A 178,043-nucleotide genomic window follows, 5' to 3' on the forward strand; every position below is an offset into this window, starting at 1 on the left:
TGCTGCTGCTGCGCTGATGTTCTCGCTGGACCGCGATTCCTCCACCCCGCTGGCCGACCAGATCGAGCAGCGCCTGCACGCGCTCATCCAGAGCGCGCAGCTGCCGCCCGGCGCGCGGCTGAACTCCATCCGCCAGCTCGCCGCGCAGCTGGGCGTCAGCCCCAACACGGTCGTCAGCGCGTACGACCGCCTCGTCGCCGCCGGCCTCATCGACTCGCGCGGCACCGCCGGCTTCTTCGTCGCCGACAGCCCCGCCAACGCGATGCCCGATGCCACGCGCGTGGAGGCCGGCGAGGAGCAGGAGGCCGTGTGGCTGGCCCAGCAGGCCAACGACCAGAAGGCCGGCGTGCTGCTGGCCAGCAGCGGCGCGCTGCCCGCCACGTGGCTGGAAGACGCCGTGCCCGCCGCCGCCGTGCAGCGCGGCCTGGCGCGGGCCACGGCCGGCATGGCCTCGCGCTGCCCGCCGCAGGGCCTGCCGGAGCTGCGCGAGCGCATCGCAATGCTGCTGCGCGGCCAGGGCGTGGCGGTGGACGCCGGCCGCGTACTGACGACCTACGGCGGCACCCACGCCATCGACCTGATCTGCCGCGCCTTCCTGCGCCCGGGCGACACGGTGGCAGTGGAGACGCCCGGCTACTTCCTGCTGTTCGACCGGCTGCGCCAGGCCGGCGTAACCATCGTGCCGGTGCCGCGCCGCCACGACGGCATAGCCCTCGACGCGCTGGACGCTGCCTGCACGCAGCACCGCCCGCGGCTGCTGTTCATCCAGAGCGTGCTGCACAACCCCACCGGCTGGGGCAGCAGCGCCGCCAACCTGCACCGCGTGCTGATGCTGGCGCAGCGCCACCACGTGCTGATCGCCGAGGACGATGTGCAGGGCCACTTTCACCCGGGCACGCCGACGCGGCTGGCGCAGCTGTCGGGGTTGGAAGGCGTCATCTACTACTCCAGCTTCGCCAAGGCCATGAGCCCGGCGCTGCGCCTGGGCTACATGGCCGCCGAACCCGCGCTGCTGAAGCCGCTGATGCGCGAGAAGATCCTGTCGGTGCTGACGACGGCGGCGCTCAACGAGTTCGTCATGCTGGAAGTCCTGGCCGCGGGCCGCTGGCGCAAGCACCTGGACCGGCTGCAACAGCGGCTGGGTGCCGCCCGCGTCAGCGCCGCGCGCCAGCTGCGCGAGGCCGGCATGCCGCTGGAGCATGCGGGCGAGGGCGGCCTGTTCCTGTGGGGCGCGCTGCCGGCGGCCGTGGACGTGGACGGGCTCGTCAAGGAGGCGTTCCGGCGCGGCATCCTGCTGGTGCGCGGCGCCACCTTCGCGGCCGATGGCGCGGCCGACCCGCACCTGCGCTTCAACGTCGCCTTCAGCCAGCAGCCGCGGCTGGCGGAGTTCCTGCGCGAGCAGCTGGGCGCCGCAGCGGGGGCTCGGCTGGCACTGGCAAAGGCGCGCGGCCCGCTGGCAGAAGCTGTCGGCGCGGCCCTGTCCCCCAGGCGCTGAAGGCCTCGCGCCAGACGGATCAGGCTTGCAGCGGTGTCGCGGCCAACTGGGCCACGCTGGCCTGGCGGTAGGGCGCGCAGAGCTGCTCCACGTAGGCCTGGTGCTGAGGCAGGGCGCCCACGATGCGCGCGACCTTGAGGTGGATGTCGCCAAGGAAGCGGGCCAGCTCCTCGCGGTTCATCTGGTCGGCCACCGGGTGGTAGCGCTGCGGCAGGATGCCCTGGCCCATCATGACCTGCACCCAGGAGATCTCGGCGAACAGTTCGTCGCTGGGGCGGAACACGCGCGCCGTCTCGCGGAACAGGTCGATGCGGTGGCGCAGCGTGGGCAGGATGTCCATCTCGCGCACGTGCTGCCACAGCGCGGAGTCGGTGCGCTCGTTGACGTGGTAATGCAGCACGATGAAGTCGCGGATGTGCTCTAGCTCGCGTTTGGACTGGCGGTTGAACTCGTCCATGTCCGACTGCTGGATGCCGCCGGCCGGGAACAGCTGCATGAGGCGGATGGCCGAGCGCTGGATCAGGTGGATGCTGGTGGACTCCAGCGGCTCGACGAAGCCGCTGGCCAGTCCCACGGCCACGCAGTTGCGTTCCCAGACCTTGTCGCGCTGGCCGGGTGTGAAGCGGATGACGCGCGGCGTGGTCAGCAGCTCGCCCTCGACGTTGCGCTTGAGCACCTCGGGCGCATCGGCGTCGCTGAGCTCCTTGCTGCTGTAGACCAAGCCATTGCCCACGCGGTGCTGCAGCGGGATGCGCCATTGCCAGCCGAAGGGGTGGGCGATGGAGCGGGTGTAGGGCCACGCCTCGCGCACCGACGCGGTCTGCACGGCCACCGCGCGGTCGCAGGGCAGCCAGTAGGACCAGTCCTCGTAGCCCACGCCCAGCGCCTCGCCCAGCAGTAGCGAGCGGAAGCCCGTGCAGTCGATGAAGAAGTCGCCGTCGATGCGGTTGCCGTCTTCCATCTGCAGCGCCGCGATGTCGCCCGCGCGGGCGGCGCCGGCATCGGTCTCGTGCTTGAGCACGCGGGCGATCTTGCCCTCGATTCGCTGCACGCCGTAGCCCTCGCTCATCGCGCGCAGGAACTTGGCATAGCGGCTGGCGTCCAGGTGGTAGGCGTAGTTCAGGCCGTTGCGCGGCAGGTGGGCGAAGCGGTTGGCGAAGGCGGCCACCGTCTCGGGGTTGTAGTCGGTGTAGGTCTTGGACAGGCCCTCGGCCATCCCCTTGAGCCAGAAGTGCTGGAAGCCGGCACTCCAGTGGTCGTTGCCGGTGGCGCCGAAGGAGTGGAAGTAGTCCTGGCCGGGCGCCTTCCAGCCCTCGAAGTTGATGCCGAGCTTGAAGGTCGCGTTGGTCGCGGCCATGAACTCGGCCTCGTTGATGCCCAGCAGGTTGTGGAAGGTGTGCAGCGCGGGGATGGTGGCCTCGCCGACGCCGACGGTGCCGATCTCCTCGGACTCGACGAGCTTGATGTCCAGCTGCTTGCCCAGCAGCTTGCTCATCAGCGCGGCCATCATCCAGCCGGCGGTGCCGCCGCCGGCGATGACGACGCGGTTGAAGGGGGTGGAAGTGTTCATCGCTTGAGCAGGGTCAGGAGTTGCGCGCGGGCCTGGCGCGAGAGGGTGTCGTCGATGGGGCCGAGCAGGCCACGCGCGGCCTCGGGGATGTGGGCCCAGGTCGTGTCGTCGGCGCCGAAGACGAAATGCTGGAAGTGCTGCTGCCAGATGCGACGGTCCTTCTCGGGCAGGTCGCGCAGCGTCATCAGCGCCAGGTGCAGGGTGCTCAGCGGCGAGTCGACGTACTCGGGCGTCTGCCGCCACCAGGCGTTGATGAGCAGGTTGACGGGCGCCAGCCCTTCGATGTGGTGGAACCACATGCTGGGGATGAAGATGGCGTCGCCGGGTTCCAGTTCGGCCACCTCGCCGGCGTCCAGTGCTTGCCTGAAGCGTGGGAAGCGCTCGAAGTCGGGCTGCTGGAAGTCAACCAGGCTGATGGGCTGGCCGGCCGGCGTCGGGTCCAGCGGGCCCATGTAGAGGTTGTGGATCTGCTCGGGCGGGAAGACGGTGAAGCGGCGCCGCCCGGCGGCGACGACGGCGAGGTTGTCGGGCAGGTCGTAATGGGCGGCGATGCGGGTGCGGTTGCCCAGCCACAGGCTGACCAGCGCGTCGCGTGCGCCCAGGCCCATGACGTTGGCGTCCAGGAAGCCGGGCAGCACGGCGTCCACCGTGGTCGAGCCGACGTAGAGGGCCGGCGGCTCGGGGGTCTCGGCCAGTCCCAGCAGGCCGGTCAGCACCTGGTCCAGCGTGGCGGCGTAGCGGCTGAAGTTGAAGGCTTTCAGCGTCTCGTCGGCATAGAAGACCCGGCCCCGGGCTTCAGGCGCCAGCTGGAACAGGCCGATGCGCACGCCGTTGTACAGGCCCATCAGGTAGCGGCCCAGGGCTTCGTCGGACTGGCGCGCGGCCTGCACCACGGGCCAGTGCGTGAAGCCGCCGCGCACGATGTAGGGCCGGTCTGCCGTCAGCAGCTCGGCGGGCAGATTGTCCGGGTCGAACGGGCCGGTCCAGGCGGGGATGTCGCGCATGTCAATGGGGCGGCGAATGAGGAGGTGCAAGCCCGCAGGCGCCGAGGTTCACCGTAGGGCGGGTCGCGACCCGCCGTTTGGTGGACAGGCACCTCTCTACCAAGCGGCGGGTCATGACCCGCCCCACCGCAAGGGGGCTCATCGACTCGCCCGCTCCAGCAGCACGGGCAGCTGCGCGAGCGACGCGATCTGCATGTAGGCGGGCAGCAGGTGACCGTCGCGAGCCAGCGCTTCCAGCGCGGCACCGGGCAGCGCAGCCAGGCGCTCCTCGTGGATGGTGAACAGGCCCGAGAGCCGGCCCTGCTCGCCGTCGGCCGTCTCGATGTCCATGACGAAGGGTTCCAGCAGCTGGTGGCGCGTCAGCGCGTCGATGAAGGCGGGCAGCTGCTGCGCCTGGGCGTGCAGCGCCTCCATCAGCTGCACGGCGTTGTCCAGATAGTCGCTGAAGCCGCCGTGCGGCAGGAACAGCGCCATGCCGACCTCGCCCTCCTCGGGGCGCACGAGGCGCGGGCTGTCCAGGTCGATGTGCAGCTTCAGCGAGCCATCGCTGGCGCGGCCGATCATGAAGGGGTCGCGCTGCAGGGCCATGGGCAGGGCCGGCGCGTCCCAGCCGGCGTCGGTGAGGAACAGGTTCTGGCCCTCCTGCAGGCCGAACAGGGCCACCGGCTGGAAGCCGGCATCACCGTCGACGAGCTGGAACACGATGGGGAAGTGGGCCTGCAGCTGGCGGAACTCGGCCGGCAGGGCGAGGCAGTACTGGCGCGCGTCGCCGAGGGCGGCGGAGCGCTCGGTGTGGACGCGCAGGTGGCGGTGGGTGACGTTGTCGAGCAGGGCGGGGCGGGTCATCGGGCGGGGCTCTGGGCGTGGAGGTGGTCGATCAGGCTGCGGTGGCCGGGCAGGGCGGGGATGAAGCGGCGGGCCAGGCGGGCCGCTTCGTCAAAACAGGCCTGCGCCGCCTGCAGTTTGTCGGCGGACGGCGGGCGGGTGTCAGGGCGAAAACCCATGCCGTACAGCACGTACTGGTAGCTGGCTGACGGGAAGACCTCGTCGTTGCGGCCGAAGTCGTGCCGGGCCGGCGCGCGCAGCCGCCACTGCGGCAGCAGTTCGCGCAGGCGCTCGGGCCAGGAGGCGGTGTCGCGGTGGGCGCGCCAGTAGTCGCTGTCGTCGCGCTGCGTGAGCGCGTAGTGCAGCTTCAGGAAGTCGATGACGCGGGCCCAGCGGTAGCTGAAGTCGTCGTTGTAGCGCCGCGCGACGGCGGGCAGCGTGGCGTGCGTCATGGGCAGCTCCTCGCAAAGCCGCTGCACGGACAGCTCCACCAGCGCCAGCGCCGAGGCCTCCAGCGGCTCGATGAAGCCGCTGGACAGGCCGATGGCTACGCAGTTGCGCACCCAGAACTGCTGGCGGTAGCCGGGGTCGTAGCGGATGGGGCGCGGCACGGGGCGCTCGGCCGGGGCGCCGGTGGCGTCGAGGTAGGCCTGCAGCGCGGCCCGCGCTTCGTCCTCGCTGGCATGGGCGCGCGAGAACACGCAGCCCACGCCGCGGCGGTGCGGCAGGCCGATGTCCCAGAGCCAGCCCTTGGCCCAGGCGGTGGCGATGGTGACCGGTGCCAGCGGCACATCCGGCGAGGCATAGGGAACCTGCACGGCCAGTGCGGCGTCGTTGAACAGCACCTCGCGCTCGCTTTTCAGCGCTACGCCGAAGTGCTGGCCGATCAGGCGGGCCTGCAGGCCAGAGCAGTCGATGAAGAGATCGGCGCCGAGGTCGCCGTGGGCGCGCGTGCGCAGCGCCGCGATGTCGCCGGCGCGCGGCCCGCTGTCGTGCGAGAGCACGGCGTCCACATGGTCCACCACGTGGCGCACGCCCAGCTGCTGCACGGCGTGCTCGCGCAGCAGCTGGCCGAACAGGCCGGCGTCGAAGTGGTAGGCGTAGTTGGCGACGGCGCCGAAGGGTGGCGTCTGCACCTGCTTGGGCGCGCGGCCGGCCTCGCACACCTGCACGCTGGGGCTGACGATGTCGGCGAACGGGCGCTGCGGCTGCAGCGCAAGCCAGGCCTGCACCAGCTCGGCGTCCCCATGGCCCACGGGCAGCATGAAGGGGTGGTAATAGCGGTCACCGGCCTCGCCGGCGCCGCCGCGGGCCCAGCCGTCGAAGCGCGAGCCCTGCTTGAAGCTGACCTGGCAGCGGCGGATGAACTCGGTCTCGTCCAGGCCGATGCGGCGCAGGGTGTCGCGCATGGACGGCCAGGTGCCTTCACCCACGCCGATGGTGGGCACGTCGCTGGATTCCACCAGCGTGATGCGCAGTGTGTCGCCATGTTCGGCAGCCAGCAGCCCGGCCACCAGCCAGCCCGCCGAGCCGCCGCCCAGCACGACGATGTTGCGAAGGGGTTCGTTCATGGCGTGCATTGGACGCTTTCACTCCCGCAGGCCGGGCGCCGGGCCTCGTGGACACGAGGGACAAACAAAAAAAGCCGCTCGCGCGGCTTCGCCAGATGGCGAACAAGAGCGGCGCCTCAGGATGCAAGCGCCGCAGAACCAGACTGTGCCCCACAGGCGCGGGCCCGCATGTCCCGACTTGCCTGGGGGAAGGTCTGCCCGGAGCCGGCAGGGCCGGCCCCGGGAAGCACGCTCAGAACTTGTAGCGCGCGCCGATCATCACGCGGCGGCCCAGCTGGGTCACGGCGCCGATCTGGTTCTCGTTGCGCAGGTGGGTGCGTGTGTACTCGTCGGTCAGGTTGATGGCTTCGAGCTGCAGGCGCAGGTTCTTGTTGAAGTTGTAGCCCACGCTGAGGTCGAACTGGCCGAAGGGCTCCACGTACAGCGGCTGAGCGCCTTCCGAGCCGCCGTAGTTGGCGGCCAGGAACTTGCCGCGCCAGTTGTAGGCCAGACGCGTCGTGAAGGTCTCGTTCTCGAAGAAGCCGACCAGGTTGCCCGAATCCCCCAGGCCCACCAGCACGTCGGTCTGCGCCCCAGCCTTGGCGTTGTTGTAGCCGAGGTTGGACTTGACCTTGGTGAAGTTCGCCGACACGCCGAAGCCGCTGTTGCCGAACACATGCTGTGCGTTCAGCTCGATGCCGTTGAGCTTGCTGGTGCGCTTGTTGTTGACATAGGTGCCCAGGTCGAACATCAGCAAGGGGTCAGTGGGCTGGGCGGTGATGGTGCCGAGGCCGCTTCCGGCTGCGCCGGTGGGGTTGACACCTGGGGCGGTCGGGAAGTTCGCGAAGATGTACTTGCGAATGCACTCCGAATCGGCGCCGCAGCCTCCAGCAGTCTGGGCCTGCTTGTACATCGCGCTCCCGATCGGCGTGTGCAGGTTAAATAGGTTGGTTCGGGTGACGACGGCTTCGTTGTAGTCCTTGAGGGACTTGCGGAAGTAACTGGCCGCGACGTAGCTGCTCTTGGCGTAGTAGTGCTCGGCCGAGAAGTCGAGGTTGTTCGACTTCAGCGGCTTGAGCTCCGGGTTGCCCACGGAGCCCACGCCGCCGCCGACACGAGCCAGGGTATCCAGCCGCTGCCCACCCTGGATGGCGTTCCACCCCGGGCGACCGATGGTCGTGCCGTAGCTGACGCGGAGCTTGGTGTCGGTGGTCATGTCGGCGCTGAAGTCGATGGACGGCAGAAAGTAGCCGTACTTACCGTCGCGCGATGCGGAGCGCGTGCCGCTGAAGTCGATGGGCACTTCGTTGGGTGCAGTCCAGGCCACCGACACCGGGATCTTCTCTACCGACGGCGAGCTGACCTTGGTGCGCTCGTAGCGGGCGCCGATGGCAGCGTCCATGGGCACGCCCCAGTCCCAGCTCAGGTTGTACTGGCCGAACACGGCCTGCGACTTTTCCGTCGTGCGGAAGTCGTCCTGCCAGTCGAACGAGGCCTTCAGCAGCGTGTCAGAGCCCAGCGTCTTGATGGCGGCGGCGCGCAGATCCTCGAAGTTGAAATAGAAGAACTGGTTGAACAGTCGCGAGTCGTTGGCACCGGGGATGCGGCTGAAGTACTTGCTGATGGAGTCAGCCTTCCAGATGTTGTCTGGCAGGGCGGCCGGGCCGCCGGCGGCGTTCGCGCCCCAGGTGTCGCGCTGCACGTTGGCGAAGGCCGAGCGGTTCTGCACTTCGGTCAGCGTCAGGCCGAAGTCCAGGCTGCTGGCGTCGTCGATACGCCAGTTGCCGCGGGTCTGCAGTTGCGTGACCTCGTTCTTCTGGTAGCTGTTGCCGAACACCGAGCCCTGCAGCTCCTGCTTGGCGGGGTCCAGCGTCGTGCCCTTGATGCCCAGCACCGGGAACTTGTTGCTGAAGTCGACGAAGGTGTCGCCCCGGTTCATCGAAGCGGTGCCGAGCGTGACGGCCGTGCCCAGCGGGTCGTTGGCGCCCGAGGTGGCGGTGGCGTGGTGGGCGTCAATGTCGAAGTTCAGCGCATCGGTCGCCTTCCACTTCAGGTTCAGGCCGATCTGCTGGTTCTTGTTCTTGGTGCTGATGCGCGAGGCGCCCATGGCCAGGTCGGCGTTGGCGGCCGGGATGGTCTCACCGTAGATGACGGGCGAGGACGGCGAGCCGGTCTGGAACTCGCCGAATTGGCCGCCGTAGTTGAACCAGGCCGAGATGTCGTTGCGGCGCTGGCGGAACTTCTGCTCGGACATCACGAAGTCCAGCGTGCCCACCAGGTCTTTCATGGGCTTGAACTGCAGCACCAACTGGCCGTTCAGGCGCTCGCGGTGCACGCCGGTGAACGAGTAGTTCAGGTTCTGCGGCACGCTGTAGATGGAGCCGGCAGCCGGGCGGTTCTTGATGGTGCCCCCCGAGGCCGGCGGCAGGCCGCCCCAGACGGCATTGGGGCCGTTCCAGTCGTTGTCCTTGATGCCGTCGAAGGTCTTCCAGCCGCTGCTGACGTTGGCCTGCGAGTAGCCGGAGTCGCGCACCTGGTAGGTGCCCATCAGCGCGATGCCGAACATGCCGTCATTGCTCTGCGTGCTGTAGATGCCGCTGAGTTCGGGCGTCAGTTTCTTGCCCTGTTCCTCGCCGGGCAGGCGGCGGGCCGACTGGTCGCTGACCAGCTTGACGCCGAACTGGGCCACGGTTTCCTTGATGTCGAACGGGCGCTGCGTGCGCACGTTGACGGTGGCGCCCATGCCGCCCGTGGGGCTGCTGGCGCGGCTGGTCTTGTAGACCTCCAGCGCGGCGACACCGTCGGCCGCGAGGTTGGAGAAATCGAAGGAGCGCGAGCTGGGCGCGCCGCCGTCCACGCTGGAGCCGGGCATCTGGCGGCCGTTGAGCAGCACCAGGTTGAAGTCCGGGCCCATGCCGCGCACGGTGATGCGCGTGCCTTCGCCGTTGCTGCGGTCGATGGAGACGCCGGAGATGCGGCTCAGCGACTCGGCGAGGTTGGTGTCGGGGAATTTGCCGATGTCCTCGGCGACGATGCCATCAACCAGGCCGGACGCCTGGCGCTTGAGGTTGACCGAGGTCTCCAGCGAGCGGCGGATGCCGGTGACGACGACAGTCTCCAACTGCGTGGTGCTGGCCAGCGCCTGCGGCACCGACGTGCTGGGCGTGGGGCCGGCGTTTGGCACCTGGGCCTGGGCGGCCACGCCGACGAAAAGCAGGCCGCTGGCAGCGGCCAGGCGCGAGAGGCGAAGGGCGGGGCGGGGCTGTCTCATTCACTTGTCTCCAGAGTTGGTGATCTTCTCGTGATGTCCTGATGGACTGAAAGCGCTTTCAACATTACTTGATTGGCAGCGCTTTCAAACTAGGCAACACCCTTGGTCTGCGGCGTGGCCGCAACGGCTTGTCAGGCAGAGAAAGGGGTGTCGGTGCGGCCCCGCGCTGGCCGCATCGCCCTGTGGACAGGGGGTACGCACGGCAGGACGCGGACCGCTTCAAGTTGGAAGGCTGCTTGCAGAAAAATCTCTGAAAGCGCTTTCAGACAATGATGCGTCAGTCACCCTGGATCGGCCACATGGTTTTCCCGATCCGCGCAACAACCGGCGCGGCGGCGGGCTCAGGCGCTCAGCGCAGCAGGCGCCGCGTGCTCTCGCGCACGATGAGCTCGGGGCCCGGCGGGCGGGCGTCGGGCTTGTCGCCGCGCAGCATGGCCAGCATGGCCGTGGCGGCTTCGGTGCCGATCTCGTAGACCGACTGCCGCACGGTGGTCAGCGGCGGCATGGTGTAGCGGGCCATGATGACGTCGTCGAAGCCCACCATGGAGACGTCGTCCGGCACGCGCAGGTTGCGCCGGTGCAGCGCCAGGCAGGCGCCCATGGCCATTTCGTCGTTGGACAGGAACAGCGCCGTGAACGACACCTGGCGCTCCAGCAGCCGGCTGACCGCCAGCATGCCGCCTGCGGCTGTGAAGTCGCTCTGCACGATGAGCTCGGGGTCGACGCCCAGGCCGGCGGCGGCCATCGCATCGAGGTAGCCGGCCTGGCGCTCGACGGCGTCATCGTGCAGCAGGTCACCAGCCACGAAGGCGATGCGCCGGTGGCCCTGGTCGATCAGGTGCTGCGTGGCGAGGCGGGCGCCTAGGCGGTTGTCGAAGCCGAAGCTGTACAGCTTCGGCCCCTGCAGCTGGCGCCCCACCACCACGGTCGGCAGGCCGCCGGCCAGGTTGACGAGCTGCTCGTCGGGCAGGCGGCCGGCCAGCACGATGATGCCGTCCACGCGCCGCGACAGCAGGGCCTCGATGGCCTTGCGCTCGTCGTCTTCGTGCCAGTTGCCCGATACGAACAGCGGCACGTAGCCCGCCCGTTCCAGTTCGCGCTCGATGCCCAGCAGCGCCTCGCCGTAGAAGGGGCTGGAGATGATCTGCGTGACGACGCCGATGGACATCGTTTTGCCGCCGGCCAAGCCGCGCGCCACCGGGTTGGGCCGGAAGCCCAGCTCTCGGATGGCGGCCTGCACGGCCTCCTTCTTGGCCTCGCTGACCGAGGCCGTGCCATTGAGGATGCGCGACACCGTGCTGGGCGACACGCCGGCCAATTCGGCCACTTGTTCCAGCGTGACCACCCCGTCGGGGCGGCTTGAAGGCGCTTTCTTGGCGGGGGGCGTCTTGTTATTCATCGGCGGTCTGAGCGGGGTGGCCGAGTGTAGGCGTCGATCCGGGAGCGGCTCTTGCGGGTATTCCGGGCCGCCCCGGTCGGCCTGCCTTACAGCTTGGTGAACCGTATCCAGTTCAGGTTCCAGCCGCCCTGAGGCGCGAACAGGCCGACGTTGTAGGTGCCGGCATTGACGTTCACCGTGTGGGAGATGGTGGTCCAGTTCTGCCAGCCGCCGGTGTTGGGCACGGCCAGCTGGCCCAGCGCCACGCTGCCAGCGTTCAGGTCCAGCGACAGCTGGCCGTTGCCCGGGCTGGCCACGCGGTACTCCACCCGGTAGGCGCCGCTGCTGGGGAAGGTGATGCCGTTGTAGGCCATCCAGTCGTTGGCGTCGATCCAGCCTACGTTCTGCCCGCCTTCGCTGCAGGCCTCCAGCTGCACGCCGGTCTGCGCGTTGAAGGCCTCGGCCTCGATCTGGCGCGTCCAGGCCGAGCTGGCCTTGGCGACGATGACCGAGGTGGCGCGGTCGTTGAAGCCCTGGTCCACCAAGCAGCCACTGTCGGCACTTCGGGTGACGCTGGCGCCACTGAAGTTGTCGCCGTCGAACAGCTGCACCTGGTAGCCGGCATTCACGCGCAGCGAGGACAGGTCGTTGTCGCCGACGCCGCGGGCTTGCAACTGCGCGCGGGTGTAGCTGCCCTCGGGCAGCGCGGCCGCATAGCCGCCGTAGTTGCAGTGTTGGAAGACGGTGGCCACGCCGCCGGAGGCCGGTGCGTAGACGCGCACGTAGTCCACATGCATCTTGGCCGGCAGCGCAGCCGTGTTGACGTTGAAGCCCGGCCAGTTGCCGCCGATGGCGAAGTTCAGCAGCAGAAAGAAGTCGTTGTGGAACTCGCTGGTGCCGTTGACGCCATTGGCGATGCTGGCCTCGTGGTACTTCACGCCATCCACGTACCAGCGGATGGCGCTGGCGTCCCATTCGACAGCGTAGACATGCCAGTCGGTCACCGTGGTGGCGAGGTTGCCGCTGTACTGGGCGTATTGGTTGGTGTGGTCTTGCCAGTGGAGGGTGCCGTAGACCTTCTGCTCGTCGTTGATCTTCTCCATCACGTCGATCTCGCCCGACGCCGGCCAGCCCACCTGCGGCAGGTTGGCGCCCAGCATCCAGAACGCCGGCCACGCGCCGAGGAAGCTGGGCAGCTTCATGCGCGCCTCGATGCGGCCGTACTTGAAGGTCTTGAGCCCTTGTGTCTTCAAGCGGGCCGAGGTGTAGGCCATACCGCCGAAGTTCTCGCGCCGCGCGGTGATGACCAGCGCGTTGTTCTCGATCGTCGCGTTCTCACGCCGGTAGTACTGCAGCTCGTTGTTGCCCCAGCCGTTCGTGCCGGTGCCGGTCTCGAACACCCAGGCCGGGCCAATACTGCCGTTGAACTCGTCGCTCCACACCAACTGCCACTGCGCGTGGGCCAGGCCCGCCGCAGCGCTCAGCAGGCCCACCAGGGCGGGTCGGATCAGGGATCTCAGCCATCTCATGCGGTGTCTCCAACAAAGGGTTTGGGGTGCCCGTCGCCTGTGTCGGCGACTTGAAAGCGCTTTCAGTTTGCGCGTTCACCGGCCGGCTCGGCAATCCGGGGCGTGTGGCCGAACTCAGGGACGGGCAGACCCGCCCCGGGTTTGCGCGGCCGGCCAGCCATCGTCAACACGGGGCCTAGGGTTTGTGCTGCTGGGGCTCGCGACGGGGCCATGCACAATCTTGAAAGCGCTTTCAAAATCATGCCTGCATCCCACGCTCTCTCCCGTCGCCACCTGCTGGCTGCCTCGTTGGGCGGCGCGGCCGGGGTGGTAGCCGGCCCGGCGCCGGCGGCCAGCCAGCTGCCGCTGACGGTGGCCGCCTTTCCGCTGGTGGACGTCATCGCCAAGGACGTGCTCAAGGGCTGGGCGCAGTCGCGGCCGGAGGTGCGCGTCGAGGTCATCAGCCGCCAATACGACGACCACCACACCGCCATGACGACGGCGCTGTCCACGTCGGGCCACCTGCCGGACGTCATCGCGCTGGAGACCAGCTACCTGGGCCGCTTCTCGCTGGGCACGGGGCTGGAGGATCTGTCCGCGCCGGCCTTCGGGGCCGAGCGCTTCAAGGATCGTTTCGTCAGCTTCGCCATCGACACCGCGCGCAACCGCGATGGCCGCATCGTCGCGATGCCCACCGACATCGGCCCGGGTTCGCTGTTCTACCGCGTCGACCTGCTGGCCCGGGCCGGCCTGAAGGAGGCCGACCTGACGCGCTCGTGGGAGAGCTACGCGGAGGCCGGCGCGCAGCTCAAGGCGCGCACGGGCGCCTACCTGATCGGCGATGTGCGCCTGCTCAAGGACATGGTGGTGCGTGCCGGCACGCCGCCTGGTGAGGGGCAGTTCTTCGACGCCCAGGGCCGCGCGCAGATCACGTCGCCGCGCTTCGTGCGCGCGTTCGAGCTGGCCCGCAAGGTGCGTCAGCAGGGCCTGGATGCCCGCGTGGAGGTGTGGTTCAACGATTGGGCCGAGATGCTCAAGCGCGGCCGCCTGGCCACCGAGATATCGGGTTGCTGGATGGCTGGCCAGATGGCTAACTGGGTGGCGCCGGGCACGGCCGGCAAATGGCGCGTGGCGCAGCTGCCCGAGAACACCTTCTGTTCCTACGGTGGCACCTATTACGCCATCCCGCGCCGTTCGGCGCCCGAGAAGAAGGCGCTGGCCTGGCAGCTCATCCAGGAGCTGACGCTGGAGCGCCAGCGTCAGCTCGACGCCTTCCGTTCGCAGGACGCCTTCCCCGCGCTGCTGGCCGCGCAGGACGATCCGTTCTTCGATCAGCCCGTGCCCTTCCTCGGCGGCCAGCAGGCCCGCCTGCTGTGGCGCGACGCCGCACGGCGCATCCCCGTCGTCAAGATGCACAAGCAGCACAAGTTCGCCGATGAGGTCATCAATGCCGAGCTCGACAACGTGCTGGAGTACGGCAAGCCCATCGCCCAGGCGCTGGAAGACGCGCAGGCCCTGCTGGTGCACCGCGCCCGCCGCTGATGACGCCCGGCTTCCCGTCCCACCCTGGCGGCAAGGCGCACCCCTTGCCGCGGAAGGTCTGCTGACATGTCGTTCCGAATCCCCTCTCGCTGGGCGCCGTATGTGCTGGTCAGCCCCTTCCTGATCCTGTTCGCCGTGTTCGGGCTGTTCCCGCTGGCCTTCTCGGGCTGGCTGGCTTTCCAGTCCTGGGAGCCCACGAGCGGCATCGAGGCGATGCAGTTCGTCGGCTTCGACAACTTCGTCTTCGCGCTGACCGACGGCTGGTTCTGGAAGTCGCTATGGAACACGCTGTGGCTGGCGCTGGCCTCGGGCCTGCCGCAGCACCTGGTGGCGTTGCCGCTGGCGGTGTTCCTGCACCAGGCCTTCGGCCGCTGGCGCGGGCTGTTCTCGGGCGCCTACTTTCTGCCCTACATCACGTCCACCGTCGCCATCGCGATGCTGGCCGGTTCGCTGTTCTCCACCGACTACGGCCTCATCAACCAGGCGCTGCATGCGGCCTTCGGCATCGACAACATTCACTGGATGCGCTCGCCTGACGCGATCAAGCCGGCTGTGGCGATGGTGGTGTTCTGGCGCTACGTGGGCTTCAACCTCGTGCTGTACCTCGCCGCGCTGCAGACCATCCCGCACGACCTCTACCAGGCCGCGCGGCTGGACGGCGCCGGCCCCTGGCAGCAGTTCCTGCGCATCACGCTCCCGGGCCTCAAGCCCATGATTCTGTTCGGTGTGACGCTGTCCATCATCGGCGGGCTGCAGCTGTTCGAGGAGCCCTTCATCCTCACCAACGGCAAGGGCGGCGCCGACCAGTCCGCGATGACCGTGGCCATGTACCTCTACCGCCTGGCCTTCGACTTCAGCGACTTCGGCGGCGCCAGCGCGCTGGCCTGGCTCATGTTCGGCCTCATCGCGTTGCTGACCTGGCTGACGAACAAGGCGTTTGCAGATCGGCAGGTGCAGGCATGAAGACGACCCCGAAGCTGCTGGCCTACGCCATCGTGGGCATCGGCGCGCTGTTCATGTTGGCGCCGTTCTATTTCATGTTCGTGTTCGCCACGCAGTCGCGCACCGACATCTTCAACGTGCCGCCGCCGCTGTTCTTCAGCGACCAGTTGCTCAACAACCTGCAGGTTCTCACCACCCGGCTGCCGTTCTGGAAGAACGTCGGCTGGAGCCTGTACGTGGGCCTGATGTCCACGGCGCTGACGCTGCTGTTCTGCTCCATGGCCGGCTACGCGTTCGCGCTGCTGGAGTTCCGCTTCAAGAAGGCGCTGTTCGCTCTCGTCATGGCTACGCTGATGGTGCCATCGTTCATGAACATGATCCCCAGCTTCATGGTCATGGACGCGCTAGGCTGGATCGACACCCACCGCGCGCTCTACCTGCCCGGCGCGGCCAGCGCCTTTGGCATCTTCCTGATGCGCCAGTTCGCGGCCAGCACCGTGCCCAGGGAGCTGCTCAGCGCCGCCCGCATCGACGGCGCCAGCGAGCTGGGCATCTACTGGCGCATCGCGCTGCCGCTGATGAAGCCGGCGCTCGGCACGCTGGGCCTCATCACCTTCATCAGTTCATGGAACAACTTCATGAACCCGTTGATCGTCATGCGCTCGGCGGAGAACTACACGCTGCCGCTGGCGCTGCGCAGCCTGTTCAGCACCACCAGCACCGAATGGGGCGCGCTGATGGCCGGCTCCGCCATCGCCACCCTGCCGCTCATCGTCCTCTTCGTCGTCTCGTCGCGCCAGCTGATCGCGGGCCTCACCGCGGGCGCCGTCAAATAAGCCAGAACCGCCCATGAACTCTCTGCACCGCCAGTTCCCGCCCGACTTCGTCTGGGGCGTCGCCACCAGCAGCTTCCAGATCGAGGGCGCCGCCTCCGAAGGCGGCAAGGGCGAGTCCATCTGGGATCGCTTCTGCCGCCAGCCCGGCGCCATCGCCGATGCCAGCAACGGCGACGTGGCCTGCGACCACTTCCACCGCCTGGACGACGACCTCGACCTCATCGCGTCGCTGGGTGTCAATGCCTACCGCTTCTCCGTCGCCTGGCCGCGCGTGCAGGCCGACGGCCACGGCGCCTTCAACCCCCAGGGCCTGGACTTCTACGAGCGCCTCGTCGACGGGCTGAAGGCGCGCGGCATCCAGCCCTGGCTGACGCTCAACCACTGGGACCTGCCCCAGGGGCTGCAGGACCGTGGCGGCTGGTTCGACCGCGACACCGTGCACCGCTTCGTCGACTACGCCCGCCACGTGCAGGCGCGCCTGGGCGACCGCCTCGCCGGGCTCACCACGCACAACGAGCCCTGGGTCGTTGCCACGCTGGGCCATGACAAGGGCATCTTCGCGCCTGGCATCCAGAGCCGCCGCGTCGCCGCGCAGGTGTCGCACCACCTGCTGCTCAGCCACGGCCTGGCGCTGCAGGCGCTGCGCGCCGACGGTGCGCGCAGCGAGCTGGGCATCGTGCTCAACCTGTCGTCCACCGTGCCGGCCACCGCCATGCCGGCCGACATCGCCGCGGCCCGGCTGGCCGACGCCCATGGCCGCCGCTGGTACACCGACCCGCTGTTCAAGGGCAGCTATCCCGAGGGCGCGCTCGCCGACCTCGGCGCAGACGCGCCGGTGGTGCAGGCCGGCGACATGGGCGTCATCGCCCAGCCCATGGACTACCTGGGTGTCAACAACTACACCCGCTCCGTCATTGCCGCCAGCGGCGAGGACTGGAATGCCAAGGGCCGCGGTTTGCCGGTGTCCGACATGGACTGGGAGATCTACCCTCAGGGCCTGACCGACCTGCTGGTGCAGCTCAGGCACGACTACGCGCGCCTGCCCAAGGTCTACATCACCGAGAACGGCGGCGCTTTTCCCGACGCCCGCCTCGTGGACGGCCGCGTGCAGGATGACGACCGCATCGACTACCTGCGCACCCACATCGCCGCCGTGGCCAGCGCCCTGCAGCAGGGCGTGCCCATGGCCGGCTACATGGTCTGGAGCCTGCTCGACAACTTCGAATGGGCCAGCGGCTACCTCAAGCGCTTCGGCATCGTGCACGTGGACTACGACACCCAGGTGCGCACGCCCAAGGCCAGCGCCGAGTGGTACCGCGAGTTCCTGCGCCAGTGGCGCGGCTGAATCCCTACAACAACTCTGGAGACACGTACCCCATGCCCACGATCAACCGCCTGCCGCGCCGCTGGCGCAGCGTCCTGTCTGCCGCCGCCTTTGCCCTGACCGCCTGTGGCGGTGGCGGCGGCTCAGCCACTGCCGCCACACCGGCGGCCACGCCCGCGGCCCCAGCTCCGTCCAACAACTGGACGCTGGTGTGGAGTGACGAATTCGACGACGCCGCCGGCACCGTGCCCAAGGCCGCGCACTGGAACTACGACCTCGGCAACGCCGAGAACAACGGCTGGGGCAACCGCGAGTACCAGTACTACACCAAGGACGCCCGCAACGCCCAGACCGACGGCAACGGCATGCTGGTCATCACTGCCGAGCGCGCCACCAACCCCGGCCCCTGCTGGAACGGCAAGCCCTGCGAATTCACGTCGGCGCGCATCCACAGCAACAACAAGGTCAGCTTCACCTACGGCAAGGTCGAGGCCCGCATGAAGCTGCCCACCGGCAAGGGCGTGTGGCCGGCCTTCTGGACCCTGGGTGCCGACATCGCCACCAACCCGTGGCCCAAGTCGGGCGAGATCGACATCATGGAGTTCGTGCCGCAGACGCCCAACTCGACCTACGGCACGCTGCACGGCCCCGGCTACTCGGGCGCGCAAGGCATCGGCAAGCCGGTCGACCTCGGCGCCCCGGTCGTCAACGACTTCCACACCTACACCATCATCAAGCGTCCCAACGAGATCATCTGGTACGTCGATGGCAAGGAGTTCCACCGCCTCACGCCAAGCAGCCTGCCGGCCGGCGGTACTTGGGTGTTCGAGAAGCCCTTCTTCGTCATCCTGAACCTCGCCATCGGGGGCGACTGGCCCGGCGTACCCGACGCCACCACGCCGACCACGTCGCGCATGCTGGTCGACTGGGTGCGCATCTACAAGGAAAACTGAGCTCGCCACGGCCAGGGAGACCCGCCATGTCCCGACTGCTCCACTGCCTCGCGCTGGCCGCCGGCCTGCTGGCGGCGTCCGCCCAGGCCGCCGAGGTCAAGACCCCGTACGGCAGCTTCATCGCGCCCGACGGGCTGACCGAGGTCAACCGCGATGACAAGACCGACCCGCGCACCGGCAAGCCAGCCGGCATGGTCGTGCTCACCCGCGCGAGCGACCCCAAGGCTGTCTACATCGTCGTCTGGAGCTTTGCCGAGCCCGACTTGGCCAAGCCCTACGACGCGCTGGAAGGCGCGGTGCGCATCGGCAACCCGTTCGACAAGGCGTTGACGCGCGACGCCGCCAGCGCCACCTCGGTCGGCGGCGTGGCCGGTGGCCGCTACGAGGGCACGCTGCCCAACGGCCAGCGCGCCATCAGCTATGTCGCTACCAATGCCGGCCACCGGATCGTGGTGCTGCTCAAGGGGCCGGCGTCGGGCAGCCACAAGAACACGGCGGAAGCCATGGGTCGCGGCATCGAGCGCTTCAGCTGGGTCGTGCCGGCCAGCGCGGCGGCTTCGGCACCCTGAGGCGCGACAGGGCTTCAACCGGCAGTCAGGGCCGAAGGCGCGCCTCGCCGTTGGCGGCGCGCGACACTCACTCGCGCCGCAAGGCCAGCTCCACGTCCACCGTGCGCGGTTGGGGCAGGGGCTCGAACTGCCACTGCAGCACTGCCTCGGTGGCGGGCCGGGCCAGCCGTGGCGGCACATCGGCGGCGGCCTGGGCCTTGGTGACGGTGCCGTCGGTGGCCACTGTGAAGCGCACCGCGACGCGACGTGCACCCGCGCCGAGCATGGCCTGCACCGAGGGCGTCAGCACCGGCGCTACGAAATGGCGCAGTTGCAGCGCGACCTCTTCCGGCTCGTCTGGGGCGTCGTCGTCATCGACGGCTGGCGGAGCCGCCGTGGCGGCGGTGGCGACTGGCGCGGCGGCAGGCGCCTGCGGCTCCGGCAAGGTGGCTGCCACGATGCTGGCCGGAGGCGGCGGCTCGGCTGCCGGCGTGGGCTGCGGTGTGCTCGCGGCCGCCGCCACGGCGATCGCAGCGGTCGGGGCGACCACCTCGGCCGGGCGCGTGCTGGCGGTCGATGCCGGGCGGCGCGGCTTGTCGGCCGGGCGCGGGCGCACCGCATGGAACTTGATGATGTTGAGCACCCGTTCGGCATCGCGCAGCGCGCGCTCGGGCACCTGGGGTGGCGGGGCGGTCTGGGCCGCCGCGAGCAGCGGCAGGGCCAGGCTCAACGCGGCCAGCAGGCGTGGCCGTTGGGCGATGTCGGGCATGAACGGAGAAGGGCGGGAAGTGGGAGCTGCAGGCACGCAAGTCCCATTCCAGCAGAACTTCGTGACAGCGCATCAGGTCGGGATGCGCTCGCCCTCGGCGTTGAACCACAACGCCTTGGCTGCGTCGAAGCCGAAGCGCACGCTGGCGCCGTCCGCCACCTCTGGCTGGCCCTGCAGCACGGCCGAGACGCTGCAGCCGGCGCTGTTCATCCACACCACATGCTGATTGCCTAGCGGCTCGATGAGCTGGATTTGCGCGGCGAACGGCTGCTCGGCGCCCAGCTTCACGTGTTCGGGCCGCACGGCCAGCGTCAGCGCCTCGCCCTGCTGGCGCGAGGCCAGTGCCGCAGGCAGCGGCAGGGTCAGCGCGGGCGACACGAAGCGGCCGCCTTCGTCCACCTGGCCCTCGAGACGGTTGATGGCCGGCGAGCCGACGAAGCCGGCCACGCGCAGGTTGTTGGGCCGGTCGTAGACCTCGGCTGGCGTGCCAATCTGCTGGATCACGCCCTGGTGCATGACGACGATGCGCGTGGCCAGCGTCATGGCCTCCACCTGGTCGTGCGTCACGTAGATCATGGTGTTACCCAGGCGCTGGTGCAGTTGCTTGAGCTCGCGGCGCAGGTCGGTGCGCAGCTTGGCGTCGAGGTTGGACAGCGGTTCGTCCAGCAGCAGCACCTTGGCCTCGCGCACCACGGCCCGGCCGATGGCCACGCGCTGGCGCTGGCCGCCGGAGAGCTGGCCCGGTCGACGCTCCAGCAAGGGGCCCAGCTGCAGCATCTCGGCCGCCGCGGCCACGCGCTTGTCCAGCTCGGCCTTGGGCGTCTTGGCCATCTTCAGCGGGAAGGCGAGGTTCTCCTTCACCGTCATCGTCGGGTACAGCGCGTAGCTCTGGAACACCATTCCCACGCCGCGCTGGCTGGGCTCGGCATGCGTGGCGTCCTGCTCGCCGATGTGGATGCTGCCGCCGCTGACCGGGTTCAGCCCGGCGATGGTGTGCAGCAGCGTGCTCTTGCCGCAGCCCGAGGGGCCCAGCAGCACGAGGAACTCGCCGCTGTGCACGTCGAGGTCGAGGTGCTTGATGACGTCGTGGTTGCCAAAGCGGATGCTCAGGTCCTGGATGTGAACGCGGGTCAAGGAAGTCTCCTGTCGGTCAAGATCTTGGCCAGCGTCTGCTGCGCGGCCTGCGCGGGAATGTCCCGGTTCCAGTAGTCGCTGACGGCACGTTCGAGCGCCGTCAGCTGCTCGGGGGCCAGCAGCATCTCGGTGTTGCCGACCAGCCGGTGGGCGTCGCGCAGCGCGGCGGCGCCGGCCTGAGCGCAGACATCCAGCGAGCGGGTGTCCAGGTCGGTGCGCACGGGGATGGAGCCCTTGCGCGCGCTGAAGGCCAGCTGTGTGGCCGGCGCCGTGGCCACACGCGCCAGCAGCTCCTGGGCCGGCCGGGCGCTGCCGTCGCGGTCTTTGGGGAACACCAGCACGTCGCCGTCCACGATGTAGGGCGCGCGCGGGCTCAGGCCCGGCGCGCAGCCGAAGTCGCGGCCCGGCAGCTGGCCGGCCTGCGTGAACTCGCCCTTGGCCCAGTCGCCCATGAAGCTCAGGCCCGCACGGCCGCTGACGAGCAGCGCCGTCGTGTCGCTCCAGCTGCGGCCCGGCGAGGCGGCGTCGACATAGCGGCGCAGCCGCTTGTAGTTGACGAGCACCTGCCGCAGTGCGTCGCCCTGCAGCGCGGCGGGGTCACGGTCGCGGAACACGGCCTGGTAGAGCTCGCGCCCGCCCTGGTTGGCGAGGATGGCGTTGAAGAGGTTCAGGTCCTGCCACGGCTGGCCGCCATGGGCCAGTGGGATCAGGCCAGCCCCCTGCAGCTTGTCCAGTGCGGCGAACAGCTCGACCATGCTGCGCGGCTCGGCCTTGACGCCGGCCCGGGCCAGCGCCGCCTTGGAGCTCCACAGCCAGGCCGGCATGTGGATGGCCACCGGCGCGGCGTACAGGTGGCCGTCCACGCGCACGGCGTCCAGCAGCACGGCCGGTAGCAGCTCGGCCCAGCGGCCCCGGCGGGCCACCTCGTCCAGCGCATGCAGCCGGCCCTGGCGTGCCAACTGGCGAAAGGGCTGGGACGGGTTGAACTGCGCCGCCGTCGGCGGGTGGCCGGCGTCCATGCGCGCCAGCACCACGGCCCGCGCCTGGGCCGAGGCCACCACCGCCACATCGCGCCATTGCCCGCCGGCGGCGCGGTAGGCGTCAGCCAGCGCATGCATGGCGGCCGTCTCGCCGGGCGACGTCCACCAGTGCACCACGTCCACCTGCGGGCCAGCCTGGGCCGCAGCGGCGAACAGGGCAGGGAGCACGGCGCGAAGCATGTGCCGATCATTACCGATGATTAATAAACTTAATATCGTATTAACCAGTAGGGCCGGCGCCGCTACAGTGCGCGGCCATGAACCTGCTGCTTGCCGAAGACGACCCGGTGCTGGCCGATGCGCTGCAGCAGCAGCTGACGCGGGCCGGCTTCAAGCTGGACTGGGCCGAGAACGGCGCGGTGGCCGAGTACCTGCTGAAGAAGCAGGACTTCGACATCGCCATCCTCGACCTCGGTCTGCCCATGGTGGACGGCCTGACCGTGCTCAAGCGCGTGCGCGAGGCGGGCCGCACGTTGCCCATCCTGGTGCTGACAGCGCTGGACGCGCTGGAGCACCGCGTGGCCGGGCTGCAGGCCGGCGCGGACGACTACCTCACCAAGCCCTTCGATTTCCCCGAGCTGGAGGCGCGCCTGCACGCGCTGCTGCGCCGCGGCCGGCCGGCCGGCGCGGCCCAGCAGCTGCGCGGCCTGACGCTGGACCGCACGGCCCGGCGCGCCAGCATCGCCGGCGAGCTGGTGGAGCTGAGCCCGCGCGAATGGACGCTGCTGGACCTGCTGGTCACCGAGCGCGACCGCGTCGTCACCAAGGCCCAGATCGCCGAGGCCTGGGGCAGCGAGGACAGCGCCGCCGGCGGCTCGCTGGAGGTCTACATCCACCGCCTGCGCAAGAAGCTCGAAGGTTCGGGCCTGGCCGTGCGCACCGTGCGCGGCCTGGGCTATCTGCTGGAAGCCACGGCGGCTTGAGCATGCCGGCCGGCCGCTCGCTGCACCGGCAACTGCTGCTGTGGCTGCTGCTGCCGCAGATCGTGTTGTGGGGCGTGGCCGCCTTCGGCGCCTACCGGGCCGCCACCCGCCATGCCGACGAGCTGGTGGACGCCTCGCTCGTGCAGGCCGCGCGTGCGCTGTCGCGGCAGATCCGGCCCACCGCCAGCGGCCTGTTCGTGGACCTACCGCCCTCGGCGCAGGACATCCTCGCCGCCGACCCGACCAACCCCGACGACCGCGTCATCTACATGGTCAGCTCGCCGCCGGGGCAGCTGCTGCTGGGCGACGCCCGCATGCCGGCGCCGCCGCGCGCCGCCGCGCTCAACGAGCCAGTGTTCTTCGACACCCGGGTGCCCGAGCCCATGCGCGTGGTCTCGCTGGACCTGCGCCTGAGCGCTCCCGGCGCGGTGGACGCGCCGTTGCGCGTGCAGATTGCCCGCGCCAGCAAGCCGCGCGAGCTGCTGGCGCGGCGGATGTTGCTGGACACCGCGCTGCCGCTGTCGCTGTTGATCGCGCTGATGAGCATGGGCGTGTGGGCCGGCATCCAGCGCGGTCTGCGCCCGCTGGCCGAGCTGCAGCGTCAGATGGAAGGCCGCCGCGCCGATGCGCTGGATCCGGTGCAGCTGCGCGCCGCGCCGCCCGAGGTGGGCGCGCTGGCCGGCGCCGTCAACGAGCTGCTGGGCCAGGTGCAGCACAGCCTGGCCACTCAGCGCCGCTTCATCAGCGACGCCGCCCACCAGTTGCGCACGCCGCTGGCCGGCCTCAAGAGCCAGGCCGAGCTGGCGCTGGCCGAGGCCAGCGACCCCGCACTGCGCCAGCGTCTGCAGCGCCTGCACGAGAGCGCCGTGCGCGGCGCGCGGCTGGTGTCGCAGCTGCTGGTGCTGGCCCGCGCCGAGCCCGAGGCCGCGGCCGTGCAGGGCTGGGCTGCGGTGGACTGCGTGGCGCTGGCCCGCGAGGTGGCGGCCGAGCAGGTGCCGCGCGCATTGGCCGCTGGCTGCGACCTGGGTGTGGAGCTGCCCGAAGCGCCGCTGTGCGTGCACGCCGTGGCCCTGCTGCTGCGCGAGGCGCTGACCAACCTCATCGACAACGCGCTGCGCTACGCCGGCCCTGGCGCCACCATCACCGTGCGCGTGCGCCGCGCGGGTGACGATGTGTGGCTGGACGTGGAGGACAACGGCCCCGGCCTGCCGCTGGACCTGCGCGAACGTGCCTTCGAGCGCTTCGTGCGCGGCGCGGCGCACGGCGAGGGCTGCGGCCTGGGGCTGGCCATCGTGCGGGAGATTGCCGAGCGGCATGGGGGCAGTGCGGAGCTGCTGCCGGCAGCGCCGAAGGGGTGCATTGCGAGGTTGACGTTGCCGGTGGGGTGAGGGGGGGGCTGCAACATGGCGGTGTGGCGAGCGACTGCGGCAGACTGATTTCAGCCGCTTGGGTCATGCCCGGCGACCGGTCGGCTATCTATCCAATGTTGTCTCCTGCCAGTCGGAGTGAATCGCAGGAAAGCTGACATTTGCCGATCTGAGCTTGACGTTCGCTACTTTTTTGCGACTGGCACCGATAGCCTAACGGTCGGACCGCTAGGATCGCTAACCGAGTCGGATGTTCAAAGGAAGCTATGGCAGCGAAGCAAAGGGAGACCGTCAACCTCGACGCACTTATTCCAAGAGATGACGTGGAGGCGAAGAAGCCCAAGTCTGGGAAGGGCGTCATCCAGGTGACTGAACTGGAGTTGGGCCGCCACTTTTACGGGCTGCTCCGCAAGCCCTTGTTTCAGCGCGAGACGAACGATTGGGGGGTCGACAACGTGATCTCGTTGGTCCGCAGCTTCCGAAACGGGCATTTGATTCCTGCTGTCATTCTGTGGTCTGCCGATGGTTCTACGTTTGTCATTGATGGAGCGCATCGCTTGAGCGTCTTTGTCGCGTGGGTCAATGACGACTATGGCGATGGCGCCCTGTCTCAGGCTTTTTTCAAGCACCAAATTCCAAAGTCTCAGCGAGATGCCGCCTATAAGTGCCGGGCGCAGATAAAAGCTGAGGGCCTGGAATATGCTGAGCTTCAGAAACTGACCAAGTTGCCAACCCGAACCCCTGAGCAGCTCGCATGGAGTACAAACATCGCTCAGCCTGTTGAAACACAGTGGGTTGTCGGTGACGCGGATGTTGCGCTTCAGTCGTTTCTGGATATCAATCAGAGGTCGGTTGAAATTGATCCCACAGAGCGTTACATGATTGTTGAGCGCAAATCACCAAGCGTGGTTGCTGCGCGGGCTCTGGTAAGCGCTGGACGGGGTCATGCCTATTGGGGGGCTTTCGGGCTCCAATATGTTGAGGAGATTGAGCGGTATGCAAAGTACATCTGCGACGCAATCTTCGAGCCAGAAAGTGCACAGCCGCATACTCACGCCGAACTGCAGCCTGCAGGTATGGCGCAGACTGCAAATGGCCTACGTATGGCGCTCGAACTGGTCAACATCGTCACAGGGATGAAGGGAGGATCGAACAACATCCCCCCTGATCCCGATGGCAGTCAAACGTCACGTGTACTTGCGAGAGTGTGGGGTGTGGTCAAGTATGTCGCCGGTGATGAGCCGGCTTCACTCAGCTTGCATCCAGCCATCTACTTTTGGGGAACTACAGGGAACCATCGCCCCAGCATGTTTCTAGCGGTGGTGTCGTTCGTTCAGGATCTGATTGCTTCAAACGAATTGGTGCAATTTACTATGCACAGGGCAGCTTTGGAGGAAATGCTGATTGGCCGAGGCAATCTCGGTCAACAAATATTGTCCCGTTACGGCGGCTGGAAGCGCAGTCTCGAACCGATTAAGGCGCTCTTGCGACAAATTCTGGATGGTCTGAAGTCTGGCAAGTCGGAGGCTGAGATACTTGGCGGGCTTTCGTCGGCCACCGCCGAATCTTCTAAAGAAGCCTCAGAGCGGCCAGACGCTTGGAAGGAGACGCGCAGCGCTGCGCGAATTAAAGCCAGCTTGGCTTCGGCGCCGCGGTGCGCCATTTGCAAGGCGCGATTGGTTCTCGCTCATGCGAGTGATGACCACATTGAGCGCCGTGTCGACGGCGGGAATTCCGGGCCGGCCAATTCACAGCTTACCCATCATTACTGCAACCATGGGTTTAAGGAGCACTTTGCGCAACTCGGAAAGCCGCTGCCTACGATTGCTGGGCCTGCCTAGATGTTCTGACCATCATTTGCTTGGCAGGCCGCACGCCTCCCTGTCCCTTGCCGATCAGCCGGCCCACCCGCCCGCGCCCGCTGCCCCATCAACCGCTTCCGCACCGCAAAGATGTTGTTCCTCAGCGCATAAAGCTCCTCCGCATACGACAGCGGCACCGCAATCCGGTGCGTCACGCGGTCCAGCTCATCCAGCTCGTCGAGCAACGCCTCGCGCTCGTCGGTGCCGGCTTCCAGCCTGGACTCCACCTCGCGCAGCCGCGCATACCAGCGGAACACGCGCGAGCGCACACGGAAGGTGTAGAGCGGCGGCACCACGCGCGACAGCGGCAGCATCAGCACCAGCAGGCCGCCCACCACCAGCCACATGCGTTCCAGCAGGTTGCCGGCCCAGAAGGGCAGGTAGCGCGCCCAGGCCGGCGGCGTGCCGTTGATGGCGCGGTCGCCCTCGGCGCTGACCGGCAGCTCGCTGGTGCGGGTGTTGGGAAAGTCGCGCGCGCCGTTGAACCAGCCGGCCCCGCCGTGCAGCCCCAGCGCGGCCTGCGCGAACAGCTGGCGCAGCGCCGGGTGGGTCTGCTCGCGGGCCAGCAGGGCGGTGGTGGTGGCGAGCAGCGGCACATCCTGCGGCGGCAGGTCGGCGGCCAGGTCCACCACGCCGCGCGGCAGGCTCACGGTGGACAGGAAGGGCAGGTGCCGCGAGTAGGCCTCGTTCTGCTCGAAGGCCATCAGCGCCATGGCTGGGTCGCGCAGCAGCGTGCGGATGAGGCCGGCCTGCGGCGCCGAGATCAGCACCGCAGCGTCCAGCCGGCCCTGGCGCAGCGCCTCACCGGCGGCGTCGGGCGCGAGGTTGGACAGCTGCAGGTCGGTTGGCCTCAGCTGGTTCAGCGCCAGCAGCTTCTCGACGATCTGCGGCACGCCGCTGCCGTCCTGGTCCACATTGACGCGCAGCCCGCGCAGCTGGGTCAGGTGCTGCAGCGTGCCGCCGGGCTGGCGGCGCGCGATGGCGAGGTCGCGGCGGTAGAAGACCCAGACCGGCTCGTAGAACAGGCTGCCCAGCGAGACGATGCCGGCCTCGGTGTCGGCGACCGCATCGGCCATGCCGCCGCGCACAAAACCCACATCGGCGGTGCCCGTGCGCAGGTGGGCCAGGTCGTCCAAAGCGCCTTCGGTGGCGATCAACTGCACCTGGATGCGCTCGCGCGCCAGCGCTTTCGCATAACGCTCTCCGAAGCTGGCGTAGGCACTGCCGGCCGGGCCGGTGGCCAGCTTCACCTGGCGCGGCGGCTGTGGGTCCAGCCACCAGTAGGCGGCCACCAGCAGGCCGCCGCCGAGCAGCAGCAGCGGGCCCATCGAGACGACCAGGTCGCGCAGCGTCTGCAGCAGCGGGCGCAGGCTGCGCGTGGCCTCCCGTGGCTGAATCGGGGTCATGGCGTGCCGTCCTGAGTGGACATGGGCTGGGCCGGCGTGTTGCAGAGTCGCTCGCGTTCCCGAGCACCTGCATGCGTGGTGGCCGCAAAGCTGAGGAGGGTCGTGATGCCGGAACGTCGCACGGGCTGGGCCTTTGCCAATGGAGGAGCGGCGGATCGTAGGTGAGGCTTGCTGGGCACCGTGGCGCCGGTTCTCGCTGCAGCGTTGTCGTCTGCGAACGGGTGGCGTTTCGGGGCTGGCAGGGGCCGTTCGAGGCTGCAAGCAAAATCCTGATGATGGGGGCGAGCCTGGCGGCAGGTTTGCCCGTGAGCCCACCTTGAAACATGGAGCAGCATCGATGGCACTGACGAAGAAGGGCGAGTTCTGGTACGGGACGACGTCCGGCGACACGCAAGCCGAGTTGCGCAGCTACAGCGTTGCGAATCGCCATGAGGCCGTCAGGTTTGCCGCGTCCAAGTGCGATTGCGGGTGCCGCACGTTCGCACTGCAGACCGATGAAGAAGCCGGTGTGGCGATCCGCTCCTGCACCGACTGCGGGCAGGAGCACCTGATGGGCGACAGCGCGGACCACGTTGAAGAAGCCGCGCCCGAGGTGCACGAATGCGTGTGCGAGAACGAGGTGTTCGAGCTGATGTCCGGCGTCTCTGTCTACGAGGGCACGCATCGCGTGCGCTGGTACTACATCGCTTGCCACTGCGTGGAATGCAATCTGGTCGGGGTTTTTGCCGACTGGAAGTGTGACGCGGGTGATGCGGCGGTCTTTCTCGCCAAGGTGTAGGCGGGCCCGGCAGCAAGCCGCACGCGACAATTGCGGCACCTCCCAGAGACCGCGACTGCCATGACCACCCGTACCGTCCTCGGCGCCTGCCCCCACGACTGCCCCGACACCTGCGCGCTGCAGGTCACCGTCGAGAACGAGCGCGTCGTCAAGGTGCAGGGGCGCGCCGAACATGCCAACACGCATGGGGCGCTGTGCACCAAGGTGTCGCGCTACGCCGAGCGCACTTATCACGCCGAGCGCGTGCTGCACCCGCTCAAGCGCGTCAGCAGGAAGACCGAGGCGCCGGCCTTCGTGCAGGTCACGTGGGCCGAGGCGCTGGCCGACATCGCTGCGCGGCTGAACGCCATCGCCGCGCGCGACGCGCAGCGCATCCAGCCCTACAGCTATGCCGGCACCATGGGCTTGCTGCAGGGCGAGGCCATGGCCGGGCGGCTGTGGAACGCGCTGGGCGCCGCACGGCTGGACCGCACCATCTGCGCCAGCGCCGGCGGCGCGGGCCTGGCCGCGACCTACGGGCACAAGCTGGGCATGCACACGCGGCACTTCGCGGGTGCCAAGCTCATCGTCATCTGGGGCAGCAACTCCATCGCGTCCAACCTGCATTTCTGGACCTACGCCAACCAGGCCAAGCGCGACGGTGCCAAGCTCATCTGCATCGACCCCCGCAAGACCGAGACGGCTGACAAGTGCCACCAGCACATCGCCGTGCTGCCCGGCACCGACGGCGCGCTGGCGCTGGGCGTCATGCACGAACTGATCGCCCACGGCTGGCTGGACCAGGCCTACATCGACGCCCATGTCGACGGCTGGGACGAGCTGCGTGAGAAGGCGCTGGCCTGGCCGCCGGAGCGCACCGCCGCCGTCTGCGGCATCACTGCCGACGAGGTGTGCGGCCTGGTGCGCGACTACGGCACCACCAGCCCCGCGGCCATCCGCCTGAACTACGGCATGCAGCGCGTGCGCGGCGGCGGCAATGCGGTGCGGCTCGTCGCCCTGCTGCCCTGCCTGACCGGCGCTTGGCGGCATGAAAGCGGCGGCCTGCTGCTGTCGGCCTCCGGCTGGTTTGCGCCGTACAAGAACGCAGGCCTGGAGCGGCCCGACCTGCTCGCGGGCCGCACGCCGCGCATGGTCAACATGAGCACCATCGGCGACGCGCTGCTGCAGGCCGCCCCGCCCATCGAGGCCCTCGTCGTCTACAACAGCAACCCGGTGGCCGTGGCGCCGGAGTCGCCCAAGGTGGTGAAGGGCTTCCAGCGCGAGGACCTGTTCACGGTTGTGCTGGAGCACTTCATGACCGACACGGCCGACCTGGCCGACTACGTGCTGCCCGCCACCACGCAGCTGGAGCACCTGGACGTGCACACCAGCTACGGCCATACCGACGTGCTGATGAACCAGCCGGCTATTGCACCGCTGGGCGAGGCCAAGCCCAACACGCAGATCTTCCGCGAGCTGGCCGCCGCGATGGGCCTGACCGACCCGTGCTTCGCCGACACCGACGAGCAGCTCGCTGCCCAGGCCTTCACGGCCGACATCGACCTGGGCCTGTTGCGCACGCAGGGCTGGCAGCCGCTGCCCATCGCCGACGCGCCGTTCGCGAACGGGGGCTTTCGCACGCCCAACGGCCGCGCCCAGGCGGCCGGCGCCGACTTCGTGCCCAACTACGAGAGTGCACTGACCGAGCCCGCGCTGGCCGCGCGCTACCCGCTGGCCATGATCTCGCCGCCAGCGCGCAACGTCCTGAACAGCAGCTTCGTCAATGTGAAGAGCCTGCGTGACATCGAGCGCGAGCCGCTGATCGAGATGCACGCCGACGACGCTGCCGCGCGCGGCCTCGCCGATGGCGCTCGTGTGGCCGCCTTCAACGACCGCGGCCGCTACGTCGCGACGCTCAAGGTCAGCCCGCGCGCTCGGCCCGGCGTCGTCAACGGCCTGGGCATCTGGTGGCGCAAGCTGGGCCTGGACGGCACCAACGTCAACGAGGTCACGCACCAGCGCCTGACCGACCTGGGCGAGGCGCCGGCCTTCTACGATTGCCTCGTCGAGGTCGAGGCCGCTTGACATGAAGCCCCTCGCCCAAGGGGGACCTTGGTCGGTCCCCCGAGGGGACGGCGATGCTTGCGGCGTCGAGCCGCAAGCACATCGCCATGGCGGGCCGGCTTGGGGGCGGCCCGGCGCTCGGCCCGCAGGGCTCATGCGTCGCCTGCTGCTGTCCGCCGCACTGCTCGGCCTCGCAGGCTGCAGCACGCTGGGCCATTGGGGTCAGGCGGCTGGCGGCCACCTGGCCATCACCCGCGCCGCGCGGCCGGTGGACGATTGGCTGGCCGATGCCCGCACGCCGGCCGACCTCGCCGAGCGCCTGCGTCTCGCGCAGCAGCTGCGCGACTTTGCCAGCCGGCAGCTCGCGCTGCCCGACAACAACAGCTATCGCCGCTACGCCGACCTGGGCCGCGCGGCCGTGGTGTGGAACGTCGTGGCCGCGCCGCCGTTCGGCCTCACGCTCAAGACCTGGTGCTACCCGCTGATGGGCTGCGCCGGCTACCAGGGCTGGTTCGACCTCGACGCCGCCCGCGCCAGCGCCCAGGCCCTGCAGGCTCAGGGCTGGGAGGCGCAGGTGCAGGCCATTCCCGCTTACTCCACGCTGGGCTGGAGCCGGCTGCTGGGCGGCGACCCGCTGCTGAACACCTTTATCCGCTACCCCGACGGCGAGCTGGCGGCCATGGTCTTCCACGAGCTGGCGCACCAGCGCGTCTACGTGGCCGACGACACCGGCTTCAATGAGGCCTACGCCAGTGCCGTGGAGCTGATCGGCGCGCGCCAGTGGCTGGCGGACAAGCCCGAAGCGCGGGCCGCCTTCGAGGCCGGCCGGGCGCGCCGCGCGGCCTTCCTGGCGCTGGCCCGCGAGGGGCGAGCGCGGCTGCTGCAGGTCTACGCCGGCCCGGCCGAGGCCCGCCCCACGGCCAAGGCCGCCGTCATGGCCGAGCTGCGCGAGCGTGCACCGCGCGAGGCCCCGGGCTATGAGGCCTGGTTCCAGCGCGCCAACAACGCGAGCTTCGCCATCCTGTCGGCCTACGACGAGCTGGTGCCGGCCTTCCTGCGGCTGTTCGATCAGCAGGGCCAGGACTGGGCGAAGTTCCATGCCGCCGTGGAGCGGCTGGCGGCGCTGCCGCGCGAACAGCGCCGTGCTAACTTGCGGAGCCTAAAAGGAGGCTCTGATGACCTTGACCCTGCGACGCGTCAAACCCGCTGACGCTGCCGCCATCGCCGAACAGTTTGCCGACCCGGAGGTGTTCGGCAACACGCTGCAGCTGCCCTACGGCAGCGAGGAAATCTGGGCCCAGCGCCTGGCCGGCATGAACCCGCCCGCCGCGGGTTCCAACGAGATGGTCCTCGCCGCGCTGCTGGACGGTCGGCCCGTGGGCCTGGCGGGCCTGCACCCTGCCGGCCCGCAGGTTCGTCGCCGGCATGTGATGGGCCTGGGCATCACCGTCGCCAAGGCCGCGCAGGGCCAGGGCGTGGGCCACGCGCTGATGACGGCGCTGCTGGACTACGCCGACAACTGGGCGCAGATTCTGCGCATCGAGCTCACCGTGTTCCATGACAACGCCCGCGCCATTCGGCTCTACGAGCGCCACGGCTTCGAGCACGAAGGCCGGCTCAGGGCGGATGCGCTGCGCAACGGGGTCTATGAGGATGTGCTGATGATGGGGCGGCTGCATCCGAGGCAGCCGTTGGTGCGCACATCGGCCGGCTGACAAGCGAGCGCGGCTCGCCGCCGCGCGCCAAGGTGTCCCACAGGCGGCTTTGCTTGGACCACCTCGGTTTGGGCGCCACGGGTGTCGTTCACGGCAGCGCCTGCCCCCGCGCCGCCACATACAGCCGATACCAGGCCTCCCGGCTCAGCTGAATCTTCACCGCGTCGCCGCACGCCCGAATGCGCTCCGCATTGCCGCTGCCGATGACGGGCTGGATGCCAGCCGGATGGCGCAGCAGCCAGGCCAGCAGCACGGCGTTGGCCGTCGTGGCGTGCGTCTCGGCAATCTCGTGCACGACCTGGGCTGCGGCCGACGTCGCCGGGTCATTGAAGCGGCCTTGCGACAGCGAGCCCCAGGCCTGCAGCTGCACGCCGTGCTGCTGCGCGTACTCCAGTGTGCCGGCCCAGGCCATCGCGCCAGGGCGGGTGGCGGCCTGTGGGTCGTTGAAGGTGGTGCCGGCGTCGATGAAGTCCAGCTTGGCCAGGCTCATCTCCAGCTGGTTGGCCACCAGCGGCTCCGGCAGTGCCGACTGCAGCCAGCGCATCTGCCCGGCGTGCATGTTGGACACGCCCAGGTGGCCCACCTTGCCGGCGGCCTTCAGGCGGCCGAAGGCGCGGGCCACCTCGGCGGGCTGCATCAGCGGGTCGGGGCGGTGCAGCAGCAGGATCTCGATGTGCTCCACGCCCAGGCGCTGCAGGATGCCGTCCACGCTGCGCTCGATGTGGTCGGCGCTGAAGTCGAAGCGGCCCGGCGCGGTGTCGTCGCCGAAGCGGATGCCGCATTTGCTCTGCAGCCGCAGCCTGGCGCGCAGGCCGGCGTCGCGCTTGAGCAGTTCGCCGAACACGGCCTCGGCCTTGCCGCGGCGGTAGATGTCGGCGTGGTCGAACAGCGTCACGCCGATGCTCAGCGCGGCCTCGATGGCGGCGTGGGCCTGGGCGATGTCGGCCTCGGTGAGCGGGCCGCCACCCCAGTCGCCGCCCAGGGCCATGCAGCCGTAGACGAGGGGGCTGGCGTCGCGGAAGTGAGTGCGCAGGGGCAGGGGGAAGGACATGACTCAGGCGATGGACGTGGGGCCGGCATCATGCGGCACGTCGCCGCGGCCGCGCCACCCGATCAACCCGGCCAGCGCGCCAGCCACGCCACCGATGACGGCCGCCAGCCGCGTCAGCTGGGCCAGCCCAACGGCGCTGCCGGCGGCGGCGTGCCGCGCCGCGCGTGCCCGGCGACGCTTGCGGGCGCGGCGCTGCGGCAGCTGCACCAGCTCTTGCATCAAGGCCAGCTCGTGCTGGCGTTCCTCGATCGCACTGTCCAGCTCGCGATCGAGCTCGAAGCGCCGCGCCAGCTCGCGCACCGTCGGCAACTCGCGCTCGCGGATGCGCAGGCCCGGGGCCTTGAGACGGCAGCCCAGGCTGTGCGCGCGCAGGAACAGCGCCTTGGCGCCGACCCGGTCGGGCAGGCAGCCCCAGCCGGCCTCCAGGCAGGCGGCGAGGTGGAAGGTGGCGTCGGCATGGCCCTGGCTGGCGGCGGCGGTGTAGAGCGCGATGCCGCGCGTGGCGTCGGCCGGGCCGCCCCAGCCGCCCACCAGCATGCGGCCGAGGTGGAACTTGGCCGTCAGGCTGCCGGCGGCGGAGGCGCGATCCAGCCCGGCGCGCGCCTGCACCGGGTCGCGCGGCAGGCCCAGGCCTTCGAGCTGGCAGTAGGCCAGCATGGCCAGGCCCTCGGGGTTGCCCGCGTCGGCCGAGACGCGGAACCAGTAGACCGCCTGCTCGTGGTCGGGCTCCGCCGCACGGAAGTACAGCAGGCCCGCGTCGAGCGGGTCTGTACGGTGCGGGTCGGGGTCGACAAGGCGCATGAATCCTCCCTGGGGCAGCGGGCGGGCTCGGCTGGCCCGCGCTCGCGGCGCCGGAGTATGCGTGCAAACGCGAAGTCAGGGTGTGACGCTTGGCTTCTGCCGTAGAGTGCGGCGCTGCACCAACGAGGAGAGCCGCGTGGCCGAGATCCGCATTCACCGTGACCACGAGCTGGGCCTCAAGAAGGCCCGCGAGATTGCCTGGCAGTGGGCCGAGCAGGTCGAGCAGAAGTTCGACATGGACTGCACGGTGCACGAGGGCGAGGACGAGGACACCGTGAGCTTCACGCGCTCGGGCGTGAGCGGCGAGCTGACCGTCACGGCCAGCCGCTTCGAGCTGGTGGCGCAGCTGGGTTTCCTGCTGGGCGCGTTCAAGGCCACCATCGAGGGCGAGATCCAGAAGGAGCTGGACACGCTGCTGGCCAGCAGCAAGAAGAAGGCGCCGGCCAAGAAAAAACCGGCCTGAGCGGCCGGTTCTTTGGGGCGCGAGGGCCTTACTTCAGGCTCTCGATCAGATCGATGTACTGCTGCATCGCGTCATCGGCCGAGGTGCCCTGGAGCTCGTTCCAGGCATCCCACTTGGCGCGGCCCACCATGTCGGTGAAGCCGGGGCGCTTGTCCTGCACATCGCCGGCGCTGCCCTGCTTGTAGAGCGCGTAGAGCTTCAGCAGCGTCATGTTGTCGGGACGCTCGGGCAGGTTCTTCGATTCGGCGACGGCGGCTTCGAATTGGTCTTTCAGGCTCACGGGGGTTCTCCAGGCTGAATTCGGAATGCGATTCTCGTGACAATCGCTCAACAGGCTGCGCAGTTTAGGTCCGCATAACAAGGCATCGAGGAGACGCATTTGGCCGCACACAGCGAACGCATGTCCAAGGTGGATACCGCCTGGCTGCGCATGGACACCGAGGCCAACCTGATGATGATTGTCGGGGTGTGGTCCATCCGCCCCGGCATTGCGCTGACCGCGCTGCGCGAGCGCGTGGCTGAGCGGCTGCTGAAGTACCCGCGCTTTCGCCAGAAGGTGGTGGAGGACTCGCTGCTGGGCGCGCAATGGGTGGCCGACCGCGATTTCGACATCGCCCGCCACGTGGTCGCCGAGGTGCCGCTGCCGCTGCGCGGCCAGAGCCGCGACGAGGTGCTGCGCGAGCGCGTGGGCCAGCTCTGCGGCCAGCCGCTGGACCCGGCCCACCCGTTGTGGCAGATGCAGCTGATCGAGGACATGGGCGATGGGTCGAGCGCGCTGATCTGCCGTGTGCACCACTGCATTGCCGACGGCATCGCGCTGATCGCGGTGATGCTGTCCATCACCGACGGCGGCAAGGCGCCGCCGCAGCGCAAGGCCCGCGAGGCCGAGGCCCCGCACGAGGCGGACTGGCTGCTCGACGCCTTCCTGCGCCCCATGAGCAACATGACGGTCAAGGCCATCGGCCTGGCCGGCAAGGGCATGTCCAAGGGCGTGGACCTGGCGATGAGCGGCAGCACGCCGGTGGACTCGTCGCTGGAGATGGCGCGCATGGGCTACCAGGCGGTGTCGGACGTGGCGGCCTTCGCGCTGATGCCGGACGACTCGCCCACCCGCCTCAAGGGCAAGCCCGGCACGAAAAAGACGGTGGCCTGGGACGACCGCCTGGCGCTGGATGAGGTCAAGGCCGTCGGCCGTGCGTTGGGCGCGTCCATCAACGACGTGCTGCTGGCCTGCGCGGCCGGCGCCATCGGCAAGTACCTGGCCGACCGCGGCGAAGACCCGGCGGGCAAGGAGATCCGCGCGATGGTGCCCGTCAACCTGCGGCCACTGGAGCAGGCCTGGCAGCTGGGAAACCGCTTCGGGCTGGTGCCGCTGGTGCTGCCTATCGGCATTGCCAACCCGGTGGAGCGGCTGTTTGCGGTGCGGGCGCGCATGAACGAGCTCAAGGGCAGCTTCCAGCCGGTGATGGCCTTCGGGCTGCTATCGGTGGCGGGGCTGCTGATCAAACCGGTGCAGCATGCGATGCTGAACCTGTTCGCCAAGAAGGCCACGGCCGTGATGACCAACGTGCCGGGCCCGGCCGAGGCGCTGAAGTTCTGCGGCTCCACCGTGGAGAAGGTGATGTTCTGGGTGCCGCAGTCGGGCGACATCGGCCTGGGCCTGTCCATCCTGACCTACGCCGGCCGCGTGCAGTTCGGCCTGATCACCGACACCGGTCTGTGCCCCGACCCCGAGGCCGTGGTGGCCAACTTCGCGCCGGAGTTCGAGAAGTTGCTGATGCTGGCGATGATGATGCCCTGGCCCGGCGAGGTGGACGTGGCCTGACCGCGCCGCCGGTCACGGCCACGAAAAAGGCGCTCCGTGGAGCGCCTTTTTCGTGGCCAGGCCTGGGGGATTACAGGCGAGCGGGCTCAGCCTTGGGCTCGGCCTTCTTCTTCGTGGCAGGGCGGCCGGCGGCGGTTGGGTAGGCGGCCATCACCTTGGACGGGTCGGCCTTGTTGTCCAGGTAGGCGGCGTATTGCTGCGAGGTGCAGGGCAGCAGCTTGCCGGGGCGGGCTTCGCCCTTGTACTTGCCGTTGGCGTACACGAACTGGTACTCGTTGGACGCGACCGGCGTGCCGATGCTGCTGGTGTCGCTGTAGCTCTGGGCGCACTCGGCACGCAGTTCGGACTGCACGGCCTGTTCGGTCAACTGCTTGCCAGCCTGTGCGGAGAAGGCGGCGACGGCGGCGAGGGCGGGGATCAGAAACTTCATGGCGCTTGTCTCGTGAGAAGGGTGGGAGTGGCGTGAAGCTTACGTGTCCGGCTCTTGAAGCGCACCCCCGGAACTACGGGTAGGCCGGTTGTGAACTGCGTCACGGCTGCTTCGATGGGCCGTGAAAAAAGTCCGTTTCCGGCGTGGCCGCCCGTCGCTGGCCTCAGGGTTCGCCCGAGGGGCGCCGGGCAGTGGGGGCTCAGTCTTCCAGCTCTTCGCGGGCCACTTCGATGTCCAGCAGCTCCATCGCGTCCATGGCTTCGCAGGCGGCGGCGGCAGCGTAGAGCTGTTCGGCCTCCTTCAGGCGCTTGTCGCCCTCCAGCATGACCAGGCCGTTGGCGCGTTCGATCATCGCGATGGCGCTGGTCGGGTTGAGCTTGAGGGCCTGCTCGAACATCTTCAGCCCGGTGGCCGTGTCGGCACCCTGTGTCTTGCCCAGCAGCTTGCCGACCTTGTCGATGACCTCGGCATGGAAGGCGCCCAGCGCGATGTGCGCGTCGGCGTGCTTGGGGGCGAGGCTGAGGGTCGTCTCCAGCGCGCCTTTCACCTTGGTGCCCAGGCCCTGCGCCAGTGCCTTGGCCACGCTGATGCCCTGGCCGTAGCGGCCCAGCGCGTAGGCCTGCCAGTACCAGGCGTTGGCGTTCTTGGGATCTTCGGCCTGCTGGCCTTCCGCGCGCTCGGCGATCTCCAGGAACATCTCCAGCTTCACCGCCTCTTTCTTTTCCAGGTAGTTGGCGTAAATGCCCTGGGCCTTGTTGGCCACCGTGAGGCCGGCGCCGCCCGCAGCCAGGCCGGCGTCGTAGGCGGCCTTGAAGTCCCCGGCGTGGAAGTGGATCCAGGCCTGCACGACGTCGGCGTCCTTGGGGAAGGGCTCGGCGTCGCCCGCATGCAGCCGGGCCCAATGCTTCTTCAGCGTGGCGGGCGTGTAGACGAATGCGCTGTTGTCGTAGGGGAAGGCAGTCCACTTGGCCATGCAGGTCTCCGTCAGGGGTGTTGGTAGTGGCCCGCGAGCTTGAAGAGATGCTCGCGGGATGTCGGCTCTAGGTAAGGCAGCAGAAGGCTCAATGCGTGGAAGGCGCCGCGCAGCAGCGCCGCGCCGGCGCGCTCGGGCTCCAGCGCGTGGCGCGGATCGCGCACGTATTCGTAGCTCAGCCAGTAGCTGACGACGACAACCATCGCATTGGCCGTGGGTGCCGCGTCGCGCAGCTCCATCTTCAGCCCGCCGCCCAGGTGCAGGCCCGACAGCACATGGCGCATGGCCTGTTCCTTGGCGGCCAGCAGGCTCTGGAAGTGCGTCTCCAGCTTGCGGTTCTTGAACAGCAGGTCGTTCAGGTCGCGGTACAGGAAGCGGTGCTTCCAGATCAGCTCGAACAGCATGTGGAAGAACAGCCAGGCGTCCTCCACGTTGCGCACGTTGTCGGCCGCGGCCAGCAGTTCGCTCAACTCGGCCTCGTAGCGGCCGAACAGCGCGTTGACCAGCTCGTCCTTGGCCGGGTAGTGGTAGTACAGGTTGCCCGGGCTGATCTTGAGCTCGGCCGAGATCAGCGTGGTCGACACATTGGGTTCGCCGAAACGGTTGAAGAGGTCCAGCGTGACCTCCAGGATGCGTTCGGCAGTGCGGCGGGGTTTCTTGGGGGCGGGCATGAGCCCGTGGATTCTGGCAGCGAACCCGCCCGGCCGGCCGCCCGCACAGCACAAAGCGGGGCGTCCTGCCGGGCGAGGGGCGATGCCCGGCCTCCCTAGAATCCGCCGCCATGCCGAGCCCGACCTCATCGCCTCCCGCCATCGCATTCGAGAACGTCAAGAAAACCTACCGGGGAGGGCAGGTCAAGGCGCTGAACGGCGTGAGCTTCGACATTCCCTGCGGCGAGTTCTTCGGCCTGCTGGGCCCCAACGGCGCTGGCAAGACGACGCTGATCAGCGTGCTGGCCGGCCTGGCCCGCGCCACGGAGGGTCGCGTGCGCGTGATGGGCCACGACGTCGTGGACGACTACGCTGCCGCCCGCAAGGCGCTGGGCGTGGTGCCGCAGGAGCTGGTGTTCGACCCGTTCTTCAGCGTGCGCGAGTCGCTGCGCATTCAGAGTGGCTACTTCGGCGTCAAGAACAACGACGATTGGATCGACGAGCTGCTGGCCAACCTGGGGCTGGCGGACAAGGCCGACGCCAACATGCGCCAGCTGTCGGGCGGCATGAAGCGCCGCGTGCTCGTGGCGCAGGCGCTGGTGCACCGCCCGCCGGTCATCGTGCTGGACGAGCCGACTGCCGGCGTGGACGTGGAGCTGCGCCAGACGCTGTGGCAGTTCATCGCGCGCCTCAACAAGGAAGGCCACACGGTGCTGTTGACGACGCACTACCTCGAAGAAGCCGAAGCGCTGTGCCAGCGCATCGGCATGCTCAAGGGCGGGCGGCTGGTGGCGCTGGACCGCACCTCGCAGCTGCTGGCCGGTACGGCACACACGATGCTGCGCTTCAAGACCGACGCCGCGCTGCCGGCCGAGGTGGCGGCGCGGGCCCGCGTGACCGGTCGCATCGTGCAGGTCACGGCGCATGACGCCGCCGAAGTGGAGACGACGCTGGCCACGCTGCGCGCTGCGGGCGTGCCTGTCGAAGACCTGGAGATCGGCCGCGCTGACCTCGAAGACGTGTTCCTCAACATCATGCAAGGGGAGCACGCATGAACGGCGCGTCCACTCTGTTCAAGAAAGAAGTGCTGCGCTTCTGGAAGGTCAGCTTTCAGACTGTGGCCGCGCCCGTGCTCACCGCGTGCATGTATTTGCTCGTCTTTGGCCACACGCTGGAAGACCACGTGAAGGTCTACGAGACCGTCGGCTACACGCAGTTCCTGATCCCGGGCCTCGTGATGATGAGCGTGCTGCAGAACGCGTTCGCCAACAGCTCGTCCAGCCTCATCCAGAGCAAGATCACCGGCAACCTGGTGTTCCTGCTGCTCACGCCGCTGTCGCCGCTGGCCTGGTTCGTCGCCTACGTGGGCGCGGCCATCGTGCGCGGGCTGGCGGTGGGCACGGGCGTGCTGCTGGTCACGGCCTGGTTCGCGCCGCCGGGGCTGGACAACGTCCTCTGGGTGCTGACCTTCACCGTGCTGGGCGCCGGCCTGATGGGCACGCTGGGCCTGATCGCGGGCCTGTGGGCCGAGAAGTTCGACCAGCTCGCCGCCTTCCAGAACTTCATCATCATGCCCATGACCTTCCTGTCGGGCGTCTTCTACTCGGTGCATTCGCTGCCCGGCTTCTGGCAGGGCATCAGCCACTTCAACCCCTTCTTCTACATGATCGACGGCTTCCGCCGCGGCTTCTTCGGCGTCAGCGATGTGTCGCCGTGGATGAGTCTGGGCGTGGTGGGTATCAGCTTCGCGGTGACGGCCGGCCTGGCGCTGTCGCTGCTCAAGCGCGGCTACAAGATCCGTTCCTGACCGGGCTGGCACAGCGCCAGCGCCAGCCATTCGGCGGGCAGTGCCCAGTCGGCGTCGGCGGCGATGGCTTCGCGCAGAAACGTGGCCTGGGCCGGCGTCCACACGGGCGCGTCGGGCAGCGCGCGCCCGAGCGCCTCGGGCCGGTGCCGGTTGATGAAGTCGTCGATGGCCTGCGGCGCGGAGGGCAGGCCGAGCTGGTCGAACAGCTCCTGCAGGCGGTGGTGGCCGGCGTGCATGTCGGCCCCTCAGTGCCGGCCGGACTCGAACAGGAACCACACGCGCTGCTCAGCCTCCTCCAGCCAGGTCTCCACGAGGCTGGCCGTGGCGATGTCGCCGTGGGTGTCGCACAGCGCGTGCACGGCGCGCAGCCAGTCGGCCAGGCGGCGGTTGTCCTCGCACAGCTCGGCCAGCATGCCGCCGGGCTGCACCAGCTCGGCATCGTTGTCGGCCACGCGCTGCAGCCGGGCGATGTGGCCGATGGAGCGCAGCGTGCTGCAGCCGAGCTTGCGCACTCGCTCGGCCAGCGCATCAGTCATCGCGAAGAGCTGTCCGGCCTGATCGTCCAGCAGCGCGTGGTAGCTCGGGAAGGACGGGCCCCACATGTGCCAGTGGAAGTTCTTGGTCTTGAGGTAGAGCGCCCACACATCGGCCAGCAGCTGGTTCAGCGCGGCGCTCAGGTCGTGGCGCGCGTCGGCACCCAGCGTGCCGGGGGTGGCCAGCGGGGCCTGGCGGTGTTGGCGGGCGAGATCGAGGTCTTTCATGGCGAGGCGTCCTGCAGGTCGTGGGGGCGGAGGGTGATGAGGTGCCGCACGGTGGGCGGCTCGGCCGCCTGGTGCAGCGCACGCAGTTGGGCCTGCAAGGCGGCGGCAGCGTGGCTGGCGCGGTGGTGCTGGCGCAGATGCTCCTGCCAGGATGGCAGCGTGAACCACTCCACCAGGGCTGTGGGGTCGGCGCCGTCCTGGGTGATGTCCCAGGCCGAGGCACCGTCGCCGCGCCGGTGCCGGGCCAGCGTGTGCAGCAGCTGCAGGGCGGCGCGGTGGTCAGCGGGCGCGATGCGGTAGGTGACGAGTACCTGCACCGGGCCGCGGTCGGCGCTCACGGGCATGGCGAGGCTGGGTTCAGGCCAGCTCAAGGCGGGGTCGAGCACATCGTCTGCCGTGGGCAGCGGCCAGTGTCGGGCCAGCGCCGCGCCTAGCACGAGCAGTACGGCCGCCAGGCCGAGTGCGGGCACCAGGCCGAGGCCTTGCGCCACGGCACCCCAGGCGAGGCTGCCGGCGGCGAGCGCGCCGTTGAACACGGTGAGGTACACGGCCAGCCCGCGGCCGCGCACCCAGTTGGGCAGCACGGCCTGCGTGATGGCGCCGAGCGTCGTCAGCGCAATGATCCAGGCGCCGCCCAGGCCCAGCAGCGCCACGAGGGCGACGGCCGCCGGCGGTGCGCTGGCCAGCACGGCCAGCACGGCGGCGCACAGCAGCGCCGCCGCGGTCATCAGGCCCTCAAGCCCGAGGTGCGGCCGCAGGCGCGGCAGCAGCAGCGCGCCGGCCATGGCGCCCACGCCCACCGCGCCCAGCATCACGCCGTAGAACGCCGCCCCACTGGCGAGCAGTTGCCGGCCGACCAGCGGCAGCAGCGCCCAGGCCGCGCTGGACAGTGCGAAAAACAGCGCCGCCCGTGCCAGCACCCGTTGCAGGTCGGCATTGGCCAGCGCATGCCGCAGGCCGGTGCGCAAGGCGCCGCCGAACACTTCGGCCAGCGGGTCGGCTGCAGTGGGCGGCGGGCGCCACCACAGCAGCGCGCCGATGACGAGCACATAGGTGAGCAGGTCCACGCCATAGGTGAAGGCCGCGCCCCAGACTGCCAACAGCAGGCCGCCCGCTGCCGGGCCGATGGCGCGCGACAGGTTCACGCCCAGCGAGTTCAGCGCCACGGCCGAGCGCAGCTGCGCCTTGGGCACGAGCGCGGGCACGATGGACTGCCAGGTCGGCGCCATCAGCGCGGCGCCCGTGCCGCCGATGAAGGTCAGCACCAGCAGCGCAGTCATGTCCAGCCACTGGGTGTGGGCCAGCACCATCAGGGTGGCGCTGACGCCGGCCAGTAGCAATTGCACGGCGATCAGCAGGCGGCGGCGGTCGAGGATGTCGGCCAGCACGCCGGCCGGAATGGCGAACAGGAACACCGGCAGCGCCGCTGCGGCCTGCACGGCGGCGACTGCGGTGGGGCTGGTGCTCAGCTCGGTGGCGAGCCAGGCACTGGCCACGTCGCGCATGAAGCTGCCGACATTGCCCAGCACCGTGGCGATCCACAGCACGGCGAACACGCGCTCGCGCAGTGGGGCGAAGGCGCTGTCGTCGGCGGCGCTCATGACGGGGCCCTGGTGCCGAGCCGGTCGTGCCAGGCTACGAGCGCAAAGCCGCCGGCCAGGCCCAGGTGCTCGAAGAATGCGTGCATGGCGGGCGTGCGATCGGGGCCGCTCATGGCCCAGAAGTCATTGGCCACGAAGCTGGCCGCCACGGTGAAGCCGCCCAGCGCCAGGGCGCCGAGCCAGCGCAGGCGGCCGCCCAGCACCAGGGCCGACCCGCCCAGTTCCAGCGCGATGACGACAACCGCCAGAGGCGCGGCCGGCTGCAGGCCGAAGTGCTGCATCTCGGCCAGCGCGCCGGGGAAGTCCATCAGCTTGGTGAGCCCGCCTTCCAGGTAGGCGGCGCACAGCGCCAGCAGCGCGAGGCCGTGCAGGGCGCGAGGCAGGCGCATGCTCACACCGCCCAGCAGGCGCAGCCCAGGGCGCCCCAGAAGCCGGCGTCATCGCTGACCGGGGCGTTCGCCCCCCATGCCTGAGCATGGGCGTGGCCGTGCACCTGGCAGGCGGTGGCACAGGCGCAGGCGGCGGCCAGCGCGGCGGCACTCAGCGGCGGGCGGGCTTCACCGCTTTCGCGGTAGGCGCCCCAGGCGCCATAGCCACCCCAGCGGCGCACCGGCGACCAGTCCGGCATGGCTGGCGGTGGCGGGGCCTCGTCCAGCGGCGCGAAGGGGCCTGCGCCCCAGACGATGCGGCCACCCACCATCGTCAACAGCGCGGTGGTGTCGGCGATGTCGGACTCGGCGCAGGCGAAGAAGTCGCGGTCGGGAACGACGAGGTCGGCGTACTGGCCCACTTCGATGCGGCCCTTCTTGCCTTCCTCGTTGCTGAACCAGGTGACGTTCTCCGTCCACATGCGCAGGGCTGCTTCGCGGCTCAGGCAGTTGCGCTGCGGCGTGATCTGCAGTCCGCCAACCGTCTTGCCGGTGATGAGCCAGGACAGCGACACCCAGGGGTTGTAGGAGGCGACTCGCGTGGCGTCGGTGCCGGCGGAGGTGCGCACGCCCTTCTCCAGCATCTTGGCCACCGGCGGCGTGGCCTCGGCCGCGCGGGCGCCATAGCGCTCGACGAAGTACTCACCCTGGTAGGCCATGCGGTGCTGCACGGCCACGCCACCGCCTAGGGCGGCAATGCGGTCCATCGAGCGCTCGGAGATGGTCTCGGCATGATCGAAGAACCAGTTCAGGCCGTTGATGGGCGTCTCGCGGTTCACCTTCTCGAAGACGTCGAGCGCGCGGCTGATGGTCTCGTCGTAGGTGGCGTGCATGCGCCAGGGCCACTTGTTCTGCGCCAGGATGCGCACGACCTCTTCCAGCTCGGGCTCCATGGCCGCCGACAGCTCGGGCCGCGGCTCGCGGAAGTCCTCGAAGTCAGCGGCCGAGAACACCAGCATCTCGCCGGCGCCGTTGTGGCGGAAGTAGTCGTCGCCCTGCTTGTATTTCACGCTGGTGGTCCAGCGCAGGAAGTCATCCTTCTCCTGCTGGGCCTTCTGCGTGAAGAGGTTGTAGGCCAGTCGCACGGTGAGCTGGCCAGCATCCGCCAGCTGCTGGACGATGGCGTAGTCCTCGGGGTAGTTCTGGAAGCCGCCGCCGGCGTCGATGGCGCCGGTGACGCCCAGGCGGTTCAGCTCGCGCATGAAGTGGCGCGTGCTGTTCAGCTGGTACTCGGGCGGCAGCTTGGGCCCGCGCGCCAGCGTGGCGTACAGAATGGCGGCGTTGGGCTTGGCCAGCAGCAGGCCGGTGGGGTTGCCCTGCGCGTCGCGTGCGATCTCGCTGCCGGGTGGCGCGGGCGTGTCCCGGGTGTAGCCCACGGCGCGCAGCGCGGCGCCGTTGAGCAGCGCGCGGTCGTACAGGTGCAGGATGAAGACCGGCGTGTCCGGCGCCACGGCGTTGAGTTCGGCCAGCGTGGGCAGGCGCTTCTCGGCGAACTGGTGCTCGGTGAAGCCGCCCACCACGCGCACCCACTGCGGCGCGGGCGTGATGTCCACCTGCGCCTTCAGCATGGCCATCGCGTCGGCCAGGCTCTTCACGCCGTCCCAGCGCAGTTCGAGGTTGTAGTTGAGGCCGCCGCGGATCAGGTGCAGGTGGTTGTCGATGAGGCCGGGCAGCGCGCGGCGGGCCTGCAGATCGACGCGGCGGGTGCCGGGGCCGGCGAGCGCCAGCACGTCTTCGTTGGTGCCGACGGCGGCGAAGCGGCCTTCGTGGATGGCGACGGCCGCGGCTTCGGGCTGGGCGCGGTTCAGCGTGGTGAAGCGGCCGTTGAAGAGGATGAGATCGGGGTCAGCCATGGCGGCTCTCCGGGGTGGGACGGTCGGCGCAGCGCGGGAGCTCGCCGAACATGTGGGGCTTGACCTGGTGGTGCAGCCAGGAGGTTTCAGTTGTCGGCGCGAACCAGCGCTTGACCAGCGGAGGCAACTGCTCGCCCGCCAGGATGCCCAGCAACCCGACGAGTGCGATCACCGGCGGCGCCGGCGATCGCACGTTGAACAGCGCATAGATAACGCCGACGAGCAGGCCGACCGCGGCGGAGAGGAGGTAGGGCTTCATCGTCGGCATCCTTCAGCGTGTTCAGCCCTCGTGGGCGCCGAACATGGTTTTCGCGTAAGTGACGCCGATGCCGTAGGCGCCGCCGACCTTCTTCGCGATGCCGGTGGTCAGCTCATAGGTCTCGCCGCGCGCCCAGTCGCGCTGCAGCTCCAGCAGGTATTGCAGCGCCGTGATGGGCTGGGCGCCGGCCTGCACCATGCGCTCGACGGCGCGCTCGTGGGCTTCGGTGGACACGTCGCCGCAGGCGTCGGTGATGACGTAGACCTCGAAGCCCTGGTCCAGCGCGGACAGCGCCGGGCCGACGATGCAGACGCTGGTCCACAGTCCCGCCAGCACGATGCGTTTCTTGGCGATGCGGTTGACCTCGTTGATGACGGCCACGTCTTCCCAGGTGTTCATCGACGTGCGGTCCAGCATCTGCTGGCCGGGGAACGGCGCGGTGACCTCGTCGAACATCGGGCCGGAGAAGCTCTTCTCGGCGACCGTCGTCAGGATGGTCGGCACCTTGAAGCCGGCGGCGGCCTTTGCAACGAGCGAGGCGTTGTTGCGCAGCTCGATGGCCGCGATGGAGTGCGTGGCGAAGGCCATCTGCGACTGGAAGTCGATCAGCACCAGCAGGTGGTCGGTCGGGGTCAGCAACTTGGCGCCAGGGGCGGCTTTGGCGGTGGGGGTGGTCATGGGAAATCCTTTGCGGTTGCGGTTGCGGTTGCGGGGGAGGAGGGGAGGAGGTCAGAGCAGGCCGAGCGCCATGGCGACGCCGGCGCCATAGGCGGGGTCGGCCCTGCAGCAGTTGTCCACGTGGCGCTGGCGCACCTCGCGGCTGACGCCCTGCATGGCCCGGGCGGTGTTGTCGAACAGGCGTTGGCGCTCGTCGGCGCGCAGCAGCCGGAACAGGGCTGCTGTCTGGTTGAAGCAGTCATCGTCCAGGCGGTGGTCCCAATGCGTGGCCGTGCCCTGCAGCGCCAGCGGCGGCTCGTGCGCTTGCTGGCGATCGGGCCACAGGCCCAGGCTGTTGGGCACGTAGCCGGGCGTGGCGCCGTGGTTGCCGTCCACGCGCATGGCGCCGTCCCGGTGGAAGCTGTACATGGGGCATCTGGGCGCGTTCACCGGGATCTGCTGGAAGTTCACGCCGAGGCGATAACGCAGCGCGTCGCCATAGCTGAACAGCCGCGCCTGCAGCATCTTGTCGGGCGAGAAACCGATGCCGGGCACGACGTGCGCGGGCGAGAAGCCGGCCTGCTCGACCTCGGCGAAGTAGTTCTGCGGGTTGCGGTTCAGCGCCAGCACCCCCACCTCGTGCAGCGGGTAGTCCGCGTGAGGCCAGACCTTGGTCAGGTCGAAGGGGTTGAAGGGGCAGGCCTGGGCCTCGTCCTCGGTCATCAGCTGCACGCACAGCGTCCAGCGCGGGAAGTCGCCGCGATCAATGGCGTCGAACAGGTCGCGCTGCGCGCTCTCGCGGTCGCGGCCGATCAGGGCCTCGGCCTGCGCGTCGCTGAGCCAGCGCACGCCCTGTTGGCTGCGGAAGTGGAACTTCACCCAGTGCCGCACGCCCGCGTCGTTGATGAAGCTGAAGGTGTGGCTGCCGAAGCCATGCATGTGGCGGTAGCCGTCGGGCAGGCCACGGTCGCTCATCAGGATGGTGACCTGGTGCAGCGCCTCGGGCATCAGCGTCCAGAAGTCCCAGTTGGTCTGCGCGTTGCGCAGGTTGGTGCAGGGGTCGCGCTTGACGGCGTGGTTCAGGTCGGGGAAGCGCAGCGGGTCGCGCATGAAGAACACTGGCGTGTTGTTGCCCACCAGGTCCCAGTTGCCTTCGTCCGTGTAGAACTTGACCGCGAAGCCGCGGATGTCGCGCTCCGCGTCGGCGGCGCCGCGCTCGCCGGCCACCGTCGAGAAGCGCACGAACACGTCGGTCTGCTTGCCGACTGCGGAGAACAGGTCCGCCTGCGTGAAGCGGCGGATGTCCTGCGTGACCGTGAACGTGCCGTAAGCCCCCGAGCCCTTGGCGTGCATGCGCCGCTCGGGGATGACCTCGCGGTCGAAGTGGGCCAGCTTTTCGAGCAGCCAGATGTCCTGCAGCAGCGCCGGCCCGCGTGGCCCGGCGGTCTGGATATTGAGGTTGTCCGCCACCGGTGCGCCGTTGGCGTGGGTCAGGCGCTGCGTCATGCCGTCAGCCCTTGATGAAGGCCAGCAGGTCGGCGTTGAGCACGTCGGCGTTCACCGTCAGCATGCCGTGCGACAGACCCGGGTAGACCTTGAGCGTGCCGTTCTTCAGCAGCTTGACGGCCTTCAGCGCCGAGTTGGCGATGGGCACGATCTGGTCGTCGTCGCCGTGCATCACGAGCGTGGGCACGGTGATGGCCTTCAGGTCCTCCGTCTGGTCGGTCTCGGAGAAGGCCTTGATGCCGTCGTAGTGGGCCTTGGCGCTGCCCATCATGCCCTGGCGCCACCAGTTGTTGATGACGCCCGGCAGCGGCTTCACGCCCGGCCGGTTGAAGCCGTAGAACGGGCCGGCGGGCACGTCCATGAACATTTGCGCGCGGTTGTCGGCCACACCCTTGCGGAAGCCGTCGAAGACTTCCATCGGCAGGTGATCGGGGTAGGCCGCAGTCTTGGCCATGATGGGCGGCACCGCAGCCACGAGCACGGCCTTGGCGACGCGGCCGGCGGGCTGGCCATGCTTGGCCACATAACGCGCGACTTCACCGCCACCCGTCGAGTGGCCGATGTGCACGGCATTGCGCAGGTTCAGGTGCTCCACCACGGCGAAGGCGTCGGCGGCGTAGTGGTCCATGTCGTGGCCCTCGCTGACCTGGGCCGAGCGGCCGTGGCCGCGGCGGTCGTGCGCGACGACGCGAAAGCCGCGTTGCACGAAGAACAGCAGCTGCGCGTCCCAGTCGTCGCTGGACAGCGGCCAGCCGTGGTGGAAGACGATGGGCTGGGCCGTCTTGGGCCCCCAGTCCTTGAAGAAGATCGTGGTGCCGTCTTGGGTGGTGATGGTGCTCATGTGCATTCCTTGGTCAGTGGGAGCGTGGCGGGGAGTGGCGGCCTGGGCGTCGCCGACGCTCGTCAGCGACGTGGCCAGAGGCAGGGTCAGCGCGGTGCCAAGCCCGGCACCCAGGGCCAGGACCTGCCGGCGTCGGGGCGTTGTGACGTCGCGGGGTTCATCGTTCATGTCGCGGCTCCTAGAAAGCGGGATTCAGCGACAGTGATGTTAGGAATTCGGGCATGCGGCAGCCAGCCTCGAACGGGGCGATCCGCCTCTCTCGTTGGAGGTAGTGCATGCTCCCGGGTGGGCCGCGCGGTGAAGCGGCGGGCCGGGTTTCAGGCGCTCAGAGTTGCAGCAGGCCGCGCTGCAGCGCGATGGTGACTGCGTGGGTCCGGTCGCGTGCGTTGAGCTTGAGCAGAATGGACTTGACCCGGGCCTTGATCGTGTCCTCGGTGACGGACAGCAAGGCCCCGACCTCACGGTTGGAGTGGCCCTGCGCGATGTGCCGCACGACTTCGACCTCCCGGTCGGTGAGCATTTCGTCACCTGCATGCCGGGCGATGTCGACGGCGATGTCCGACGGCACCCATCGCCCACCGGCATGCACCGCGCGAATGGCATCCAGCAGCGACGCGCGCATCGATGTCTTGACCAGGTAGCCGGCGGCGCCTTCCTTCAGCGCACGCCAGGCCTGGATGTCGCCTTGATAGGTCGTCAGCACCAGCAGCCTGGCCTGGGGCGACTGCTTGCGTATCGCCTGGATGGCCTGCAGGCCATCCATCCGGGGCATCTGCAGATCCATCAATGTCACGTCGGGCTGCAGTGCATGGAACCGCTCCACCGCCTCGACGCCATTGGCGGCTTCGCCGATGACCTGCATGTCGGGCTGCTGCTGCATGACGGCCGCGATGCCTTCGCGCATCAGCGGGTGGTCATCGACGATGAGCAGGCGAACCTGTGGGTGGGGCTTGTTCATGTGCAGCTGCTCAAAATTTTAGGCGCGGTGTGCAGCGCCGACGATGAAATCCGCCGCCGCGTCGTGCGATGCGGTGCGTTGACTCTTTCGGGTAAGGGGGAATCACTCGTTGGGGGCTGTTGGTGCGCGCTTGCACGGTCCAGCATGGGCGCATGTCTGTGCCGCGACCCTCGCACGCCTCGATGCCCGCCGTCGACGCCCGCCGCCACGCTGCCCTCGGCGTGAGCGTCCTGCACGGGCATCCGCTGCTGGCTGCCGGCATCCTGGCCATGCTGGCCGACCCCGCCGTCGACGACGCGCCGCTGGCGCTGGCCGCCGCAGTTGGCCAGCCGGTGCTGGTCACCGACTATCAGCAGGCGATGCGGCAGCCGCACGACGTGCCCGTGCTGGTCGTGGAAGGCGGGCTGACCGTGTACAAGGTCCGATCGCTGCTGCAGGTCGGCACGCAGGGCTGCATCAGTGCCGAGGGCAGCGCGGGTGAGTTGCTTCGAGCCGTCGCGGCCCTGCGCAGCGGCGGCAACTACTTCTGCCCCACCGTCACGGGGCTGCTCGCCGACGCCGTGATGCCCGCCGTCCTGACGCGCGGCGAGCAGCGCGTGCTCGAACTGCTCTGCCAGGGGCTGGACAACAAGACCATCGCCGGGCATCTGCAGATCGCCGTCGGAACGGTGAAGACGCATGTGAAGGCCATGCTGGCCAAGACCGAGACTCGCACGCGCACTGCGCTGGTGGCGCGTTCGATCCGGTGCGGCTGGGTGACGGCAGAGGCACCGCTCCAGGTGCGACCTATCATGCCGCCGCCACGATGTCGCCTGCCCACCGCCACCCTTCGCTGATCGAGCGCGTCCTGTCAGCGCGCTGGCCTTCATGGTGCCTGCTGCCCTGCCTGTGGGTCTGGGCGGCTGCGGCCCTGGCGGCGCCGGCTGCGGCGCTGAGTGAGTTCAAGCACGTGGCATGGTCCATCGACCGGGGCGCGCCGAGCCGCATCAACTCCATCAGCCAGACCCATGATGGCTTCCTGTGGATAGGCAGCGTCGAGGGGCTGTTTCGTTTCGATGGGGTGAGTTTCGAATCCGTGCGCCTGCGAGCGCCCGGATCGCAACGCCTCGTCGTGTCCAGCCTGCGAGCGATGCGGTCCGGTGACCTCTGGGTGGGGCTGGCGCGCGGACGCGGCATGGCGCGCTGGCGGGGCGGTGAACTGGTCGATGCGCAGATGCCGCACCCGTCGCGCGAGGTGAACGACATCCAGGAGGGCCCGGACGGCGAGGTCTGGGTGGCGCGGGGCGGTCGCAGCGACCGCATGCTGGCCCGCTTTCACCAGGGCGGGTGGCAGGAGTTCGGCACCGAGAGTGGATTGCCGGCCCAGCAGGTGTGGAGCCTGCTGTTCGCCCGGGACGGGACGCTCTGGGTCGTTCTTTCCAACGCGATTGCGCGCCGCCGACCTGCAGACGCCCGTTTCACGGTCGTCGAGCAAGGCCTGACGCCCCGGGCCAACCTGTCCGAGGATGCGCAGGGGCAACTGTGGATCTCCGACCGGCGCGGCACCCGTGCGCTGAATCCGCCGGCAGGCTCCGAGACGTTTTTTCCCCATCCCAGCCCGGTGGGCGGCGCACGGCTGCTGTTCGACCGGCAGGGCGACCTCTGGATGACGACCTGGAACAGCGGCGTGCTGCGGGTGCGGGTGCCTGGCCAGCCCTGGCCGGCGGCGCAGCGCGTGACGTCGCTCGACGCCACGGCCGGCCTGACCTCCGACACCGCGCGCGCCCTGTTCCAGGACCGTGAAGGCAATCTCTGGATAGGCACGGAACTCGGGCTGGACATGCTGCGGCCCGCCAGCATCGCCATCGAGCATGGGGTGCCGAGCAACTCGCCGACAAGCTACACGATGGCGCGTGCGAATGACGGCACGGTCTATGTTGCCGATGCGCAGGCGCTCTATGCCATCGCGCCGGGCGGGCACCCCGTGCGGGTGCTGGGCTACGACACGCCGGCCGAGGCGCTGTGCACGGCCATGGGTCGGGGGGTGTGGCTGTTCCTGGCCGACCGGGTGTTGCAGGTGGCGGGAGCGTCGGTCACGCGGCATGTCAAGCCGGCAGGCACCACGGCCTACGGCTGTGCGCAAGACGCCTCGGGCCGCCTGTGGATGCCGGCGCTGGAGACCGGGCTTCACTGGCAACAGCGCGGGCGCTGGCAGCGCTGGCCCGAGGCGACGCCCTCGCCCTCGCTGCCGGCCAATGCGACCGTGGATGGCCGGGGGCGCGCGGTGGTGCTGTTCCGCGGCCGGCCGCCGCAGGGGGAGCGGCCCTTCGATGCTGTCGATGCGACGCAGTCGCCGGCTGGCGGCGTGGAAGGTCTGCTGGCCGCCGGCCCCGGCGTGCTGCTGAGCGGCCACCGGGGCCTGGCCCTGGCCGGCACGTCGGGCGGGGCGCAGTTGCCGGGTGAGACCCACCCTTGGGCCGCGTCTCTCAACGGCCTGGCGCAGACGTCCGGGGGCGACACCTGGGCCATCGGCGATGCCGGTGTCGTGCGGCTGCGCTCCGACGAACTGGCCCGTGCCTTGCAGCGGCCCGGTGCCGCCGTTGCGGCGCGGATCTTGGACTTCAGCGACGGGCTGAGCAGCTTCGTGCAGAAGGCGCCCGGTGCCCAGGTGGCGGTGGGCGGGGATGGCCGCGTCTGGTTCCTGACGCGCCGCCACCTGATGCGCGTGAACCCGGCAGGCCTCGTGCCGAACCCTGTGCCGCCACCCGTCGTTGTGCGTGCCGTCCAGGTGGGCGACCAGCGCTTCGAAGCCATGCCCAGCCTTGTGCTGCCGGCCGGGACCACCACGGTGCGCATTGCCTTCACGGCGCCCAGCCTGAGCGTGCCGGAGCGCGTCAAGTTCCGCCACCGCCTGGTGGGCCTCGGCGGCACATGGAGCCCGCCGGACAGCCAGCGCGAGGCGCTGCTGTCCGACCTTGGGCCCGGCAGCTATCGATTCGAAGTCACGGCCAGCAACCACGATGGTGTCTGGGCCGTGCAGCCTGCGGAGGTGACGCTGACCATCCCGGCCACGTTCACCCAGTCCCTGGGCTTCAAGCTCATGGTGGCGGGCTTGAGCCTGCTGTTGTTGTACGGGCTCTATCTGGCGCGGCTGCGGCAGATCCTGTCACGCCTTCGCGAGCGGGGCGAGGAGCGCGCCCGCGAGCGTGAGCGCATCGCTCGTGAAATGCACGACACGCTGCTGCAGAGCGTGCAGGGGCTGATCCTGCGGTTCCAGTCGGTGGCCGACCGCCTGCATGGCCAGCCGCAGGTGCGCCAGGCCATGAACCAGGCCCTGGACCGGGCCGAAGCGGTCGTCGTGGAAGGGCGCGACCGGTTGCAGGGGCTGCGGCGCGTCGACGCCAGCGACCTGGAGGACGAACTTCGGCGCCTGATCGCCGAGCAGCCCTTTTCAGACGGCACCAGGGTCGGCGTCTCCAGCCAGGGCACGCGCCGCCAACTTCAGCCGAGTGCCTTCGACGAGATCCTGTGCATCGTCAGCGAGGCGCTGTTCAACGCGGCCCGACATGCCAACGCGACCACCGTGGATGTGCAGGTCGACTACGGGCGCCAGTGGCTGGAGATCACCGTGCGCGACGACGGCGTGGGGCTGCCCCGCGCCGGCTCGGACCCCGCCGGCCTGGCGGGCCATTTCGGCCTGCTGGGCATGCGCGAGCGGGCCCAGCGCATCGGGGCGCAGTTCCGGGTGACCAGCCAGCCTGGCCATGGCGCGCGCGTGTCGCTGCGCATCAAGGCGGGCGTGGCCTACGCGCGGGACGCCGGCTGAGCTTGGCGGTTGCGAACCCTGCAGATCGGCTGCATCGGGGCAGGCCCCTAAAATCCCGGGTTTCCCCGAGGACCGATATCCATGGCCGACCCGACCCCGCAAGAAGTGCGCGATTTCATTGCCGCAGGCCTGCCCTGCGCGCATCTGGAAGTCGAGGGCGACGGCCGTCATTTCTTCGCCACCATCGTGTCGGCGGAGTTCACGGGCCTCACCCGCATCAAGCGCCACCAGCGCGTCTACGCGGCGCTTGGCGATCGCATGCGCGAGCAGATCCATGCGCTGTCGATGAAGACGCTGACGCCCGAGGAGTTCGCGCAATGAGCACGAGCCAAGGCCTGACCCTGGCGCTGTCCAAGGGCCGCATCTTCGAGGAGACGCTGCCGCTGCTGCGCGCCGCCGGCATCGAGGTGCTGGAAGACCCCGAGACCTCGCGCAAGCTCATCCTGCCGACCAACCGCGACGGCGTGCGCATCGTGATGGTGCGCGCCAGCGACGTGCCGACCTACGTGCAGTACGGCGGTGCCGACCTCGGCGTGGCCGGCCGCGACGTGCTGCACGAGCAGGCGCTGGCCGAGGGCGGCTCGCACGGCCTGTACCAGCCGCTGGACCTGAAGATCGCTCGCTGCCGCATGAGCGTGGCGGTGCGCGCCGACTTCGACTACGCCGCCGCCGTGAAGCAGGGCTCGCGCATCCGCGTGGCCACCAAGTACACCGAGATCGCGCGCCAGCACTTCGCCGACAAGGGCGTGCACGTGGACCTCATCAAGCTCTACGGCTCGATGGAGCTGGCGCCGCTGACCGGCCTGGCCGAGTCCATCGTCGACCTCGTCTCCACCGGCGGCACGCTGCGCGCGAACAAGCTGGTCGAGGTGGAGCAGATCATGGACATCTCGTCCCGCCTCGTCGTCAACCAGGCCGCGCTCAAGCTCAAGCGCGACCTGCTTCGCCCCCTCATCGACGCCTTCGCCGCGGCAACAGCATGATTCGCCAACTCTCGACCGCCGCCGCCGACTTCGCCACCGAGTTCGAGCGCCTGCGCCATTGGTCGGCGGAGACGGATGCCGCCATCGAGGGCCGCGTCGCCGAGATCCTGGCCGACGTGCAACAGCGCGGCGATGCCGCTGTGCTGGACTACACCGCCCGCTTTGACCGCGTGCAGGCCGCCGACATGGCCGCGCTGGAGATCACGCAGGCCGAACTGCAGACTGCGCTCGCCTCCATCACGCCCGCCCAGCGCGACGCGCTGCAGGCCGCCGCGAAGCGCGTGCGCGCCTATCACGAGCGCCAGCTGGAGGCCTCGGGCCGCAGCTGGAGCTACCGCGACGAGGACGGCACGCTGCTGGGCCAGAAGGTTACGCCGCTGGACCGCGTGGGCATCTACGTGCCGGGCGGCAAGGCCGCCTACCCGAGTAGCGTGCTGATGAACGCCATCCCCGCCCACGTAGCCGGCGTGCCCGACATCATCATGGTCGTGCCCACGCCGGACGGCGTGCGCAACCCGCTGGTGCTGGCCGCCGCAGCCGTGGCCGGCGTGCACCGCGTGTTCACCATCGGTGGTGCGCAGGCCGTGGCGGCGCTGGCCTATGGCACGGCGACCATCCCGCGCGTCGACAAGATCACCGGCCCGGGCAATGCCTACGTGGCCTCGGCCAAGAAGCATGTGTTCGGCCAGGTCGGCATCGACATGATTGCCGGTCCCAGCGAGATCCTCGTCATCGCCGATGGCACGACGCCGCCGGACTGGGTGGCGATGGACCTGTTCAGCCAGGCCGAGCACGACGAGCTCGCGCAGAGCATCCTGCTGAGCCCGGACGCCGCCTTCCTGGCCGCGGTGCAGGCCAGCATGGAGCGCCTTGCCCCACAGCTGCCGCGCGAGGCCGTCATCCGCGCGTCGCTGCAGGGTCGCGGCGCACTGATCCACACGCGCTCGATGGAAGAGGCCTGCGAGATCAGCAACAGCATCGCGCCCGAGCACCTGGAGATCAGCGCCGCCGAGCCGGCCCGCTGGGAACCGCTGCTGCGCCATGCCGGCGCCATCTTCATGGGCGCCTACACCAGCGAGAGCCTGGGCGACTACTGCGCAGGCCCCAACCACGTGCTGCCCACGGCCAGCACGGCGCGCTTCTCGTCGCCGCTGGGCGTCTACGACTTCCAGAAGCGCAGCAGCCTCATCGAGGTCAGCGAGCAGGGCGCCCAGGTGCTGGGCCGCATCGCCAGCGTGCTGGCCCATGGCGAGGGCCTGCAAGCCCATGCCCGCGCGGCTGAGCTGCGCCTCAAGGGCTGAGATCGTCAGGGGCGCTGCCGGCATGCGTCGCCGTGACCTGATGCTGGCAGCTGCGGCAGCGCCGCTGGCGGCCGCCCGCGGCGCGCCGCTGCGGCTGCGCATACCGCGCGTGTCGGCCAAGGCGTCGTCCGGGCAGAGTTACCCGGCCGTGCTGCTGGCGCAGGCGCTGGCCGCCGCCAGCATGCCTGCGACGCTGGAGCCTACGGCCGATTACATCCCGCAGCAGCGCGCGCTGCTGGAGCTGGGGGCCGACAGCCGGCTGGACGTGGTGTGGACCATGACCTCCGTGGAGCGCGAGCGCCAGGCCCGGCCCATCCGCATCCCTATCTTCAAGGGGCTGTTCGGCTGGCGGCTGCTGCTGGCCCTGCCCGAGCAGGCGGCGCGCCTGAGCGCGGTGCGCACGCTGGCGGAGCTGCGCCAGTTCTCCATGCTGCAGGGCCTGGAGTGGCCGGATGCAGGCGTGCTGCAGGCCAACAGCCTGAATGTCGTCACATCGCCCAGCCACGACGTCATGTTCAGGCAGCTGCGGCTGGGCCGGGCCGACGCCTTCCCGCGCTCCGTCGAGGAAATCTGGTGGGAGCTGGACCGCTACGGCCAGGGCCTGGTCGTCGTGCCGCAGCTGTGCCTGCGCTATCCGGCGGCCGTGTACTACTTCGTGGCACCCGAGGCGACCGAGCTGGCGGCGGCACTGGAGCTGGGCCTGCAGCGCCTGCGCGCCACGGGCGTGTTCGACCAGCTGTTCGCCCAGCACCACGGGGCCGACCTGGCCCGCGCCCGCCTGGGCGAGCGGCGCATCATCGAGCTGAGCAACCCGCAGCTGCCACCGCAGACGCCGCTGGACAAGCCCGAGCTCTGGTATCGGCCTTGATAAGACACGAAGTTCGTGCAACACGAACTTCGTGTAATCTTCAGGCCATGAAGAACGTCACCGTGTCGATGGACGATGCCGTGGCCGAGTGGTCGCGGCTGGAGGCCGCGCGGCGCAACACCAGCGTCTCGCGGCTATTGGGCGAGTTGCTTGCCGAGAAGATGCAGCACGACGACGCCTATGAGCGCGCGCTGCAGGACTGGCTGCACCGCGAGCGGTCGTGGTCGTCCGACGGCCAGCCCTATCCCGGCAGAACATGAAGCCCCTCGTCCAACGGGTACGTTGGCCGGTCCCCCGAGGGGACGGCGATGCATGCGGCGTTGAGCCGCAAGCACATCGCCATGACGGGCCGGCTTGGGAGCGGCCCGGCGCTCGACCCGTGAATGCATTGACATGAATTTCACTGCCCCCGTGTTCGTTGATACCTCCGTACTGCTGTTCAGCGAGGACGGCGCCCGCCCGGCCGAGCGCGAGCAGGTGTTGGTGTGGCTGCGCACGCTGTGGGCCACGCGCACGGGCCGCGTGTCGGTGCAGGTGCTGAACGATTTCTACCTGCTGGCCACCCAGCGCGTGAACCCGCCCATGCCGCAGGGCGATGTGCGCGCCGAGGTGCGCCGCTACCAGCATTGGCGCCCTTGGGGCGCGGACCAGGCCACGGTGGAGTCCGCCTGGTCGCTGGAGAGCCGCTTCGGCCTGCCGTTTGCCGATGCCCTCGTCGTGGCCAGCGCCAAGGCGCAGGGCTGCACGCGCCTGCTCAGCCTGGCGCTGCCGCATGAGGCGCAGTACGACAGCGTGCAAGTCCTCAACCCCCTGGTTGCCTCCGTTCCTACCGCGCCATGACCACTGCCCTCGACCAAGCCCTTGCCCAGATCCGCCCCGACGTGCGCGCGGCGCATGCGTACGTCGTGCAGCCCAGCCACGGCGTGCTGAAGATGGACGCGATGGAGAACCCCTACCGTCTGCCGCCCGCGTTGCAGCAGGCGCTGGGCGAGCGCCTCGCTGCCGTCGCGCTGAACCGCTACCCGGCCGAGCGCACCGCGCTGCTGGCCCGTGCGCTGGCGCGCCATGCCGGCGTGGACGACGAGGTTGGCGTCACGCTGGGCAACGGCTCGGACGAGCTCATCGGCCTGCTCAGCATTGCCGTCGCCCGGCCCGGCGCGGCCGTGCTGGCGCCGGTGCCGGGCTTCGTCATGTACGAGGCCTTTGCGAAGCAGCAGCGGCTGGACTTCATTGGCGTGCCGCTGCGCGCCGACGACTTCCAGCTCGACGAGCCGGCCATGCTGGCGGCCATCGCCAAGCACCAGCCGGCGCTGATCTACCTGGCCTATCCCAACAACCCCACGGCCACGCTGTGGGATGCCGCCGTCATCGAGCGCATCGCCCAGGCGGCGCCGGGGCTGGTCGTCATGGACGAGGCCTACCAGCCGTTCGCCAGCCAGGACAGCCTCGCGCTGATGGCCCGCCAGAAGAATGTGCTGGTCATGCGCACGATGAGCAAGTTCGGCTTGGCTGGCGTGCGCATCGGCTACCTGCTCGGTGCGGCCGAGCTGGTGGACCAGATCGAGAAGCTGCGCCCGCCCTACAACATCAGCGTGCTGAACGCCGAGGCCGCGCTGTTCGCGCTGGAGCATGCCGACGTCTACGCTGCCCAGGCCGCCGAGTTACGCCAGCAGCGCGAGCGCCTGTTCGCGGCGCTGCAGGCGCTGCCGGGCGTCCACGCCTGGCCCAGTCAGGGCAATATGATTCTCGCGAGGGTGCCCGATGCTGCCGCCACCTTTGCGGCGCTCAAGGCGCGGGGCGTGCTGATCAAGAACGTCTCCGCCCTGCACCCCTTGCTCGCGAACTGCCTGCGCTTCACGGTCGGGACGCCCGACGAAAACACCCGTCTCCTCGCCGAACTTACGAGTTGCCTGTCATGAGCACCGAACGCACCGCCGAAGTCACCCGCAACACCCGCGAGACGCGCATCACCGTGCGCATCAACCTCGACGGCACCGGCCAGTCCAAGCTGCACACCGGCATCGGCTTCTTCGACCACATGCTGGACCAGATCGCCCGCCACGGCCTCATCGACCTGGACATCCACTGCGACGGCGACCTGCACATCGACGGCCACCACACGGTGGAAGACGTCGGCATCACGCTGGGCCTGGCCATCGCCAAGGCGGTGGGCGACAAGGCGGGCCTGACGCGCTACGGCCACAGCTATGTGCCGCTGGACGAGGCGCTGTCGCGCGTCGTCATCGACCTGTCTGGCCGCCCCGGCCTGCACATGGACTGCAAGTTCACGGCCGGCAGCATCGGCGCCTTCGACACGCAGCTGACCTTCGAGTTCTTCCAGGGCTTCGCCAACGCCGCGCTGGCCACGGTGCACATCGACAACCTGAAGGGCCACAACGCCCACCACCAGGCCGAGACCATGTTCAAGGCCTTCGGCCGCGCACTGCGCATGGCCACGACGCTGGACCCGCGCTCGGCCGGCGTCATCCCGTCCACGAAAGGCTCGCTGTGACGAAGACCGTCGCCGTGGTGGACTACGGCATGGGCAACCTGCGCTCGGTGTCGCAGGCCGTCATCCACGCCGCCGAAGGGCAGGGCATTGACGTCGTGATCACCTGCGACCCCGAGGTCATCCGCGCCGCCGAGCGCGTCGTGCTCCCTGGCCAGGGCGCAATGCGCGACTGCATGGCCGAACTGGCCGCATCGGGCGCCAAGGAAGCCGTGCTGGAAGCCGCCGCCACCAAGCCGCTGCTGGGTGTGTGCGTGGGCATGCAGATGCTGCTGGACCACAGCGAGGAGCAGGACACGCCGGGCCTGGGCCTCATCCCGGGCCGCGTGCAGCGCTTCCGTCTCGAAGGCCGGCTGCAGGAAGATGGCAGCCGCTTCAAGGTGCCGCAGATGGGCTGGAACCGCGTGCACCAGCCGCGCCCGCACCCGGTCTGGAACGGCATCCCGGACGAGAGCTGGTTCTACTTCGTACACAGCTTCTACGCGACGACGGCCCAGCCCGAACACAGTGCCGGCGAGACCGACTACGGCCTGCGCTTTACCTGTGCAATCGCGCGGGATAACATTTTTGCGACTCAATTCCACCCCGAGAAAAGTGCCGCGCTGGGCCTTGCGCTCTATCGCAATTTCCTTCACTGGAACCCCTGACCGCCTCCCCACGGTCCGCGCTTTCTCGTCCCCCTTCCTCCCCCTCCAGTCCCACCGCCACCGGCCATGCTGCTGATCCCTGCCATCGACCTGAAAGACGGTCGCTGCGTCCGCCTCAAGCAAGGCGACATGAATGACTCCACCACCTTCGGCGAAGACCCCGCCGCGATGGCCCGCCGCTGGGTGGATGCCGGCGCACGGCGCCTTCACCTGGTGGACCTGAACGGCGCCTTCGCGGGCAAGCCGGTCAACGAGGCGGCCATCAAGGCCATCATCAAGGAGGTGGGCGACGAGATCCCCATCCAGCTCGGCGGCGGCATCCGTGACCTCGACACCATCGAGCGCTACCTCGACGACGGCCTGAGCTACGTCATCATCGGCACGGCCGCGGTGAAGAACCCCGGCTTCCTGAAGGACGCCTGCAGCGCCTTCGGCGGCCACATCATCGTGGGCCTGGACGCCAAGGACGGCAAGGTTGCCACCGACGGCTGGAGCAAGCTGACCGGCCATGAAGTCATCGACATGGGCCAGAAGTTCCAGGACTACGGCGTCGAAGGCATCATCTACACCGACATCGGCCGCGACGGCATGCTGACCGGCATCAATATCGAGGCCACCGTCAAGCTGGCCCAGGCGCTGACCATCCCCGTCATCGCATCGGGCGGCCTGTCCAACATCACCGACATCGAGCGCCTGTGCGCGGTGTTCGGCGACGGTGTCGAAGGCGTCATCTGCGGCCGCTCCATCTACACGGGCGATCTCGACTTCGCCGCCGGCCAGGCTCGTGCGGACGAGCTGATGGCGGCGCAAGCCTGACATGCAGCAGCAGCCCCCACGCTCACTTCGCTCGCTGCCCCCCGAGGGGGCGCGTCAGCGGCTCTGGACGGCCACGCGCCGCTGACATGCTCGCCAAACGCATCATTCCCTGCCTGGACGTGACCGCCGGTCGCGTCGTCAAGGGTGTCAACTTCGTCGGCCTGCGTGACGCCGGCGACCCGGTGGACATCGCCGCCCGTTACAACGAGCAGGGCGCCGACGAACTCACCTTCCTCGACATCACCGCGACCAGCGACGGCCGCGATCTCATCCTGCACATCATCGAAGACGTGGCCTCCAAGGTCTTCATCCCGCTGACCGTGGGCGGCGGCGTGCGCGCCGTGGCCGACGTGCGCCGGCTGCTGAACGCGGGCGCCGACAAGGTGTCGTTCAACTCCGCCGCTGTGGCCGACCCCGAGCTGATCCGCGCCGCCAGCGACCGTTACGGCGCGCAGTGCATCGTCGTCGCCATTGACGCCAAGCGTCGTGCCGATGGCTCCGGTTGGGACGTCTACACGCACGGCGGTCGCAAGAACGTGGGCCTTGATGCCGTCGAGTGGGCGAAGAAGATGGCCGAGTACGGTGCTGGCGAGATCCTGCTGACCAGCATGGACCGCGACGGCACCAAGAGCGGCTTCGACCTCGCGCTGACCCGCGCCGTGAGCGATGCGGTGCCTGTGCCCGTCATCGCGTCGGGTGGCGTCGGCGGGCTGGACGACCTGGCCGACGGCATCACCAAGGGCGGCGCCGATGCCGTGCTGGCTGCCAGCATCTTCCACTTCGGCCAGCACACGGTGGGCGAGGCCAAGGCCTTGATGGCCGCGCGCGGCATCCCGGTACGCCAGTGAACGGCGGGTGCCGCAGACAATGCGGCTATGGGTGAGATCCGAATCATTGGCGGGCAGTGGAAGCGCTCCAAGCTGCCCGTGCCCGACGCGCCGGGCCTGCGGCCCACGTCCGACCGTATCCGCGAGACGCTGTTCAACTGGTTAGGCCAGACGCTGACCGGCTGGCGCGTGCTGGACGCGTTCACCGGCAGTGGCGCGCTGGGCTTCGAGGCGGCGTCGCGGGACGCTGCCGAGGTCGTGCTCGTCGAGCGTGATGCCAGGCTCGCCGCCGGCCTGCGCGCCAGCGTGCAGCGGCTGAAGGCGACGACGATGACCGTCCACACGGCCGATGCGCTGGCGTGGATGCGCGCCGCGCCGCGCGCCACGTTCGACCTCATCCTGCTCGACCCGCCCTTCGCCGTCGACCTGTTCGACGCCGCGCTGGCGGCCGCTACGCCGCTGCTGGCCGAGGGCGGGCTGATCTACGTCGAAGCACCGCACGACATCACCCCGCCGGCCGGCTTCACCGCATGGCGCCAGGGGCGTGCGGGCGCGGTGCACTACCACTTGCTGCGGCGCGAGGACAATTCAGCATCATGACGAGCCGCACCACGATCACCGCCATCTACCCCGGCACCTTCGATCCCATCACGCTGGGCCATGAGGACCTGATGCGCCGCGCCGCCGGCATGTTCGAGCGGCTGGTGCTGGCCGTTGCGGTCGGGCATCACAAGAAGACCATGTTCTCGCTCGATGAGCGGCTGGCGATGGCGCAGGATGTGGCGGCAGAACTTGGCAACGTGGAGGTCATCGCCTTCGACGGCCTGCTGCGTGACTTCGTGCGGGCGCATGCCGGCCGCGTCGTCGTGCGCGGCCTGCGCACCGGCGGCGACTTCGAGTACGAGTTCCAGATGGCCGGCATGAACCGCAAGCTGATGCCCGAGGTCGAGACGATCTTCCTGACCCCCGGCGAACACCACCAGTACACGTCCAGCACCTTTGTGCGCGAGATCGCGACGCTGGGCGGCGAGGTGGCCGAGTTCGTGTCGCCCGGCGTGCTGGCTCGGCTGAACGACAAGTTCAAGGAGCGCTGATCGTGGCGTTGATGATTACTGACGAGTGCATCAACTGCGATGTCTGCGAACCCGCCTGCCCGAACAACGCGATCAGCATGGGCGAGGAGTTCTACAAGATCGAGCCGTCCAAGTGCACCGAGTGCGTGGGCCATTTCGACGAGCCGCAGTGCGTGACCCTGTGCCCCGTGGCCTGCATCCCGGTCAACCCCGCTCACATCGAAAGCCGCGAGGCGTTGCTGCAGAAGTACGAGCGGTTGACCACGGCCGCTTGAGCCTGCGGCCTCAGCGCCGCGGGATGTAGGCCGCGCCGTCCAGCCACAGCGTGCTGCCGGGCTGGTCAGGGTCGGTGATCAGCACGCGCTGCTCGCGCGAGCCGTCTTCGTAGTCGATGTGCAGCAGCAGGCCGTCCATGTGGTAGCGGCCGGCGCGCTCGCTCGGGCCGCCCTGTGTGGTGACGGCGGTGCTGCCTGCCTGGCCCGTGCTGCCCACCGTGCCATGGCGCAGCACGCGGCCGCCGGGGCTGAAGCGGTACTCGTCCACCACCGTGACCGACTGGCTGCCGCCGGCCGCGAGGTTACCGGTGCCGGCGGTGCTGCGATAGTGGCCGTTCAGCGCCAGGTTGGCCGGCAGGCGCGCGTAGGTCTTGCTGAAGGGCAGGGCGGTCCACTGGCCACCCTTGAGCGCCTGCAACTGGCCGCCGTGGCGGCGCCAGCGGCTCCAGGCGTCCGGCTTGGCGGCGCGGTGTGCGGCCAGCCCGCCGGCATGGCGCAGGCCGCGCACCTCGGTCAGCAGCTCACCGTTCTTGAACAGCACGACCGGGTAGACGTCCAGCGCGATAAAGCCGCCCAGACCCATCTTGGGACGCGTGGCAAAGCCGAAGCTGTCGATGTCGGCGACGTCGGCGCCCGGGCCGACGGACAGCTCGGCACGCGTGGTGGGCGTAGCCGGGGCAGCGGCCTCACGCGGCGGCGGAGCCAGCGGCGCAATGCGGGAGAACTGCGCTTCCGGCAACTGGGCCAGCGCGAGTGCGGCGCTGCAGTCGCTCGCGCCTTGGCTGCGCGCCAGTTGCACGATGCGGGTGGCAGCGCTTTCCATTGCAGCGGCGGTGCCGGCGCCGGTGCGCCAGGCGTAGATGCGCTCCCGCACGGCATCCACGGCCTGCTCGTCCCGCCAGCGCTGCAGCTGGGCCTGCTGGGCCGCGCTGTAGCGCCCGGCACAGCCGGCATCCAGGCGGTCGAAGCCGGCGAGCACGATGCTGGCCTGCAGCAGAGCGGGGTCGGGTGCCGGCGGGGCGGCGACGGCCGTGGCGGTGATGAGCCCGAGCAGGCAGGCAGTGGCGAGGCGCGGCAGGGGCATCGTGGCAGATCGTCAACATAGGGCCGCCAGTGGAGCGGCCCGCCGCGCGACCGGCAATACCTAGTTCGCGAACACCGCGCGCAGCACTGCCGCCAGGCGCGCAGCAGCCAGGGTCAGCTGGCGGCGCTTGATCTCGGCCATCCGCTCCTCGTAGCCGGCCGGCAGCGTGGTGGGCCAGACCTCGCCCTGGCGCGGTCCGTAGCTCAGGCCAGCCAGCGCCGCGCGGGCCTGCGCCAGCGACTGCTCAGCCCACTGGGCGGGCCAGCTCGTCAGCGCGCCTGCCGTGGGCTCGACCTGCCGTGCCGCGCCCAGCCAGGGCGCGTCGACACCCTCGGACGCCAGCGTGGCCGGCACGTTGTCCCACACGCTGTGCAGGTTGGGCATGCGCCAGCCGGCCGCCACGGCCGCCAAGCCGGCCGCGCCGGTGGGCGGGCGAGCCGGGATGACGAGCTGGTTGCTGCCGCGCGTGAAGGTGGCGCGGTCCAGGCCGGTCTCGTCGGGATCCACGGGCTGGCCCTGGGCGTCCAAGTAGACGGAGCCCACGTGCAGCGGCTGGTGCAGGTCGCCCACCACATGGGCCAGCACCAGCAGCGCCTCGCGCGGCGACGCAAAGCCGAACGGTGCCGGTGACGGCTCGCCCTGCAGCACGCGTATGGCCGCCACCGCCGCGCCGACGATGTCGTCCGGCCGGGCGCCGGTGATGCCGGGCTGGTAGCGAGTGCGCTGGTAGGCCAGGTTGGCATAGTGGTAGCCGCGGTGGCAGTCCTCGGCGCCGGGGGCCGGGTTGCATTGCCGCAGGTTGCGTTGCACGAAGGCGCGCAGCTCGGCGATGCCGGCCTCGGTCTCGAAGGGCGCGCATTCAGCGTAGCGGCCGCGGGTGGTGTAGTCGAAGTCGCGCGCCGGGTCGATGCCGCGCGCGCAGTCGGCCCACACGCTCACCTGGGCCAGCGTGACGTCGCCCAGCAGCTGCGTGACGCGTGCGGCCGCCGGCGTGCCGGCGAGGAGTTGCGTGGTGAGCGTGCCGATGGTCTGGTGGCCTTGGCCACTCCAGGCGTGCACGGCGGAGGTGAGGCTGCAGCTCAGCAGCAGGGCGGCACAAAGGCGGCGCATGAACATCCTTCAGTCGATCAGGGCCGCTATCTTGCCTGCCTGGAAATGCTGGTCGATAAAGTCGGCCAGCCCGTCGAATACCGCGTCCAGCGGCCGCCCGGTCTGGCCGAACAATGCTTGCAGCACGGCCGGCTGCTCGAACAGGCCGTGGGCGTACACGCCCAGCACCCGGCCGTCGCGGCAGTCCTGCCAGCCGATGGGCTCGCCAGCCGCGTTGCGCAGCGCGACCTGCGGCGCTGGCAGGCCCGGGTGCGGCTGCGTGCGGCCGTGGCGGATCTCGTAGCCTGTGGTTTGCACGCCGGCCAGCGCGGCCCAGGGGCCGCCGACGGCGTCGAAGCGCAGCGCCGTGTTGCTGAGCAGCTTCTCGGGCGCGAATACGGTCACCAGCGGCAGCAGGCCCAGTCCCGGCGCGTTGCCGTCCAGGCCGTGTGGGTCCACCAGCGCCTCGCCCAGCATCTGCAGTCCACCGCAGATGCCCAGGATACGGCCGGGGTGGGCGCTGAGCGCGGCATCCAGCCGCTGCGCGCGTAGCCAGGCCAGGTCGGCCGCCGTGGCCTTGCTGCCGGGCAGGATGACCCAGTCAGCGTCCACAAGGTCACGCGGTTCGCGCGCCCAGCTCAGGCGCACGCCGGGCAGCTGGCGCAGCGGCTGGAATTCGTCGAGATTGGACAGCCGCGGGTAGGCGATGACGGCGATGTGCAGCCCGCTGCCGGTGCTGGCGTCGTCGAACACACCGTCCTCCTCGGGCAGCCCGTGGCCGCGCCACATCGGCAGCGTGGCGATGGTGGGCACGCCGGTCAGCTGCTGCAGCTGCTCGGGGCCGGGCGCCAGCAGGCCGGCGTCGCCGCGGAAGCGGTTCAGCACGAAGCCCCGGACTTGCGCGCGCACGTCCTCGGGCATCAGCTGGTGCGTGCCGTACAGGTGGGCGAAGGCACCGCCGCGGTCGATATCCGTCACCAGCAGGCAGGCCGCGCGGGCGTCGCGCGCCGTGCCCAGGTTCACGTAGTCGCTGGGCGCCAGGTTGATCTCGGCCGGCGAGCCGGCGCCCTCGATGACGACGACGTCGTTCTCGCCCAGCAGCTCGTGCAGCGCAGCACGGGCGTGGGGCTGGAGCAGCGCACTGCGCTCCCGCCACGGCATGCGGGAGAGCTGCGCATCCACTTCGCCCAGCACGACGACCTGGCTCTGCGTGTCGGCCTCGGGCTTGAGCAGCACGGGGTTCATGCGCACCTCGGGCACGCGGCGTGCGGCCAGCGCCTGGAAGTACTGCGCGCTGCCGATCTCGCCCATCAGGCCGTAGCCGGGCGCCGGGCCGCTCCCAAGCCCGGCGGCGTCCCCTCGGGGGACCGCTGCTGTACGCAGCAGAGAGGGGCCAGGCAGGCCTGGCACGACGCGCGCGTTGTTGCTCATGTTCTGCGCCTTGAACGGCGCCACCTTCAGGCCCTGCCGCGCGTACCAGCGGCACAGCGCCGTGGCCAGCCAGCTCTTGCCGGCGCCGCTGGTGGTGCCCAGCACCATGACGGCCTTGCCTCGACTCATGGTGCACCCTTCGCGCTGCGCGCTGTCCCGCCAAGCGGGAGTTGAGCCCATTCGGGCGGCCGAGCGTGGCTCATGAATCTTCTCCCTCGATTTCAAGCACGGCCTGCTGCAGCGCCTGCTGCGCGGCCGGTGGCTGGGCCGACACGCGCACCCAGCCTTCCAGCCCGAACGAGGCCGCGTCGCGCACGCGGATGCCGCGTTCGCGCAGCCGCAGCGCGTAGTCGGGCCGCGGGGGGCGGGCCAGCCAGAAGTTGGTGTCGCTGGCGCGTTGCTGCCAGTCCAGGTCGGCCAGCAGCGCGCGCTGCGCGGCGGTCCAGTCGCGCAGCGTGGCGCGGGCGTCGGCCAGCCATCGCTGCGTGTCGTCGCTCGGCCAGTGCGTCAGCATCGCGACGCCCTCGGCCGACAGCACCCAGCTCGGCGCCAGCGACAGCGCATGTGCCCAGACCGCATCCGCGGCCGGTGCGATGGCGTAGCCGGCGCGGATGCCCGTCAGCCCCAATGCCTTGTTCGGGCAGACGAGCTGCCAGGCGCCGGGCGGCAGCGCCGGTGTGCTGCCCTGCAGCCGCAGCGGCTCGTAGGCGCGGTCGACGATGACCATGTGCCCGTCCAGCGCCGGCCAGGCCGGCACGCTCGCGCCAGTCGGGTTGCAGGGCTCGCAGATCCATACCAGCGCGGGGGCTTGCGGTGTGATGTCGGCGGGCAGGGCGTAGGGCTTCACGGCCAGGCCCAGCGCCCGCGCGGCCAGCGCGTAGTCGCCAAAGCCCGGCTGCGGCACCCACACCTCGCGGTGGCCGGCGAGCAGGGCGGCCAGCGTCAGCCGGCGTATGCCCTCGGCGCCGCCGGCGGTGGGCAGCACCAGCTCGTCATGGCCCAGCCGGCGGCGCAGAGCGCGGTAGGCCGGGTCGGGGTACAGGCGCCGGTCCGCCGCCTGTACGGCGGCCAGCAGCGCAGGTGGCGGGCCCAGCGGGCTGGCGTTGGTGGAGAAATCGAACGCCGCCGTCGGCCCGTCGTCGGGGCCGCCGTGTTCGGGCAGCAGGGGAGGGTTCATGACCTCAATGTCCAGGCGAGCAGGGCGATCAGTGCGGCGCCCAGGGCCACAGCGTGCCACGCCACCGCGCGCGCCGCCTGCAGGTCATCGGATGCGGGCTGCCGGCCGTCGGCGTTCAGCGTGTAGACGCCCGGCTTGCCCAGCCGCAGGCCCAGCCGCAGCGCCATCGCGGCCATGGGCCAGCCGCTGTTGGGCGACGGCGTGCGGCGTGCTTCGCGCAGCAGCCGCAGCGAGGGCAGCGCGATGAGTAGCGCCGTCAGCCGCGCGGGAATCCACGACAGCACGTCGTCCGCCCGCGCCGCCCACTTGCCGCTCCACTCGCGCTCGTCGCGGTAGCCCCACATCGCATCGGCCGTGTTCGCGAAGCGGTAGATCGCCGCGCCGGGCAGGCCCAGGATGGCGAACCAGAACAGCGGCGCGACGACCGAGTCGTTGAGGTTCTCGGCCAGCGTCTCGATGGCCGCCTCGCGCACCTCGGTGGCAGTCAGCGCCGACGTGTCGCGGCTGACGAGGCGCGACAGCCGCGCGCGGCCGGCGTCCAGCGACCCGGCCAGCGCCGTCTCCACGGCCACCGCTTCGTCGGCCAGCATGCGCCACGCGAGCAGCGGCTTCAGCAGCAGGCCCAGCAGCAGCGCGGCGCCTGCAAGCCGCAGCGGTGACGCCCAGGGCTGCAGGGCCATCAGCACCCAGCCCTCCAGCCACAGCGCGACGAAGGCGACGAGCGCCGCGCCAGCGATCCAGGCCAGCGCACCGGCGATGAACGCGAGCGCCGGCGGCAGTCGGGTCAGCTTGAACAGGCCCAGGTAGCGCCCCATGCCGACGACCGGATGCATCCACGCCGGCGGCTCGCCGAGGCGGTCCACCAGCAGGGCGATGAGGATGGACAGGGTCAGCAGCCAGGCCATCACAACGGCGGCAATCGGGCCAGCAGGCCGGTTTTCAAACAGGCGGGCCGGCGGCTCCACGCGAGCAGGCCATCACTGGATTCGGCATGCTGGACGGCCACGTCCAGCAGCGCGTCGACGCTCACCGCGTCGGGCGCCAGTTGTCCGAACAGATAGCTTTGTTTGCCAATGCCCTGCAGCGCCGCCGTGCAGCTCTGCTTGCAGGCGGCCATGCAGGCCTGGCCGCGGATGGGCACCGTGCAGTCGCGCGCCAGCGCCTCGTTCTCGACGGCCTCCAGCAGCGCCTGGCCCTGGCCGTCGTTGCAGGTCGTGCAGATCGTCAGCACGCTCAATCCTCGATCCCCCGCTGCGCCGGCACGCCGGCCTTGAAGTGGTGCTTCACCATCGTCATCTCGGTCACCGTGTCGGCCAGGGCTATCAGCTCATCCGGCGCGCCGCGGCCGGTCAGCACCACGTGCACGTGAGTGGGCCGTTCGCGCAGGCAGGTGAGCACCTGCTCCAGCGGCACCCAGCCATAGCGCAGCGGGTACATGATCTCGTCCAGCACGACGAGGAAATGGTCGCCGCTGCGGATGGTGGCCTCGGCGCGGGCCCAGCCTTCGCGGGCCAGCTCGGCGCTGTGGTCCAGGTCCTTGCTCTTCCACGAGAAGCCGTCGCCCAGGCCGATGATGGGCACGCCCAGCTTCTCGAAGATGCGGTGCTCGCCGAAGCGGGCGCTCGGCACCTTCATGAACTGGTAGATCAGCACCGGCTTGCCGCGGCCGTGCGCGCGTAGCGCGAGGCCGAAGGCGGCCGTGCTCTTGCCCTTGCCTTTGCCGGTGTGCACCAGCACCAGGCCGCGGCGCTCGCCGGTGGGGATGATGCGTTCGCGGTCGACGGGTGGTTGTTCGATCTCCATGGCGGCTCTAGCCCTCGTTCCAGTGGTTGTCCATCAACAGCTCGGACAGCGGCCGGCCCTGGCGCCAGCCCTGTTGCTCCAGCATCGGTGCGTCGTAGAAGCGCTCGACCGGCCCCAGGCACAGCAGCCCCAGCGGCTGCGCGCCCGCGGGCAGGCGCAAGAGGTCGGCCAGCGGCGCGGGCTCGACCATCGAGACCCAGCCCAGGCCCAGATTCTCCGCACGCGCGGCCAGCCAGAGGTTCTGCACGGCGCAGCCGGCCGAGCACAGCGCCATCTCGCGCGGCAGTGTGCGGCGGCCGAACACGGTGCCGTCGTCAGGCGGCAGCACCAGCGCCAGCAGCTCGGCGCAGTCGCGCAGGCCCTCGACCTTCAGGCGCAGGAACTCGGCGCTGCGCTCGCCAAGCGCTGCGGCGGTGGCCTGGCGCTCGGCTTCCACCAACGCGGCGATCTGCTCGCGCAGCGCGGCATCGGTGATGCGGATGACGCGCCACGGCTGCATCAGCCCCACCGACGGCGCCTGGTGCAGCGCCTGCAGCAGCCGCTGCAGCTGCGCCGCGGGCACGGCCTGGCCGGGCTTGAAGTGGCGCGTGTCGCGCCGCAGCGCGATGGCGCGGTAGACCGCGTCGCGCTGCTCGTCGTCGAAGTGGTGCTGTGCGTCCATCGTCGGTTTCAGAAGGCGGCGCGCCAGCTGATGCGCACGGCGCGCGGCTCCATCGGATGCACCAGCCGGCCGGCAATGCCCTCGCCGCCACCGCAACCGGCGCCTTCGGCGCGCGTGCAGGCCTCACCCCAGTACTCGATGTCGTTGGCGCGACGGTCGAACAGGTTCAGCACGTCCAGGCTCAGCTCGTGGCCCGCCGCGAAGCGCCAGCCCATCTTGAGGTTGGCCGTCCAGTTGGCACGCGAGGTCTCCTGGCCGGTTTCCTCCAGGTCGTAGCTGCCGATGTAGCGCAGCTTGACGCCGGCGAACCACGGGCCGGACGGCTTCACGGTGGCGGCCAGCGACGCGTTGAAGGGCACTGCGTTGGGCACGCGGTTGCCGCCGTTCTCTGCTGCGACGAAGCACGCGCGCGACCAGGCCATGTCGGCATCCACCAGCAGCCACGGCCAGGGCGCGAAGTCGTTGGACCACTCCAGCCCGCGGCGGCGCGACGCGCCCCGCGCCTCGGTCACGCCGGCGTCGCCGACGAACACCAGCTCCGACGCCAGCCTGGCCTGCCACAGCACGAGGCTGCTGTTCCAGCCGCGCGCCGGCTGCGTGCGCAGGCCCACCTCCTGGCTCTGCGTGCGTGCCAGCAGCGGCAGCAGCGCCTGCGCCTCGCCGTCGTTGGGATTGGTGGCGCTGGTGGCGCCGCGCACGTCGTTGGAGCGCAAGCCCTTGCTCCATTGCGCGTACAGCTCGAGGTTGGCGGAGGCGCGGGCGATCAGGCCCAGCTTGGGGCTCCACAGCGTCTTGCTGGCGCGGCCGCCGTTGGCCATGTTGAACTCGCCTGCCAGCGCCGCGTTGCGCGTCTTCAAGCGGTCCCAGCGCAGGCCGGCGTGGGCGCGCAGCCAGGGCGTCACGCGATACCGTGCCTCGCCGAACAGGCCCAGCAGGTCCTGCTCGACCCGGTCCTCGCGCACGGTGTGCGTGCGCTGGCGGTTCACCGTGTCGTAGAGGCCGAGCTGGCCGATGCGGTCGTGGCGCCATTGCAGGCCCCAGCCCAGTTCCAGGTTGGGGGCCGGCGCCAGCAGCGTGTGCTTGAACTGGCCACCCCACAGCTTGCGGTGGTCGGCCTGCTCGTGCTGGTCGCCGTCGGCGCCGTTGATGAAGCCGGACGGGCCGGAAAACAGGTTCAGGCCGTAGTCGACGACGTAGCCGCTGGCGCGCCATTCCTGCGCGGCGTCGCTGCGTGCCCATTCGGCGCTGAGGCTGTGGCGGTGGGTCTCGCCGCCGTCGTTGGCGAGCAGCGTGCCGTAGCGCCCGATCTCGCCGTTGGCTATGGCGCGCTCCGGCACGTGCTCGCTGGCACGCCAACGTGCTCTGTAGCTCAGCAGGCTGATCGCCAGGCCGTTGTCCGCGTCACCGCGGGACAGGCGCAGCACGCCGTTGCCGCGGTGCAGGTCTTCGGGCTGGGCCCAGGGGCCGTCGTAGCGGCTGGCTTCCAGCGCACCCAGCAGCCGCCATTCGCCCGTGGGGCCGACGGCCGTGTCGGCCGCCACCAGGCCGCGGCGGTAGCCATGCTCGCCCAGCGACACCTCGGTGAACGGCGCATCCAGCCGGCGCTGGTAGGCCACGCGGGCCGAGCCGGTGGTGACGAAGTCGCCGTCCTCGGTGGCGTAGCTGCCCTTGCGGTACTGCAGGCTGGACACCAGTTCCGGGATCAGGAAGTTCAGGTCCATGTAGCCCTGGCCGTGGGCATGGCTGGCCATGTTGACCGGCATGCCTAGCACGCTGGTCGCGAAGTCGCTGCCGTGGTCGAGGTTGAAGCCGCGCAGGAAGTACTGGTTGGCCTTGCCGTCGCCGCTGTGCTGCGTGACCAGCATGCCCGGCATGGCCTCCAGCAGTTCGGCCGGGCGCAGCAGCGGGCGGCGCTCCAGGCGCTCGGCCTTGACCTCGCCTTCGGACGCGCTGTCGGCGGCGCCCAGCCGGGCGCGGCCTTGCACCTGCACGGTGTCGAGTTGTTCCTGGGCCTGGGCGGTGCTGATCAGCAGCAGCGCGGCCAGTGCGATGGGGTGGGGGGTTCTCATGCGGTCGTGGCCGGGCGGCGGCGGTGCTGCCAGGCGGCGCCCAGGCTCATCAGCAGCGCCATTGCCACCCAGGCGAGCGCCTGCGACAGGCGGTCGGCCAGCGGCGTGGCGGGCGGTGGGAGAGGTTGCTGGCGCTCCAGCAGCAGGCCGCGCGTGGGCGGCGGCTCGGCGGGGGCGGCGGCTTGTGGGGCGGGCTGCGGTGAGGGGCGCGCCAGCTCGCGCACCGGCGCCAACGTCTGGTCGGCTGCCCACTGGCGCACGCTGTGCAGTTCCTGATGCAGCGGCGCGTCCTTCGTCAGCGTGCGGTAGGTGGCGGCGAGCTGCTCGCGGGTGACTTGATCGGGCTTCCAGTAGCCCAGCCGCTCGGCCTGGATCATGCGTTCCAGTGCCTGCGCATAGGCCTGCTTGTTCTGTTGCAGCCACTGCGGCAGGCCGAGGTTCTGCTTGTCGCGCACGAGGTTGTCGAACAGGCTCTGCCAGTGGTCGGGCCGCACCGTCTCGGGCGCGATGGCCTGCCAGCCGAAGGTGTACTGCACGGCCTTCAGCACCTGCAGCGTGCCGGCCCAGCCCTCGGCCTGCTGGGCCTTCAGCCAGCCGGGGTGCAGGTAGCGCGTCTGCATCTCCAGCGCGATGCCGCGGGACGCGCTCTCGGTGTGCGTCTCGCTGGCGTCCTGCAGCTGGCTGACGTGCAGCGACAGGCCCTCCTTGCGGCCGGCCGCGCGCGCCGCGGCGGACAGGCCGCCGAGGTACTGGAACGGGTCGTCCGAGCTGAGCATGGAGTACAGGTGCGAGCTGCGCGACATCAGCGCGGCGTCGCTGCGCTTCAGGTGCGCGCCCAGCGCCTGCGCGGCCGCGGCGGGGCGCGACAGCTTCAGCGGCTCGCCGTTCACATAAGGCTGGCTCATGCGCTGCAGGAACAGCTGGCCCAGCCGCGCGTCGCCGGCCTTCAGGCCGTCGGCCTGCGCGGCCTCGGCGATGCCGGTGCCGTAGTCGCCCGTGGCGTTGCCGAATACGCGCGCACGGCCCAGCGCCTGCGCGTCGGCGGCGGGCACGCCTTGCTTGCGCAACTCGGCCGCGACGGCGGCGCTGTGCGTGGCGACGCTGCCGTCGGGCTCGGCGGTGGCCACCGCAGCGACGGCCTGGTCCAGCAGGGCCATCAACGCAGGGAACTGGTCGCGGTAGGAGCCGGTGATGCTGAGCAGCACGTCCACGCGTGGCCGCCCGCCCTTCAGCTCGGCGGCGGGCAGCAGCTTCACGCCGGTGGGCCGGCCGCTGTCGTCCCACACCGGCGCCACGCCCAGCGCGACCAAGGCCTGGGCCTCCATCAGCCCCTGGTGGCGCAGCGTCTCGCCGGCCCACAGGCTGAGCGCGAGGCGGCTCGGCGCGTGGCCTTGCCTCGCCTGTTCGGCATACCAGGTCTCGAACAGCGACTTGGCCACCTCGTAGGCCTGCTTGGTCGGCAGCCGGTTCGGGTCCAGCCCGGCGAGGTTGCGGCCGGTGGGCAGGCTGTCGGGGTTGCGCAGCGGGTCGCCGCCGTAGGCCGCGGGCAGGAAGCGGCCGTCCAGCGCGGCCAGCAGGCCGGGCATCTCGCCCTCGGTGGCGAGGCGCCGCTCCAGTTCCTGCGCGCGCTCGGCCAGCTTCAGCAGCGCAGGGCTGTCGATGGGCTTGCGCGCGGCGCGGTTGGGCACGTAGCCGTCGGGCTCGGGCGGTCTGAGGTCGAGCACGCTGGCAGCCTGCGCGTCCCTCAACGCCACCTCCAGCCAGCGCCCGGGCCGCGAGCCGGCCACGCGTTCGTGGTCGATGAGGAAGGCCTCGTCGATGTCCTCGCCCAGCGCGTCGATGAGCGGCTGGCGCAGCATCTGCAGGATGGTCGTGCGGCGCGCGGCCACATCGGGCACCTGGCCGAACACCGCCAGCCCTTGAGGCTGCGAGCTTTGCGCCAGACGGTCCAGCCAGGGGTGCAGCAGCTCCAGGAAGCCGGCGAAGTTGGCGGCGATCTGCTCGGCCGTCCAGCCCAGGTCGCGGTGCAGCTGGTGCTCGACGAACTGCGCCACCATCTGCCGCTCCAGCGCCTGGCGCGTGGGGCCGGCGTCCACCGTCTCCCATTCGTGCATCAGCTCGTGCATGTGGGCCATGCGCGCGTTGAAGCCGGCCGGCGCGAAGCTGGGCGTGCGGTGGCTCACCATGAGCGCGCGGCCGCGGCGCTTGGCGGTGAGGCCCTCGCCGAGGTTGTCGACGATGTAGGGGTAGATGACCGGCACGTCGCCCAGCGGCAGCAGCGCCTCGTCCATCACGTCCAGCGCGCGCAGCTTGCCGGGCGCCCATTCCTGCGTGCCGTGCGTGCCGAAGTGGATCAGCGCGTCGGCCTGGCGGGCCCACAGGTAGGTGGCCAGGTAGTGGTGCGACAAGGGCGTCTTGCTCTTGTGCATGAACGGGTCCTGCCCGCGCTTGAGCGTCTCCTCGCGCGGCGGCTGCGGCAGCACGCTCAGGTGGCCGCGCTGCAGCCGCGGGATGACGAACACCTTGCGGCCGTGCTGTTCGATGACGTAGCGGCTGCTGCCCGGGGCGCCCCACTGGGCCTGGATGCGCTGGCGCAACTGGGCGGGCAGCGTGGCGAACCAGGCCTCGTACTCGGCCACCGGCAGCGCGGCGGCCTGGTCGGCGGCCAGCAGCGCGCGCAGGTCGGCACCGGGGTAGTAGGCGGCGATCAGCGGCTTCAGGTTGCTGATCCACTCCGCCTCGGCCAGTGGCTGCACGTGGTAGCCGGCGCTCAGCAGCCCCTGCGACACGTTCTCCAGGCTGCGCGGCACGTTCAGGAAGCTGGCGCCGAAATGGTCGCCGCCCGGCGGGTAGTTGTAGACGAAGGCGACGAGCCGCTTGTCGGCCACCGGCTTGCGCTGCAGCGTGATGAGATGGCGGGCCTTGGCCGCAACGGCGTCGGCTTGCCGCGTGATGAGACGCGGCTCGCGGCCGCGTTCGCCGTGGGCCACCACCAGCAGCGGGTCGATGGCACCGGCGCCCTCGGGCTGCGCGAAGTAGAAGGGCAGGTCGCTCATGCCGAGGCCCGTCTCGCTGGCCTCCCAGTCGGCGGCCGGGCCGGCGCGGTAAGGCAGCGTCTGCAGCACCGGCACGCGCCAGCGCTCGAACAGCGGCTGCAGCGCGCCGGCCTGTGGCAGCAGCGCGTGGTTGACGATGATGGCGGCGTGCGGCTTGCCGCCCGGCTGCTCCATCAGCGGCGCGAGCGCGTCGCCGGCCAGGTGCGACGAGAACACCGCATAGGCGAACAGGCCCTGGCGCTCGAAGCGGCGCAGCCAGTCGTCCACCCAGCCGGTGGCGCCCTGCACGAAGTGGTAGCGGTGCAGCAGCAGCGCCACGGCCGGGCGGTCGCCCTGGCCGTGCCCCTGCGCCCAGCGGGCCAGGTCTTGCGCGTTGGCCACGAGGGGTTGCGGTCCGGGCAGCCCGGGGTGGTAGATGCCACGTTGCGGCAGCAGCGTCGGTGCGGCCAGGCTGTCGGGCGCGGCGCCCTTCAGCAGCGCGAAGGCCGCGCGCGTGTTGGCCACGCCGCCGGCCTGCAGGTAGGCGCGCAGGCTGCGGTCGCCGGCTGCGGGTTCGCCGGCCGGCACCCAGGTGGCGGGCTTGCCGGCGCGCGTGACGGCGTCGCCGACGAGGCTTTGCAGTTTGGCCTCCACGCTGGCGTGCGGCGCGTCTATCCACACCGCGTTCGCGGCCTTCAGCGCGCGTTGCAGCTCGTGGGTCTGGGCGTTGTCCAGCGCCGCGGTGCGCAGCGGGTAGTCCAGCGACTGAACCGTCACGCCCGCCGCCGCGGCCTCTCGTTCGATCAGCGCGTGGCGGGTCTGCGGCGTGATGTCCAGCGTGATGAACAGCAGGTTGTTCGCAGCCTGTGCGGCCGCTGCCGCCAGCATCAGGGCGGCGGCCAGGAGCAGGCGCTTCACGGCTGGCTGGCCCCGGCTTCGGGCACGTAGATGATGTTGCCGTCCTTCAGCTTGTAGGCCACGCCGGCGCGCACGCCCTGGCCCTCGCTGCTGCCGCCGTTGCCTTTGAAGCGGACCTCCTGGCCCTTCTCGCGCACGACGATCTCCATGTCGGGCTCGCCGGGGCGCTTGATGATGGTGACGTTCTCGTCGGCCGCCGCCTGCTGCTGCAGCGCCACGGCGGTCAGCAGCGCCACCACCAGCACGAGGAACACGTCCACGAGGTTGACGGCCGACAGCATCGGGTCGTCGTCTTCCTCGGCGAGGATTGACAGGTGTTTCATGCGCGCGCTCCCTGGCGAGACGGGTTGTTCGGGCCGAGCGCCGGGCCGCTCCCAAGCCGGCCCATCGGGTGATGTGCGTGCCGGTCAATCCGGCATGCATCGCCGTCCCCTCGGGGGACCGGCCAAGGTACTCCTTGGACGAGGGGCGAACTCATACCGCGTCCCGGGTCGCGCGGATCTGCACCAGCTCGGCCATCAGCCAGCGGCGCTTGAAGGAGTACGCCACCAGCCCGATGGCCGCGGCGGCCAGCGCCAGCACGACGCCGGCGAACGCGCTGCTGAACACCGCCAGCGCCTGCTGGCCCTGGCCGGCGGCCACGCTTTGCAGCGCCGGGCCCAGCGGCACCATCGTCGCGATGAGGCCCAGCAGCGGGCTCACGCGGCCCAGCAGCCGCAGCGGCTCCAGCTGGTGCAGTACCGCCAGCTCGATCTCTTCGAACGGCTTGTCGGCGTGCCGGGCCAGCGCGCGGTAGCCGGGCCGGCGGCGCTGCAGGCTCTCCATCAGCGTGGCGCCGGCCACCCACAGCGCGTAGACGAAGCTGCAGGCCACGAGGATGAGCACGGGCCACAACAGGGCCTGGGCGATCTGGGCGAATCCTTGTTCGAGCATGGGTCAGGTCTCGGCGTTCAGGAAGAAGGCCGCGACGGCCTCGGGGTTGGACGGGAAGTAGTGGTGCACGTAGCTCGCGCGCAGCGAACCCTGCTGGTACAGCGCCTCGGCGGCCTTGCCCCCGTTGGGGTTTGCGGCCGTGGCGATCGCCGCCAGAGGCGTGGCGAAGGTCGAGTAATGGAAGGTGTGGCCGCGCAGCGGGCCTTCGGGCCAGGCCATGCTTTGCATGCCGAGCGCGGCCAGGCGTTTCTGCAGCTTCGCGCTGCCGGGCATCAGGCCGGCCATCGCGTGCGCGGCGCCGTCGCCGTCCACCAGCGTGTCGGCCAGCGCCAGCATGCCGCCGCACTCGGCCAGCAGGGGCTTCTGCAACGCCAGGTGTTCGCGCAGGCCGGTGAAGAAGCCGGCGTTGGCGCGCAGCGTGGGTGCGTGCAGCTCGGGGTAGCCGCCGGGCAGCCACAGCGCGTCGCAGCGCGGCAGGGGCTCGCCGGCGATGGGCGAGAACGTGACGACCTCCGCGCCCAGCGCGCGCAGGCAGTCGAGGTTGGCGGGATAGATGAACGAGAACGCGGCGTCCTGCGCCACGGCAATGCGCTGGCCGGCCAGCAACGCGGGCACGACCGCCTGCGGCTCGACGTCGAAGCGCACCGGCTCGAACGCGAACCCCTGCGACGCCTCGCCCCAGGCCCGCGCCCAGTCGTCCAGTTGCGCGTCCAGCCCGGGCACCTCCAGCGCCTGCACCAGGCCGAGGTGGCGCTCGGGCAGGGCCAGGTCTTGCCGGCGCTTCAGCGCGGCCACCAGCGGCAGGTCGGCGGGCAGGCCCTCGGCCACCATGCGGCCATGGCCTTCGCTGCCGACGCGGTTGGCCACCACGCCGCACAGCCGGATGCGGTCGCGCCGGAAGTTCTGCAGGCCCAGTGCCAGCGCGGCGAAGGTCTGCGCCATGCCGCTGGCGTCGATGACGGCCAGCACCGGCAGGCCGAAGGCCTCGGCCAGGTCGGCGCTGCTGGGCGCGCCGTCGAACAGGCCCATGACGCCTTCGACGAGGATCAGGTCCGACGTCGCTGCGGCCTCGGCCAGCAGCGCGCGGCAGTGCGCCAGCCCGCCCATGAAGAGGTCCAGCTGGTAGACCGGGTGGCCGCTGGCCCGTTCCAGCACCATCGGGTCCAGGTAGTCGGGGCCGGTCTTGAAGACGCGCACGCGCCGGCCGGCATTGCGCGCATGGCGGGCGATGGCTGCGGTGACGCTGGTCTTGCCCTGGCCGGAGGCCGGGGCGCTGACCATCAGGGCAGGGCAGGTGTTCATGCGTTCAGCGCGATCCAGCGTTCGTTGACCTGGAAGATGGACAGCCGGTGCTGGAACACCTGCTGCAGGGCGGCGTGCGTGGCCGTGTCGTGCGGCGCGCCCTGGTGGACGATGCGGCCGGCGTCCATGACGACGAGATGGTCGGCCTGCAGCGCGATGTTCAGCTCGTGCAGCACCGACACGACGGTGCCGCCGTCGTCGGCGATGCGGCTGCGCACGATCTGTATCCAGTCGCTCTGGTGTGGCGGGTCCAGGTGGGCCAGCGGCTCGTCCATCAGCAGCAGCGGCGACTCGACGGCCAGCGCGCGCGCCAGCAGCACGCGCTGGCGCTCGCCGCCGGACAGCTGCGCCAGCGGCCGCGCGCGCCAGTCCCAGCTCTGCGTCTGGCGCATCGCGCGCTCCACGGCGGCGTGGTCCGCGGCGCTGGCCGGGGCCAGCCAGGCCTGGTGCGGCAGCCGGCCCAGCAGCACGACGTCCAGCGCCGAGAGGTCGTCGGCGCTGGCCTCGTTCTGGCCCAGCCAGGCGACCTGCCGCGCGCGTTCGCGGGCCGGCCACTGGTCCCAGTCGCGGCCCTGCAACGTCAGCGTGCCGTCGAACGGCAGCAGCCCCGACAGCGCGCGCAGCATCGTCGACTTGCCGGCGCCGTTGGGGCCGACGACGGCCGTCCACGCCCGCGGCGGCGGTGCGAGTTGCAGCGGTTGCAGGATGGGCGTGCCGCCCAGGCGCAGTTCGCGCAGGTCCAGCGTCAGCAGCGGTGCGGCGCTCATCGGAGCCCTCCGCCGGCGCTGCGTCTGTGCATCAGATACAGCAGATAGCTGCCGCCCAGCAGCGCGGTGACGATGCCCACCGGCAGCTCCTGCGGTGCGATGACCCAGCGTGCGCCGATGTCCGCCGCCAGCAGCAGCATGCCGCCGGCCAGCGGCGCCAGCAGCAGCAGCCCGCGGTGCGTGATGGCGCCCCAGCTGCGCACCAGGTGCGGCGCCACGAGGCCGACGAAGGCCACCAGCCCGCACTGCGCGACGGCCGCGCCCGTGGCCAGCGCCAGCGTGCCGATCAGCAGCAGTCGCACCAGCGGCAGCCGCACGCCCAGCGAGCGCGCGGTGGCTTCGCCCAGGCTCAACGCATCCAGCGTGCGGCTGCAGCCCAGCGCCACCAGCAGGCACAACACCAGCGCCGCGGCCATGATCTGCACGGCGCTCCAGCCCACGTAGCCGGTGCTGCCCAACATGAAGGCCTGCATGGCCCGCATGATGTCGGGGTTCATCAGCGTCAGCAGCGCCGAGCCCGAGCCCAGCACGACGCCGACGACGACGCCGGCCAGCAGCAGCCGCAGCGTCTGTTCCACGCCGCGCGCCAGCAGCAGCGTCAGCAGCACGGCGCAGACCGCGCCGACGAAGGCCGCGCCGGTCATGCCAACGCGCAGCGCCAGCGCCGTCGCGGCGGGCGACATGCCCATCGCGAACAGCAGCGTGGCCACGCCCAGCGACGCGCCGGCCGAGCAGCCCAGCAGGTAGGGGTCGGCCAGCGGGTTGCGGAACAGGCCCTGCGCCACGGCACCCGCCAGCGCCAGCAGCGCGCCCGCCAGCCACGCGCCCGCCGAGCGCGGCGCGCGGATGTCCCACAGGATCAGCGACATCGTCGGGTCGCTGTTCAGCCACGGGCTCCAGCCGGTGCTGCCGATGGCCAGGCCCAGCGCCAGCAGCGCGGCGCTGCCCAGCAACAGGGCGATCAGCCAGAGGCGGTGGCGAGCGCTCATCAGCGCATGCCTCCTGGCGGTGCGTTGAAAGGTGTCGTGGGCAGCGGCACGGGGCCGGCCACAGCCTGGCGCAGGCAGCGCGCCATCAGCGCGGCGGCCTCGCCCATGCGCGGGCCGGGGCGCACCAGCACGTCGGACTCGGCGGGCACCCAGACGCAGATCTTCTTGTCCTTCACGGCACGAATGCCGGCCCAGCCGGGGCGCTGCGGCAGGCCGCCGGCGCTGCGCTGGCCCACCATGATGAGCTGCGGGTCGGCGCGCACGACGAACTCGGGGTTGAGCTTGGGGAACGGGCCCAGCTCGGCCGGCACGATGTTCTTCGCGCCCAGCCGGTCCAGGATCTCGCCGATGAAGCTGGCGCGGCCGGCCGCGTAGGGTGCGGAGTCGACCTCGTAGTACACGCTCAGCGCGCGCGCCGCCGGCGGCAGCTGCTGGGCGCTGAACGAGATGGCGCCGTCGATGCGGTTCCAGATGCGGCGCGCGTCGTCGGGCTTGCCCAGCACCTGGGCCACCTTGCCCAGCACGCGCTGCACGTCGGCCATGCTCTTGGGCTCCAGCGCCACGACCTTCTGGCCCAGCGCCTCCAGCCGGGCGATGACGCGGGCCGACACGCCCAGCAGCACGACGTCGGGCTTGAGTGCGACGAGCGCCTCGATGCCGGTGTCGTCCAGCCCGCCCAGCTTGGGCAGCGCGCGCACGGGGGCGGGGTAGTCCGAGAAGCGGTCCACGCCCACCAGCTTGGCGCAGTCGCCCAGCTCGCAGACGGTCTCGGTCAGCGACGGCAGCAGGCTGACGATGCGCCTGGGCGTGTCCGGCAGCGTGATGGTGGCGCCGCGGTCGTCCTTGATCGTGATCGGCGCGGCCGAGGCCAGGCCCGCCCATGCCAGCAGCGCTGCCGCCAGGAGTCGTCGCGTCATCGTCATTCCTCTTCCTTCTCCACCGCACGGGTCCAGGCCTGGCCGGCCACCATCAGCGTCAGCTGCTGGCAGCGGCCGGCCACGGCCTGGTTCAGCCGGCCCAGCTCGTCCACGTAGAAGCGCGCCTCGCGCGACATCGGGCTCACGCCCCAGCCCACTTCGTTCGAGACAAAAACCACCGGCGACGGCAATGCGGGCAGCGCGTCCAGCAGCGCCTGGCGTTCGGCCTGCCAGCCGGCGAGGTCGGCGGCGCCGTCCATCGGCATCAGCCAGTTGGTCAGCCACAGCGTCAGGCAGTCCACCAGCAGCAGCCGGCCCGGCACGGCGGCCTCGCGCAATGCCGCCGTCAGCGCCAGCGGCGCCTCGACGGTGGCGAAGCCCGCCGGCCGGTCGGCCTGGTGGCGGGCGATGCGGGCCCGCATCTCGTCGTCGAAGGCCAGCGCCGTGGCCACCACGGTGACCGTGTGGCCGGCCCCGGCGCGCAGCCAGGCCTGCGCCATGCGCTCGGCATGACGCGACTTGCCGCTGCGCTGGCCGCCGACGATGAGGTGGTGCGGGCTCATGGCCTCAGCGCCCGCCCGGCCGCCCGAAGGGCGCTGAACGCCCCCTCGGGGGGCGGCGAACGGCGTGAGCGTGGGGACTCATGTTCATCAGAGCTGCGGCGTGAAGCGCAGGCCGATGAAGACCTGGCGCGGTGCGGCCGCGTAGGTGCGCGCGGTGGCGTACTTGCGGTCGGTCGCGTTCTCCACCTTGAACTGCAGGTTCAGCTGGCGCGACATCGTGACCTGGGCGTCCAGGTCCAGCTGCGCATAGCCGCCCAGCTTGATGCCGGTGGCCAGGTTGTCGGTGCGCTTGCTGCTGGCCAGCACCTGACCGCCCAGCGTCCACGCGCCGATGTCGGTCTCGGCACGCACCGTGCCGTGCGTCTTGGCGCGGCGCGCCAGCAGCTTGCCGTAGTTGGCCGAGGCCTTGTCGCTGTCCTTGGGCGCCTGCAGGTCCAGCGTGCCGGACAGGCGCACCGCACCCAGCGCCGTGGCGCCGCGCAGGCTCAGGCCCTGCAGCCGGCCTTCGCTGACGTTGTCGTAGCAGCCGTAGAGGTTGGGGCAGGGGCCGGCGACGCCGGACACGGGCTTGGACACGTAGACGATGAGGTCGCGCACCAGGTTGCGGTAGGCGGTGATGCTGAACTCGTCGCGGCCCGACGCGTAGTGCAGGCCCAGCTCTGCGTTGCGGCCCTGTTCGGGGCGCAGGTTGGCCTTGCCGCTGTCGGAGAAGCGCTGATACAGCGACGGTGCGCGGAAGGACGTGCCCACCGACGCCTGCACGCGCCAGGCAGCGCCCAGGCGGTAGCCGCCGGCCACTGCGCCGGTGCTGGTGCCGCCGAACTCGCTGTCGCGGTCGTGGCGGGCGTTGAGCTGCAGCGACAGCGGGCCGCTGGCCCACGACCAGCCGGCACCCATGGCGTCCTGGTGGCGCTTGCCGTGGCCGCCGATGACGCCGGTGTTGTCGAGCTGGTCCTCGCGGCGCTCCAGCAGGCCTTGCAGCGTGCCGGCCGCGCCGAGGTTCCAGCTCGTGTTGAAGCCGTAGGTGCGCACGCGCGTCTTCGTCACGTAGGGGCTGGGCTGGGTCTCGTAGCGCTCGCTGGACTCGCCCACGCTCAGCTCGCTGCGCAGGTCGCTGCTCCACTGCGCGGCCCAGGCCAGCCGCGTGGCGCGGGTGTCGGAGATCGTGCGGTCGTCGGTCTTGGCGGTGGCGCTGGAGTCGTAGTCGGAGTCGACATGGCTGGTCAGCGCGCTGACCTCCAGTCGGTGCTTGGCAGCCAACTGCACGCCCAGGCGCAGGCTGGCGTTGCGGCTCTGGTAGCCGTCGTCGTCGGGCGTGAAGGTGGGCGTGGCCGGCGCCGGGCGGGCGTTGAAGCCGTTGCTGCCCTCGGCGGCGACGGACAGCGCGTAGTCGACGATGCCGGTGCGGCCGCTGACGCTGGCGTCCGCCTTCACGAGGCCGCGGTTGCCGCCGCCGATGCCGAGGTCGACGACCGGTTTGCCGTCGCCCTTGCGCGTGAAGATCTGCACCACGCCGCCGATGGCGTCGGAGCCGTACAGCGCGCTGGCCGGGCCGCGCACGATCTCGATGCGATCGATCTGTGCCAGCGGGATCGCGTTCCACGACGCGCCGCTGCTGGCCTGCGAGTCGACGCGCACGCCGTCGATCAGCACGGCGGTGTGGCGGGTGTCGGCGCCGCGCACGAACAGGCTGGTGTTGGCCCCTGCGCCGCCGTTGCGGACCATCTCGAAGCCCACCTGGCGGCGCAGCAGGTCGGCGACGCTGCCGACGGCCTGGCGCTCGATGTCGTCGCGGGAGAGGACGGTCATGTCGGCCAGCACGTCGGAGAGTTTCTGCGGTGCGCGGGTGGCGGTGGTGACGACGGTGTCCAGGCGGTTCTGGGCGTGCGCGGACGCGGCCACGGCCAGCACGGACATGGCAAGCAGCGGCCGACGGGCCGCGAGGAAAGCGTGAGACATGAAGGAAACAGGAACGAGCACACAGCCGTGCTGACCCCCGCAGCAAGGCTGAAAAACGGCTGTACGAAACAGCCCCGTTGTTGGCCGGTATCCGGGCTGGTGGACCACCGCTCGACGCCTTCCCGGTGCAGGGCACCAGTGGCTTGTGAGTCGAGCAGCGAGGCGCCAGGGCCTCGTCCACTTACCGTTGCGGGGACAGCTCAGGTTAGGCAGAGCAACGCCAGGCCCTTCCTCGCGCGCATCGCATCCTCGAATGGGGCGGTCTGCTGCGTTGCAAACCCTCGCCATAGCAAGCTATGGCTCCGGTTTGCGCCTTGCAGCCCATCCCCAGTCGGGGCGCGCTGCATCGCTCGGATGAGCCTGGAGCTGCTCACGGCGTTGCCGCTTGCCCTCCTGATTCCCGTTGAACTGCGCCCGCCGTGAGGGCGGGCGCGAGCACCAACGGCGCGCATTCTATCGGCCGGGGGCGCTGGCCGGCTTCTTGGGCTTGGCCGGTTTGGCCGTTTTGGGCGGCTTGATCTGGGTGAGCGGCGGCGCGCTTGCGGCCGGCGCGGGGGCAGGCTGCAGGCCGATGTGTGCGGCCTTCTGGCGCCGCGCCTCGGCCTCGCTGGCGCGTCGGGCGGCGGCCAGCGCGGCCGCCTGCCTGGCGTCCGCCAGGTGGCGGTTGCGGGCGGCGCGGCTGTCGGCGGCGCTGGGCTCGTCGTGGTCGACGCTGCTGGGCGGTGCGCCGCCCGGGCAGGGCGAGTCGCGCAGGTCGCGGCCGTCCGGGCCGCAGCGGTAGACCTGGGTGCTGCGGCTCTGCGTCTGGCCCTGCGCGGTCAGCGCGAGGCTCAGCAGCAGGACCGGCAGCAGCAGCTTCATGGGGCTGGAGTTTGCGCCGCCGGCACGGGTTTGGGGGGCTTGGGGCGCGGCGGCTTGGCGTGAATCTTGGCCAGCGCCTTGTCCATCTCGCCGCGCAGCATCAGCTCGACGGCGGCCTGGCTCTTGGTGATGCAGTCCTGCAGCGCCTCGCGCTCGGCCTGCGGCGGCTTGCGCAGCACGTAGTTGGCCACCTCGGCCTTGTGGCCCGGGTGGCCGATGCCCAGCCGCAGTCGCCAGAAGTCGCCGCTGCCCAGCTGGGCCTGCATGTCCTTCAACCCGTTGTGGCCGCCGTTGCCGCCGCCCTTCTTGAACTTCATCTCGCCCGGTGCCAGGTCCAGCTCGTCGTGCACGGCGAGGATTTCCTCGGGCGCGATCTTGAAGAAGCGCGCCAGCGCGGCCACCGACTTGCCCGACAGGTTCATGTAGGTCATGGGCTGCAGCAGCCAGATCGGGCCGTTGGCACCCGGCGCCTGGTTCACGCGGGCCACCAGGCCGTGGTAGGCCTTGTCGGGTGCGAGGCTGGCCTTCAGGTCGCGGGCCAGCGTGTCTATCCACCAGAAGCCGGCGTTGTGGCGTGTGTCTTCGTATTCGGCGCCCGGGTTGCCCAGGCCGACAAGCAAGCGAATCATGGGGCGGGATTATCGAGGTGAGCAGAAACGGCAAAGGGCTCCCGAGGGAGCCCTTTGCGTTGGCAGGAAGCCGGGAAGAAATTACTTCTTCTTCTTCTTCTTGCCGTCGTCGGCGGCCGGAGCGGCGGCGACGATGATCTCTTCAGTGACCGGGGCGACCGGCGTGGCGATGACCGGGTTCGGCTTGCCGTGCGTGACGACCTTGATGCCCGCGGGAATCTTGATGTCGTTGACGTGCAGCGAGTGGCCAGCGGTCAGGCCGGACAGGTCCACCTCGATGAACTCGGGCAGCTGCTGGGCCAGGCAGGTGATTTCCAGCTCGGTGATGACGTGGTTGACCGTGTTCTTGTCGGTCTTGACGGCCACGGAGTTTTCTTCGCCGATGAAGTGCAGGGGCACCTTCTTTGTGATCTTGGTCGTGCCGTCCACGCGCTGGAAGTCGATGTGATTGACTTGCGGCTTGTAGGGATGCATCTGGAAGTCGCGCAGCAGCACTTGCGTGACCGAGCCGTTCAGCTCCATGTCCAGCAGGGAGCTGTGGAAGGCTTCCTTCTTCAGGGCGTGGTACAGCGCGTTGTGATCGAGTTCGATCAGTGCGGGCTCACCGGCGCCATAAACGATACCGGGCACCTTGCCGGCCACTCGCAGGCGGCGGCTCGCTCCGGTCCCCTGCAGCTTGCGCTCAAAAGCGACGAATTTCATGGTTTATCTCCAAAAGAGAAACGGCGCCCGCGACCAGGCACCGCATTGAAAAAGCCGTCTTGCGACGGCTACGGGTTCCGATCAGAAGTTGTTGTTCTGCTCGGAGAAAAGGCTGGTGACCGACTCGCCGTCGGAGATGCGGCGGATGGTCTCGGCGAACAGGAAGGCCACCGACAGCTGGCGGATCTTCTTGCAGGCCTTGGCGGCATCCGTCAGCGGGATGGTGTTGGTGATGACGACCTCGTCCAGCTGCGAACCGGCGATGCGCTCGATGGCCGGGCCCGACAGGATGGGGTGGGTGCAGTAGGCGAACACGCTCTTGGCGCCGCGCGACTTCAGCACCTCGGCCGCCTTCACCAGCGTGCCAGCGGTGTCGATCATGTCGTCCATGATCACGCAGTTGCGGCCTTCGATCTCGCCGATCACGTGCATCACTTCGGACACGTTGGCGGCCGGGCGGCGCTTGTCGATGATGGCCAGGTCGCAGCCCAGCTGCTTGGCCAGCGCACGGGCGCGCACCACGCCGCCGACGTCCGGCGACACGACCACCAGGTCGCTGTAGTTGCGGGCCTTCAGGTCCGACAGCAGCACCGGCGAGGCGTAGATGTTGTCGACGGGGATGTCGAAGAAACCCTGAATCTGGTCGGCGTGCAGGTCCATCGTCAGCACGCGCTCGACGCCCACGGTTTCCAGGCAGTTGGCCACGACCTTGGCCGAGATGGGCACGCGCGTGGAGCGCGGGCGGCGGTCCTGGCGGGCGTAGCCGAAGTAGGGGATCACGGCCGTGATGCGGCGGGCACTGGCGCGCTTGAGCGCGTCGGCCATGATCAGCAGTTCCATCAGGTTCTCGTTCGTCGGCGCGCAGGTGGGCTGGATGACGAACACGTCGCGGGCGCGGACGTTCTGCTGGATCTCGACAGTGACTTCACCGTCCGAGAAGCGGCCGACGACGGCCTTGCCCAGCTCGAGACCGAGGTGGGTAGCGATTTCCTGGGAGAGGACCGGGTTCGCGTTGCCGGTGAAGAGAACCGTGTTGAGCAGCACTTGGAGCCTCTGGATCAGTCAGTGGCTCGCTGACGCGCGCCGGTTCAGCGAAGTATCAGAAGAATTTGGCAGGGGAGGAAGGACTCGAACCCTCGCATGTCGGAATCAAAATCCGATGCCTTGACCAACTTGGCGACTCCCCTACACAGGACACAGCAGAGCTGCTGCACCCTACAACTTGTTCAGTCGGCCCAACCGCTGAGCGGGTGAGTGGCCAGACTGCGGCAGATTCGACCGGTCCACCCTTCAGGCTGTGCCTGAAGCAATGTCGCCAGGGACTGATCGTCCTTGCCATTCTCTCCGTTCTCGGCAAGTACCGAAAACACCGCAGCGCCCGAGCCCGTCATCCGGGCGTTGCCGAATTGCTTCGACATCAGCGCTACCGCGTCTCGCACTTCACTGCTGATCGCTTCTGCTGCGGGCTGTAAGTCGTTTCGACCGAAGTCGGGACTGTATCCGCTGCAATTTTGTTCTGCAGTTCCTGCTGAGGCGGGAAAGCCCATGACTATAGCGAGCTTTTCTGACCTTGCCAAGAGATTGCTTGAAAAAATCTCTTTGGTCGCCAGCCCGCCGGGGCCCTTGATGACGGCGAAGCGCTGGTCCGGCAGCGCGATCGGGTGCAGGACTTCGCCGATGCCTTCGACGAAAGCCGGTCCGCCGCCCAGGAAGAACGGCACGTCGGCGCCCAGCTTCAGGCCCAGCGCCAGCAGTTGCGACAAGGGCAGGCGCAGGTCCCACAGGCGGTTCAGCGCGAGCAGCGTGGTGGCGGCGTCGGACGAGCCGCCGCCCATGCCGGCGCCGGCCGGCAGGCGCTTTTCAAGGTGGATGTCGGCGCCCAGCGTGCAGCCGGTGTGCTGCTGCAGTAGGCGTGCAGCGCGCAGGCAGAGGTCGTCGGCGGGGAGGTCTCCGCCCAGCACGTCGTGGCGCTGCAGCCGGCCGTCGCGGCGGCCTTCGATGTGCAGCGTGTCCATCCAGTCGATGAGCACGAAGACGGACTGCAGCAGGTGGTAGCCGTCGTCGCGCTTGCCGACGATGTGCAGGAAGAGGTTGAGCTTGGCCGGCGCGGCCAGGTCATGGAATGCTTTCATCGCCTCCGTCCAGTTTGGCGCGCAGCGTGACGATGGGCGCGGCCAGGCGTGTGGCCACGAGCGACGGCAGCCGGGGTTCTATGCGCCAGCCCAGTTGCTCGAAGCCGTTGGCGGTCTTCTCGTGCGGTGCGGCGGGCCAGGGGCGGGCCTGCAACCAGTCGAACAGCGCGGCCACAGGCACGGCCTCGCCCAGCATCTCGCGGGTCAGCGCGTCGAGGTCGTCGAACTGGCGTTCGCCGTCGGGCGTCTGCAGCGTGGCCCGGCCGGGCTGCCAGGTGGCGCGGGCCAGCAGCGGGCCCAGCGGCGAGGTCAGCTCCAGCCGGCCGGCCTCCGGGCCGCCGAACAGCTCGAAGCTGGCCGCGCCGCCGGTGCCGCGGTTGTGCACGTCACCGGCCACCGAGACGCTGATGCGGCCGCCCAGCCGGGCCTGCGCTGTGGTGGCAGCGTCCGTCGGGGTCTTGGGCAGTTGCGCGCAGCCCGCGAGGGTCAGCGCCAGACACAGGGCGATGGCTCTCACGGCTTGACCTTGAGGCGCTTCATCGTGTCGCGCAGGGCTTCGTTGTCCGGCTCGCGCTGCAGGCCTTGCGCGAAGACGAGGCGTGCCTCGTCCGGCGCACCGCTGGCCCACAGGGCTTCGCCGAGATGGGCGGCGATCTCGGCATCGGGCCGGCCGCTGTAGGCCTGGCGCAGCAGCTTCACGGCCTCGGCCAGGTTGCCCAGGCGAAATTCCACCCAACCCAGGCTGTCGACGATGAAGGACTCGCCGGGCGCCAGCTTGAGGGCCTGCTCAATGAGCTGCTTGGCTTCGTTCAGGCGCATGTTGCGATCTGCGAACGAGTAGCCCAGCGCGTTGTAGGCGTGGTGGTGGTCAGGCCTGAGCGCGATGACGCGGCGCAGCTGCGCCTCCATGTCGTCGAAGCGCCCCAGCTTCTCGCTCATCATGGCCTGTTCGTACAGCAGGTCGGTGTCGTCCTTGAAGCGCTCGGTGGCGGCCTTCAGCACGTCGGCGGCGGCGGCGTGATCGCGCCGTTCGCGCAGCAGCTGGGCCTCGGCCAGCAGCGCGGCGCGGGCATCGGCGTCGCTGGCGTCGCCCGGTGCCTGCAGCAGCTTGCGGGCCTGCTCCAGCTGGCCGCGACGGGCCAGCAGACTGGCGCGGCGGTAGCGCACGTCCAGCCCGTAGCTGTCGATCTTCTGCAGCGCCGCCTCGGCGGCCTTGAGGTCGCCGCGCTGCTCGGACAGCTGCGACAGCATTAACCAGGCGCTGCGCCGGCCGTCGGCGCGGGCCTTGACCTCGGCGTCCGTGCCGGGGGCGGGCGTGTCCAGGCGCTTCAGCCCTTCGCGCAGCGCGGCTTCGGCGGCGGGCAGGTGCTTGAGGTCCAGCTCGACGGCGCCCAGCGCCAGCCAGACGGCCGGGTTGTCGGGCGTGGCCTCGGTCAGCAGCCGGAACTCGCGCGCGGCATCAGCGTTGCGCTGCACCTTCAGCAGCGTGCGGGCGTAGGCCTGGCGCAGCGCGTGCTGATCGGGCTTGCGCGCCAGACGCTCGGTGATGAGGGCCTCGGCCTGGGGTTCGGCGGGCATGAGGTCGACGGCAAGCTGCATGGCGTCGTCGCCGTCGGGCAGGGTCTTGTCCAGCTCGTGGATGAGCGTCAGCGCGCGGGCGTTCTCGCCGGCGTTGATGGCCAGGCGCGCCTCAGTGAACACGGCGGCCGGCTTGAGCGTGCCGGTCTGCGCTTGCAGCACGGGGGCCAGTGCGCCGTACACGGCTTTGGGCTCGGGCGAGCGCTGGAACAGGGGCGGCAGCGACACGATGAAGCCCTGTCGCTGCTCGGCTGGCGCCAGGCGCAGCAGCGCGCGCAGCGGCTGCGGCACCTCGGCCGGCTTGTTCAGTAGCGCCAGCAGTTGCACGACGGTCTGGTGCGCCTCGATGGAGGTGGGCACGGTGTCGGCCCAGCCGCGCGCGGCTAGAAGCGCCTGGTCGCCCGCGCGGGCCTGCAGCGCGATGTTGACCACGCGCTTGAACAAGGCCTCGTCGCCGGTGCGCCGCGCGGCGTCCAGCAGCACCTGGAAGGCCACGCCGACCTGGCCGCTGCCCAGCTCCAGCTCGCCGATGAGCAGCTGGTAGAACAGCGGCGCGTCCATCGACGAGTTGCTGACGGGCGGGGTGGCGGGCGGCGCCTCCTGGGCGTGGGTGTGCAGCCCCAGCAGCAGGGCGGCGGCGCAGGCGACGCGGCGGACGATGAACGGCATTCGGACTCCAGCGAGCCCCCGGGGCGGCCCGGGGATGAGGCGCTGATTATGATTTCCGCCCATGCCCGAGTTGCCCGAAGTCGAAGTCACCCGCCGCAGCTTTGCCGCCGCCATTGAAGGAGCCCGGGTGACCGGTCTGCGCCTGGGAAAACCCCTGCGCTGGCCTCTCGGTGTGGACCCCGAAACCCTGCTCGGCGCCCGCGTCGGGGCCGTGCAAAGACGCGGTAAATATTTGTGGCTGCCCCTGGGCGCGGCGGGTGGGCTGCTGATGCACCTGGGCATGTCGGGCTCGCTGGCCTTTCTCGATACGACGCCCGCGTCCGGCGCGCACGACCACTTTGATCTGCACACCGACCGCGGCCTGCTGCGCCTGACTGACCCACGCCGCTTCGGCGCCGTCGTCTGGGGCGCGGCGCTGGAGGCCGAGCCGGTCGCGACACTGCTGGCCGGCCTGGGCCTGGAGCCGTTCGACGAGCGCTTCGACGGCCTGCACCTGCACGCGGCCCTGAGCGGCCGTCGCGTGGCCATCAAGCAGGCGCTGCTGGCGGGCGACATCGTTGTGGGCGCCGGCAACATCTACGCCTGCGAGGCACTGTTCATGGCCGGCATCGATCCGCGCCTGGCCGCCGGCAAGCTCAGCCGCCCGCGCGCCGACAAGCTCGCGCTGGCCGTGCGTACCGTGCTGGGCCGGGCGCTGGAAGCCGGCGGCACGACGCTGCGCGACTTCCGCGACGCGCACGGCGTGGCCGGCAGCTTCCAGATGCAGGCCCAGGTCTATGGCCGCGAGGGCGAGTCCTGCCGGCGCTGCGGCACGGCCATCCGGCGCATCGTGCAGGGCCAGCGTTCCACCTTCTTTTGCCCCTCATGCCAGAAGCGTTGATCGAGGACTTCGGCAGGACCGTCGTCGCCTGGCAGAAGCGCCATGGCCGCCACACGCTGCCCTGGCAGAACACGCGAGACCCCTACCGCGTGTGGCTGTCCGAGGTCATGCTGCAGCAAACGCAGGTGACGACTGTGCTGGGCTACTACGAGCGCTTCCTCGCGCGCTGGCCCCAGGTGACCGACCTCGCCGCCGCGACGCTGGACGAAGTGCTCGCGCAGTGGGCCGGCCTGGGCTACTACAGCCGCGCGCGCAACCTGCATGCCTGCGCCAAGGCCGTGGCCGAGCTGCATGGCGGCGAGTTCCCGCGCAGCGCCGCGGGCCTGCAGACGCTGCCGGGCATCGGCCGCTCCACCGCTGCGGCCATCGCGGCCTTCTGCTTTGCCGAGCGCGTGGCCATCCTGGACGGCAACGTCAAGCGTGTGCTGTCCCGCGTGCTGGCCTTCGAGGGCGACCTGGCCAGAAGCGCCGCCGAGAAGAAGCTGTGGGACCACGCCACCGCGTTGCTGCCCGAGCACGATGTGGACCGCTACACGCAGGGCCTGATGGACCTGGGCGCGACGGTCTGCGGCGCGCGCTCGCCCGACTGCCTGATCTGCCCCGTGCAGCCGCTGTGCCGTGGCCAGCATCAGGGCGACCCGACTCGCTTCCCCATCAAGACGAAGAAGCTCAAGCGCGGCCAGCGTGAGAACTGGTGGCTGTGGGTGGAGCGGCAGGGCCAGGTCTTGCTGCAGCAGCGACCGGCCACCGGCGTGTGGGCCGGGCTGTGGACGCTGCCGATGTTCGACGACGAGGGCAGTGCCCGCGCCGCGCTGGCCGGCGCGACGCCCGAGACCTTGCCGCGCATCCAGCATGCGCTGACGCACTTTGATTGGGTGTTGCACACGCTGCGAGCCGAGGCGCCGGACGGGCTGGCCCAGAACGGGTGCTGGGTGGCCCGCGAGAAGCTGGCCGACTATGCGCTACCGGCGCCGCTGAAGAAGCTCATCGACGCACGCTGACCCGGCAGCGCCCGCATTGCCGGCGGGTGGCGAAACGGGCGCAGTGAACGCACAAAGATCCTGGCGCTGAACGCGGCCGTGGAGGCCGTGCGGGCCGGCGAGCAGGGGCGAGGTTTCGCCTCCCAGGCGGTCGACGCTGCCTGGCTGGCGTGCTCGGCCGTGACGATGCGCGAGTCCGGCGTCCCCAGGCCGGTGGTGGAGCTGCCGATATGGCGGGGCGCTCAGGATTGCTGGCGAGCCAGCGACTTGCGGATTAGCGCCGCATCGCGCAGCCGCTGTGCCGAGCCGTCGGCGTCCAGCAGCACGACGGTGATGGGCCGTTTGCCGTTGAGCATGCGCATGGCCAGGCAGCGGCCAGCTTCTTCGGTGTAGCCGGTCTTGGAGACACGGATGTTCCAGCCCTTGGCACCTACCAGCCGGTTGGTGTTGCGCAGCTCTCGGGTGCGGCCGTCCACCGGCACCTTGGCTTGCTTGGCGCTGGTGATGCGCTCGATCTCGCGGTAACGTGCGGCCGCTGCGGTGATGACGGCCATCTCGCTGGCCGTGGAGGTGTTGGCTGGCGACAAGCCGGTGGCCTCGGCGATGGAGGTGCGTCGCAGCCCCAGCGCGCGCACCTTGGCATTGACCGCCTTCACGAAGCCGGCCTCGCCGCCAGGAAAGTTGCGCGCCAGCGCCGAGGCGGCGCGGTTCTCCGACGAGATCAGCGCCATCTCCAGAGCCGCCTGGCGAGACATCTGTGTGCCCACGCGCACCTTGGAGCGGCTGTGTTTGAGGGTGTCGACGTCGTCGCTGGTGATGCGCAGCTTTTCGGCGGGGTCCAGCTTGGCGTCCAGCACCACCATGGCGGTCAGCAGCTTGGTCAGCGATGCGATAGGCACGACGGCATCGGCGTTGCGCGCCATCAGCACCTCGCCGGTGGCGTCGTCCACCACCACCACATGCTTGGCGTTCACCGGCAGGCGCAGTTCCTGCGGCGCGGGTGCGGCCTTGGCGGCGGGGGCGGGCTCGGCCGGCGCGGGCGCGTCACGCCCCTTGGCCTGCACGACGAAGCTGGTGGCCGCGATCAGCAGCGCCGGCAGCGCCAGCTTCCAGCCCGTTGCCTGCGGGCGCGGCGCCAGCAGGCGCTCGATACGGCGCAGCAGCTCGCCACCTCGCGCGGCCATGGCTAGGGCCGGGGCCTCACCCGAGGGTAGCTCGCTGAGCGCGTGCAGCGCCCGGGCCAGTCGGCGCCCGCCGTCGGCCTGGTCCAGCAGCTCGGCCGAGATCTCGTCCGCCACCAGCTCGCGCTCGCTGCGCAGGCGGGCCGACAGCCACCACACCACGGGGTGGAAGAACAGCAGCGCCTCGACGACGCTTTGCAGCAGGTTGGCGGCGTAGTCCCAGCGTCGCACATGGGCCAGCTCGTGGGCGAGCAGGGCTTCCAGGAGGTCCACGGGCAGGCGGCTCAGCAGCGCGGCCGGCAGAAGCACGCAGGGCTTGAGCACGCCCAGCGCCACCGGGCCGTCCAGCTCTGGCAGCAGCCGCAGCGCCACGGGGCGGTGCAGGCCTAGCCGCCTGGCGAGGGCGTCCAGCCTCGCTTGCCATTCGGCCGGGGCCGGCGTGGCGTGGCGGCGCGCGCGGCTCACCCAGGCCAGGCCCAGCGCCAGGCGGGCCAGCATCAGGCTCGTGCCCAGTGCCCAGGCGGCCACCAGTGCTGGCATCTGCGACGCCAGCGGTAGCTCACCCGCAATCTCGACCTCTGCCGGCGCCAGGTCCAGGCATTGCGCCAGCGGCAGCACCAGGCAAAGGCCCAGCGCGAGCGCGCAGACGGCATAGCGCCAGCGCGCCGATGCGCCGCGCAGCAGGGCCAGCAGCAAGACGGTCACGGCGCCGACGACGGCCCCCTGCCAGACGAAGTTCACCAGGGCCCAGCCCCAGGCGTTCAATGCGATGGATGCGCTCATGCGGCGTCATCTCCTTTCGTGGCCAGCAGCTGGCGGATCTCCGCGCGCTCCCTGGCACTGACATGGTTCTTGAGGGCGGCCAGCACCAGCGCCTTGCCCGAGCCCGCGAAGGCCTTGGCAATGAAGTCCTTCACCAGCGACTGCTGCAGCTTGTCCTGCGCCTGCGCGGGCGCATAGCGCTGGGGGCGCTGGCTTTCGTCGCGGGTCAGCAGGCCTTTGCCGTGCATCACCTGCAGCTGGCGCAGCACGGTGGCGTAGGTGGCGTCGGGGCGCTCGGGCAGCAAGGCCTCGTGCACGGTCTTGGCGTCGGCCGGGCCCAGCTGCCACAGCACGCGCAGCAGGTCCAGCTCGGCGGCCGTGGGATGGTTGGGGGCTGACATGGATTCAGAATAGATGTTCTAGAACTATTTGTCTAGAACAAATATTCTGAAGTGCCGGGCTTGCCCCGGCGGGCGGGTCAGCGGGCGTCCAGCTCGCGGTGGCGGCGCAGCACGTGACCGTGGTGGCTGAACTGCCGGGCCAGCATCTCCACCAGGTAGACCGAGCGGTGCTGGCCGCCGGTGCAGCCGATGGCCACGGTCAGGTAGCTGCGCTGGTCGGCCGCGAAGTGGGGCAGCCAGCGCGACAGAAAGCCGGCGATCTGGCCCATCATCAGCCCCACCTCGGGCTGCGCCGCGAGGTAGGCTGCCACCGGCGCGTCGCGCCCGGTCAGCGGGCGCAGCTCGCGGTCGTAGTAGGGGTTGGGCAGTACGCGCACGTCGAACACGAAGTCCGCATCGCTGGGCACGCCGTGCTTGAACGCAAAGCTCTCGAACACCAGCGTCAGCTTGGTGCCGGCGTTGGGGCCCACCAGGTCGCCCAGCCAGGCACGCAGCTGGGCCGGGCGCAGCTGGCTGGTGTCGATGATGGTGGACTCGGCCTTGAGGCCGCCCAGCAGCTCGCGCTCCAGCTTGATGGCGTCCAGCAGCAGGCGGTGGCTCTCGGCGGCCGCGGCCGTGCCGTCCAGGCCGCCGAAGGTGGTCTCGCGGTCCTCGCGCAGCGGGTGCGGTCGGCGCGTCTCCGAGAAGCGGCGCATCAGCGCCTCGTTGCTGGCATCCAGGAAGATGGAGCGCACCGGCACGCCGGAGGCCCGCAGCTGCTTGAGCAGCGGCAGCATCAGCGGCAGCGAGCCCGACGAGCGCACGTCCACCGCGATGGCGACGCGCCGCTCGCCGCGCTGTTCCTCCAGCTTCAGGAAGTCCAGCAGCAGCTCGGCCGGCAGGTTGTCCACGCAGAAGTAGCCCGCATCCTCCAGCGCATGCATGGCCACCGACTTGCCGCCGCCGGACATGCCCGTCAGCAGGACGACGTCCCCCTGCACCTCGTGCTCCATGGTCATGACTTGGCCTTCCTTGGCTTGGCCGTGCTGGTGGATGCCGCCAGCATTTCCTGCGCATGCGCGAGGCTGGTGGACGACAGGCGTTCGCCGCCCAGCATGCGCGCGATCTCGGCCACGCGGGCCTCGCCCGCCACCGGCGCCACGCGGCTGGCGGTGGCGCCATCCTGCAGGCTCTTGGCGACCACCAGATGACGATCCGCGCAGGCAGCCACCTGCGGCAGGTGGGTGACGGCCAGCACCTGGCGCTGCCCGTCGGCCGCATGGCCCAGCTGCTTCATGAGCCGGCCCACGGTCTCGGCCACGGCGCCGCCGATGCCGACGTCGATCTCGTCGAAGATCAGCGTGCCTGGCGCCTGGCCGTTGCTGCCCTGGCTGGTCGTCACGGCGATGGCCAGCGCGATGCGCGACAGCTCGCCGCCCGAGGCCACCTTGGCCAGCGGCCGTGGCGTGCTGCCGGCATGGCCGGCGACGAGGAACTCGGCGGACTCGGCGCCCCAGCTTTGTGGGCCGTCTGTGGCGTTCAGTGCAATGTCGAACTGGCCACCGGCCATGCCCAGCTGCTGCATGGCGGCGGTGACGGCGGCCGCCAGCTCGGGCGCGGCCTTGCTGCGTGCGCGCGTTGCGGCCTGGGCTTGCTGGTCGAAGGCCTGGCGCGTGGCGGCCAGCGCGGCCTCCAGCTGCGCGGGGTCGCTGGCGGCGTCCAGTGCGGTCAGCTCGGCGCGCCACTGGGCCAGCAGCGCGGGCAGCTCCTCGGGCTGGCGGCGGTAGCGGCGGGCCAGCGTCATCCACGCCGACACGCGCTCGTCCAGCTCGGCCAGCCGCTCGGGGTCCAGGTCGGTCTTGTGCAGGTAGCCGGCCAGCGTGTGGCTGGCGTCGGCCAGCTGCGCCTGTACATCGCGCAGTGCCTGCACGGCGGGCAGCAGGCGGGCATCGTGGTCCAGCACGCGTTCCAGCTGGTCCAACGCACCGGCGGCCAGCGACTGGGCGCTGGGCTCGGCGTCGTCCAGCGCGTCCAGTGCCGACTTCGCCGCGTCGATCAGCGACTGGCCGTGCGACAGCCGGCCGTGCTCGGCGTTCAACTCGTCCCACTCGCCGTCGGCGGGCGCCAGGCGGTCCAGCTCGGCGATCTGCCAGGCCAGCCGCTCGCGTTCGCGCTGCGCCTCGGCCTGGAGGCCCTGTGCCTTGTGCAGTGCTTCGAGCGCCTGCTTCCAGGTGGCGTGGGCGCGGGTCAGCGGGGCGGTGTCCAGCCCGGCGAAGCCGTCCAGCAGCTCGCGCACGGCGGCCGGGCGGGTCAGGCCTTGCCAGGCGTGCTGGCCGTGGATGTCCAGCAGGTGGTCGGCCAGCTCGCGCAGCTGCGTCAGCGTCGCGCTGCCGCCGTTGATCCACGCTCGGCTCTTGCCGGCGGCGTCGATGACGCGGCGCAGCAGCAGGTGGTCGTCGACGTCGAAACCGGCCTCGTCCAGCCAGCCGCGCAGGTGAGCGGGCGTGTCGAACTCTGCCGTGATCTCGGCCTTGGCCGCGCCCTCGCGCACGACGCCCGCGTCACCCCGGCCGCCCAGCGCCAACTGCAGTGCGTCGATGAGGATGGACTTGCCGGCGCCGGTCTCGCCAGTCAGCACGGCAAAGCCAGGCTCGAAGTCGAGCTCCAGCGTCGGGACGATGACGAAATCCTTCAGGGACAGGTGCCGGAGCATGGGTCAGAGATACCAACGGAGTTTGCGGCGCAGGGTCGCGTAGTAGCTCCAACCCTGGGGGTGCAGGAAGCGCACCTGATGCTGGCTGCGACGCACGGTGATGGTGTCGCCGTGCAGCAGGCTGGCCAGGCTCTGCATGTCGAAGTTCACCGACGCGTCGCGGCCCGCCACGATCTCCAGCCGCACCTCGCCGCTATCGGGCAGCACGATGGGTCGGTTGGACAGCGTGTGTGGCGCGATGGGTGCCAGCAGCCAGCCGGCGATGCTGGGGTGCATGATGGGCCCGCCGGCCGACAGCGCGTACGCCGTGGAGCCGGTGGGCGACGCGACGATGAGGCCGTCGGCGCGCATGTTGGCGACGAACTGCTCGCCCACCGAGACCTTGAGCTCCACCATGCCCGACGTGCCACCGCGGCTGACGACGACATCGTTCAGCGCCAGCCCCGAGAAGATGGACTCGCCGTCGCGCAGCACGCCGCCTTCCAGCATTGCGCGCGACTCGACCTCGTAATCGCCCGCCAGCACCGGCGCCAGCGACTCGCGCCAGCGTTCGATGGGGATGTCGGTGATGAAGCCGAGGCGCCCCTGGTTGATGCCCAGCAGCGGCACGCCGTGGCGGGCCATCTCTCGGGCGAACCCCAGCATCGTGCCGTCGCCGCCGACGACGACGGCCAGGTCGCAGGCGCGGCCCAGTTCATCGTGGGAGAGGGCGTCGTAGCCCGTCATGCCGGTGTTCTGGGCGGTGTCCGCTTCCAGCGAGACATCCAGCCCCTGGCTGCACAAAAACTGGGCAATTTCTTCCAGCACCGGCTGTATGCCTGGCGCTTGATGCTTGCCCACGATGGCGACATGTCTGAAGCGCTCGGCCATGCGGCAAATTACACCACAGGGGCTTTGCCCGCCAGGGCAGCGAGACTGCCGGTTTTCAGTCAGTTGGTGCCAGAGCTACTCGCTTCGCTCAATCGGTCTGGCACGCAAGCCATAAGATTGCGACATGCTCGACGAGCGATCCAAATCCCTGTTGAAAACCCTGGTCGAACGCTACATCGCGGACGGCCAGCCCGTTGGCTCGCGCACGCTGTCCAGGGCCTCCGGCCTGGAGCTCAGCCCCGCGACCATCCGCAACGTGATGGCCGACCTGGAAGACCTGGGCCTCATCGCCAGCCCGCACACCAGCGCCGGCCGCATCCCGACGCCGCGCGGCTACCGTCTGTTCGTCGACACCATGCTGACGGCCCAGCCCGGCCGGCTGGAGCTGGAGGCGCAACTGCAGCCTGACCAGCCGCAGCGCGTCATTGCCAGCGCGGCGCAGTTGCTGTCCAACCTGTCCAGCTTCGTCGGCGTCGTCACGTCGCCCAAGAAGCCCAGCGTCTTCCACCACATCGAGTTCCTGCGGCTGGGCGAGCGGCGCGTGCTGGTCATCCTCGTGTCGCCGGATGGCGATGTGCAGAACCGCGTCATCTTCACCGCGCAAGACCTGACCCAGGCCGAACTGGCCGAGGCCAGCAACCGCCTGAACGCCCACTACGCCGGCCTCACGCTGGAGGCCGTGCGCGAACGCCTGCGCAACGAGGTGGACGAGCTGCGCGGCGAGATCGCCGGGCTGATGAGCGCCGCCGTGCAGGCGGGCACCGAGGCCATGGCCCAGCAGGACGAGCAGGTCATCGTCTCCGGCGAGCGCAACCTGTTGACCGTGCAGGACTTCAGCCACGACATGGGGTCGCTGCGCCGCCTGTTCGACCTGTTCGAACAGAAGACGCAGCTGATGCGGCTGCTGGATACTTCCAGCCGCGCCGAGGGCGTGCGCATCTACATCGGCGGCGAGAGCCAGGTTGTGCCCTACGAGGAACTTTCCATCGTGTCGGCGCCTTACGAGGTGGATGGGCAGGTGGTGGGCACGCTGGGCGTCATCGGCCCCACGCGCATGGCCTACGACCGCATGATTCAGATCGTCGACATCACCAGTCGCATGGTGGGCCAGGCGCTTTCTCAGCGGTGATGCCGCGCTGACTAGAATGCGCGCCTCCCTCGGGGGCCGTTAGCTCAGTTGGTCAGAGCAGAGGACTCATAATCCTTTGGTCATTGGTTCAAGTCCAATACGGCCTACCAAATATTCCCGTTTGGTATCAACAGTTTGGCGCTTGCGCTGTTGCGTCGACAGCCGTCTTCCGCAACGTCATGCGCTACGGTTTCGGTGCAGTTCCATGGGCATGGCAGAGCTGTTCTGCATGCGTTTGCGAACCGCCGACGGCGAGTCGCCAACGTGGCGCCTGAACGCCCTGCTGAACGCTGCTGCGCTGTCGTAGCCCACCTGGGCCGCCACGCGGGATGGTGTGAGCTGTCCATCGGCCAGCAAGCGAATGGCTTGCTGCATGCGCCACGCGGTGACGTAAGCCATCGGTGACAGGCCGACCGTGGCGGTGAAGCGTGCGGCGAATCGCGAGGGCGACAAGGCCACGGCCTGCGCCAGCCCTTCCACGGTCCAGGCCTTGCCGGGTTGCTGGTGGATCAGTGTCATGGATTTGGACACCACGGCGTCCCGGAGCGCGGACAGCCACCCCGTGGCCATGGAAGAGTCGCAGGCATGGCGCCGGATGGCGTCGGCGCAGAGCACTTCTAGAAGCCGACCCACGATGTAGGACGACGCAACGGTGGGGCGTGCCAGTTCCGTCGACAGCAGTTGCGTCAGTTCGCGCCAGTGCCCTGGCGCGTCGCCGGGCTCGTGGCGAACGTGCAGGAGCGGAGGAAGTGCAGCCCATAGCGGCGTGAGCCGCAGGTCATCGAGCAGAAATGCCCCACACACCAGCAAGGTGCCCCGTGGCCCATGCGCAGCGGGGCGAAAGGGGTTGTGGCGGCCGCCCATCAACTCGGCGACGGGCACGGTCATGAGTGGGTTTCCGGCCCCGATCCGGTGCGCCTGACCCGCGAAGCAGATGGCGAGGTCGCCCGCGTCAAGCGTTGCGATTTCGCCGGATTGCAGCGCGATGTCGCATTGGCCCCGCTCGACGTAGTGAAAGGCCACCGGCCAACTGTATTCGCCGGCGCCCAGCAGGGGCGCCAGCGCATCGGCCGCCGGAACACTGACCGCCCAGGGCGGCAGGTAGGCCTCGTGCAGCAGCACGCTGCCCTTGATTCGCAGCGCCTCCAGCACGTCACTGAGTGCGTCTTTTCGGCCGATCATTCAGTTGTTTGAGCAAATGTTTCGATGTTTTCTGCATTCGATGCTACTGCGAAGGCTTCCTAGGATGCGTCTTCAGGTCAAGTTTGTCGAATGGAGAAATCATGGAACTGGGTTCAACGGGTGTGGCGCTTGCGCTCAATCTCATCAACATCGGGTACGTCGCTTGGGTGCTGGGCGCGAGTGACGCGACCCGGCGCTGGCGGCTGCCGGTGGCGCTGGTGATGCTGGCCTGGCTCGGGGGGCTGCACGTTGGCCTGTCCGGGCAAGCGCTGTTCCCCGCGGCGATCTCGGGCCCTGCGTTTCTTGCCGTCATCGTTGCCGGTGTCGGTGCAGTGGCGGCATTGCTGTTCCTGACGCCGGTGCGCGGGCTCATGCGGGCGCTTAGCCTGGTGCAGCTGCAGTTGCTGCAGGGCATCCGGGTCTGGTTCGGTACTGCGTTCCTGGTGTGGGCGGTGCTGGGCGTGTTGCCCGCGATGTTTGGTGTCGTCGATGGGGTCACCCATGTGGGCGCCGGCTTCTTCGGGCTGATGGCGGCGTTTTCCTGCGCTGCTGGCGCAACCGCCCAGGCGCGTGTCTGGTTTGCCACCCTGTTTGGGCTGGTTGACATCCTGACCGTGGCCAGCACGCTGGCGCTGGTGCTGCTGCCGCAGATTGGCGTGCATCACCCCATGATGTATGCGGTGTTCTTGCCCGCACCCTTGTGGCTGTGCCTGCATCTGGTGTCCATCGACCGCCTCTTGCGGGGTGCAGTGGGCGAAGCCTCGCCAAGGTCCGTGCATGCCTCGTGACGGCAGTGCTGAGACACTGTCTGATCACGAGGTTCGCGCAGCGAACCCCCATGCCCCTCGCGAAGCTGACGCCGGCCGCCACCAGCGCTCCGGCGTCGCTCGCCCTGCCAAGGAAAGCCTTGAACGCCGCTGACATCGCCGCCCCGGGGGCACTGCCCGCTGCCATTCAGCGCAGCAACATCGCCCGCCTCACGCTCGCCCAGGCGCTTGCTGGTGCCAATGCCGTGGTCGTCTATGCGATTGGCGCCATCGTCGGCCACACCCTGGCACCCAGCAAGATGTTGGCGACCTTGCCGATCTCCATTTTTGTCGTGGGCATGGCCGTCTGCATCCTGCCCAGCGGGGCGATCGCCAGGCGTTACGGGCGGCGAGCGAGCTTCCTGGTGGGGGCGGGCTGCGGCGTGCTCATCGGGCTGCTGGCGGCGGCTGCCGTGTTGCGGCAGTCCTTCTGGCTGTTTTGTGTGGCTACCTTTTTCGGCGGTGCCTACGCGGCCGTCGTGCTGTCGTTCAGATTCGCCGCAGCCGATGGCGTCGAGCCGGCGTTGCGTCCACGGGCCTTGTCTTTCGTCATGGGAGGGGGCGTTGCGGCCGGCGTGTTCGGGTCACAGTTGATCAGTGGCACCGCCGATTGGTGGGCGCCGCACACCTTCGTCGCCACGTTTCTGGCGCAGTCCGTGGCGGCGGCGTTGTCGGCGGTCGTGCTGTGGGGTGTGAAGCTGCCGATGCCGACGGCTGCAGAGGCGGCGCAAGGACGCCCGCTTCGCGAGCTGGCGGCACAGCCCACGTTCGTCACTGCCGTCATCTGCGGCGCCGTGTCCTACATGCTGATGAATTTCCTCATGACAGCGGCACCGCTGGCCATGCACCTGTGCGGGCATCCACAGCAGGCATCCACGCTGGGGCTGCAATGGCATGTCATCGCGATGTACGGCCCCAGCTTCTTCACGGGCCGGCTGATTGGTCGCTTCGGGGCGCGACGCATCGTGTTGGTCGGGCTCGTGCTGATCGGCGCGGCGGTGGCCATCGGGCTGACGGGCATCGAGGTGGCGCATTTCTGGCTGACGCTGATCCTGCTGGGCCTGGGCTGGAACTTTGGTTTCGTTGGGGCCTCGGCGCTGGTGCTGGAGTGCCATCGGCCCGAGGAGCGCACGCGGGTGCAGTCGCTGAACGACTTCCTCGTCTTCGGCACCATGGCGGTCGGCTCGTTGGCCTCGGGCGGTCTGCTGGCCGCGTACGACTGGAACACGGTGCTGTGGGTGTCCTGCCTGCCCTTGGCGCTGGCGCTGCTGGCGCTGTCGCGCAGCAGCGCGACGCGCGGGGGGCAGCCGCAGGCCCGGTGAAGCCAGCGGCCGCCCGGCCGCCGGCTTACTTCACTCGCTGCGCGGCCAGCTCCGCGCGGAGCTTCTCGGCCTGGTCCTCAAAGCGCACGGCCGTCAGTCCCAGGATGGGGTCGTCCAGCAGCGCGGTGTCCAGCGTGGAGCGGCCGGCGTAGCGCTGTACCTGCGCCTGGCCGAGGGCGTGGAGCTGGCGGTTCTTGGCTTCGGCGTCGGCCAGCGCCTGGGTGCTGCGTTCCAGCAACTGCACCAGGGCCTGGTTGGCCTGCTGGCGGGTCTGGCTGTCCTGGCGGGCGGCGAGCAGTTGCTGTTGCAGGGCCTGCTCGCGCTCACCAGCCTGGGCCTGGCCTTGTTGCACGGCCTCCTTGGCGGCTTGCAGTTGGGCGCGCAGTGTGTCCAGCTCGGTCTCGCGGGCCTTGAGTTTCACGGCGTTGCCGGCGACCAGCGCGCGCGCGGTGGCCGCGTCCTGCCTGGCTCGGGCCACATCGGCCTCGGCCTTGGCCTTGTCGGCCTGCAGGCTGCTCTGCTGTTCCTGCGCGGCGCGCAGCGCGGCCTGGGCGCGGCGCAGGGCTTCGCGTTCCCTGGAGGGCTTGGCGTCCTGTGCCTGCGCTGTGAGGCTGGCAACGGCCAACAGGGCGATGGCAATGCGGCTCATGATCAGAACCTCGCGTTGAGGTCGAGCTGGAAAACCTCGATGCGCAGCGGTGCGCTGCTGAGGTTGCCGCTCAGGGACGAGGCGTCGCGCGGCACGGCCAGGAAGCGCACGCCGTCGTCGAGGTTGCGCGTGCTGGTCCAGCGGCCGCTGAGCCAGAAGTTGCGGTCCAGGCCGATGCTGCCGCCCAGGCTCCAGCCCTTGTAGTTGGTGCCGCCCAGGTGCCAGGTGGTGTCGGTGAAGCCGTCTATCCAGGCGTCGCGCTGCACCAGGCGGTAGGCGGTGAAGGCCTGCCAGTCGCCGCGGCGCGCCAGTGTGGCCTTGCCGATCTGCAGGCGGCCCTGCAGCGCCGTGGTCTTCTCGCGCAGGTCGGCCAGCGGCTCGGTGACACCGGCGCGGGCCTGGATGTCCTTCAGGTCAAAGCCGGTGTTCTTGATCCAGTCCAGCGTCAGGCTCGCGGGCACGGGCAGCACGTCGTCCAGCTGCAGGCTGGCGGTCAGGTTGACCGGGCGGAACTTCGCGGCCAGGCCCCAGGTGGGCGAGGCCGTGCTGGTGGGGTCGTTCAGGTTGATCAGCGTGTTGCCCTTCAGGCGCAGACTGGACGGGTATTGCGACGCAAAGTAGTTCGTGGTGCCGCTCTTCGGGCCGCTGGGCGGCGGAGTGGTCTCACGCTTGCCTTCCATGTGGCGGAAGTCGTAGGCCGCCAAGCCCAGCTTGAACTGCACACCTCGGGCGAAGTCGATCTCGCCGCCCACCTGGGCGCCGAGCAGCCACTTGTCCTGGCTGCTGAGGTTGAGTTCTTCCAGCGGGAACACGCCCGCCGTGGCGAACAGGCTGCGCTGCGGCGTGAACGCGTGGGTGAGCTTGGTGGCCACGCCGTCGAAGGCGAGGTCGTCGGCCCAGGCCAGGTCGGTGCTGAAGAAGGGGTTGGGCATGCGGCCGAAGTCGGCGGACAGGCCGTTGAAGAACAGCGGTGGCTGCCAGCGGAGGTAGGCGCGCTCCAACCCCAGCGTGTAGCGGTTGAAGTTGCTGCCCAGCGTCTGCGAGGTGGAGGTGGCGCTGCTGCCGGTGTTGCCGGTGGCGATGCGCAGGCCGGCCAGCACCTGCTCGCTCAGACGCACATCCACGCCCAGGCGGCCGCGCAGCGTGAGGCGCTGGCGGTCGGTGCCGGTGTTGCTGAGGTCGGGCGACCAGGCGGGCGAGGCGGTCTGCGTGCGGTAGACCTCGGCGGGCAGGTTCTGGTCGTCGAAGAACTCGGCCTGCGCGCGCACGCGCAGGTCGCCGCTGAGCTTGATGCGGCCCACCCAGTCGGGCAGGGCGTCGGCCTGGCCCCAGCGCTCGCCCTTGGCCTGAGCCAGCACCTCGGCCTTGATCTCCTCGCGCATCTGCTGGCGCACGGTTTCGGGCACGTAGGGAATGCGCAGCACGTTGGGCTTGGGAGCGTCGGCCTGCGGCGCGGGGGAGGCGGCCGTGACCTGGGCTTGCTTCAGGATGGCCTCGGCCTTGTCGCGCGTCAGCAGGCCCTGGGCCACCAGGGCGTCGATGAGGGCCTGGGTCGTCGCGCGCAGGCGGGCGAGTTCTTCCTTGTCCGATGCTGTGGCGGTTTGCGCCTGCGCGGGCGCGGCGGCCGCGAGCAGGGCGGCGGTCAACAGGGTGAGGATGGGTTTCATGGGGCAGGGGAGGGCAATCAGGCTTGGGGCCGCACGCTCAGGCGAAAGCGCATGGGCTGTGACAGAGCCAGCGCCGGCGGCGGCGGCAGCTTGAGCTGGCGGCGGGTTTCGTCGAGCGCGGTGCGCAGGGCGGTGTCGTTGCCGTCGTGGCCGCTGGGGCTCAGTTCGAAGCGCTGGATGGCGCCGTCCTTGTCGAGCCAGATGGCGAAGGTCGCGGTCAGCTGTTCGGCGTCGGCCTTGAGGTGGCGCTCGATCTCGCTTTGCAGCAGCTGGCGCGCGTTGTTGGCGTAGAAGCGCTCTTGCGCACGATCCACCGCGTTGGCGGACGAGCCCCCGCCGGGGCCCGTGGTCGGGGCGCCGCCGGCGTAGTCGCGCGACACCGTGCCCGCCGAGAACGCGCTGGGCCCATCTCCGGCCGCGCCTTCCATCTTGATGGACTCCGCCGGCTTGGGCGCCTCGGCCTGCTTGATCTGCTCCTCTCGCATCACCTGCTTGGGCTCGTCCTTGGGCGGCTCGGGCTTCTTCTCATCCTTGGGCGGCGGCGGCGGGGGCGGCGGTGTGTCGGGCAAGATGGCGATCTTGGCCACCTGGCGCTTGGGCGCGTCGGGCTTGATGTTCTTGACGGCCCACCACACGGCCAGGCCCAGCAGCAGGCAGCCAGCGGCGACGATGCCCTTGATGTGGCTCGCCTTCATGTGCCTATCCTCGACGTGACGAGGCCCATGTTCACGCCCAGCTTGTTGCACAGGTCGATGACGGCGACCACGCTGGCGTACTGCGCGCGTGCATCGCCCTTGATGGCGACGGACATCTGCGCGTCCTTCTGCTTGGCGGCTGTCAGCTGGCTTTCCAGCTCGGGCAGGCTCACGCCCACGCCGTTGATCAGCACGCCGCCGTCGGGCATCACCTGCACGATCTTGAGGTCGTGCTTTTCAGTGCTGGGCTTGTTGCTGGGCTTGGGCATTGTGATGCTCATGCCCTGCACAGAGGCGGTCGTCATCAGGATGAAGACGACCAGCAGCACGTAGGCGAGGTCCAGCATCGGCGTGACGTTGATGCTGTCGTAGGGTTTGGCGTCCTGGTTGACCTGCATGTCAGCTCCCCGCCCGTTTGGTCACGAGGCCGATCTCGGTGATGTCCAGCTTCTTGGCCACCTCCAGCACCTGCATCACCTTGTCGTACTGCGCTGCGGCATCTGCCTTCAGCACCACCGGCAGCGCCGGGTTGGCGGACTTGTACTGGGCGAGCGTGGACTGCAGCTGCGCCATGTCCACCGGGTAGGCGTCCAGGTACACGCCGCCGTCCGCGGTGATCGTGATCGCCCGCGTCTGCGGCTTGGCCAGGTTGTTGGCCGCCTGCGTTGTTGGCGAGTTCACCTTGACGCCCTGCACCGATGCCGTCGTCAGGATGATGAACACCACCAGCAGCACGTAGGCCAGGTCCAGCATCGGCGTGACGTTGATGTCGTCGTAGGGCTGGTTGTCGGACTTGACGTCGCCTGCCATGCCAGCCTCACGGAGCCCCGTAGAGTTCAGCGACGCGAGTGATGAACTCGTCGATGAAGATCTGCATGTCCGACGTCGCGTTCTTGATCTGCGACGCCAGCCAGTTGTAGCCAAACAGCGCGGGGATCGCGACGCCCAGGCCCGCCACCGTGGCCAGCAGCGCGGCCGCAATGCCCGGTGCGATCGCGTTCACGTTCACGTCGCCCGCGGCCGCGATGGCGGCAAAGGTGATCATCACGCCCACCACCGTGCCCAGCAGCCCGAGGAAGGGGCCGCCCGAGATCGCGATGGTCAGCAGCACCATGCCCGAGTTCAGCTGCGCGTTTTCTCGCACGTAGTCGGCATCCACCGACGCCTTCACCGCGTCCAGCGAGGCGCCCGACAGTGGCTTGGCGCCCGCCTCACCGACCTTGCGCTTGGCCAGCTCGCGCACACCGGCCTGGTAGAGCCGGTAGATGGGCGAGTTCGGATGTGGGGCGTGCGCCTCCAGCTTCAGCAGCTCATCGCTGGCCTCGCGAAAGCGCAGCACGAAGCTTCGGTTGGCTTTGGCCACGCGGCTCATCAGCAGGCTCTTGGACACCATCACCCACGCCGCGATCGCGAACATCACCGCCAGGATGATGATGACCACCCAGGCGTCCACCGTCAGGTTCTTGACGAGGATGCCCATGTAGCCGTGCTCGCCGCCGCCCTCGGCTTCGGCGCTGTCCTTGGCCTCGCGGATGGACGCGACGAGCTTGCTCTCCGCGCCCTGCGCACCGGCCGCCACGGCAAGCCAGTCCGCGCTGCGCAGCGTGGCGGCCACCTGCACCTCATCCATCAGGCCGCGGGCACCTTCGCCCAGGCGCAGGCTGTTGCCCAGCGACGGCGTGGCCAGGTCGCTCTGGGCCACCTGGGCGCCGTTGACGAACAGCGTCGCTTTGCCCAGGCCTAGCCGCAGCGCCACCTGTGTCCAGCGCGCGGTAGGCACCTCACCGCCCGATACCTCGGCCCTGTCGGTGCGGGCTACCAGCTTGCCGCCGTTCAGACTCAGCGTCAGGCCGCCCCAGTTCAGCAGCGTCGCGCGCTGCACGTCGTCCAGCTTCACCCACAGGCTCACGGTCAACTGGTTGCCGGCATCGACCACCGGCTTGTCGGACAGCGCATACACGATGGCCTCGCCGCCGAGCTTGGCGCTGGCGGCCAGCAGGCCGTTGGGCTCGGTCGCCAGCGCGCCCTGCGGCTTGACAGCACCCAGCTGGTCGGCGCCGGCCGGCTTGTCGCTGAAGTGCAGGGCGATGACGGTCGCGGCGTCGAAGCCCCCGGTGCCGTTCGCATCGACCTCGGCCGCCGCCTTGGCATTGCCGCCGTAGACGTAGAACAGGTTCTTGTCGCTGCCCGGCATCACGCTGGGCAGCTGCACCCACAGCACCGCCAGCTCGTTGATGCCGTCGAAGCGCTCGATGCTGAACTTCAGCGGCGTCTTATCGTCACCGGCCACCACGCGCAAGTCGCTGCCGTCTTCCTTTGCGGCGGTGAAGTCGAAGTTGCCGCTGTGCAGGCGCACGGCCACGGCCACGCCGCTGGCGGTCTCCTTCGTTTCCAGCCCCTGGGCCGAGGTGTTCAGCGTGATCTTGGCGCGCTCGCTCCAGTCGGCGTTCCACCAAGCGTGGGAGGTAGCCGGCAGCAGTGCGGCTAGGGCGAGGGCGGTGAGTGCTTTGCGCATCGTCATGGTCATCTTTCGGGAATCAGGAGGAGCCGAAGCCCAGGAACTCCAGCAGCAGGTTTCGCCGGCGGCGGCGGCGCTCGTCCTTGTCCTTGTCGGCGTCGGCTGCAGCGGCGGCCTGGGCGGCACCAGTCGGGGTCGTCGGTACGGTGATGGGCACGGTGACGGCCACCTCGGCCGTCGCGCCCGTGCGGGCGCCGGTCACCTGGATGTCGTTCGCGTTCACCAGCCGCTCCGCGCCCAGGAAGGCATTGCCCTTGGAGCGGATGCCGGCCTCGCCGGCGTTGATCTCGCCGGTGGGGGCCTGCAGGTCCAGGTCGTTGCCGGCAGACAGCACGGCGATGCCGGAGCCGCTGAACGAGCCCGAGGTGTCGAACACCAGGTTGCCGTTGGCGTCCAGGCGCAGCACGGGCGCCGGGGCGCCGGTCACCGTCTTGGCGCCTCGTCCCGCGTCGATGTTGCCGGCCGACGACCACATCAGCAGGTTGCCCTGGCCGATGGTGAACACGCGCGACTGGTTCACGTCGAAGTTCTGCGCCACCACCGCCGACACGTCGCCGCCGTTGACGGTGACGATGCCCAGCTCCGTGGCCGCCTTGCTGCCGGCGCTCACCTCGCCGGCGTTCACGCCGCCGCCCGGGTTGAGCAGCGTGATGTCTGCGCTCTGCAGCGTCTTGATCTGGCTGGTGGGCATGCGTACCTGGGCGGCCGGGCGGGCCGCCAGCGTGCCGGCGTCCGCCACCGGGAACAGCAGGTTGATGGCCTGATAGCCACTCGCATAGGCCGCCCAGCGTTCGTCACCCGCCAGCACCGCGGCGGCGCGACCGGCGCGCTTGAGCTCTCCCATCAGCACGCGGTTCAGCCACGGGATCTGGCGCTCCAGCGGCAGCGCCTCGAAGCGGCGCAGCGTGTCAGCGGCGTCACTGCCGCGCTGGCCGCTCATCAAGGCCACGTAGTCGCCCAGCTTGGCCATGTCGGCCGTGGCGGCCAGTTGCGCCAGTGCGGAGCTGCGCTGTGCAAGCGGCTGCGTGGCGAGCGTGGCCATCAGCACGCGGCTGACCAGCAGCGACTGCTGCGCGCTGCTCAAGGCCGGGGCCTGGGCCAGCGCCGCCGCATCGCTCAGGGCCGACCACGCCGGCTCCAGCAGGCTGGTCTGCTTTGCGAGTGCCTCGGTGACCTTGGCGTCGTCGATGGGTAGGCCCATCAGCGCTGCCTGGCGCAGGCGCTGCTCGGCCGCATCCGGCCGTGCCGGCTGTGCGCGCACCTGCTCTGCCAGCAGCCGGTCCAGCGCCTCGTTGCCCAGGCGCTGGCGCAGCAGCGCCAGCTGTTCGCCTGGCGTGGCAGCGTTGAACGCGGCCGCCGTGCCTGTGCCGCCCAGCAGCACCCAGGCCTGGCCCAGCTTGCCTGCCAGGCCCGATGCGCCCAACACCTGGAAGCCGGCGGCGCTGGCCCGGGCGTAGTCCTCGCCGTCGGCGCTTAGGCCGGCCACCACGGTGACGCGCGCGCCGCCCTCGGGCAGCAGCGCGCTGTTGGACAGGTTGCCGCGCGACACGATGCCGGTGCTGGTGGACAGGTCCACATCGCGACCGGCGAGCACCAGCAGGTCGCCCGGGCCTGCCACTTCCAGCCCCAGGCCGTTGCCGAAGCGCAGGTCGCGGCCAGCCTGCAGCTGGCTCAGCTCGCTGGCCTGGCCGCTGGCCGCTGGCTGGTGCTGCACGCTGACGTTGGATACCCGCAGGTCGCGGCCGGCCGTGGCGGCTAGTGGGCGCGTCGTGGTGACGTTGCTCAGGTCCAGGTCGCCTTGCTGCGCCAGCAGTTGCACCGGCGCGCGATTGCTGGTGTCCAGCACGGCGCGGCCGGCGTCGTCGCGGGCCAGCAGCAGGCCTTGCTGCAGCGTCTCGGTCACGCGGTTGAGTGCCTGCGTCTGAACCTGCGTGCTGGCGGTCTGCGGCGCCGTCAGCGACTGCACGGACAGGCTGCTCAGCGTGACGCTATCGCCGGCGGCAACCCAGGTGCGGGCGGCGCTCGGGTCAGCCGCCAGGCTCCAGGTTTGCAGGCCGTTGGCGATGACGCTGCCCTGCGGCGCCAGCAGGCGCAGGTCCACTGGCACCACCTGGGCACCGGGCAGCTCGCGTACGCCCTGCCACAGTGGCTGGCTCGCGCCGGCGTACTGCACATCTCCGCCCGCGCTCTGCAGCAGCAGGCTCGCCCGACGGTCCAGCATCGGCGTCACGACGTTCTGGCCCAGCGCCTCGTTGTTGTCGTAGGTGGGGCTGGCGAAGGAGAGGTTGCGCGCGCTGGCAATCGCCAAATCGCCCGCCGCCTGCACGCGCACAGCGCCGTCCAAGTAGAGCAGTTGCACACCGGCTTCGCGGCCGACCGGGATGCCCTCGGCGGCACGGATGGCGCCACCGGCGCGCAGGTCCAGACCTCTCGAGCCCATGAACTGGCCGCTGACGACATCGCCGCCCGCCTGCACGCTGAGGCCGCCGCCGCCAAATTGCAGCAGCCCGGCAGGCAGGCCTGTGGCGGTGGCGCCGGTGGCGTCCAGCACCAGACCGGAGCTGATGGCGGCGGCCTGCAGCTGCTGCACCGTGCCGCCGGCCTGCACATGGATGCTGCCGCCGCCCAGCGTGGCCAGGCCTTGCGAGAAGCGGTCCTCGCGGCCGAACCAGGCCGTCGTGCCGTTGTTGTTGGCACGCCAGTACCAGTCTGTGATGTAGCGCTGATCCTGACCCAGCGCGCTGCCCAGCACGTCGCCACCGGCCTGCACGCGGATGGCGCCACCGCGCTCGGTGAAGGGCATCAGGCCCGAGCTGCCCAGCACCGGGCCCAGCGTCTCGGCCAGCGCGTCCAGTGCCGTGGCGGGCAGCGGGTCGGCCGGGGCCGGTTCGGGCGCAGGCGTCGGCGCGGGCGCAGGTTGGGGCGCCGGTGCTGGTGTCGGTGTGGGCGCTGGGGCGGGCGTTGGGGCCTCGCCTGGCACTGTGGGCGCGGCCGGCGGTTGGGCATTGCCGGTCGTTGCGCCATTGCCCTCGGCGGGCACGGTGGCGTCGGTCGTGGCGTCCAGGCGGCCCGCCTGCGCGGCCGGGCTCGCCGAGGCGCTGGCCGTGGCAGTTGCAGTGGCCAGGCTGGCCACCGGCACGCCCAGCGTTGCGATGTTGGCCTTGCTGTTCAGCAGCTTCACGTCCTGACCGGCGGCGAGGGTGATGTTGCCGGTGGTGCTGCGCAGCTGCACGGCCTGGCTGTCGTGGCCGACCTCGATCGAGCCGACGCCCGTAACGGTCGCTAGCGTGTTGGCCGCGTTCAGGTCGGCGCCCGCCACGATGCGCAGGTCGCCGGCGCGGGCCGAGGTGCCTACCCATGTGTCGGCGGTCACCGGCGACTCACGCAGGCCCGTGCTCAGGGTGGCCTGCAGCTGGACGTTGCCAGCGGTGCGCAGTGTCAGTGCGGCCTCGGCGGCATGGGGCGCGGCCGCCTGCTGGGCCGCGGTGAGCGTGGGTAGCCGCCAGTCGGCGCTCAGGCGCAGGTCATTGCTGGCGCGCACCTCTACGCCGGCACGCACGCGCAGTGTGGGCAGCAGGTCGGCCTGCTCGGCGCTCAGGCGCGTGGCGATGGCTTCGGCCGTCTGCTGGCCCACGCCCATGAAGGCGTCGTTGTCCAGCAGCACGCGGCCCAGGCCGAGGTGCCCGGCCGGTGCCGGGGTGGGTGTGGGGGCTGGGGCCGGCGTGGGCGCAGGCGTGGGGCTGGGTGCCGGCGAAGGCGCGGGTGCCGGGCCGTTGGGGCCGGTAGGCGCTGGTGGCGGCTGCGTGTTGCCGGTGGTGGGGCCATTGCCGTCGGACACGGCGCTCGCATCGGCCGTGACGGCGAGCGCGAATGCGCGGCTGCCTTGTGCGGAGGCAGGCTGCGGTGGGCTGGGCGGCTGCACGTCGCCGGTCGTCGGCCCGTTGCCGGCGGACGGGCCGGTGGGCGCCGGTGTCGGTGCGGGGGCGGGCGCAGGCAGCGGGGCCTGCGTCAGCGGTGGCAGTGGCGGCTGGGTGCCGCCGGTGGTCGGGCCATTGCCATCGGACGGCGACGTCGGTGACGGCGCAGGGCTCGGGGGCACCGGCGCGGGTGCGGGTGCGGGGGCCGGTGTTGGCGCGGGAGTCGGTGCCGGTGAGGGCACCGGCGCCGGCGTGGGTGCAGGAGCCGGCGATGGCGCGGGTGCGGGCGTGGGGGCTGGTTCGGGTGCCGGTGCTGGTGACGGGACCGGGGCTGGTGCGGGCGAAGGCACGGGTGCCGGCGTTGGCGCAGGTGTTGGCACCGGTGCGGGCGTGGGTGCCGGCTCCGGTGCAGGCGCCGGTGTTGGTGCAGGGGCGGGTACCGGTGCTGGCGTTGGTGCAGGCGTCGGAGCCACTGGCGGTGCGGGTGGCTGGGTGCCACCGGTGGTCGGGCCGTTGCCGTCGGCTGGAGGCGTGGGCGAGGGGGCAGGTGCCGGTGCCGGTGCCGGTGCCGGTGCCGGTGCCGGCACGGGTGCCGGTGCTGGAGCCGGTGCTGGAGCTGGAGCTGGAGCTGGAGCTGGAGCTGGAGCTGGAGCTGGAGCTGGAGCTGGAGCTGGAGCTGGAGCTGGAGCCGGCGCCGGGCCGGGCACCACGGGGGGCGCCGGCGGCTGGGTGTTGCCGGTCGTGGGGCCGTTGCCGTCGGCCGGCGTCGTGGGTGCCGGGCCAGGTGCAGGCGTTGGCGCAGGTGTCGGTGCCGGGCTGGGTGCCGGCGCGGGCGAGGGCGCGGGTACTGGTGCGGGGGCCGGTGACGGCGCTGGTTCGGGCGCAGGGGCAGGTACCGGCGCAGGCGCTGGTGCCGGTGATGGCGTGGGACTCGGTGTCGGTGCGGGCGCGGGTGTCGGCGCCGGAGCGGGTATGGGGCCGGGCACCACGGGGGGCGCCGGCGGTTGGGTGTTGCCAGTCGTAGGGCCGTTGCCGTCAGCCGGCGTCGTGGGCACCGGCGCGGGCGCGGGCGGCAGCGGCGGCGCGGGCGGCTTGGTTGTGCCGGTGCTGGCGCCATTGCCGTCGGCCGGTGTGGTGGGTACCGGGCCGGGCGCCGGGGCGGGGCTGGGCGAAGGCGTCGGTGATGGCGCCGGGGTCGGCGCGGGCGTTGGTGACGGCGTGGGCGCTGGGGTTGGCACCGGTGCCGGTGTTGGCGTGGGAGCAGGTGTTGGTGCGGGTGTCGGCGCCGGTGAAGGCGATGGCGATGGCGATGGCGATGGCGATGGCGATGGCGTGGGTGCCGGAGTTGGCGCGGGCACGGGCACGGGCGCCGGGACAACACCGTCCACAAGGTCGGTGATGTTGTCGTAGCGCTTGACGGCCTCGATGTCGATGGCCGCGGCCTGCTGCACGCGGGTGCGCAGCGGGTCGATGCGAACGTCGTGCGTGTCCTCGTCGCGCTGGGCGCGCAGGGCCAGCGTGCCGCCGCCGGCGTCGATGCTGCCGCCTTGCAGGCTCAGCCGGCCTTCGGCACTGTTGAGTGCGATGCGGGGGGCGTCCAGGTCGGTGGCGGTGCCGGCGCTCTGTGCCGTCAGCTGCGCGCCGTCGGTGATGACGAGGGCGTCACGGGCGCTGAGTTGCATCTGGCCTCCGCTGTCAGCGCTGGCCAGGGCCGTGAGCTGGCCGCTGAGGCTGAGCGCGCCCGCGTCGGCGCTGATGTCCAGCGTGCGGGCGCGCAGCGCGCTGCCGGCTTTCAGCACGAGGTCGCCGCGGCGCTGGCGCAGCGTGATCTGCTGCTGGAAGGCCTGCGGCCCGGCCGCAGCGATCAGCGTGCCCAGCTTGTCGGCGCTGGGCAGCGTGGCGGCGTCCAGGTGGAGGCTGGCGAGCGTGCTGCCCTGGCCGCCGGCCTTGAGCGTGCCGCCGAGCAGCAGCTCGCCTTGTGGGGCGGCCAGGCTGAGGTGGCCGGCGTCGCCGCTGCCGGCGGCGCTGACGTCCAGGGTGGCGCCGCTGCCCACCGTCAGCAGGCCGTTGGCCGTGCTGAGGCTGAGGCGGCCGGCGGCGAGGTCCACGGGCACGGCGTTGGCGCCGCTGCCCAGCGTCTGGCGGCTGCCGGCCACGCTGAGGGTGCCCCCTTTGATGCTGAGGTCGCCCTGGCTGGCCAGACTCAGCTGGCCGGCCGGCAGCAGCAGGTCGGTGTTGACGGCCATGCTGGCGGCTGACAGCGCCAGCTTGGCGGCGGTGCCGGCCGTGATGCTGGCGCTGGTGGGCTCCGCTGGCTGGCTGAGCGCGAGTGCTCCGGCCACGGTCCAGCGGCTGTCGGCGGGTGCCGTCACGCCCGCGCGGGCGCTGATGGCGGGCGTGTTGGCGCTGAGGCTGCCCTGCACCGTGAGCTGGCTGTTGCCGCCCAGTGCGATGCCTTGCGACGCCGTCAGCGTGGTGCTGGCGGCCTGCCAGGCCTGGCTGCCTTCGGCCAGGCGCAGCTGGCCGGCGGCGGTCATTGCGAGCGTGCCGGCAGCGGGCGCAGCGGCGGCCGCGGCATCAGGGCTGCGGCCGGTGGTGTTGGTGAGCACCAGGGTCTGGGCGCTCACCGCGGCGGCGTCACCCGCGGTCTGCACGCGCAGGGCGGGGGCATCCAGCGTCAGCTGCCTTAGCGTGGTGCTGCCCAGGCTGGCGTTGCCGGCGAAATCGAGCGTGGCGTAGCTGCGCAGCAGCAGCTCATCGGCCGTGGCGAGCTGCTGGAGCAGCGGGCCGGCCAGCTGCAGGCTGCCGTCCGCGGGGCTGCCGCCCAGCTGCAGGCGCGGCGCACCCAGGCCGAAGGCGGCGGCCGTGAGCGTGGCCTGGTTGGCAATCGCGGCGCTGCCGGTGGCGTCCAGCTGCACGCGGCCGGTGCTCGCCTGCAGCGAGGCGTTACCCGCCACCTGCAGCGTGCCCGTCTTCAGCTCGGCCCCTTGGCGCGTCAGGCTGCTGCCAGCGTTGGCGCTGAGCAGCACGGCCGCGCCGTCGCCCTGCAGCGTCCACTGTGTCGCCGCCGTGGTGTCGGTGGCCTGCAGTTGTGCGCCGGCTTGGACCGCGACCGTCTCGCGCGCCGTGAGCAGCAGGTTGGCCGCAGTCAGGGCTCGCGGCGGCTTCGGTGTGCCCTCGGGCACGCTCGGGGTCGTCTCGTCGTAGACGTTCACCGTCTGCGCGCGCACGGCCAGCGCGCCGGGCTGGCGCAGGTCGGTCGGCACGGCGCCGAGCACGAGCTTGTTGACCCCCAGCGCGTTGAGCTGCGCAATGCTGAGCCGCAGGCCTTCGGCACTGTCCGGCGCCTCGCCAACCAGGATGTCGCTGGCAGCGAAGTAGGCGCTGCCGCCCTGGCCACCGCTGCCGGCGGCCACGCGCAGCGCGCTGCGCAGGTCGGCCTGCTGAGCGGCCACCACCAGTGCGCCGGCGTCGCGGTTCAGCGCCGGGGTGGCGGTGTCGTTGCGGGTGGCGAGATCGCTGAAAAAGCCGTCGGCAGAGGCGAGGCGGATTTCGCTGTAGCGGCGCGCTTGCTTGCTGGTGAGCAGCTGCCAGGTGCTGGGCAGTGCATCGGTGACCGTCGTGCCGGCGGTGCTGAGCCGTGCGCCGACGACGAGGCTGCCGTCATCGCGCACCTGACTCTGGCCTTGGGCCAGCACCAGCGCGCTGTCGTCGCTGCGCTTGAGCGCGATGGGGCGCACCAGTACGGCGCCGTCCAGCGCTGCATAGCGGGCGGGCAGCAATGTGTAGGTGCCGATCAGCTGCGTGCCGTCGGCCAGCGTGACGCCGGTGCTGCCGAAGTCGATGCTGCGGCCCAGCGCCGGCAGGTTGGGCAGGCTGTTGTCGGCGGCGCCGGTGCTGCGCACGCTGGGCACCAGCGCGTAGCTGCCGTTGGCGGCGCTGAAGATGTCGGTCGAGCCGCCTGGGCCGGCGACGAACTGCCAGCCCAGCAGCTGGCCGCCGCCGCTGAGATCCATGCTGGCGCCGGCGGCGCTGGTGATGGTGGGCGCCTGCAGCGTGATGGCCTTGGCCGGGGTGGCGCTGAGGATGTCGCCGGACTTGCTGCCGGGGCCGCTCCAGCGCTCGCCGTTCCAGCTGCCGAACAGCAGGCTGCGGCCACCGGCGCTGACGGAGGTCTCGCTGCCGTCCAGCAGCGCGATGCTGTCGCTGGCGTCCAGCGTGAGGCTGCCCTCGGGCGCGCGCAGCCGACCACCCTGGCGGATGCTGGCGGCCTGCAGGGTCAGGCGGCCGCCGGCGCTGAAGGGCAGGTCGGGCGCTTTGCCGTCGGCGCTGGCCGGGCTGTCGATGCTGATCTGGCGGCCGGGCGCGGCGATGACGAAGCCAGTGTCGCTGGCCGGGAAAATCTGCGCGGCGCTCAGACGCAGGTCGCCGGCCGTGTTGAGGCGGCCGTCGCCGGCCACTTCGGCACTGGGCTTTTGCAGCAGCAGGTCGCCGGCGCTGAGCAGGTTGAGCTGGCCCACGCCCTGGCTGAGCACCTTGCCGCTGACGTCCAGCCGCTGGCGGGCGGCCAGCGTGAGCGTGGCGCTGCCGGCGCTGGCAGTGAAGGCTTCCCGCTGAAGTTGGCCGAACTCCAGCGCTGTACGGCCATTGACCCAGCTCAGGTAGGTGGCCGACAGCGTGCTGCTGCTGGGCAGTGCGCTGGGCTGCACGGCCAGCACGGGCGCGTCCAGGCGCAGCGCGCCCGCGATGTCCAGCGACGTGGCGGCGTCGATCAGCAGGCGTTCGCGCGAGGCCAGCGTCAGCTCGGTGACGCCCGATCGTGTGATCCACGGCGCGTCCACGCGGGCCACCCCGCGCAAGGTACCGGCGCTGCCCAGCGTGTCGGGCGTCAGCGTGGTGCTGAGGGAGCCGCTATCGGCGGCCAGCAGCAGGTCGCGCACGGCCGGCAGGCGAACGGTGTCGGTGAGGCCGGCCTCCAGGTTGATGCTCAGTCGGCCGCCGGCCGCGCCGGTGCCGCCGCCGGCGGCGCGCAGCGCGCCTTCCAGCAGCAGGTCGCCGTTGGCGTTCACGCTCAGGGAGCCGGCGTTGCTGGCCAGTGTCTGGCGCGTGATGCGGTCGCCGGCCGACGTGGTTTCGCGCACGTCGACGCTGCCGCTGGTGCCGCGGATGTCGATCTCGGCCCCCTGCTGCACGATGAGGCTGGTGGCGTAGCTCTGCGCCGTGGCGCCGGTGTTCAGGCTGACGCTGCCGCCCGCCAGCACGCGGCCGCTCAGCAGGCCGTCGGTGCTGGGCAGGGTCTGGGTGATGCCGGCCACGTCGATGCGGCTGCTGGCGCCCAGCCACAGGTGGCGCTGCAGCGGAAAGTAGCGCGAGTCCTCGCCCGTGGCGAGGCTCAGGCTGACTTGGCCCGCCGGCGCGGAGATGCTGCCGTCCAGGCGCAGCTGCTGGCGGGCCGACAGCTGCACCTTGGCGCCGGCGTCCAGCGACAGCGAGGCGCCCGCGCCGAACAGCAGCCGACCGGCCGGCTGGTCTGCCGTGATGCCGCTGGCGCTGAGCGTGACGTCGATGGGTTGCGGGTAGCTGCGGGGCGGCGCGACCAGCGAGAACGCCGTGTCCATGGCCGTGCCGGTGGCGCGGTTGCGCGTGGCGCCATCGGCCTGCCACAGCTGCAGGCGCGGCGCCATCTGCGTGCCGCCCTCGACGCTCAGCAGGTCGCGCCCGTCCAGCGCGTAGGTCTGGAAGCCGCCGCGGTTGAAGAAGTCAGCGGCGAGCATTAGCGCACCGGCGGCGTCGGCAGCGGTGCCGACGCGGATCTGCGGCGCGGCGAGCGTGAACTTGCCGCCCTGGGCCACGCCATGGCCGCGCAGGCTGACCTCGTCCAGCGCCGACACGGACGCGCCGCCGCGCAGCGTCAGCGCGCCGGCCGTGCCGCCGCACAAAGTGTTTGCCTTGCAGCTGCCAATCGCCTGCGCACCGGTCATCAGCGCGCCGCTGGACACGTCCAGCACCGTTGCTGCGCCGAGCTGCAGGTTGCTGCCGGCCTGCAGCGTGACGCTGCCGCCGGCCGTGGCGGCGGGGCGGGCGGCGTCGGTCAGCGTGGCGTCCAGCGCGGCGTTGACCCAGCGGCCCGAGGCGTCCAGCCGCACGCCGTCGGTCACACGCACATCGCCCGCGCCGCTGCGCAGCGTGATGCTGCCGGCGGTGCTGCGAATGTCGGCCTCTGCACTGACGGTGCCGCTGCTGGATTGCAGTTGCACCGCGCCGCGCGTGCCCAGCTGGAGCGTGTCCGCCAGCACCACATCGCCTACGGCGGAGACGCTGACATCGTTGAAGCCCGACGCGGCCAGGCCGGCCAGCGACAGGCCGGAGGCGAGACCGTCCAGCGCCGTGGCCGCTCCGGCGGCATCGCCGCGCAGCAGGGACCAGCGGCTGTCGTCCAGTGCGTTGCCGCTGCTGCGCAGCCGGAAGTCGCGCAGCACCGGGCCGGCGTAGGTGGCGGTGCCGAACACATTGACGTGGGTGGCCGCACCCAGCGCCAATTTGGCTGCTGCTGCGGCCGCATCCAGGCCGGCGAGCTGGCGCACACCCTGCGTGACGCTGCCGCTCAGTTGACCGTCCAGCACCAGACGGGGCGCGACGATGCTGAGGCTGCCGCCGCTCTGGCCGGTGACGTAGCCCGGCTCCAGCCGAGACGGGCTGACGAGGCCGTAGCTGGGTCGCACGCCCCAGCGGTCGTAGCTGGCCTTGGCCGTGCTGGCGTTGACGATGCCGGTGTAGAGCAGGTCCTTGGGCGCGTCGTTCAGCGTGTAGGCGCGGCCGTTGCTGGCGTAGAGCTGCGTGGGCGCCACCTGGGCGGCCGTGTAGTTCACCTGGCCGCCCGAGACATCCAGGCGCGCGCTGGCATGCGTGACGACGGCCTCACCGGCCACCAGCTTCAGCGAGCCGCCGCTGGCCAGACGTTCGCTGGCGCTGCGCTGCTGGGCCGCGCGGTAGTTGGCGAGGTCACCCAGGATGGGCGAGGCCTGGCGGATGTCCAGCGTGACCTTGTTGCGAAACAGCAGGCCGTCCTTCTGCAGTGGCGCGTCCTTCAAATCGTTGCTGCCCAGCAACTCGGTGGTGACGAACTCGCGCGCGACGCTGACCGTGGTGTCGGTCGTGCCGGAGACGTCGATGCGGGCATTGGCGTCGATGACGATGCGCCCGCCGGTGGCCGTCAGTGGGTTGCTGGTGACCAGGCCGCCGAAGGGGTGGGGCGTGTCCAGCGCGCGCAACTCGGCCACGGCGCCAGGGGCCACGACGTGGGCGCCCTCGGCGAGCGTGATGCTGCCGCCGGCCAGGTCCAGCCGCGAGCGGGTGAAGGTGGCGTTGTCGTCGCTGGTCAGCGGCTTGCCGTCGGCACCGGCGTTGTCGGGGGTGATCTCGGTGACGCTGCCGGTGGCCAGCGTCAGCGTGCCGCTGCGCGTGGCGCGCTTGTAGAAGGGGTCGCTGACGACCTTGTCACCCTGCGCATCGCCTTGGGCCAGCAGCAGGATGGAGCCGTTCTGCGACACGCTGGTCGTTGCGCTCACGCGGCCGGCCTGGTTGACGGCCAGGCCCACCAGCGTGGCGTTGCCGCGCGGCACGCTGATGCTGCCGGTGTTCTCCACCTTGCCGTCACCTGTGGCCAGGTCGCCCCGACCCACTTCGACGAGCAGGCCGCGCAGCGCGGGCACGTTGGGGTTGGCCTCGGACGCATACAGCGGCTCGGTGGTCGGCAGCTTGTAGAAGACCTCGGCGCCCGCGCCCAGCACGACCTGGCCGCCGGGGGAGGTCAGTGTGCCGGCGTTCTCCACGCGCTTGGCGTAGAGCTGAATGCGGCCGCCTTCGCCAGTGACGATCTGTGCGCCCGGCTCCACGCGGATGAAGTTCTTCGCGTCGACGTAGTCGGCCGCCGTGCCGTCGTAGCGCAGCGCGGCGGCTGCGCCTGTGATGTTGGTGACGAAGCCGTTAGCGTAGTCCGCGTCCTTGGGTGCGAGCGTGGTGGCCAGCAGCGCGCCCACGTCCACGCGGGCATCCTTGCCGAAAAGGATGCCGTTGCGGTTGTAGAGCAGGATCTCGCCGCCGTTGGTGGCCTTGAGCTGGCCGAGGATCAGGCTGGGGCTGACGCCGCCAATGCGGTTCAGCGCGCTGGAGCCCGGCAACGCCATGTCGAAGGTGACCGAGCTGTCCGTGTCGATGTGGAAGCTGTCCCACTTGTAGATGGCGCGCTGGCTGGTCTGGCCGATCGTCATGTCCACACCGCCACGCGCATTGGCCGTTTCCACCGGCGCGGCCGTGCCCGCGCCATAGACGCGCCAGCCCACGGCCGGTTGCGGCACCTTGAACGGCGGCGGCGGTGGCGCCGCCACGGGCGCCTGAGCCAGGGCGACCAAGGGCAGGCTGGCGGCCAGGGCCGCCACGAGCGGGCTCAGCAGCAGGGCGGTCTTGGGCAAGGCGGGCTTGGACATGGCGGGCTCAGAAACGCAGGGCGGCGCGCATGTGCACGCGCTCGGTGGGCAGGCTGCGGCCCGCAACATCACGGTGGCGGCGCGCCCAGTCCAGCGCCAGGCTCAGGCCGGGCTGCAGGCCCAGCCGCAGGCCCAGGCCGGTGCCCAGCAGCGTGCTGCGGTGGGGCTGGCCTGGCTCGGGCTCGATCAGCGTCACGCGGGCCACATCGCTGAAGCCGAACACCACCAGCTCGGTGAAGGGCGGCAGCGGTGCACCGTCGAAAGCCTTCAGCAGCGCCGGTGCGAGGTTGCGGCTGCGCAGCTCCAGCGAGGCCAGCACGCCGTAGTCAGCCGAGGCGGCGGACTCGGCATAGCCCCGCACCGAGTCGGCCCCGCCCACGGCGAACTGCTCGGCGCTGACCAGCGGCTGGCTGGCGATCTGGCCCGCCACGCGCAGCGCCCATTCGGTCGGGCCCATGCGCGTGCTGCCGCGCCAGTCGAGCTTGAGGGTGGTGAAGCCGCCATCCGCGCCGCGGCGCTTGCAGGCGAACTGGTCAGCGATGCCAAAGCTGCCGTCGGCCAGCTGGCAGTCACGGCGCGTCTGCCGCCACACGGGCCGCAGGCCGAATGTGGCGCTGGCATTGAGCTGCTGCTGGCCCCAAGCGCCCCACCAGCTGCCGTTGTAGGCCGCCTGGAGCGGCGCATATCGCAAAGGAGAGCCGATGGTGCCGGCGCTGGTCTGCACGTCTTCGGTCAGGTTCTTCAGGTCAAAGCCCAGCGACAGCCCGTGCGCTGCGTTGCTGGCGACGCGGTTGACGCCGTAGCGCAGCCCCAGCGTCGTGCCCCTGCCCAGCACGCGGGTGCCGCCCAGGCTGTCGATGTCGCTGCTGGAGTTGACGGCGCTGACGCTCAGCGAGTCGCCATCGCCCAGGGGCACGAGGTAGTTCAGCACCAGCACCTGCGACTGGCTGGGCTGCATGGGCGCGGTGAGGGCCGTCAGAGACAGCGAGTGCTCGCGCTGGAACAGGTTGTCGTAGTGCAGATTGATGGCGGCGCGCAGAGCCTCGGTGCCGGTGGCTGCGGCGTTGTTCAGCTCCACGCTGCCACCCAGCGGCAGCTTGTCGCTGACCTTGAGTTCGGCCTCCACGGTGCCGGGCTCGCGGCCCGGCCGCAGCACCGGCTGCACACGGCGCTCGGGCGTTTGCGACAGCGCGGCGATCTGCTGCTGCACGACGTTGAAGTTGGGTACGGTGCCCTCGGCCAGTTCGGTGGCGACGGCGCGAATGCGGCCCTGGTCGAAGTAGCGCGAGCCGGTCACGTAGAGCTTGTCCACGCGCCCTTCCAGCACCACCAGGCGTACCACGCCGCCGTCGATGCGCTGCTCGGGCACATCGACGAACACGGTCAGGTAGCCCGCGCCCTGGTAGGCCTTCTCCAGCGCGGCGCGTGCGCTCTCGATGGCGGCCATGTCGCGCTTCTCGCCCATGAAGGGCATGACGGCCGCTTCCACCTGTGTGGGTTTGAGGCGCGTGTTGCCTTCGACCTCGAACTCCAGGATGTCGAACTGCAGGGCCTGCGGTTGCACCTGTGCGAGCGCCGGTAGCGCCTGGGCGAACAGCCAGCAGGCGAGGGCAGTCAGCAAAAGAAACCAGCGCGCCCGCAGCGGGGCGCGCGTCAGTCCGGCGTCCATGGAATGAGTGTCCCGAGGGCGGGTGAAGCGGTCGTGAAAAAACAGCGGCCGTCAGCGGTGGTGTGTCACCGCAGACGGCCGGTTCGTGTCCTCAGGCGCGGCGGCGAGCGCGGGCGGCCAGCACGGCCAGGCCCAGGCCCATCAGGCCCCAGGTAGCGGGCTCCGGCACGGGGCTGATGCTGCTGCCCAGGCTCAGCGTGTCACCGGCCGGCACATCGATGAAGCGGATGGCGCCGTAATGGGCGGTGAAGTCGGTGCGCAGGCGGTTCTGCTGGCCCTCGAACGTGGCGACCGGCGTGATCTTGGCGGCCAGCGTGTAGCTGAGGATGTAGTTGCCCGCGCTGTCTACCCCGAGGCCCCAGAAGGCGTCGTTGGCGTCGTTGTCGAACTCGTCGACGAGGATGGGCTCCGAGCTGTCGTCGCTGCGCATTGTCAGCTTGTAGAACCACGACGACTGGTTGATCTTGTTGAACACGCTGGGGGACGCCATTGCACCGAGGAGGTTGCCGTCGGGGCCGAACGAGTCTGCGGCGTAGGCCAGTTCGCCCTTCTTCGCCAGACCCGATTCGTTGGCTGCGTAGTCGACGCTGCAGGTTGCCGTGCCGCACAAGGTGCTGATGTTGGCGAACCCGCTTTCGAGGCTGCCCTCGGCGGTGCCGAACTGCAGCTGGTCGAGGGTGATCAGCCGGGTGTACTCGGGGTCGGTGGTGCCCGAAGCCGTGGCGTGGTTGATCGTGGCGTACATCGCCCGCGAGCCCGCGCCGATGCCACTGGGGTCGCTCGACACGGCCAGGATGGCCCACATCTGGTTGGCAATGTCGGTGGACACACTCAGGAAGCTCTGGAACTTGGCGTCCGTGTTCAGCGGATCGAACAGCTTCTGATAGCCGGCGTTCTGCTGGCCATAGACGAACAGATTGGTGGCCGCATCACCGGCTGCGTAGTTCTCGCCGTAGACCGTGATGCCCAGGTCCTTGGTGTAGGAAATTTCCTTGATCGGGTCCCAGATGAACAGCATGAGTTCGGGCGTGTTGCCGGCGGCCACGCCCTCGGCGCTTGAGTCACCGACACGGACGGCGGCCGGGCTGCCGGCGGCGGCCAGGGCGAGTGCTGCGGCCAGCACGGCCTTTGCCTGGTGGCGTGGGCTGATCGACTTCATCAGGGTGTTCATGCTGCTCTTCATCGGGCTGTCGTTGAGGGCGGGGTGCCGTCTTGGCCATGCGTGCGCGGGCGGCCCGCATGGCGAAAACGCCCCGGCAGGCGCGGGGCGCGAAGGCCGCACGGAGACGTGCCCGTGCGGCCAGTCGATGCGCTGCTTACTTGGTCATGCGCACCGGCGAGCAGCTGTTGCCACTGTTGCGGGCGGTGTGCGAGGTGTAGCTGCGGGTCAGCGCGTCCAGGTTGGCCCAGGCGCCGGTGAAGGTCGACGGCGGGGCGACCAGGCCGTTCTGCAGGTCGGCATCCAGGCGTTGCAGCACGGAAGCCTTGCCCATCTCGGTACGCATCTTGGTCAGCAGCGCCAGCTGCTCGGCCGTGGGTGCGTTGGCGAAGCCCGGCTTGGCCCACTGCATGGTGGATTCGACGACGAAGTCGTACTCGCCCATGATCACGGCAGCGCGCGACGGCGTGGCACCGCTGAGCTTGACGAAGCGATAGCCCTTGTCCTGGATCAGGTTGCCGTTGGCATCCTTGGGCAGGGGGTTGTTCTCGCGGCCCAGCACGCCGAATGCATAGCCGCCGCCGGTGCTGTCGGCCAGACCGTCCGTGGTGGCCAGGCAGCCCTCGACGTTGCTGCTGCTGCTGCCCTGTTGCACGGTCAGGTTGCCCAGCACGGAGGGCACGGCCGTCGTGGTGCCGGCCGCAGGCGTATAGCCGCCGGCAGCGCCACCGCAGGGGGTGTTGGCGAAGAACATGTTGGACGCCGCTTGCGTGCCGGAGGTGGGTACCCGGCGGCAGACGTTGATGCGCTTGTTGTCGATGTTGCTGTCCACGGTGGCCGGGATCAGCAGGTTCCAGCCCTTCTTGGTGGAGGAGCTGCCCAGCAGTTGGCTGGTCAGCGCGCCTGCGACGAAGCTCTTGGGCAGGCTGGGCTGCTTGGCTTCGGACTCGTCGACGACGGTGGCGCTGGCGTCCACCAGCCCCTGGGCCTTCTGCAGCGACAGATACAGCTTCTTGTTGACGGCAACGGCAAAGATGTTCTGCACGAAGCCGGCTGCATCGAGGCCCGTGGTGTTGAGGTTGGTGCCGCCGTGGATGGGCGCCTGCAGCAGGGCCGGCTCGACATCGGAGATGCCGGCGTGGGCCAGGGCGCTCGTCGTGGTGCCGCAGATGAAGGTGGGCTTGGCGATGTCGGAGGCCGGCGAGACATTGGCGGTGGCCGTGCAGCCGGCGCTCACCAGCATGTGCGCTTGCGTGGCGTCGCCGCCATTCAGCAGCGGCGTGACGCCCTGGCCAGAGCCGCCGGCATCACGCTTGGTGATCAGCACCGGCGTGCCGACCGGCCAGGTGCCGATAGCGACCTTGGTGCGGAAGGCATAGGCGCGGTGGTTGCCACCGGTGGCGGAGTCGTAATACACGTCGAAGGTGGCGGCATCAGCCAGCTCGGACTGGATGTACGCGCCAACCATCAGGCGCAGTGCCGAGGCACCGGCCAGGCGGACTTCCTTCAGCGTGCCCGCGTCGCGCTCGGCGATCACTTGGGCGGGAGTCAGGGCATTGGCAGCGCCGAACGAGGCCAGGCAGGCCAGGGCGATCAGGGAGGAGCGGAGCTTCATGGGAGGACTTTCAGCCGATTCGGGGTGAGCTAGGCCACGCCACCCCCGAAAGGGCGGCGGGCAGTGACTGGCAAGAGATCAGGGCTTGCCGGGACGGCGCCCGGCAACGCGATCAGGCGGACTTGCGGCGGCGGGCCACGAAGCCGATGGCGGCCAGGCCGGCGGCCAGCATGGCGTAGGTGCTGGGTTCCGGAACCGGTGCGGCAGCGATGGTCACGGCGTTGCCGTCGAAGCTGGCCGTGGTGGTCAGGATGTCGTACTTCGCAAAGGCCGTGCTCTCGTCGCTGGACGGCGTCAGGTAGACCATGGACGACGTCGTGCCGACGGCATTGCCGATGCTGAACTGGCCGAGGAAGCTCAGGTACTCAGGGCCCGTGTAGGCCAGCGTGCTGACGGCCGTTGCCCGGCTGCCATTGGCGACGCCGCCGGTTTGCGTGTTGATGTCCACGAAGTGGGAGGCCATCTGCTCGGTGGCGTTGTTGGAATTGATGTTCCAGAGCGAGCCAAGTGCCTGGTTCGTGTTGACCGTGGTCCAGGCGTTGATTTCACCGGGTTCGAAACCGAAGCCCAGGGGTTGCACGGCGATGATGGCCCACTCGGTGTCGGTGCCGCCGAAGCCGACGAACTTGCTCCATTCGGTGCTGTTGACGGCCAGCGAGAACGAGGTGCCCTTGGCCATCGAGGCGATGGCGTCCGTGGTCATGCCCAGGTCTTGGGCGTAGGAGCCGGCCGAGTTGCGAACCAGCAGCACGTATTCACCTTCACCCAGGTTGCCGCCGACGTTGATGTCAGCAAAAGAAGGCGCCGAAACAGCGGCCAGTGCGGCCAGGGCAAGAGACTTGAGCTTCATGGAGATACTCCGTAGACAGTGGTGTTAAGACCTCCCCGCCGGCATGGCTGGGGGTCGTCACGCCTGGCTGCCTCCCCTGGATTGCATGCGTGCAATCGGCGGTGGCCTTGGGCGCCTGGGTCGAGAGACCCGCGTTCAAAGAGCGGTGATCAGGAAGATCGTTTCAGCGCGCATTCTTGTGAGGGCAGGTGACATGCGCACCGGGATCGTGATTTCGTTCGCAGTCCGTTCGGACTAGGGACCAACCCATGAGCCGTTTGGACATGAGCTGTTCGCGCCAGCCGGGCTGGGCGCGCGGTGCCAGACGTTCAACCCGCGTGGTTCGGGCGCGGCAGCACGCTCAGCACCGGGCGGTCCAGCAGTTGCAGTGACATGGCCTGTGCCACGGCCTGCGCGCGGTTGGCGGCATTGAGCTTGCGCAGGATCTTCTGCACGTGGTTCTTCACCGTCAGCGCACTGATGCCGAGCTCCTCGGCGATCTGCTGATTGCTCTTGCCCTCGCGCAGCCAGCTGAGGATCTCGCGCTCGCGTTGCGTGACGCCGCCCACGCGGATGGCGCTGGGTTGGGGGGCGCTGATGCCCACCACATCGCGTTCCACGGCCTGTACGCGTTGCCAGGCGCCATGGATGTGCGGCAGCAGCAACTCCAGCCGGCTGCCCAGCGCCGCGAGCGTGGTGCTGTCCTGCGACGCGAAGATGAAGAAGCTCTCGATCTCCTGCGGGCGCTGCGGGCGTGATACGCCGTGCACCAACACGCCGTCGAAGCCGGCGGCCAGCAAGGCGTCACGTGCCGTGCCCAGTGAAGCGAAGGCCAGGTCGGCGGTGGCGATGGCGGCGGGCCGGCCGCGAGCCTCCAGCCAGCGGGCCTGCCAGTGCTGCATCAAAAGGCTGCGGTTGTCGCCGAGTGCGTCCATCAGGACAGGATCCAGGCTGACGCTGTTGAACACGTCGAACAAAAGTTCGCGGGCGCTGCGGTCGTAGCTGCCGCAGACCGCCAGTTGGTGCGGCAGCAGGCGGCTGAGGTAGCTCTGCGTCCAGACGAAGAACTGGTAGCGGCGGCGCACCGTCAGCGCGGATTCCGCCGCGCGCACGATGGCTTCGACGGGGTCGTCCTGGGAGGTCGTTGCGGCCGGGTTGTTGTTGGTCGTCATGGGCAGCGGTTCAGCGTCTCGGGGAGCGCGGGCGGCCAGGTCGTGGCCGGCGACGAACTCACAAGTGGTGCACTCTAGGAAGCCCACATGACCGGCCGTTGAAGGCTTATGCAGGTCATGGGCCGATCGGCTCATTCGGCGGGCTCTGAAGGGGCGGCGGCTGGAGCGGCTGTGGCGTTGAACACCCAGTCGCGGGCGGTGCTTCGCCCGCCAGCCGTGGCCAGCAGCGGGCGCGTCGACCGGCTGCGCACACCGACGATGCCGGTGCCGGTGACGACCGTCGGGTCGTTCGCCGGTGCGCTGGTGCTCTCGTCTGCCACGACGGCGGCCTGGCCCATCACGGGTTCCCAATCGGGTGTGCCCGTGAAAGGGTCGGCGTAGAGCTGGCGCAGGTGGCGTTGCGGCTTGGGGAAGCGCCGGTCGGCCAGCAGCTCGTCCAGGGTCTGCGGCAGCGGCAGGTGGCCCAGCGGCGTGGCCTGGGCGTAGCGCCCCAGCGCGGCGGCGATGGCTTCGCCGCGAAAGCGCAACTCGGCCTCCCGCTCGCGCTGCTGGCGCGTCTGCTCGCGCTCGCCCAGGGCGGCCAGGCCCGCGCCGCCCAGCGCGAGCACGAAGAGCAGCCAGAGGTAGGTGAAGCCACGCTGAGCCGAATGCGCCCTCCGTAGGGCGGGTCGCGACCCGCCGTTGGGTCCCGCGAACCCATATTGGAAATCGGTGGTGGACATCGCCACCCAACGGCGGGTCGCGACCCGCCCTACGGGATCGGCTTTGATGCGCTGCGGGTGCCGCGAATGCGGCATGGACAACCGAAATGAACGCTCACCAATCGGCATACAGGCTCCCGTCCGGCGCGCGGCCGGCGGCGCCGCTGCGCACGTCGGCCACCTGGCCGGGCAGGTCGGTGCCGGCGGCAGGCGGCAGCGTGATCCAGCTGTTGGCGCTGCCGGTCAGCGGGTCCTCGGGCACGCGGCGAAGGTAGCGGTCCTGCACGAGCTGGGCCAGCGTGTCGGGGTGGCGGCCCTTGTCGGCGGCGTACTTGTCCAGCGCGTCGCGCATGACGGCCAGCGAGCTGCGCAGGCTGGCCGCCTTGGCGCGCTCCAGCGAGGCGAAGTAGCGCGGCGCGGTGATGCCGGCCAGCAGCGCGACGATGGCCATGACCACGATCAACTCGATGAGGGTGAACCCATGGGCAGTGCGTGCCATCACCAGTCCCGGTAGCGGCTGCCATCGATCGCGAGGGCCTCGGAGCGCGAGTGCACGTCGAACACATCGCGGCCGGGGGCGGGCGCCTCGGGCGGGCTGTCGTGGCTGCGCAGCGCCCAGGTCTGGGCGGCGGGCAGGGCGGGGTCGGCCAGCGGGTCGCGCGGCAGGCGGCGCAGGAAGTACAGGCGCTTGGCGTTCTGCGGGTCCCGGGCGTCGGGCACGCCGCGCACGAGGGCGTCCAGGTCAGGCGGGTAGCCGCTGTCGTCGGCCTTCAGCGTGATGCGTCCTTCACGGGCAGCGCGGTGGTAGGCGTCCAGCCCATCGCGCAGCGTGCGCAGTGCGTGGCGCAGCTCGGCCTCGCGCTGGCGCTTGTGCACCCACACGCCCAGCGGCTGGGCGGCGGCGGCCAGGATGCCCACCAGCGTCACCACCACCAGCATCTCGACCAGCGTGAAGCCGCGTTGCGGTTGCGGGCCGAGCGCCGGGCCGCTCCCAAGCCGGCCCGCTCTGGCGATGTTCTTGCGGCTGGATGCCGCAAGCATCACCGCCCCCTCGGGGGGCCGACCGGGCGCGTCCGCGTTCAGCGGCAAGAGGCCGGGCGAGGGGCCGTCATTGCACTTCGACATGGCCCTCACCCTCCACACGCACCGTCACCGGTTCGCCCTTGAGGCCCTTGGCGGCGGTGTTGACGAACTCGATGAGGCCCGACTGCCCCGCCGTGCCGGGCCGCGCGCGCAGCACGATCACTTTCTGTGCCTGCGGGGCCAGCGCGATCTCCACGCTGCCGCTGGCGGCTTCGGCGCCGCCGATGTCGGCGCGCAGGAACATGGCCGCGTCGTAGGTCAGAGTGCCCGTGACCGCGAATCCGGAGGTGTTGGTCAGCCCCAAGGACAGCGTGTCGCCGACGGCGGTGCTGCCGCTGGTCTGCAGCTCAACAACGGCCTCGGGCCCGGCCGGGGCGGCTGGCGCTCCACCCGCCGGCAGCGCTGCGCCTGCCAGCGGCGCCGCCACGCTGCCCCGCGAGCGCAGCCGCGCCCCTTCGGCGCCGGGGTTGGCGTCGAAGCCCGAGGGCAGCACGGTCAGGCTGGCGTCGGGGAGGCTGACGTTGCGCAGCACGTGCGGCGTGATCAGCAGCACGATCTCGGTTTTCTTGCGGCTGTCGCCGTGCACGCCGAACAGCCTCCCCAGCAGCGGTGTTTCCGACACATAGGGCACGCCGCTGATGCTTTTGCGGTCCTCGTCGTTGATGAGGCCGCCCAGCACCTGCGTCTCGCCGTCGCGCAGCCGCAGCGATGTGGACGCGTTGCGCGTGCCGATGCGGTAGGCGCTGGTGGGTTGCGTGCCGCCGGAGCTTTCTTTCGGGCCCAGGCTGCTGACCTCCAGGTTCACCTTCATGATGACCTCGTTGTCCAGCTGCACGGTGGGCTCCACTTCCAGCTTGATGCCCACGTCGATGTAGCTCACCGCGGTGGACACACCGACGTTGGCGGTGGAGGTGCTGGTGAACACAGGTACCTTGTCGCCGATCTGGATCCTGGCCTTCTCCTTGTTGCGCGCGCGTAGCTTGGGGTTGGCCAGCAGGTTGCTGGCGCCCGAGCCGCCCTTGAGCCGCGCGGCGACGACCGGGTTGGCCACCAACGTGCGAAAGCTGCCTCGCGTCGCCCAGGGCACCAGCGCGGCGGCGGTGTCGGTGGTGCCGTAGGTGGCATCGGTGGCCCAGTTCAGGCCGGCCTCGGTGCTGCGGTCGGAGGCCAGCTCCAACACCTCAACGTCCAGCATCACCTCGGGCTCGGGCAGGTCCAGCCCGGCGATGAGACGTTCGATCATCGTGATGACCTCAGGGGTGTCGCGGGCCACCAGCAGGTTCAGGCGCTCGTCGATGAAGAGGTCGCGCGTCTTGGCCATCATGCGCACCAGCGCCTGCGCCTGCTTGGCATCGGCGTTGTTCAGGTAGAAGCTGCGCGTCACCAGCTCCTGGTGCTCGCGCTGCTTCTGCTGCGTGTTGGGGTAGATCAGCACCGAGTTGTCGTTCAGCAGCTTGCGCTCCAGCTGCTGCGTGCTGAGCACCACACGCATGGCCTCGTCGACGCTGACGTCCTTCAGGTAGAGGCTGACGCGCGCGTCGGCCTTCACGTCCTTGTCGAACACGAAGTTCACGCCCGCGCCGCGGCCCAACGCCTCGAACACGGTGCGCAGCGGCGCGTCGCGAAACTCCAGGCTCACGGGCTTCTGGTAGGCCGCCGCCAGCACGGTGGGCACGGGCGGCGGCGCCAGGCGCTGGCGCAGCTTGTGTTGCAGGGCCAGGGCATGCGGCTGCCCGGGGTCCTCGGCCAGCACGGACGTGACGGCCTCGCGGGCGGCGTCGGCCTCGCCGGCCTGCAGCTGCTTCGCGGCGCGGGCGATGCGGGCCTGGTGGTCGCGGGCGCGGCGCAGTGCGGTGGCCAGCGCCCTTGTGCGCGGGGCCTGCACGTCCAGCGCCTGCATGCGCAGCAGCAGTTCGGCCGCCGCGTCCAGCTGGCCGGTGGCGCGGGCGGTCTCGGCTTGGGTGGCCAGGGCCAGCAGCGCCAGCTCGCGCTCACGCTGCAGTGCGGAGCGCAGGGCGTCGTCCTGCGGAGCGGCTGCCGCAGCATCGCGCAGCAGGCGCCAGGCGCCTTCGTGCTCGCCACGGCGGGCCAGCGTATCGGCCTCGCGCAGCGCGGGGTTGCCGGCGCAGGCGGCGAGCAGCAGGGCGAGGGCGAGGGCGGAGAGGCGCTTCATGCGGGTGAGGGAGCGAAGGGAACGAGCTGGGCCTGGCCCAGCGGCAGGTATGTCAGGCGCAGGCCGGCAGGCTCAACGGCATCGACGCGCCATTGCCCGTCCACCATCTCGCCCACGCCGACGACAGCGCTGCGCTGCGCGTTGTTCAGCACGGCGCGCGAGGCGCCGTCTGTCAGGCGACCGACGAGCTGGTAGGGGAAGGGTGGCGCAATGGGAGGCGCGGGCTGTTCGGCAGCCGGCTTGTCTATGGCGCGCGGCGGTGCGGGCTTGGACGTTGTCGGTGCGGCCTCGCCCCAGGCGGCGCGGGCTTGGACGTCGAGGTCGGGCCACGCGGCACGCGCGCTGGCGGCGGGGCCGGGCCAGTCGGTGGACGCCGTGTTGGCAGGCGCGGCGCGGCGTGGTGAGGCGGCTACGGGCGCGGGGGTGTCGGCGTCGTCCTGCGACACCCAGGCCGTGGCCGCGAGGCTCAGGGCCAGGGTGCCGAACAGGGCGAGATGGCGCGGGGCGGGCTTCTTCATTTCGCGGCCTGCATGTGCAGCACCCAGGCGAACTCGGCCTTCAGCGTGCCGTCGGCCTCGCGGCGCAGGCGCACGCTGTCCAGCGCCAGCGCGGGGTCGCGTTGCAGCGCCTCCGCGACAAAGCCGCGCAGCGCGCCATAGCCGCCGCTGAGCTGCATGGCCACGCGGTACTGGGCGATTCCCAGTTCGCGATCCGCCTGGTAGCGGAATTCGCTGCGCGGCCAGGGCAGGCCCAGCTCGTCGGTCAGCGCCAGCAGCGCCGCGGTGCGGGCCTGGCGTGCGCTGTCGGGGGGCAGGCTGGCGGTGAGTGCGCGGCTGTCGGTCTTTGCGGCGGCTGCGGGCGCCTTGGCCAGCGCGGCTCGGCGCACCGTCAGGGCCTGGCGTTGCTCATTCAACTGGGCCTGCCGTGCGGGCAGCCATGCGGCGCCGGCGATGGCGGTCAGCGTCAGCAATGCTGCCAGTGCGGCCGGCCAGCCGAGGCGGCGGGCGTGGGTGAGCCAGCGCCTCATCGCGCGCCTCCGCTGCGGCGTTGCACCTCAAAGCGCAAGCCGCCTGCGTCGGCGGCCGCGTCAGGCCGCTGCAGGCGCGTCAGCACGACTTCCTGGCCGGCGCTTGCCGTCAGCGTCAGGCGATCGACGAGGCGGGTCACCCCGTCTGCCTCGGCGGCCTGGCCCTCCACGCGCATCCCCTGGCGGTCCAGGTCCAGCGCGGTGAGCTGCAGGCCCGGCGGCAGCGCGCGTTCCACGCCCGCCCACAGTGCGGCCCAGTCGGTGTCCAGCTGCTGCGCGGCGGCCCAGGCGCGGTTGCGGGCCGCGGGGTTGGGGGGTGGGGCGGGGGCGGCTGCCGTGGGGCGGGTGATGCGGTCCAGCACGGCAGCTTGTTCGCGCAGGCGCCGGGCTTCGTCCTGCTGGCCCTGGGCCTGCAGCGCCACCAGCGCGCAGGCCCCCGCCGCCGTGGCAGCCCAGGCCCAGATCAGCGGCCTGGCGTGTGACGGCTGCTCGATGAAATCGGGGGCCTCGTCGTTGCCGGTGCCGGCCAGCAGCGCGTCGGCCCGCACGAGGCGCGTGCCCTGCAACTGCTGCAGCAGCTCGTCGTCGGCGTGGCGCTGCTGCAGCTCGACGAGCCGGCCGTCGCGGCGGCGCAGCCAGGTCAGGAGCTCGCCTTCAAGCAGCCCTGCATCGCCGTCGTCGGCGGGCAGCAGTGCCCAGCTGGGCCGCAGCGACGTGAGGCGCACGCGGTGCTCAGCCGCCGTGACGCTCAGGGCCCCGAGCTCGCCGTCACACCAGGCGCAGACGCCGTGCTGCCACGCGGTCAGCGGCCAGCTCTGTGCGGCGGCGCCGAAGTAGTGCGTGAACTGCAGCCGGGCGTAGGCCAGTCGCTCGGCATCGCCCGGCAGCGGCAGGTCGTCGGGCACGCGCAGGCTGTGCATGCGGTCTGGCCCGGCGAGCAGCGCCACGCGCGCGCCGGGGTGGGCGGCACACCAGGCGGCGAAGGCGGGCCAGGTCTTGCCGTGCGCGTCCACGGCGCCGTCGGCTGTGAGCAGGAGGCGCTCAGTCCGCGAGCGTGACACGGTCCAGTTCCTCCAGCGTCGATTCGCCGCGCAGCACCAGCGCCACGGCTGCGTCGCGCAGCGAGCGCATGCCGCGGCCGCGTGCTGCCTCCTTGATGCGCGACAGCGGCGCGCGGCTGGCGATGAGGTCGCGCAGTTCGTCGTCCAGCCACAGCAGCTCGCTGACGGCGCGGCGGCCGCGGTAGCCCGTACTGCGGCAGTGACCGCAGCCGGCGCCATGCAGCAGTCGCGCGTCCTCTGGCAGTCCCATCCCGCGCAACTGCTCGGCCGTGGCCGGCAGTGGCGTGCGGCAGTGCGTGCAGTTGATGCGCATCAGCCGCTGCGCCAGCACGCCGTTCAGCGCGGAGACGACGTTGTAGAGGTCCAGCCCCATGTGCATGAAGCGGCCGACCACGTCGAACGCGTTGTTCGCATGCACGGTGCTGAAGACAAGGTGGCCGGTCAGCGCCGCCTGCACGGCGATCTGCGCGGTCTCGGCGTCGCGGATCTCGCCGACCATCACGCGGTCGGGGTCGTGCCGCAGCACCGAGCGCAGGCCGCGTGCGAACGTCAGCCCCTTCTTCTCGTTGACGGGGATCTGCACGACGCCGGGCAGCTGGTACTCCACCGGGTCTTCGATGGTGATGATCTTGTCGCGGCCGGTGTTGACTTCGCTGATCGTGGCGTACAGCGTCGTCGTCTTGCCCGAGCCGGTGGGGCCGGTCACGAGCAGCATGCCGTGGGGCTGGCGGGCGAGGGCGCGGATCTGCGCGCGCGCCTCGGGCTCGAAGCCCAGCGCGTCCAGCGTCAGCGCGCCCTGCGCCTCCACCTGCGCGCGGTCCAGCACGCGGATGACGGCGTCCTCGCCGAACACGCTGGGCATGATGGACAGGCGGAAGTCCACCTCGCGGCCTTGCACGCGCAGCTTGAAGCGGCCGTCCTGCGGCAGGCGGCGCTCGCCGATGTCGAGTTCCGCCATGACCTTCAGGCGCGACACAAGCTGTTCGGCCGCCTGCACGCCGTCGATGCTTTTCACGTCCAGCATGACGCCGTCGACGCGGCTGCGGATCTTCATGCCGCGCAGCTGGCACTCGAAGTGGATGTCACTGGCGCCGTCCTGCAGCGCGTCGTAGAGCGTGGCGTCAAGCAGGCGCACAACGGGGCTGGCCTGTTCGGCGAGATGGAGTGCGGAGAGTTCCTGCGCGGTGTCCGCTTCTGTGCTGTGGGCGAAGTGCTCGGTGAGTTCACCGAGGGCGCGGTAGTCGGCCTCGCCGGTGGCCAGCAGTGTGTCGATGTCAGCGGGTTCGCAGGGCCACCACAGGATGGGCTTCTTCAGGCGCTGCTCGATGCGCAGGCGCAGCAGTGGCTCCAGCGGTCGGTCGGCCAGCAGCGCGAAGCGCCCGCTTGCCGAGGTGGCCATCACGGCGCGCCAGCGCTGGGCGTCGGCGTGGGGCCATGGGGCGAAGGTGAGCGTCCAGGGGGCGTCGGACGTGGGGAGGGCGGCCAGCGGGTCTGGTGTTGGTTGCAGGACGGCGTTCATGTCTGCGAGCTTTTGGTTGAGCGCCACGAGTGGTGCCGGGAGTTCGCCCCGGCGGGCGACCTACTTTCTTGTGTCGACAAGAAAGTAGGCAAAGAAACGACCCCCGACCGCACCGCCCTCGCTGCGCTCGGGTGCCCGAGCAACGCAAGCCCCGAAGCCCCACGCCGAACTCGCGCCGCTACGCTCTGCTCAAACAGTCGTCGTGAGTCAGTTGTCGAGGCGAGCTGCGCTCGCGGGCTTCGGGGCTTGCGTTGCTCGGCGGTGCTAAAGGGGGCACACAAAACAGCCGGCGCCAGCCGGCTTGCGGGCTTGGCTGTTGGCTGTTGGGGTGGGCTGTTGGGGGTCTCCCCTTCAAAACCGCCTGTGATGCTTGAATCCCAAGGCGCGTGCGCAGCACGCTTCAAGAACTGACTCGCGACGCTTGTTTGAGCAGAGCGTAGCGACGCGAGTTCGGCGCGGCCTTGGGATTCAAGCAGCGCAGGGAACCCCGCAGGGGCGGTTTTGCAGGGGCGCTTTCTTTGCTTACTTTCTTGCGCGCGCAAGAAAGTGAGTCGCCCGCCGGGGCGAACTCCCGGCACGTCACTGGCCACCAACCCGAAGCAGCGCGAAGCCTTCATCACTGCACCTGCTCCACCAACTGAAAGATCGGCAGGTACATCAGCACCACCACCGTGCCGATCACCAGCCCCATCAACAGCATCAACGCCGGATTGACCAACCGCGTCACCAGCTCCGACAACCGCGACAGCTCCTCGTCGTAGAAGCCCGCCGCCTGCGCCAGCATCGCCCCCAGCTCGCCGCTGTGCTCACCCACCTTCAGCATGCGCAACGACACCGGCGTCGCCAGCCCCTCGCGCTGCAGGCAGGCCGACAGCCGCTCGCCCAGCCGCACAGCCTCGGTCGCGCGGTCCAGCGCCGCGCGCAGGTGCGACGCCACCACGCCGCGCGCGTTCACCAGCGCCGGCACGATGGGCACGCCCGCCAGCAGGAGCATCGCCAGGCAGCGGTACAGCTGCGCCAGTGCCAGCAAGTGCAGCTTCGGACCGATCAAGGGCAGCCGCCATAGCCGCGCCTGCAGTGCCTCCTTCAACCCACGCTGCCAGGCCAGCACCGGCAGCGCGACCAGGCCCGCTGCCATCAACAGCAGCGCCACCGGATGCGCACCGCTGAACGCGCCGACGGCGATCAGCAGCCGCGACGCGAACGGCAACTCGCCGCCCGCGCCGTCCAGCAGGCCCGCGAAGCGCGGCACCACGAACATCAGCAGGAACAGCATGACCACCGTGCCCGCCGTGATCAGCATCGCCGGGTAGATGGCCGCGGCCACCAGCTTGCTGCGCAGCTGCTCCACCCACGCCAGGTAGCTCGCCTGTTCGGCCAGCGCCTGTTCCACCTGGCCGCTGCGCTCGCTGGCCTCCACGACAGCGACGAACAGCGCGTCGAAGGCCTGCGGCTGCGATGCCAGCGCGGTGGAGAACGACTCACCCAGTTGCACGCGCTCGACGATGCCGGCCAGCGCCGCCGTGACGGCGGGCGGGTTGTCCTGCGACTGCAGTGTCTGCAGCGCCTCCAGCAGCGGGATGCCGGCGCGCAGCAGCACGGCCAGCTGCTGCGCGAACTGCCGGCGCGGGAAGCGGGCGCCGTGCGCGGGCTTCAGCGCGGTGGCCTTCGCTGGCTCCACCGCCAGCAATGCCGCAGGCGACAAGCCCAGCGCCGCCGCCACGCCGCCCGCGTCTGCCGCCCGCACGCGCGCGTGCGCCGGCCGGCGCTGCGCGTCGAGGTAGCGGACGTCGAACTCGTTCACGGTGTTCACCAGGAGGTGAGGTCGGCGTCTTCGCCCTCGCCGCCGGCTCGGCCGTCCTTGCCAAACGACAGCAGGTCGTACTCGCCATGCTCGCCCGGCGCGCGGTACTGGTAGTCGTGACCCCAGGGGTCCTTGGGCACGACCTTGGCCAGATAGGGGCCCTGCCACTTGGGCTCGTCCGCTGGCTTTGCGACGAGCGCGGCCAGCCCCTGCTCGGTGCTCGGGTAGCGGCCCGCGTCCAGGCGGTATTGGTCCAGCGACTTCTGCAGCGCATCGATCTGCGCGCGCGCCGCCTTGACCTCGCTCTTGCCGATCTGGCCGAAGAACTTGGGGCCCACATAGCCCGCCAGCAGGCCGATGATGACCATGACGACGAGCAGTTCCAGCAGCGTGAAGCCGCGGTGGCGATGGCGTGAGGTGGGCTGGGTCATGGGCCGCGCAGCTTAGGAAGCCGCAATGACCGTGACATGAATGACGACCACATGACGGGGTGCATGGGCCGTTGGCCTCATGTCATGGCTCCTTCATCGCCGCTGCCTAAGGTGCAGCCCTGATGAAGACACTGCCCGCCCTGACTCCACCGCCCCGTCCTTTGTTGCGGGCCCTCCGTTTCAACCAGCTGCTGGCGGCCGCCACGGTGGCCGGTGTCGCCGTGTCCGCCATGGGGTTGGCGCACCGGCTCGCGCCGGCAGCCGACCTGAGCCACACGACCGCCACCACGCTCATCGTCAAACTGGCCGATGACCGCCAGGCCGATGCGCAGCAGCAGGCCCAGCTCGCGCGCCTGCTGGCCGAGTCGGGCCTGCCCTTGCAGGAGCAGCGGCCGCTGGGTTCGGGGTGGTGGCGGCTGGAGGGCCGTGGCGACGTGGCCCAGGCCCAGGCCTGGCTGACGCGCTTGCGCGCCGATCGCCGCATCGCCCACGCCATGCGCGACCAGTACGAGCAGCGCGCGGCCGTGCCCACCGACACGCTGTTCCGCGCCAGCAATCCCGCCAACGCGCAGTGGTGGCTGGACGACCAGAGCGACAGCAGCAACCCCGCCGCCGCCAACTTCACCAAGGCCTGGGACACCACCAAGGGCTCGGCCGCGCCGGTCATCGCCGTGCTGGACACCGGCATCACCTCGCACGCCGACCTGAACGCCAACGTGCTGGCCGGCTACAACTTCATCAGCAAGCCCGAGTACGCCAACAACGGCGGCACGGGGCGCAGTGCCGGCGCGCTGGACCCGGGCGATGCGCTGACCCAGGCCGAGTTCAACGCCAACCCGGCGCTGTGGGACGGCTGCGTCGTGCGCCCGCGCAGCAGCTGGCACGGCACCGTCGTGGCCGGCCAGCTGGGCGCCGTGACCAACAACGCCAACGGCGTGGCCGGCATCAACTGGAATGCACGCATCCTGCCGGTGCGCGTGGCGGGCAAGTGCGGCGCGTCGGTGGCCGACATGGTGGACGGCATGCGCTGGGCCGCCGGCCTGCCCGTCGACGGCGTGACGGCCAACCCCAACCCGGCCAAGATCGTCGTGATCGGCTTTGCCAGCGTGCAGGCGACTTCCTGCAGCCTGAGCGATGCCAACCCGGCCGTGGCCGCGGCGGCCAGCCTCTACACCGACACCGTCGCCGCGCTGCGCAAGCTGGGCGTGCTGGTGGTGGCCGCCGCTGGCAATGAGGGCGCGGCCGTGGCCCGGCCGGCCAACTGCGCGGGCGTGTTCGCTGTGGCCGCCACCAACCGCCAGGGCGTCAAGGCCATCTATTCGAACTACGGCGCCCAGGTGCAGCTGTCGGCACCCGGCGGCGACGCCAACAACGGCGCCGACTGCGACGCCGACCTGGCCGACACCGGCATCGTCTCCACGGTCAACACCGGCACCACCGGGCCGTCGACGGCCGGCTACGGCGCTGTCAGCGGCACCAGCTTCGCCGCGCCTCAGGTGGCAGGCGCCGCCGCGCTGATGTGGGCGGCCAACCCGGCGCTGTCGCTGGCGCAGGTGGAAGCCGGCCTCAAGGCCAGTGCCCGGCCGCACACCATGGCCTATGCGCTGGGCTACTGCCCCGCCAGCAGCCTCAAGGCGCGGCGCTGCACGCTGGACAACGGCACGGGCGGTGTCGGCCTGCTGGATGCCGCCGAGGCCGTGAGGTATGCGCTGACGCCCACCACCTACACCGCGCCGGTGCGCACGGCGCTGGGCCTGCAGAGCACGGCCTTGAGCCGCTGCGGCCAGTTGCAGGGCAGCACGGCGATCCCGCTGCCCGCACCCACGCCGTCCCCGGCGCCGGCCCCAACGCCCGCGCCGGAACCCGGTCCGACCCCAGCCCCGACGCCCGCACCGACGCCGGCCCCAGCCCCTGCGGGCGGCGGCGGCGGCTCGTCGGCGTGGTGGCTGCTGGGCCTGCTCGGCGCGGCGGGCGGCCTGCGCCGCCGGCGCTGAGAGGCGTCGTCACCGAATTGACATGCAGCCCACCGAGCATGCCGGGTTTGACCCGGAGTTCGGCATGCGACTGCGCACCCTGTTGCCGGCGCGGGCGGTTTTGGGCGGCCTGGCGATGCCAGCGTTCGCGCAGCCGCTGACGCTGAGCTTCCACGAGTTTTTTGCCCAGCCCATCGGCCCGCGCGGTGCGGTGTTGCAGGCCGCCGTGGGCCGCGAGGTGCGGCTGACCGGCTTCATGGTGCGCCGGGAACGCCCGCAAGCCGGGCTCACGCCACGGCCGGTCAACATGGCCGAGCATGCCGACGGCGAGGCCGACGACCTGCCCGCCACTGCCGTCACGGTGGTGCTGGACGAGGCCCGGCGCGACCGGCTGGTGGCCGGCCACGGTGAGGCCCGATGCGGGCCAGAAGATCACGGCGGCCCGCTTCCTGATCGACGGCAGGCCTGTGGCTGCCGGCGTGGCGCTGCGCGATTGCGCCAGCGGCTGCACGAAGGAGCAACCCAAGGACGCGGCCATCGTGACGGCACGCGCCCTCAGCGTGGCGGCCGCAGGCCGCCATGAGTTCAGCGTCGAAGCCACGCAGGCCGACGGCCAGAAGGTCGTGGCCAAGGGCAATTTCGACATCGTGCCCTTCACGGCCGCGATGGGCCCCAAGGTGAAGAACATCATCATCTTGCTGGGCGACGCCACGCCCGCCGGTAACGCGGTGCACACCAGCAACGGCGGCGCGTGCACCGGCATCGTCGACCAGTTCTTCGACGACCGCGCCCACACCGGCCTGACCGTGCTGATGGGCGGCGGTCGCAAGTGGTTCCTGCCTGCCGGCACGCCGGGCTCGGCCCGCACCGACAGCAACGACTACGTGTTCTCTGCCACCGACGCGCACACGGCCGACATCGTCAAGCGCTGGGGTGCCGCGCCCGGCAACATGGACAAGGGGCGCGACCTGATCGCCGACTTCCAGCGCGCCGGCTTCGGCTATGCCGCCACCAAGGCCGACCTGGACCGCGCCGACGCGGGCAAGCCGCTGCTGGGCCTGTTCGCGTTCTCCAACATGAACGTGGCACTGGACAAGATCAACGGCCGCTGCGGCACCAGACAATAACGGTCTGGGCGGCGGCAGCGTCGTCGACGACTTCGGCCTGCCTGACCAGCCCATGCTGGACGAGATGGCCACCAAGGCGCTGCGGGTGCTGAAGCAGTCGCCCAAGGGCTTTGTGCTGATGATCGAGGGCGTGTCCATCGACAAGCAGGTCCACGCCATGGACACCGAGCGCTGGATGCTGGACACGCTGAGTTCGACCGCGCGGTGCGCGTGGCGCAGGACTTTGCGGCGGAGCACGGCGACACGCTGGTCATCGTGACGGTCGACCATGAATGCTCGGGTGCGGCGCTGATCGGCGGCTCCATGGTCACCGACCAGGTGCTGCAGGCGCTGGCGGCCAAGAAGGACTTGTTCTTCAAGCTCGCGCAGGCGGCCGTGAAGGGCGTCGTTGCACCCGCCGACAGCAGCGGCGCCAAGCGGCCGCTCAAGCCCAAGCGCTGACCTTCGTCAGGGGCTTTCGTGCGGCCGGATACTGGCCGCCCTCATCAAGGAGACCCCTGCCCATGAAGACCTGGCTCATCGCTTCGTTCGCCGTTGCCGCCCTCGGCGCCCAGGCTCAGGCGGCCGACCCGCTGAAGGCGGCCGTCGCAGCCGATCACCGCAGCGTCGGCAACGTCGCCCGCGATGCGTGGCGCCACCCCTACGAGACACTGAACTTCTTCGGCATCAAGCCCACCGACACCGTGGTCGAGCTGGCCCCGGGCGGTGGCGGCTGGTACACGGAGATCCTGGCGCCCTACCTGCGCGACGCCGGCCAGCTGATCGCTGCGGCCGATGACCCTGCCTCCAGCTCCCAGTACGCCCAGCGCAGCGCGGCGCGCTTCAAGGCCAAGATGGACTCGCTGGGCGTCTACGGCAAGGTGCGCATCACCGTGCTCGACGTGGCGGCCGGCAAGCTGGACGTCGCCCCCGCCGGCAGCGCCGATGCCGTGCTGACATTCCGCAACGTGCACAACTGGATGCCGCAGGGCGCTGACAAGACCCAGGCCGTCTTCCACGCCGCGTTCAAGGCGCTCAAGCCGGGCGGCGTACTGGGCGTGGTGGAGCACCGCCTGCCGGCCACGCGCCCGCAGGACCCCAAGGCCGCCAGCGGCTATGTGCAGGAGGCCGTCGTCATCAAGTTCGCCGAGGCCGCCGGCTTCAAGCTGGCCGCGCGCAGCGAGATCAATGCCAACCCCAAGGACACGGCTGATCACGAGAACGGCGTGTGGACGCTGCCGCCGGTCAACAACAACAAGGACCGCGCCCGCTACGCCGCCATCGGCGAGAGCGACCGCATGACGCTGAAGTTCGTGAAGCCCTGATGGCGGCAGCGCCCGTGCGGCATGCCGTCATCGGTCTGGGCCGGCTGGCGCGGGCGCTGGTGCCCGCGCTGCGCGCGGCGGGCGAGTCGGTCGTCGTCGGCCGGCGCCAGCCCGGCGACGGCGAGTTCACGCATGCGCAGGCGGCGACGCAGGCCGACTGGGTCTGGCTGACGGTGCCTGACGACCACCTCCAGGCCACCGCCGCCGGCCTGCCCTGGCGGCCGGGGCAGCTGGGCCTGCATTGCAGCGGCGCCACGCCGCTGTCCGCCCTGGCGGCTGCGCCGGCGGCGGCGGGCTTCCATCCGCTGAAACTGCTGGCCGGCGATGCCGGGCTGGACGGCGTGCACGTGGCCATCGAGGCCGACGCCACGCATGGGCCGGCCCTGCAGGCGCTGGCGGGGCGGCTGGGCCTGCAGCCCCTGTCCCTGCCCCAGCCGATGACGGCGCAGGCTCGCGCCGCCTATCACGCGGCCGCCAACCTCGCGGCCAGCGGCGTGCTGGCGGTGCTGGCCGAGGCGCAGTCGCTGTGGGCGGCGGCGGGCCTGCCGCCCGGTGACGCGCTGGCCGCGCTGCTGCCGTTGACGCGCGGCGCACTGGACACCGCCGCCGTGCGCGGGCTGCCGGGGGCTGTCTCCGGCCCCATCGCCCGGGCGGACACTGCCGTGCTGGCCCGCCACCTGGGGGCGCTGGACGCAGCGGGGCTGCCGGCCGACCTGCTGCTGGCGCTGGGCCGGCGCCAGCTGGCCCTGGCCGAGGCGGCGGGCCGGCTCGATGCCCGCCAGGCGACCGCGCTGCGTGACTTGTTGGCGCCCCGTTGAACTTGCCGCCATCCCGCGTGACAAAGGGCGCGTTCGGCGCCAGACAGGTCCACCCGTTCGCGGGGGTGCCGCCCTAAACTGGCCGCCGGCTCGTCGCTGTCGGCGGCCGCAGCCTGGGAGTTCACATGTCCGACGCCTCCATCCAGACCCTGATCCGCGCCGATGCGGCCCAGATCCTGCACAACGTGGTGGAGGAGCTGCCCGACGCGCGCGAGCGGCTGGCTTATGTGCGCAGCATGACCGAGCAGGCCGCCACCAAGGTGCTCAACCTCGTGGAAGCCGCGCAGGAAGACGCCGAGGCCGTGCGCAGGAAGGGCCGCGAGCTGTCCGACGCCCTGAACCGGCTGGCGCTGTCCAACAACATCAGCCAGGACCGCGCGCGGCACCTGATGCGCCTGTGCGCCGCCTATGCGGCCGACGCGGCCAGTTTTGCCGCCCGCGAGAAGTCGCTGCACACCGAGATCATGATGTCGCAGGACTTCCAGGATCTCTCCGGCCAGGTGATCAACAAGGTCAGCAAGATGCTGGAGCGCGTCGAGCCGCCGCTGAAGGACCTGATCTCCTCGATGCCCGCGCCCCTCGCGGCCGCCATGCCCGAAGAGCTGGGCGGCGTGCAGACGCCCGACAAGGCGCTCAAGCAGGACGACGTGGACGACCTGCTCGCCAGCCTGGGCTTCTGACCCTTTCCCAAACCTGCAGCCCCGCGGCCGCGTGCAGCTCCTGCGCGTGACGCGGGGTTGGTCGTTTCAGCGCCAGCCCGCCGGGTCCAGCCGGTAGTAGCCGCGCAGCTCGGCGTACAGCGCCGGGTGCAGTGCCGCCAGGTCAGCCGGGCGCTCGAAGAACAGTTCGCTGATGACGGCAAAGAACTCGGCCGGGTCGGTCGCCGCATAGGCGTCGATGAGGCCGGGCTCGCCCTGGGCGAGCCGCCACTGGAGGGCGTCGAACTCGTGCTGCATCACGCGTGACCAGCGCTGATAGTCCTGCGCCGTGGCCAGCGCCGGCGCGCCGTTGGCGGGGCCGCCGGCCTGGTCCAGCTGGTGGGCGAACTCGTGGATGACGACGTTGTGCCCGTCGCCCGGCGTGGCTGCACCGCGCCTCACCTCGTCCCATGCCAGCAACACCTGGCCCTGGCTCCAGCTCTCGCCGGCCAGCACGCGGCGTTCGTCGTGCTGCACGCCTTGCTGCGTGACGGGCCGCTCCACGACGAACGCGCTGGGGTAGACCAGCACCTGGCGCAGCTCCGGGTAGATGCCGCGTGCCGCGCCCAGCAGGGGCAGGCAAGCCAGTGCGGCGATGGTCACGCGCACCTCGTCCGTCACGCGCAGGCCGCGGCAGCCGAGGATGGGCTTCTCGGCCAGGAACACCTGCATCAGCGCCTTCAGCCGCAGTTGCTGACGCGCCGGCAGGCGCGACACCAGCGGCACATGGCGGCGCAGCAGGCCACGCCAGGCTGCCGGGAAGGGTCGCCCGGCGATGCGCTGGCGCCGCCACCGCACCCACAGCGGCCACAGCGCAATGGCGGCCGCGAGCAGCACGAGGGCGAGGCAGGTGGCGATCAGCATGCTCCGGCAACTGGGCCCGGCAGCGCGCTTTGCAAGGGCCTGCGCCACCCGGGCTTGCCCGCGTCGCTTACCCTGCAGCCATGTCGCCAGCCACCGCCCCCGCCCGCCTGCAGGCCTGGCAGGTGCTGCTGGGCGGCATCTGTGCGCTGGTCGTGACGGTCGGTCTGGCGCGCTTCGCGTTCACACCGTTGCTGCCGCCCATGCAGGCGCAGGCCGGCCTGGGTGTCGCCGATGGCGGCCTGCTGGCGGGCATCAACTACGCGGGCTACATGAGCGGTGCGCTGCTGGCCGCATGGATAGAAAGCCCGGTGTGGCGCCAGCGCCTGTATGTGTGGGCGCTGCCGCTGGCGCTGGGCATCACGGCGCTGATGAGCTGCAGCACCGCGTTCGGTGTCTGGGCGCTGTCGCGCTACGTGGGCGGCCTGTGCGGTGCGGCAGGCATGTTGCTGGGTTCTGGCCTGGTACAGGGCTGGCTGATCCGTTCCGGTCGGCGGCCGGAGCTGGGCCTGTACTTCATCGGCCTGGGGCTGGGCATCGTCGTGTCGGCCGTGGGTGCCATGGGCATGGGGGCGTTGTCGCTGGGATGGGCGGCGCAGTGGCAGGGCTTCGCGCTGGTGGGCCTGCTGTTCCTGCTGCCGGCCTGGGCCTGGCGGCCGCCGGTGCCGCCGGTGGCCGCCCGGGCCGTGGCCGGCGTGGCGCCTGGGCGGCGCTGGATGGCGCTGATGCTGGCTGCCTACTTCTGCGCGGGCTGGGGCTTCGTCATCAATGCGACCTTCACGGTCGCCATCGTCGAGAAGCAGCCGCTGCTGGCGGGCCAGGGGGCGTGGGCCTGGCTGCTGGTGGGCGTGGCGGCCACGCCGGCGGTGTTCATCTGGGACCGCAGCGCACGGCGCCTGGGCGATGTGCGGGCGCTGCTGCTGGCCTTTGCGGTGCAGATCGTGGGTGTGCTGTTGCCCGCACTGTCGGCCAGCCTGGCTGCGGCGCTGCTGGGGGCCTTGCTGTACGGGGCGACCTTCATCGGCATCGTCAGCCTGACGCTGGCCTTGGTGGGGCGCCACTCGCCCGCCAACCCGGGCAAGGCGATGGCGCGGTTGACGCTGGCCTACGGGGCCGCGCAGATGGCTGCGCCGGCGCTCACCGGGCGCATGGTGGAGGCCAGCGGCAGCTTCGACGCCGCGCTGTGGCTCACCGCCGCCGTGCTGACGCTGGGCATGGCCGCGCTGGCAGGCGTGCTGCGGCTGCCGCCGCGCTGATCAGGACCCGCCGCGGAGGGTGGAGGCGGCGCCCGGCTTGATGTTCTCGCCGATGGCTTCGGCCCGGCGCCGGTCTTCCTCGCGCTGGGCCGCAGAGCGGCAGCGGGTGGTGGGCAGGTTGCTGCCGATGCGCGTCTCGCGCTCGCAGGTGGTGTCGGCGGTGAGGGTGTCGCCGGTCTGAGGCGCCGCGGCGCAGGCAACCAGTCCGACCGCGAGCAGGGGGAGCAGCAGTTTCATGGGGCAGATGAAAGTGATGGGCGCGCAGCATAACGCGCCGATCGCAGGGTTGCGCCGCCGGGCGCGCGGCCGTCAGTGGGCGTATCTGCGGTAACTCTCTGTGAGGCCGTCATCCGCGGTGCCGGGCGCGCGGTTATGGGCAGGCGGCTGCAATCCCGCAGCCCCGGAGCCCCTCATGAAGCGACTGTCCCTGGCCATTGCCCTGATCACGTCTGCCGCGCTGCTGTCCGGCTGCATCATCGTGCCGCACCGGCATGGGCACCACCGTGGCCACCATCACTACAGCCAGCCGTCGTCCTACGGTGCCGTGCCGGCGCCGGCCTATCCGGCGCCGCGCTACTGATCAGGTGTTGCGCCGGCCGCTGCGTTTGGCCTTCTCGGCCGCCTTCTCGGCTTCACGCTCGGCGGCCTTGCGGGCATCGGCCTCTGCGGCTTCGTGGCGCCAGGCCGCCATCTCATCGGGCGTCTCCAGCGTGATGCGGCCCAGCAGCCCGCTGCGGAAGTCCATCAGCAGTGCCTCGGCGGCCTTGTGCATCTGCACCGCGCCGCCACGGATCTTGGCGCCGCGCTTCACGCCGATGGCTTCCAGCACGGCGTCGTCCTCGCCCAGCTCGGCCAGGCCGTAGCGCTGCCGCAGCCGGTCGGCATCGCGGCGCTTCAGCGTGGCGATGAGCTCCAGCGCGACCTCCTCCTCGTCGAAGGCGTTGCGGCCGATGGCGCCGCTGGCGGCGAGGTTGTAGCCGCTTTGCTCGACGGCGATGCGCGGCCACAGCATGCCGGGCGTGTCGAACAGGTAGAAGCCGTTCTCCAGCACGAACTTCTGTTCCAGCTTGGTGATGCCGGGCTCGTCGCCGGTCTTGGCGGCCTTCTTGCCGACCAGCGTATTGATGAGCGTGCTCTTGCCGACGTTGGGGATGCCGCAGATCAGCACGCGCAGCGGCTTGTGCATGTCGCCCCGCAGCGGCGCCAGTTCGCGGCAGGCCTTGATGAGGGCGCGCGCCGGCGCCTTGTCGCCCGCGTCCAGCGGGATGGCGCGGGTGTGCGGCTGCGCGTTGTAGAAGGCCAGCCAGGCCTCGGTCTGCGCCGGGTCGGCCAGGTCCTGCTTGTTCAGCACCTTCAGCGACGGCCGCCCGGTGGTGAGCGCGGCCAGCAGCGGGTTGCTGCTGGAGCCGGGCAGGCGCGCGTCCAGCAGCTCGATGACCACGTCCAGCCCTGCCTGCACGCGATCCTTGATCGCCTGGCGGGTGGAGTTCATGTGGCCGGGGAACCAGTGGATGGGCATGCGGAGTCGTTCAGGCGAGGAAAGGCGTGATTGTCGGTGGCTTACATCCGGTTGCGGTGCCCCGGTCCGACGCGCTCAGCATGAGCGCGTCATGCAAGAGGCGGTGATGAGATTCCAAGGTCTGCTGAGCGAGTGGAACCCGGACGTCGGCTGCGGCCGCATCCGGCCGCTGGGCGGCGGCGAGGAGGTGTTTGTGGCGCTGGCGGCCTTCCCCACGGAGGGCGAGGGGCCGCGGCTGGACGAGCCGCTGAGCTTCGAGGTCGTGACCGGCCAGGACGGCCGCAAGCGCGCGGTGCGCCTGGCACGGCTGGCGACGCTGCACCCGGCCCTGCGCGAGGCCACGGGCGCCGGGCAGGTGCGCGTGCGGCGCGCCCAGAAAAAACGGCGCCTGGGCCTGGTGGCCGGCGCCGTGATCGCGGGGCTGCTCGTGGTGGGCGCCGTGTCGCTGTGGCCTGCTCAGAAACCGGCCGACGTGTCGGCAGCGCTGCGGCGCTGAACCAGCGCGCCGCCGGCTGGGCGCCGGGCCGTCAATCCTCGTTCTTGAAGACCAGCTTGACCTCGTGCGTGGTCTTCTCGCCGGCTTCGAACTTCCACTCCATCAGCGCGGCCTTCACGGCGCGGTCGAACACGCGCTTGGGCTCGGCCTCGACGATCTCGACGTCGCTGACCTTGCCATCGGCCTCGATCATGAGCTTGGCCTTGACGGAGCCGGCGGAGATGCCCTTCTTGGCCGCTTCGGCCGGGAACTCGGGCGGCACCTTCTTGACGACCTTGGGGGCAGCCTGGGCAGCCAGGGCCAGCATCAGGCCGGCGGTGAAGACGGAGGCGGAGCGCAGGAAGGACATGGTGAACCTTTGCAACAAGTGAGGGTGTGAGGTTCAGGCCGCGCGGAAGAAGCCCACGGCCTCGATCAGGCGGGTGGAACTGTCGCGCAGCGCATCGGCCGAGCGGCTGAGTTCGCCCACCAGGCTGGTGTTCTGCTGGGTGGCCTTGTCCAGCTCGTTCATCGCGCCGTTGACGACGCCGACGCCGGTGGCCTGCTCCTGGGCCGAGTGCGAGATCTCCTCGATCAGCTGGCCCATGTTGTTGACCTCGTCCACCACCGAGCGGATGGTGACGCCGGCGTTGTTGACCAGCGTCGTGCCGTTCTCGACCTTGACCGTCGATTCCTGGATCAGCACCTTGATTTCCTTGGCCGCGCCGGCCGAGCGCTGGGCCAGCGCGCGGACTTCGGCGGCCACCACCGCGAAGCCGCGGCCATGCTCGCCGGCACGGGCCGCTTCCACGGCGGCGTTCAGCGCCAGGATGTTGGTCTGGAAGGCGATGCCGTCGATGACGCCGATGATGTCGCCGATCTTCTTGGAGCTGGCGCTGATCTCTTCCATGGTCTCGACGACCTTGGACACCACCGAGCCCCCGTTGCTGGCGGCCTGGCGGGCGGTCACGGCGATGCCGGCGGCGCGCCGGGTCAGGTCGCTGGCGCCCTTGAGCGTGGAGGCGATCTCTTCCACCGAGGCGGCCGTGTTCTGCAGGCTGGCGGCAGAACGGTTGGTGCGGTCGGCCAGATTGGTGTTGCTGTCGGCGATGGTGCCGGAGTTCTGCGCCACCTCGCTGGCGGCCGTCGACACATCGCGCAGAACGCTGGACAGCGCGGTCTGCATGTCCTTCATGGCGTGCAGCATCTGGCTCAGCTCGTCACGGCCTTCGACGGTGATGTCTCGCGTCAGGTCGCCGGACGCGATGGCCTCGGCGGCCAACTGGGCCTTGCGGGCCGGGCCGACGATGGAGCGGGAGATCAGCAGGAAGGCGCCGAAGCCCAGGGCCACGGCGGCCACCACCAGCGCGACCGTCACGGCTACCGAAAACTTGGCCAGTTCCACGCCCGACGTGGCGAGCTGCTTGCCGCTCTCGAACTGCATGTCCACCAGCTTCTTCAGGCCGTCCTGCAGCGCGGTCTGCGCGGGGCGCAGGTCGGTGATGAGGCTTTCGCGGGCCTCGTCGGGGCTGCCATCGGCCTGGATCTTCTGGAACTTCTCCAGCGCGGCCATGAACTTGACCTTGTACTCGGTTACCTCGGCGACGACGGCCTTCTCCTGGTCGTCCGCCACACTGGCGGCCAGGCCTTTGAGCTGTTTGTCGGACTCTTCCACCGCATCGGCGATGGCCTTCTTCTGCTTCTTGATGGCGCCGGCGGTGTCCAGCAGCAGCAGGTCGCGCACGGCGCGGGCGATGACGTTGACCTGGCTTTCCAGCGCATTGGCCGCGCCGATCTTCACGAGGCTGGAGTTGGCGGTGCGGTCCAGGTCCTTGGCCAGCCGGTTGGCGTTGGTTGCGCCATAGACGCCAATGCCGATCAGCAGCAGGATCAGCAGGCCGAAGCTCACGAGGAGGCGAGGGCCGATGCGCAGTTGCGTCAGAAAGTTCATTCGGTTCAGTTCCTTGTCGTCTTCTTCAGATGGCTGCGGCAACCTGCCGCTGTGGCGTCCGATGGAATGTAGGCCCGCGCGTCCGTTTCAGGACGTCCCCAACGATGGGCCGCCGCGCAGTGTGTCGCGACCTGTGACGATTTGAATCGGGCCCTTGGCAGGGCGTGTGAAGTCGTTCACGACGGGCCGTCGCTGTGCAGCGACGACGCTGGCCCTCAGCGCGCGACGGCGGCGGCGCGCAGGCGCAGCACCTCGACGTCGTCCACCTCGCCGGCCGCATGCCCGTAGCTCTGGCGCAGGTGGCTGGCCAGCGCCGCCAGCTCGGCCGCGTCGAGCTGGCCGGCGAACGGTGGCATGCCGTAGGGCCGGGGATGTCCCGGTGTGGCCGGGGCGAAACCGCCGCGTTCGATCAGGCGCAGCAGGTTGGCCGGGCTGGCCTGGGTGACGAGGCGGCTGCCGGCCAGGGCCGGGTAGGCCAGCGCGCCGCTGGCGTCGCGCCGGCCCTCGCCGACGTCGCCGTGGCAGCTGGCGCAATGGGTCTCGTACAGGCGTGCGCCTTGGGCGCGCCGGCGCGGGTCGGGCGTGGCGGCTGGCCCGCGCTCGACGGCCTGCATCGGCAGCGCGCGCAGATAGGTGGCCATGGCGGCGAGGTCGGCATCGTCCAGCGCGGCCGTGCTGCCCAGCACCACCTCAGCCATCGGGCCCTGCGCGATGTGGCCATGGGCCTGCCCGTCGCGCAGCAGGCGCTGCACGGCCTCCTGCGGCCAGGGCTGCACGCCGGCCTCGGCCGGGTCCAGCAGCGAGGGCGCTTGCCAGCCCAGGCCGGAGAGCAGGCCGCCGCGGAAGTCGTCCGCTCCTCGGTCGCCGCCCAGCACGTCGCGCCCGGCATGGCAGGCGCTGCAGTGCGCGAGGCCCTGGCTCAGATAGGCGCCGCGGTTCCAGGCCGGGCTCTGGCGCGAGTCGGCTTCGTAGACGCCCGGGCGGAAGTACAGCGCCCGCCATGCGGCGATGGCGAGCTGGCTGCCGTACAGCCCGCGCAGTTCGTGCGGGCGGCGCGGCGCGTCCACGGCGGGCTGGGCCTGCAGCCAGGCGTGCAGCGCGTTGGCGTCGTCGCGTGTGATCTTGGTGGTGTTGGTGACGGGATGGGCCGGCAGCAGCAGCCGGCCGTCACGGCTCTGGCCCAGGTGCAACGCGCGCCAGAAGTCGTCGCTCGTCCAGCCGCCCAGCCCGCTCGCATGCGGCGTCAGGTTGGTGGAGAAGGCGGTGCCGAAGGGTGTGGGCAGTGACCGCCCGCCGGCCAGGCGCTCGCCGCCGCGGGCGGTGTGGCAGCCGGCGCAGTTGCCGACGGCCGCGAGGTAGGCGCCGCGCGCCAGGCTGCCCGGCGCCGTGGACGGCGGCGTGTCGTCGGGCAGGTGGCGTTGCCAGGCCAGCAGCGCAAGGGGCGTGGCAAGCGCCAACAGCACAGCCGTGGCGGCGAGGGCGAGCCTGCGCCTCATGGCATGCCCGCGCAGCGCAGCGAAGCCGGCGCCGGCAGCGCGGCGGCGGGGTGGGCGTCGGCCGGTACGGCGCGGCCGGCCAGGTACTGCGTGATGGCGTTGATCTCGGTGGTGCTAAGCGTCTTGGAGATGTGGGCCATGCAGTCCGGTGCCTGGGCGCGGCGCTGCTCGCTGCGCCAGGCACCGAGCTGGCCGTTCAGGTAGTCGCGTGACAGGCCCAGCAGGCCCGGCACGGCCGGCTGCACGCCAGTCAGCCGCTCGCCATGGCAGCTGGTGCAGGCGGGCAGGCGCCGGGCCGGGTCGCCCTGGCGGATCAGCACCTCCGCGCGCGCCAGCTCGGTGGGCGGCAGCGTGGGCGGCTGCGGCGCGGGGTAGGGCAGGTCCAGCGCGGCGAAGTGGTCGGCGAGCTCGCGCAGGTAGGCGTCGGACAGCGGGGCGATGAGCTCACTCATGAGGCCGTAGTCGCGCCGCCCGTCGCGGAAGTTCAGCAGCTGGTTGTAGAGATAGCCGGCGGGCTTGCCGGCCAGGCGCGGGTAATAGCCGTCGGGCGCAGCGCGGCCCTGCTTGCCGTGGCAGACGGTGCAGGCCTGCGCGCGCTGTGCCAGCGTATCGGGCACCGGCCCGGCCGCGCCGGTGGCGCACAGCAGCGCCAGCAGCGTGGCGGCCAGGGTGTGCAGGAGGTGTTCAGGCATGAGCGGCTTTCGTGCGGTCAGCGTGCGCCGAAGATGGCCGATCCGACGCGCACCATCGTCGAGCCGGCGCGAATGGCGTCTTCCAGGTCGGCGCTCATGCCCAGCGACAGCGTGTCCAGCGCCAGGCCTTCGGCCTGCAGCGCGGCGAACAGTGCCGCCATCGCCTGATGCTGGGCCAGTGCGCCGGGGCCGGGTTCGGGCACGGCCATCAAGCCGCGCAGCGCCAGCCGGGGCAGGGCGGCCACCTGGTGCGCGAGCGTGGCTACTTCTGCAGGCAGCAGGCCGCTCTTGCTGGTCTCGCCGCTGATGTTGATTTGCAAGCAGATGTTCAGCGGCGGCAGCTGCGGCGGGCGCTGCTCGGACAGCCGCTGCGCGACCTTGAGGCGATCCACCGAATGCACCCAGTCGAACTGCTCGGCCACGGGCCGCGTCTTGTTGGACTGCAGCGGGCCGATGAGGTGCCAGTCGAGCTCGCGGCGCAGCTCGCCGAGCGCCTCGATCTTGGCCAGGCCTTCCTGCACGTAGTTCTCTCCGAAGGCGCGGGCGCCGGCCTCGAAGGCTTCACGCACGGCGGCGGCAGGGAATGTCTTGCTGACCACGAGCAGCCGAACGGCGTCCGGCGCGCGGCCGGCCGCGACACATGCCGCAGCGATACGAGTTTTGGTGACTTGGAGGGAATCTGAGATCGCCATAATCCGCCGAGCATTGACAGGGACATCATGGACATCACTCAGCTGCTTGCATTTTCGGTCAAGAACAAGGCGTCGGACCTGCACCTCTCGGCCGGCCTGCCGCCCATGATCCGTGTGCACGGCGATGTGCGTCGCATCAATGTCGACCCGCTGGACCACCGCGCGGTGCACGACATGGTGTACGACATCATGAACGACTCCCAGCGCAAGGTGTACGAGGACACTCTGGAGGTCGACTTCTCGTTCGAGATCCAGGGCCTGGCGCGCTTTCGCGTCAACGCCTTCAACCAGAACCGTGGCGCGGGCGCGGTGTTCCGGACCATTCCGAGCAAGATCCTGTCGCTGGAGCAGCTGGCCGCGCCCAAGGTGTTTGCCGACCTGGCGCTCAAGCCGCGCGGCCTGGTGCTGGTGACCGGCCCCACCGGCTCGGGCAAGAGCACGACGCTGGCGGCCATGATCAACCACCTCAACGAGAACGAGTACGGCCACATCCTGACCATCGAGGACCCGATCGAGTTCGTCCACGAGTCCAAGAAGAGCCTGATCAACCAGCGCGAGGTGGGCCCGCACACGCACAGCTTCAGCAACGCGCTGCGCTCGGCGCTGCGCGAGGACCCGGACTGCGTGCTGGTCGGCGAAATGCGTGACCTGGAGACCATCCGCCTGGCACTGACCGCCTCCGAGACGGGTCACCTGGTCTTCGGCACGCTGCACACCTCGTCGGCCGCCAAGACGGTGGACCGCATCGTCGACGTGTTCCCCGCCGCCGAGAAGGAAATGGTGCGGGCGATGGTGTCGGAGTCGCTGGTGGCCGTGATCTCGCAAAGCCTTTGCAAGCTCAAGGACGGCACCGGCCGCGTGGCGGCGCACGAGATCATGCTGGGCACCTCGGCCATCCGCAACCTGATCCGCGAGAACAAGGTCGCGCAGATGTATTCGGCCATCCAGACCGGCAACGCCATGGGCATGCAGACGCTGGACCAGAACCTCACGGACCTCGTCCGCCGCAACATCATTTCGCCGGCGGAAGCGCGCGCCAAGGCGAAGTTCCCCGAGAACTTCCCCGGCTAGACCTGTTCACCCCCGGTTCGGCGGATACGCCGAGCCACCCCCCGAGGGGGTGCAATCCGATGCGCGCAAGGCGCCCATCGGATTGCATCGCGGGCCGGCTTGGGAGCGGCCCGGCGCTCGGCCCGAACACGGGTACTACTTCGCATCGGATAGACCATGGAACGCGACCAGGCCTCGAAATTCATCAACGACCTGCTGCGCCTGATGCTGTCGCGCAAGGGCTCCGACCTGTTCCTGACGGCGGAGTTCCCGCCCGCCATCAAGGTGGATGGCAAGATGACCAAGGTCTCGCCGCAGCCGCTGACCGGCCAGCACACGCTGCAACTGGCGCGGGCCATCATGAACGACAAGCAGGCCGCCGAGTTCGAGCGCTCCAAGGAGTGCAACTTCGCGATCTCGCCGCACGGCATCGGGCGCTTCCGCGTGAACGCCTTCATCCAGCAGGGCCAGGTGGGCCTGGTGCTGCGCACGATTCCGTCCACGCTGCCCACCATCGAGTCGCTGGACCTGCCGCCGGTGCTGCGCGAGGTGGTGCAGCACAAGCGCGGCCTGGTCATCGTGGTCGGTGCCACCGGTTCGGGCAAGAGCACGTCGCTGGCCGCGATGATCGACGAGCGCAACCAGACGACCTACGGCCACATCGTGACCATCGAGGATCCGATCGAGTTCGTGCACCCGCACAAGAACTGCATCGTCACGCAGCGCGAGCTGGGCATCGACACCGACAGCTGGGAGGCGGCGCTGAAGAACTCGCTGCGCCAGGCGCCCGACGTCATCCTGATGGGCGAGCTGCGCGACCGCGAGACCATGGACCACGCCATCGCCTTCGCTGAGACCGGCCACCTGTGCATGGCCACGCTGCACGCCAACAGCGCCAATCAGGCGCTGGACCGCATCATCAACTTCTTCCCCGAAGAGCGCCGCCAGCAGCTGCTGATGGACATCTCGCTGAACCTGCGCGCGCTCATCAGCCAGCGGCTGCTGCCGCGTCGCGAGGGCAAGGGCCGCGTGGCGGCCGTCGAGATCCTGCTGAACACGCCGCTGATCTCCGATCTCATCTTCAAGGGCGAGATCAGCGAGATCAAGGAGCTGATGAAGCGCTCGCGCGAGCAGGGCATGCAGACCTTCGACCAGGCGCTGTTTGACCTCTACGAGGCCGGCAAGGTCACCTACGAGGACGCGCTGCGCAACGCCGATTCCGTCAACGACCTGCGCCTGCAGATCAAGCTGAACAGCGAGCGCGCCCGTACCGGCGACCTGTCCAGCGGCACCGAGCACCTCACAATTCTTTGACCACCCCCTACCGGCTTCGCCGGCCCCCTCAAGGGGGCGCCGCTGGCGGCCCGGCAAAGCCGGTTCTGCGGCGGCCGCTGAGTCAATCGCGGCACCGGGATTCAGGACGCATCAGCACATGAGCACTCGCACTTACGAAGCAACTCCCTCCCGCCGCGTCGCCTTCCTGGGCCTGGGCGTCATGGGCCATCCCATGGCCGGCCATCTGGCGCGTACCGGCCACCAGGTCACCGTCTACAACCGCACGACGGCCAAGGCCGAGGCCTGGGCTGCGGAGTACGGCGGCGCCTTCGCGGCCACGCCGGCGGCGGCCGTCAAGGGCGCGGAGTTCGTGTTCTGCTGCGTCGGCAACGATGACGACCTGCGCTCGGTGGTGCTGGGCGAGCAGGGCGCCTTTGCCGGCATGGCGGCCGGCGCGGTGTTCGTCGACCACACGACGGCCTCGGCCGCCGTGGCGCGCGAGCTGCATGCCGAGGGCGCGAAGCGCGGCATCCCGTTCGTCGACGCGCCGGTGTCCGGCGGCCAGGCGGGTGCCGTCAACGGCGCGCTGACGGTGATGTGCGGCGGCGAGGCGGCGCCGTTCGACGCGATGAAGCCGCTGGCGCTGGCCTTCGCCAAGGCCGTCGCGCTGCTGGGCGGCCCGGGCTCGGGCCAACTGGCCAAGATGGTCAACCAGATCTGCATCGCCGGTGTCGTGCAGGGCCTGTCCGAGGCCGTGCGCTTCGGCCAGAACGCGGGCCTGGACATGCACCAGGTGCTGGACGTCATCGGCAAGGGCGCCGCCCAGAGCTGGCAGATGGACAACCGCGGCAAGACCATGGCCGACGACAAGTTCGACTTCGGTTTCGCGGTGGACTGGATGCGCAAGGACCTGGGCCTGGTGCTGGACGAGGCGCGCCGCAACGGCTCGCGCCTGCCGCTGACGGCGCTGGTGGACCAGTTCTACGCCGACGTGCAGGCACTGGGCGGCAGCCGCTGGGACACGTCGTCGCTGATCAAGCGGCTGTAGGGCGGGTAGCGACCCGCCGTTTGTTGGCGTGGTGCCGTGCGATGTAAGCGGCGGGTCTTGACCCGCCCTACTTTTTCGGCGCGTAGCGGGCCAACTCGTCCTCGCTGATGATCTCGAAGGCGCGCACCACCTTCTTGACGCCGCTGACCTGGCGCGCGATCTCGGTGGCACGATTGGCTTCGCGCTCGGTGACGCGGCCCATCAGGAACACCTCGCCACGCTCCACCACCACGTAGAACGCGTTGCTGATCAGGTCGCGCGCGTCGATGAACTGCGCCTTGACGCGGCTCTTGATCAGCACGTCGTTGGAGCGGCCGCTCAGCGAGCTGTGCATGGTCACGGCGGCTTCATTGAGCACCTTGCTGACGTTCTCGACGCCAGCCACCGCGCGCTCGACGGCGGCGTGGTCGGCCTCGTTGCGGGCCTCGCCGGTGATCAGCACGACGCGGTTGTAGCTGTTCACGTTGATGTGCACGCGGTCGCCCAGTTGCTCGCGGATGCGGCTCGCGGCCTTGACCTCGATGGTCTCGTCCTCCAGTTGCATGCCGGAGGTGCGGCGGTCGGTGGCGACCGAGACGCCGCCCACCATCGCGCCGCCGATCAGCAGCGGCGCGCAGCCGGTGGTCAGCGCGCTGGCCAGCAGGGCGGCCGTGAGGGTCAGGGAGAGCTTCTTCATCGGGAATCCATCGGGAAAAGGTTATTCATCGCTGCCGAGCAGCTGCAGGTCGACGGCGTCGGCCAGCGCATGCAGCAGCACGCGCTGGGCTTCCACAACGCGTGGCTCGCGTGCGTGGCTGACGCGGATTTGGATGTCGGTGTCCTGCAGTACGCCGCGCCACTCGTCGGCCGCGCCCTGCGGTTGGGCCGTCAACGCGATGATGCTCATCTCCTGCGCGTGGGCTACGGCCAGCGCGGGCTGCCAGGCGTCGCGCTGCTCGCGCAGCGGCTCGATCATGATGAGCACATCGCCAGGGTGGCCGTGGGCCTGCAGCAGTCGGGCCAGGTCCAGCCCGGCGGCGTCGCGGGCCTGGGCGGCCAGGCTCCATGCGGCCAGGCCCGGGCGCTCCTGCTCGAATCGGCCGGCCAGGCGGGCGGCGAGGTAGTCGGCCTCCATGCTGGCCAGGCCATGCGCGGCGCACAGGATGCGGTTGCCGCCGGTGATGGCGTCCACCACCATCTGTGCCGCCATCGCGAGGGGCCGGGCCAGTTGCTCGGCGGCCTGGTAGAGCAGGTCGGCGCTCTCGAAGAACTGTTGCTGTATGCGTTGCTCAATCATGCGGGCGGATCATAAAAGCCCCTCGCTCAGGGCACCCCGCTGAACGCGGGCGCCCTGCCTGGGACCGCGCTGCGGCATGAGCCGCAACGCTTCGCCAGGCACAGCGCGCCCACTGGGCGCACTGTGTCCGGGCTCAGCCCCCGAGGGGACGGCGATGCCTTTGGCATCGAGCCAAAGGCACGTCGCCTGCGGGCCGGCTTGGGGCGGCCCGGCGCCGGGCCGCGTTGAAGGTCCACAGTGTGCGGCTACTGGGCGTCGAACGCGGCCTGCAGCCAGGTCAGCTGCTCGCCATCGATGGCCACGACGTCGAAGCGGCAGGGCGGCGGCGTGGCGTGGCGCAGCAGGTAGTGCTGGGCGGCGTAGATGAGGCGCTGCTGCTTGCGCGTGGTGACGCTGGCGGCCGCGCCGCCGTGCGACGTGTCGGCCCGCGCGCGCACCTCCACGAACACCAGCGTGCCGTCGCGGTCCTGCATGACGAGGTCCACCTCGCCGGCATGGCGGCTGGGGCCGGCGGCGACTCGATAATTGCGCTCCAGCAGGCGCAGGCCAGCGCGTGCCAGGTGCGCCAGCGCGGCGTCTTCCGCCGCGTCGCCGCGCGTCTTCGTCGCCGGTTTTGATCGAGAGCCCCAGTTGAACATTGACGCCTCCCTGCTTCGCCAGGCCGCTCAGGCTGCGGCCGGCGGCCAGCAGTATCCGGCCGCGACGCTCTATCTCGTCGCCACGCCCATCGGCAACCTGGCCGACCTGAGCCTGCGCGCCATCCACTGCTTGAGCCTGGTCGACGCGCTGGCCTGCGAGGACACGCGCCAGGGGGGCGGCCTGCTGCGCCACCTGGGCCTGCACAAGCCGCTGATCGCGCTGCACCAGCACAACGAGCGCGAGGGCAGCGCGGCCGTCATCGCACGGCTGGCGGCGGGCGAGCGCGTGGCCTATGCGTCTGACGCCGGAACGCCCGCCATCTCCGATCCTGGTGCCGTTCTCGTTCAGGAAGTGGTGGCCGCCGGTTACCGCGTGCTGCCTTTGCCGGGCCCCAGCAGCACGGTGACGGCCTTGTCTGTCGCGGGCGACACGGCGGCGACGAGTTTTGCCTTTGCAGGTTTCCTGCCTACCAAAGCCGGCGAGCGCCGCACGGCGCTGCAGGCTGTGCTGGCGGTGGAGGGCCAGAGTCAGGTGGTCTTCGAGGCGCCGCACCGCATCGTCGACGTCATCGCGCTGCTGGCCGAACTGGCGCCGGCGCGCCGCGTGACGGTGTGCCGCGAGCTGACCAAGCAGTTCGAAAGCATCCACACCGCCGACGCGGCTACGTTGCCGGCGTGGCTGGCCGCTGACACGCAGCGCCAGCGCGGCGAGTTTGTGCTGGTGCTGCACGCGCTCGCCGCCCAGGTGTCGGCGGAAGACGAACTGCCGGCCGAGGCGCAGCGCACGTTGGCGCTGCTGGCGGCCGAACTGCCGTTGAAGCAGGCCGTGGCGTTGGCCGCGCAGATCAGCGGCGCGCCGCGCAACCGGCTCTACGAGGCCGGGCTGAAGCTCAAACGCGCCAGCGACGAGTAGCCGCGACCGCCGGCTGGCCTCACTGGCCGGTTGTGCGCTCGTTGTGCTTCTTGCGGCGGATGTCGCGGCTGGCGCCGTCCTGCATCGCGTGCAGGCGGCGGCGCTCCTTGGCGGTCACGGTGCCGTCGGCCTTGGCCCTGGTCTCGGCGTTGTCGATGCGGACCTGCTCTTTCTCCAGGCGCTGCGTTTCCTGTGCCGTCAGGCTGCCGCTGGCGGCGCCCTGGGCGATGCGGGCCTGCTGATGGGCTTCGCGCTGGTCCACGCGCGGCGTGTTGGTGCCCGGGGTCTGGGCGAAGGCATTGGCGCCGGCCAGGGCCAGCAGGGCAATCAGGGTCTTGGGCGAGGTCTTCATGGGGTGCTCCTGGGGAGGGTGGGGTGGCAAGGCCCCTTCACAACGGCGACTGTGCTGCGCCGGTCGACCCTGGCGGCGTAACTGGGCATGCCCATGTCTTTCAAGGTCTGACAGCCAGCTTCCTAGAATCGCACCATGATCGCCGTCGAACCCACCCTGGCCCGCCTGGCCACCGCCCGCTCGCAACTGCTGGAGCCCTTCGGCCTGACCGAAGCGTCCCTGTCGCAGGCGCTGCGCCTCATCACCGAGCACCGGGTCGACGACGCCGACCTGTATTTCCAGACCACGCGCGCCGAGGGCTGGAGCCTGGAGGAAGGCATCGTCAAGAGCGGCTCCTTCAGCATCGACCAGGGCGTGGGCGTGCGCGCCGTGGCCGGCGAGAAGACGGCGTTCGCCTACTCGGATGACATCTCGCTGGACTCGCTGCTGGACGCTGCCCGCACCGTGCGCACCATCGCCGCCGCTGGCCAGAGCAAGAAGGTGAAAGTGCCTTCGCAGAGTCGTGTGGCCGGCAGCCGCGAGCTGTATGGCGTTGCCGATCCCATCGCGAGCCTCGACAGCGCCGCCAAGGTGGCGCTGCTGGAGCGCGCCGAGAAGATGGCCCGTGCCAAGGACCCGCGCGTGGCCCAGGTCATGGCCGGCCTGGCTGCCGAGCATGAGGTGGTGCTGATCGCTCGTGCCGACGGCACGCTGGCCGCGGACGTGCGCCCGCTGGTGCGCCTGTCCATCACCGTCATCGCTGAGAGCAATGGCCGCCGCGAGATCGGCTCGGGCGGCGGCGGCGGTCGCTTCGGTCTGGCCTATTTCACCGACGAGATGATCGCCACCTACGTCGATCACGCCGTGCACGCGGCGCTGACCAACCTGGAAAGCCGCCCCGCGCCGGCCGGCGAGATGACCGTCGTCGTCGGCCCGGGCTGGCCCGGCGTGCTGCTGCACGAGGCCGTGGGCCACGGGCTGGAGGGCGACTTCAACCGCAAGGGCTCCAGCGCTTTCTCGGGCCGCATCGGCCAGCGCGTCGCCGCCAAGGGTGTGACGGTGCTGGACGACGGCACGCTGCCCGACCGCCGCGGCTCGCTGAACGTTGACGACGAGGGCTGCGCCAGCCAGCGCAACGTGCTGATCGAAGACGGCATCCTGAAGGGCTACATCCAGGACGCGATGAATGCACGCCTGATGAAGACCGCCCCCACCGGCAACGGCCGCCGCGAGAGCTACGCCCACGTGCCCATGCCGCGCATGACCAACACCTACATGCTGGGCGGCAAGGACGACCCGCAGGAGATCGTCGCGTCCATCAAGAAGGGCCTGTACGCCACCAACTTCGGCGGCGGGCAGGTGGACATCACGAGCGGCAAGTTCGTGTTCAGCGCCAGCGAGGCCTACTGGGTGGAGAACGGCAAGATCCAGTACCCGGTCAAGGGTGCCACCATCATCGGCAACGGCCCCGATGCGCTGACCCGCGTCAGCATGATCGGCAACGATATGGCGCTGGACACTGGCGTGGGCGTCTGCGGCAAGGAAGGCCAGAGCGTGCCGGTGGGCGTGGGCCAGCCGACGCTGCGCATCGACGGGTTGACCGTCGGCGGCACGGCTTGAAGCCAGCCTTGGTGTCTCGCGAAACCGCAGCGTAACGGTCGTGCTAGATTCCGTTCCCATGTTCCGCGCAGCTTATTTTGGCTTTTGGTTTTTTCCCCGCCCCGGCGGTGGAGAGTCCTGAGCGCGCGCGCTGAACACAACAGAACTCCCCAAAAACCGCCGAGGCCGCCCAGCCCGGCGGTTTTTTGTTTTCGGCCGGCGCGTTGCGCCTTCACTTTGCTTCGCAAAGTGAGCCTGCAACGCAACGGCAAGCCGTTGTCATTACCAGAGGTGCCCCGATGAACGCCAAAGTCTCTTCCGTCCAGCCCGAAGCCCAGCGCTGGTACTCCCAGGACGACAAGACCAGTGCCACCGACGACGAACGCATCGTCGATGTGACGCCGCTGCCGCCGCCAGAGCACCTGATCCGCTTCTTCCCCATCAGCGGCACGCCCGTCGAAGCGCTGATCGGCCAGACCCGCCAGCGCATCCGCAACATCATGGCGGCCAAGGACGACCGCCTGCTGGTCATCATCGGCCCCTGCTCCATCCACGACCCCCAGGCCGCCATCGAGTACGCGCGCCGCCTGAAGGTCGAGCGTGAGAAGTACGCCGACACGCTGGAGATCGTCATGCGCGTCTACTTCGAGAAGCCGCGCACGACGGTGGGCTGGAAGGGCCTCATCAATGACCCCTACCTCGACGAGAGCTACCGCATCGACGAGGGCCTGCGTATCGCGCGCCAGCTGCTGCTGGAGATCAACCGCCTGGGCATGCCGGCGGGTAGCGAGTTCCTGGACGTGATCTCGCCGCAGTACATCGGCGACCTGATCTCCTGGGGCGCCATCGGCGCGCGCACGACCGAGAGCCAGGTGCACCGCGAGCTGGCCTCGGGCCTCTCAGCCCCAATCGGCTTCAAGAACGGCACCGACGGCAACATCAAGATCGCGACCGACGCGATCCAGGCTGCGGCGCGCGGCCATCATTTCCTGTCGGTGCACAAGAACGGCCAAGTCGCCATCGTCGAGACGCGCGGCAATGCCGACTGCCACGTCATCCTGCGCGGCGGCAAGGCGCCCAACTACGACGCCAAGAGCGTGGCTGAGGCCTGCGCTGACCTGGACAAGGCCAAGCTGCCGCAGCGCCTGATGGTTGACTGCTCGCATGCCAACTCCAGCAAGCAGCACCAGCGCCAGCTGGACGTGGCGCGCGACATCGCAGGCCAACTGCGCGAAGGCAGCCAGCAGATCTTTGGCGTCATGGTGGAGAGCCACCTGAACGACGGCGCCCAGAAGTTCACGCCTGGCAAGGACGACGCGTCTAAGCTGGAATACGGCAAGAGCATCACCGATGCCTGCCTGGGCTGGGACGATTCGCTGGCCGTGCTGGACGTGCTGAGCGAGGCGGTCAAGTCGCGCCGTTGATCTCACGCTCTTGAAAACCCCTGACGCGGCCCCATGTGGGCCGCGTTTCGCGTTTCAGCCCCTCATTCAAGCCATGACCAAGCAAACCCACGCCTTCCAGGCCGAAGTCAAGCAGATCCTGCACCTCGTCACGCACTCGCTGTACTCCAACAAGGAGATCTTCCTGCGCGAGCTGGTCAGCAACGCCAGCGACGCCTGCGACAAGCTGCGCTTCGAGGCGCTGGACAACGCGGCGCTGTTCGAGGACCAGCCCAACCTGGAAGTGCGCATCACTTTCGACGAGGAAGCCAAGACGCTGACCATCAGCGACAACGGCATCGGCATGAGCGCCGACGAGGCGGCCGCACACCTGGGCACCATCGCCAAGAGCGGCACGCGTGAGTTCATGGCCAAGCTGGACGGTGACCAGAAGAAGGACGCCCAGCTCATCGGCCAGTTCGGCGTAGGCTTCTACTCGGGCTTCATCGTTGCCGACCGCATCACCGTCGAGACCCGCCGCGCCGGGCTGCCGGCGACCGAAGCCGTGCGCTGGAGCAGCGAAGGCACTGGCGAGTACGAGCTGGAGACCATCACCAAGGCCGGCCGCGGCACCGACGTCATCCTGCATCTGCGCGACGGCGAGGAAGAGTTCCTGAAGACCTGGCGCGTGAAGTCCACGGTGGCCAAGTACAGCGACCACATCTCCCTGCCCATCCTGATGAAGAAGGAGACCTGGGACGCAGAAGCCGCTAAGCAGGTCGTCACGGACGAGTGGGAGCCCGTCAACAAGGCCTCGGCGCTGTGGTCGCGCTCCAAGAGCGAGGTCACGCAAGAGCAGTACGACGAGTTCTACAAGCAGATCAGCCACGACAGCGCGGCGCCGTTGGCTTACACGCACAACCGCGTGGAGGGCCGCAGCGAGTACACGCAGCTGCTCTACATCCCGGCTAAGGCGCCGTTCGACCTGTGGAACCGCGACAAGCGCGGCGGCGTGAAGCTGTATGTGAAGCGCGTCTTCATCATGGACGACGCCGAGGCGCTGATGCCGGTGTACCTGCGTTTCGTCAAGGGCGTCATCGACTCGGCCGACCTGCCGCTGAACGTCAGCCGTGAGCTGCTGCAGGAAAGCCGCGACGTGAAGGCCATCCGCGAAGGCTCCACGAAGCGCGTGCTGGGCATGCTGGAAAGCCTGGCCAACAGTGAAGACCAGGCCGAGCGCGACAAGTACGCCGCGTTCTGGACCGACTTCGGACAGGTGCTGAAGGAAGGCATCGGCGAGGACCACCAGAACCAGGAGCGCCTGGCCAAGCTGTTCCGCTTCGCGTCCACGCACGCCGACGCCAACGTCAGCCTGGCGGACTACGTGAGCCGCATGAAGGACGGCCAGGAGACCATCTACTACATCACTGCCGACAGCCTGGCTGCCGCCAAGCACAGCCCGCAGCTGGAGATCTTCCGCAAGAAGGGCATTGAGGTGCTGCTGCTGGTGGACCGCGTCGACGAGTGGATGCTCAGCCACCTGTACGAGTTCGACGGCAAGCCGCTGCAGTCCGTCGCCAAGGGGGCGGTGGACCTGGGCAAGCTGCTGGACGAGGACGAGAAGAAGAAGGCCGACGAGACCGCCGAGAGCCTGAAGCCCCTGCTGGACAAGCTCAAGGACGCACTGAGGGACCGTGCCAAGGACGTGCGCGTGACGACCCGTCTGGTCGACTCGCCGGCCTGCATCGTCGTGGAAGAGGGCGATGTGTCCGGCCATCTGGCGCGGCTGCTGAAGCAGGCCGGCCAGCAGGCGCCGGTGTCGCTGCCCACGCTGGAAATCAACGCCGAGCACGCGCTTGTCAAGAAGCTGGACGGCAGTGCCCACTTTGACGACCTCGCCCAGGTGCTGTTCGACCAGGCCGTGCTGGCAGAGGGCGGCCACCTGGAAGACCCGGCCGCCTACGTCCGTCGCGTCAATGCGCTGCTGATGGGCTGATGTTCCTTGCCGCCGCCCGGGAGGGCGGCGGTCTCCGGTCGGGTGAGGCCCGCATTTGTGTGCTTTTGTGACAGCAATGCGACAACCCCGCCTGCCGGGGGCTTCCGGTCAGATTCACGAGTGGCTACCCTCCTAGGGTTTTCACCGTATTTCGACGAGATGCTCCCGATTGAGTCTGCCGAGCCCATTGCCGCCGCCGTGCCGGCCGCCATGGTGACCCGCCGTCTGGTGCTGCGTCCTCCCAAGGACAGCGATCTCGACACCCTGCTCGCCCTGCATGCCGACCCGGCCGTGAGCCGCTTCTGCGCCGCCGCCACGCCCAACGGCCGTGAGGCCACCGAGGCCCAGCTGCAATCCTGGCTGGCGCACTGGCAGACCCACGGCTTCGGCCATTGGGCCATCGCCGAGCGCGAGCGGCCTGATCAGCTCATCGGTTTCGGCGGCCTGATGAACCGGCGCGTCGTAGGCCATGCCGGGCTGTACCTGTACTACCGCATCACGCCCCAGGCCTGGGGCCGCGGCCTGGCGTCCGAGATGGCGCTGCATGGCATCACGCAGGCCTTCGAGCAGCGCCAGGAAGGCGCCGTGGTGGCCGCCGTGCTGCCCAACAACATGCCCACGCGCAAGACGCTGGAAGGACTGGGCCTGCGGGCCAAGGGGACGCTGTCCTTCGGACCGGGCAACGCCGCCGCGCTGCTCTACGAGCTGGGCGCCGACCGCTGGGCCAGCCTGCCCCGGTGCGAGCCCGAGCCGGTCGCCTTCGCCGCCTGAACGGTCGAGCGCACCGCCATGACCGACGGCTGGGACATCAGCCCGCCCTTCGACGCCGAGGCGTCGCTGCAGACGCTCAAGCGCTTTCTGCGTGACCAGCGCGTGCTGGTCGAGCGCGGGGACGCCTGGCAGCTGGCCGGCCAGCCCGTGCTCAAGCTGGCCATCGAGGCCGGCACGCTGCAGTTGCAACTGGCCCGACGCCCGGCGCGCACGCCGGAGTGGGAGCGGCTCGTGCTGGCCTCGGTCGTCGATGTGCGGCGCGCGCAGGACGAGATCAGGCGCCGGCTCGGCCGCTGGCAGGGCGACGACTGACGCACGCAGGAGCGCCGCAAATGTGGGAATCCACACAGACGCGCGGCATGGAAAGCCTGATGCTCGCGGCACGCGACCTGCCCACACGGAGGTCCGGAATCGTTCCGCTGCCATCCGGCAGCCTGCCCCCGACGGCGGCTCCATCGAAGAGCGCCGTCCAACCGTAGGAGACTTTGCGATGCGCACCCACCTGCTGCTGGCCGCCGGCCTCATGGCCGCCCTGCCGGCCCTTGCCCAGTACCCGGCCGACAAGCCCGTCACCATCGTCGTGCCCTTCGCGGCCGGCGGCCCCACCGACAAGGTCGCGCGCGACCTGGCCGAGGCGCTGCGCAAGCCGCTGGGCGCCACCGTCATCATCGAGAACGTCGGCGGCGTCGGCGGCACGCTGGGCGCCAACAAGGTCGCCAAGGCCTCGCCGGACGGCCACACGCTGCTGCTGCATCACATCGGCATCGCCACGGCCACGGCGCTGTACCGCAACCTGCCCTACAAGACGCTGGAAGACTTCGAATACCTGGGCATGGTCAACGAAGTGCCGATGACGCTGATCGGCCGCCCCGACCTGCCGGCCACCAGCTACGCCGATCTCGCCAAGTGGATGGCGGCCAACAAGGGCAAGATCAACCTGGCCAATGCCGGCGTGGGCTCGGCCTCGCACCTGTGCGGCCTGCTGTTCCAGCAGACGGTGCAGATCGACATGACCACCGTGCCGTACAAGGGCACGGCGCCGGCCATGAACGACCTGCTGGGCGGCCAGGTCGACATCATGTGCGACCAGACCACCAACACGACCGGCCAGATCGAGTCAGGCAAGGTCAAGGCCTTCGCCGTCATGTCGTCCAAGCGCCTGACCAGCGGCTCGCTGGCCAAGCTGCCTACGGCAGACGAGTCGGGCCTGAAGGGCTTCAACCTCACCATCTGGCACGGCCTGTACGCGCCCAAGGGCACGCCCAAGGCCGTGGTGGACAAGGTCAACACCGCGCTGCGTGCGGCGCTGAAGGATGCCGACTTCCAGAAGCGCCAGCAGGCACTGGGCGCCGTCGTCATCAGCGACGCGCGTGTCGGCACGGCCGAGCACAAGAAGTTCGTCGAGGCCGAGATCAACAAGCTGGGCCCCATCATCAAGGCGGCCGGTCAGTACGCCGACTGAGCCCGGGTGCGCTTCAACGGCGCGCCTGACGGCGCTGCCGCTGCCCCTCGCAAGAGCCTGCCACGCGCCGCGTGGCAGGCTCTTTTCGTTGCACCAGGCCGTGGCGGTCGCTGCAGGGGCCAGGGCTTGCTGCTGCGGTGCAGCAGTTCTCCTACACGACGGGCCAGGAGCACCTCCCCCCAAACCTCTGGGATGCCGCTGGTAACTCTTCTGACGCGGCGCCACGCATCCATGTAATCCAGGTAACTAGTTGTTGAGAGCGTGAATTGGGTCACGGCGTCGTCCATAGACTGCGCCGGGCCATGAGAAAGCGTAACTATTCAGTTGAGCGGCATCGTGGCGCAACCGGCTCCAGCCTCGGTGGGGAGCCACGCCTCATTCACACCTTGGAGTTACCCATGTCGTTCCACAGCAAGCGCCAGCAACGCGGTCAGGGCATGACCGAATACATCATCATCGTGGCGCTGATCGCCATCGCCGCCATCGCCGTCTACCAGATGTTCGGCAACACCGTGCGCAGCCAGACGGCCGCCATCGCCCAGGAATTGGCCGGCAATGACGGCACCGATTCCAAGGACAACGCGCAGACCGCCGCTGATGCGGCCGCCACCGAGGCCAACGTCAAGCGCAACCTCGACACCTACACCGGCAACGCCGCCAAGTAAGTCGCCTGCCGCGCGGCCTGGCTGCGCGGCCTTTTGCACCGAGTGTTTCGGGAAGCGGGCCGGGATGGCCAGCTTCTCGCCCCTAGGGAATTCTCATCGTGTTGCGTCCGCACGCCGCCTTGGCGAGCTCCGCCGTGCTCGGCAGCCTTTTGGGGCTGTGCCAGGGTTGGCCGTGGGGCTGGTTGCCTGCCCAGTTGCTGCTCGTGCTGCAACTGGCGCTGCTGTTTGCGCCCGGCGTGGGTGTGGGCGTGGCGGCCTTGCGCGCGGCGGCCTTCGGCGCGGCGATGGCGCTGGCGGGCTATGCAGGCTTCCTGAGCGACCTGCCGGGCGCCCGGCCAGGCCAGCTGCTGCTGGCCGGTGTCGGCCTGGTGGCTGTGCATGCGCTGCTGCTGGCGGCATGCGCGGCGCTGGCAGTGCGGCTGCCGGCCAGCCCGGCCGTGCGTGCGCTGCTGGCCTGGCCGGCGCTGTGGTGCCTGCACGAGGCGCTGCTGGCGCAAGGTCCGCTGGCCATGCCCTGGCTGCGCCTGGGGCAGCTGCAAGCGCCACACGGCCCCTGGGCGGCGGCGCTGCCGCTGGGCGGCACGCTGCTGGCCGGCCTGCTGATGTGGTGGACGGCCGGGCTGCTGTGGCAGGCCTGGGTCCGGCCCGCCGGGCGCCGCCGTGCACTGCTGGCGGGTGTGGCGCTCCTGGCCGTCGTGAACGGCCTGGGCCGGCAGACATGGACACAGGCCAGCGGTGAGCTGGACGCCGTGCTGTTGCAGACGGGTGCGGCACCCGAGGCGGCTGATGAGGCCGGCACGCAGCAACGCATGGCCACGCTGATGACAGCCGCGCAGGTGGCGCGCTCCCAGCTGCTGGTGGGCCCGCAGCTGGCCCTGCGCAAGACGGCGTCAGCGCTGCCGGACGACTACCTGCGCCAGCTCGCACACGAGCTGGACCGCCGCGACAGCGACCTGTTGCTGGGCCTGTACGTGGCCCCGGGCGACGGTCGCCTGCACAACGCCGTGCTGTCACTGGGCAGCTCGGGCCCGCAGCGCTACCTGAAGCGCCAGCTGTTTCCGTTTGGCGAGTTCGTGCCCGCACAGGGCGCGCTGCGCGACTGGCTGGCCGCAGGCGCCGCGCTGCAGGACACCTCGCGTGGTCCGGCCGACGCCGAGCCCTTGTGGCTGGGTGGCCACCGCGTCAGCCTCAGCCTCTGCTTTGAGCTGGCCTTCCCCGGCCTGTGGCGGCAGGAGGCGGCCACCAGCGAGGTGCTGGTCAACCTGTCCTCGGCGGCCGCCCACCCGGGCACGCTGCTGCAGCGCCAGTTCGACCAGCAGGCCGCGGCGCGTGCACTGGAGTTCCAAAAGCCGCTGCTGCACGCCACCGACCTTGGCGGCGCCTTCGCGCTGGACCATGGCGGCCACACGGTTGCGCGGCTGGCGCGGGACACCGCCGCCAGCCTGCCAGTCACGCTGCAGGCGCGCCGCGGGTTGACGCCGTTCGCGCGCTTCGGCGACGCGCTGGCGCAATCGCTGGCTGTGGCGGGCCTGGTGCTGGCACTGCTGTGGCAGCCGGGGCGCGCCGTGCAGCCGTCGCTGCGCCTGCAGGCGCAGCGGGGCCAGGTCTTGATGGCCGGTGTGGCGCTGATCCTGATGTCGGCCGGGCTGCTGTACTACATGGTCAACAGCGGCCAGGCCGTCACAGAGAAGATGCGCGTGACCAACGCCGCCGATGCGGCGGCCTACAGCGCTGGTGTCGTGGAAGCGCGCGCGCTGAACTACGACGCCTACCTGAACCGGGCCATGGTGGCCAACCAGATCGCGATTGCGCAGATGGTCAGCGTGGGCTCGTGGGTGCGCTACTTCGCCAACGCGGTGGACGAGGTGCCGGCCTCGGGCACCGACATCTTCTTCATGATGTCGCCCAGCCTGGAGGGCTACAAGATCCTGGCCATCTTCGCGGCCACCAAGGTGGTGTTGGAGTACTACACCGGCCAGAGCGCGAACTACTACGCCGACTACGTGCTGCAGTACGGCGTCGGCCCGATCATCGCGGCGCATGACGCCGTCGTCGTCGCCATGGCGGCTTCGCAGGGGCTGGTGCATGCCAACCTGACCGCGGGCGTGCGCCAGAAGCAGATCGCCGACGACGTGGCCCAGGCCATGGACCCGCAGCTCAAGACGCAGGTGGTGCTGGCCTCGCACGGCTTTGACAACTTCACCAAGGCCTACGCCAACGACGATCGCGGCCGCTTTGCCGACGTGACCATGCGCTCGCGCGACGGCTTCAGCCGCGAGCGCAACTGGACCGTGAGCGCCCCGGACATCCCGCTGTTCAAGAAGAACGGCGAGATGAAGAAGCGCGCCGGCACCGAGCTGATCGGCTACGACGAGTGGCGCGGCATGGACACGCTGGAGCTGCACGGCGAGCGCTTTGGTTGCGGCAAGTGGGGTCTGAGCTGGTGCGGCGACATCCAGAAGCCGCTGGGCTGGGCGGCGGTCAACATCCCCAAGAACAACTGCAGCGGCAGCGGCAGTAGCAGCGGGGCCAACGGTTACCACGGCAATGCCTACGGTGAGAACCGGCGTACCGCCAACAAGGCCGAGGGCGAGATGGAACGGCCCGGCTATTACTGCTTCAGCGGCCTGCCCGCCGTGCGCGAGCTGCGCAACGTGGCGCCCAACGCCGAGCTGAGCACCGGCATCACCCTCTTCGTCACCAAAGACCACGCCCAGCTGCGCACCTCCGGCGGCGCCGCCCAGGCCAAGCCCTCGGGCCAGCTGGCGTTGTTCAACGACAAGCCGGCCGGCGCCAAGCTTGCGGCGCTGGCCCGCGCGCAGGTGTTCTTCGATCGCATCTCGCCGCGCGCCGATGGCCGCACCGAGATCGCAAGCCTCTACAACCCGTACTGGCGCGTGCGCCTGGTGGCGCCCACGGCGGTCGACCGGGCCTGGGCTGCCGCCCAGCAGGGAGGGCTGGCCTTGCCATGAGCGTCGTCAAGCTGCCCCACCGCCAGTTTCTCGCCGCTGCCCGCCGGGCCCGGGCCTCGACCGGGCTGCAGTCGTGCGGCCGGCGCCAGCGCGGCCAGTCCACCGTCGAGTTCGTCGTGGCGGCGCTGGCGCTGCTGCCGCTGTTCATCGCCGTGCCGCTGCTGGGCAAGTACCTGGACCTGTTCCAGACCACCGAGGCCGCCAGCCGCTACGTGGCCTTCGAGGGCGTGGCCCGCAACTCGTCCAGCAGCTGGAAGACCGACGCCGAGCTGAGCCTGGAGGTGCGCCGACGCTTCTTCAGCACTTCCAACGCACCCATCAAGACCGGCGACGCGGCGGGCGATTTCGTGGCCCACCGCAACCCGGTCTGGACCGACCACACCGGCAAGCCGCTGATCGCCAAGTTCGAGGACGACGTGACCGTGGCCACCACCGTCAGCGGCAAGAACGCCATCCCCTGGACGGCGCCGTTTCGGAGCTGGCTGGGGCTGAGCCACGACAACTGGTACAGCGGCGCCGTCACCGTGAACATGGCCGACAGCGCACTCGTGCCCACCATGGCCACCACGCGCCGCACCGTGCTGCTGGCGGACGCCTGGACGGCGCGCAACAACGCGCAGGTGCGCAACCGCATCGAGGACGGTGGCCTGGGTGTCTATCCCATCGGCAAGGCCAAACCGTTGGTGGACCTGATCGGCATGGTGCCCGTGGCCGTCAACGACCCCGCGCTGAAGGTGGGCGACCACGACTGGGACATCGTGCCCTGCGACCGACTCAAGGAGGGCTGCTGATGCGCCTGTATGCCGCGACTGCCGCCCTGCTGCTGCTGGCCGGTGCCTGCGTCGCATCGCCCTGGCCCGAGCTGCCGCTGCCCGAGGGCGTGCGCGCCCAGAGCGTGGCCGCCGACAGCGTGCTCAACGGCCGCCGCGCCCGCATCCTGCGCGCCGAGTTCAGCGGCAGCGTGGACGACGCGCTGGCCTTCTACCGCGCACAGTTCGGCCGGCAGCATGTCGAGAACCCGCTGCGCGACGCCCGCGTCATCGCGGCCCGCCAGGGCGACTACTTCAACACTGTGCAGCTGCGCGAGCTTGCGCCGGGCCGCGTGCAGGCCACGCTGATGAGCACGCTGATGACCGGACCCGGCGAACTCAGCCGCGTGCTGCGCGACACCCAGCGCCTGCTGCCCGCCGACTCCACGGTGATGAACACCATGGAGTCCAGCGACGACGGCCGCCGCGCCGTGATGCTGACCGCGATGAACGCCGTGGACCTGCAGACCAATCGCGACGAGCTGGTGCGCGGCCTGCGCCAGCGCGGCCTGAACCTGGCGCGCGAGGAGCGTGCGCCGCTGGCCCGCGGCAGCGCGCTGACGCTGTGGGCCGAGAGCGCGCAGGAGGAGGCCACGCTCAGCGTCATCGACGCGGGCGAGCACCGTCTGGTGGTGATCAACCGCGTGCGCGAGGCCCGGCCATGAGGCGCGTCGCGCGGCGGCGCGTGCGCGGCCAGGCGATGGTGGAGTACCTCGTCGTGGGCCTCGCGGTGGCGGCCATGTTCTTCCTGCCCTGGGATGGCAACCCGGGTAGCGACACCGTCGTCGAGCTGATGCTGGACGCCATCCGCACCGCTTTTGCCAAGTTCCTGAGTGCCGTTTCACTGCCCGTCTGAGGGCTGGACCAACAAGACATGAGATTTGCGATCAATCGAAGCTGGCTGCTGCTGGGCGTGGCCCTGGTGCTGGGCGGGGTGTCGGCCTACGGCGTGAAGCGCTACATCGAGCAGCACGTGGAGGACATCGAGGCCCGCACCCGCGCCAAGCGCACGGTGAAGGTGGTGGTGCCCAAGGAAGACCTCGCCAAGGGCACCGTGCTGCAGGCCGCGCACGTGGCCGTGCGCGAGGTGCCGCAGGAGTGGACGCACTCCAACGCCATCTCGCCCGAGCAGTTCGAGCGCGTGGAAGGCCAGCCGCTGGCCTACCCGGTGGCGCGCGGCGAGATGCTGCTGTGGTCGCTGCTGGAGGGCGGGCGCTCGCCGTCGTTCTCGGCGCGGCTGCCCACGGGCCAGCGCGGCATCACGGTCACGGTGGACGAGGTCAACTCCATTTCCGGCCTGCTGCAGCCGGGCGACCGCATCGACCTGATGGTCACCGTCAAACACGAGCAGAAGAGCTACCTGTTCCCGCTGTTGCAGAACGTGACCGTGCTGGCTACCGGCGCGCAGGCCATCCCCGTGGCCGGCTGGGACGGCAAGGACAGCAGCAAGCGCAGCTTCTCCACGGTCACGCTGGAGACCTCGCCCGAGGACGGCCGCCGCGTCATCGCTGCGCGCGAGGTGGGCAAGCTCACCGCCATGCTGCGTGCGCCGGGCGACAAAGCCGAGGTGGCTGCCACCCGCACCGACGCGATGACGCTGCTGGGCCTGGGCGGCGCGGCTGTATCCGACGAGCGCGTGCCCGTCATCTACGGCGGCGGCGCGCTCAAGCCCATCGCGCCGCTGGGCCGTGCGCCCGCCGCTGCGGTCGCGCCCGTCGCCCCCGTCCTCTCGCCCGCCCGCCCCTGAGCGCCCTGGTGATGCCTGCCGATTTCTCCCTGGATTCCCGCGTGACCTCTTCATCGACCTCCACCCGCTCCCTGGCCGCGCTGCTCAGCGTGGCGTTGGTGCTGCCCGCGCCGCTGGCGCTGGCCCAGGACGCCGCCGTGCCGGCCGCTGCCGACGGGGCTGCCCCGGCCGGCGAGGGCGGTGGCTTTGCGCCCTCGCTCAAGCCCACGGCCAAGCGCAGCCGCAGCACGGCCGGCACCCCGTACACGCCCATCCAGGCCAGCGGCAACGACGGCCAGATCGCCGAGATCGACATGTTCGTCGGCGAGTCGCGCGTGTTCCCCGCGCCGGGCGTGGCGCGCATCGCCGTGGGCAACGGCAAGCTGCTGTCGGCCGCCGCGCTGGACGAGAAGGAGGTCATCCTGTTCGCCAACGGCGAGGGCACGTCGTCGCTGTTCATCTGGAATGCCGACGGCCGCTACCAGCGCGTGAAGATCAACATCGTGGCCGGTGACACCTCGCGCCATGCGCGCGAGATTGCGGCCTTCCTGGCCACCATCCCCAACGCCAAGACGTCCATCATCGGCGCCAACATCGTCGTGGAGGGCGAGCAGCTGTCGGACTTCGATCTGAACAAGATCGAGATGCTGGCCAAGCGCTATCCGCAAATCGTCAACTTCACCAATCGCGTCGGCTGGGAAAAGATGATCGCGATGGACGTCAAGGTGGTGGAGTTCCCTACCAGCCTGCTCAAGGAGACGGGTCTGAAGTGGAACGGCACCGGCGGCGCGGCGGTCGGCGCCATCTGGGGCCCGGCGGGCCGCGGGCATGACGGCCCGTACCAGATCAACATCCAGACCGGCACCTCGAACGGCGTGCCCATCACCAGCCCCATCCCCGGCCAGCCGGTACCCATCCCCTCGGGGCTGAATGTGCTGAGCCTGCTCAACCTGGGCCTCAACGCCCAGCTCAACCTGCTGGCGCAGGAGGGCAAGGCGGCGCTGCTGGCCGAGCCACAGCTGTCGGCCCGCAACGGCGCCAAGGCCAGCTTCCTGGCCGGCGGCGAGATCCCCTACGCCGTGTCCACGCGGGACGGCACCTATGTGCAGTTCAAGCAGTACGGCATCAAGGTGGACATCACGCCGCGCGTGGACGCCAGCGGCGTGATCCGCGCGTCCATCGAGTCCGAGGTCAGCAGCATCGACCGCTCGGTGACGACGCTGGCCGGCCCCGCCCTGCTGACCCGCAAGGCCAACACCGAGTTCAACCTGCGCGACGGCGAGACGCTGGTGCTGGCCGGCCTGCTGCAGCGCGAGGTGTCGTCGGACATGGACAAGCTGCCGCTGCTGGGCGACATCCCGGTGCTGGGCGCGCTGTTCCGCTCCAAACGCTTCCAGAACAAGGAGACCGAGCTGGTGGTGTTCGTCACGCCGCGCATCGTGTCGGCCGAGTCCCCGTCCAACCGCGACCGCCTGCAGCGCACCACCGAGCGCCTGGAGGCCCGCATGGGCCCGACGCCCTACCTGAGCGAGCCGCTGCAGCCCGGCGTCAGCTATGAGCGCGCCGACCAGGTGCCGCCGCGCGAGGGCCAGCCGCTGGCCGACAACGCACCGCCGCCGGTGAGCGCCGAGGCGCCGCTGGTGGCCGGCATCGGCCGGGCGCCCGAGGGCGCGCTGCTGCGCGTGCAGGGCGTGCAGACCGTACTGCGCAGCCGCCCCGAGGCCACGGCCGAGGCCTTGCTGACGCTGGCGCGCGGCGCCACCGTGGTGCTGGGCTCGGCGCCGTCGCAGCCGCCAGGCCAGGGCCGATGGACGAATGTGCACGTGGGTGCGCTGAACGGCTGGGTGCTGTCCGAGCACATCGTCGCGTGGCGGCCGCAGGACGTTGGCCAGCCCGACGTGCGGCCGGCCGTGGTCAAGCCGGTGCCGGGCTTGCAGCCGGTGCTCCTGGGCAAGGTGGACGACGCGCTGCTCGGTGCGCCGCTGCGTGTGCAGTCCGAGGCGCTGGCGCTGCGCCAGGCGCCGGACGTGAATGCGGGCGTCGTGTGGCGCGCACAGCGGGGTGACCTGGTGCGTCGCCTCAGCCTTCCGCCGCAGGGCGCCTGGCTGCCGGTGCAGATCGGCGCCGGCTCCACGGGCAAGCGCGGCTGGGTGCTGGCGCAGTGGCTCGTTCCCCTGAACATGCCTTGAGCCGGAGATCGGTGCCATGAGCCATCTCATCATCCAGATCACCGACAGCACGGGCGGCGAGACGCGCGAGGTCGAGTTCAACCAGCGCGAGATCCGCATCGGCCGCGACAAGGCCTGCGACATCGCGCTGCGCGGCTGGCGCGTGGGCCGCGAGCATGCCCGCCTGAGCGAGACGCGCGACGGCTGGGTGCTGGAAGACCTGGGCCAGTTCACCGGCACCTGGGTCAATGCGCAGCGCATCGTGCGCTACGGGCCGCTGAGCTTTGCCGACCAGATCCGCATCGGCACCACCACGCTGCGTGTGCGCGAGGCCGAGGGCCGCGCGTCGCCGCGCCCAGCGGTGCCGGCGCCCACGTCCGTGCCCACACCGGCGCCGGCGGCGCCCGGTGTCATCCCGCTGCACACGGCCCAGCCGGCAGCGGCCCGGGCCGCCGACGCGGGTGCAGCCGCCGAGGCGCTGCCGCCCGAGGTGCTGGCCGTGCAGGCCCGCCATCCGTGGCGCAAGCATGTGCATGACCAGCTGCTGGAGACCATCGACCTGCGCCGCCGCGACCTCACTCGCATGAGCGACGCCGAGCTGCGCGCCGAGACCGAGACCCTGGTGCGCGAGATCCTGGAGCGCCTGGGCGGCGAGCTGCCCGCGGGCCTGGACCGCGAGGCGCTGCGCAAGGAGGTGCTGGACGAGGCCGTGGGCCTGGGCCCGCTGGAAGACCTGCTGGAGGACGCCAGCGTCACCGAAGTGATGGTGAACCGCGCGGACGAGATCTTCGTGGAGCGCGGCGGCCGGCTGCAGCGCTACCCGCTGGCCTTCACCAGCGACCGCGCGGTGATGGGCGTCATCGAGCGCATCGTCGCGCCGCTGGGGCGGCGCATCGACGAGTCGTCGCCGCTGGTGGATGCGCGACTCAAGGACGGCTCGCGCGTCAATGCCATCATCCCGCCGCTGGCGCTCAAGGGCCCGACGATCACCATCCGCAAGTTCTCCAAGAAGCGCCTGACGGCGGACGACCTGTCGGCCTACGGCTCGGTGTCGCGGCCCATGGTGGAGTTCCTGGAGCTGTGCGTGAAGCAGCGCAAGAACATGATCGTCTCGGGCGGCACGGGCTCGGGCAAGACGACGCTGCTGAACGTGCTGTCCAACTTCATCCCGGACGGCGAACGCATCATCACCATCGAAGACGCGGCCGAGCTTCGGCTGAACCACTCGCACCTGGTGTCGCTGGAGTCACGGCCGTCCAACGTGGAAGGGCGGGGCGCCATCACCATCCGCGAGCTGGTGAAGAACTCGCTGCGCATGCGGCCCGACCGCATTGTCGTCGGCGAGTGCCGTGGCGGCGAGGCGCTGGACATGTTGCAAGCCATGAACACGGGCCACGAGGGCTCGCTGACGACGTTGCACGCCAACACGCCGCGAGATGCGCTGGCGCGGCTGGAGACGCTGGTGCTGATGGCCGGCATGGATCTGCCCATCGGCGCCATCCGCGACCAGATCAATTCGGCCGTGGACATCATCGTGCAGCAGTCGCGCTTTGCCTGCGGCTCGCGCAAGGTCACCAGCATTACCGAGGTGGCCGGCATGGAGAACGGCAAGATCCAGCTGCAGGAGCTGTTTCGCTACGAGGCCCGGGGCTTCGGCGCTGACGGCCGCGTGGTGGGCGAGTTCGTCGGCTGCGATGCCGTGCCCACCTTCTACGACGAGCTGCGCGAGCAGGGCGTCCAGTTCGACCTGTCGTTGTTCAACCGGAGGGCGGCATGAGCCCCCGCACGGCCGCCCGAAGGGGCTCATCCCCGCTCGGCGGGGCAGGGGTGCGGACATGACGCCCAGCACCGTCGCAACGCTGGTGGCGGGCGCGGTTGCCGTGGCGATGATGATGCTCGTGTGGTCGGTATTCAGCATCGCCACCAGCGGGCTGGCGCGCTACCGGCGGCTGTTCACCGAGCGGGCCCACATCGGGCTGCGCGAACTCTTCCTGTTTGTCGACCCGGGTCGTCTGTTCGTGCTCAACCTGGCGCTTATCGTGCTGGGCGGGGTGCTGGCTTGGGCGGTGACGGGCAATGCGCTGCCGGCGCTGGTGGTGTCGCTGGTGCTGGCGGTGGGGCCGCGCTTCATGCTGCGCTGGCTGCGCCGGCGCCGCAGCGAGCAGTTGGAGCAGCAGCTGCCCGATGCGCTGCAGATGCTGGCCGGTGGCCTGAAGGCCGGCGTCAGCCTGTCGCAGGCCATCCAGCAGCTGGTGCTGGAGGCGCGGCCGCCGATCTCGCAGGAGTTCGACCTCGTGCTGCGCGAGCAGCGCCTGGGTGTGTCCATGGATGACGCGCTGGAAGGCCTGAATCGGCGCGTGCCGCTGCAGTCCATGACGCTGACGATCTCGGCCATGCGTATTGCCAGCGAGACGGGCGGCCAGCTCGCCGAGACGCTGGAGCGCGCCGCGCAGACGCTGCGCCAGAAGCTGGCCATGGAGGGCAAGATCCGCGCGCTCACCTCGCAGGGCAAGCTGCAGGCCTGGGTGGTGGGGGCGCTGCCGCTGTTCCTGATCGTCGTGCTCAACAAGATGGAGCCGGCGGCCATGCACCTGATGTTCACGACGCGCATGGGCTGGGCCACGCTGGTGGTCATCGGCCTGTTCGAGTTCTTCGGCGTGCTCGTGATCCGCAAGATCGTGGACATCGACGTATGAGCGGCGCCGAGTTCACCTGGATGCAGTGGCTGCCGCTGGCCTGTGCGCTGGGCCTGGGCGTGGCGATGGCGCTGATCGCGCACAGCCTCATGAAGGCCATCGACGATGTGCCCGCCGAGGATCGCAGCTACCGCGACTCGCCGCCCACAGCTTTCCGGCTGCTGTGGTGGCCCATCCGCTGGATTGCGCACTACCTGGGCCCGCGGCTGCGCCCGGCGCAGCGCCTGCGCGTGCAGGGCCGGCTGCGGCTGGCGGGGCTGGACTACGCGCTGGCGCCCGAGCAGTTCATTGCCGCGCAGTTGCTGGGCGCGGCCATCAGCGGCTTGCTGACCTGGTGGCTGCTGGTCAGCTTCGGCCGGCCGGCCGGCCCCTGGCCCTGGGTGGGCGCGGCCTTCGGCTTCCTGTTCCCGGCCATCTGGCTGCGCGACCTCGTGCAGCTGCGCCGCCGCGAGACGCTCAAGACGCTGCCCTTCATGCTGGACATCATCACGCTGTGTGTGGAGGCCGGCCTGAACCTGACGGGCGCCTTCGCGCAGGCGGTGGCCAAGGGGCCGGCCGGACCGCTGCGCGACGAGTTCTCGCGCGTGCTGCGCGATGTGCGCGCGGGCCGGCCGCGGCTGGACGCGCTGCGCACGCTGTCCGACCGCATGAACGAGCCGTCCATCACCAACTTCGTGTCGGCGCTGATCCAGGCCGAGCGCATGGGCATGAATCTCGGCCCCATCCTGCGTGCGCAGGCCGAGCAGCGCCGCACCGAGCGCTTTGCCCGCGCCGAAAAGCTCGCCATGGAAGCGCCGGTGAAGCTGCTGTTCCCGCTGATTGCCTTCATCTTCCCCTGCACCTTTGTCGTGCTGGGCTTCCCGATCGCAATGAAGTTCCTGCACATGGGGCTCTGACATGCAGATGCACACCTCCCGCGCCATGCCGGCGCTGCGCGTGCTGCACGCCGACAGCTTCCGCGCCCGATTGCTGGGCCTGCTGGCCCTGCCGCGGCTTCAGCCGGGTGAGGTGCTGGTGCTCAAGCCCTGCGCCAGCGTGCACACCTGCTTCATGCGCTACGCCATCGACGTGGTCTACGTGGACCGCGACGACCGCGTCATCAAGGTCGTGCCGGCGCTGGCGCCCTGGCGCGTCAGCGCCTGCCCCGGCGCGCGCGCCACGCTGGAGCTCGCTGCCGGTGAGGCGCAGCGGCTGGGGTTGCGGCCCGGCTCCCACATCGACACCCATTGATTTGTTCCCTGACGGTTGACGCCATGACCTTGTTCTCCTCCCGATTGCTGCTGCTGCCCCTGACGCTCGCCCTGGCCCATTGCGGCGGTGGCGGCGGCGGCGAGGCGGTTGCCGCCCCTACGACGCCGCCAGCCGCGACCGACCCCTATGCCGGCACGGCGTACCAGAAGCTGGAGGTCACCACGCTGGCCAAGGGCGGCGGGCCGGGCCTGGCTCGATCCACCACCCAAGGGCTGGTGGATCAGTGCAACCTCGAGCGCAAGGCCCGCTACGAGCTGCCGCCCGTGCAGCCCGATGTCGCGCTGATGGCCGGCCTGGACGTGAAGACGCTGGAGCGCTTCTACGACAACCGCAAGGCCGGCGAGCTCACCACTGGCTACGGCCTGCGGCTGACGGACTACCAGCGCTGGACGAACGAGCTGCGCAGCGGCACGGGCGCCAACCCAGCCACGCCGCCCGACTGCAGCGTCGTGCAGAAGGAGGAGGCGTTCAGCGGCTACCTGTGGCTGGACGACATCCGCTACGAGCTGCGCTTCGCCACCAAGCAGGCGCTGGGGCGTCGCAGCCATCTCAGTTTCACGCCCACCGACCTCGCAACGTCCAGCCAGGTAGCCGCCTGGCCCGCCAAGACGGTGATGGGTGAAAGCTGCCGCGTGGCCAGCACACCGGCCGATCCGTCCCTGGACGGCGCCTGCCTGTGGGAGCGCTTCCCGGCACGCAAGTACCTGAACCTGCCCTGGGCGCTGGAGTCCGTCACCGGCGCGGTGCAGGAGGTGCGCGTCGTCACGCTGGCGCTGGAGCGAGACAAGCCGCTGCGCGCGGGCGTGCTGGCCATACCCGAAGGCTTCACTGCACAGGTCGACTGACATGCGCAGCCGTCCCGCCCGTGGTCTGCCGGCCCACGCCCCGCATCGCCAGCGGGGAGCGGGCCTGGTGGAGAGCGTCATCGTGATGCCGACGCTGCTGTTCCTGGTGCTGGGGATCTGGCAGGCGGCGCTGGGGTACCAGGCCAAGAGCAGCGTGAACTACGCGACCTTCGAGGCGGCGCGTGCGGGGGCGGTGAGCAACGCCAGCGTGAGCAGCATCAAGGCGGCGTTCAGCAAAGGCATGGTGGGCTACTACGGCGGCGGGCGCACCGTGGCGGAGCTGGCGGCGAGCTACGCGCGCGCCACGGCCGACACGGCGGTGGGCATGCGTGTGGAAGTGCTGTCGCCCACCAAGGAAAGCTTCGACGACTACGCCAGCCCGGCGCTCAAAGAAGCGCTGAAGGCCGGTGACCTGGTGATCCCCAACGTGGGTCTGGACGAGCTGCAGTGCCCGCGCGACGTGCCCGGCTGCAAGAGCGACCCCAAGAGCAACGCCAGCGGCCAGACGCTGCAAGACGCCAACCTGCTGAAGCTGCGCATCACCTACGGCATCCCGAAAGACAAGCAGATGCCGCTGGTGGGGCGGTTCTACACCTGGGCGCTGAGCAAGCTGGGCGCCGGGGTGGGGGACGCGTTCAAGCTGGGGCTGATCGAGGCGGGGCGCATCCCTGTGGTGTCGCACGTGGTGGTGCGCATGCAGTCGGACGCCATCCGCAATACGGCGATGGTGAGCAGCCCGGGGCCGGGCAACGACGGCACGCCCACCGACCCCGGGCCCGGGCCCACGCCGCCGGACCTGCCCACCTGCCCCTGGTGGGACCCCAGCTGCTCCATCTGCACCGACGGCGTGGGCGCCGGTAAGTGCGAACTCCCGCCGCCCAGCTGCGGCGGCTGAGCGCGCGCTATGCG

General features: G+C 70.2%; 164 protein-coding genes, 2 tRNA genes, 2 pseudogenes and 1 riboswitch (1 of these 169 running past the window's edge). Of the genes and pseudogenes, 75 read left to right on the forward strand and 93 right to left on the reverse strand.

What is annotated here, in order from left to right:
- A protein-coding gene (locus ACG0Z3_RS15195) for a LysE family translocator (RefSeq protein ID WP_394398870.1) crosses the window boundary here: on the forward strand, positions 1-17 show its 3' portion. It extends 568 nt beyond the left edge of the window; 17 of the gene's 585 nt are visible here — the last part of the coding sequence; its start codon lies off the left edge, out of view; the stop codon is at positions 15-17.
- A complete protein-coding gene (locus ACG0Z3_RS15200) occupies positions 17-1,495 on the forward strand; it encodes an aminotransferase-like domain-containing protein (RefSeq protein ID WP_394398872.1) in 1,479 nt (492 codons plus the stop codon). The genes ACG0Z3_RS15195 and ACG0Z3_RS15200 overlap by 1 nt, the downstream gene beginning before the upstream one ends.
- Positions 1,496-1,514: 19 nt before the next feature.
- On the opposite strand, the gene ACG0Z3_RS15205 is transcribed toward ACG0Z3_RS15200, so the two are convergent.
- From ACG0Z3_RS15205 to ACG0Z3_RS15235, 7 genes are all read right to left on the reverse strand, one after another.
- Positions 1,515-3,065, reverse strand: a complete 1,551-nt coding sequence (locus ACG0Z3_RS15205; RefSeq protein WP_394398874.1) for a tryptophan halogenase family protein — start codon at positions 3,063-3,065, stop codon at positions 1,515-1,517.
- On the reverse strand, positions 3,062-4,069 hold the full coding sequence (locus tag ACG0Z3_RS15210; protein ID WP_394398876.1) for a cupin-like domain-containing protein: 1,008 nt from the start codon (positions 4,067-4,069) through the stop codon (positions 3,062-3,064). The genes ACG0Z3_RS15205 and ACG0Z3_RS15210 overlap by 4 nt, the downstream gene beginning before the upstream one ends.
- 138 nt (positions 4,070-4,207) lie before the next feature.
- A complete protein-coding gene (locus tag ACG0Z3_RS15215) occupies positions 4,208-4,915 on the reverse strand; it encodes a SapC family protein (RefSeq protein WP_394398878.1) in 708 nt (235 codons plus the stop codon).
- Positions 4,912-6,465 carry a tryptophan halogenase family protein gene (locus ACG0Z3_RS15220; RefSeq protein WP_394398880.1) on the reverse strand — a complete coding sequence of 518 codons (1,554 nt, stop codon included), beginning with the start codon at positions 6,463-6,465 and terminating at the stop codon, positions 4,912-4,914. The genes ACG0Z3_RS15215 and ACG0Z3_RS15220 overlap by 4 nt, the downstream gene beginning before the upstream one ends.
- Positions 6,466-6,697: 232 nt before the next feature.
- Positions 6,698-9,715, reverse strand: a complete 3,018-nt coding sequence (locus tag ACG0Z3_RS15225; RefSeq protein WP_394398882.1) for a TonB-dependent receptor — start codon at positions 9,713-9,715, stop codon at positions 6,698-6,700.
- A 349-nt stretch (positions 9,716-10,064) separates the two neighbouring features.
- Entirely contained in the window at positions 10,065-11,114 is a 1,050-nt protein-coding gene (locus ACG0Z3_RS15230; protein WP_394398884.1) for a LacI family DNA-binding transcriptional regulator, read from the reverse strand.
- 86 nt (positions 11,115-11,200) lie between these two features.
- Entirely contained in the window at positions 11,201-12,622 is a 1,422-nt protein-coding gene (locus tag ACG0Z3_RS15235; protein ID WP_394398886.1) for a carbohydrate-binding protein, read from the reverse strand.
- Between the two features lie 240 nt (positions 12,623-12,862).
- Between ACG0Z3_RS15235 and ACG0Z3_RS15240 the strand changes: the two genes are divergently transcribed.
- The 6 genes from ACG0Z3_RS15240 (at position 12,863) to ACG0Z3_RS15265 (ending at position 18,767) form a co-directional block, all read left to right on the forward strand.
- Entirely contained in the window at positions 12,863-14,143 is a 1,281-nt protein-coding gene (locus ACG0Z3_RS15240) for an ABC transporter substrate-binding protein (protein ID WP_394398888.1), read from the forward strand.
- 66 nt (positions 14,144-14,209) lie between these two features.
- On the forward strand, positions 14,210-15,106 hold the full coding sequence (locus ACG0Z3_RS15245; RefSeq protein WP_394398890.1) for a carbohydrate ABC transporter permease: 897 nt from the start codon (positions 14,210-14,212) through the stop codon (positions 15,104-15,106).
- Complete coding sequence (locus ACG0Z3_RS15250; protein ID WP_394398892.1) at positions 15,103-15,921, forward strand: carbohydrate ABC transporter permease; 819 nt, start codon at positions 15,103-15,105, stop codon at positions 15,919-15,921. The genes ACG0Z3_RS15245 and ACG0Z3_RS15250 overlap by 4 nt, the downstream gene beginning before the upstream one ends.
- 13 nt (positions 15,922-15,934) lie before the next feature.
- A complete protein-coding gene (locus tag ACG0Z3_RS15255; RefSeq protein WP_394398894.1) occupies positions 15,935-17,266 on the forward strand; it encodes a GH1 family beta-glucosidase in 1,332 nt (443 codons plus the stop codon).
- Positions 17,267-17,298: 32 nt separating this feature from the next.
- Positions 17,299-18,198 carry a glycoside hydrolase family 16 protein gene (locus ACG0Z3_RS15260; protein ID WP_394398896.1) on the forward strand — a complete coding sequence of 300 codons (900 nt, stop codon included), beginning with the start codon at positions 17,299-17,301 and terminating at the stop codon, positions 18,196-18,198.
- Between the two features lie 26 nt (positions 18,199-18,224).
- A complete protein-coding gene (locus ACG0Z3_RS15265) occupies positions 18,225-18,767 on the forward strand; it encodes a hypothetical protein (RefSeq protein WP_394398898.1) in 543 nt (180 codons plus the stop codon).
- A gap of 67 nt (positions 18,768-18,834) precedes the next feature.
- Here the strand turns inward: ACG0Z3_RS15265 and ACG0Z3_RS15270 are convergent, their stop codons facing one another.
- From ACG0Z3_RS15270 to ACG0Z3_RS15280, 3 genes are all read right to left on the reverse strand, one after another.
- Positions 18,835-19,515, reverse strand: a complete 681-nt coding sequence (locus ACG0Z3_RS15270; RefSeq protein ID WP_394398900.1) for an energy transducer TonB — start codon at positions 19,513-19,515, stop codon at positions 18,835-18,837.
- A 72-nt stretch (positions 19,516-19,587) separates the two neighbouring features.
- Entirely contained in the window at positions 19,588-20,649 is a 1,062-nt protein-coding gene (locus ACG0Z3_RS15275) for an ABC transporter ATP-binding protein (protein ID WP_394398902.1), read from the reverse strand.
- A complete protein-coding gene (locus tag ACG0Z3_RS15280) occupies positions 20,646-21,857 on the reverse strand; it encodes an ABC transporter substrate-binding protein (RefSeq protein WP_394398905.1) in 1,212 nt (403 codons plus the stop codon). Before ACG0Z3_RS15280 ends, ACG0Z3_RS15275 begins: the two co-directional genes overlap by 4 nt.
- A gap of 89 nt (positions 21,858-21,946) precedes the next feature.
- Between ACG0Z3_RS15280 and ACG0Z3_RS15285 the strand changes: the two genes are divergently transcribed.
- The 3 genes from ACG0Z3_RS15285 (at position 21,947) to ACG0Z3_RS15295 (ending at position 25,820) form a co-directional block, all read left to right on the forward strand.
- A complete protein-coding gene (locus tag ACG0Z3_RS15285; protein WP_394398907.1) occupies positions 21,947-22,612 on the forward strand; it encodes a response regulator transcription factor in 666 nt (221 codons plus the stop codon).
- A gap of 2 nt (positions 22,613-22,614) precedes the next feature.
- Positions 22,615-24,000, forward strand: coding sequence for a sensor histidine kinase (locus ACG0Z3_RS15290; protein WP_394399180.1), 1,386 nt, complete (start codon positions 22,615-22,617; stop codon positions 23,998-24,000).
- Positions 24,001-24,245: 245 nt separating this feature from the next.
- A complete protein-coding gene (locus ACG0Z3_RS15295) occupies positions 24,246-25,820 on the forward strand; it encodes an HNH endonuclease family protein (RefSeq protein ID WP_394398909.1) in 1,575 nt (524 codons plus the stop codon).
- On the opposite strand, the gene ACG0Z3_RS15300 is transcribed toward ACG0Z3_RS15295, so the two are convergent.
- The gene (locus tag ACG0Z3_RS15300; RefSeq protein WP_394398911.1) at positions 25,817-27,247 is read right to left on the reverse strand and encodes a TAXI family TRAP transporter solute-binding subunit; all 1,431 of its coding nucleotides are present in this window, start codon (positions 27,245-27,247) and stop codon (positions 25,817-25,819) included. The genes ACG0Z3_RS15295 and ACG0Z3_RS15300 overlap by 4 nt on opposite strands.
- Before the next feature lie 337 nt (positions 27,248-27,584).
- Between ACG0Z3_RS15300 and ACG0Z3_RS15305 the strand changes: the two genes are divergently transcribed.
- From ACG0Z3_RS15305 to ACG0Z3_RS15320, 4 genes are all read left to right on the forward strand, one after another.
- Positions 27,585-28,025 (forward strand): hypothetical protein, encoded by a 441-nt coding sequence (locus tag ACG0Z3_RS15305; RefSeq protein ID WP_394398913.1) that lies wholly within the window; start codon positions 27,585-27,587, stop codon positions 28,023-28,025.
- A gap of 60 nt (positions 28,026-28,085) precedes the next feature.
- Entirely contained in the window at positions 28,086-30,089 is a 2,004-nt protein-coding gene (locus ACG0Z3_RS15310) for a molybdopterin-containing oxidoreductase family protein (protein ID WP_394398915.1), read from the forward strand.
- Positions 30,090-30,222: 133 nt separating this feature from the next.
- The gene (locus ACG0Z3_RS15315) at positions 30,223-31,278 is read left to right on the forward strand and encodes an aminopeptidase (RefSeq protein ID WP_394398917.1); all 1,056 of its coding nucleotides are present in this window, start codon (positions 30,223-30,225) and stop codon (positions 31,276-31,278) included.
- Complete coding sequence (locus ACG0Z3_RS15320; RefSeq protein WP_394398919.1) at positions 31,244-31,783, forward strand: GNAT family N-acetyltransferase; 540 nt, start codon at positions 31,244-31,246, stop codon at positions 31,781-31,783. Before ACG0Z3_RS15315 ends, ACG0Z3_RS15320 begins: the two co-directional genes overlap by 35 nt.
- A gap of 88 nt (positions 31,784-31,871) precedes the next feature.
- Here the strand turns inward: ACG0Z3_RS15320 and ACG0Z3_RS15325 are convergent, their stop codons facing one another.
- The gene (locus ACG0Z3_RS15325; protein WP_394398921.1) at positions 31,872-32,834 is read right to left on the reverse strand and encodes an aldo/keto reductase; all 963 of its coding nucleotides are present in this window, start codon (positions 32,832-32,834) and stop codon (positions 31,872-31,874) included.
- A 3-nt stretch (positions 32,835-32,837) separates the two neighbouring features.
- Entirely contained in the window at positions 32,838-33,635 is a 798-nt protein-coding gene (locus ACG0Z3_RS15330) for a tetratricopeptide repeat protein (protein WP_394398923.1), read from the reverse strand.
- Between the two features lie 136 nt (positions 33,636-33,771).
- On the opposite strand from ACG0Z3_RS15330, the gene ACG0Z3_RS15335 reads away from it, so the two are divergent.
- Positions 33,772-34,098 carry a polyhydroxyalkanoic acid system family protein gene (locus ACG0Z3_RS15335; RefSeq protein ID WP_394398925.1) on the forward strand — a complete coding sequence of 109 codons (327 nt, stop codon included), beginning with the start codon at positions 33,772-33,774 and terminating at the stop codon, positions 34,096-34,098.
- 28 nt (positions 34,099-34,126) lie between these two features.
- Here the strand turns inward: ACG0Z3_RS15335 and ACG0Z3_RS15340 are convergent, their stop codons facing one another.
- Positions 34,127-34,378 (reverse strand): acyl-CoA-binding protein, encoded by a 252-nt coding sequence (locus ACG0Z3_RS15340; protein WP_394398927.1) that lies wholly within the window; start codon positions 34,376-34,378, stop codon positions 34,127-34,129.
- Positions 34,379-34,498: 120 nt separating this feature from the next.
- Here ACG0Z3_RS15340 and ACG0Z3_RS15345 point away from each other — a divergent pair, with 120 nt between their 5' ends.
- Positions 34,499-35,923 (forward strand): wax ester/triacylglycerol synthase family O-acyltransferase, encoded by a 1,425-nt coding sequence (locus tag ACG0Z3_RS15345; protein ID WP_394399182.1) that lies wholly within the window; start codon positions 34,499-34,501, stop codon positions 35,921-35,923.
- A gap of 70 nt (positions 35,924-35,993) precedes the next feature.
- On the opposite strand, the gene ACG0Z3_RS15350 is transcribed toward ACG0Z3_RS15345, so the two are convergent.
- The 3 genes from ACG0Z3_RS15350 to ACG0Z3_RS15360 all read right to left on the reverse strand — a co-directional run bounded on the left by ACG0Z3_RS15350 (position 35,994) and on the right by ACG0Z3_RS15360 (position 37,997).
- Positions 35,994-36,353 (reverse strand): hypothetical protein, encoded by a 360-nt coding sequence (locus ACG0Z3_RS15350; protein ID WP_394398929.1) that lies wholly within the window; start codon positions 36,351-36,353, stop codon positions 35,994-35,996.
- 199 nt (positions 36,354-36,552) lie between these two features.
- Positions 36,553-37,326 (reverse strand): tetratricopeptide repeat protein, encoded by a 774-nt coding sequence (locus tag ACG0Z3_RS15355; RefSeq protein WP_394398931.1) that lies wholly within the window; start codon positions 37,324-37,326, stop codon positions 36,553-36,555.
- Between the two features lie 11 nt (positions 37,327-37,337).
- Positions 37,338-37,997: a TetR/AcrR family transcriptional regulator gene (locus ACG0Z3_RS15360; protein WP_394398933.1), complete on the reverse strand. Its 660-nt coding sequence runs from the start codon at positions 37,995-37,997 to the stop codon at positions 37,338-37,340.
- A 110-nt stretch (positions 37,998-38,107) separates the two neighbouring features.
- Between ACG0Z3_RS15360 and ACG0Z3_RS15365 the strand changes: the two genes are divergently transcribed.
- Both ACG0Z3_RS15365 and ACG0Z3_RS15370 read left to right on the forward strand, forming a co-directional pair.
- A complete protein-coding gene (locus tag ACG0Z3_RS15365) occupies positions 38,108-39,031 on the forward strand; it encodes an ABC transporter ATP-binding protein (protein ID WP_394398935.1) in 924 nt (307 codons plus the stop codon).
- The gene (locus ACG0Z3_RS15370) at positions 39,028-39,783 is read left to right on the forward strand and encodes an ABC transporter permease (protein WP_394398937.1); all 756 of its coding nucleotides are present in this window, start codon (positions 39,028-39,030) and stop codon (positions 39,781-39,783) included. Before ACG0Z3_RS15365 ends, ACG0Z3_RS15370 begins: the two co-directional genes overlap by 4 nt.
- Here ACG0Z3_RS15370 and ACG0Z3_RS15375 read toward each other — a convergent pair.
- The 10 genes from ACG0Z3_RS15375 to ACG0Z3_RS15420 all read right to left on the reverse strand — a co-directional run bounded on the left by ACG0Z3_RS15375 (position 39,765) and on the right by ACG0Z3_RS15420 (position 48,647).
- Complete coding sequence (locus ACG0Z3_RS15375; RefSeq protein WP_394398938.1) at positions 39,765-40,019, reverse strand: DUF2789 family protein; 255 nt, start codon at positions 40,017-40,019, stop codon at positions 39,765-39,767. The genes ACG0Z3_RS15370 and ACG0Z3_RS15375 overlap by 19 nt on opposite strands.
- A gap of 9 nt (positions 40,020-40,028) precedes the next feature.
- Positions 40,029-40,544: a Dps family protein gene (locus ACG0Z3_RS15380; RefSeq protein WP_394398939.1), complete on the reverse strand. Its 516-nt coding sequence runs from the start codon at positions 40,542-40,544 to the stop codon at positions 40,029-40,031.
- Positions 40,541-42,145: an MFS transporter gene (locus tag ACG0Z3_RS15385; RefSeq protein WP_394398940.1), complete on the reverse strand. Its 1,605-nt coding sequence runs from the start codon at positions 42,143-42,145 to the stop codon at positions 40,541-40,543. The genes ACG0Z3_RS15380 and ACG0Z3_RS15385 overlap by 4 nt, the downstream gene beginning before the upstream one ends.
- A complete protein-coding gene (locus ACG0Z3_RS15390) occupies positions 42,142-42,534 on the reverse strand; it encodes a DoxX family protein (protein WP_394398941.1) in 393 nt (130 codons plus the stop codon). The genes ACG0Z3_RS15385 and ACG0Z3_RS15390 overlap by 4 nt, the downstream gene beginning before the upstream one ends.
- Before the next feature lie 2 nt (positions 42,535-42,536).
- Positions 42,537-44,426 carry an amidohydrolase gene (locus ACG0Z3_RS15395; protein WP_394398942.1) on the reverse strand — a complete coding sequence of 630 codons (1,890 nt, stop codon included), beginning with the start codon at positions 44,424-44,426 and terminating at the stop codon, positions 42,537-42,539.
- A complete protein-coding gene (locus ACG0Z3_RS15400; RefSeq protein WP_394398943.1) occupies positions 44,419-44,685 on the reverse strand; it encodes a XapX domain-containing protein in 267 nt (88 codons plus the stop codon). Before ACG0Z3_RS15400 ends, ACG0Z3_RS15395 begins: the two co-directional genes overlap by 8 nt.
- Positions 44,686-44,706: 21 nt before the next feature.
- Entirely contained in the window at positions 44,707-45,363 is a 657-nt protein-coding gene (locus ACG0Z3_RS15405; RefSeq protein ID WP_394398944.1) for a hydrolase, read from the reverse strand.
- A gap of 51 nt (positions 45,364-45,414) precedes the next feature.
- Complete coding sequence (locus ACG0Z3_RS15410) at positions 45,415-46,848, reverse strand: catalase (protein WP_394398945.1); 1,434 nt, start codon at positions 46,846-46,848, stop codon at positions 45,415-45,417.
- 4 nt (positions 46,849-46,852) lie between these two features.
- Positions 46,853-47,689, reverse strand: a complete 837-nt coding sequence (locus ACG0Z3_RS15415; protein ID WP_394399184.1) for an alpha/beta fold hydrolase — start codon at positions 47,687-47,689, stop codon at positions 46,853-46,855.
- Between the two features lie 325 nt (positions 47,690-48,014).
- Positions 48,015-48,647 carry a response regulator gene (locus ACG0Z3_RS15420; RefSeq protein ID WP_394398947.1) on the reverse strand — a complete coding sequence of 211 codons (633 nt, stop codon included), beginning with the start codon at positions 48,645-48,647 and terminating at the stop codon, positions 48,015-48,017.
- Positions 48,648-48,829: 182 nt separating this feature from the next.
- Here ACG0Z3_RS15420 and ACG0Z3_RS15425 point away from each other — a divergent pair, with 182 nt between their 5' ends.
- The 16 genes from ACG0Z3_RS15425 to ACG0Z3_RS15500 all read left to right on the forward strand — a co-directional run bounded on the left by ACG0Z3_RS15425 (position 48,830) and on the right by ACG0Z3_RS15500 (position 61,751).
- Positions 48,830-49,483, forward strand: coding sequence for a LuxR C-terminal-related transcriptional regulator (locus ACG0Z3_RS15425; RefSeq protein WP_394398949.1), 654 nt, complete (start codon positions 48,830-48,832; stop codon positions 49,481-49,483).
- Positions 49,453-52,452 (forward strand): sensor histidine kinase, encoded by a 3,000-nt coding sequence (locus ACG0Z3_RS15430; RefSeq protein WP_394398951.1) that lies wholly within the window; start codon positions 49,453-49,455, stop codon positions 52,450-52,452. The genes ACG0Z3_RS15425 and ACG0Z3_RS15430 overlap by 31 nt, the downstream gene beginning before the upstream one ends.
- 81 nt (positions 52,453-52,533) lie before the next feature.
- The gene (locus tag ACG0Z3_RS15435) at positions 52,534-52,773 is read left to right on the forward strand and encodes a BolA family protein (protein ID WP_394398953.1); all 240 of its coding nucleotides are present in this window, start codon (positions 52,534-52,536) and stop codon (positions 52,771-52,773) included.
- Positions 52,770-53,435: an ATP phosphoribosyltransferase gene (hisG, locus tag ACG0Z3_RS15440; protein WP_394398955.1), complete on the forward strand. Its 666-nt coding sequence runs from the start codon at positions 52,770-52,772 to the stop codon at positions 53,433-53,435. The genes ACG0Z3_RS15435 and hisG overlap by 4 nt, the downstream gene beginning before the upstream one ends.
- Positions 53,432-54,736 (forward strand): histidinol dehydrogenase, encoded by a 1,305-nt coding sequence (gene hisD / locus ACG0Z3_RS15445; RefSeq protein WP_394398957.1) that lies wholly within the window; start codon positions 53,432-53,434, stop codon positions 54,734-54,736. Before hisG ends, hisD begins: the two co-directional genes overlap by 4 nt.
- A gap of 22 nt (positions 54,737-54,758) precedes the next feature.
- On the forward strand, positions 54,759-55,604 hold the full coding sequence (locus ACG0Z3_RS15450) for a hypothetical protein (RefSeq protein ID WP_394398959.1): 846 nt from the start codon (positions 54,759-54,761) through the stop codon (positions 55,602-55,604).
- A gap of 47 nt (positions 55,605-55,651) precedes the next feature.
- Complete coding sequence (locus ACG0Z3_RS15455; protein WP_394398961.1) at positions 55,652-55,864, forward strand: CopG family transcriptional regulator; 213 nt, start codon at positions 55,652-55,654, stop codon at positions 55,862-55,864.
- 133 nt (positions 55,865-55,997) lie between these two features.
- Positions 55,998-56,444, forward strand: coding sequence for a PIN domain-containing protein (locus ACG0Z3_RS15460; RefSeq protein ID WP_394398963.1), 447 nt, complete (start codon positions 55,998-56,000; stop codon positions 56,442-56,444).
- Positions 56,441-57,523: a histidinol-phosphate transaminase gene (hisC, locus tag ACG0Z3_RS15465; RefSeq protein WP_394398965.1), complete on the forward strand. Its 1,083-nt coding sequence runs from the start codon at positions 56,441-56,443 to the stop codon at positions 57,521-57,523. The genes ACG0Z3_RS15460 and hisC overlap by 4 nt, the downstream gene beginning before the upstream one ends.
- On the forward strand, positions 57,520-58,116 hold the full coding sequence (gene hisB, locus ACG0Z3_RS15470) for an imidazoleglycerol-phosphate dehydratase HisB (RefSeq protein ID WP_394398967.1): 597 nt from the start codon (positions 57,520-57,522) through the stop codon (positions 58,114-58,116). The genes hisC and hisB overlap by 4 nt, the downstream gene beginning before the upstream one ends.
- The gene (gene hisH, locus ACG0Z3_RS15475; RefSeq protein ID WP_394398969.1) at positions 58,113-58,760 is read left to right on the forward strand and encodes an imidazole glycerol phosphate synthase subunit HisH; all 648 of its coding nucleotides are present in this window, start codon (positions 58,113-58,115) and stop codon (positions 58,758-58,760) included. The genes hisB and hisH overlap by 4 nt, the downstream gene beginning before the upstream one ends.
- Before the next feature lie 66 nt (positions 58,761-58,826).
- Positions 58,827-59,576, forward strand: a complete 750-nt coding sequence (gene hisA / locus ACG0Z3_RS15480) for a 1-(5-phosphoribosyl)-5-[(5-phosphoribosylamino)methylideneamino]imidazole-4-carboxamide isomerase (protein WP_394398971.1) — start codon at positions 58,827-58,829, stop codon at positions 59,574-59,576.
- A gap of 86 nt (positions 59,577-59,662) precedes the next feature.
- Positions 59,663-60,424: an imidazole glycerol phosphate synthase subunit HisF gene (gene hisF, locus ACG0Z3_RS15485; RefSeq protein WP_394398973.1), complete on the forward strand. Its 762-nt coding sequence runs from the start codon at positions 59,663-59,665 to the stop codon at positions 60,422-60,424.
- A gap of 27 nt (positions 60,425-60,451) precedes the next feature.
- On the forward strand, positions 60,452-61,003 hold the full coding sequence (gene rsmD / locus ACG0Z3_RS15490; protein WP_394398975.1) for a 16S rRNA (guanine(966)-N(2))-methyltransferase RsmD: 552 nt from the start codon (positions 60,452-60,454) through the stop codon (positions 61,001-61,003).
- Positions 61,000-61,497, forward strand: a complete 498-nt coding sequence (coaD, locus tag ACG0Z3_RS15495) for a pantetheine-phosphate adenylyltransferase (protein WP_394398977.1) — start codon at positions 61,000-61,002, stop codon at positions 61,495-61,497. Before rsmD ends, coaD begins: the two co-directional genes overlap by 4 nt.
- Before the next feature lie 2 nt (positions 61,498-61,499).
- Positions 61,500-61,751 carry a YfhL family 4Fe-4S dicluster ferredoxin gene (locus ACG0Z3_RS15500; protein WP_394398979.1) on the forward strand — a complete coding sequence of 84 codons (252 nt, stop codon included), beginning with the start codon at positions 61,500-61,502 and terminating at the stop codon, positions 61,749-61,751.
- A gap of 10 nt (positions 61,752-61,761) precedes the next feature.
- Here the strand turns inward: ACG0Z3_RS15500 and ACG0Z3_RS15505 are convergent, their stop codons facing one another.
- The 26 genes from ACG0Z3_RS15505 to ACG0Z3_RS15630 all read right to left on the reverse strand — a co-directional run bounded on the left by ACG0Z3_RS15505 (position 61,762) and on the right by ACG0Z3_RS15630 (position 89,019).
- On the reverse strand, positions 61,762-62,835 hold the full coding sequence (locus tag ACG0Z3_RS15505) for a hypothetical protein (RefSeq protein ID WP_394398981.1): 1,074 nt from the start codon (positions 62,833-62,835) through the stop codon (positions 61,762-61,764).
- 60 nt (positions 62,836-62,895) lie between these two features.
- The gene (locus tag ACG0Z3_RS15510; RefSeq protein WP_394398983.1) at positions 62,896-63,945 is read right to left on the reverse strand and encodes a S1/P1 nuclease; all 1,050 of its coding nucleotides are present in this window, start codon (positions 63,943-63,945) and stop codon (positions 62,896-62,898) included.
- A gap of 9 nt (positions 63,946-63,954) precedes the next feature.
- Positions 63,955-65,484: a cobyric acid synthase gene (locus ACG0Z3_RS15515; RefSeq protein WP_394398985.1), complete on the reverse strand. Its 1,530-nt coding sequence runs from the start codon at positions 65,482-65,484 to the stop codon at positions 63,955-63,957.
- Between the two features lie 70 nt (positions 65,485-65,554).
- Entirely contained in the window at positions 65,555-66,532 is a 978-nt protein-coding gene (locus tag ACG0Z3_RS15520; RefSeq protein ID WP_394398987.1) for an aminotransferase class I/II-fold pyridoxal phosphate-dependent enzyme, read from the reverse strand.
- Positions 66,529-67,437, reverse strand: coding sequence for an adenosylcobinamide-phosphate synthase CbiB (gene cbiB / locus ACG0Z3_RS15525; protein WP_394398989.1), 909 nt, complete (start codon positions 67,435-67,437; stop codon positions 66,529-66,531). The genes ACG0Z3_RS15520 and cbiB overlap by 4 nt, the downstream gene beginning before the upstream one ends.
- On the reverse strand, positions 67,437-67,763 hold the full coding sequence (locus ACG0Z3_RS15530; protein ID WP_394398991.1) for a DUF1636 family protein: 327 nt from the start codon (positions 67,761-67,763) through the stop codon (positions 67,437-67,439). Before ACG0Z3_RS15530 ends, cbiB begins: the two co-directional genes overlap by 1 nt.
- 2 nt (positions 67,764-67,765) lie before the next feature.
- Entirely contained in the window at positions 67,766-68,335 is a 570-nt protein-coding gene (gene cobO / locus ACG0Z3_RS15535; RefSeq protein WP_394398993.1) for a cob(I)yrinic acid a,c-diamide adenosyltransferase, read from the reverse strand.
- Positions 68,336-68,342: 7 nt separating this feature from the next.
- On the reverse strand, positions 68,343-68,996 hold the full coding sequence (gene bluB / locus ACG0Z3_RS15540; protein WP_394398995.1) for a 5,6-dimethylbenzimidazole synthase: 654 nt from the start codon (positions 68,994-68,996) through the stop codon (positions 68,343-68,345).
- A gap of 8 nt (positions 68,997-69,004) precedes the next feature.
- A complete protein-coding gene (locus ACG0Z3_RS15545) occupies positions 69,005-71,065 on the reverse strand; it encodes a TonB-dependent receptor (protein ID WP_394398997.1) in 2,061 nt (686 codons plus the stop codon).
- On the reverse strand, positions 71,062-75,018 hold the full coding sequence (gene cobN / locus ACG0Z3_RS15550) for a cobaltochelatase subunit CobN (RefSeq protein WP_394398999.1): 3,957 nt from the start codon (positions 75,016-75,018) through the stop codon (positions 71,062-71,064). The genes ACG0Z3_RS15545 and cobN overlap by 4 nt, the downstream gene beginning before the upstream one ends.
- A complete protein-coding gene (locus tag ACG0Z3_RS15555; protein WP_394399001.1) occupies positions 75,015-75,341 on the reverse strand; it encodes a DUF2149 domain-containing protein in 327 nt (108 codons plus the stop codon). The genes cobN and ACG0Z3_RS15555 overlap by 4 nt, the downstream gene beginning before the upstream one ends.
- A gap of 151 nt (positions 75,342-75,492) precedes the next feature.
- Positions 75,493-75,951, reverse strand: coding sequence for a hypothetical protein (locus tag ACG0Z3_RS15560; protein WP_394399003.1), 459 nt, complete (start codon positions 75,949-75,951; stop codon positions 75,493-75,495).
- Positions 75,952-75,954: 3 nt separating this feature from the next.
- Positions 75,955-77,253, reverse strand: a complete 1,299-nt coding sequence (locus ACG0Z3_RS15565; RefSeq protein WP_394399005.1) for a cobyrinic acid a,c-diamide synthase CobB — start codon at positions 77,251-77,253, stop codon at positions 75,955-75,957.
- Entirely contained in the window at positions 77,250-78,020 is a 771-nt protein-coding gene (locus tag ACG0Z3_RS15570; RefSeq protein WP_394399007.1) for an ABC transporter ATP-binding protein, read from the reverse strand. Before ACG0Z3_RS15570 ends, ACG0Z3_RS15565 begins: the two co-directional genes overlap by 4 nt.
- On the reverse strand, positions 78,017-79,009 hold the full coding sequence (locus ACG0Z3_RS15575; RefSeq protein ID WP_394399009.1) for a FecCD family ABC transporter permease: 993 nt from the start codon (positions 79,007-79,009) through the stop codon (positions 78,017-78,019). The genes ACG0Z3_RS15570 and ACG0Z3_RS15575 overlap by 4 nt, the downstream gene beginning before the upstream one ends.
- On the reverse strand, positions 79,009-79,926 hold the full coding sequence (locus ACG0Z3_RS15580) for an ABC transporter substrate-binding protein (RefSeq protein ID WP_394399011.1): 918 nt from the start codon (positions 79,924-79,926) through the stop codon (positions 79,009-79,011). The genes ACG0Z3_RS15575 and ACG0Z3_RS15580 overlap by 1 nt, the downstream gene beginning before the upstream one ends.
- 2 nt (positions 79,927-79,928) lie before the next feature.
- A complete protein-coding gene (gene cobU / locus ACG0Z3_RS15585; protein ID WP_394399013.1) occupies positions 79,929-80,489 on the reverse strand; it encodes a bifunctional adenosylcobinamide kinase/adenosylcobinamide-phosphate guanylyltransferase in 561 nt (186 codons plus the stop codon).
- An 87-nt stretch (positions 80,490-80,576) separates the two neighbouring features.
- Entirely contained in the window at positions 80,577-82,448 is a 1,872-nt protein-coding gene (locus ACG0Z3_RS15590) for a TonB-dependent receptor domain-containing protein (protein ID WP_394399015.1), read from the reverse strand.
- 65 nt (positions 82,449-82,513) lie between these two features.
- A riboswitch (cobalamin riboswitch) is annotated at positions 82,514-82,746 on the reverse strand.
- A gap of 155 nt (positions 82,747-82,901) precedes the next feature.
- Positions 82,902-83,309, reverse strand: a complete 408-nt coding sequence (locus tag ACG0Z3_RS15595; RefSeq protein ID WP_394399017.1) for a hypothetical protein — start codon at positions 83,307-83,309, stop codon at positions 82,902-82,904.
- Positions 83,306-83,938, reverse strand: coding sequence for an aminoacyl-tRNA hydrolase (pth, locus tag ACG0Z3_RS15600; protein WP_394399019.1), 633 nt, complete (start codon positions 83,936-83,938; stop codon positions 83,306-83,308). Before pth ends, ACG0Z3_RS15595 begins: the two co-directional genes overlap by 4 nt.
- 81 nt (positions 83,939-84,019) lie before the next feature.
- The gene (locus tag ACG0Z3_RS15605) at positions 84,020-84,640 is read right to left on the reverse strand and encodes a 50S ribosomal protein L25/general stress protein Ctc (RefSeq protein WP_394399021.1); all 621 of its coding nucleotides are present in this window, start codon (positions 84,638-84,640) and stop codon (positions 84,020-84,022) included.
- An 81-nt stretch (positions 84,641-84,721) separates the two neighbouring features.
- A complete protein-coding gene (locus ACG0Z3_RS15610) occupies positions 84,722-85,684 on the reverse strand; it encodes a ribose-phosphate pyrophosphokinase (protein WP_326494843.1) in 963 nt (320 codons plus the stop codon).
- Positions 85,685-85,750: 66 nt separating this feature from the next.
- Positions 85,751-85,827: transfer RNA gene (locus ACG0Z3_RS15615), tRNA-Gln, on the reverse strand.
- Positions 85,828-85,866: 39 nt separating this feature from the next.
- Entirely contained in the window at positions 85,867-86,772 is a 906-nt protein-coding gene (ispE, locus tag ACG0Z3_RS15620) for a 4-(cytidine 5'-diphospho)-2-C-methyl-D-erythritol kinase (protein ID WP_394399024.1), read from the reverse strand.
- The gene (locus tag ACG0Z3_RS15625; protein ID WP_394399026.1) at positions 86,756-87,289 is read right to left on the reverse strand and encodes a lipoprotein insertase outer membrane protein LolB; all 534 of its coding nucleotides are present in this window, start codon (positions 87,287-87,289) and stop codon (positions 86,756-86,758) included. Before ACG0Z3_RS15625 ends, ispE begins: the two co-directional genes overlap by 17 nt.
- Positions 87,286-89,019, reverse strand: a complete 1,734-nt coding sequence (locus ACG0Z3_RS15630) for a tetratricopeptide repeat protein (protein ID WP_394399028.1) — start codon at positions 89,017-89,019, stop codon at positions 87,286-87,288. Before ACG0Z3_RS15630 ends, ACG0Z3_RS15625 begins: the two co-directional genes overlap by 4 nt.
- A gap of 61 nt (positions 89,020-89,080) precedes the next feature.
- On the opposite strand from ACG0Z3_RS15630, the gene mutM reads away from it, so the two are divergent.
- The 3 genes and pseudogenes from mutM to ACG0Z3_RS15645 all read left to right on the forward strand — a co-directional run.
- Complete coding sequence (gene mutM, locus ACG0Z3_RS15635; protein ID WP_394399030.1) at positions 89,081-89,899, forward strand: bifunctional DNA-formamidopyrimidine glycosylase/DNA-(apurinic or apyrimidinic site) lyase; 819 nt, start codon at positions 89,081-89,083, stop codon at positions 89,897-89,899.
- On the forward strand, positions 89,884-90,900 hold the full coding sequence (gene mutY / locus ACG0Z3_RS15640) for an A/G-specific adenine glycosylase (RefSeq protein WP_394399032.1): 1,017 nt from the start codon (positions 89,884-89,886) through the stop codon (positions 90,898-90,900). Before mutM ends, mutY begins: the two co-directional genes overlap by 16 nt.
- Before the next feature lie 15 nt (positions 90,901-90,915).
- Positions 90,916-91,038 (forward strand): annotated as a pseudogene (locus ACG0Z3_RS15645) (methyl-accepting chemotaxis protein); the annotation flags it as partial.
- An 83-nt stretch (positions 91,039-91,121) separates the two neighbouring features.
- Here the strand turns inward: ACG0Z3_RS15645 and ACG0Z3_RS15650 are convergent.
- The 5 genes from ACG0Z3_RS15650 to ACG0Z3_RS15670 all read right to left on the reverse strand — a co-directional run bounded on the left by ACG0Z3_RS15650 (position 91,122) and on the right by ACG0Z3_RS15670 (position 96,785).
- Positions 91,122-92,843 (reverse strand): M56 family metallopeptidase, encoded by a 1,722-nt coding sequence (locus ACG0Z3_RS15650; RefSeq protein ID WP_394399034.1) that lies wholly within the window; start codon positions 92,841-92,843, stop codon positions 91,122-91,124.
- Positions 92,840-93,223 (reverse strand): BlaI/MecI/CopY family transcriptional regulator, encoded by a 384-nt coding sequence (locus tag ACG0Z3_RS15655; protein WP_394399036.1) that lies wholly within the window; start codon positions 93,221-93,223, stop codon positions 92,840-92,842. The genes ACG0Z3_RS15650 and ACG0Z3_RS15655 overlap by 4 nt, the downstream gene beginning before the upstream one ends.
- Before the next feature lie 77 nt (positions 93,224-93,300).
- Positions 93,301-94,221: an RNase adapter RapZ gene (rapZ, locus tag ACG0Z3_RS15660; protein WP_394399038.1), complete on the reverse strand. Its 921-nt coding sequence runs from the start codon at positions 94,219-94,221 to the stop codon at positions 93,301-93,303.
- Positions 94,218-95,915, reverse strand: a complete 1,698-nt coding sequence (gene recN / locus ACG0Z3_RS15665; RefSeq protein ID WP_394399040.1) for a DNA repair protein RecN — start codon at positions 95,913-95,915, stop codon at positions 94,218-94,220. The genes rapZ and recN overlap by 4 nt, the downstream gene beginning before the upstream one ends.
- A gap of 3 nt (positions 95,916-95,918) precedes the next feature.
- A complete protein-coding gene (locus ACG0Z3_RS15670; RefSeq protein WP_394399042.1) occupies positions 95,919-96,785 on the reverse strand; it encodes an NAD kinase in 867 nt (288 codons plus the stop codon).
- A gap of 124 nt (positions 96,786-96,909) precedes the next feature.
- Here ACG0Z3_RS15670 and hrcA point away from each other — a divergent pair, with 124 nt between their 5' ends.
- Together hrcA and ACG0Z3_RS15680 are read left to right on the forward strand one after the other, a co-directional pair.
- Complete coding sequence (gene hrcA, locus ACG0Z3_RS15675; protein ID WP_394399044.1) at positions 96,910-97,914, forward strand: heat-inducible transcriptional repressor HrcA; 1,005 nt, start codon at positions 96,910-96,912, stop codon at positions 97,912-97,914.
- 33 nt (positions 97,915-97,947) lie between these two features.
- Positions 97,948-98,024, forward strand: a tRNA-Ile gene (locus tag ACG0Z3_RS15680).
- Positions 98,025-98,091: 67 nt separating this feature from the next.
- Here ACG0Z3_RS15680 and ACG0Z3_RS15685 read toward each other — a convergent pair.
- Positions 98,092-99,096: an AraC family transcriptional regulator gene (locus ACG0Z3_RS15685; protein ID WP_394399046.1), complete on the reverse strand. Its 1,005-nt coding sequence runs from the start codon at positions 99,094-99,096 to the stop codon at positions 98,092-98,094.
- Between the two features lie 101 nt (positions 99,097-99,197).
- On the opposite strand from ACG0Z3_RS15685, the gene ACG0Z3_RS15690 reads away from it, so the two are divergent.
- Positions 99,198-99,884 carry a hypothetical protein gene (locus tag ACG0Z3_RS15690; protein ID WP_394399048.1) on the forward strand — a complete coding sequence of 229 codons (687 nt, stop codon included), beginning with the start codon at positions 99,198-99,200 and terminating at the stop codon, positions 99,882-99,884.
- A complete protein-coding gene (locus tag ACG0Z3_RS15695) occupies positions 99,881-101,224 on the forward strand; it encodes an MFS transporter (RefSeq protein ID WP_394399050.1) in 1,344 nt (447 codons plus the stop codon). Before ACG0Z3_RS15690 ends, ACG0Z3_RS15695 begins: the two co-directional genes overlap by 4 nt.
- Before the next feature lie 25 nt (positions 101,225-101,249).
- On the opposite strand, the gene ACG0Z3_RS15700 is transcribed toward ACG0Z3_RS15695, so the two are convergent.
- From ACG0Z3_RS15700 to gspG, 22 genes are all read right to left on the reverse strand, one after another.
- The gene (locus ACG0Z3_RS15700) at positions 101,250-101,873 is read right to left on the reverse strand and encodes a hypothetical protein (protein WP_394399052.1); all 624 of its coding nucleotides are present in this window, start codon (positions 101,871-101,873) and stop codon (positions 101,250-101,252) included.
- A 2-nt stretch (positions 101,874-101,875) separates the two neighbouring features.
- Entirely contained in the window at positions 101,876-103,540 is a 1,665-nt protein-coding gene (locus ACG0Z3_RS15705) for a putative porin (protein ID WP_394399054.1), read from the reverse strand.
- A gap of 17 nt (positions 103,541-103,557) precedes the next feature.
- Positions 103,558-104,235: a TonB C-terminal domain-containing protein gene (locus ACG0Z3_RS15710; protein ID WP_394399056.1), complete on the reverse strand. Its 678-nt coding sequence runs from the start codon at positions 104,233-104,235 to the stop codon at positions 103,558-103,560.
- On the reverse strand, positions 104,232-104,633 hold the full coding sequence (locus ACG0Z3_RS15715) for an ExbD/TolR family protein (protein ID WP_394399058.1): 402 nt from the start codon (positions 104,631-104,633) through the stop codon (positions 104,232-104,234). The genes ACG0Z3_RS15710 and ACG0Z3_RS15715 overlap by 4 nt, the downstream gene beginning before the upstream one ends.
- 1 nt (position 104,634) lies before the next feature.
- Complete coding sequence (locus tag ACG0Z3_RS15720; RefSeq protein WP_268168818.1) at positions 104,635-105,045, reverse strand: ExbD/TolR family protein; 411 nt, start codon at positions 105,043-105,045, stop codon at positions 104,635-104,637.
- A 7-nt stretch (positions 105,046-105,052) separates the two neighbouring features.
- Entirely contained in the window at positions 105,053-106,756 is a 1,704-nt protein-coding gene (locus ACG0Z3_RS15725; RefSeq protein ID WP_394399060.1) for a DUF2341 domain-containing protein, read from the reverse strand.
- Between the two features lie 16 nt (positions 106,757-106,772).
- On the reverse strand, positions 106,773-119,156 hold the full coding sequence (locus ACG0Z3_RS15730; protein WP_394399062.1) for a filamentous haemagglutinin family protein: 12,384 nt from the start codon (positions 119,154-119,156) through the stop codon (positions 106,773-106,775).
- 7 nt (positions 119,157-119,163) lie between these two features.
- The gene (locus tag ACG0Z3_RS15735; RefSeq protein WP_394399064.1) at positions 119,164-120,825 is read right to left on the reverse strand and encodes a ShlB/FhaC/HecB family hemolysin secretion/activation protein; all 1,662 of its coding nucleotides are present in this window, start codon (positions 120,823-120,825) and stop codon (positions 119,164-119,166) included.
- Positions 120,826-120,916: 91 nt separating this feature from the next.
- Positions 120,917-121,996 (reverse strand): PEP-CTERM sorting domain-containing protein, encoded by a 1,080-nt coding sequence (locus ACG0Z3_RS15740; RefSeq protein WP_394399066.1) that lies wholly within the window; start codon positions 121,994-121,996, stop codon positions 120,917-120,919.
- Positions 121,997-122,141: 145 nt separating this feature from the next.
- Positions 122,142-123,599: a hypothetical protein gene (locus ACG0Z3_RS15745; protein WP_394399068.1), complete on the reverse strand. Its 1,458-nt coding sequence runs from the start codon at positions 123,597-123,599 to the stop codon at positions 122,142-122,144.
- A 112-nt stretch (positions 123,600-123,711) separates the two neighbouring features.
- A complete protein-coding gene (locus ACG0Z3_RS15750) occupies positions 123,712-124,449 on the reverse strand; it encodes a PEP-CTERM sorting domain-containing protein (protein ID WP_394399070.1) in 738 nt (245 codons plus the stop codon).
- Between the two features lie 308 nt (positions 124,450-124,757).
- Positions 124,758-125,600: a response regulator transcription factor gene (locus ACG0Z3_RS15755; RefSeq protein ID WP_394399072.1), complete on the reverse strand. Its 843-nt coding sequence runs from the start codon at positions 125,598-125,600 to the stop codon at positions 124,758-124,760.
- 131 nt (positions 125,601-125,731) lie between these two features.
- Positions 125,732-126,208 carry a hypothetical protein gene (locus tag ACG0Z3_RS15760; protein ID WP_394399074.1) on the reverse strand — a complete coding sequence of 159 codons (477 nt, stop codon included), beginning with the start codon at positions 126,206-126,208 and terminating at the stop codon, positions 125,732-125,734.
- A gap of 208 nt (positions 126,209-126,416) precedes the next feature.
- Complete coding sequence (locus ACG0Z3_RS15765; protein WP_394399076.1) at positions 126,417-126,800, reverse strand: type II secretion system protein; 384 nt, start codon at positions 126,798-126,800, stop codon at positions 126,417-126,419.
- The gene (locus ACG0Z3_RS15770) at positions 126,800-127,426 is read right to left on the reverse strand and encodes a type II secretion system protein (RefSeq protein WP_394399078.1); all 627 of its coding nucleotides are present in this window, start codon (positions 127,424-127,426) and stop codon (positions 126,800-126,802) included. The genes ACG0Z3_RS15765 and ACG0Z3_RS15770 overlap by 1 nt, the downstream gene beginning before the upstream one ends.
- On the reverse strand, positions 127,410-129,557 hold the full coding sequence (locus tag ACG0Z3_RS15775) for a secretin N-terminal domain-containing protein (RefSeq protein ID WP_394399080.1): 2,148 nt from the start codon (positions 129,555-129,557) through the stop codon (positions 127,410-127,412). Before ACG0Z3_RS15775 ends, ACG0Z3_RS15770 begins: the two co-directional genes overlap by 17 nt.
- Positions 129,554-130,075: a hypothetical protein gene (locus ACG0Z3_RS15780; protein WP_394399082.1), complete on the reverse strand. Its 522-nt coding sequence runs from the start codon at positions 130,073-130,075 to the stop codon at positions 129,554-129,556. Before ACG0Z3_RS15780 ends, ACG0Z3_RS15775 begins: the two co-directional genes overlap by 4 nt.
- Positions 130,072-130,584: a hypothetical protein gene (locus tag ACG0Z3_RS15785; protein WP_394399084.1), complete on the reverse strand. Its 513-nt coding sequence runs from the start codon at positions 130,582-130,584 to the stop codon at positions 130,072-130,074. The genes ACG0Z3_RS15780 and ACG0Z3_RS15785 overlap by 4 nt, the downstream gene beginning before the upstream one ends.
- Positions 130,581-131,645 carry a hypothetical protein gene (locus ACG0Z3_RS15790; RefSeq protein WP_394399086.1) on the reverse strand — a complete coding sequence of 355 codons (1,065 nt, stop codon included), beginning with the start codon at positions 131,643-131,645 and terminating at the stop codon, positions 130,581-130,583. The genes ACG0Z3_RS15785 and ACG0Z3_RS15790 overlap by 4 nt, the downstream gene beginning before the upstream one ends.
- Positions 131,626-133,164 carry a GspE/PulE family protein gene (locus ACG0Z3_RS15795; protein WP_394399088.1) on the reverse strand — a complete coding sequence of 513 codons (1,539 nt, stop codon included), beginning with the start codon at positions 133,162-133,164 and terminating at the stop codon, positions 131,626-131,628. Before ACG0Z3_RS15795 ends, ACG0Z3_RS15790 begins: the two co-directional genes overlap by 20 nt.
- Before the next feature lie 616 nt (positions 133,165-133,780).
- Positions 133,781-134,977, reverse strand: a complete 1,197-nt coding sequence (locus tag ACG0Z3_RS15800) for a type II secretion system F family protein (RefSeq protein ID WP_394399090.1) — start codon at positions 134,975-134,977, stop codon at positions 133,781-133,783.
- Complete coding sequence (gspG, locus tag ACG0Z3_RS15805; RefSeq protein ID WP_394399092.1) at positions 134,974-135,399, reverse strand: type II secretion system major pseudopilin GspG; 426 nt, start codon at positions 135,397-135,399, stop codon at positions 134,974-134,976. Before gspG ends, ACG0Z3_RS15800 begins: the two co-directional genes overlap by 4 nt.
- A gap of 122 nt (positions 135,400-135,521) precedes the next feature.
- On the opposite strand from gspG, the gene ACG0Z3_RS15810 reads away from it, so the two are divergent.
- The 7 genes and pseudogenes from ACG0Z3_RS15810 (at position 135,522) to ACG0Z3_RS15840 (ending at position 141,301) form a co-directional block, all read left to right on the forward strand.
- Positions 135,522-137,393 (forward strand): S8 family serine peptidase, encoded by a 1,872-nt coding sequence (locus ACG0Z3_RS15810; protein ID WP_394399094.1) that lies wholly within the window; start codon positions 135,522-135,524, stop codon positions 137,391-137,393.
- Between the two features lie 64 nt (positions 137,394-137,457).
- Complete coding sequence (locus tag ACG0Z3_RS15815) at positions 137,458-137,955, forward strand: hypothetical protein (protein ID WP_394399096.1); 498 nt, start codon at positions 137,458-137,460, stop codon at positions 137,953-137,955.
- Entirely contained in the window at positions 137,912-138,499 is a 588-nt protein-coding gene (locus ACG0Z3_RS15820; protein ID WP_394399098.1) for an alkaline phosphatase, read from the forward strand. Before ACG0Z3_RS15815 ends, ACG0Z3_RS15820 begins: the two co-directional genes overlap by 44 nt.
- A gap of 64 nt (positions 138,500-138,563) precedes the next feature.
- Positions 138,564-138,940: pseudogene (locus tag ACG0Z3_RS15825) on the forward strand (alkaline phosphatase).
- Between the two features lie 62 nt (positions 138,941-139,002).
- Positions 139,003-139,803: a class I SAM-dependent methyltransferase gene (locus ACG0Z3_RS15830; RefSeq protein WP_394399100.1), complete on the forward strand. Its 801-nt coding sequence runs from the start codon at positions 139,003-139,005 to the stop codon at positions 139,801-139,803.
- Positions 139,803-140,621 carry a DUF2520 domain-containing protein gene (locus ACG0Z3_RS15835; RefSeq protein WP_394399102.1) on the forward strand — a complete coding sequence of 273 codons (819 nt, stop codon included), beginning with the start codon at positions 139,803-139,805 and terminating at the stop codon, positions 140,619-140,621. The genes ACG0Z3_RS15830 and ACG0Z3_RS15835 overlap by 1 nt, the downstream gene beginning before the upstream one ends.
- Before the next feature lie 125 nt (positions 140,622-140,746).
- On the forward strand, positions 140,747-141,301 hold the full coding sequence (locus tag ACG0Z3_RS15840; protein WP_394399104.1) for a protein phosphatase CheZ: 555 nt from the start codon (positions 140,747-140,749) through the stop codon (positions 141,299-141,301).
- Positions 141,302-141,367: 66 nt separating this feature from the next.
- Here the strand turns inward: ACG0Z3_RS15840 and ACG0Z3_RS15845 are convergent, their stop codons facing one another.
- Complete coding sequence (locus ACG0Z3_RS15845; protein ID WP_394399106.1) at positions 141,368-142,183, reverse strand: M90 family metallopeptidase; 816 nt, start codon at positions 142,181-142,183, stop codon at positions 141,368-141,370.
- A gap of 80 nt (positions 142,184-142,263) precedes the next feature.
- Between ACG0Z3_RS15845 and ACG0Z3_RS15850 the strand changes: the two genes are divergently transcribed.
- Entirely contained in the window at positions 142,264-143,436 is a 1,173-nt protein-coding gene (locus ACG0Z3_RS15850) for a YbfB/YjiJ family MFS transporter (protein WP_394399108.1), read from the forward strand.
- Here the strand turns inward: ACG0Z3_RS15850 and ACG0Z3_RS15855 are convergent, their stop codons facing one another.
- Positions 143,437-143,673, reverse strand: a complete 237-nt coding sequence (locus ACG0Z3_RS15855) for a hypothetical protein (protein ID WP_394399110.1) — start codon at positions 143,671-143,673, stop codon at positions 143,437-143,439.
- Between the two features lie 175 nt (positions 143,674-143,848).
- Between ACG0Z3_RS15855 and ACG0Z3_RS15860 the strand changes: the two genes are divergently transcribed.
- Positions 143,849-144,016, forward strand: a complete 168-nt coding sequence (locus ACG0Z3_RS15860) for a hypothetical protein (protein WP_394399112.1) — start codon at positions 143,849-143,851, stop codon at positions 144,014-144,016.
- Here the strand turns inward: ACG0Z3_RS15860 and ylqF are convergent, their stop codons facing one another.
- Entirely contained in the window at positions 144,017-144,955 is a 939-nt protein-coding gene (gene ylqF, locus ACG0Z3_RS15865) for a ribosome biogenesis GTPase YlqF (RefSeq protein WP_394399114.1), read from the reverse strand.
- A gap of 106 nt (positions 144,956-145,061) precedes the next feature.
- On the opposite strand from ylqF, the gene ACG0Z3_RS15870 reads away from it, so the two are divergent.
- Positions 145,062-145,451, forward strand: a complete 390-nt coding sequence (locus tag ACG0Z3_RS15870; RefSeq protein WP_394399116.1) for a cold-shock protein — start codon at positions 145,062-145,064, stop codon at positions 145,449-145,451.
- Positions 145,452-145,482: 31 nt separating this feature from the next.
- Here ACG0Z3_RS15870 and ACG0Z3_RS15875 read toward each other — a convergent pair whose 3' ends face one another.
- The 5 genes from ACG0Z3_RS15875 to ACG0Z3_RS15895 all read right to left on the reverse strand — a co-directional run bounded on the left by ACG0Z3_RS15875 (position 145,483) and on the right by ACG0Z3_RS15895 (position 150,261).
- Positions 145,483-145,800: an energy transducer TonB gene (locus ACG0Z3_RS15875; protein WP_394399118.1), complete on the reverse strand. Its 318-nt coding sequence runs from the start codon at positions 145,798-145,800 to the stop codon at positions 145,483-145,485.
- A gap of 33 nt (positions 145,801-145,833) precedes the next feature.
- Positions 145,834-147,381 (reverse strand): methyl-accepting chemotaxis protein, encoded by a 1,548-nt coding sequence (locus tag ACG0Z3_RS15880; RefSeq protein WP_394399120.1) that lies wholly within the window; start codon positions 147,379-147,381, stop codon positions 145,834-145,836.
- Positions 147,382-147,596: 215 nt separating this feature from the next.
- Complete coding sequence (locus tag ACG0Z3_RS15885; RefSeq protein ID WP_394399122.1) at positions 147,597-148,877, reverse strand: c-type cytochrome; 1,281 nt, start codon at positions 148,875-148,877, stop codon at positions 147,597-147,599.
- Complete coding sequence (locus ACG0Z3_RS15890; RefSeq protein ID WP_394399124.1) at positions 148,874-149,569, reverse strand: c-type cytochrome; 696 nt, start codon at positions 149,567-149,569, stop codon at positions 148,874-148,876. Before ACG0Z3_RS15890 ends, ACG0Z3_RS15885 begins: the two co-directional genes overlap by 4 nt.
- A 17-nt stretch (positions 149,570-149,586) precedes the next feature.
- Positions 149,587-150,261, reverse strand: coding sequence for a YggS family pyridoxal phosphate-dependent enzyme (locus ACG0Z3_RS15895; protein WP_394399126.1), 675 nt, complete (start codon positions 150,259-150,261; stop codon positions 149,587-149,589).
- Positions 150,262-150,288: 27 nt separating this feature from the next.
- On the opposite strand from ACG0Z3_RS15895, the gene ACG0Z3_RS15900 reads away from it, so the two are divergent.
- The 3 genes from ACG0Z3_RS15900 to ACG0Z3_RS15910 all read left to right on the forward strand — a co-directional run bounded on the left by ACG0Z3_RS15900 (position 150,289) and on the right by ACG0Z3_RS15910 (position 153,634).
- Positions 150,289-151,332 carry a type IV pilus twitching motility protein PilT gene (locus ACG0Z3_RS15900; RefSeq protein WP_394399128.1) on the forward strand — a complete coding sequence of 348 codons (1,044 nt, stop codon included), beginning with the start codon at positions 150,289-150,291 and terminating at the stop codon, positions 151,330-151,332.
- Between the two features lie 156 nt (positions 151,333-151,488).
- The gene (locus tag ACG0Z3_RS15905; protein WP_394399130.1) at positions 151,489-152,625 is read left to right on the forward strand and encodes a PilT/PilU family type 4a pilus ATPase; all 1,137 of its coding nucleotides are present in this window, start codon (positions 151,489-151,491) and stop codon (positions 152,623-152,625) included.
- A gap of 118 nt (positions 152,626-152,743) precedes the next feature.
- Entirely contained in the window at positions 152,744-153,634 is an 891-nt protein-coding gene (locus ACG0Z3_RS15910; RefSeq protein ID WP_394399132.1) for an NAD(P)-dependent oxidoreductase, read from the forward strand.
- Positions 153,635-153,701: 67 nt separating this feature from the next.
- Here the strand turns inward: ACG0Z3_RS15910 and ACG0Z3_RS15915 are convergent, their stop codons facing one another.
- From ACG0Z3_RS15915 to ACG0Z3_RS15925, 3 genes are all read right to left on the reverse strand, one after another.
- A complete protein-coding gene (locus ACG0Z3_RS15915; RefSeq protein ID WP_394399134.1) occupies positions 153,702-154,310 on the reverse strand; it encodes a BON domain-containing protein in 609 nt (202 codons plus the stop codon).
- A 21-nt stretch (positions 154,311-154,331) separates the two neighbouring features.
- A complete protein-coding gene (locus tag ACG0Z3_RS15920; protein WP_268168858.1) occupies positions 154,332-154,910 on the reverse strand; it encodes an SIS domain-containing protein in 579 nt (192 codons plus the stop codon).
- Between the two features lie 245 nt (positions 154,911-155,155).
- Positions 155,156-155,548, reverse strand: a complete 393-nt coding sequence (locus ACG0Z3_RS15925) for a YraN family protein (RefSeq protein WP_394399137.1) — start codon at positions 155,546-155,548, stop codon at positions 155,156-155,158.
- On the opposite strand from ACG0Z3_RS15925, the gene rsmI reads away from it, so the two are divergent.
- The gene (rsmI, locus tag ACG0Z3_RS15930; RefSeq protein ID WP_394399139.1) at positions 155,541-156,461 is read left to right on the forward strand and encodes a 16S rRNA (cytidine(1402)-2'-O)-methyltransferase; all 921 of its coding nucleotides are present in this window, start codon (positions 155,541-155,543) and stop codon (positions 156,459-156,461) included. The two genes, ACG0Z3_RS15925 and rsmI, sit on opposite strands and share 8 nt — an antisense overlap.
- Before the next feature lie 19 nt (positions 156,462-156,480).
- Here rsmI and ACG0Z3_RS15935 read toward each other — a convergent pair whose 3' ends face one another.
- Positions 156,481-156,813: a hypothetical protein gene (locus ACG0Z3_RS15935; RefSeq protein WP_394399141.1), complete on the reverse strand. Its 333-nt coding sequence runs from the start codon at positions 156,811-156,813 to the stop codon at positions 156,481-156,483.
- Between the two features lie 135 nt (positions 156,814-156,948).
- Between ACG0Z3_RS15935 and tldD the strand changes: the two genes are divergently transcribed.
- From tldD to ACG0Z3_RS16030, 19 genes are all read left to right on the forward strand, one after another.
- Positions 156,949-158,412, forward strand: a complete 1,464-nt coding sequence (gene tldD, locus ACG0Z3_RS15940; protein ID WP_394399143.1) for a metalloprotease TldD — start codon at positions 156,949-156,951, stop codon at positions 158,410-158,412.
- A 278-nt stretch (positions 158,413-158,690) separates the two neighbouring features.
- The gene (locus ACG0Z3_RS15945) at positions 158,691-159,815 is read left to right on the forward strand and encodes a 3-deoxy-7-phosphoheptulonate synthase (RefSeq protein WP_394399145.1); all 1,125 of its coding nucleotides are present in this window, start codon (positions 158,691-158,693) and stop codon (positions 159,813-159,815) included.
- A gap of 73 nt (positions 159,816-159,888) precedes the next feature.
- Complete coding sequence (htpG, locus tag ACG0Z3_RS15950; protein WP_394399147.1) at positions 159,889-161,769, forward strand: molecular chaperone HtpG; 1,881 nt, start codon at positions 159,889-159,891, stop codon at positions 161,767-161,769.
- Positions 161,770-161,928: 159 nt separating this feature from the next.
- Positions 161,929-162,540, forward strand: coding sequence for a GNAT family N-acetyltransferase (locus ACG0Z3_RS15955; protein ID WP_394399148.1), 612 nt, complete (start codon positions 161,929-161,931; stop codon positions 162,538-162,540).
- 18 nt (positions 162,541-162,558) lie between these two features.
- Positions 162,559-162,852 (forward strand): hypothetical protein, encoded by a 294-nt coding sequence (locus ACG0Z3_RS15960; RefSeq protein ID WP_394399150.1) that lies wholly within the window; start codon positions 162,559-162,561, stop codon positions 162,850-162,852.
- 178 nt (positions 162,853-163,030) lie between these two features.
- The gene (locus ACG0Z3_RS15965) at positions 163,031-164,002 is read left to right on the forward strand and encodes a tripartite tricarboxylate transporter substrate-binding protein (protein WP_394399152.1); all 972 of its coding nucleotides are present in this window, start codon (positions 163,031-163,033) and stop codon (positions 164,000-164,002) included.
- 398 nt (positions 164,003-164,400) lie between these two features.
- Positions 164,401-164,667: a hypothetical protein gene (locus tag ACG0Z3_RS15970; protein ID WP_394399154.1), complete on the forward strand. Its 267-nt coding sequence runs from the start codon at positions 164,401-164,403 to the stop codon at positions 164,665-164,667.
- A gap of 98 nt (positions 164,668-164,765) precedes the next feature.
- Positions 164,766-167,639, forward strand: a complete 2,874-nt coding sequence (gene lnt, locus ACG0Z3_RS15975) for an apolipoprotein N-acyltransferase (protein WP_394399156.1) — start codon at positions 164,766-164,768, stop codon at positions 167,637-167,639.
- Entirely contained in the window at positions 167,636-168,430 is a 795-nt protein-coding gene (locus ACG0Z3_RS15980; RefSeq protein WP_394399158.1) for a hypothetical protein, read from the forward strand. The genes lnt and ACG0Z3_RS15980 overlap by 4 nt, the downstream gene beginning before the upstream one ends.
- Complete coding sequence (locus ACG0Z3_RS15985; RefSeq protein ID WP_394399160.1) at positions 168,430-169,113, forward strand: hypothetical protein; 684 nt, start codon at positions 168,430-168,432, stop codon at positions 169,111-169,113. The genes ACG0Z3_RS15980 and ACG0Z3_RS15985 overlap by 1 nt, the downstream gene beginning before the upstream one ends.
- On the forward strand, positions 169,110-169,304 hold the full coding sequence (locus ACG0Z3_RS15990) for a hypothetical protein (protein WP_394399162.1): 195 nt from the start codon (positions 169,110-169,112) through the stop codon (positions 169,302-169,304). The genes ACG0Z3_RS15985 and ACG0Z3_RS15990 overlap by 4 nt, the downstream gene beginning before the upstream one ends.
- Positions 169,305-169,322: 18 nt before the next feature.
- On the forward strand, positions 169,323-170,195 hold the full coding sequence (cpaB, locus tag ACG0Z3_RS15995) for a Flp pilus assembly protein CpaB (protein WP_394399164.1): 873 nt from the start codon (positions 169,323-169,325) through the stop codon (positions 170,193-170,195).
- 11 nt (positions 170,196-170,206) lie between these two features.
- Positions 170,207-172,363, forward strand: coding sequence for a pilus assembly protein N-terminal domain-containing protein (locus tag ACG0Z3_RS16000; RefSeq protein WP_394399166.1), 2,157 nt, complete (start codon positions 170,207-170,209; stop codon positions 172,361-172,363).
- Positions 172,364-172,379: 16 nt separating this feature from the next.
- A complete protein-coding gene (locus tag ACG0Z3_RS16005; protein WP_394399168.1) occupies positions 172,380-174,119 on the forward strand; it encodes a TadA family conjugal transfer-associated ATPase in 1,740 nt (579 codons plus the stop codon).
- A 58-nt stretch (positions 174,120-174,177) separates the two neighbouring features.
- Positions 174,178-175,038 carry a type II secretion system F family protein gene (locus tag ACG0Z3_RS16010; protein WP_268168878.1) on the forward strand — a complete coding sequence of 287 codons (861 nt, stop codon included), beginning with the start codon at positions 174,178-174,180 and terminating at the stop codon, positions 175,036-175,038.
- Entirely contained in the window at positions 175,035-175,934 is a 900-nt protein-coding gene (locus tag ACG0Z3_RS16015; protein WP_394399170.1) for a type II secretion system F family protein, read from the forward strand. The genes ACG0Z3_RS16010 and ACG0Z3_RS16015 overlap by 4 nt, the downstream gene beginning before the upstream one ends.
- A gap of 1 nt (position 175,935) precedes the next feature.
- Positions 175,936-176,268 (forward strand): DUF192 domain-containing protein, encoded by a 333-nt coding sequence (locus tag ACG0Z3_RS16020; protein WP_394399172.1) that lies wholly within the window; start codon positions 175,936-175,938, stop codon positions 176,266-176,268.
- Positions 176,269-176,291: 23 nt separating this feature from the next.
- Complete coding sequence (locus ACG0Z3_RS16025) at positions 176,292-177,134, forward strand: hypothetical protein (RefSeq protein WP_394399174.1); 843 nt, start codon at positions 176,292-176,294, stop codon at positions 177,132-177,134.
- A 1-nt stretch (position 177,135) separates the two neighbouring features.
- Positions 177,136-178,029 (forward strand): TadE/TadG family type IV pilus assembly protein, encoded by an 894-nt coding sequence (locus ACG0Z3_RS16030; RefSeq protein ID WP_394399176.1) that lies wholly within the window; start codon positions 177,136-177,138, stop codon positions 178,027-178,029.
- The last annotated feature ends 14 nt before the right edge of the window (positions 178,030-178,043 follow it).

This window comes from Pelomonas margarita (assembly GCF_043555875.1).
GTDB classification, from domain to species: domain Bacteria; phylum Pseudomonadota; class Gammaproteobacteria; order Burkholderiales; family Burkholderiaceae_C; genus Pelomonas; species Pelomonas margarita.

What these genes read in the sequence shown, in the direction of transcription:
- ACG0Z3_RS15725 (WP_394399060.1), bottom strand. Translation starts at nt 106,756, where the DNA reads ATGACGATGCGCAAAGCACTCACCGCCCTCGCCCTAGCCGCACTGCTG.
- ACG0Z3_RS15520 (WP_394398987.1), bottom strand. Translation starts at nt 66,532, where the DNA reads ATGAACCCTCCCCTGCTGCCCGAACACGGCGGCCCCGACGACGGGCCG.
- ACG0Z3_RS15285 (WP_394398907.1), top strand. Translation starts at nt 21,947, where the DNA reads ATGAACCTGCTGCTTGCCGAAGACGACCCGGTGCTGGCCGATGCGCTG.
- cpaB (WP_394399164.1), top strand. Translation starts at nt 169,323, where the DNA reads ATGAGATTTGCGATCAATCGAAGCTGGCTGCTGCTGGGCGTGGCCCTG.
- ispE (WP_394399024.1), bottom strand. Translation starts at nt 86,772, where the DNA reads ATGAAAGCATTCCATGACCTGGCCGCGCCGGCCAAGCTCAACCTCTTC.
- ACG0Z3_RS15990 (WP_394399162.1), top strand. Translation starts at nt 169,110, where the DNA reads ATGAGGCGCGTCGCGCGGCGGCGCGTGCGCGGCCAGGCGATGGTGGAG.
- ACG0Z3_RS15750 (WP_394399070.1), bottom strand. Translation starts at nt 124,449, where the DNA reads ATGAAGCTCAAGTCTCTTGCCCTGGCCGCACTGGCCGCTGTTTCGGCG.
- ACG0Z3_RS15670 (WP_394399042.1), bottom strand. Translation starts at nt 96,785, where the DNA reads ATGGCCGAGCGCTTCAGACATGTCGCCATCGTGGGCAAGCATCAAGCG.
- ACG0Z3_RS15890 (WP_394399124.1), bottom strand. Translation starts at nt 149,569, where the DNA reads ATGCCTGAACACCTCCTGCACACCCTGGCCGCCACGCTGCTGGCGCTG.
- ACG0Z3_RS15655 (WP_394399036.1), bottom strand. Translation starts at nt 93,223, where the DNA reads ATGTCAGCCCCCAACCATCCCACGGCCGCCGAGCTGGACCTGCTGCGC.
- ACG0Z3_RS15385 (WP_394398940.1), bottom strand. Translation starts at nt 42,145, where the DNA reads ATGAGCGCCGCCGACGACAGCGCCTTCGCCCCACTGCGCGAGCGCGTG.
- ACG0Z3_RS15895 (WP_394399126.1), bottom strand. Translation starts at nt 150,261, where the DNA reads ATGGCGATCTCAGATTCCCTCCAAGTCACCAAAACTCGTATCGCTGCG.
- ACG0Z3_RS15955 (WP_394399148.1), top strand. Translation starts at nt 161,929, where the DNA reads ATGCTCCCGATTGAGTCTGCCGAGCCCATTGCCGCCGCCGTGCCGGCC.
- ACG0Z3_RS16000 (WP_394399166.1), top strand. Translation starts at nt 170,207, where the DNA reads ATGCCTGCCGATTTCTCCCTGGATTCCCGCGTGACCTCTTCATCGACC.
- ACG0Z3_RS15780 (WP_394399082.1), bottom strand. Translation starts at nt 130,075, where the DNA reads ATGAAGAAGCCCGCCCCGCGCCATCTCGCCCTGTTCGGCACCCTGGCC.
- ACG0Z3_RS15295 (WP_394398909.1), top strand. Translation starts at nt 24,246, where the DNA reads ATGGCAGCGAAGCAAAGGGAGACCGTCAACCTCGACGCACTTATTCCA.
- ACG0Z3_RS15305 (WP_394398913.1), top strand. Translation starts at nt 27,585, where the DNA reads ATGGCACTGACGAAGAAGGGCGAGTTCTGGTACGGGACGACGTCCGGC.
- mutY (WP_394399032.1), top strand. Translation starts at nt 89,884, where the DNA reads ATGCCAGAAGCGTTGATCGAGGACTTCGGCAGGACCGTCGTCGCCTGG.
- ACG0Z3_RS15400 (WP_394398943.1), bottom strand. Translation starts at nt 44,685, where the DNA reads ATGAAGCCCTACCTCCTCTCCGCCGCGGTCGGCCTGCTCGTCGGCGTT.
- bluB (WP_394398995.1), bottom strand. Translation starts at nt 68,996, where the DNA reads ATGGACGCACAGCACCACTTCGACGACGAGCAGCGCGACGCGGTCTAC.
- hisC (WP_394398965.1), top strand. Translation starts at nt 56,441, where the DNA reads ATGACCACTGCCCTCGACCAAGCCCTTGCCCAGATCCGCCCCGACGTG.
- ACG0Z3_RS15745 (WP_394399068.1), bottom strand. Translation starts at nt 123,599, where the DNA reads ATGAAGCTCCGCTCCTCCCTGATCGCCCTGGCCTGCCTGGCCTCGTTC.
- ACG0Z3_RS15375 (WP_394398938.1), bottom strand. Translation starts at nt 40,019, where the DNA reads ATGCACGCCGGCCACCACCGCCTGCAGGAGCTGTTCGACCAGCTCGGC.
- ACG0Z3_RS15985 (WP_394399160.1), top strand. Translation starts at nt 168,430, where the DNA reads ATGCGCCTGTATGCCGCGACTGCCGCCCTGCTGCTGCTGGCCGGTGCC.
- ACG0Z3_RS15255 (WP_394398894.1), top strand. Translation starts at nt 15,935, where the DNA reads ATGAACTCTCTGCACCGCCAGTTCCCGCCCGACTTCGTCTGGGGCGTC.
- ACG0Z3_RS15435 (WP_394398953.1), top strand. Translation starts at nt 52,534, where the DNA reads ATGGCCGACCCGACCCCGCAAGAAGTGCGCGATTTCATTGCCGCAGGC.
- rapZ (WP_394399038.1), bottom strand. Translation starts at nt 94,221, where the DNA reads ATGACCATGGAGCACGAGGTGCAGGGGGACGTCGTCCTGCTGACGGGC.
- ACG0Z3_RS15795 (WP_394399088.1), bottom strand. Translation starts at nt 133,164, where the DNA reads ATGAACGCCGTCCTGCAACCAACACCAGACCCGCTGGCCGCCCTCCCC.
- ACG0Z3_RS15765 (WP_394399076.1), bottom strand. Translation starts at nt 126,800, where the DNA reads ATGGCACGCACTGCCCATGGGTTCACCCTCATCGAGTTGATCGTGGTC.
- ACG0Z3_RS15380 (WP_394398939.1), bottom strand. Translation starts at nt 40,544, where the DNA reads ATGAAAGACCTCGATCTCGCCCGCCAACACCGCCAGGCCCCGCTGGCC.
- ACG0Z3_RS15430 (WP_394398951.1), top strand. Translation starts at nt 49,453, where the DNA reads ATGTCGCCTGCCCACCGCCACCCTTCGCTGATCGAGCGCGTCCTGTCA.
- ACG0Z3_RS15410 (WP_394398945.1), bottom strand. Translation starts at nt 46,848, where the DNA reads ATGACGCAGCGCCTGACCCACGCCAACGGCGCACCGGTGGCGGACAAC.
- ACG0Z3_RS15455 (WP_394398961.1), top strand. Translation starts at nt 55,652, where the DNA reads ATGAAGAACGTCACCGTGTCGATGGACGATGCCGTGGCCGAGTGGTCG.
- ACG0Z3_RS15910 (WP_394399132.1), top strand. Translation starts at nt 152,744, where the DNA reads ATGAGCACTCGCACTTACGAAGCAACTCCCTCCCGCCGCGTCGCCTTC.
- ACG0Z3_RS15915 (WP_394399134.1), bottom strand. Translation starts at nt 154,310, where the DNA reads ATGAAGAAGCTCTCCCTGACCCTCACGGCCGCCCTGCTGGCCAGCGCG.
- ACG0Z3_RS15315 (WP_394398917.1), top strand. Translation starts at nt 30,223, where the DNA reads ATGCGTCGCCTGCTGCTGTCCGCCGCACTGCTCGGCCTCGCAGGCTGC.
- ACG0Z3_RS15515 (WP_394398985.1), bottom strand. Translation starts at nt 65,484, where the DNA reads ATGAGTCGAGGCAAGGCCGTCATGGTGCTGGGCACCACCAGCGGCGCC.
- ACG0Z3_RS15420 (WP_394398947.1), bottom strand. Translation starts at nt 48,647, where the DNA reads ATGAACAAGCCCCACCCACAGGTTCGCCTGCTCATCGTCGATGACCAC.
- ACG0Z3_RS15310 (WP_394398915.1), top strand. Translation starts at nt 28,086, where the DNA reads ATGACCACCCGTACCGTCCTCGGCGCCTGCCCCCACGACTGCCCCGAC.
- ylqF (WP_394399114.1), bottom strand. Translation starts at nt 144,955, where the DNA reads ATGCCCATCCACTGGTTCCCCGGCCACATGAACTCCACCCGCCAGGCG.
- rsmD (WP_394398975.1), top strand. Translation starts at nt 60,452, where the DNA reads ATGGGTGAGATCCGAATCATTGGCGGGCAGTGGAAGCGCTCCAAGCTG.
- ACG0Z3_RS15220 (WP_394398880.1), bottom strand. Translation starts at nt 6,465, where the DNA reads ATGAACGAACCCCTTCGCAACATCGTCGTGCTGGGCGGCGGCTCGGCG.
- ACG0Z3_RS15960 (WP_394399150.1), top strand. Translation starts at nt 162,559, where the DNA reads ATGACCGACGGCTGGGACATCAGCCCGCCCTTCGACGCCGAGGCGTCG.
- ACG0Z3_RS15405 (WP_394398944.1), bottom strand. Translation starts at nt 45,363, where the DNA reads ATGACCACCCCCACCGCCAAAGCCGCCCCTGGCGCCAAGTTGCTGACC.
- ACG0Z3_RS15415 (WP_394399184.1), bottom strand. Translation starts at nt 47,689, where the DNA reads ATGAGCACCATCACCACCCAAGACGGCACCACGATCTTCTTCAAGGAC.
- ACG0Z3_RS15700 (WP_394399052.1), bottom strand. Translation starts at nt 101,873, where the DNA reads ATGAGCCGCATTGCCATCGCCCTGTTGGCCGTTGCCAGCCTCACAGCG.
- recN (WP_394399040.1), bottom strand. Translation starts at nt 95,915, where the DNA reads ATGCTCCGGCACCTGTCCCTGAAGGATTTCGTCATCGTCCCGACGCTG.
- ACG0Z3_RS15770 (WP_394399078.1), bottom strand. Translation starts at nt 127,426, where the DNA reads ATGTCGAAGTGCAATGACGGCCCCTCGCCCGGCCTCTTGCCGCTGAAC.
- ACG0Z3_RS15945 (WP_394399145.1), top strand. Translation starts at nt 158,691, where the DNA reads ATGAACGCCAAAGTCTCTTCCGTCCAGCCCGAAGCCCAGCGCTGGTAC.
- ACG0Z3_RS15590 (WP_394399015.1), bottom strand. Translation starts at nt 82,448, where the DNA reads ATGTCTCACGCTTTCCTCGCGGCCCGTCGGCCGCTGCTTGCCATGTCC.
- ACG0Z3_RS15450 (WP_394398959.1), top strand. Translation starts at nt 54,759, where the DNA reads ATGCGTCGCCGTGACCTGATGCTGGCAGCTGCGGCAGCGCCGCTGGCG.
- ACG0Z3_RS15755 (WP_394399072.1), bottom strand. Translation starts at nt 125,600, where the DNA reads ATGACGACCAACAACAACCCGGCCGCAACGACCTCCCAGGACGACCCC.
- hisB (WP_394398967.1), top strand. Translation starts at nt 57,520, where the DNA reads ATGAGCACCGAACGCACCGCCGAAGTCACCCGCAACACCCGCGAGACG.
- hisF (WP_394398973.1), top strand. Translation starts at nt 59,663, where the DNA reads ATGCTCGCCAAACGCATCATTCCCTGCCTGGACGTGACCGCCGGTCGC.
- ACG0Z3_RS15560 (WP_394399003.1), bottom strand. Translation starts at nt 75,951, where the DNA reads ATGCTCGAACAAGGATTCGCCCAGATCGCCCAGGCCCTGTTGTGGCCC.
- ACG0Z3_RS16025 (WP_394399174.1), top strand. Translation starts at nt 176,292, where the DNA reads ATGACCTTGTTCTCCTCCCGATTGCTGCTGCTGCCCCTGACGCTCGCC.
- mutM (WP_394399030.1), top strand. Translation starts at nt 89,081, where the DNA reads ATGCCCGAGTTGCCCGAAGTCGAAGTCACCCGCCGCAGCTTTGCCGCC.
- ACG0Z3_RS15905 (WP_394399130.1), top strand. Translation starts at nt 151,489, where the DNA reads ATGGAACGCGACCAGGCCTCGAAATTCATCAACGACCTGCTGCGCCTG.
- cobU (WP_394399013.1), bottom strand. Translation starts at nt 80,489, where the DNA reads ATGAGCCCGCACCACCTCATCGTCGGCGGCCAGCGCAGCGGCAAGTCG.
- ACG0Z3_RS15555 (WP_394399001.1), bottom strand. Translation starts at nt 75,341, where the DNA reads ATGAAACACCTGTCAATCCTCGCCGAGGAAGACGACGACCCGATGCTG.
- ACG0Z3_RS15565 (WP_394399005.1), bottom strand. Translation starts at nt 77,253, where the DNA reads ATGAACACCTGCCCTGCCCTGATGGTCAGCGCCCCGGCCTCCGGCCAG.
- ACG0Z3_RS16010 (WP_268168878.1), top strand. Translation starts at nt 174,178, where the DNA reads ATGACGCCCAGCACCGTCGCAACGCTGGTGGCGGGCGCGGTTGCCGTG.
- ACG0Z3_RS15870 (WP_394399116.1), top strand. Translation starts at nt 145,062, where the DNA reads ATGAGATTCCAAGGTCTGCTGAGCGAGTGGAACCCGGACGTCGGCTGC.
- cobO (WP_394398993.1), bottom strand. Translation starts at nt 68,335, where the DNA reads ATGGAGATCGAACAACCACCCGTCGACCGCGAACGCATCATCCCCACC.
- ACG0Z3_RS15970 (WP_394399154.1), top strand. Translation starts at nt 164,401, where the DNA reads ATGTCGTTCCACAGCAAGCGCCAGCAACGCGGTCAGGGCATGACCGAA.
- ACG0Z3_RS15425 (WP_394398949.1), top strand. Translation starts at nt 48,830, where the DNA reads ATGCCCGCCGTCGACGCCCGCCGCCACGCTGCCCTCGGCGTGAGCGTC.
- ACG0Z3_RS15685 (WP_394399046.1), bottom strand. Translation starts at nt 99,096, where the DNA reads ATGATCGGCCGAAAAGACGCACTCAGTGACGTGCTGGAGGCGCTGCGA.
- ACG0Z3_RS15240 (WP_394398888.1), top strand. Translation starts at nt 12,863, where the DNA reads ATGCCTGCATCCCACGCTCTCTCCCGTCGCCACCTGCTGGCTGCCTCG.
- ACG0Z3_RS15855 (WP_394399110.1), bottom strand. Translation starts at nt 143,673, where the DNA reads ATGAAACTGCTGCTCCCCCTGCTCGCGGTCGGACTGGTTGCCTGCGCC.
- ACG0Z3_RS15370 (WP_394398937.1), top strand. Translation starts at nt 39,028, where the DNA reads ATGAACGGCGCGTCCACTCTGTTCAAGAAAGAAGTGCTGCGCTTCTGG.
- ACG0Z3_RS15935 (WP_394399141.1), bottom strand. Translation starts at nt 156,813, where the DNA reads ATGAAGACCTCGCCCAAGACCCTGATTGCCCTGCTGGCCCTGGCCGGC.
- coaD (WP_394398977.1), top strand. Translation starts at nt 61,000, where the DNA reads ATGACGAGCCGCACCACGATCACCGCCATCTACCCCGGCACCTTCGAT.
- ACG0Z3_RS15630 (WP_394399028.1), bottom strand. Translation starts at nt 89,019, where the DNA reads ATGCCGTTCATCGTCCGCCGCGTCGCCTGCGCCGCCGCCCTGCTGCTG.
- ACG0Z3_RS15360 (WP_394398933.1), bottom strand. Translation starts at nt 37,997, where the DNA reads ATGCCCGCCCCCAAGAAACCCCGCCGCACTGCCGAACGCATCCTGGAG.
- ACG0Z3_RS15785 (WP_394399084.1), bottom strand. Translation starts at nt 130,584, where the DNA reads ATGAGGCGCTGGCTCACCCACGCCCGCCGCCTCGGCTGGCCGGCCGCA.
- hisG (WP_394398955.1), top strand. Translation starts at nt 52,770, where the DNA reads ATGAGCACGAGCCAAGGCCTGACCCTGGCGCTGTCCAAGGGCCGCATC.
- ACG0Z3_RS15205 (WP_394398874.1), bottom strand. Translation starts at nt 3,065, where the DNA reads ATGAACACTTCCACCCCCTTCAACCGCGTCGTCATCGCCGGCGGCGGC.
- ACG0Z3_RS15245 (WP_394398890.1), top strand. Translation starts at nt 14,210, where the DNA reads ATGTCGTTCCGAATCCCCTCTCGCTGGGCGCCGTATGTGCTGGTCAGC.
- ACG0Z3_RS15830 (WP_394399100.1), top strand. Translation starts at nt 139,003, where the DNA reads ATGAAGACCTGGCTCATCGCTTCGTTCGCCGTTGCCGCCCTCGGCGCC.
- tldD (WP_394399143.1), top strand. Translation starts at nt 156,949, where the DNA reads ATGATCGCCGTCGAACCCACCCTGGCCCGCCTGGCCACCGCCCGCTCG.
- ACG0Z3_RS15460 (WP_394398963.1), top strand. Translation starts at nt 55,998, where the DNA reads ATGAATTTCACTGCCCCCGTGTTCGTTGATACCTCCGTACTGCTGTTC.
- ACG0Z3_RS15900 (WP_394399128.1), top strand. Translation starts at nt 150,289, where the DNA reads ATGGACATCACTCAGCTGCTTGCATTTTCGGTCAAGAACAAGGCGTCG.
- ACG0Z3_RS15705 (WP_394399054.1), bottom strand. Translation starts at nt 103,540, where the DNA reads ATGAAACCCATCCTCACCCTGTTGACCGCCGCCCTGCTCGCGGCCGCC.
- ACG0Z3_RS15250 (WP_394398892.1), top strand. Translation starts at nt 15,103, where the DNA reads ATGAAGACGACCCCGAAGCTGCTGGCCTACGCCATCGTGGGCATCGGC.
- ACG0Z3_RS15260 (WP_394398896.1), top strand. Translation starts at nt 17,299, where the DNA reads ATGCCCACGATCAACCGCCTGCCGCGCCGCTGGCGCAGCGTCCTGTCT.
- ACG0Z3_RS15235 (WP_394398886.1), bottom strand. Translation starts at nt 12,622, where the DNA reads ATGAGATGGCTGAGATCCCTGATCCGACCCGCCCTGGTGGGCCTGCTG.
- ACG0Z3_RS15845 (WP_394399106.1), bottom strand. Translation starts at nt 142,183, where the DNA reads ATGCTGATCGCCACCTGCCTCGCCCTCGTGCTGCTCGCGGCCGCCATT.
- ACG0Z3_RS15355 (WP_394398931.1), bottom strand. Translation starts at nt 37,326, where the DNA reads ATGGCCAAGTGGACTGCCTTCCCCTACGACAACAGCGCATTCGTCTAC.
- ACG0Z3_RS15920 (WP_268168858.1), bottom strand. Translation starts at nt 154,910, where the DNA reads ATGATTGAGCAACGCATACAGCAACAGTTCTTCGAGAGCGCCGACCTG.
- ACG0Z3_RS15875 (WP_394399118.1), bottom strand. Translation starts at nt 145,800, where the DNA reads ATGTCCTTCCTGCGCTCCGCCTCCGTCTTCACCGCCGGCCTGATGCTG.
- ACG0Z3_RS16030 (WP_394399176.1), top strand. Translation starts at nt 177,136, where the DNA reads ATGCGCAGCCGTCCCGCCCGTGGTCTGCCGGCCCACGCCCCGCATCGC.
- ACG0Z3_RS15215 (WP_394398878.1), bottom strand. Translation starts at nt 4,915, where the DNA reads ATGACCCGCCCCGCCCTGCTCGACAACGTCACCCACCGCCACCTGCGC.
- ACG0Z3_RS15740 (WP_394399066.1), bottom strand. Translation starts at nt 121,996, where the DNA reads ATGAACACCCTGATGAAGTCGATCAGCCCACGCCACCAGGCAAAGGCC.
- ACG0Z3_RS15595 (WP_394399017.1), bottom strand. Translation starts at nt 83,309, where the DNA reads ATGAAGCTGCTGCTGCCGGTCCTGCTGCTGAGCCTCGCGCTGACCGCG.
- ACG0Z3_RS15810 (WP_394399094.1), top strand. Translation starts at nt 135,522, where the DNA reads ATGAAGACACTGCCCGCCCTGACTCCACCGCCCCGTCCTTTGTTGCGG.
- ACG0Z3_RS15545 (WP_394398997.1), bottom strand. Translation starts at nt 71,065, where the DNA reads ATGAGAACCCCCCACCCCATCGCACTGGCCGCGCTGCTGCTGATCAGC.
- ACG0Z3_RS15650 (WP_394399034.1), bottom strand. Translation starts at nt 92,843, where the DNA reads ATGAGCGCATCCATCGCATTGAACGCCTGGGGCTGGGCCCTGGTGAAC.
- ACG0Z3_RS15575 (WP_394399009.1), bottom strand. Translation starts at nt 79,009, where the DNA reads ATGAGCGCTCGCCACCGCCTCTGGCTGATCGCCCTGTTGCTGGGCAGC.
- ACG0Z3_RS15835 (WP_394399102.1), top strand. Translation starts at nt 139,803, where the DNA reads ATGGCGGCAGCGCCCGTGCGGCATGCCGTCATCGGTCTGGGCCGGCTG.
- hisD (WP_394398957.1), top strand. Translation starts at nt 53,432, where the DNA reads ATGATTCGCCAACTCTCGACCGCCGCCGCCGACTTCGCCACCGAGTTC.
- ACG0Z3_RS15605 (WP_394399021.1), bottom strand. Translation starts at nt 84,640, where the DNA reads ATGAAATTCGTCGCTTTTGAGCGCAAGCTGCAGGGGACCGGAGCGAGC.
- ACG0Z3_RS15505 (WP_394398981.1), bottom strand. Translation starts at nt 62,835, where the DNA reads ATGCCCCTGCCGCGCCTCGCCACTGCCTGCCTGCTCGGGCTCATCACC.
- hrcA (WP_394399044.1), top strand. Translation starts at nt 96,910, where the DNA reads ATGCTCGACGAGCGATCCAAATCCCTGTTGAAAACCCTGGTCGAACGC.
- ACG0Z3_RS15815 (WP_394399096.1), top strand. Translation starts at nt 137,458, where the DNA reads ATGCGACTGCGCACCCTGTTGCCGGCGCGGGCGGTTTTGGGCGGCCTG.
- ACG0Z3_RS15510 (WP_394398983.1), bottom strand. Translation starts at nt 63,945, where the DNA reads ATGCGCCGCCTTTGTGCCGCCCTGCTGCTGAGCTGCAGCCTCACCTCC.
- hisA (WP_394398971.1), top strand. Translation starts at nt 58,827, where the DNA reads ATGCTGCTGATCCCTGCCATCGACCTGAAAGACGGTCGCTGCGTCCGC.
- ACG0Z3_RS15300 (WP_394398911.1), bottom strand. Translation starts at nt 27,247, where the DNA reads ATGACCCCGATTCAGCCACGGGAGGCCACGCGCAGCCTGCGCCCGCTG.
- ACG0Z3_RS15230 (WP_394398884.1), bottom strand. Translation starts at nt 11,114, where the DNA reads ATGAATAACAAGACGCCCCCCGCCAAGAAAGCGCCTTCAAGCCGCCCC.
- ACG0Z3_RS15390 (WP_394398941.1), bottom strand. Translation starts at nt 42,534, where the DNA reads ATGCGCCTGCCTCGCGCCCTGCACGGCCTCGCGCTGCTGGCGCTGTGC.
- cbiB (WP_394398989.1), bottom strand. Translation starts at nt 67,437, where the DNA reads ATGGCCTGGCTGCTGACCCTGTCCATCCTCATCGCCCTGCTGGTGGAC.
- ACG0Z3_RS15270 (WP_394398900.1), bottom strand. Translation starts at nt 19,515, where the DNA reads ATGCCCGACATCGCCCAACGGCCACGCCTGCTGGCCGCGTTGAGCCTG.
- ACG0Z3_RS15225 (WP_394398882.1), bottom strand. Translation starts at nt 9,715, where the DNA reads ATGAGACAGCCCCGCCCCGCCCTTCGCCTCTCGCGCCTGGCCGCTGCC.
- ACG0Z3_RS15690 (WP_394399048.1), top strand. Translation starts at nt 99,198, where the DNA reads ATGGAACTGGGTTCAACGGGTGTGGCGCTTGCGCTCAATCTCATCAAC.
- ACG0Z3_RS16020 (WP_394399172.1), top strand. Translation starts at nt 175,936, where the DNA reads ATGCAGATGCACACCTCCCGCGCCATGCCGGCGCTGCGCGTGCTGCAC.
- ACG0Z3_RS15395 (WP_394398942.1), bottom strand. Translation starts at nt 44,426, where the DNA reads ATGGCTGACCCCGATCTCATCCTCTTCAACGGCCGCTTCACCACGCTG.
- ACG0Z3_RS16005 (WP_394399168.1), top strand. Translation starts at nt 172,380, where the DNA reads ATGAGCCATCTCATCATCCAGATCACCGACAGCACGGGCGGCGAGACG.
- ACG0Z3_RS15715 (WP_394399058.1), bottom strand. Translation starts at nt 104,633, where the DNA reads ATGCAGGTCAACCAGGACGCCAAACCCTACGACAGCATCAACGTCACG.
- htpG (WP_394399147.1), top strand. Translation starts at nt 159,889, where the DNA reads ATGACCAAGCAAACCCACGCCTTCCAGGCCGAAGTCAAGCAGATCCTG.
- ACG0Z3_RS15730 (WP_394399062.1), bottom strand. Translation starts at nt 119,156, where the DNA reads ATGTCCAAGCCCGCCTTGCCCAAGACCGCCCTGCTGCTGAGCCCGCTC.
- ACG0Z3_RS15980 (WP_394399158.1), top strand. Translation starts at nt 167,636, where the DNA reads ATGAGCGTCGTCAAGCTGCCCCACCGCCAGTTTCTCGCCGCTGCCCGC.
- ACG0Z3_RS15840 (WP_394399104.1), top strand. Translation starts at nt 140,747, where the DNA reads ATGTCCGACGCCTCCATCCAGACCCTGATCCGCGCCGATGCGGCCCAG.
- ACG0Z3_RS15210 (WP_394398876.1), bottom strand. Translation starts at nt 4,069, where the DNA reads ATGCGCGACATCCCCGCCTGGACCGGCCCGTTCGACCCGGACAATCTG.
- ACG0Z3_RS16015 (WP_394399170.1), top strand. Translation starts at nt 175,035, where the DNA reads ATGAGCGGCGCCGAGTTCACCTGGATGCAGTGGCTGCCGCTGGCCTGT.
- gspG (WP_394399092.1), bottom strand. Translation starts at nt 135,399, where the DNA reads ATGACCCAGCCCACCTCACGCCATCGCCACCGCGGCTTCACGCTGCTG.
- ACG0Z3_RS15720 (WP_268168818.1), bottom strand. Translation starts at nt 105,045, where the DNA reads ATGGCAGGCGACGTCAAGTCCGACAACCAGCCCTACGACGACATCAAC.
- ACG0Z3_RS15345 (WP_394399182.1), top strand. Translation starts at nt 34,499, where the DNA reads ATGTCCAAGGTGGATACCGCCTGGCTGCGCATGGACACCGAGGCCAAC.
- ACG0Z3_RS15290 (WP_394399180.1), top strand. Translation starts at nt 22,615, where the DNA reads ATGCCGGCCGGCCGCTCGCTGCACCGGCAACTGCTGCTGTGGCTGCTG.
- ACG0Z3_RS15735 (WP_394399064.1), bottom strand. Translation starts at nt 120,825, where the DNA reads ATGGACGCCGGACTGACGCGCGCCCCGCTGCGGGCGCGCTGGTTTCTT.
- ACG0Z3_RS15775 (WP_394399080.1), bottom strand. Translation starts at nt 129,557, where the DNA reads ATGAAGCGCCTCTCCGCCCTCGCCCTCGCCCTGCTGCTCGCCGCCTGC.
- ACG0Z3_RS15965 (WP_394399152.1), top strand. Translation starts at nt 163,031, where the DNA reads ATGCGCACCCACCTGCTGCTGGCCGCCGGCCTCATGGCCGCCCTGCCG.
- ACG0Z3_RS15710 (WP_394399056.1), bottom strand. Translation starts at nt 104,235, where the DNA reads ATGAAGGCGAGCCACATCAAGGGCATCGTCGCCGCTGGCTGCCTGCTG.
- ACG0Z3_RS15325 (WP_394398921.1), bottom strand. Translation starts at nt 32,834, where the DNA reads ATGTCCTTCCCCCTGCCCCTGCGCACTCACTTCCGCGACGCCAGCCCC.
- pth (WP_394399019.1), bottom strand. Translation starts at nt 83,938, where the DNA reads ATGATTCGCTTGCTTGTCGGCCTGGGCAACCCGGGCGCCGAATACGAA.
- ACG0Z3_RS15850 (WP_394399108.1), top strand. Translation starts at nt 142,264, where the DNA reads ATGTCGCCAGCCACCGCCCCCGCCCGCCTGCAGGCCTGGCAGGTGCTG.
- ACG0Z3_RS15330 (WP_394398923.1), bottom strand. Translation starts at nt 33,635, where the DNA reads ATGCGCCTTGTCGACCCCGACCCGCACCGTACAGACCCGCTCGACGCG.
- ACG0Z3_RS15570 (WP_394399007.1), bottom strand. Translation starts at nt 78,020, where the DNA reads ATGAGCGCCGCACCGCTGCTGACGCTGGACCTGCGCGAACTGCGCCTG.
- ACG0Z3_RS15200 (WP_394398872.1), top strand. Translation starts at nt 17, where the DNA reads ATGTTCTCGCTGGACCGCGATTCCTCCACCCCGCTGGCCGACCAGATC.
- ACG0Z3_RS15925 (WP_394399137.1), bottom strand. Translation starts at nt 155,548, where the DNA reads ATGTTCAACTGGGGCTCTCGATCAAAACCGGCGACGAAGACGCGCGGC.
- ACG0Z3_RS15860 (WP_394399112.1), top strand. Translation starts at nt 143,849, where the DNA reads ATGAAGCGACTGTCCCTGGCCATTGCCCTGATCACGTCTGCCGCGCTG.
- ACG0Z3_RS15880 (WP_394399120.1), bottom strand. Translation starts at nt 147,381, where the DNA reads ATGAACTTTCTGACGCAACTGCGCATCGGCCCTCGCCTCCTCGTGAGC.
- ACG0Z3_RS15580 (WP_394399011.1), bottom strand. Translation starts at nt 79,926, where the DNA reads ATGACGCGACGACTCCTGGCGGCAGCGCTGCTGGCATGGGCGGGCCTG.
- ACG0Z3_RS15265 (WP_394398898.1), top strand. Translation starts at nt 18,225, where the DNA reads ATGTCCCGACTGCTCCACTGCCTCGCGCTGGCCGCCGGCCTGCTGGCG.
- ACG0Z3_RS15320 (WP_394398919.1), top strand. Translation starts at nt 31,244, where the DNA reads ATGACCTTGACCCTGCGACGCGTCAAACCCGCTGACGCTGCCGCCATC.
- ACG0Z3_RS15365 (WP_394398935.1), top strand. Translation starts at nt 38,108, where the DNA reads ATGCCGAGCCCGACCTCATCGCCTCCCGCCATCGCATTCGAGAACGTC.
- ACG0Z3_RS15885 (WP_394399122.1), bottom strand. Translation starts at nt 148,877, where the DNA reads ATGAGGCGCAGGCTCGCCCTCGCCGCCACGGCTGTGCTGTTGGCGCTT.
- ACG0Z3_RS15350 (WP_394398929.1), bottom strand. Translation starts at nt 36,353, where the DNA reads ATGAAGTTTCTGATCCCCGCCCTCGCCGCCGTCGCCGCCTTCTCCGCA.